At 52.8% G+C, this 167,359-nt stretch carries 153 protein-coding genes, 1 tRNA gene, 2 pseudogenes and 1 other annotated feature; of the genes and pseudogenes, 70 read left to right on the forward strand and 86 right to left on the reverse strand.

Going from position 1 to position 167,359, the window contains the following annotated elements; translation table 11 throughout:
• Window positions 1–283: 283 nt before the first annotated feature.
• From AXA67_10365 to AXA67_10385, 5 genes are all read right to left on the reverse strand, one after another.
• Window positions 284–625, reverse strand: coding sequence for a hypothetical protein (locus tag AXA67_10365; protein KXJ40255.1), 342 nt, complete (start codon window positions 623–625; stop codon window positions 284–286).
• A gap of 262 nt (window positions 626–887) precedes the next feature.
• Complete coding sequence (locus tag AXA67_10370; GenBank protein ID KXJ40256.1) at window positions 888–1,223, reverse strand: sulfur relay protein TusE; 336 nt, start codon at window positions 1,221–1,223, stop codon at window positions 888–890.
• Window positions 1,217–1,522, reverse strand: coding sequence for a hypothetical protein (locus tag AXA67_10375; GenBank protein KXJ40257.1), 306 nt, complete (start codon window positions 1,520–1,522; stop codon window positions 1,217–1,219). Before AXA67_10375 ends, AXA67_10370 begins: the two co-directional genes overlap by 7 nt.
• Complete coding sequence (locus AXA67_10380; GenBank protein KXJ40258.1) at window positions 1,522–1,884, reverse strand: hypothetical protein; 363 nt, start codon at window positions 1,882–1,884, stop codon at window positions 1,522–1,524. Before AXA67_10380 ends, AXA67_10375 begins: the two co-directional genes overlap by 1 nt.
• Window positions 1,881–2,246 (reverse strand): sulfurtransferase, encoded by a 366-nt coding sequence (locus AXA67_10385; protein ID KXJ40259.1) that lies wholly within the window; start codon window positions 2,244–2,246, stop codon window positions 1,881–1,883. Before AXA67_10385 ends, AXA67_10380 begins: the two co-directional genes overlap by 4 nt.
• Window positions 2,247–2,299: 53 nt before the next feature.
• On the opposite strand from AXA67_10385, the gene AXA67_10390 reads away from it, so the two are divergent.
• Window positions 2,300–3,724, forward strand: a complete 1,425-nt coding sequence (locus tag AXA67_10390) for a peptidase M48 Ste24p (protein ID KXJ40260.1) — start codon at window positions 2,300–2,302, stop codon at window positions 3,722–3,724.
• Window positions 3,725–3,726: 2 nt separating this feature from the next.
• Here the strand turns inward: AXA67_10390 and ubiF are convergent, their stop codons facing one another.
• Both ubiF and AXA67_10400 read right to left on the reverse strand, forming a co-directional pair.
• On the reverse strand, window positions 3,727–4,944 hold the full coding sequence (gene ubiF / locus AXA67_10395; GenBank protein ID KXJ40261.1) for a 2-octaprenyl-3-methyl-6-methoxy-1,4-benzoquinol hydroxylase: 1,218 nt from the start codon (window positions 4,942–4,944) through the stop codon (window positions 3,727–3,729).
• Window positions 4,945–5,272: 328 nt separating this feature from the next.
• Window positions 5,273–6,589, reverse strand: coding sequence for a hypothetical protein (locus tag AXA67_10400; GenBank protein ID KXJ40262.1), 1,317 nt, complete (start codon window positions 6,587–6,589; stop codon window positions 5,273–5,275).
• A 378-nt stretch (window positions 6,590–6,967) separates the two neighbouring features.
• Between AXA67_10400 and AXA67_10405 the strand changes: the two genes are divergently transcribed.
• Window positions 6,968–10,318 (forward strand): hypothetical protein, encoded by a 3,351-nt coding sequence (locus AXA67_10405; protein ID KXJ40263.1) that lies wholly within the window; start codon window positions 6,968–6,970, stop codon window positions 10,316–10,318.
• Between the two features lie 184 nt (window positions 10,319–10,502).
• Here the strand turns inward: AXA67_10405 and AXA67_10410 are convergent, their stop codons facing one another.
• Genes AXA67_10410 through AXA67_10425 form a run of 4 tightly spaced genes read right to left on the reverse strand, consistent with a single transcriptional unit; the run spans window position 10,503 to window position 14,509 of the window.
• Window positions 10,503–11,345, reverse strand: a complete 843-nt coding sequence (locus AXA67_10410) for a polyphosphate kinase 2 (GenBank protein ID KXJ40264.1) — start codon at window positions 11,343–11,345, stop codon at window positions 10,503–10,505.
• Window positions 11,346–11,969, reverse strand: a complete 624-nt coding sequence (locus AXA67_10415; protein ID KXJ40265.1) for a hypothetical protein — start codon at window positions 11,967–11,969, stop codon at window positions 11,346–11,348.
• Between the two features lie 28 nt (window positions 11,970–11,997).
• Window positions 11,998–12,246: a hypothetical protein gene (locus AXA67_10420; protein ID KXJ40266.1), complete on the reverse strand. Its 249-nt coding sequence runs from the start codon at window positions 12,244–12,246 to the stop codon at window positions 11,998–12,000.
• Window positions 12,239–14,509, reverse strand: coding sequence for a hypothetical protein (locus AXA67_10425; protein ID KXJ40267.1), 2,271 nt, complete (start codon window positions 14,507–14,509; stop codon window positions 12,239–12,241). Before AXA67_10425 ends, AXA67_10420 begins: the two co-directional genes overlap by 8 nt.
• 140 nt (window positions 14,510–14,649) lie before the next feature.
• Between AXA67_10425 and AXA67_10430 the strand changes: the two genes are divergently transcribed.
• Complete coding sequence (locus tag AXA67_10430) at window positions 14,650–15,954, forward strand: hypothetical protein (GenBank protein ID KXJ40268.1); 1,305 nt, start codon at window positions 14,650–14,652, stop codon at window positions 15,952–15,954.
• 95 nt (window positions 15,955–16,049) lie between these two features.
• On the opposite strand, the gene AXA67_10435 is transcribed toward AXA67_10430, so the two are convergent.
• From AXA67_10435 to AXA67_10495, 13 genes are all read right to left on the reverse strand, one after another.
• Window positions 16,050–16,445 carry a hypothetical protein gene (locus tag AXA67_10435; GenBank protein ID KXJ40269.1) on the reverse strand — a complete coding sequence of 132 codons (396 nt, stop codon included), beginning with the start codon at window positions 16,443–16,445 and terminating at the stop codon, window positions 16,050–16,052.
• A gap of 161 nt (window positions 16,446–16,606) precedes the next feature.
• The gene (locus AXA67_10440) at window positions 16,607–17,782 is read right to left on the reverse strand and encodes a hypothetical protein (GenBank protein ID KXJ40270.1); all 1,176 of its coding nucleotides are present in this window, start codon (window positions 17,780–17,782) and stop codon (window positions 16,607–16,609) included.
• 23 nt (window positions 17,783–17,805) lie between these two features.
• Window positions 17,806–20,016: a hypothetical protein gene (locus AXA67_10445; protein KXJ40271.1), complete on the reverse strand. Its 2,211-nt coding sequence runs from the start codon at window positions 20,014–20,016 to the stop codon at window positions 17,806–17,808.
• Window positions 20,017–20,090: 74 nt separating this feature from the next.
• A complete protein-coding gene (locus AXA67_10450; GenBank protein KXJ40272.1) occupies window positions 20,091–20,927 on the reverse strand; it encodes a hypothetical protein in 837 nt (278 codons plus the stop codon).
• On the reverse strand, window positions 20,924–21,700 hold the full coding sequence (locus tag AXA67_10455) for a hypothetical protein (protein ID KXJ40273.1): 777 nt from the start codon (window positions 21,698–21,700) through the stop codon (window positions 20,924–20,926). The genes AXA67_10450 and AXA67_10455 overlap by 4 nt, the downstream gene beginning before the upstream one ends.
• 76 nt (window positions 21,701–21,776) lie before the next feature.
• Entirely contained in the window at window positions 21,777–22,142 is a 366-nt protein-coding gene (locus AXA67_10460; GenBank protein ID KXJ40274.1) for a hypothetical protein, read from the reverse strand.
• Window positions 22,143–22,153: 11 nt separating this feature from the next.
• Complete coding sequence (locus tag AXA67_10465) at window positions 22,154–24,367, reverse strand: copper-transporting ATPase (GenBank protein KXJ40402.1); 2,214 nt, start codon at window positions 24,365–24,367, stop codon at window positions 22,154–22,156.
• A 518-nt stretch (window positions 24,368–24,885) separates the two neighbouring features.
• A complete protein-coding gene (locus AXA67_10470) occupies window positions 24,886–28,035 on the reverse strand; it encodes a cation transporter (protein ID KXJ40275.1) in 3,150 nt (1,049 codons plus the stop codon).
• A complete protein-coding gene (locus tag AXA67_10475) occupies window positions 28,028–29,506 on the reverse strand; it encodes an efflux transporter periplasmic adaptor subunit (protein KXJ40276.1) in 1,479 nt (492 codons plus the stop codon). Before AXA67_10475 ends, AXA67_10470 begins: the two co-directional genes overlap by 8 nt.
• Window positions 29,496–30,818, reverse strand: a complete 1,323-nt coding sequence (locus AXA67_10480; protein ID KXJ40277.1) for a transporter — start codon at window positions 30,816–30,818, stop codon at window positions 29,496–29,498. Before AXA67_10480 ends, AXA67_10475 begins: the two co-directional genes overlap by 11 nt.
• Window positions 30,819–31,350: 532 nt before the next feature.
• Window positions 31,351–32,352 carry a hypothetical protein gene (locus AXA67_10485; protein KXJ40278.1) on the reverse strand — a complete coding sequence of 334 codons (1,002 nt, stop codon included), beginning with the start codon at window positions 32,350–32,352 and terminating at the stop codon, window positions 31,351–31,353.
• Window positions 32,353–32,388: 36 nt separating this feature from the next.
• Window positions 32,389–33,249 (reverse strand): fatty acid hydroxylase, encoded by an 861-nt coding sequence (locus AXA67_10490; protein ID KXJ40279.1) that lies wholly within the window; start codon window positions 33,247–33,249, stop codon window positions 32,389–32,391.
• Window positions 33,250–33,529: 280 nt separating this feature from the next.
• Window positions 33,530–34,729 carry a hypothetical protein gene (locus AXA67_10495; protein KXJ40280.1) on the reverse strand — a complete coding sequence of 400 codons (1,200 nt, stop codon included), beginning with the start codon at window positions 34,727–34,729 and terminating at the stop codon, window positions 33,530–33,532.
• Window positions 34,730–34,993: 264 nt separating this feature from the next.
• Between AXA67_10495 and AXA67_10500 the strand changes: the two are divergent.
• A pseudogene (locus AXA67_10500) lies at window positions 34,994–37,613 on the forward strand (metal-transporting ATPase).
• Window positions 37,614–37,629: 16 nt separating this feature from the next.
• Here AXA67_10500 and AXA67_10505 read toward each other — a convergent pair.
• From AXA67_10505 to AXA67_10520, 4 genes are all read right to left on the reverse strand, one after another.
• Window positions 37,630–38,871 (reverse strand): hypothetical protein, encoded by a 1,242-nt coding sequence (locus AXA67_10505; protein ID KXJ40281.1) that lies wholly within the window; start codon window positions 38,869–38,871, stop codon window positions 37,630–37,632.
• A gap of 10 nt (window positions 38,872–38,881) precedes the next feature.
• Window positions 38,882–39,859: a pyruvate dehydrogenase gene (locus AXA67_10510; GenBank protein ID KXJ40282.1), complete on the reverse strand. Its 978-nt coding sequence runs from the start codon at window positions 39,857–39,859 to the stop codon at window positions 38,882–38,884.
• A 351-nt stretch (window positions 39,860–40,210) separates the two neighbouring features.
• Window positions 40,211–41,263: a pyruvate dehydrogenase (acetyl-transferring) E1 component subunit alpha gene (locus AXA67_10515; protein KXJ40283.1), complete on the reverse strand. Its 1,053-nt coding sequence runs from the start codon at window positions 41,261–41,263 to the stop codon at window positions 40,211–40,213.
• Window position 41,264: 1 nt separating this feature from the next.
• The gene (locus AXA67_10520; protein KXJ40284.1) at window positions 41,265–41,624 is read right to left on the reverse strand and encodes an alkylhydroperoxidase; all 360 of its coding nucleotides are present in this window, start codon (window positions 41,622–41,624) and stop codon (window positions 41,265–41,267) included.
• 160 nt (window positions 41,625–41,784) lie between these two features.
• On the opposite strand from AXA67_10520, the gene AXA67_10525 reads away from it, so the two are divergent.
• From AXA67_10525 to AXA67_10595, 15 genes and pseudogenes are all read left to right on the forward strand, one after another.
• On the forward strand, window positions 41,785–42,843 hold the full coding sequence (locus AXA67_10525) for a hypothetical protein (GenBank protein KXJ40285.1): 1,059 nt from the start codon (window positions 41,785–41,787) through the stop codon (window positions 42,841–42,843).
• A 308-nt stretch (window positions 42,844–43,151) separates the two neighbouring features.
• Window positions 43,152–45,179: a hypothetical protein gene (locus tag AXA67_10530; protein KXJ40286.1), complete on the forward strand. Its 2,028-nt coding sequence runs from the start codon at window positions 43,152–43,154 to the stop codon at window positions 45,177–45,179.
• A gap of 29 nt (window positions 45,180–45,208) precedes the next feature.
• A complete protein-coding gene (locus AXA67_10535) occupies window positions 45,209–45,655 on the forward strand; it encodes a hypothetical protein (GenBank protein ID KXJ40287.1) in 447 nt (148 codons plus the stop codon).
• A 29-nt stretch (window positions 45,656–45,684) separates the two neighbouring features.
• Window positions 45,685–46,761 (forward strand): hypothetical protein, encoded by a 1,077-nt coding sequence (locus AXA67_10540; GenBank protein ID KXJ40288.1) that lies wholly within the window; start codon window positions 45,685–45,687, stop codon window positions 46,759–46,761.
• Between the two features lie 271 nt (window positions 46,762–47,032).
• Window positions 47,033–47,428: a hypothetical protein gene (locus AXA67_10545; protein ID KXJ40289.1), complete on the forward strand. Its 396-nt coding sequence runs from the start codon at window positions 47,033–47,035 to the stop codon at window positions 47,426–47,428.
• A gap of 406 nt (window positions 47,429–47,834) precedes the next feature.
• Window positions 47,835–48,785, forward strand: a complete 951-nt coding sequence (locus AXA67_10550; protein KXJ40290.1) for a hypothetical protein — start codon at window positions 47,835–47,837, stop codon at window positions 48,783–48,785.
• Window positions 48,786–48,970: 185 nt separating this feature from the next.
• The gene (locus tag AXA67_10555; protein KXJ40291.1) at window positions 48,971–49,714 is read left to right on the forward strand and encodes a hypothetical protein; all 744 of its coding nucleotides are present in this window, start codon (window positions 48,971–48,973) and stop codon (window positions 49,712–49,714) included.
• 178 nt (window positions 49,715–49,892) lie between these two features.
• Window positions 49,893–50,977: pseudogene (locus AXA67_10560) on the forward strand (transporter).
• A 32-nt stretch (window positions 50,978–51,009) separates the two neighbouring features.
• On the forward strand, window positions 51,010–51,456 hold the full coding sequence (locus tag AXA67_10565; GenBank protein ID KXJ40292.1) for a hypothetical protein: 447 nt from the start codon (window positions 51,010–51,012) through the stop codon (window positions 51,454–51,456).
• Between the two features lie 235 nt (window positions 51,457–51,691).
• Window positions 51,692–52,831, forward strand: coding sequence for a hypothetical protein (locus tag AXA67_10570; protein KXJ40293.1), 1,140 nt, complete (start codon window positions 51,692–51,694; stop codon window positions 52,829–52,831).
• Window positions 52,828–53,607, forward strand: a complete 780-nt coding sequence (locus tag AXA67_10575; protein ID KXJ40294.1) for an ABC transporter ATP-binding protein — start codon at window positions 52,828–52,830, stop codon at window positions 53,605–53,607. The genes AXA67_10570 and AXA67_10575 overlap by 4 nt, the downstream gene beginning before the upstream one ends.
• Window positions 53,592–54,536: a hypothetical protein gene (locus tag AXA67_10580; protein ID KXJ40295.1), complete on the forward strand. Its 945-nt coding sequence runs from the start codon at window positions 53,592–53,594 to the stop codon at window positions 54,534–54,536. Before AXA67_10575 ends, AXA67_10580 begins: the two co-directional genes overlap by 16 nt.
• Window positions 54,537–54,601: 65 nt before the next feature.
• Window positions 54,602–55,165 carry a hypothetical protein gene (locus tag AXA67_10585; GenBank protein KXJ40296.1) on the forward strand — a complete coding sequence of 188 codons (564 nt, stop codon included), beginning with the start codon at window positions 54,602–54,604 and terminating at the stop codon, window positions 55,163–55,165.
• 48 nt (window positions 55,166–55,213) lie between these two features.
• Window positions 55,214–55,624: a hypothetical protein gene (locus AXA67_10590; protein KXJ40297.1), complete on the forward strand. Its 411-nt coding sequence runs from the start codon at window positions 55,214–55,216 to the stop codon at window positions 55,622–55,624.
• A gap of 2 nt (window positions 55,625–55,626) precedes the next feature.
• Complete coding sequence (locus tag AXA67_10595) at window positions 55,627–56,310, forward strand: phosphoglyceromutase (GenBank protein KXJ40298.1); 684 nt, start codon at window positions 55,627–55,629, stop codon at window positions 56,308–56,310.
• Between the two features lie 75 nt (window positions 56,311–56,385).
• Here AXA67_10595 and AXA67_10600 read toward each other — a convergent pair whose 3' ends face one another.
• The 3 genes from AXA67_10600 to AXA67_10610 form a co-directional block, all read right to left on the reverse strand.
• On the reverse strand, window positions 56,386–57,429 hold the full coding sequence (locus AXA67_10600; GenBank protein ID KXJ40299.1) for a hydroxyacid dehydrogenase: 1,044 nt from the start codon (window positions 57,427–57,429) through the stop codon (window positions 56,386–56,388).
• A 51-nt stretch (window positions 57,430–57,480) separates the two neighbouring features.
• Window positions 57,481–58,485: a glyceraldehyde-3-phosphate dehydrogenase gene (locus AXA67_10605; protein ID KXJ40300.1), complete on the reverse strand. Its 1,005-nt coding sequence runs from the start codon at window positions 58,483–58,485 to the stop codon at window positions 57,481–57,483.
• Window positions 58,486–59,027: 542 nt separating this feature from the next.
• Complete coding sequence (locus AXA67_10610; GenBank protein KXJ40301.1) at window positions 59,028–59,672, reverse strand: hypothetical protein; 645 nt, start codon at window positions 59,670–59,672, stop codon at window positions 59,028–59,030.
• A 373-nt stretch (window positions 59,673–60,045) separates the two neighbouring features.
• Here AXA67_10610 and AXA67_10615 point away from each other — a divergent pair, with 373 nt between their 5' ends.
• The 4 genes from AXA67_10615 (at window position 60,046) to AXA67_10630 (ending at window position 66,987) form a co-directional block, all read left to right on the forward strand.
• Window positions 60,046–62,478 carry a phosphoenolpyruvate synthase gene (locus AXA67_10615; protein ID KXJ40302.1) on the forward strand — a complete coding sequence of 811 codons (2,433 nt, stop codon included), beginning with the start codon at window positions 60,046–60,048 and terminating at the stop codon, window positions 62,476–62,478.
• Window positions 62,475–63,041, forward strand: coding sequence for a hypothetical protein (locus AXA67_10620; GenBank protein KXJ40303.1), 567 nt, complete (start codon window positions 62,475–62,477; stop codon window positions 63,039–63,041). The genes AXA67_10615 and AXA67_10620 overlap by 4 nt, the downstream gene beginning before the upstream one ends.
• A gap of 19 nt (window positions 63,042–63,060) precedes the next feature.
• Window positions 63,061–65,520 (forward strand): metal-transporting ATPase, encoded by a 2,460-nt coding sequence (locus AXA67_10625; protein KXJ40304.1) that lies wholly within the window; start codon window positions 63,061–63,063, stop codon window positions 65,518–65,520.
• Between the two features lie 390 nt (window positions 65,521–65,910).
• Complete coding sequence (locus tag AXA67_10630) at window positions 65,911–66,987, forward strand: hypothetical protein (GenBank protein ID KXJ40305.1); 1,077 nt, start codon at window positions 65,911–65,913, stop codon at window positions 66,985–66,987.
• Between the two features lie 245 nt (window positions 66,988–67,232).
• Here the strand turns inward: AXA67_10630 and AXA67_10635 are convergent, their stop codons facing one another.
• Together AXA67_10635 and AXA67_10640 are read right to left on the reverse strand one after the other, a co-directional pair.
• Window positions 67,233–67,730, reverse strand: a complete 498-nt coding sequence (locus tag AXA67_10635) for a hypothetical protein (protein KXJ40306.1) — start codon at window positions 67,728–67,730, stop codon at window positions 67,233–67,235.
• Between the two features lie 34 nt (window positions 67,731–67,764).
• The gene (locus AXA67_10640) at window positions 67,765–69,891 is read right to left on the reverse strand and encodes a glycogen debranching enzyme (GenBank protein ID KXJ40307.1); all 2,127 of its coding nucleotides are present in this window, start codon (window positions 69,889–69,891) and stop codon (window positions 67,765–67,767) included.
• Between the two features lie 56 nt (window positions 69,892–69,947).
• Here AXA67_10640 and AXA67_10645 point away from each other — a divergent pair, with 56 nt between their 5' ends.
• The 3 genes from AXA67_10645 to AXA67_10655 all read left to right on the forward strand — a co-directional run bounded on the left by AXA67_10645 (window position 69,948) and on the right by AXA67_10655 (window position 72,956).
• The gene (locus AXA67_10645) at window positions 69,948–70,949 is read left to right on the forward strand and encodes a hypothetical protein (protein ID KXJ40308.1); all 1,002 of its coding nucleotides are present in this window, start codon (window positions 69,948–69,950) and stop codon (window positions 70,947–70,949) included.
• Between the two features lie 148 nt (window positions 70,950–71,097).
• Complete coding sequence (locus AXA67_10650) at window positions 71,098–71,631, forward strand: RNase III inhibitor (protein KXJ40403.1); 534 nt, start codon at window positions 71,098–71,100, stop codon at window positions 71,629–71,631.
• Window positions 71,628–72,956: an aminopeptidase gene (locus tag AXA67_10655; GenBank protein KXJ40309.1), complete on the forward strand. Its 1,329-nt coding sequence runs from the start codon at window positions 71,628–71,630 to the stop codon at window positions 72,954–72,956. The genes AXA67_10650 and AXA67_10655 overlap by 4 nt, the downstream gene beginning before the upstream one ends.
• Before the next feature lie 104 nt (window positions 72,957–73,060).
• Here the strand turns inward: AXA67_10655 and AXA67_10660 are convergent, their stop codons facing one another.
• A complete protein-coding gene (locus AXA67_10660; protein ID KXJ40310.1) occupies window positions 73,061–73,642 on the reverse strand; it encodes a carbonic anhydrase in 582 nt (193 codons plus the stop codon).
• A 114-nt stretch (window positions 73,643–73,756) separates the two neighbouring features.
• Between AXA67_10660 and AXA67_10665 the strand changes: the two genes are divergently transcribed.
• Window positions 73,757–74,644 carry a LysR family transcriptional regulator gene (locus AXA67_10665; protein KXJ40311.1) on the forward strand — a complete coding sequence of 296 codons (888 nt, stop codon included), beginning with the start codon at window positions 73,757–73,759 and terminating at the stop codon, window positions 74,642–74,644.
• A 1-nt stretch (window position 74,645) separates the two neighbouring features.
• Here AXA67_10665 and AXA67_10670 read toward each other — a convergent pair whose 3' ends face one another.
• Window positions 74,646–75,059 carry a hypothetical protein gene (locus AXA67_10670; protein KXJ40312.1) on the reverse strand — a complete coding sequence of 138 codons (414 nt, stop codon included), beginning with the start codon at window positions 75,057–75,059 and terminating at the stop codon, window positions 74,646–74,648.
• Window positions 75,060–75,341: 282 nt separating this feature from the next.
• Entirely contained in the window at window positions 75,342–76,328 is a 987-nt protein-coding gene (locus AXA67_10675) for a hypothetical protein (GenBank protein ID KXJ40313.1), read from the reverse strand.
• Window positions 76,329–76,548: 220 nt separating this feature from the next.
• Between AXA67_10675 and AXA67_10680 the strand changes: the two genes are divergently transcribed.
• Together AXA67_10680 and AXA67_10685 are read left to right on the forward strand one after the other, a co-directional pair.
• On the forward strand, window positions 76,549–77,541 hold the full coding sequence (locus AXA67_10680; GenBank protein KXJ40314.1) for a hypothetical protein: 993 nt from the start codon (window positions 76,549–76,551) through the stop codon (window positions 77,539–77,541).
• A 155-nt stretch (window positions 77,542–77,696) separates the two neighbouring features.
• Window positions 77,697–78,152: a hypothetical protein gene (locus tag AXA67_10685; GenBank protein ID KXJ40315.1), complete on the forward strand. Its 456-nt coding sequence runs from the start codon at window positions 77,697–77,699 to the stop codon at window positions 78,150–78,152.
• A 177-nt stretch (window positions 78,153–78,329) separates the two neighbouring features.
• On the opposite strand, the gene AXA67_10690 is transcribed toward AXA67_10685, so the two are convergent.
• Window positions 78,330–79,391 carry a hypothetical protein gene (locus tag AXA67_10690; protein ID KXJ40316.1) on the reverse strand — a complete coding sequence of 354 codons (1,062 nt, stop codon included), beginning with the start codon at window positions 79,389–79,391 and terminating at the stop codon, window positions 78,330–78,332.
• Window positions 79,392–79,448: 57 nt separating this feature from the next.
• On the opposite strand from AXA67_10690, the gene AXA67_10695 reads away from it, so the two are divergent.
• Complete coding sequence (locus AXA67_10695; protein KXJ40317.1) at window positions 79,449–79,685, forward strand: hypothetical protein; 237 nt, start codon at window positions 79,449–79,451, stop codon at window positions 79,683–79,685.
• A 35-nt stretch (window positions 79,686–79,720) separates the two neighbouring features.
• Here AXA67_10695 and AXA67_10700 read toward each other — a convergent pair whose 3' ends face one another.
• Window positions 79,721–80,092, reverse strand: coding sequence for a hypothetical protein (locus tag AXA67_10700; GenBank protein ID KXJ40318.1), 372 nt, complete (start codon window positions 80,090–80,092; stop codon window positions 79,721–79,723).
• On the opposite strand from AXA67_10700, the gene AXA67_10705 reads away from it, so the two are divergent.
• The gene (locus AXA67_10705) at window positions 80,091–80,372 is read left to right on the forward strand and encodes a hypothetical protein (protein KXJ40319.1); all 282 of its coding nucleotides are present in this window, start codon (window positions 80,091–80,093) and stop codon (window positions 80,370–80,372) included. The two genes, AXA67_10700 and AXA67_10705, sit on opposite strands and share 2 nt — an antisense overlap.
• A gap of 188 nt (window positions 80,373–80,560) precedes the next feature.
• Window positions 80,561–81,145 (forward strand): glutamine amidotransferase, encoded by a 585-nt coding sequence (locus tag AXA67_10710; GenBank protein ID KXJ40320.1) that lies wholly within the window; start codon window positions 80,561–80,563, stop codon window positions 81,143–81,145.
• A 95-nt stretch (window positions 81,146–81,240) separates the two neighbouring features.
• Here AXA67_10710 and AXA67_10715 read toward each other — a convergent pair whose 3' ends face one another.
• Both AXA67_10715 and AXA67_10720 read right to left on the reverse strand, forming a co-directional pair.
• The gene (locus AXA67_10715; protein KXJ40321.1) at window positions 81,241–82,605 is read right to left on the reverse strand and encodes a DNA repair protein RadA; all 1,365 of its coding nucleotides are present in this window, start codon (window positions 82,603–82,605) and stop codon (window positions 81,241–81,243) included.
• A complete protein-coding gene (locus tag AXA67_10720) occupies window positions 82,580–83,674 on the reverse strand; it encodes a hypothetical protein (GenBank protein ID KXJ40322.1) in 1,095 nt (364 codons plus the stop codon). The genes AXA67_10715 and AXA67_10720 overlap by 26 nt, the downstream gene beginning before the upstream one ends.
• 82 nt (window positions 83,675–83,756) lie before the next feature.
• Here AXA67_10720 and AXA67_10725 point away from each other — a divergent pair, with 82 nt between their 5' ends.
• From AXA67_10725 to AXA67_10735, 3 genes are all read left to right on the forward strand, one after another.
• A complete protein-coding gene (locus AXA67_10725; protein ID KXJ40323.1) occupies window positions 83,757–83,963 on the forward strand; it encodes an antitoxin in 207 nt (68 codons plus the stop codon).
• Entirely contained in the window at window positions 83,950–84,327 is a 378-nt protein-coding gene (locus AXA67_10730; GenBank protein KXJ40324.1) for a ribonuclease, read from the forward strand. The genes AXA67_10725 and AXA67_10730 overlap by 14 nt, the downstream gene beginning before the upstream one ends.
• Before the next feature lie 405 nt (window positions 84,328–84,732).
• Window positions 84,733–85,158, forward strand: coding sequence for a hypothetical protein (locus tag AXA67_10735; protein KXJ40325.1), 426 nt, complete (start codon window positions 84,733–84,735; stop codon window positions 85,156–85,158).
• Between the two features lie 77 nt (window positions 85,159–85,235).
• Here AXA67_10735 and AXA67_10740 read toward each other — a convergent pair whose 3' ends face one another.
• Together AXA67_10740 and AXA67_10745 are read right to left on the reverse strand one after the other, a co-directional pair.
• Complete coding sequence (locus AXA67_10740; protein KXJ40326.1) at window positions 85,236–86,615, reverse strand: replicative DNA helicase; 1,380 nt, start codon at window positions 86,613–86,615, stop codon at window positions 85,236–85,238.
• On the reverse strand, window positions 86,612–88,015 hold the full coding sequence (locus AXA67_10745; protein ID KXJ40327.1) for a bifunctional heptose 7-phosphate kinase/heptose 1-phosphate adenyltransferase: 1,404 nt from the start codon (window positions 88,013–88,015) through the stop codon (window positions 86,612–86,614). Before AXA67_10745 ends, AXA67_10740 begins: the two co-directional genes overlap by 4 nt.
• A gap of 247 nt (window positions 88,016–88,262) precedes the next feature.
• Between AXA67_10745 and AXA67_10750 the strand changes: the two genes are divergently transcribed.
• The 5 genes from AXA67_10750 to AXA67_10770 are packed head-to-tail and all read left to right on the forward strand — an operon-like array spanning window position 88,263 to window position 91,191.
• Window positions 88,263–88,619, forward strand: coding sequence for an arsenate reductase (locus tag AXA67_10750; protein ID KXJ40328.1), 357 nt, complete (start codon window positions 88,263–88,265; stop codon window positions 88,617–88,619).
• On the forward strand, window positions 88,612–89,205 hold the full coding sequence (locus tag AXA67_10755) for an NAD(P)H-quinone oxidoreductase (GenBank protein ID KXJ40329.1): 594 nt from the start codon (window positions 88,612–88,614) through the stop codon (window positions 89,203–89,205). The genes AXA67_10750 and AXA67_10755 overlap by 8 nt, the downstream gene beginning before the upstream one ends.
• Window positions 89,206–89,213: 8 nt before the next feature.
• Window positions 89,214–89,912, forward strand: coding sequence for a DnaA regulatory inactivator Hda (locus AXA67_10760; protein ID KXJ40330.1), 699 nt, complete (start codon window positions 89,214–89,216; stop codon window positions 89,910–89,912).
• Window positions 89,909–90,835 carry a 2-dehydropantoate 2-reductase gene (locus AXA67_10765; protein ID KXJ40331.1) on the forward strand — a complete coding sequence of 309 codons (927 nt, stop codon included), beginning with the start codon at window positions 89,909–89,911 and terminating at the stop codon, window positions 90,833–90,835. Before AXA67_10760 ends, AXA67_10765 begins: the two co-directional genes overlap by 4 nt.
• Window positions 90,832–91,191 carry a hypothetical protein gene (locus AXA67_10770; GenBank protein KXJ40332.1) on the forward strand — a complete coding sequence of 120 codons (360 nt, stop codon included), beginning with the start codon at window positions 90,832–90,834 and terminating at the stop codon, window positions 91,189–91,191. Before AXA67_10765 ends, AXA67_10770 begins: the two co-directional genes overlap by 4 nt.
• A gap of 97 nt (window positions 91,192–91,288) precedes the next feature.
• On the opposite strand, the gene AXA67_10775 is transcribed toward AXA67_10770, so the two are convergent.
• From AXA67_10775 to AXA67_10795, 5 genes are all read right to left on the reverse strand, one after another.
• Window positions 91,289–92,050 carry a phosphate ABC transporter substrate-binding protein gene (locus tag AXA67_10775; GenBank protein KXJ40333.1) on the reverse strand — a complete coding sequence of 254 codons (762 nt, stop codon included), beginning with the start codon at window positions 92,048–92,050 and terminating at the stop codon, window positions 91,289–91,291.
• On the reverse strand, window positions 92,047–92,547 hold the full coding sequence (locus tag AXA67_10780) for a diguanylate cyclase (protein KXJ40334.1): 501 nt from the start codon (window positions 92,545–92,547) through the stop codon (window positions 92,047–92,049). Before AXA67_10780 ends, AXA67_10775 begins: the two co-directional genes overlap by 4 nt.
• A gap of 21 nt (window positions 92,548–92,568) precedes the next feature.
• Window positions 92,569–92,931 (reverse strand): hypothetical protein, encoded by a 363-nt coding sequence (locus AXA67_10785; protein KXJ40335.1) that lies wholly within the window; start codon window positions 92,929–92,931, stop codon window positions 92,569–92,571.
• A 19-nt stretch (window positions 92,932–92,950) separates the two neighbouring features.
• Window positions 92,951–93,607, reverse strand: a complete 657-nt coding sequence (locus tag AXA67_10790) for a hypothetical protein (protein KXJ40336.1) — start codon at window positions 93,605–93,607, stop codon at window positions 92,951–92,953.
• 158 nt (window positions 93,608–93,765) lie between these two features.
• Window positions 93,766–94,176: a hypothetical protein gene (locus tag AXA67_10795; GenBank protein KXJ40337.1), complete on the reverse strand. Its 411-nt coding sequence runs from the start codon at window positions 94,174–94,176 to the stop codon at window positions 93,766–93,768.
• Between the two features lie 569 nt (window positions 94,177–94,745).
• Here AXA67_10795 and AXA67_10800 point away from each other — a divergent pair.
• On the forward strand, window positions 94,746–97,994 hold the full coding sequence (locus AXA67_10800) for a hypothetical protein (GenBank protein ID KXJ40338.1): 3,249 nt from the start codon (window positions 94,746–94,748) through the stop codon (window positions 97,992–97,994).
• Window positions 97,995–97,997: 3 nt separating this feature from the next.
• On the opposite strand, the gene AXA67_10805 is transcribed toward AXA67_10800, so the two are convergent.
• Both AXA67_10805 and AXA67_10810 read right to left on the reverse strand, forming a co-directional pair.
• Entirely contained in the window at window positions 97,998–99,404 is a 1,407-nt protein-coding gene (locus AXA67_10805) for a hypothetical protein (protein KXJ40339.1), read from the reverse strand.
• A 226-nt stretch (window positions 99,405–99,630) separates the two neighbouring features.
• Window positions 99,631–101,031, reverse strand: a complete 1,401-nt coding sequence (locus tag AXA67_10810; GenBank protein ID KXJ40340.1) for a sodium:proton antiporter — start codon at window positions 101,029–101,031, stop codon at window positions 99,631–99,633.
• 155 nt (window positions 101,032–101,186) lie between these two features.
• On the opposite strand from AXA67_10810, the gene AXA67_10815 reads away from it, so the two are divergent.
• The 3 genes from AXA67_10815 to AXA67_10825 are packed head-to-tail and all read left to right on the forward strand — an operon-like array spanning window position 101,187 to window position 103,716.
• On the forward strand, window positions 101,187–101,420 hold the full coding sequence (locus AXA67_10815) for a hypothetical protein (protein KXJ40341.1): 234 nt from the start codon (window positions 101,187–101,189) through the stop codon (window positions 101,418–101,420).
• A complete protein-coding gene (locus AXA67_10820) occupies window positions 101,417–101,836 on the forward strand; it encodes a hypothetical protein (GenBank protein KXJ40342.1) in 420 nt (139 codons plus the stop codon). The genes AXA67_10815 and AXA67_10820 overlap by 4 nt, the downstream gene beginning before the upstream one ends.
• Window positions 101,833–103,716 (forward strand): ABC transporter ATP-binding protein, encoded by a 1,884-nt coding sequence (locus AXA67_10825; protein ID KXJ40343.1) that lies wholly within the window; start codon window positions 101,833–101,835, stop codon window positions 103,714–103,716. The genes AXA67_10820 and AXA67_10825 overlap by 4 nt, the downstream gene beginning before the upstream one ends.
• Before the next feature lie 367 nt (window positions 103,717–104,083).
• On the opposite strand, the gene AXA67_10830 is transcribed toward AXA67_10825, so the two are convergent.
• The gene (locus AXA67_10830; protein ID KXJ40344.1) at window positions 104,084–104,359 is read right to left on the reverse strand and encodes a hypothetical protein; all 276 of its coding nucleotides are present in this window, start codon (window positions 104,357–104,359) and stop codon (window positions 104,084–104,086) included.
• A gap of 163 nt (window positions 104,360–104,522) precedes the next feature.
• On the opposite strand from AXA67_10830, the gene AXA67_10835 reads away from it, so the two are divergent.
• Window positions 104,523–105,686, forward strand: a complete 1,164-nt coding sequence (locus tag AXA67_10835) for a hypothetical protein (GenBank protein KXJ40345.1) — start codon at window positions 104,523–104,525, stop codon at window positions 105,684–105,686.
• A 167-nt stretch (window positions 105,687–105,853) separates the two neighbouring features.
• On the opposite strand, the gene AXA67_10840 is transcribed toward AXA67_10835, so the two are convergent.
• The 4 genes from AXA67_10840 to AXA67_10855 are packed head-to-tail and all read right to left on the reverse strand — an operon-like array spanning window position 105,854 to window position 109,821.
• Entirely contained in the window at window positions 105,854–107,200 is a 1,347-nt protein-coding gene (locus AXA67_10840; GenBank protein KXJ40346.1) for a hypothetical protein, read from the reverse strand.
• Complete coding sequence (locus AXA67_10845; GenBank protein KXJ40347.1) at window positions 107,197–108,531, reverse strand: hypothetical protein; 1,335 nt, start codon at window positions 108,529–108,531, stop codon at window positions 107,197–107,199. The genes AXA67_10840 and AXA67_10845 overlap by 4 nt, the downstream gene beginning before the upstream one ends.
• Window positions 108,528–109,325: a hypothetical protein gene (locus AXA67_10850; protein KXJ40348.1), complete on the reverse strand. Its 798-nt coding sequence runs from the start codon at window positions 109,323–109,325 to the stop codon at window positions 108,528–108,530. The genes AXA67_10845 and AXA67_10850 overlap by 4 nt, the downstream gene beginning before the upstream one ends.
• Before the next feature lie 4 nt (window positions 109,326–109,329).
• Window positions 109,330–109,821 (reverse strand): hypothetical protein, encoded by a 492-nt coding sequence (locus AXA67_10855; protein ID KXJ40349.1) that lies wholly within the window; start codon window positions 109,819–109,821, stop codon window positions 109,330–109,332.
• Window positions 109,822–110,142: 321 nt separating this feature from the next.
• Here AXA67_10855 and AXA67_10860 point away from each other — a divergent pair.
• The 3 genes from AXA67_10860 (at window position 110,143) to AXA67_10870 (ending at window position 111,332) form a co-directional block, all read left to right on the forward strand.
• A tRNA-Ser gene (locus AXA67_10860) sits at window positions 110,143–110,233 on the forward strand.
• Between the two features lie 456 nt (window positions 110,234–110,689).
• Window positions 110,690–110,926, forward strand: a complete 237-nt coding sequence (locus tag AXA67_10865) for a DNA-binding protein (protein ID KXJ40350.1) — start codon at window positions 110,690–110,692, stop codon at window positions 110,924–110,926.
• Entirely contained in the window at window positions 110,913–111,332 is a 420-nt protein-coding gene (locus AXA67_10870; GenBank protein KXJ40351.1) for a DNA-binding protein, read from the forward strand. The genes AXA67_10865 and AXA67_10870 overlap by 14 nt, the downstream gene beginning before the upstream one ends.
• A gap of 602 nt (window positions 111,333–111,934) precedes the next feature.
• Here the strand turns inward: AXA67_10870 and AXA67_10875 are convergent.
• Window positions 111,935–113,257 (reverse strand): hypothetical protein, encoded by a 1,323-nt coding sequence (locus AXA67_10875; GenBank protein KXJ40352.1) that lies wholly within the window; start codon window positions 113,255–113,257, stop codon window positions 111,935–111,937.
• A 426-nt stretch (window positions 113,258–113,683) separates the two neighbouring features.
• Between AXA67_10875 and AXA67_10880 the strand changes: the two genes are divergently transcribed.
• Both AXA67_10880 and AXA67_10885 read left to right on the forward strand, forming a co-directional pair.
• Complete coding sequence (locus tag AXA67_10880; protein KXJ40353.1) at window positions 113,684–114,358, forward strand: phosphoribosyl transferase; 675 nt, start codon at window positions 113,684–113,686, stop codon at window positions 114,356–114,358.
• A 29-nt stretch (window positions 114,359–114,387) separates the two neighbouring features.
• Window positions 114,388–114,771, forward strand: a complete 384-nt coding sequence (locus tag AXA67_10885; GenBank protein KXJ40354.1) for a hypothetical protein — start codon at window positions 114,388–114,390, stop codon at window positions 114,769–114,771.
• On the opposite strand, the gene AXA67_10890 is transcribed toward AXA67_10885, so the two are convergent.
• The 3 genes from AXA67_10890 to AXA67_10900 form a co-directional block, all read right to left on the reverse strand.
• Window positions 114,765–114,968, reverse strand: coding sequence for a sulfurtransferase (locus AXA67_10890; GenBank protein ID KXJ40355.1), 204 nt, complete (start codon window positions 114,966–114,968; stop codon window positions 114,765–114,767). The genes AXA67_10885 and AXA67_10890 overlap by 7 nt on opposite strands.
• Window positions 114,965–115,759: a haloacid dehalogenase gene (locus tag AXA67_10895; protein ID KXJ40404.1), complete on the reverse strand. Its 795-nt coding sequence runs from the start codon at window positions 115,757–115,759 to the stop codon at window positions 114,965–114,967. Before AXA67_10895 ends, AXA67_10890 begins: the two co-directional genes overlap by 4 nt.
• Before the next feature lie 71 nt (window positions 115,760–115,830).
• Window positions 115,831–116,397: a hypothetical protein gene (locus tag AXA67_10900; GenBank protein ID KXJ40356.1), complete on the reverse strand. Its 567-nt coding sequence runs from the start codon at window positions 116,395–116,397 to the stop codon at window positions 115,831–115,833.
• Between the two features lie 108 nt (window positions 116,398–116,505).
• Here AXA67_10900 and AXA67_10905 point away from each other — a divergent pair, with 108 nt between their 5' ends.
• Window positions 116,506–117,306 (forward strand): hypothetical protein, encoded by an 801-nt coding sequence (locus AXA67_10905; protein KXJ40357.1) that lies wholly within the window; start codon window positions 116,506–116,508, stop codon window positions 117,304–117,306.
• On the opposite strand, the gene nudF is transcribed toward AXA67_10905, so the two are convergent.
• The 3 genes from nudF to AXA67_10920 are packed head-to-tail and all read right to left on the reverse strand — an operon-like array spanning window position 117,303 to window position 119,974.
• A complete protein-coding gene (gene nudF, locus AXA67_10910; protein ID KXJ40358.1) occupies window positions 117,303–117,914 on the reverse strand; it encodes an ADP-ribose pyrophosphatase in 612 nt (203 codons plus the stop codon). The genes AXA67_10905 and nudF overlap by 4 nt on opposite strands.
• Complete coding sequence (locus tag AXA67_10915; GenBank protein ID KXJ40359.1) at window positions 117,911–119,293, reverse strand: hypothetical protein; 1,383 nt, start codon at window positions 119,291–119,293, stop codon at window positions 117,911–117,913. Before AXA67_10915 ends, nudF begins: the two co-directional genes overlap by 4 nt.
• On the reverse strand, window positions 119,294–119,974 hold the full coding sequence (locus AXA67_10920; GenBank protein ID KXJ40360.1) for a two-component system response regulator: 681 nt from the start codon (window positions 119,972–119,974) through the stop codon (window positions 119,294–119,296).
• On the opposite strand from AXA67_10920, the gene AXA67_10925 reads away from it, so the two are divergent.
• From AXA67_10925 to AXA67_10950, 6 genes are all read left to right on the forward strand, one after another.
• Window positions 119,973–120,152, forward strand: a complete 180-nt coding sequence (locus tag AXA67_10925; protein KXJ40361.1) for a hypothetical protein — start codon at window positions 119,973–119,975, stop codon at window positions 120,150–120,152. The genes AXA67_10920 and AXA67_10925 overlap by 2 nt on opposite strands.
• A gap of 104 nt (window positions 120,153–120,256) precedes the next feature.
• Complete coding sequence (locus AXA67_10930) at window positions 120,257–120,553, forward strand: pilus assembly protein PilZ (protein ID KXJ40362.1); 297 nt, start codon at window positions 120,257–120,259, stop codon at window positions 120,551–120,553.
• Window positions 120,554–120,585: 32 nt separating this feature from the next.
• Window positions 120,586–120,993: a 6-pyruvoyl tetrahydrobiopterin synthase gene (locus tag AXA67_10935; protein ID KXJ40363.1), complete on the forward strand. Its 408-nt coding sequence runs from the start codon at window positions 120,586–120,588 to the stop codon at window positions 120,991–120,993.
• A gap of 11 nt (window positions 120,994–121,004) precedes the next feature.
• The gene (locus AXA67_10940; GenBank protein KXJ40364.1) at window positions 121,005–121,460 is read left to right on the forward strand and encodes a hypothetical protein; all 456 of its coding nucleotides are present in this window, start codon (window positions 121,005–121,007) and stop codon (window positions 121,458–121,460) included.
• Window positions 121,461–121,484: 24 nt separating this feature from the next.
• On the forward strand, window positions 121,485–122,564 hold the full coding sequence (locus AXA67_10945; protein KXJ40365.1) for an ABC transporter substrate-binding protein: 1,080 nt from the start codon (window positions 121,485–121,487) through the stop codon (window positions 122,562–122,564).
• A 307-nt stretch (window positions 122,565–122,871) separates the two neighbouring features.
• Window positions 122,872–123,531, forward strand: coding sequence for a carboxylesterase (locus tag AXA67_10950; GenBank protein KXJ40366.1), 660 nt, complete (start codon window positions 122,872–122,874; stop codon window positions 123,529–123,531).
• Between the two features lie 167 nt (window positions 123,532–123,698).
• Here the strand turns inward: AXA67_10950 and AXA67_10955 are convergent, their stop codons facing one another.
• The 5 genes from AXA67_10955 to AXA67_10975 form a co-directional block, all read right to left on the reverse strand.
• Complete coding sequence (locus AXA67_10955) at window positions 123,699–126,962, reverse strand: hypothetical protein (protein ID KXJ40367.1); 3,264 nt, start codon at window positions 126,960–126,962, stop codon at window positions 123,699–123,701.
• A gap of 181 nt (window positions 126,963–127,143) precedes the next feature.
• The gene (locus tag AXA67_10960; protein ID KXJ40368.1) at window positions 127,144–129,897 is read right to left on the reverse strand and encodes a hypothetical protein; all 2,754 of its coding nucleotides are present in this window, start codon (window positions 129,895–129,897) and stop codon (window positions 127,144–127,146) included.
• A gap of 3 nt (window positions 129,898–129,900) precedes the next feature.
• Window positions 129,901–130,680: a hypothetical protein gene (locus AXA67_10965; protein KXJ40369.1), complete on the reverse strand. Its 780-nt coding sequence runs from the start codon at window positions 130,678–130,680 to the stop codon at window positions 129,901–129,903.
• Between the two features lie 309 nt (window positions 130,681–130,989).
• Window positions 130,990–131,556 carry a hypothetical protein gene (locus AXA67_10970; protein ID KXJ40370.1) on the reverse strand — a complete coding sequence of 189 codons (567 nt, stop codon included), beginning with the start codon at window positions 131,554–131,556 and terminating at the stop codon, window positions 130,990–130,992.
• A gap of 45 nt (window positions 131,557–131,601) precedes the next feature.
• Entirely contained in the window at window positions 131,602–132,993 is a 1,392-nt protein-coding gene (locus AXA67_10975; protein KXJ40371.1) for an argininosuccinate lyase, read from the reverse strand.
• 62 nt (window positions 132,994–133,055) lie between these two features.
• Window positions 133,056–133,247, forward strand: a binding site (cobalamin riboswitch).
• Window positions 133,248–133,321: 74 nt separating this feature from the next.
• On the opposite strand from AXA67_10975, the gene AXA67_10980 reads away from it, so the two are divergent.
• Window positions 133,322–135,196: a hypothetical protein gene (locus AXA67_10980; GenBank protein ID KXJ40372.1), complete on the forward strand. Its 1,875-nt coding sequence runs from the start codon at window positions 133,322–133,324 to the stop codon at window positions 135,194–135,196.
• Window positions 135,197–135,861: 665 nt separating this feature from the next.
• Here the strand turns inward: AXA67_10980 and AXA67_10985 are convergent.
• Window positions 135,862–136,530, reverse strand: a complete 669-nt coding sequence (locus AXA67_10985; GenBank protein KXJ40373.1) for a 7-cyano-7-deazaguanine synthase — start codon at window positions 136,528–136,530, stop codon at window positions 135,862–135,864.
• Here AXA67_10985 and AXA67_10990 point away from each other — a divergent pair.
• A complete protein-coding gene (locus AXA67_10990) occupies window positions 136,529–136,768 on the forward strand; it encodes a hypothetical protein (protein ID KXJ40374.1) in 240 nt (79 codons plus the stop codon). The two genes, AXA67_10985 and AXA67_10990, sit on opposite strands and share 2 nt — an antisense overlap.
• A gap of 30 nt (window positions 136,769–136,798) precedes the next feature.
• On the opposite strand, the gene AXA67_10995 is transcribed toward AXA67_10990, so the two are convergent.
• The 14 genes from AXA67_10995 to AXA67_11060 are packed head-to-tail and all read right to left on the reverse strand — an operon-like array spanning window position 136,799 to window position 146,454.
• Window positions 136,799–137,437: a 7-carboxy-7-deazaguanine synthase gene (locus AXA67_10995; GenBank protein KXJ40375.1), complete on the reverse strand. Its 639-nt coding sequence runs from the start codon at window positions 137,435–137,437 to the stop codon at window positions 136,799–136,801.
• A gap of 31 nt (window positions 137,438–137,468) precedes the next feature.
• Window positions 137,469–138,257: a hypothetical protein gene (locus AXA67_11000; GenBank protein ID KXJ40376.1), complete on the reverse strand. Its 789-nt coding sequence runs from the start codon at window positions 138,255–138,257 to the stop codon at window positions 137,469–137,471.
• Window positions 138,254–138,799, reverse strand: coding sequence for a hypothetical protein (locus tag AXA67_11005; GenBank protein KXJ40377.1), 546 nt, complete (start codon window positions 138,797–138,799; stop codon window positions 138,254–138,256). The genes AXA67_11000 and AXA67_11005 overlap by 4 nt, the downstream gene beginning before the upstream one ends.
• A gap of 36 nt (window positions 138,800–138,835) precedes the next feature.
• Window positions 138,836–140,149, reverse strand: a complete 1,314-nt coding sequence (locus AXA67_11010; GenBank protein KXJ40378.1) for a translocation protein TolB — start codon at window positions 140,147–140,149, stop codon at window positions 138,836–138,838.
• Window positions 140,146–141,048 (reverse strand): hypothetical protein, encoded by a 903-nt coding sequence (locus AXA67_11015; GenBank protein ID KXJ40379.1) that lies wholly within the window; start codon window positions 141,046–141,048, stop codon window positions 140,146–140,148. The genes AXA67_11010 and AXA67_11015 overlap by 4 nt, the downstream gene beginning before the upstream one ends.
• An 8-nt stretch (window positions 141,049–141,056) precedes the next feature.
• Window positions 141,057–141,479, reverse strand: coding sequence for a protein TolR (locus AXA67_11020; GenBank protein ID KXJ40380.1), 423 nt, complete (start codon window positions 141,477–141,479; stop codon window positions 141,057–141,059).
• Entirely contained in the window at window positions 141,476–142,138 is a 663-nt protein-coding gene (locus tag AXA67_11025; GenBank protein KXJ40381.1) for a protein TolQ, read from the reverse strand. Before AXA67_11025 ends, AXA67_11020 begins: the two co-directional genes overlap by 4 nt.
• Entirely contained in the window at window positions 142,135–142,533 is a 399-nt protein-coding gene (locus AXA67_11030) for a 4-hydroxybenzoyl-CoA thioesterase (protein ID KXJ40405.1), read from the reverse strand. The genes AXA67_11025 and AXA67_11030 overlap by 4 nt, the downstream gene beginning before the upstream one ends.
• A 2-nt stretch (window positions 142,534–142,535) precedes the next feature.
• A complete protein-coding gene (locus AXA67_11035) occupies window positions 142,536–143,225 on the reverse strand; it encodes a ribulose phosphate epimerase (GenBank protein KXJ40382.1) in 690 nt (229 codons plus the stop codon).
• On the reverse strand, window positions 143,218–144,249 hold the full coding sequence (ruvB, locus tag AXA67_11040; GenBank protein ID KXJ40383.1) for an ATP-dependent DNA helicase RuvB: 1,032 nt from the start codon (window positions 144,247–144,249) through the stop codon (window positions 143,218–143,220). The genes AXA67_11035 and ruvB overlap by 8 nt, the downstream gene beginning before the upstream one ends.
• A gap of 48 nt (window positions 144,250–144,297) precedes the next feature.
• Complete coding sequence (locus AXA67_11045) at window positions 144,298–144,588, reverse strand: DNA polymerase subunit beta (GenBank protein KXJ40384.1); 291 nt, start codon at window positions 144,586–144,588, stop codon at window positions 144,298–144,300.
• A complete protein-coding gene (locus AXA67_11050) occupies window positions 144,585–145,181 on the reverse strand; it encodes a Holliday junction ATP-dependent DNA helicase RuvA (GenBank protein ID KXJ40385.1) in 597 nt (198 codons plus the stop codon). Before AXA67_11050 ends, AXA67_11045 begins: the two co-directional genes overlap by 4 nt.
• The gene (gene ruvC, locus AXA67_11055; protein KXJ40386.1) at window positions 145,178–145,675 is read right to left on the reverse strand and encodes a crossover junction endodeoxyribonuclease RuvC; all 498 of its coding nucleotides are present in this window, start codon (window positions 145,673–145,675) and stop codon (window positions 145,178–145,180) included. The genes AXA67_11050 and ruvC overlap by 4 nt, the downstream gene beginning before the upstream one ends.
• A 32-nt stretch (window positions 145,676–145,707) precedes the next feature.
• A complete protein-coding gene (locus AXA67_11060) occupies window positions 145,708–146,454 on the reverse strand; it encodes a hypothetical protein (protein ID KXJ40387.1) in 747 nt (248 codons plus the stop codon).
• Window positions 146,455–146,485: 31 nt separating this feature from the next.
• On the opposite strand from AXA67_11060, the gene AXA67_11065 reads away from it, so the two are divergent.
• The 3 genes from AXA67_11065 to AXA67_11075 all read left to right on the forward strand — a co-directional run bounded on the left by AXA67_11065 (window position 146,486) and on the right by AXA67_11075 (window position 148,378).
• Window positions 146,486–146,689: a hypothetical protein gene (locus AXA67_11065; GenBank protein ID KXJ40388.1), complete on the forward strand. Its 204-nt coding sequence runs from the start codon at window positions 146,486–146,488 to the stop codon at window positions 146,687–146,689.
• Window positions 146,690–146,747: 58 nt separating this feature from the next.
• A complete protein-coding gene (locus AXA67_11070; GenBank protein KXJ40389.1) occupies window positions 146,748–147,527 on the forward strand; it encodes a hypothetical protein in 780 nt (259 codons plus the stop codon).
• Window positions 147,528–147,652: 125 nt separating this feature from the next.
• Window positions 147,653–148,378 (forward strand): hypothetical protein, encoded by a 726-nt coding sequence (locus AXA67_11075; GenBank protein KXJ40390.1) that lies wholly within the window; start codon window positions 147,653–147,655, stop codon window positions 148,376–148,378.
• Between the two features lie 88 nt (window positions 148,379–148,466).
• Here AXA67_11075 and AXA67_11080 read toward each other — a convergent pair whose 3' ends face one another.
• On the reverse strand, window positions 148,467–150,536 hold the full coding sequence (locus AXA67_11080; protein KXJ40406.1) for an RNA degradosome polyphosphate kinase: 2,070 nt from the start codon (window positions 150,534–150,536) through the stop codon (window positions 148,467–148,469).
• Window positions 150,537–150,600: 64 nt separating this feature from the next.
• Entirely contained in the window at window positions 150,601–151,755 is a 1,155-nt protein-coding gene (locus AXA67_11085) for a hypothetical protein (protein ID KXJ40407.1), read from the reverse strand.
• A gap of 255 nt (window positions 151,756–152,010) precedes the next feature.
• Between AXA67_11085 and AXA67_11090 the strand changes: the two genes are divergently transcribed.
• The gene (locus AXA67_11090; protein KXJ40391.1) at window positions 152,011–152,883 is read left to right on the forward strand and encodes a hypothetical protein; all 873 of its coding nucleotides are present in this window, start codon (window positions 152,011–152,013) and stop codon (window positions 152,881–152,883) included.
• Between the two features lie 83 nt (window positions 152,884–152,966).
• Here the strand turns inward: AXA67_11090 and AXA67_11095 are convergent, their stop codons facing one another.
• Complete coding sequence (locus AXA67_11095) at window positions 152,967–154,154, reverse strand: aspartate aminotransferase (GenBank protein KXJ40392.1); 1,188 nt, start codon at window positions 154,152–154,154, stop codon at window positions 152,967–152,969.
• Window positions 154,155–154,264: 110 nt separating this feature from the next.
• Here AXA67_11095 and AXA67_11100 point away from each other — a divergent pair, with 110 nt between their 5' ends.
• The 6 genes from AXA67_11100 to AXA67_11125 all read left to right on the forward strand — a co-directional run bounded on the left by AXA67_11100 (window position 154,265) and on the right by AXA67_11125 (window position 162,984).
• A complete protein-coding gene (locus AXA67_11100) occupies window positions 154,265–156,313 on the forward strand; it encodes an excinuclease ABC subunit B (protein KXJ40408.1) in 2,049 nt (682 codons plus the stop codon).
• Between the two features lie 72 nt (window positions 156,314–156,385).
• Complete coding sequence (locus AXA67_11105; GenBank protein KXJ40393.1) at window positions 156,386–157,027, forward strand: adenylyl-sulfate kinase; 642 nt, start codon at window positions 156,386–156,388, stop codon at window positions 157,025–157,027.
• Window positions 157,017–157,889 (forward strand): UTP--glucose-1-phosphate uridylyltransferase, encoded by an 873-nt coding sequence (locus AXA67_11110; GenBank protein KXJ40394.1) that lies wholly within the window; start codon window positions 157,017–157,019, stop codon window positions 157,887–157,889. Before AXA67_11105 ends, AXA67_11110 begins: the two co-directional genes overlap by 11 nt.
• A gap of 238 nt (window positions 157,890–158,127) precedes the next feature.
• A complete protein-coding gene (locus AXA67_11115) occupies window positions 158,128–159,432 on the forward strand; it encodes a hypothetical protein (protein KXJ40395.1) in 1,305 nt (434 codons plus the stop codon).
• Window positions 159,433–159,627: 195 nt separating this feature from the next.
• Window positions 159,628–160,371 carry a hypothetical protein gene (locus tag AXA67_11120; protein ID KXJ40396.1) on the forward strand — a complete coding sequence of 248 codons (744 nt, stop codon included), beginning with the start codon at window positions 159,628–159,630 and terminating at the stop codon, window positions 160,369–160,371.
• Window positions 160,372–161,118: 747 nt separating this feature from the next.
• Window positions 161,119–162,984 carry a hypothetical protein gene (locus tag AXA67_11125; protein ID KXJ40397.1) on the forward strand — a complete coding sequence of 622 codons (1,866 nt, stop codon included), beginning with the start codon at window positions 161,119–161,121 and terminating at the stop codon, window positions 162,982–162,984.
• Window positions 162,985–163,012: 28 nt separating this feature from the next.
• On the opposite strand, the gene AXA67_11130 is transcribed toward AXA67_11125, so the two are convergent.
• Window positions 163,013–164,293, reverse strand: coding sequence for a hypothetical protein (locus AXA67_11130; GenBank protein ID KXJ40409.1), 1,281 nt, complete (start codon window positions 164,291–164,293; stop codon window positions 163,013–163,015).
• 135 nt (window positions 164,294–164,428) lie between these two features.
• Between AXA67_11130 and AXA67_11135 the strand changes: the two genes are divergently transcribed.
• On the forward strand, window positions 164,429–164,776 hold the full coding sequence (locus AXA67_11135; protein ID KXJ40398.1) for a hypothetical protein: 348 nt from the start codon (window positions 164,429–164,431) through the stop codon (window positions 164,774–164,776).
• 364 nt (window positions 164,777–165,140) lie between these two features.
• Here AXA67_11135 and AXA67_11140 read toward each other — a convergent pair.
• Window positions 165,141–167,359, reverse strand: a 2,219-nt coding sequence (locus AXA67_11140; protein KXJ40399.1) for an ATPase P, incomplete at its 5' end; no start/stop codon positions are given.

A 167,359-nucleotide genomic window follows, 5' to 3' on the forward strand; every position in this document is an offset into this window, starting at 1 on the left:
TATCGATTGCCGGGGCTGGTGGTCTGATTCGAAAACCTCGCCGGCAGGGAGGCTGGCGTGGAGCCTACAGGGGCGAGAGCCGGACCGAAAGTCCAGTGGATTTTCGCAGCCGGGCGAACGCCCAAACAGGGAGGTTTGGGCAGGACTTTCTTGCGCAGCCCGATTGCGCCGCAAGAAAATATTCACGGCGCCTTACGAATGCAGACCACCCATAGCGTTCCGAGCAGTTACGACCCACTAATAATGTAAAGACGGAGCTGGCTTTTTACTGCAAACCAATTAATCAGGCTTCGGGAGGCGGCAATTTGAGAGCTTCCTTAAATTTAGCGATATGGCGGATGCCTTCGGAATCAATTACTTCTATGTTGTGCAGCCCTTCTGGACCGTCTTCCACGAGTATCTTGCCAGGATGAGGCACCAAATGATCGACCCCTTCCAGTATAAACTCCACAAGGTCATCTTTGGGATCATAACTAACACCATAGAACGGAACCCACTCCGCTTCGATTTGATCTCCCAAATTCATGCTCGCCACTTCAATTTCCGCTTGCACGGCTTTCAGATGCGCGGAAACATGGTCAAAATAGGTTTCCCATTGGGACTTAGGTAATTCACGAGTGGCCATAACAATCTCTCCTCCATTAATAAACAAATCCACAGGTTCATTATGTAAATGGGGGCTATGGCAAAAATTCACAAGGCCTGTTTCAAACCTAAATTCTGCATGTGATTCGAGCACCGAGGGTGTCAAGCAAGGCATTAGGCAAGGCGGCAAGCTAATTTTCGCGCAGGCATAGCAGCGCTACTTCGAGCAAAATTTGGCGCGGCCAACGCAGCATAAAGGCTTGATTTGGCAGCCGAATGCCGAAACACTTGCAGAATTTAGGTCAGATACAATGGGGTGGTTTCGGCAAACCCGCTATTTTACAGGCATATTTCAAGGGGCCTTTAGGAAACAGACGATGCAAATAACGGCTATTACCCTTTTCTTCTCCAAGCGACTGGGCGATGGCCTTGACAAACATCCGCATGTTGGGGAAGTGTTGATAGGTCAAGTAATATTCCCGTATGAACTGGATCACCTCCCAATGCGCGTCGGTTAATGGAATTTGGTCGCGCTCTGCAAGCATTTGGGCAACTGCTTCGTTCCAGTCACTCAAGTCTTCCAGAAAGCCTTCCTCTGTAACCTGGATGGTTTGGCCGTTGACATTCAGCATCACCACGACAAAATACGGGAATAAGTTTCAGTCAGTCCGACAAATTCTGCAAAAGAAACCAGCGTAATACTATCCAGCAACGCTTCCGGGGCAATTCCCCGCGCGGCCAAATCTTCTTCTAAGACATAAATTGTCGCGGAAGATTGCTTTAAAACTTTAGAGACTGTACTGGCTTTTTTTGCACCAACCACGGCGCCGCCAAGCAATAATACAGCGTCGTTTTCATTTGTCCGCTCAAGGCATTGACGAAAACCACCGGTTTGCGAAGGCGATTGAAAAACCAAATGAAGTATCCCCACCGTCATTACCCCGGCAAAAGGCGGTCGTGTTTATCCATCAAGCTGGGAACATGGGAGCGTTCGATCGTTTGCACCGATACAATCAAGTCTTTCTCATTGAGACCCCGTTCGAGCAGCGATTCCTTTTCTACCCATAAGGGTCCGATATCGTACAACGCCAGCGATTGTATCAACCCGGAAAGGTTTTTGTAGCCCAATTGCCCAGGTTGCTGAGCCTGCTTCAATGCCCAAACCCCGTCTTCCACAAATAATACTGATGAGGGCTGCTCAAAGGCGGCCAATGTCATCAATTGCTCTAATGCTTCCTGTACGTGGAGGCCATCAAAGGGCATGGAACGTAAGACCAACAGGTACCGAAGGCTAATCATTTGAATACCATAACTCGGTCCGCCTCAATCATGGCTTCGGCGGAAAGCGCCAGTCCCGCCACCCTAAACCCTGGCGCCAATTGGCTTTCTGAATTTTTCCAAACGCCTCGGCGCAAGGCGGCAGCGGAACAGATAACCAAATCGATACCATGCTTAACAGCAAGCTCGGACCACCGTTCTATCTTATTCGGCTCATCACCGGGAGGCGCTGCTTGATTGAGGGCATGGTAAACCCCATCTTGATAGAAAAACACCCGTAGTATCTGGTGTCCCTTGGCAAGCACCGCAGTCACAAAAAAATAGGCGGTATCCGCCGCTTCGCTATGATAGGGGCTACTATTGATTTGTATTAAGTATTTCACGAACCCTGCTTGGATTATATGGTCACTGAAGAATACCCAGTTATACTGCCTATATGACGTATCGAATTGTATTGGTGCTTGCGCTCATCTTCTTCACCCCGCTGGCCACGCCTATTGAGGAGTTGCCGGAAATGGGCGCGCCTTCAGATAGCGTGCTTACGCCCATCGAGGAAAAACGTCTGGGTGATGCGTTTTTCCGCAGTCTTCACCGCCATCTTGACATCAATCAAGACTTGGAAATTGCCAATTATATCGCCTCTCTTGGGAACAGTCTGGCCAGTCATAGCGATGCGCCTGCCCATGCGTTTCATTTTTTCGTGGTGCTATCACCGGAAATCAACGCTTTTGCCGGACCTGCCGGTTACATAGGCGTCAATTCCGGGCTGATTCTAAAAACCCGCTCCGAAAGCGAGCTGGCTTCCGTTATCGCCCACGAAATCGCCCACGTCACTCAAAATCACCTACACCGGGCCTTTGCCGCCGCCAAACGCATGACATTGCCAATGGCGGCGGCCACCCTGGCGGCCATACTCATCGGCACCCAAGTACCAGAGTTGGGTCAAGCCGCCTTGATCGCCCTGCAAGCCGGTGGGGTTCAGTATCAAATCAATTTCACCCGGGATAATGAAAAAGAAGCCGACCGCATTGGTCTGCAAATCCTGGCCAAAAGCAATTTTAACCCGAGAAGCATGCCGACTTTCTTTGAGCAGCTGCAACAATCGACGCAATTTTTGGGCAGGGATTTACCAGAATTTTTACGCACTCACCCGGTTACCAGCTCGCGGATTGCGGATACGCGGTCGAGAGCGGAGAAATTTCCTTACCGCCAGTATCCCGACTCTTTGTCTTACCTGCTAACCAAGGCAAAACTGCAGGTTTTGACCTCAGGGAATTTAGAAAGCACGGTCGCAGACTTTCGCAGCCGCTTAAATCGCGGCACACCCAAGCAGCGCGCCGCGGTCAAATACGGCCTGGCTTTGGCTCTACAACGTCAGCACCATCTCAAACAAAGCCATGAGCTGCTCGCCCAGTTATTAGCGGACTTCCCCGACCAGCCCCAATTCATCAACGCCATCGCCCAAGTGGAAATTGAAATGGGCCAAATCCCGGCAGGTCTGAAACGTTATCAAGCCGCCTTGCGCCGTTTCCCCGCTTCCAGGATTCTGCGCCTGGAATACGCCCAGGCACTATTAGAAACCCACCACTTTGATTCCGCCCGTAGATTATTGACTCCCTACGCAAACAATCCTCGCTTTCCAAGGCTGTACAAATTATTATCCCGCGCCTACGCAGGCCTCGGCCAAAACGCCGAGGCCCATCGCTACATGGCGGAATATTATTATGCTACCGGTAATCTGGAGAGCGCGATCCGGCAGGCCAAACTGGCCACCAAAACCGCCTCTGGCGACCGAATTGTCGCCGCAATTGCAAAAGAACGCTTGCGCTACTTCAAGGCGGAAAAAAAAGCACGAAAATAACCTCAAACCAATAATGACTCTCCCCGCGCTAGCCTCGGCAAATTCCCTTGCAGCCCCATGGCGTAACGCATAACTGCCAGGCGGGCGGGATAAAGCCGTTGTGCCAGGCTCAAGCCCAGGTTCCGCACCAGCTTCAAGGGAATGGAAGCATTGCTGAAAACCCGATAAAACAAATCCATCGTGGTCATCATGGTGAGATTATCCCGCCGGCGCATGACTTCGTACTCTTTGAGAACCTTGTAAGCGCCAATATCTTTTTGTTTGGCGTGGGCATCCACCAGCACTTGCGCCAGGGCCGCCGCATCCAGCAGACCGATATTCACGCCTTGCCCAGCCAATGGGTGAATCATATGGGCCGCATCCCCAATGAGAGCCACGCCTTCTTTGACATAGTGCTGGGCATGTTGGCGCTTGAGTGGGAAACTGCCCCGGTTTTCAATCCGGACAATATCCCCCAGCTCCCTGGGAAAAGCCTCATACAAAGCATTTAATAAGGCACCGTTGCCAAGGGACTGCAGCTCCCGCACTTTTTCCGGGCGTTGATACCAAACCAAAGAGGCATGTTGACCCGGCAGCGGCAAAAAAGCTTGCGGTCCTTCGGGGGTGAAACGTTGCCAGGTAATGTCTTGTTGGCCATAGGCGGTTTCCACCGTCAACACCAAGGCGGATTGTTCGTAGTCCCAGGCAGTCACCCCTATAGCCGCAGCCTGACGCACCTGGGAACGCCCGCCATCGGCCGCCACCAAAAGCCGGCAGCTCAAAACACGCCCATCTTCCAGCGCCAACTCCGAACCTTTGCCTTGATATTGAATCCGTTTGGGCTTGGCAGGACAGATAAAATCGATATTGTCAAAATCCTTTAAACGCTTTAATAAGCCTAATTGGATCAAGCGGTTTTCGATGATATAGCCCAGCTCCGGGTATTTGAGATCGCGGCTGCGGAATTCCGTGCCATCAGTCATTTCCCAGACTTTCATGCGCCGAAACGGGCACAGACGCATCTCGGCGATGGGATTCCATGCGCCTACACTTTCCAGAATTCTACGGGATGCGATACTAATTGCAGAAACTCTAAGATCCAGGGGTTGATCCGGTTCAAAAGGCTGAGGGGGGCTGCCTTCGATAACTGCTACTTTCAAAGGCAAATTCCCCAGTGAGCACGCCAGGGTCGCCCCAACCATTCCACCACCAACGATAATCACATCGTAGTGTTGTTTCATAGCATTGATCCTCATTTTGAAAGATAGCATTGGTCAAGATCCGATCATACTCGATATTGAACCAAGGCGGAATAAAAGAAAACCGGATTTACCCGCTCATCACTTACCCAACCTTAGTAACGTCGCATCAACGGGTTCTCAACAAGAAAACGGCGCTTTCATGTCAATCCGTCAATGTATGAAATCACTCAAATTGCGAATCAAGAAAAACTTTCAGCCCGCCGCCATCTCTCAAACTGTATTACCTACCTTTCGCTTCACTACTTATTGGATTGGGTTACCACAAGCAGTTGCGTTGACAATCCTCTTCCGCAATCTGTAGCAAATGTCAAAAGGTCAGCTGAGTGCGGACCTGAAAGATGTCCAGATCCTCGGCCTGTTTGATACGGCTGTTGTTGAGCTGGTGGGTCCAGTCGAACATCAAGCGCACGAAAGGATTCAAGTACCAGTTCATCCCGGCGGTAAAATCCTGGGCACGACCACCATGAACATCGTCGTCGTTGAGATCGACCCAGCCGTAACGGGCTGCCAGTTCCCACGCGCCCAGACCGCCATTGCCGAGACTGAAGAGCTGATGGGGCTTGAGGCGCTTGAACTTGCCCGCCGCCAGTTTGTAGGAAGCAGCCTTAGACTCGCCGGTCAGCGACCAGGTTGCCTGGACGTGGAAACCGTCGAAGCTAACGTCCTTCAGCCCGCCCTTGCGGTTCAGCATCGCATGGGTATATTCCCCTTCCACGCCGAAAGGCCCGTACACCACCGCGGCCTCGCCACCGATCAGGCCGACGTCCTCGGTGTCGGAGAGAGTGCCGCTATCGACTAGCTTGAAGCCAGACTGGTGCGAGCTTTTGTATTTAAACCGCGGGCCGCCTCCGTTGCTGGGTTGGCGGTAGGCGCCGCGAAGGCCGAAGTGCACGACACCCTCCTCGTTATGCAGCGGGACAAAAATCAAACGACCGGCACTCCCCCAACCTTCGTCGTTGCCCTTGCCGATACTCTCACCATAGAGGCCGGCGGCGGCGAACCAGTTTTTGCCATGAGATTGCAAGCGCATCCCCAGGGCGCGGTCAACCACCGCTTCGGTGATGCTGGTGTCTATCGCCCGTTCGATGAAGGGGATGTCATTGGAGCTCATTTCGACCTCCAGGCTGAAGGGCTGCTTCTGGTGACCGAAGCCGATAAAGTCCAATCCATAGGGGTTTAGGCCAGTGTATCCGACCCACAAATCTTTAATGTGGGTTTCGTTGTGAGCGAAATCGTATTGCGCGGAGTATTTCCAGTCGCGAAAGAATTTACCCTTGACGTGCAGACGGCCACGGCGGATTTCCAAGCCATCGTCGATGTTCTGGCCCACGATGTTATCCTGGTCGTGATAAGCTGCTTGCAGGTGCATCCGGCCACCGATCTTCATTTCGAAATTGCCGTCGCTGGTCGTGATTTGCAGTCCTTTCTTGAGGCTGACGCTGACATCGTTCTTGGTCAGCGGTTCTTTCTTCTTCAAGAGCTTGTCGTATTGGGCTTTGGTAATGGCGCCGTTGGCGAGCAAAATCTCGAGCAGTTCCGCATCGGCGGCCTGGACATAACCCTGCACGGCAAAAATAGCCAAACCGATCCCCCCAACCGGACCCCATAATTTTTTCAGTTGCATAGCTCACTCTCCAAAGATTGTCATTCAAAATCGTCACCGTAATGCAATATAACGATGAAATGTTAAGGATTGATTAAAGTTTTATGACGCTTGGGCGGGCTCTTGTCACTTAAATTTTGCAAGTGATTCGAGCACCGAGGGTGTCAAGCAAGACTATAGTCAAGGCGGCAAGCCAATTTTCGCGCAGGCGTGGCAGCGCTACTTCGAGCATAAAATTGGCACGGCCAACGCAACATAAAGGCTTGACTTGGCAACCGAATGCCGAAGCACTTGCAGAATTTAGGTGTAATATAAACCCCAGCATTGAGCCAAAGATGCTTGAAATAGGGGCCAATCATTGCCCTGGCCGGCTGCAAAACACCAAGAGGTAGAAAAGGGTTGCCATCTTTTCCGTTGAGATTACTTTTTATCGTCTTAATTTTGATCTATCCCCTTCCGCCAGTGTTGGGAGGCGAGCCCCTCAATGAAGAGATATTAAGTCAAGAACAAAAAACCGTTGAAGCCGCAGGTCTATCGGACGAGCAACGCAAACAAGCTTTGGAATGGCTGGGCCAGGCCGGTCAGTGGTTACGCCAGGCAGAATCGGCGGAAACCAACCGCAAGGCTTTGGCCCAGCGCCTGCAAACAGCTCCGAAACGCTTAAAACAACTCCGCCGGCTGCTACAAAACCCGGCGCTCCTTACCCGTCAATGGCCAACGCTTAACCTGTCCCGTCCCCTGGATCAACTGGAAATTCAATTGACTAAGGAAATAAACGCCCTCACTGCGCTGCAAGCGTCATTGGAAAAGAAAGAAGAAGCCCTGACAGACCTGCTTGCCGCCGTCACTACCGACGGCCAGAGAATCGCACAGCTACAGCGCCAACTTACCGCCGTCGAAAATGAACTCAAAGCCATCAGTGACAAATTGTCCGAACCTTTGACCCATACCCGTTATCTGGCGTTGGAAGGGCAGCGCCGGTGGCTTCTGGCGGAGCTGGAATGGCTCCGCCTGCGACAGGCCAATGTCGCCATCTTGACCGAACTCACCCGGGCGGAGAGAGATCTGTTGGCGCTTCAACTTGCCGAACGGCAAACTCGAATTGAACGCCTGCGCCAGGCAATCGAATCCATTCGCCAGCAACAAACCTTCATCAAGGCCCAGAAAGCGGAAAAAGCCTTGCGGGCGGCAGAGAAGGAAGTTCGACCTGAAATCGAAAAAAATCTTGTTTTGTGGTCCGAGCTGAAAGGACTCATTAAAAAGGAAAAGGCGCTCAAATCGGAACTTGAAAACCTCAAAAAAACGGAGGATCGAATCCGCGATGATTTCGACAAGACCCGCCGCGCCGTTGAGCTGCTCGGGACCGACGAAGCGTTAGCGCGCTTATTATTCAGAAGCTTTAGAAACCTGCCCTCCCTATCCGCGCTGCAACAATCCGCGGAAAAACGCCATGCTTTGCTGCGCAAGGCAATCCTCCGCCGCTTTGAAATTGAAGAGGCGCTGCAGCATCTCAGCGACCTGGACCGGCTAACCGGAACCTGGCTCCAGAACCTGCCTGAAAACGTGAGCAAGGGGCGCCGGGCTGTGCTGAAACTACAATTGAAAGAGGCCCTCAAAAACCGCCGCGAAGCATTACAAGCTTTACGGCAGGAATATACCCGTTACCTGGGAACCTTATCGGAACTAGACGCCACGGAAAAACAACTGGTGGAGCTAATCGCTTCTTACCGGGAATATATTGAACAAAAATTACTATGGATCCGCTACCGCAAATTGCCGTCTCTCCAACAATGGGTTACGCCCCTGCAAACGTTTACGGAAGAGAAAACCCTGAGTCGCATCTGGCATCAGTTGGCCGGCCACTTCAAGGCTGACCCCGCGCCTCCGCTGCTGACGCTGCTATTCGCCTTGATCCTGCTGGCGCTGCGCCAACGCGCTCACAAAGATCTGGAAGCCATGGCTCAGGCAACCCATAGCATTCGCAGCGACAATTTTCTCAATACCCTTCGCGCCCTGCTCGATACCGTGATTCTAGCCGCCCCCCTGCCCATCCTTTTATACGGCATTGGATTGTGGTTGCAGCGCAAGGCCGTTGGCAACGATCAACTTTTCGCTCTGGCTCAAGGCTTGATTGTGGCAGGCAGGCCTGCCGCCACCATGGGATTATTGCGGCAGATTTGCCGGCCGGAAGGGTTGGCCCACCGCCATTTGCGCTGGCTGCAGGCCACTCGAGAACAACTTTGGCGTCATCTGCGCTGGTTTTATCCACTGGCAGTGATATGTGCTTTTATCGTGGCATCCACCAGCGAACTCATCCTGACCGATCTTTCCTTGACCCTGGGGCGTTGGACCTTTGCTGCATTCATGGTGATTGCCAGTGGTTTGATTTATCATCTCTGGCGATGGGACGGCCCTATCATTTCCCAACTGAGAGCCTCCCGTCCCAGCTGGGTCGTTTCCTATCATGCCCTGTGGCTACCAGCCGTTGTGCTGATCCCGCTACTGTTGGCAATTGCCGCCGCCGTTGGTTATTACTATGCGGCTTATTACCTGGCCAGGGGATTATTCCGAACCCTTTGGTATTTTGTCGCCTTGATGCTGGTGAAGGACTTCCTGCTGCGTTGGATTTATGTGACGGAACGACGCCTGCGCTATCAGGAAATTCTGCGGCGAAGGGAGGAACTCAAGGCACAACGGGCTGAAGAAGAGCACGAAAGTGAATTGCCACCGGTGGAAGAACCGCAAGTGGATTTTGGCCAGCTGGGCCAGCAAACCCGCCGCTTGCTCCATATCGGTTTCTTCTTCGCGGCGCTGGCGGGTCTTTGGCTGATTTGGAAGGATGCCGTCCCCGCGCTGTCCTTTCTGGAAGAAATCACCCTCCCGATGACCACCACGAAAATCGTTGGCGGGGTGCCCAAAACCGTTGCCCTCACCCTGGCCGACCTGGTGACCGGATTGATACTGGGCATTTTAACCATGCTGGCGGCCAAGAATGTTTCCGGCCTGTTGGAGTTTCTGATTTTCCAGCGCCTGCCCATGGAAAAAGGCGCCCGCTATGCCTGGACGACCTTGACCCAATACATGATAGCGGCGCTTGGCATCTATGTGGTCTTTGCCTCTTTAGGGGTGCAGTGGTCGGAAATTCAATGGTTGCTTGCCGCTCTCTCGGTTGGCGTGGGCTTCGGTCTCCAGGAAGTGGTGGCCAATTTCATCAGCGGCTTGATTTTGCTGTTCGAGCGCCCCATCCGGGTGGGCGATATCGTGACCGTGGCCGATGTCACCGGCACCGTGTCCCGCATCCGCATCCGCGCCACCACCATTCTCAATTGGGACCGGCAAGAATTTATCATTCCCAACAAAAAATTCATCACTGGGGAGTTTATCAATTGGACCTTGTCCGATCCCATCAACCGGGTTTTGATTAACGTGGGAATCGCCTACGGCAGCGACGTTCATCAAGCCATGGACTTGATCCGGGAGGTGGTGGAAAGCCATCCGGAAGTCCTGGAGGATCCGAAGCCTTTGATTACCTTCGAGGAATTTGGCGACGATGCCTTGCTGATTATCATCCGGGCCTATCTCGGCACCATGGACAACCGGCTGAGCACCATTACCGAGCTTCATCACGGCATTTACGAAAAGCTCAACGCCGCCGGCATTGAAATCGCCTTTCCACAACGGGATGTCCATCTGGATACCCGCCAGCCGCTGGAGATCAAAATCACCGATCCGGCAAAGGAAAAAGGTTAAATTTCACCTAAATTCTGCAAGTGATTCGAGCACCGAGGGTGTCAAGCAAGCCTTTAGGCAAGGCGGCAAGCCAATTTTCGCGCAGGAGTAGCAGCGCTACTTCGAGCATAAAATTGGTGCAGCCAACGCAGCATAAAGGCTTGATTTGGCAGCCGAATGCCGAAACACTTGCAGAATTTAGGTTTCAGCTATTTTCCACCGCCTCGTGGTACTTGAGGCGAATCAAATCCAGATCCACCTGGGGGTTGGGCCATTGCATCTTTAACGATTCCAGACTCTCCACCACAATCTGCGAGATCGCCAAGTTACGAAACCATTTCTTATCGGCGGGGATGACAAACCACGGCGCATGATCACGACTACATCGGGACAAGGCATCTTCGTAAGCTTGTTGGTAGTCGTGCCAGTATTTCCTTTCACTGTAATCGGCTTCGCTGATTTTCCAGCGCTTCTTCGGGTTTTCCAGCCGCTTACGGAACCGGCGCAATTGCTCTTCGGGGCTGATATGAAGGAAAAATTTGAGGATATGCGTTCCATTATCCGCTAGCAGGCGCTCGAACTCGTTGATCTGGTCGTAACGTTTTTCCCACACCGATTTTGGCACTAATTTGTGTACTCGAACCACCAGCACATCTTCGTAATGGGAGCGATTGAAAATAGCCACTTGTCTGCGGCCCGGGGCTGCTTTATGTACGCGCCAAAGAAAATCGTGGGCGGCTTCTTCCTCGGTGGGGACTTTGAAGCTGGTGACCCGGCAGCCCTGGGGATTCATGTAGCCCAACACGTGGCGGATAGTGCCATCCTTACCGCTGGCGTCCAATCCTTGCAGGACGATCAGTAAACTGCGTTTGTTTTCCGCATATAACAAATATTGCAAATCCCGCAGGCGCTGGAGGCAATCGGCCAGATCCGCTTTCGCCTCCTGTTTATTCTTATATCCCGGCGTTGCATCGGTGTCGATCTCCGCTAAGTGGATTTTCTTCCCTGGCAGGACCTTGAAACGCTGTAGGAAGGAAGTCTTTGCCATTTAACCCAACCCTGGAAATAATGCGATCAAGCCATTGGCGATGATCTGCACGCCAATGGCCGCCAAAATCAAACCGGCAACCCGCTGCATAATATTGATGCCGGTTACGCCGAAATAATCATCAATGGATTGTGCTTTTTTCAAAATCCACCAAATGGCGAAACCTACGCCAGCCACCACCATTGAGAGTACCATACGCCCACCTATTCCACCGGCTTGGTTGGCAATCACGACCACCATACTAATCGCCGCGGGACCCGCCATTAATGGAATAGCCAAGGGAACGATAGCGATATCTTCGCGCCCGGCGGCTTCATCGGCTTCTGCTGCGGTTTGCGCCAGTGCACTGGTGCGGGCGTGGAGCATGGAAACCGCCATCAACAAAATCACCAGACCGCCACCTACTTGAAACGCTCCCAGGCTGATATTAAAGAGGTTGAGCAGCAATTCACCCAGCCACACTGCGGCAAGCAAGGCCACCGTCATGGCAATCGCCGCAGTGCGGGCAATTCTAAGCCGGTCTTCAACTGGGCGCTGTGCCGTCAATGCAAAATAACCGGAAACCGCATCCAAGGGATTCACCACAATCAATAGGCTGATAAATGCTTTGATGACAAAAATCATGGCCTCCTCCGTTGTAAATTGCGCAGTATTACTTGGTTTGTTCGAGTATTTTCCTCCCTTTTGGCGTCAATTCCCATAAAATCCGGCACTGTTGGCGTATGGAACATTCCTTGCACAACGGCGGACAATCTGTGGACAAAGGGCGTAAATAGCCCATGTTCACCAACTGTTGCAGCATTTGCCGTAATAACGATTCAGACACGCCCAATCGTTTTGCCAAACGGGGCACGTCTGTTTGCCCCACCCGCGCTACTTCAACCAACAATTGTTTAAGCATGGCCGGCCAACCACGAAGTGCCGTGATAAATAGCTATGCCCAACAAGATCGCCAACAGCAATGTCACTGTAATATCGAATAGCGTCCAGCGCAGACTGCGGGTTTCCTGATAGATTGTCACGGTGGTGGCAAGACAGGGCAAGTAGACCATCATCACCACCAGGAACGCCAGTGCGGTGGCTGGTGAAACGGCTTGCAATAAAAGCGCGCGTAATCCAGCGCCTTCGCCGCTGTATAACACGCCCAGGGTTGCCACTACGTTTTCCTTGGCCACGAAACCAGTCAGCAGGGCCATCAATAAACGCCAATCCATACCCATCCATTGGCCTACAGGCGCCAACATCCGTCCAACAGCAGCCAGCCAACTATGATCGATACCCGGCCCCGGGAAACTGCTCAAAATCCAGATCAGCACCGCCATGATCAGGATAATGCCACCGGCACGCCGCAAAAAAGCCAGGCAATGATGCCAGACATCAAGCATCACGGTTTTCCAATTTGGCAGGTGATAAAGGGGTATTTCCATAATGAACGCTTCTTGCCGGCCTTGAAAAAGAAAGCGGTGAAAAATCGCCCCCAACAGAACCAACAGCATCAAATTGAAAACCACCAGACCGGTTGCCACAACCCCCGCCCAGTTGCCAAAAAATATTGGCGTCAGAAATGCCAAGACTCCTAAGCGAGCGCTGCACGGAACCAGGGGAATCAGAAGGATAGTCAACAACCGGTTCAGTGGTGATTCGAGAATGCGCGTTCCCATCACCGCCGGCACATTACATCCAAATCCCAAAAACAGAGGGAGAAAGCTTTTCCCGTGCAGTCCCATCCAGTGCATACAGCGGTCCACCATATATGCCGCTCGGGCTAAATAGCCGCTGTCTTCCAATATCGCCATAAAAGTAAAAAATACCGCCAATATGGGCAGAAACGTCAAAACGGTTCCGGCACCGCCCAATACACCATCACTCAATAGATCCACCAACCACTCTGGCGCTTGCCCTGACAATGCTTGCTTTACCCACGCCTGGGCGGGAACGACGAGGCTCGACTCTAGCCAACCCTGAAGCGGTAAGGCCACGGTGTAGGTAAGAAAGAAAACCGACCCAAGCACGGCCACCAGTACCAACCATCCCCACAAGGGATGAATGGCAATTTTATCGAGGCGGTCCGTCAGACTAATGCGGCCACCTTGAATTTCGTGGACCGCAGCTCTAAGTAATCGCGCCACCCATTCATAACGGCTGCTGACAACCGCCAATACAGAGTCTTCATGATGATGCAAACGCTCCGAGAGCGACTGCCAACATTCTGTGGGCACCCAAGACTTAACTTTTTCAGTAATTTCCTGGTCACCCTCCAATAATTTCAACACCACCCAATCGACCGGATAAGGGCTAGGAACGTAGTCATTCAGTTGTGCCTCGATATCCTTCTTCAAAATCCTGATTGGCCCTTCCAATTCTGGCCGCAGTGGATTGATAGACCGGCTCCCTTCCGCCACCGCCACCACCATATCCACTAATTCCCGCACTCCCTCATTGCGGTTAGCCGCCATAGGCACCACGGGAATTCCCAGTGCTGCTTCCAACACGTGTGGTTCGATTCGAATGCCTTCTTCCTCAGCCAAATCCATCATATTGATGGCAAACACAGCCTTGACTGGTAACGCCAGCACTTCCGCCAATAAATACAGCCCCCGTTCCAAATGCGTCGCGTCCGCCACTACGACCACAACATCGGGGTGTTCTTGAATAATGTAATCCCGGGCGATGCGCTCTTCCAGAGAATTCGCCGTCAGGCTATAGGTGCCAGGCAGATCGATGATTTCCAGCAAAATATCTTCACGGAATTGATGGTGCCCTACCTTCTGCTCGACCGTCTTCCCTGGCCAATTTCCCACATGTTGATTCAGACCGGTCAATAGATTGAAAATCGTGCTTTTTCCTACATTCGGCTGACCGGCCAAGGCCACCACATAACGCTTGGGTTCAGCAATAGGCTTGGATTCTTCCATCAGCTCGAGCTCAATCCTGCCTTGACGGCTGACATGAATCTTTTCGGCCTCCCCCCGCCCTAATACCACCCGAGTCTCGTGGGCGCGCACAACCACCGCGCCCCGATTCTGCAATACCTCCAGCAGTACGCCCGGCCGAAGTCCCAACGCCGCCATCCGGCTCACAAAGGTAGGGCCACCTTCTAGGGACTCTATTTTTACCCGTTCACCAGCCGCTATGCGGGCCAGGACGATATCAGATTCACTCATCATGCCGCCATGCTAAATGCCAACCGAATATTTTGACTCCAACTCGATTGAGCTTATTCGATGCCAGGATAGAAATCCCCCCTCCTCATACCCATCTATATGGGAATGAATCAACTAAATACAAGCTGTGCAGAAAAATCATGAAAACAAGTAACCCGCTCACAATTTGCAACCCTATTCTGATTCCTTTACTCAGGTCTTCTTTTATCGTTGTGACTGGCCTATTGATTAGCGCCCTAGTGTTGGCCGATTCCACGACTCAAAATTACTTGGCTGACCAACTTACTCGGCAGCAACGAGAAATTCAGGCATTAAAGGAAAAGATGCAGGAGTTGGAAAAATTGGTGGAATCCCAGGCCAATATTATCCAGCAATTACAAAAAGAAGCATTGCCGCACACCGCTAACCATAAACCTCCCGCGTTAGCTGCCGAAACGGTGACAAAAAAAGAAACTGATGGAGTCATTTTAGAAGGCCTGAAATTTAGCGGCTTTTTTGACGTCCACGGCTATACTCGAGGCAACCGTCAACCAAAATTGACATTCGGTACGTTCGAATTGGATTTGGAATACCATCACCCCTCGCACTTTGCCATGAATGCGGCGTTGGTCTGGGATGGGGACGAAGTGACCGTGGGTACGGGCGTGGTGGACTATCACTGGTTTGGCGATCAAACTCCACCAAGGGGCCGCATCTTTTATCAAAAGGCGGTTCACATCCAGGCTGGCCGGTTTGATATCCCTTTTGGTAACGATTACCAATTTTTCGCCACACCTGACCGTATCACCCTAACGCCACCCGTCACCACCGAGTTAGTGCAAGAAGGCGGATTTAACAGCGATGGTCTTAGGCTCTACGGCACTTGGGGACTGGTGGATTTTACCGCCTACTGGGTGGATTCCCTGTACGACTCGGGGGGAACATCATTTGGCTCTCGTTTGGGACTGGGACTCAAAGAAAATCTATTTTATGTACACACCCATCAAAGTCCCCGCTCGCTTGATATCGGCGTATCCACAGTATTGGATTGGGATGAAGACAGCAACCTTGCCAATATTATTTATGGGGCCGATCTAAGCTACAGTGCCCATTTCTTCCAAGTTCTTGGGGAATGGATGTACCAGGATAACCGCGAACAAGCCTCGCAAGAGCTGGATGAAATGGCTTGGCACCTGACTCTGATCCTGGAAGCAGAACCTTGGCTAGGCTGGCCTCTGCATCCCTACTTACGCTATGGCCGCTGGGATCCGGATTATTCCTTAATCAACCTCGATGAACAAAACTTTGAAATCCACGCCCTGAGACGCTTGACAGCGGGCTTTAATTATCAACTCAACAAACATTTGGCGTTGAAGCTGGAATATTTCACCCTGTTCGGGCGTCAATCACGCATGCTTTTTGATACGAAAAGCCGGGGACTTGCCCAGTTGGTTGTGAGTTTTTGAAGGAAGGAAAGCGGTCATAATTCTTATATCTAACCCTGGAAATACCTATCGGCTTCCAGGGTTAGATAACTTTTCTCAAGCAATGAATAATAAAATCACCAGACTTTACGTCCTGTTAACTGCGTTCCTGCCGGAAGCTCACATTCATTCTCTGGAACACAACTGACTATTTCCGCTTCCAGGGTTGTTGGCGAAGTTATATTGATGGCAATTTCGATACTAGTCGTATCATCAGGGGTCACTTTGATTTGCTTCGCATTGATGGTATCGCCATTTCTTTTCCCCAGAAAAGCATCCCAAGCACTGCCTCTCCCATCTAAAGTCGCAAAAACAACCCGTTGATCGTCATGTTCATGTAACGTGGTAAACATAATGGTTTGGCCATTCAACTGAACAGCCCAAATCCCATCATAGGGTCCAGCGGCCAAGCCCCCTCTTGAAAACGGTAATGTTATTAACCCCAAAGCCAACCCTATTATTTTATGCTTCATAATCCTCTCCTCATTTAGCAGGCAAATTATTGCTTAGTTTATTAACGGAAAAGAACCAACCAAGGAACCTGAATTATCCTAACGTCAAAATAGGATATGAGCAATGCTTGAAGCAAATATTGAAAAAGGTTTGTTATGTAGTTCTTCACATAGTCAGAATATTAAGAAGCTATCTGGTTATGTTGCAACCAGTGATTTAATTGATGGAACGGCATCGGTCTGGCCATAAAAAAACCTTGGGCGATATCGCAACCCATTTCCTCAAGCAAATCCCAAGTAATCTGATCCTCCACCCCCTCCGCCACTACCGTCATACCTAGTTTCTTGCCTAGGAGAATACAAGATTCGACAATAGCTCTAGCTTCGGCATCCTCTTTCATGGCAAAAATAAAGGACCGATCGATTTTGAGCTCGGTAAAAGGAATCCGGTGGAGTTGTACCATCGATGAATAACCGGTTCCGAAATCGTCGATAGAAAGATAAAACCCTTTCATTCTTAGCCGGGTCAAAATGTCCAGCGAAGGGATCAGTTGTTCCATCAACGCGCTTTCGGTAATTTCCAGGGTGATACGGAGAGGATTTAATTGCCGCTCCTGAATCATCAAGGCAAGATGTTCCGGAAGGGAGAGATGAGTAATCACTTGAGAAGAAACATTCACCGCTAAGGTAATACTGTCAGACTCTGCCGGCCATTGACTTAACTGACCAACTGCCTGGCGTAACACCCATTCGGTTAAGTCACCAATAAGATCTTCCCTCTCTGCCAAAGGGATAAAGCATTTTGGGGGTAACAACCCTAAATGTGGATGTTGCCAGCGAACCAAGACCTCTACACCAACTAACTGTTTTCCCCGCATTTGAATTTTGGGTTGGTAGTGTAGTCGCAAGTCATCGTTATCTATCGCCTGTTGCAGCTCGTGCCGAGGCAATTCACCACATCCATCTGTTCCTGAATCTTTTTCCAAGGTGTTCGCAGACAAAGAATTGAACATTTGCTTTAATTCAGGGAAACGGACAGGTTTACAGAAAGAAGCCAGAATATTCAGGCAACTCTCCGATGCGAAGCGGCGAGCGGCATGCAATACGCTTTCATCGTACCCGCTAACCAGAATGATACCGATCTCTGCATCAAGTTCCGCAAGTTTACGAAGCACTTCCACGCCATCCATTTCAGGCATGAGCAGATCCAAAATAACCAGATTTAAATTGGGATGGCTACGGTAGAATTCGATAAACGCGCTGCCATTCTCGAAATACAGAGGATCAAAACCATCCTTGGCCGCCATCTCACAAAGAAGCTGTCCGAGTTCCGGCTCATCATCCACAATGGCTAGCATCTGCTTCATTTTTTCGTATTACTTTAAGGTTTACCTTTGAGTAAAGCAGCGATATTCAACCCTAATTCCAACTTAGTATAGGGTTTTGGCAATAGTTTCGCATCTATATACTTTATTTTATTCAGGCTCATTGTGTTCCCAGCGTGGCCAGATGTGAGCAAAATCTTGATCTCCGGACGGAGTTGTGCGGCTTGCTGCGCCAGTTGAAGACCATTGATGCCACCGGGCATCACGATGTCGCTGAACAGCAAATCGATCTCAGCGTGGGTTTTGAGCATTGTCAGCGCTTGCACTCCGTTATTCGCTTCCAGGGTTTGGTAGCCCAAGCTTTGAAGATGGGTGACTGCCAATGTCAGCAATTCAGGCTCATCGTCTACCACTAAAATTGTCCCCGTCCCGGCAGGAACCGTTTGGTTTGAATCCACTTTCGAACTCAAACAAGTTTCCGGCTCGGCTATCTGTTCAGCGCGAGGGAAATATAAGCGGAATTCTGCGCCATTGCCTGGCTGGGAAATCACTTGGATATCGCCGCCACATTGCCGGATGAACCCATAAACCATAGTAAGTCCCAGGCCGCTTCCCTTGCCCATTTCCTTGGTGGTAAAAAATGGCGTGAATATCTTGCGCCGGACTTCTTCGCTCATGCCAATCCCGGTATCCCGGATACTAATCACCACATAGTCGCCCGCCGATAGTTGAGGGTGCATTTCTTCCGAAGCCGGCAACAACGTGTAGTTGTAAGTTTCAATGATGAGCCGCCCCCCATCTGGCATCGCGTCTCGGGCATTTAGGACAATATTAAGTAATGCGTCTTCGGCTCTTGATTTATCAATATGCACCGGCCACAACGCCTCCGCCAATTGCAATTGAAAATCAATATTCGGCGTCAATGATCGTTGCAGCAGTTCAGAGAGATCGAAAATTAATGCATTCAGATCCACCTTTTCCAGTTCCCCGCTGCCGCCACGGGCAAAGTCGAGCAATCGGCGGGTCAGTTGAATGCACTTTTCTGTCGATTGTTCTATTTTCGTTAGCCACGGTCGCGCGGTAGTATCCTGCTGCAAATATTCATTGAGGAAATCAAGATATCCCAACACCACATTGAGCTGATTATTAAAATCATGGGCTATCCCTCCTGCCAACTGCCCTACCGCTTCCATCTTCTGAGAACGGTGTAATGCTTCCTCTTGGAGCTTACGTTGGGTAATATCGGTATAGACCCCCAGCACCCCGATGACCTCCCCCGCTTGGTTATACAGGGGGACCTTGCTGGTTTCTAAGGTTCTAAGACTACCATCCCTGGCCGTTAAGGGTTCTTCGTATGCTAATTTAGGCTTTTGGGTTTCCATCACACGAATATCATCCTGCCGGTAAAGCTCGGCCTGTGGCGCCCAAGCCATTTGCGAATCAAGCTTTCCTACCATTTCCTCCGGTGAGTCCAGACCGGCATCTTTAGCAAACAGCGCGTTGCAACCTAGATACTTGCTGTCTTTATCTTTCCAGAAGACCCGGACCGGGATCGTATCCAGAATGTTTTGCAGCAGCGCCTCATGTTCCTTAATTTTTCCCTCCGTGGATTTTTGTTGGGCAATGGCTTTGCGCACAACGGCAAAGGTTTTGACCATGAACCCACCCCAAAGCAATAACATCAGCAAACCTACGAAAAATAGTCGCCAGAAAAGCTGGGCATAGGTTTGATCGAGCTCTCGAGTAAGCGTATGAACCGTATGATCGTGCATGTGACGCAACTGTTCAGCCGCAAGATGGGCCTGAGTGAGTTGCTCAAGAAGCGCAGGAGAATGAGACGCCGCCTGCTGATCTAATAAAGGCCGCAGTCGCTGTTCCAATTGAAAAAAAGCCGGATCAGACTGAGGCCATTCGAACTGTTGCCGAAGCTCGCGAATTTTGTCCAGCAACAGCCCGATCATTTTAGTATTGGGATGGCTAGTCACCCCAGTGCTGGAAATAGGCAATTCAGTCAGGCCAGGCAAAATTTGAGATGCCTGGAGATAGATAAACCGGAAACTATCTAACTCATGTTGTAATTGATATAAAACGGAAATACTGGGTAAATGATAGAGACTAAGAATTTTCTCTTGCTGATTGACTGCTCGCCATTGTTGATACATCAAGGCAAGAAACAATCCAACCAATGCAAGCCCCAGAAATACCAACGTATAAATATAACGTGGCAGGCTTTCAATCCCCGGCGGGGAACTCCTGGATTTGAACATGAAATCAACTATATTTCAGAACATCATCTTGTTTCACAGGATTGCCAACAAATTCCTCTCATCCTCCAAAGTCATCATAAAAGATATTCTCCCGCTCCACGCCTAAATTGTTGAGCAGATTCAACATAGCCTGAAGCATGGGCGGGGGACAGCGCCAAGCGCACATTAAACCGCACCCGGTTACCTTCGGCCGGCGCATTGGCCATAGAGTAGGCACGGGTGGTGGGCTTTTCCACAACTGCCGAATAGCGCCACCAGTCAAAACGATCCCAAAGATCCTGAAATCGCCGGTCAATCTCGAAATCTGCAAAACGTATCCGGCGCGGCCGGGCTTCCAGCAAAATAAACTGGCCCGCGCGGAAGCGCAGCTCCGGCTGTGGCGGCAATTTAATCACTGGCTCTTTAATCAGCGGCGTCAAGTTGCGATTGGATACCACTGTCCCCTCCCAAATGTTGGATCCCAGAATTTCCGGCGGCACCTTGACCTTAAGAGGCCGCTTGACTGGAATCTGACAACTTAATCGCCAGCCTTCCTTCAGTAATCGGGAGGATAATTTTCCCTTTTCCGTCGGCAGCACCGGCCCTGCCCCTTCAACTATCAAGCGGCACTGGCCACAGGTCCCTTGCCCGCCGCATGCCGAGGGCACATGAATTCCGTGCTCCACCAACGCCCACATCAACTTGGTGCCAGCAGGTACTGTCAAAGTCAGCTCATCGTTGATCACCACGGGCACTTCGCCCTCCGGCGCCAGAAACGCTTTGGCAATCAGAATCAGTAAACTCAACAACAGAACCAAAGTAACAAAGACGGTGACGCCTATCAGTATCCGGTCCCCTTTGTCAGCAATAACGGCCAGCAGCGGTTCACTCCAGGCCATCAATTTGTCCAAAATCGGGTCGATTGCGTTCATTCGTCTTTCTCCTGTGATTTTCGCAATCGCTGCAAATAAGGACCGTAACCCTCCGGCCCCAACCAGTAACGGACCAGTTTGTCCACGCCCCGGGTGGTGAGGGTCGCGCCGGTCAAGCCATCCACATGAAATTCCTTAGAATCTGCACCTGCTTGCCCAACCCGAATGGCTACCCTCCCCTGGTCATCAAAAGCACGCTTTCCCCGCCACAATGCCTGCCAGCGCCGGCTTGTGATCTCGCCACCAAGCCCCGGGGTCTCCCCTTGCTGATAAAATGTAATCCCAGCGATATGTATCAAGTCTTGCTCCAAGGCAAGATAACCGTATAAAGTCGACCACAAACCTTTGCCGACAATCAGTAAAATTACTTTATCGAAACCGCCATTATTTTTTACTAAATATACAGGCATGACCTGAGGCCGATACTTCAGGCCAATCCGGTCCCGCGGAATGGATTCCCCATAGCGAGGATCCTTGGCGGCTTTATCGAAATCAAAAGTATCGGGATGCAGGTAATCAGGCAGACCGGTTACATCCACCTCCTGGGTGGTTTTGAAATCCACCAGTCTGCTGACGATTTTTTTCTGATAGAGCTCGAAGGGATTTTGGGCGGTATCATCTATGCCAGCTACTGCCAAAATGTTTCGAATCCGTTCAAGACGCCGGTTTTGCTGCTGGCGTTCTTCCAGCAGCACTGCCGCGGAAGTGACCACAAATGAACATACGATCGCCACCCCCAAGACAACCGCAAGCGTTTTTATGATTTGGCGCATACATTTTTTCGTTTGTTATCCATGGCTATGAATCAATATGCGGTCAAAGCCTGGCGAATACAAGCGAGAATTAATGTTATTCGCTAGCGCTTGGAGTCAATTGATTCTCCAAAAACTCCTTTAAAGCGACAGCGTTGTTATGTTCCCGGTCCGTCGCTGAGTAAAGCAAAGTAATGTTTCCCTTCTTCAAAGCCCGGAGCAAAGGCTGCCAAGCTTCTGGTTTTTCTTCAAGTTCGCCAAAGTAGCGATTTTTAAATGTCTCCCAGCGGGACGGATCGTGACCGAACCATTTCCTCAACTCATTGGATGGCGCCACTTCCTTTAGCCAGGCGTCCAACTGCAACGCCTCTTTTTTGACTCCCCGGGGCCAAAACCGGTCCACCAAGTAACGCCTTCCATCAGTGGATGCTGGAAAATCATAGATGCGCTTGATATGGATCATATTTAACCTTACTACAACCGCACCCGCCGCAGCCTCAATGCATTCAATACCACCGATACCGAACTCAAACTCATAGCAGCAGCGGCAATGATGGGTGACAGCAAAATGCCAAAGAATGGATATAAAACCCCAGCGGCCACCGGCACACCCAAAGCGTTATAGACAAAAGCAAAAAACAGATTCTGGCGAATGTTACCCATCACCGCCCGCGATAGGCGGCTGGCCTTGGCAATACCGCGAAGATCGCCCTTCACCAAAGTAATATCGGCGCTCTCCATGGCGATATCGGTTCCCGTACCCATGGCAATACCGACATCGGCTTGGGTCAAAGCCGGGGCATCGTTCACGCCATCGCCAGCCATGGCTACCTTGCGGCCTTCGGCTTGAAGGCGCTTGACAATTTCGGTTTTGTGTTCCGGCAGCACTTCGGCATAGACTTGATGGATACCCAGCTTGAGGGCGACAGCTTGGGCAGTGGTGCGGCTATCGCCGGTTGCCATGACGACTTCCAGGCCCTCATTTTGAAGGATTTTCAACGCTTCCAAAGTGGTTTTTTTAATGGGATCGGAGACGCCAATCAGTCCGCCAAGGTGATTATCGATGGCAACGAACATGACTGTTTGCCCTTCCTTGCGCAACTGCTCGGCGCGCGTTGCTATCTCATCGAGTGGAATCTGCAATTCTTCCATCAACTTGGCATTACCCAAGGCGACTTCATGCCCCCCTACCTTTCCCACTACCCCGCGCCCAGTGTGCGAGCGGAATCCTTCCACAGGCGGCAATGTCATGCCCTTTTCTTCCGCGGCGCGGACGATGGTGACCGCCAGCGGATGTTCGCTGACCCTTTCCAAGGCAGCCGCCAGCGTTAGCAAACGATCCTCATCGGTATCCGCCGCTTCAATCGTCGTCAGCCTCGGTCGGCCTTCGGTCAAAGTGCCCGTTTTGTCCACCACTACCGTATCTACTTTTTCCATGGTTTCCAAAGCCTGGGCGTCTTTGATCAGAATACCTTCCAAAGCACCACGGCCGACGCCCACCATAATTGACATCGGGGTCGCCAAGCCCAGGGCACAGGGGCAAGCGATGATCAATACCGCGACGGCATTGATAATGGCATGGGCCAAGCGCGGCTCAGGCCCCCAAAGGTTCCAGGCAATGAAGGTCAAAATCGCGACTGCGATGACAATGGGCACGAACCAAGCCGCGACCACATCCGCCAGACGCTGAATCGGCGCCCGGCTGCGTTGGGCTTCCTGGACTTGGCGGACAATTTGAGCCAGCAGCGTATCGGAACCCACCTTCCGGGCTTCTATCAACAACGTCCCCGTGCCGTTTACCGTCGCACCTACCACCTTATCGCCGGGCCCCTTCTCCACGGGGATGGGTTCTCCTGTCAACATGGACTCGTCCACACTGCTGTGACCTTCAATGACCACCCCATCCACCGGGATTTTCTCGCCCGGCTTGACCCGCAAGATATCCCCCACCCGCACTTGATCCAGCGGCACATCTTCCACGCTGCCGTGAGTTTCATTCACCCGGTGAGCCACGGGCGGCGCCAAGCCCAACAGCATTTTGATGGCCGCACTCGTCTGGCTGCGGGCTTTAAGCTCCAAAATTTGGCCCAGCAGTACCAACACGGTAATGGCAGTGGCGGCCTCGAAATAGACCGGAACCCAGCCTTCAGGCGAACGCAGAGACTCCGGAAACAAAGCAGGAAACAGCACCGCCACCGTGCTATACATCCAAGCCACGCCGATGCCCAAGGCAATCAGCGTGAACATATTCAAGCGCCGCAAGACGATGGACGCCCAGCCACGCACGAAAAAGGGCCAACCCGCCCACCACACTATTGGCGTCGCCAGCAATAATTCGGTCCATTGCAGTCGGCGGGAAGTCAAAAATTCCGGTAATGCAGAAGGCGCCAGATCGTGAAGCATGGCCAGGATCACCACCGGCAGTCCCAATACCAGGCCAATCCAAAAACGCCGGCTCATATCGGCAAGTTCGGAGCTTTCCTCCCCGGCACCTCCTGAAGACACGGCACGCGGCTCCAGCGTCATTCCGCAAATTGGGCAATTGCCAGGGACGGGACGGATAATCTCGGGATGCATGGGACAGACGTATTCGACCTTTTCCACTGCCTTTTCTGCTTTGACCGGCTCCAAGGCCATGCCGCATTTTGGGCATGATCCGGGGCCAATTTGCCGCACTTCCGGGTGCATTGGGCAAGTGTATTCTTTGGCCTCGAGGGCGTAATCCTTCTCAGGCTCTAGTGGCCTGGCGCATTCCGGGCAGAAACCGGGTTGATTGGAAGCGACATCAGGATGGGCGGGACAGCGGCAAACCGTGCAACAAACGCACCCTGGTGGGAGTGGTTCGGAGGAGGACGAACGAAAAATCCCCATCCAATCGGCGCGTAAAAAAAAGTTGTACAGGGGTACCCAGATCAGAGCAAAATACCAACCATAAGCATAACTTTCCACCAAGCCGAGAAGAAAACTTGGCCAACTCAGCCAAGAAAATCCCGGCAGCCATTTTTGCCAGTCCAAATACAGTTGATGCTCGGGAAACAGCAAACAGCAAATCACGCACAGGGTGTAGCTGATGGCAATAAACAGACCGGTTGCCTGGCCTGCCGCATGCAATGAAATCGGGCTTTTCATGATGTTTTATCTCCAGGATTAGAATCGGGCGGAATTGTTCTTTGTCTGCTTTTCGGCATACCGAAACCGCTCTCGACTCAGGGGGTTGATTCATGACGGCTTTTCTCCAGCCATTGCAATACCCAACCATAAATCACCGGTAGAATGACCAAATTCAGTACCATCACCGTGAACATCCCACCGAGCATTGGGGCGGCGATGCGCTGAGCCACATCGGCCCCGGCACCTTGACTCCACATCAGCGGTACGAGTCCGGCCATGGTGGAAATAGCCGTCATCGCCACTGGCCGCACCCGCAAGGAGGTACCTCGTTCCACTGCCTGCCAGACTTCGCCTGAACTGAGAGCCACCTTGCCAGCGCGGCGACGATTGGCTTCCTGATTGATAAAGCTGAGCACCAGTACTCCGATTTCTGCCGCCATCCCCGCCAGGGCGATAAAGCCCACCGCCACCGCCACGGAAATGTTATAGCCATTCCAATAAATCAACCAGATACCGCCAATCAGAGCGAAAGGAATGGAAATCATCACCACCACGGGTCCGCTAAGATTGCGGAAATTGAAATAGAGCAGCAGGAAAATAATCAGCAAAGTCAGAGGGACGACTAGTTTCAAGCGCGCCTTGGCCCTTTCCATATACTCGAATTGACCCGACCAGCTCACGGTGTAGCCAGGGGGAATCTTTACTTTTTCGCTCAACACCTGCTTGGCCTTGGCCACGAAGCCGCCTATGTCGGAAGTGTCGATATCCACATAGATCCAGGCATTGGGCCGGGCGCCCTCGCTTTTGATCGATGGTGGCCCACGCCGAAGCTTCAGATCGGCCACTTGGGACAAGGGAATTTGGGCACCGGTTGGCGTTGGCACCAACACCCGCTTGAGCATCTGCAAACTATCCCGGAAGGCGCGCGGATAACGCAAATTGACTGGATACCGCTCCAGTCCCTCGACGGTCCAGGTAATATTCATTCCGCCAATGGCGCTTTGAATCACATCCTGAACGTCCCCAACAGTAAGGCCGTACCGGGCCGCCTCGAAGCGGTCGATTTCGAAATCCACGTAGTAACCGCCAACGGCTCGGTCACCAAAGGCCGATAGGGTTTCCGGCAACGTTTTCATAGCCCTTTCAATCGCTTCTGAAACTTTTTGTAATTCAGTCAGATTAGGGCCAGACACCTTAATTCCTATGGGAGTTTTGATCCCGGTGGAAAGCATGTCGATGCGGGTTTTGATCGGCATGGTCCAAGCGTTGGCAATGCCTGGGAACCGGATCGCTTTGTCCATCTCCGCCATCAACTGTTGGGTGGTTTTAGAGGGGTCGGGCCATTTTTCCTTAGGTTTAAGGCGGATGGTGGTTTCTATCATCGACAGGGGGGCCGGATCGGTCGCGCTCTCGGCCCGCCCCACTTTACCGAAAACATGATGCACCTCGGGGAAGGTTTTCAAGATGCGGTCGGTCTGCTGAAGAATTTCCTTGGCTTTGGTAATAGAGACACCCGGGAAAGTTGTGGGCATGTAGAGAATATCGCCTTCATCCAGCGGCGGCATAAACTCGCTCCCTAATTTGGAAAGAGGATAAAGTGTTAACGCCAGCAATCCAGCCGCGAGCAGCAAACTGAGAATGCGGAAACGGATCGCCAACCGCAAAAGCGGGGTATGGATAGCGTGGAGCAGCCGGTTCAGCGGGTTTTTTTCTTCTGGAATCACTCGCCCGCGAATCAAATAGCCCATCATTACCGGCACCAGTGTAATCGCCAACACGGCACTGGCACCCATGGCGTAGGTGGCAGTAAAGGCCAACGGTTTGAACAGCCGTCCTTCCTGGGCCTGGAGGGTGAAGATAGGTAAAAAAGAGACAGTAATCACCAGCAAGGAGAAAAACAGTGCCGGCCCCACCTCACGGGCGGCACTGCCAATGGCTTGCCAGCGCTCGGGGAGGGTGAGCTCACCTGCTTTCTTTTCTGCCGCCTGAGCCAAGTGTTTGTGGGCGTTTTCAATCATCACGATAGCCCCATCGACCATGGTACCAATGGTGATGGCAATACCCCCCAGGGACATGATATTGGCATTAAGGCCCTGGGCCAGCATGATGATGAAAGCTGCCAATATTCCTAAGGGCAACACCAAAATAGCGACAAATGCCGAGCGCACATGGAGCAAGAACACCACACAAACCACACTGACAATGAGAATTTCCTGAAGCAAGCTATCGCGCAAGTTGTCGACCGCCCGCTCGATCAAGTCACCACGGTCATAGACTGGCACGATTTCAACACCTTCAGGGAGACCGACTTTCAGCTCCTCCAACTTTTCCCGCACTTTGCGGATGGTAGCCAAGGCATTCTCGCCAAAACGCATCACCACGATGCCACCAGCCACCTCGCCTTCGCCATTCAATTCCGCCAAGCCTCGGCGCAATTCCGGTCCCAGTTGGATATGGGCGACATCGCGCAGGCGGATCGGGGTACCGTTTGCGTCCACGCCCACCGGAATGGACCGCAGGTCATCGAGTGACTGGATGTATCCCAGCCCCCGAACCATATATTCGGTCTCTGACATTTCAATCAAGCGGCCACCGACATCATTGTTGGAACGCTGAATGGCATGCTTGACCTTGGCCAGCGGAATGTTATAGGCAAGCAACGCATTGGGGTCGACTTCCACCTGATACTGCTTGACGTAACCACCGACAGAAGCTACCTCGGCCACTCCGGGCACGGTTTGGAGGGCATAGCGCAGGTACCAGTCCTGAATCGAACGCAATTGCGCCAGATCATGGTTGCCGCTTCGGTCCACTAAAGCGTATTCATAGACCCAGCCAACCCCGGTGGCATCTGGCCCCAGGGACGGCGTTACCCCCGCTGGCAAACGGCCTGCGACGTAGTTGAGATATTCCAGCACCCGGCTACGGGCCCAGTACATATCAGTGCCATCCTCAAAGATGATGTAAACAAAGGAATAGCCGAAGAAGGAATAGCCCCGCACGACTTGAGCCTTGGGCACCGCCAGCATGGCAGTGGTCAAGGGATAGGTGACCTGGTCCTCGACCACTTGGGGCGCTTGGCCAGGGAATTCCGTGAATACAATCACCTGAACATCGGACAGATCGGGAATAGCATCCAGGGGGGTATTCTTCAAACTCCAAAGCCCCGCCGCCAATAATAATCCCGCGGCAATCAGTACCAGCAGCCGGTCACGAAGCGAAGCATTGATCAATCCTTCAATCATGGCGACCTCCCTGTGGCATTGCTTTCATCTTATCAGCGCCCATGGTGTTATCCATTTTCATCGGCATGGGCTTATGTTCACGACCATTGTGTGCGTTGCTGGCGGGTGTGTCCGGGAGGTCTTCGCGGCAGGTATGCCGCGACGAAGCTTCCAGGGAAGGATTCACAGCGTCCTCCCGGACACACCCGCCAGCAACGGATTGCCCCGGCTCCCTGAATTTGAGCATGGCCTCCCTCAATTTAGATTCAGAATCAATCAAGAATTGACCGGAAATCACCACCTCTTCACCTTCCGACAAGCCGGCCAAGACCTCGACCATGCCATTGGAAGGCACCCCCAGGACCACAGTCCTGGGTTCAAACCTGCCCTGGCCTTTGACAACAAACACGTGATCCTTAAGGCCCGTGCGCACCACTGCCTCGGTCGGAACCGCCAAAACTGCCTTCTTCGGCCGGGTGTGGATGGTGGCATTGGCAAATAGCTCGGGGCGGAGCACCAAATCGGGATTGGCAAACTCTAGCCGAACCTTAACAGTGCGGGTCTTGGCCTCGGCATAGGGATAGACATAGACGACCTCGCCCTTGAACACCCGGCCGGGCACGGCAATCAAGCGGATCTCCGCAGGATCGCCCACCTTGACCCAAGGCAGTTCATATTCATAAATATCGGCATAGACCCAGACCTTGCGCAGATCCGCCACCATGTACAATTCCGTCTGAGGAGTCACATACTGTCCTTCGCGCACGCCGACATGAACCACATACCCATCCACCGGCGAGTGAATGTGCAGGTTTTTCATGATTTTTCCGCTGCGTTCCAATTCCCGGATCTGATGAGCGGGAACATCCAGTAATTCCAACCGTTCCCGAGAGGTTTTCACCAACTCCCGGGCGCCGTGGCGGATATCCCTAAAGGGGCTATTTTTCAGGGCTTTCAGGCTCTTGAGCGCCAACAAGTATTCCTGCTCGCTGGCGACTAACTGGGGGGAATAGAGACTCAAGAGCTCATCATCCTTGGCGACAGATTCCCCGGTTTCGCTGATAAAGAGTTTTTCCACCCACCCCTCCGTCTTGGGATGGAGTCGTGCCAGTAGATCTTCATCGTAGGTCACTCGGCCAACGGTATGAATTGGATTGGAAAAATCCCGCCGTACCACTTTAGTCGCGCGCACACCAATGGTCTGCACAACGGTGGGGTCGACAACCACGGTGCCAGACGGGCCGCTGGTCTCTACCGAAGCACCGGGACATCCCGGTGGATAAACAGGCACATAATCCATCCCCATCTCATCCTTGGCCGGGGTCTTGGAAGTGATAGAAGGATTCATGGGATGGCGGTACAACATGGGTTCGCATTCGCTCTGTTTTGCCCCTGTCTCCGGGGAAACGTTTGGCGAACGCAGGCTTCCAAGCCAATAGCCTGATCCCACCCCTAAAGTCAACGCCAGCACAATGATCAACTTAATTGGCATCGAGTGTCCCCTTTTCTTCCGTTATCACAGGTTTTCCCACCGCGGCTTTCAGTTTCGCCAAAGACTGCCGGGCCTCTGCCAGCGTCTTCCAGTATTGAATTTCGTAGTTATAGAGGGTCAGCTGAGAACGCACCAAGTTGAGAAAATCCACCTTATTGACTTGGTAACCAGCCAACATCGAGGCGACTGTTTGGCGCGCCTGGGGAATGATGCCCTTGTCAAACAAGACCACTTGGTTGCGGGCGCGGTGGTAATCGGCCAGCGTCGCCGAAATCTCGGAGCGCACACGGTTCCAAGTGTCTTGCCATTGGAATTGATCGCTCAGTAATTCACTCTGGCGCTGATCCACGGCTTTGGCCTGTTTGGTGGCAAAGTAAAGGGGCACATTCATGCTCAACTTCAAGGTCAAAAAATCGGGGCGGCTCGTGCCATTGGGATTCTGGCCGCTGCGAAAACCGTGAAAGGCGCCAACCTTGAAGTCTGGCAAAAAGTCTTTTTTCGCCAATTTAACGCGGCTCCGGGCCGCTCGAATCTGCTTGTCAATCCTGGCCAACAGCGGCCGCGACTGCTGAGCGATAACAAACAATTCCGCCTCTGGCGGGCTTTCGGGCAGGTTTCGATCTGCTTGCCTGGGGAGCAATAGAGAGGCATTGGCGGGATAATCCAGCAATGCATTCAACTGGGCGGCGTCTTGCGCTCTCAAACCAATCAATTGCAACTCCTGGTCCAGCAGACGCGACAATTCCAATTGCGCCAGCAACACATCCTGTTGCAGCCCTTGGCCCACCTTATATTTGGTCTGAGCGATTTCAACGAATTGGCGCAGCAAATCCTGATTGGCGGCAATAATTTCCAACGCCCGATCCAGATAAAATACCCGCCACCATAGAACTGCCACGTCACGCAGCAACCTTAGTCGCCATTCCGCCACGTCATCCCCAGCCGCTCTGGCTTCCCACTCGGCAGCTTCTTCCTTGAGCTTCAATTTGCCAGGAAAAGGCAACGCTTGGCTGATCCCAAACTGCAGTTGGGTCATCGCTTCCTGAGGAATATCAAACGTATCCACCGGCAGATTGAGGGCATTAAAACTCACTACCGGGTCTGGCAGGCTACCCGCTTGTGGGGGAACGGCCTTGAGCGCTTGATAACGGGCACGGATGGCCGCCAATGACGGGTTGGCGCTTTCCGCCTGCCGTAATGCTAACGCAAGGGTTAACGGATTTTTCTCAGCCGTGCTTGGAGGGGAGGAATCAGCCGCGACCACCGCGGCTTGCAGCACTAGGCTAAGGCATAACAACCATTTTGGGAACATGAATCACCTCGCATGGAACAATCAACCCGGTTTGCACAGCGTGCAAACCAGTCTTGACACCGGCTAATGCCGGTGGGATTGTCAAGCGAGGATTCGGGGAGGCCTTCCCGGTGGAGGAAAGGTGGAATTTTGAAAGGAAGTGACGTAGAACTCAGGTATCTTACCTGAAGCGATAAAACCGGTAGCTATTTCAGCCGCCGCAATGATTGCCGGCACACTACAGCCACCGTCTCCGCAAGAAAAAAACGCCGACAGACACAAGGAACACGAATGCGTGCAATGGTGGCTATCTGTCAACGCTTTGACCTCGGGTAATTGCACGGATGCTTCAACCGATTGCATGTCAACAGCGAAAGATTGGCCCATGCCCGCTGCCGCCGACAGGGAAACCAGCCAAAACGCCATCATGCAAAAACAAACTCGAAGAAGCATTAAATCATCGGTCCATGAATCAACTTGATTGCTCAAACCTAGCAGACAACTAAATCAGAAGCAACCAGCAATCACTTATATTGCAATTTTTCTTCGGCTTTTACCTGGCCGCCAACGCCGCGGTTTTGAGCAAGTCGAGCAGATCAAACACTCTCGCCAGGTATTGATCATGGATTTTCATCTTGCTTTCTCCGCGCCCTTTGAGTTCGTTGCCCAGCTTGCCAATGAATTTTTCCAGCCGGCGGCGGTGCATCCCTGTGACGGCAAGCAGTGGATCGACTATCACCCCGGCCAGGGTGGAAACAACCGCCAAAGCAGCCATGACCGCCCCGGTGGAAGCGACAATCAGGCCCGTGGAAGCAGTAACTGGAAATACTGAATAATACCAAGCCCCCAGAGTGGGGCCGAGCCAAAAACCGGAGACCGCCAGGTGATGGGCAATCACACCCGCCAGAGCGCTGCCACCTGCCACTGCGCCGGGCGTCGCCTGATGAAAAGTGGCATAACCTGTCGCCAGGGTAATGATACTGGTGGCCAAGTCCGCGGCGGCGGTGCGGGCAATGGCTAGTTGAGACAAATTATGCTCGAGGGTGGTTTTAAACCTGGGAGAACCCACCTTGCCATGGATGATTTCCAAATAACTCTCACAAACCGCCGCCAACTCAGGTTCCGATAAAATTTCCGCCAACAACACATCCCGTCGGGATTCACGTTCCCCATCCTGGTAGGGCAACTCCAGCAATTCAGTGTATATCAACCATTTCACTTCCCGCTGAACATCGGTTTCAAAACCCTGGGGCAGTTTCTCCAATTTATCCGCCAGTCTCTCAGCACCCAGTTTCCGGCCAAGACTTGCCAGGGCCTGGGCCCCCAGTGAAGGCACTGCCCAGACAATATTCAACGGCGCCCGGTAAAGGTCTTTCCCCAACGCTTTGCGGTGCAGTTTCAGCGCGCCTTTTACGGAGAAATACTTATCCACGAACCCGGGAACCCTGGCATTGCGGGATTGGATATAGCGTTCAATGCCACGGTTGACAGCCTGTTCCACCAGGCGGGAATCCAATGACGGGACTGACTTTGCGTCAAGGGTGATGTCTTTCATGTCCTTTAGACACAAACCACTTAGGAACGATCCTTGTTACTCGTCGCGGGAACCCTTGCGGCGGTTGATCACATATCCGGTAATCGGCGCGCTGAACGGCAATAGCAACATTCCCGGCAGCCACAATACTTGACGGCGCTGGCGGATGCCGTGAATTCCGATAGTCATGCGCTCATGACCCCGGCGCGGCTGGGCCCGGTAAGTTCCCAGCAACCGGTCCCACCAGGGCAAGTTAAAACCAAAGTTGCAATTGGCTTCGTCGTCGGCGATCGAATGATGCACCCGGTGCATGTCCGGCGTCACAATCAGCCAGCGCAGCACCCGGTCCAATGCCGCCGGCAGGCTAACATTGCCATGGTTGAACATGGCAGTGGCGTTGAGCAGCACCTCGAAGAGCACCACCGCCACCACCGGCACCCCCAGCAGCACGATGGCGGTAGCCTTGATCCCCAGGGAAATCAGAATCTCCAAGGGATGAAAACGAATGCCGGTGGTAACATCGAAATCCACATCGGCATGGTGAACCCGGTGCAGGCGCCACAGGGCCGGCAAGGCGTGGAACATGACGTGCTGCAGATAGATGATCAGATCCAGAACCACCACCGCAATCATCACCTGCCCAAGCGGCGGCATCGATAGCATTCTCAGCAACCCCCACCCCTGATGCTCGGCGAAGGCGGCAACGCCAACCGCCGCCATGGGAAACAGCAGCCGCACCAGCAAATTATTGATGAGCGCCAACCCAAGATTGTTAAGCCAGCGCATGGGCCTGGGATCGCGCCACTGCCGCCGCGGCAATAGGGTTTCCCATAGAATCATCAAGACCAGCACCAGGGCAAAGCAACCCAGGCGAATAAAAATTTCGTGGCTTAGAATCCAGTCTTGCCAAATAGGCATCGGGTTCTCAAATCAGGATGGCAAAGTTTTAGCGCTGGACCGGAATACGGTTATCAAACACATTTCACACCATTCCGCCGCGCTGTGGGACCGGATAGAGCATCTTCCCGCCCTATTCGGCTTTTCTATCATAGCATCCTTATGCCCTATGAGTATCTTCCAATGACATACGAGCCTGAAGGGAGGGCGTAATTCCAACGTATAAAGTGGCATCAGCCATTTTGCCAATTTCAGAGCCTGACAATAAGACTTTCTCGTCAGCCTTAGTAAGTCACTCGAATCAAATTGACCCCATCAACAACTGCATCAGCCGCTTAGAGTCAACGCTTTCACCACTTAGCGCCATTGCCAGTAATTCACCACCCAGCACCGGCGGCGCAATCACCATATTGGGTTTGACGCGGCGAATGCGTTTGAGATTGCGGGCATCATTGATAGCAGCAACGGTTTTCACTTGCCCTAATTCCTTGGCCGCCAAAACAATAAAGGCATTTTCAGAGTCATCATCGGTCAACGCCAAAATGGCTTTAGCCTTGTCACCCCCTGCCAGGCGCAGTATTTCCAAGTCGCTGCCATCACCAACCACAACGTCAAGATTGGCATACTGACTGCTCTCCGGCTCCCGCTTCAAAATAAAAGTGACATGCTCACCCCGCTTGCAAAGCTCCTGAAAAGTGTTGTTCGCCAACGCGCTTGCGCCAACGATGATGTAGTGATCTTTCCGTTGCACTTGCTTTTTCCTCCCTTGGAACAAGTTTTCTAGATGGCGGTTGATGAGAGGGACAATAATCGCCCCGAATATGGTCGCGGCTGCAACCATGCCAGCACTAATTAGGGAAATCAGGAACAGCCGCGCCTGCGGGGATTTAGCGACAATATCCCCATAGCCCACCGTCGAGAGCGTCTCAATCGTGAAATATAGCGCTTGATCCAGGGTATGGATAGGCGGCTGAAATAGATCCCCCAAAATATAACTGCCAATGACACCATAGCCAACCAGCACCAACAGACTCGTGGCGGAAAACAGCGTGGCGGTCGCCAGGCTGCTGCGGTCAAACCAACGATAACTCAGCAAAAGCGCCAAAAGTAATATCACGCTGTAAGGAAGCAACCATTCGTGCGGACCTTCAGAAGGCTGGAAAAAAAGAATGGCGATTCCTGCCAATAACGCCAGTACTGTAGAGCTCCACGCCAGCCGGGAACGCAGCAAAAGACCGGCAGACATCACCAACAGGAAAATCCCGACGGCGATTTGTGGCAGCCCTGACAAGCCAACATTGACCAAATTCAAGGTTAATGTCGTCAGCGTTTGGGAAAAAAAGTGCAGCCCTAAAGCATGGATCAGTGGTGGTAATACATGCACGGCTCCCAACAATCCTACCCCGAGCGCCAATGGCAGATGGGGAACCCAGCGTGCGAACTTAATTACCCCAAACCTTGAAGAGTTGACACGTCGAATTTTTTTCAAAATCCAAGCCATAGAAATAAAAGTGTTACGTATCGCCTTCCCCAAAATATTAAAGGTTGTTCCATAGGTAGAGGTGTTGACAACGACAATAGCCTGTTACGCGGGATTAAACGTGTAAACGCTATAAAATTATCGCTTAAGTCATCCCTTGTATTTCAAACCATTAGCCACAAAATAAAAAAGCAAGGACCAGTTTGCCATCAATCGATGACTTTAGCGTCGATCTTTTTGGATATAGTAGTCGTGTCATAGCAACTTTCTCGATAGGGGGAGACGATGGTTTGGGGAAAGCGCCGCAAGCAGAATACCAGAATCCATACCGATCAGTTACTTGATACCAATCTAAATACCGGCCTGACCGAAGCCGAAGCCCGCCAGCGGCGCGAGATTTTCGGGCCCAATGAAATCCCAGAAAAAGAACCTTCCTTTTGGTACCGCCTTTTCAAGCGCTTTTGGGGACCGATTCCCTGGATGATTGAAATCGCCGCCCTCCTATCGGCCTTAGTGCATAAGTGGGAAGACTTCGGCATTATCGTCACCCTTTTGTTGGTCAACGCTTATATCGACTTTCGTCAAGAATCCAAAGCCATCAGCGCCCTCAAAGTGCTCAAGCAAAAGCTTTCCAAGACCGCTTTAGTGCTGAGGGAAGGACATTGGCTATCGATTCCAGCCCGTGAACTGGTGCCTGGCGATGTGGTCAAGCTCAAGATCGGCGATATCGTCCCTGCCGATATCCAGCTCAAAGAAGGCGAATATATACTCCTGGATCTATCGGCTTTGACCGGTGAATCCCTTCCCGTGGAAAAGAAGCCTGGCGATTTAGCCTATAGCAACGCCGTGGTAAAAGCCGGAGAGATGGTGGGTATCGTTACCGCTACCGGCCTCAATACCTATTTTGGCAAGACAGTAGCCTTAGTAGCCAAGGCTGAACGAGAGGAACGCAGCCATTTCCAACAAGCGGTGATGACCATCGCCAATTTCCTTATTGTTATCACTATAATCCTAGCCCTAATCATTCTAGCAGCCGCTTACCGTCATCACGACCCGATGATGGAAATGTTGCGCTTTACCCTGGTGCTAGTAGTCGCGTCGATTCCAGTGGCTCTACCAGCAGTATTGTCTGTCACCATGGCGGCTGGGGCGCTTAGGATGGCACGCAGAAATGCGGTAGTCAGCCGGTTGGCGGCAATCGAAGAAATGGCTGGCATGGATATTCTCTGCAGCGATAAAACCGGCACCTTGACCCAGAACCGCATGGAGATCACAGAACCGGTCACCTACCACGTTTATCAACTCGATGACTTATTACACTACGCTGCCTTGGCCAGTAGAGAGGAAAATCAGGATCCACTGGAAGTTCCCATCTTCCGTAAAGTGGAGGAAATGGGCCTTAAAAATCGACTGACGGCCTGGCAACGGCTTGAATTCATCCCTTTTGATCCAATCCGCAAACGCACTGAAGTCTCCGTTATGCGCAATGGCGAGCATCTTAAAGTGGTCAAAGGCGCGCCTCAAGTGATATTTGCTCTATGCGAACGGGTCAATCACCACGAAGAAATACTTGAAACCGCTCAAGATCAAGTGGAAGAGTTTGCCGAGAAGGGTTACCGCACTATTGCCGTGGCTATCAGCCGCGACGGTGGTGAAAGCTATGAATTGGTAGGGCTGCTGCCTTTTTACGATCCCCCGCGGGAGGATTCCGCACCCACCATCGCTGAAGCCCGAAAACTCGGCGTCAGCGTCAAAATGGTTACCGGCGACAACGTTGCAATCGCCCGTCAAATTGCCCGCATGTTAGGCATTGAGGGGGAAGTTTATGATGTCAAGGAATTCCACGCAGGCGCCGAACGCGAATTAATGCTGGTGGCCCAAATCGTCACCGAAACCCTCTTTTCAGAACTCAAGCCCGACGCTACACCACGGGAGATCCACCGTGCTGCCCGCAAGGTGTTGCGTAATCTTGAAGAAGCCCTGGTCAAGACCGAAGCCCAACGCGAACTGGTGCGCAAGCACGAATCGGAAATCATCGCCCTGATCGAAAAGGCGGGCGGGTTCGCCCAAGTATTCCCCGAAGACAAATATTTTATTGTCGAAGAATTGCAAAAGGCCAACCATATCGTGGGCATGACGGGCGATGGGGTCAACGATGCGCCAGCCTTAAAAAAGGCCGATGCCGGCATCGCGGTTTCCGGCGCCACCGACGCCGCCCGCGCGGCCGCCGACGTCGTGCTTTTGGAGCCTGGGTTATCGGTGATTGTCGAGGGCTTCAAGGTCGCTCGCCGTACCTTCGAGCGCATGAAAGCCTATACCATCTATCGGATCAACGAGACTATCCGGTTGATTCTTTTTCTAACCCTGGCGATCACAGTGTTCAACTTTTATCCGGTCACCGCCATTATGATTATCATCTTGGCGCTGCTCAACGACATTCCTATTCTTGCGATTGCCACAGACAACGTCAAACTAGCGGAAAAGCCAGTTCGTTGGAATTTCATCGAGGTATTGGGCATAGCCACGCTGATGGGTATTTTAGGCTTGGTTTCTTCGTTCCTGGTGCTTTTTGTGTTGGTTCACTATTTTCAATATTCGATGGATTTCATCCGCTCGGCCATCTTTCTCAAGCTGGTAATTGCAGGTCATAGCACGATTTTCATTACCCGCAGTTATGACCGCTTCCTATGGACACGCCCTTTTCCCTCCTTGGCTGCTATTGGCCGCCAATCTTTCTACCGGTATCATCGGCGTGCTGATGGCCGTCTATGGCTGGTTCATGACCCCGGTGGGTTGGGATTTCGCTCTATTCTTTATGGCCTACTATTTTGTTTGGATGCTCTTTATCGACGCTATGAAAGTGGGGGCTTATAGGGTTATGCGCCGTCGCGGCTGGGTGGAATAAGTCACTGTCTCGATATTCAATCTACTTGAGCCTTCTCGATGGCCTCTGACAAATCCTCCATGAAACGGGCGGCGTCGGCGCCGGCAAGGACTCGGTGATCGCAGCTGACCGTCAAAGCGCAGCGCCCGGCTTTGTCTGCGGCGGCAACCGCAATAATGGCGCTGGCGCCCAAAGGGACGATGGCGTCAAACCAAAGCACCCGGGGGAAAACCCCTAGATTGGAAAGATAAAAACTGGCGCCTTCATAGTCACCCGGCTGTAAACGGCGGCGTTGGGTTTTATCTTTGAGAATGCGCCAGTCTTCGGCCAATTCTTCCAAAGGGCGGTCCGCCACGTCCCGTAGGACCGGGGAGATCAAACCATCGGGGGTATCCACGGCGATGGCCACATCCACTTGTTTGCGCCAGGCAAGCCCTTTGGGCGTCCAAGCGGCATTGACCAGCGGGTGCTTTTGCACGGTGCTGGCACAAACCCGGGCCATCAATAATGTTAAAGAAAGCTCCCGCTGTTTGGCCAAATCATGAAGGTTTTTCAATTGCACCCGGGTGGTCAGCTGAAACATAGGCGTTGATGTGGTGGCGGCCATGTTCTCGGCAATTTTCTCCCGGAGACCGGAAGGCCGTTTAATTTCATAGTCGGCGCTGTAACGCAAATCGGGCGCGGGCGCCGACAAGGCTGCGGCAAGCACCTGACCTGCACGGATAACGCCATCGGTACCAGGCGCAAGTGTCTGCGGATCGATATTCAATTCCTGGGCCAGCTCCCGCGCCAGTGGCGTCATCCCACCGCTTACTGTTGGACGGCCTGAAAACGCAGCCTGTAACACCGGCGATGATGCTGGGATAGTTTCAGGATGAGAGGGGGGTAGAAGGGTGCCAGGACTGGTCTCTGACTCAACCTTGGGTTGCGCTTCTTCGGCGGCAGGCGCCGGTACTGCCGCTTCTGAAGTTGTGACGGAAGGGGTGGGAGGCGATGAGGGTATTGTCTCGGGCTGGGGGGCTTTGGCAAGGGTTTCTTCGCGGCTATCGGCAATCCATCCGATGACTGTTTTGACTGGAATATCGCTGTTTTCCTGGGCCAAGGGACCGGCTAAAAATCCGTCCTGAAAGGCTTCCAATTCCATTAATGCCTTGTCTGATTCCACTTCGGCGATCACCTCCCCTTTTTTTATGGAATCCCCGGGTTTTTTCAGCCAGCGAACCAGGCGCCCGGTTTCCATCGTGTCAGAGAGTACCGGCATGGTAATTGGGTGCTTCATGGCTTGATCCTCACTTCAGCAGTTGCTTGGCAGCGGCAACAATATCTTCAACTTGGGGAATCGTTTGTGCTTCCAGCCTTCCGTTATAGGGCGTCGGCATGTCGAGCCCGCCCAAGCGCAGAGGGGCGGCTTCCAGTTGGGTAAAACAGCGTTCTGTTAACGTTGCGGCAATTTCAGCGCCAGCGCCGGCGAAGCGGCAATCTTCCTCGACAATCAATACTCGGTGGGTACGGGCGACAGATTCTACGCAGGTATTCCAATCGATAGGCGAAAGACTTCTCAGATCAATCACATCTGCATTGACCCCCTGTTCAGCCAGTTTCTCCGCAGCCTGCTCGGCCAGCACCGCAATCTTCGAGTAAGCGATGATTGTCAAGTCCCGTCCCTGGCGGCGGAGAAGCGCGCGATGAGGTAGCGGCGGAGGCAAAGTTTCGTCCACCGGCCCTTTGCTGAAATAGAGCAGTTCATGCTCAAGGACGATCACCGGCTCATCACTGAGGACCGCCTGTTTGAGCTGCCAGTAGGCATCCTGGGGTGTGGCTGGCACCACAATGCGCAGTCCGGGCACGTTCATCAAGGTGTGCTCCAAGCGCTGGGAATGTTGGGCCGCCAACTGTTTGGCCACCCCACCGGGCATCCTCACCGTCAAGGCCATGGGAAAAGCGCCACCGGACATAAACGGAACCTTGGCGGCCATATTGATAAGGGCGTCAAGCGCCAGCAAAGCGAAGTTAACGGTCATGATTTCCACCACTGGACGCATGCCCATCAGGGCCGCGCCCACCCCCAATCCGGTGAAGCCACCTTCAGAGATCGGGGTATCGCGCACCCGCCATTCGCCATATTTGGCATACAATCCTTCAGTGACCCGATAGCTGCCACCGTAGAGACCCACATCTTCGCCCAGGATAAAGACCGCCTCATCCACTGCCATCAATTCGTCAAGCGCTCGGTTGAGTGCCTGCCAGTAAAGCATCTCTTTCGCCATTGGAGGTCTCCTAGCCCGAATATTACACTAGTATCCCGGATGATGGCGCCGGACAGGTGCAACTGGACGCCGGGCTGGACTGACCAAATCGCCGGGAGCGATTTGGAACAGCTTTGCTGGCCCCGTCAGGGGCGTAGGGCAGGACGCCCGGAGTAAAGGCATAGCCGTAGCTATGGCTTGAAGGAAGCCCAAGTCCAGGGGTGCCTGGACAAGCCAGGGCCGGGATAGGATTCGGGCCGGGAACAAATTGTACTTCGTGAATATTGTTAAATTGAACCATTTTTTTCTCCCGAATCAATGAATGACTTGAAGGCCCGAAGCCGGCTGGTGCAATATTCGGGCTAGCCTCAGCTATATCAAAACTTCGCCGTTACGATTGCAAAAAAGCGAATCCCATGCATCGTCCATGGCAGGTTCCGGGGATTCCAGGGCAAACTGAACCGCCGCTTCCACTTCAGCCTGGACTTTCTGCTCCAGATCCTTGAAGCTCTGGTCGTGAAGATGACCTTGATCAAAGCAATATTCCCGCAGACGCATTAGGCAATCGGGCCCAGCGGCAGCGATTTGTTCCGGCGATGGGTAGGCTAAAGACAGTTCCCGCAGCGCCATTTCCACTGGATCGACTTGCTGAAACGCTTTCACTTCCACCGGCGGGCGATAGTGGCCGGGATCGGCCATGGAGTGGCCCCGAAAACGGTAGGTGACACATTCAATTAGCTGGGGGCCAGTGCCTGCGCGGATCTGCTGGAGGGCATGCTGGGTAGCCTCGTAGACCTTGAGTACGTCCATGCCATCGACTCGCTCGGCCGGAATGCGGTAGGCCGAAGCGCGTTTGTAGACTTCCGGCACTGCCGAATGACGGTGAATCTCGGTGCCAATCTGATACTGATTGTTCTCACAGACAAACAAAACCGGCAGTTTCCACAGGGCTGCCATGTTGAGGGATTCATGGAAGGTACCTTGGTTGACAGCGCCGTCACCGAAGAAGCAAATTACCGCCTCCGGTAGATCCTTGAGAACGATGCCATAACCAATGCCCGTAGCCACGGGATAGGTCTCACCAACGATGGCGTAGCCACCCATGAAACGGCGCTCGGCATCAAATAAATGCATGGACCCTCCCATGCCGCGGCTACAGCCGCTGCGCTTGCCAAACAGTTCCGCCATCACCTCGCCCGCCGGAATGCCGCGCACCAGGGCGTGAACGTGTTCGCGATAAGTGGTGACGATATAATCGCTTGCCTCGCAAGCGTGCAGCACGCCCACCGCTACCGCTTCCTCGCCTGGATAAAGATGCAGAAAACCGGCGATGTTGCCCTGCATGTATTCTTGCGCCGCTCGCTCCTCGAAGACGCGCGCCAGCATCATGTCATGAAGGAACGCCAGGGCCTGGTCACGATCCATGTCACTCTCCACCTTCTTCAGGCAGATATAGATCCAGGGCCTGGACCAGAGGTGTCATATACATAAGCGCAGGCCCCCCGTGCATGATGACCGCCATAAATCCGGCCTCGACAATCTCGTCTCGGGTGGCTCCGGCATGGGCAGCGCTTCTAACGTGTGAACCGATACACCATTCGCATTGACTGGCCACCGCCAGACCAACGTTGATCAGTTCCTTCTCACGCTTGCTCAACGCTGGCCCTGCTTCCGTCTTTTGGAAAAAATAAGAAAAGGCTTGGGTTTCCGTAGGATAACGCTTGCGCAAGTAAGCCAGCGCCTCGTGCATTTCGGCCATCTTTTCCTTCATGGGGTTCTGATCCATGGGTCACCTCGCTGTGGATTGAGGAGAAATCTGTCTTTGGATATTGCCACTGATTTGAAACTTTTTCTAGCTATTTTGGAATTAAAGTTTGTTTTAATTGACTTATATAAATAGATTCTTATATGCTCGAGAAACGCGCTCTTTAATCCGGAGAAAGCCAATGACGGAAGAAGTGGTTAAGATCAAAGTAGCCGGCATGCACTGTGGCGGCTGCGAAACGGTGATTGAAACCACCGTCGGAGCCTTGCCCTGTGTCCGGGAGGTCCATGCCAGCTTCGCTGAAGGCACGATATCCATCCGTTATGATCCGGCTTCTTGTTCTTTGGAAAAGATTTGCCAGAGCCTCGAGCCCAAAGGCTATCAGTGCATCCTTGCTAAGAAAAAAACTGGCGGCAGATTTCTCAGGCTCCTGCTTTCCTTGCTAGGTCTGTTGGTTCTCGCCGGGTTAATCTATGCCGCGCGTCATTACGGACATGCCTTAGCCTTGCCAAAGCTGGGCCCGGGCGCAAGCGACTTGCTGGTCTTAACCGTCGGGCTCATCACCGGTTTTCACTGTGTTGGTATGTGCGGCGGCTTTGTCCTCAGTTATACGCAGGCCGCGCTGGAATCCGGCCGTTCCCCTTATCTGGCCCATTTCTTCTATGGGTTGGGAAAAACTCTTTCCTATACATTGTTTGGCGCTTTGTTTGGGAGCTTGGGAGCATTGGTCAGCTTCACCCCTTTTATTCGCGGCATGACGGCTATCATCGCCGGTCTTTTTCTGATCGGTTTCGGCCTGAGCATGCTTGGGGTGATTGCCTGGTTCCGGCGCCTGATGATCCGCCAACCCAAAATTTTAGAAAAAACCCTGGCGCCTGTTCGACGTCAAACGCGTCATCCCTTTCTGATCGGTTTCTTCACAGGCTTCATATTTGCCTGTGGGCCCTTGCAGGCGATGTATATGATGGCCGCCGGCAGCGCAGATCCTTGGGAAGGGGCCAAGATTATGTTTCTTTTTGGCATCGGCACCTTGCCCGCTTTGCTGGGGTTCGGCTTGTTCGCAAGTTTTCTATCCGCCAGGGTCATGCGCAACTTTTTTCGACTATCCGGCGTGTTAGTGATTACCCTGGGAATTATCATGGTCACAAAAGGCATGGAAAAAAGTCACGTTCTCGAGCATATACAGCCTTTATGGCAACACATGTTGGAAACTAAACATCCTGAAAGTCCTTCTGGCTAGTACTCAGCCACCAATAAAGCGCCTGTTTATAGTACGCTCGTCAGATAGATTTTACTTATAGAGTGCCTTTGATTTCAGGAGCAAAATTATGAGTGAATCCATTAATCATTCCCGGCGTCGATTGATCCAAGGCTTTGGGTTTAGCGCTTTCAGTGAAGGTGACCTTACTGAAACGTTTTGATGATATCAAAGACCGATTCATGTATCACTGCCACAACCTCGAGCACGAAGATTTAGGAATGATTTTTTAGTGGCGTGATTCAAAAGAATCAGCCCGACTTGGCAGTAACCTCCAGGGGAGCAGAACCATGCAAACTTCACCATTGAAACCGTATTTTGACCGATTCGATGGCTATCTATTAAAACTTAGCCCCCAACACGACCTTATGTTGCTGCGGGTGATTGCCGCGGCTATTCCAGTCCTTTTCTTCGCTATCGACGCCCTCTATGACAAACCTGCTTTCTATTGGTTGGGGCTGCCTTTTTATCTATTTTGCTTGACGCTCTATCTGGAGGCTTTTTTGAAAAAAGCCTTGCTGATGCACAAAATCTCGGCCGAACTGTTGATCGTATTGGTCATGATTGTGACCCTCATTGACGGCGAGCCTTTGAGTGGCGCCATGGTGGCCTGGTTTATTGGCCTGGGCTTGTTCATCTCCTTCGCTATCATCAGGAAGAACCGTGAGAAGATCGAAAGCCTGATTGAACAAGGCAAACAGACTGCCCAGGTGATGAAAGACGGAAAGGTCGAGGAAGTCCCTATTTCCGAAGTTCATCAGGGAGAACTCGTCGTGGTGCCCAAGGGAGCAATGATCCCCGTGGATGGCGTGATTGAGGACAACAAAACCTCGATTGACGAATCATTTGTCACTGGAGAACCCTTTCCCGTAACCAGAGGTCCTGGAGACACTGTCGTCTCCGGAACATTGAATTTGTCCGCCCCTATCTTGATCAAGGCGGAAAAGGACGGCGATGAAGCGTTTCTCAGTGTGATCAGCAGGGAAATCAAAGCCAGCCTGGAAAAAAAATCGGAATTGCAGCAACGCGCCGACAAAACCGTGCAATGGTTATTGCTGTCGGTCACCGGCTATGCCTTTCTGCTGCTTTTCGTCACCGGGGACCTGCACTTGATGGCGACGGCACTGGCAGTCACCTGTCCTTGTGCCTGGGCACTGGCCACTCCGACCGCATTTGCAGCCACCATCGGCCGGCTTGCCAGTGAAAACATTCTGGCCCGGGGAGGCGAACCATTGGAAACCCTCCATGAGGTCAACACCATGATACTTGACAAAACAGGAACCGTGACTTCGGCTGAGCCGGAGGTTAGTCAGGTTATTGCCGTAGGTATCCCTGAAGATGAGCTGTTGCAGCTGGCAGCGTCGTTGGAAGTCCGCTTTGACCACCCGATTGCCCGATCCATTGTGCAGTATGCCAAAGAGAAGGGCATCGCCGGATTTTCCCCAGTGGATCATGCGGAAGATCTTCCCGGTCGCGGCATCAAAGGCTGGGTTGGGACGCAGGAAGTGTTGATCGGCAGCGAGGATACCCTGGCTCAGCACGGCATCACAATACCGAAGGACATTGCCTACAGTGGCAGGGCAATTTGGATAGCCCTAGAGGGCGAGATTAGGGGTGCCATCATTATCCAAGACATCATCTGGTCGGAAATGAAAAATCTGGCCGATATGATCCACGCTTACGGTATCCAAAGAGTCATCCTGGCCACCGGAGACAATGAGGAACGGGAGGCAAGGCGGGTGGCTGAATATATCAACGCTGACGAGTGCATCTACAATTGCACACCTGCCAAGAAGGTAACCCTGGTCAAAAAACACCAAGCGTCCGGCAAGGTGGCGATGGTCGGTGACGGCGTCAATGATGCGCCGGCCCTGGCTGCGGCCAATGTCGGTATTGCCATCGGAGGGCACAAGAACGTGAATCTGGCCATTTTGTCCTCTGATGTTGTGATCCTAAAGCAGGATGCCCGGGATCTGCTCACCATTTTGGGGCTCAGCCATAAGATGATTGATATCATCCGGGAAAACTACACCTGGGCCGTAGGGTTCAATGCCGTGGGTCTTGGGCTTGCCACGGTGGGTTTACTTAATCCCATCTTTGCGGCCATGCTGCATCATGTCAGTTCGGTCTTCGTAGTGGTCAATGCCGCCAGGATTTATTTCGAGCACATCGAAACCTCGTTTGCCAGCCCTTTGTTCCAATGGATGGATGGCGCCATCCGACGGTGGAATCCACCGGAAGCCGAGGTTGAACCTACCAAACTCCCGGTGGCAATGACTTGCCTGTCAGCAGACAAGACCCTGCCTTCCGAGCCCTGATAAACCAACCCCATCTGCTGGAGAGAAACATGAATGAAAAACTTGCGTCCATTCTCAATGAGGCCATCCAGGATGAATACAAGGCCCGCGCCCTGTACCGGAAAGTAATCGAAAAATTCGGCGAGGTCAGGCCCTTCTGCAACATCGTGGAAGCCGAGAACCGACATATCCAGGCATTACTGCCATTGTTCGAACGGTATGGCCTTCCGGTTCCGCCAGATGAATGGGCGTCAAAGCTGGAGGCCCCTTCTACATTGCTGGATGCCTGCCGCCAGGGTGTCGAGGCGGAGATTGAGAACATGGCAATGTATACCCGGTTGCTGGAACAGAGCGAAGGCTTTCCCGAGGTTCAGATGGTATTGCGGGAATTGCAGCGGGCATCGAAGGAGAACCACTTGCCGGCTTTCCAGCGTTGTGTGGAAAGGGGCGGGACACCGGGGCGTGGCGGTGGAAGGTCCGGCCCCAGAAGGAAGTAACCGGGGCTCGTGGAAGTTATGGCAAGTACTTGGGAGCCGATCTGAAGTCACAGGGCACTTGGATTGATTTGATCGTCAGACAATGGTTGCTGGCGGCCTCTGCCGCCGGCTTTCTATTGAGCGTGGTTTATACTAGACAGTTTCCGGTTTATTCGATCACAGAATTCCAGATTTTAGCGGTCCTTTTCTCGCTGTTTGTGACCGTAAAGGGGCTCGAAAACAGCGGTTTGCTTGCCTGGATTTCCAGGCGCATAGAAACGGGAAAAGCCCTGCCCGTCAATATGGTGGCCGCCACTTTCTTTATCTCGATGGTGGTGACGAATGATGTGGCCTTGATCACGCTGGTGCCATTGACCATGGCGCTGAACATCAGACGCAAGGATTTGGTGGTGATCTGTGAAGCCTTGGCGGCCAATGCCGGTTCTGCCTTCACCCCTTTTGGGAATCCACAAAATCTTTTCATCTACTGGTTTTACGATGTGCCCCCGCTCAGGTTCATTCAAACCATGGCCCCGTTCTCGCTGGTCTTCTTGTTTCTGTTGATTCTAGGCTCGTCATTTATCAAAACAGAAGCGGGCGGGCGAGTGACCGCGCCAACGATCCGGGTCGGCCGGTCAGCTACTTTCCATGTCCTCCTCCTGTTGCTGATTATCCTGACGGTTCTTCATGTCTTGCCGTTCGCAAGCGTGTTTCTGGTCCTGTTGTCTGTAATGTGGTTCGATCGAAGGGCCTTGCGGGTGGATTATGCCCTGGTACTCAGCTTCTTTTTCTTCTTTGGCATCGCCGACAATATGAAGGCCATCCTGGCTGCCGAGATAGCTCATTCGAAACATGTGTTCATGCTGTCAGCCCTGGCCAGTCAATTGATGAGTAATGTGCCTGTCGCGCTGGTATTTGCCAAGTTCACCCACAACTGGGCGGCCTTGCTATGGGGAACGAACGCGGGCGGATTTGGCAGCCTGTTCGGCTCGCTGGCGAATCTGATTGCCTACAAGATCTACGTCACCCAGGGGAAGGATATCCATCCGGCTAGTTTTACCCTGAAATTCCTCCTGTTTGGATATGCTGCCTTTTTTGTTTCAGCCGCCTTGTTTTTTGGTCTTTGATGAATGTGAACCTGCTCTAAAGAGTTTGGACACGGCTGTCAAAGTCATTCCCATTTGTACGCCTGCAGCAATTATACTTTGCCAGTTACTGATTGATCAGCTTTACGCCATTTATTGAGCACAGATCCCGAAGAAGCGCCTCAGATTGTGTTTCTCTTCGGCGTCAGAACCCTATTCACCTGGAAACGAGGCTAGAAGGCAAAAGGGCCAGATCCCCAAGATGGCATAGGGCGGTTAATTCTATTCAATACGATAAAAGGAAGCTTGAACCATGCAAAGATTTACAGTGGGAAAATGGCAATGGTTATTCGCGGTTTTCGTTTTTTGCTCTGTGCTGACCAGTTGCAGCAGGCAACCCTCTTCCGTCTCATCATTTCTAACGGTGCCAGAGATTGTGGCATTGAGTAAGAAAGGTGTCCCGGCGGACGAAATCATAGCAACGATCCGGCACAGCCATACGGTTTACCGATTATTACCGAACCAAATCGAAAACTTAAAACGCAAGGGGGTACCGGAGCGAGTATTGATCTATCTACAAACAACCTATAGTAAAGCGCTGCGCCAGTATCCTTATCTCAATGATTGGGACAACTGGACGCTGTATCAAGGTTATTGGTATGCCAGCCCCAGTGATGCCGGACCCGATCTGTGGCTAGAGGAGAATTGATGAGTGTTCCCGGATAGAAAAATGTACCTGTGATTTCGCCTATACCCTCTCTGTAAATATAAGACTATTTTTTTATAAGAAAATATAAAAAATTCGTATAAAAACCATCGTGGTTTTGCTAATGTAGCTATTTCTTATGAAAGGAGGGGGCACGCTTCCATGATGGAAGGAAACGCATGTTGGAATGAAGGAAATATCTCTACGCACAAGAAGCAGATAATGACTGACGAAAGGGATAGGGCCTAGATGCCGCGGCCTATGCAATTATTGAGGGCTATGGTCCAGGCAATCCCATAGTAACGGCTTCGTGTTTCAACATAATGGAAATCCCCAGGGAATTTGTACGCAAGGCAAAGGATTGTGTAGCGATTTGTTTTAAACCCATTCATTTCCTGGGAGAATAGCGATGACCCCAAAAAATGATTCAGGCCCCGCCATTTCTTTACCTGGTCCCCTTGTCGAGCCAGAGTGGTTAGCAGATCATCTCGGCGAAGTCAGAATATTGGATGTGCGCATGGAACCACGCAGCTTTGCCAGTCCACTCTGTCCCGAGGATGAAGCCATGTTTGCCGACAGTCCTTTGAAGGGACTTACTGGCCATATTCCAGGGGCGGTTTCCGTTCCATGGAAAAGAGTCCTTGGCCAGCGGGTGGAAAATGGCATTACACTCCAAGGAATGCGTCCAACAGCCGAAGCTTTTCAGGCTCTGATGCAGGAATGCGGTGTCAATAAAAATCAGACCGTTGTCATTTGCGGACGCTGTGCCGATCTTAAGGAATTGGCGGCTTGCACGCGTCTGTATTGGACCCTCAAGTACTTTGGCCACGATTCAATAACGCTCCTCAACGGCGGGGTTGCTCATTGGATTAAACGAGGCAATTCAATTGAACACCACGTAGTCACTCCTCCTCCTGGGAATTTTCAGGTCAATGAGGAACGCACGGAACTGCTGGCCGATCTCGAGCAGGCCCGGCAGACTTTATTGACGAACACTTGGAAATTATTAGACGCGCGCACTTTAGATGTATATCTTGGATTGACGGCTCCCTGGATTATCAGACCGGATGGTTGGGGGCATATTCCAGGCGCCAAACTATTTTCAGCCAACCTCGTTGCGCATCAGTTAGGCCCGGCCTATTTCTATCCCCCAGAAGTCATCGATGCGGCAGCGCGGGCGGTTAGAATCAACCCGGAAGCGCCCTCGATCACCTATTGCAATAGCGGCGTATTTGGCAGTGCCACTTGGTTTGCCCTCCATGAAATTCTAGGGAATCAGCAAGTGCGATTGTTTGATGGCTCCATGCATCAATGGACCAAAACGCCGGGGCATTCTGTCATTCGGTTGATGATTGAATAAATACCTTCCACTTTGATGTATCAATTGCTGAACTGGACTGGTAGCGTTCTTTGATAGACCTTCTGGCATTAATTTCCAACCCCACCTTGCGGTCAATCGCGATACTTTGGTGTCTTCTTTTTATCGTTGCCATTGTTTTTTCGATGCTGGGCCAAGGAGGCGGGACGCTCTACACACCAATACAAGTGTTGCTGGGCATCGACTTTCACGTGGCCGCCACCACCAGTCTGTTTCTGATTATGGTGACTTCCCTGTCGGCCACCCTGGTGTTTCGCAAAGCCCATAAAGTGGATTGGCCGCTGGCCATCGTATTGGAATCGGTGACAGCCAGTGGCGGCTTTGTTGGTGGCGTTGGCTCCGCCTGGCTCAGTGGCCAAGTCCTGTCCTGGCTTTTCGCCGCCGTGCTAGCCTTCGCTGCGGTTTTTATGATCCACTCCTACCATCCGCCTCCATCTAAAGTACCACACCAGCGGAAATGGTATCACTGGCGCCGCTGGTACGATGGTCAAACCTATGCCGTGAATCTCCTTCTAGCTTTGCCGATTTCTTTTCTTGCGGGTATGGTAAGCGGCATGGTTGGCGTGGGCGGCGGTATTCTTAAGGTTCCCCTGATGGTGCTCTTGCTGGGTATTCCCATGGACATTGCGGTTGGCACGAGCGCATTGATGGTCGGTATTACTGCCAGCGGCGGTTTTGCAGGTCACTTGGTTGCCGGTCATTGGGATTGGCGCCTATCGCTGGTGCTGGCCGTTGCCGTCTTTCTAGGCGGCCAAATTGGCGCGAGACGATCACTGAATCTGAATCGCGCCCGGATGAAAAAAATATTCGGCTGGTTTCTGCTTTTTATCGCTACAGTGATGGTGATCAAAAACACAGATATCCAAGCTTTGATCTTAAACTTGAGTCAAATACTGGAAAACCTGAAATAACAGAGAAATACGTAATTAGAATACAACCGTTTTTGTAAACAGGCTCAAACAACATCAGGCAACAAACTCTTTATTACTAAAAGCTGATATTCTCCGGCAAAACATACATTATCGATGCGACTTAAGTCCGGATACCCCGCAAGCTTTCTTTCAAAGACGACATCAAGATGAAATTATCATGAGCACTACTGCTGTCAACAAACCTGTCTTAGAAAAAAAACGCCTGAGTTTTTTCGAGCGTTATCTTTCCCTGTGGGTGGGGCTATGCATGATCATCGGTGTGTTTTTGGGGCGCACGTTTCCGGACATAACCTCCCGTTTGCGGGGTATGGAATTCAATCATAGCCAAATCAATATTCCCATCGCCATTTTGATCTGGCTGATGATCTATCCGATGATGCTGAAGATCGACTTTGTCAGTATCTTGGGGGTTCACCGCCGTCCCAAGGGAATTTTGATCACCTTGTTTGTCAATTGGGTGGTCAAACCCTTTTCCATGGCTTTCTTTGCCTGGTTGTTCTTCCGTCATCTGCTGGTGCCGTGGATCGGTCCGGTGGAGGCGGATCAGTATATCGCCGGCTGCATCATCCTGGCGTCAGCGCCCTGTACTGCGATGGTGTTCGTCTGGTCCTACCTGACCGACGGCGATCCCGCCTACACCCTGGTCCAGGTGGCGTTGAACGACCTGATCATGCTGATTCTGTTCGCCCCTATTGTCCGTTTCCTGGTGGCCGGGGCCAGTGGTCTGGAAGTGCCGTTTCAGGTGCTGCTCTACAGTGTCATCGCCTTCATCGTGATTCCGTTGGCCCTCGGCAGCATCAGCCGGGTGCTGCTGATCCGCCTCAAAGGTATCGAATGGTTCGAGGGCCGTTATCTCAAGGCGTTCCATCCGGTCGCCATCATCGCTTTGCTGACTACCTAGTGTTCATCTTCGCCTTCCAGGCCGACAACATTCTCGCCAAACCCCTCCACATTGCGCTCATCGCCCTACCGATTCTGGTCCAGGTCTACTTCAATTCGTCGCTTGCCTACGGTCTGATGCAGCTATTCAAAGTTCCCTTTAGCGTCGCCGCACCGGGAGCGTTGATCGGCGCCAGCAATTTCTTCGAACTGGCGGTGGCCACCGCCATCACCCTGTTTGGTCCCGAGTCGGGCGCCGCCTTGGCGACCGTAGTAGGCGTGCTGGTGGAGGTGCCGGTGATGTTGTCGGTGGTCGCTTTCTGTAACCGGACCCGCCATTGGTTTGCATTTACGGAAATATAAAATTGTCATTTCTGAAATATACGAGGTAGCGGATGCAATTTAACCGTATTCTTTTTCTTTGTGTCGCCAACTCCGCCCGCAGCCAGATGGCCGAGGCCCTGGCCCGCCGTCAATTTGGCGATGCGGTCGGGGTTTACTCCGCCGGCAGCCAACCCAGCGGCCGGGTCAATCCCTATGCCATCCGGGTGTTGGAAGAAGCCGGTATCGATACTCGGGATTTGCGCAGCAAGGCCATTGACGAAATCGATCTCGACGCTATGGATCTGATCGTCACCCTCTGCGCCGAAGAAGCTTGTCCGGTGGTGTCAGCCAGGGCGCGGCGCCTCGATTGGGCGATGCCGGATCCGGACCGCAAGGACGAGGACCTGACAGACGAGGAGCGGCTGGCGATCTTCCGCCAGACCCGCAATGCCATCGCCCAGCGTATCGAAGTGCTGGCGGCGCTGCGGGATCTGCCCGCCTCACCCCGCAAGAGCTAACGCAGATGCCCGAGGATCAGGAACCGGTCGTATTAGTGTAATCATTGCGATTTACCCCACAGCCAATCCGAGCATCGAGGGCCTACGGCCCGCCAGGGAATGCTTTCTCTTAGGAGCCTCCTTGAGCTATTTCTCTCCCTGATGAAACAACGCTATTTAGGAAAAATAGGCTAACCATCTTTTTTTCCTCTAAAGCTTTACACTATCGGGATGATAAATTGACGCATCCTGGCCCATGCCCAATGATACCGTTCGACACATAATTCCCGCCCGCCTGCATTTCGATGCGGCGGCGGGCCGTCTTTTTTTGGCGGGACACTGGACCGTGCTATGCCTGAATGACGAGGCGCTAATGGCAACTGTGCAGACCATACCCAGCCGCGGGAAGATAGTCATCGATGGCCGGAAGCTCGAAGCCCTGGATACGGCCGGCGCCAGGGCAATTCTCGACATAAGAGCGCATTTGGAACAGGCCGGAAGCAGCGGGATTGATTTCGAGGGGTTTCCCAAGCCATATCAGCGTTTACTCACCCTAGTTAAAGAAACCCCAGCGGACAAACCGCCACCCCCACGGCAATTCGGGCTATTGGAACACCTCGGCAAGGTCAGCCTAGATATCTTGACGGATATGTTGTCCTATCTGGCCTTCATCGGCTCTCTTACCATGCAAACACTGCGGTGGTTGCTGCATCCCCGCCGTATCCGCGTTCGCGAGATTTTAGCCGAAATCCAAATCGCCGGTGTAAACGCACTTTTCATTGTGGGCTTGTTGTCCTTTCTTATGGGCGTGGTGATTGCTTATCAAGGGGGAGATCCGTTAGACCGGTATGGCGCTAATATTTACATCGTCGATTTGGTTGGGTTGACCATCCTGCGGGAAATCGCTCCTCTGGTAACGGCCATCATCATGGCAGGCCGTACCGGTTCGGCCTTTACCGCTGAAATCGGCGCCATGCGCATTACCGAAGAGGTCGATGCACTGCGCAGCTTAGCGATCCATCCAACAGAAATTCTCGCATTACCCAAGCTTATCGCTATGATGACAGTGATGCCATTGTTGATCGTTTTTGCCGATCTGGCTGGCCTGGCAGGTGGCATTGTCGTTTCCGATTTGTTGTTCGGCGTGAACTTGGAAAGTTATATTGAACGATTGCCGCAGACTTTTCTGATGCCCAGTTCTTTTTGGGTAGGGTTGGTCAAGGCGCCGGTGTATGCTTTGATCATTACTTCCATCGGCTGTCATCAAGGATTTCGGGTACGCGGTGGCGCCACCAGTGTCGGATACGCCACCACCCGCAGCGTGGTCCAGAGTATCTTTCTGGTGATCGTGGTGGATGCGTTGTTTTCCATTCTTTTCAACAAGCTGGATTTATGAAGACAGAACCGGTGATCCAGTTGCGGGATATCAATAACCGTTTCGATCACAATCTGGTGCACCAGGGCCTGTCGCTGGAAGTGTACCGAGGCGAGATCCTGGGAATCATCGGCGTTTCCGGCAGCGGCAAAAGTGTATTGCTGCGCACCATGGCTTTGCTGCATCGGCCTTTTTCCGGTAAGGTCCGTATCTTCGGCCATGATGCCTTTTCCCTTGGCTTGGAAGAAGAAAAGCGAATGCGGCTAAAATTGGGCTTCATGTTTCAAAATGGCGCCTTGTTCAGCAGTCTGACCGTATTCGAAAATGTCCGTTTTCCCTTGGACGAACATACCCGCCTGACGCAGCGAATCAAAAGTGAAGTGGTGATGCTCAAAATCCATCTAGCAGGCCTAGAAACCGAAGCCGCCGCCAAATATCCCCGTGAGCTTTCCGGCGGGATGGTCAAGCGTGCAGCCCTTGCCCGGACTTTGGTGCTCGACCCGGCCGTATTGTTTCTGGATGAACCCACCTCCGGATTGGACCCTGTCACCGCAAGCACCTTTGATACACTGGTTGCAGAACTCAAAAATATGCTCGATCTGACAGTGGTGATGGTCACCCACGACTTGGATACCTTGTGGAATACCACTGACCGGGTGGCTTTTTTGGCGGACCGGCGTATCGTTGCGGTGGCGCCCATTCAAGAACTGATAAACCATCCGCATCCCGCTATCATGTCTTATTTTTCAGGGCGGCGCCGGCAGCCGCCCCAGGAACGGGCATGGAAAGCAAAGTAAACTACGCGCTGGTGGGGTTGTTCGTGCTCGTGCTCACGGTAGTCACCATTGTCGCTGGCATGTGGTTGGCATCCGATGTTCGGTTTACCCGATATCATCCCTATGTCGTTTATTTCACCGAGTCCGTGGCCGGCCTCAATCCCAATGCGCCGGTGAAATACCGCGGCGTCAATGTGGGCCGGGTGGAAAAGATGCAAATCGACCCCAAAAATCCCACCCGGGTTCGGATTCTGATGGATATTGCAGCTGACACTCCCATCCGCACCGACACTTACGCCATGTTAAAAGTCCAAGGGCTGACCGGCATCGCCTTCGTTGAGCTGGAAGGCGGCGCCAAGGGAGAACCGCTCACCAGTCCCTTGCCCGATGGCACCATTGCCGAGATTCCATCCAAAACCTCATTCTCCAATCGCCTGGACGAGGCCTTGAGCCATGCGGCCGTCACCATTGATCAAATAGGTAATCGCTTAATGGCCCTTTTGGATCAAACCACCATAGAATCCTTCCACAAGACGCTTCATCACCTCGAGCGGATGACTGCTGAATTGGACCGCGACAAAGAACATTTGCACAAGATTTTGACCAATGCGGACACATTTTCCTCCACCCTTGCCCAAGCCGGACAGTCGTTGCCTATGCTCCTCAATAACATCAACCGGCTGATAAAGGATTACGATCAGTTGAGTCTCAAACTTTCCGCTACCGCGGCCACGCTGACCCAACTCGGTGAAAACCTGGAAAAGACCAGCGGCAGCGTGGGCCAGGATCTGCGTAAGACCTCACGCACGCTTGAAGCCGAGATACGCCGTCTATCGCTTGCAGTCGCCCGGGCGGCCCGTGATCTCAGCAGCTTGACCCGCAAACTCGACAACCACCCCAACGCCTTGCTTTACGGCAACCCGCAACCCCCTCCCGGACCAGGAGAATAACCAAGATGATTCCTATATCACCTCTGACCTGGAGAATAACTTGGCTTGTCTTTTCTCTTGTCCTCATGGGTGGTGGCTGCTCTCCCCTGCCCAGCCGTCCACAAGAAAAAATATTGCTCACCCTCGAAGCGCCAAAACCGCAACCTCTCAATCAGCCGCGTAAAAAACAAGTACTGTTGCTCGAACATGTCAACGCGGTTGCCAGCCTGCGCCAGACAAATATTCTTTACCGCAGCGATGGCCCTTCGGTTTCCTACTTCGCCAATCACCGATGGCTGGCCATGCCCGCCGACCTGATCGACCAGGCCCTCATGGAATCCTTGGCGCCGCGTCTTCCCTATGCCAGCGTGGTGCGTCCCGAACAAGGGCTGGCGGCCAATCGTGCTCTGTCTCTTGTTTTGCTGCATCTGGAGCAAGCATTTACGGCCAACGGACAAAGCCATGAGCGGCTTGAAATGCTTGCCCAGCTCCTAGACCTGAACCACGGACGGGTGATCGGATCGCGCATCTTCCGCTACCTCGAACCTGCTCCCACAGCTACGGCCGAAGGCGGCGCCCTGGCTGCAGGCACCGCCCTTAGCCGATTGTTTGATGATTTACGGGCGTGGCTGGGAGAAGTCGATCCCTAGTTAAAAGTAATCGGCCCTTTCTTGAAATAACACTGTGGAAAGCAAATCATGAAACCACCAAAGACCGAAAAGCTAGAATTGAAGGAACTGGTCGCCATGGGTGTCGGTGGGATGGTGGGAGGCGGTATTTTTTCGGTCCTGGGATTGTCGGCCAGTCTGGCAGGACACGCAGCACCCCTTGCCTTCGTCCTGGGAGGCATGATCGCCCTGTTAACCGGTTGGTCTTATGCGCGGCTGGGATTGGTCTATCATTCCGACGGTGGCAGTTTTACTTATTTAGAAAAAACCTTCGTGCATCACAATATCGCCGCCTTGGGTGGATGGTTGCTGCTGTCTGGATACATCGGCACTATGGCGATCTATGCCTACACTTTCGGAGTTTATGGCGCGGTAATGCCGGGGGAAGCTGCTAGTTATGCCGGCCCTGCGACCTATGTACAACCACCGGAGGGGTCCTGATCATGGCACGTCTTATTTTGGTTCGGCACGGGCAATCAATCTGGAATCTGCAAAACCGGTTTACCGGCTGGGTGGATGTGTCCCTCAGCCGACACGGGATGGAAGAGGCCGAACGGGTGGGCAAACGTTTGGCCAATGAACGTTTCGATGTAGCCTTCACCTCGATGTTGATCCGGGCCCAAGACACCTTATATGAAATTCTCAAACAAAACCGCTTCTGTGATCAATATGTGCGGATTCATGAACAGAGCCGGGAATGGTATGAACATTTCATCCCTGCTCCGGGGGATTTAGCGGAACTGAAAATCTATACATCAGAAAAGCTCAACGAACGCTACTATGGCGATTTGCAGGGATTGAACAAGGATAAGGCGCGCGAGCAGTATGGCCATGAGCAAGTTCATTTGTGGCGCCGCAGTTACGATGTGCCGCCCCCCAATGGCGAGAGCCTGAAGATGACCGCCGAGCGTGTGCTGCCCTATTACCATGCGCATATCGAACCGGAACTGCGGGCTGGCAAGGAAGTGCTGGTCTCAGCCCATGGCAACTCCCTACGCGCGCTTGTCATGCATATTGAGACGCTTTCACCAGAAGAAATCATTCAAAGGGAAATTCCTACCGGCACACCAATTATCTACACCTTTTCTCCTAATATGGAACTGAAAGGAATATCGGTACTGGATTGAGCTGAAGCTGGTGGACCAGCGCAGATCAATCACCAACTCTATCAGCCTTTTGAGTCTCTAGCTATATAGAGCGTCCTAAGTGGATAGAGTCTTTTTATTTCCATTCTTAGTGGCGGTACTAATGACATGCTCTGGCTTCAATTCGTTGTCGTTGCTACGACCGGCGGCAAAGTCACTGATGTTTTCAATGGTGGTCCTAGCGATCGTCGTCAGAGCTTCCCGGGTGAAGAAGGCCTGATGACCGGTCACGATCACATTGGGAAAGGTGAGCAGCCTCGCGAAGACATCATCGGCAATGACCTGGTCGGAGAGATCACGATAATACATATGGCCTTCCTCCTCATAGACATCCAGTCCCACGGCGCCGATTTGTCCTGCCTTGAGGGCCTCTATCAGCGCCTCGGTGTCCACCAGGCCGCCCCGGCTGGTATTGATCAGCATGGCACCTGATTTCATGTGGGTAATGGTCTTGTCGTGGATCAAATGATGGGTCTGGGGTGTCAGGGGCGCATGCAAGCTGACGATGTCCGACTGGGCCAGCAGGTCGTTCAGTTCAACATAGTGCATGCCCAGGTCGATGCACGTCTGATTCGGGTACTTGTCGTATCCCAGGAGTGTACAGCCAAAACCTTGCATGATCCCGGCCAGGACGGTACCGATCTTGCCGGTACCGACAATGCCGATGGTCTTGCCGTGGAGATCGAAACCAAGCAGTCCATCCAGCAGGAAGTTTCCCTCGCGGATCCGATTGTAGGCCCGGTGGATCTTGCGGTTCAAGGCCAGGATCAGACCCACCGCGAACTCGGCCACGGCATAGGGGGAATACCGGCTGACCCGCATCACGGTGAGGCCCAATGATTGCGCCGCCTCGAGATCGACGTTGTTAAAACCGGTACAGCGTAAAGCGACCAGCCGAGTCCCCCCACCGGCAAGTCTTTTCAGGACCTCGGCATCCAGTTTGTCTTCGACGAAACAGCAAACCGCTGGAATTCCCCAGGCCAGTGCGGCGGTGTCTATATCCAATGCGGCCGGAGTGTATTTGAGTTCGTGTTTGCCCTGGTTGGCGGCCTCCAGGTATTCCTGATCGTAAGAGTGGGTGCTGTAGACTAGAACCTTCATGCTAACTTCCTGCGGTAAGGAGGAATAGGGGAAGCAAAATCGTCCATCTGCTTATAGGGGCAGGCGCCCGACGGCATCCAACAAGCGCCGCGAATAGCCGAATTCGTTATCGTACCAGACCTGCACCTTGACCATGCTGCCTTGCACCACGCGGGTTGAAAGAGCGTGGACGATCCCGGAGTGGGGGTCATCAATAATGTCGGCGGAAACCAATGGTTCCTCCGTATAACCAAGGATGCCCTGCAACGGCCCTTCAGCGGCGGCTTTGGCAAAGGCGGCGTTGACTTGCGCCTCCGTCACCGTCTGCCTGAGATCGGCGCTGATGTCGGTCAATGCCCCATCGGGGATGGGGGCACGCACGGCCAGAGCCCGGATTCGCCCTTGGAGTTCTGGCAGGACCAGGGTGGTGGCCACGTCGGACCCGGTGGTGGTGGGGATGAGTGAGATCGCTGCGGCACGGCCGCGAATTTTCTTCCTGGCCGGTCTGTCAACCAAAGCTTGGGTGGCGGTGTAGGCGTGGATGGTCGTGACGAGCACCTGCTCAATCCCAAAGTTGTCAATGAGCACTTTGAGCGGCGGTACCAGGGAATTGGTGGTACACGAGGCGTTAGAGATAACTTGGTGCTTTTGCGGGTTAAATTCATGATCGTTCACACCGACGACCAGGGTAAGGTCGGCATCCTGGGAAGGCGCGCTGATCAGAACCCGCCGCGCTCCGGCAGCCAGGTGTTGGGCTGCCAGATCGCGCTTGGTGAAAAAGCCGGTACACTCGATGACCACGTCCACCCCCAGATCCTTCCAGGGAAGTTGCGCCGGATCTTTTTGCGCGAAGACCTTGATCTCGCGCTTCCCCAGCCGGATGGAATCCGGTGTGGCCTCCACTGGGCAGGGAGTACGCCCATGGACAGAATCGTACTTGATGAGGTAGGCCAGATCATCCGTGGGCACCAAGTCATTGGCAGCCACTAATTCCACGCCTTCAGGCTGCGCCTCCATATAGTGTCGCACCACTAGGCGCCCGATACGCCCTAGCCCATTAATAGCGATTCTTTTCATGACTACCCTCCTGCTTATTGACATGTACTCTTTTTGAAAAACCCTATACTTTGATGGATTTGACATATCTGCATAGGTTCATGCGTGATTCTAGAATTCTCTAATTTTGATTTATGACGTCTCTCCACCTTCACGTTTTCAAACCATCGAGATACTTCGGCATGGCTAGAGTGCAACATTTTTTTCTTGGATTCTTTTCTTGCTACTCTCAAAGGCAGGTAAGCCATGCTTTTTTCTGCTCTGTGGTGGAACACACTACGTGTGACATCAGATAACGCCTAGAACTTGCATCTGGCACAACCGCCGATGCCCTCTCAACTTCATGCAGCACGTGTTTTCCTGCTGCGTCTTTTCATGCAGAGCGGTGTATGCTTTTTGCCTCCTCCCTTGATTTCTAGCTTGTCCATGCCTTTTTAGGGTTAAATGTATTATATGAGGAGCAAGCTTGGTGGACTGTCATTCATATGACACCATCAAAAGATTTTCAAGGGAAACAACTCCCGGCACCGATCAGCCGGTGGCGATTCGTTGAGAACCAACACTTATATTCGGAAGTCGTGTGACAAAAACTTCTCTGCCTTTAGTTTTAGCGCTTCTAGTTCCATGACAACCCGGTGCCTGGTCTGTCCGGCCAGTATTCCTTTATGTCGTAACGCTTGTAGATGTCGATTCACCACCTGCCGGGTCGAGCCAATCATGTGGGCAAGGGCATCATGAGACAAATCGTGGATCAGCCTGACAGTGTGTGGGCCCTTTTCTGAGGTCGAATCAGGAATGGTATGGCGTAAAATCAAGCGTGCCAGTCGAGTAGCGGTGTCTTTTGTGGCCAAATCCATCGCCAACTCTTCCAGGGCGCGCATTTGCTCACCCAAGTAGGGTAAGAAATTGCGGTTGAATTCCGGGTAACGGTTTATCCATTCACGTACCGTTTGCATGCTAGTAGTGAGCAAAAGAAGGTCATCCAGGACGACTGGCGTGATCGAGTGTGGCTGGCCATCCAACAGAGTAATCACATCAAACCCCTCTCCGGGACCCATGATGAAAAGAATCACCTGATCCCCCGATTCCGCATCGATATACTCGATTTTAACCCGACCCTCGAGAATCAGGTGGAACCGCTCGATCAACGATGATGGCTCCACAAGCGTCCCCCGATTCCAGGTCTCGAGCTGAAAATGTCCAAGCATATTACTTAGGATTTCATCAGATAAGCCTCTGAACAAGGGCGACTGTGAGAGTTGGCATTTACAGCGCTGATAAAGGGGTGAGTTGATATTCATCTTTTTGTCCCGGTCATGGTGTCTGTCGCTCACATGAAAACAGACTTAGTGAGTGGCCAAAGCCTAAAAAGGCATAAAAAAGCTCATATTATCAATGAAGTAAAGTTATCTCGTAAAAGACGACGCCTCTCCCAGGCCGACAACTGTCATCTTAGTGACATACATTATCCCCATCTAGAGATAGTATGCATACTCTGCCTGCCCATCAGGGATCCACTGGCCAACTTTTACGGTACGTCGGTTTCCTGGGGAAGAGTGCTAAGACGACAGGAGGATAAAAATGTCCAAATATATCAAGTGGTTCAAAGAGATCGGTATCGATGACATTGCCGAAGTGGGTGGCAAGAATGCCAGCCTTGGAGAGATGTACCAGAATCTGACGGCCGAAGGTGTGCGGGTCCCCAACGGCTTTGCCGTGACGGCCGCGGCCTACCGCTATGTTCTGGATTTCAACGATGCCTGGCGCCAATTGCACGAGGTACTCGACGGGCTGAATCCCGAAGATGTCAGGGACCTTCAAGCTCGGGGTGCCAAGGCACGGGAAATCATCTATGGGTGCAAACTGCCGGAGGATCTGAAGACGGAGATCCTGGCTCAGTATGCCAAGCTCAAGCAGGAATATGGCAATGACCTCTCCCTGGCGGTGCGTTCCTCGGCGACGGCAGAGGATTCTCCCGAGGCTTCATTCGCCGGACAGAACGACACTTATCTCAACATCCGGGGCGAGCAGGCCTTGCTGGATGCCTATCAGCGTTGCCTGGCCTCCAATTTCACCGACCGTTCCATCCATTACAAGTACGACAACCATTTCGATTTTTTCAAGGTCTATCTTTGTGTTGTCGTCATGAAGATGGTACGTAGCGATCAGGGAGCCAGCGGCGTGATGTTTTCCCTGGACACCGAGACCGGATTCAGGGACGTGGTCTTCATCAATGCGGCGTTGGGGCTTGGTGAGAACGTGGTCCAGGGGAGCATCGACCCCGACAGCTTCTATGTCCACAAACCCACCTTCGAAAAAGGCTTTCGCGCGGTGCTCAAGCGCCGACTGGGCAAGAAAGAGAAGAAGATGATTTTCACCGACACCCTTAACACCGACAACATCGCCGTGGAGTACACGCGCAATATTGAGACCACCCCTGCCGAACGCGGCCGCTTTTCCATCACCGATGACGACGTCATGGTGCTGGCAGACTATGCCATCAAAGTGGAGAACCACTACTCTCGACTGGCAGGATTTCACAAGCCCATGGACATGGAGTGGGCCAAAGATGGTATCGATGGGCTGCTTTACATGGTACAGGCCCGTCCAGAGACGGTGGCATCACAAAAGAAAGATAATATACTCCGAATCTACCACCTCAAGGAACGATCCAAGATCCTTGTCCAAGGCCGGGCAGTGGGCACCAAAATCGGTGCCGGCAAGGCCCGTATTATCCACGATGTCAAGCATTTATGTGACTTCCGAGCCGGTGAGGTGCTGGTAGCCGATACCACCACGCCGGATTGGGAACCTGTCATGAAAACCGCCGCAGCAATCGTAACCAACCGCGGGGGACGTACCTGCCATGCGGCCATCGTCTCCCGGGAGTTGGGCATCCCCGCGGTGGTGGGCGCGGACAATGCGACGACCACTCTGAAGACCGGTCAGGAGATTACCGTGAGCTGTGCTGAGGGGGAAATAGGCAACATCTATGAAGGGATTCTTGATTTCCAGATCGAGGAAATCGATCTCGGTCAGCTGGCACATCCCAGGACCGAGATCATGATGAATCTGGGTAATCCAGATCAGGCATTCAGTCTGGCTTCTCTGCCCGTTGACGGGATTGGCTTGGCACGCATGGAATTCATTATCAATGAATACATCAAAGCCCATCCGATGGCCCTCAAACACCCGGAGAAGGTGGGCGAACGAACGCGCGAGGCACTTGCTGCCCTTAGCCAAGCTTACGTCGATGCAGTTGATTTTTTTGTCAAGACGCTTTCAGAAGGGGTCGCCACCATCGCGGCAGCGGTCTACCCCAAACCCTGTGTGGTACGCATGAGTGATTTCAAGACCAACGAGTATGCCTCTCTGCTTGGCGGCAGATGCTTTGAACCGGAAGAAGACAATCCGATGATCGGTTTTCGCGGAGCTGCCCGCTATACTCACCCCGATTACGAAGAAGGCTTTGCGCTAGAGTGCGCCGCCATGAAACGGGCCAGGGAAATAATCGGAATGGACAATATCATACTGATGATCCCTTTTTGCCGGCGTGTACCGGAAGGGAAAAAGGTCATCAACGCCATGGCCCGTTATGGATTGCCAAAGGGAGAAAATGGGTTGAAGATCTATGTCATGTGTGAAATTCCAAACAATGTAGCCATGATTGACGAATTCAGCGAATTATTCGATGGTTTCAGTATCGGTTCCAATGACTTGACCCAGCTCACCCTAGGCGTTGATCGGGACAGCGAGATTCTGGCCTTCGACTACGACGAGCGAGATCCTGGTGTATTGAGGATGATCAAGTGGGCCGTGGAGGGGTGCCAGCGCAACCGGCGCCACAGCGGAATCTGTGGACAGGCGCCTTCCGACTTTCCGGAGGTGGCGGAATATCTGGTCAAGCTGGGTATTGATTCCTTGAGCTTGAATCCAGATTCCGTACTTTCAACAATCCGAAACGTTCTCAGGATTGAAAAACAAATGACGAAAAATAAAGGAGAGTCTTCATGACTGCTTTCATTCCCTTAGACGAGCAGAAGCTTGGTAAATTAGGCCCCCGGACGTTGATTGTCGGCATCCTGCTGGTATTTATTGGCACCGTAGGGGTCATGTTGCCTTGGACAATGTCCCTGGTCACCAGTATTTACATCGCAGCGCTGCTATTAACTGGCGGTCTTTTCTGGGCCTACCATACCTTGAAGTCACACCCGGGGAGTTTCATGGGCTGGTTGAAGCCTTTTTTGCTCATAGTCACAGGCGGCCTGATGCTTTACTACCCTCTTTCTGGTGTGGCAGCGGTTGGAATAATGTTCTCTTTTTACTTTTTTTTTGACGCCTTTGGCAGCTTCGCTTTGGCCAGGGAGATACATCCGGCCAAAGGCTGGGGCTGGATGACGTTCAACGGTGTTGTCTCCCTTTTGCTGGCGGTACTGATTCTGATCGGATGGCCCGCCACTTCCTTGGTTTTGGTTGGTATCTTTGTCGGAGTTAGCTTAATTTTTGATGGTTGGGCTTTGATTATAATGGGATGGCATCTGAGGAACAGAACCCGCCTTGCCAGCAAGCTTCCTTGATACAAATGGAAAAAACACCATGATTGACAAACCTGCCGATCCCGCTTCAACTTCTACGCCGACCGGCCTGACATCGAGGGAAGCCTCCGAACGCTTGAAGCAATACGGTCCTAATGCCTTGCAGGAAAAGAAGGTCTCTCCCCTGCTGAAATTTCTGGGCTATTTTTGGGGTCCCATACCCTGGATGATTGAAATCGCTGCTTTTCTTTCGGCCTTGGCGCAGCGCTGGGATGATTTTTGGATCATCATGGCGCTTTTAGTCTTCAACGCCGGCGTCGGGTTTTGGCAGGAGTTCACCGCCGGCAATGCCGTCGAGGCTTTAAAGAAACAGCTGGCACTCAAAGCCAGGGTATTACGTGATGGCCACTGGCAAGAGATAGATGCCAAACTGTTGGTGCCGGGAGATGTTATTCGCATTCGGCTGGGCGATGTGGTGCCGGCTGACGTCAAACTGATTGAGGGTGACTATCTCAGCGTGGATCAGTCCGCCTTGACTGGGGAATCCCTGCCAGTGACTAAGCGTAGCGGGGATGAGGCTTATTCAGGGACGGTGGTCAAACAGGGAGAGGTAGTGGCTCAGGTGATCGCCACCGGTCAGCACACCCGCTTTGGCAAAACGGCAGGGTTGGTCGAACAAGCCAAGACCGTCTCCCATTTCCAGAAGGCCGTACTGACCATCGGGGACTATCTGATCTACGTCAGCCTGGCATTGGTCGCGGTACTTATATTGGTGCAACTACATCGTCATGCCCCCTGGCTTGACCTGGTGCAGTTCGCCTTAATCCTGACCGTGGCCTCCATTCCAGTGGCTATGCCGGCAGTATTATCCATGACCATGGCGGTGGGTGCCATGGCCCTGTCCCGGCGCAAGGCCATTGTCACCCGCCTGGAATCCATTGAGGAAATGGCCAGTATGGATGTGCTGTGCTCGGACAAAACAGGAACCCTTACTCAGAATCGCTTGACATTGGGTAATATAGAACTTTTTGCCGCTACCGATGACCAGGAGGTATTGGTGGCGGCCGCACTGGCCTCCCGCGAGGAAGACCGGGATGCCATTGACGAGGCGATTTTGCAAGGTCTCAAAGACCGAACTTTACTCAAACAGTACACGCAACTGAAGTTTGTGCCCTTCGATCCCGTGCGAAAACGCACCGAGGCAACTGTACGTGATGCTTCCGGCCAGACTTTCTTGGTCACCAAAGGCGCTCCTCAAGTAATCATGGAGTTGGCCGACCTGAATTGGTCGGATCAGCAGAGCGCTCAAAAGGTGGTGGATTTCTTTGCCAAACAGGGCTATCGGGCCTTGGGCGTGGCCCGCAAGAACGAAGGGGATAAGTCATGGACCTTTTTGGGGATCCTGTCTCTGTTCGATCCGCCCAGGGAGGATTCGGCAGACACCATTGTGCGTGCCCGGGAGTATGGGGTGAACATCAAGATGGTTACCGGTGACAACCTGGCTATCGCCAAGCAAATTGCCAGCAAGCTAGGGTTGGGTACAAATATACTGCGGGCAGATGTGCTGGAAAGCAAAGGGAATGACCGGCAAGCAATGCTGGCGATCGATGAGCAGGTGGAACGGGCCGATGGTTTTGCCGAGGTCTTTCCCGAGCACAAGTTTGCGATCGTCAGGATTCTCCAGTCGCGCAATCATATCACCGGTATGACCGGCGATGGCGTGAACGATGCCCCGGCACTGAAGCAGGCCGATGTGGGCATTGCCGTGAGCGGGGCCACCGATGCGGCCCGGGCCGCTGCGGACCTGGTGCTGACCTCTCCCGGCCTGTCGGTCATCATCCGCGCGATCGAGGAAGCACGGCGCATTTTTGAACGCATGAACAGTTACGCCATCTACCGGATCAGCGAGACGATCCGCATCATGTTTTTCGTGGTACTGGCGATGGTATTCTTCAATTTTTACCCTATCACCGCGATCATGATTATCCTTTTGGCCTTCTTCAACGACGTGCCCATCATGACCATCGCCTACGATCACACCAGTCTGGAGCAGCAACCGGTGCGTTGGAACATGCACCAGGTGATCACCGTCGCCACCTCGATGGGGATCGTTGGCATCATCGGCAGTTTTGGTATGTTGCTGCTAGCCATGGACTGGCTGCACCTAGGCGTGGCCCAAGTACAGACCTATGTCTTTTTGAAGATGGCAGTTGCCGGTCACTTGGTGTTGTTCGTGGCCCGCACCAAGGGACACTTCTGGAAACGGCCCTGGCCGGCACCAATCATGGTGTGGTCAGCTATCGTCACCAAGGTGGCGGCAACGATCCTGGCAGCCTACGGATTTGGTCTGATCACCCCAATCAGCTGGCCGGAAATTGCCTTGATATGGGGTTACTCGATTGCTTCCGCCTTTGTCACCGATGTGGTCAAGGTTCAGGTGTATCGCCACCTGAATCACCAAGCTCCCCGACATCGACATTTTCTCAACCAAATCAAAAGGCATTTGCTTCATCCACACTAAACCACACATTTTTTGAATTTCTATGTTGGCAGATGTAGCTCGATCCATTATGGTGAGATAGACATTGATGAACAATATGTTATACCCAACGAGAATTATTACTGTTTCAACTGAGGAGAAAGAACGATGATGGGAATGGGGTTTTATATGGTGGGGCCATCTTTAATTTCCTTAATCGCCGGGATTGCCATATTGATTTGGCCCAAGCTGCTGAATTATATCGTGGCATTCTACCTGATCTTATTTGGTCTGATAGGTTTGCTAGGCAATTTGATGATGATGGGTCCGGGCCCGAATTGGTGATTTTTTAAATTCCCCTTTCCGTTTATGCCACCAGGTCAACAGCCAGACTCAGACGATCAACAGATCTCTATATCCAATGCCACTGGAATGGGCGTCATAATTACCAGTTTATTGTTTCTTTTTGGCTGCCTCTTTCTGTCTTGGTTGATCATTCGCCCGTTTCTCGAAGCCTTGTTGTGGGCGCTGATTCTCGCCTACATTACCTGGCCGCTTCATGTCAGGCTTTGTCATCTTTTGCGCCACCGCAGTGAAATGGTGGCAACGCTTCTCACAGCTATCCTTGCTCTGATTGCCATTTTCGTTCTTGGCTGGATCGGATGGCAGTTACAGGTAGAGATCACCTCCTTTGTTAGGCAAAGCTACTCTGCAAATAATCTTGAATTGGAGGAAATCTTCTCTCGGATCCCTAAAGGTGAATGGCTAAAAGACAGATGGCGACAATGGCTACATCAGCCTCCACAATTCCAGCACTATTTTTGGAATGTTTTCAAACAATACAGTCATCAATTAGTTAAAGTACTCCACGACCTGGAACGGAATCTGCTGGTTTTTCTGTTTACTTTCCTGTCTTTATTTTTCATTTATCGTGATGGAGAAGGTTTACTACGCCAAACCTACCTGACTCTATATGGTTTGATGGGGGAAAAAAGCATACCTTATCTACATCAAATCGGATTAACGCTCAAAGCAGTCATTTATGGCTTGGTTCTGACGGCATTGGGACAAGGCCTGATGGCAGCAATCGGTTTTTGGATGGTGGGCTTGGGCGCGCCCTTGTTATTGGGATTAGTAACAGCCATGGTAGCGTTGATTCCTTTTGCCGCCCCCTTGATTTGGGGCGCTGCCAGTTTGTGGGTGATTTTCATGGGCAAATTCTGGGGGGGGGTGGGTCTGTTTACGTGGGGAGTGTTAGTCATGTTAGCCGTGGATAACTTCATTCGCCCTTTGGTCATCAGCCAGGCCACCCAAATTCATTTTCTGATTGTCCTATTTGGCGTCTTAGGAGGAATCAAATGGTTCGGCCTATTGGGATTATTCATCGGCCCAGTCATCTTGTCGGTGACGGTGGCGATATGGCAGGAATGGGTGCAAGGCATTTCTGCCGAGAAGCTCCCTATTCCACCTGAACCAGAAAAATCCAACCAATCAAACGATAATCAATAACTTATATTCTCCATCCATCACCGCCAGTAACTATGCCACTGCCGAAAAACGATGATGTTCCAAAGCAATTGCCAATGATCGCTGGAGGCTGCGAGGTGCTGGTTCCAGTTGTTGCGGACGGTAGCTGCCTCAAAAATCCCCTCCGCTTTGAGAGACCGCTCATCGAGTAATTCTTCCACCCATTCCCGCAGGGGGCCCCGTAGCCAGACCGGAAGAGGGCTGGAAAAGCCTTTTTTTCGGACGATCTACCAGGTCGGTCGGCAAGTAGCGGTAAAGGAGGCGACGCAGCAAGGGCTTGCTGCCCGTTCGGTTAGAACATTTGAGCGCCGGGGGCAAACACCAGGCATATTCGATGACCTGGTGATCCAGCATTGCACTCGTACCTCCAGACTATAGGCCATGCTGGCTCGGTCCACCTTGGCAAGGGTCCCGTCCACCAGGGTGCCCAACAGCGCGAAATAACCCATCCGTTCGATGGGGTCGGCGATGATATCGCGGTGTTGAGCAGCCTGCCAGCGCACTGGTTTCTCCCTTGCCACATTGATGAGCGGGAGCTTTCCCAACATAGAGCTGTAGAGTTGCGCATAGAGTTCGTTGATACCGCCACCAGTGCGCATGACAGTGGTGATCTGCTTGACGCGATTGGCCAAGAATCCCGGCCGGTGCGCAGCCGGGATGAGTGCAAGTAACGCGGTGATGCTGGCAACCAGGCCATCCACGATATATGCCGCCAGTCGGCGCATTGCCGGCGACAAATGGGTAGTCGCCTCGCAAACTTTACAAGGCGAGCAAGATGACGCTGCTATGGTCAAGGACGCAGTAGCAATCCTGCGGGGAGATATGCACTGCTTTACCCGATGCGCTGATATCGGCGGGTGGGAGAAGCGCGGTATCCGCAACCCGACGCCAGCGCCCTGTGGGAGGCGGCGGCAACGTGAAACTGACCTCGGTATCGCCAGCATTGAAGAGCAGACACAGATCCCCTTCCCCTTCGCCGTAAATAAGACACCCCAACTGCTTCGCCCGGGGATCCCACCAGTCGGGGGGCTTTCCCTTGGGGTTGAACCAGAGGATATCCTGACTGTGGTAAAACGCCTCTTTGGACAATACCGGATGGGCTTTACGCAGCGCAATCATACCCTGGGTAAAACGGTGGATTTGCCGGTGACGGTTAAGCAAGCGCCAATCGTACCAACTGATTTCGTTATCCTGGCAATAGGCATTGTTGTTGCCTCTTTGACTGCGACGGAATTCGTCCCCCCCTAAAAGCATGGGAACCCCGCGGGAAATAAACAATGTCAGCAGGAAATTTTTGATCTGGCGCTGGCGTAGCTGTTCGATGACGGGGTCATCGGTCGGGCCCTCAACGCCGTAATTGGCGCTGAAATTCTCGTCCATGCCGTCATGGTTGGCCTCGCCGTTGGCCTCATTGTGCTTGTAGGCGTAACTGACCAAATCGTTGAGGGTGAAACCGTCATGGCAGGTGATGTAATTAATGCTGGCCTCCGGTCCCTTGCCGGAGTGCTGATAGAGATCGGAACTGCCGCAAATGCGGGAAGCGAATAGGCCAAGCATGCCATCGTCACCGCGCCAGAATCTGCGCACCTCATCCCGGTACCGGCCATTCCATTCAGCCCAGCGCCGTTCGGAAAATTGCCCCACCTGATAGGCCCCGGCGGCATCCCAAGCTTCGGCAATCAGCTTGACCTGACGCAGGATAGGATCTTCGGCGATCCGTTCCAGCAGAGGCGGGTCTGGTAACAGGTTGCCCCATCGGTCCCGGGCCAGCACCGACGCCAAATCAAAACGGAAACCATCGACATGCAATTCCAGCACCCAGTAACGCAAGCTATCGAGAATCATGTCCCGCACTACCGGATGATTGGCATAGATACTATTCCCAGTACCGGAAAAATCGAGGTACCGGCGTTTGTTGTCTTCCAGTAGGTAATAGACTGGATTATCGATACCCCGCCAGGACAAAGTCGGCCCCAACTCGTTGCCTTCGGCCGTATGATTGAACACCACATCCAGGATCACCTCGATGCCGGCCCGATGGCAAGCCTTGACCATCTCCTTGAATTCCAACAACTGATGACCCTGTCCTCCAGCACTGGCATAGGACGCCTTGGGAGCGGAAAACGCCACGGGGTTATAGCCCCAATAATTTTTCAATCTTTCACCAGTGAGGGGATTGCAACGCTTAAGTTCGTTCTGATTAAATTCTTGCACCGGCATCAGTTCAACCGCTGTAATCCCCAATGCCTGCAAAAAGGGCAGTTTTTCAATCAACCCCCGGTAGGTGCCAGGATGCTGAACTCCTGAGCTGGGATGAATGGTCAATCCCCGCACATGGGTTTCGTAGATTAGGGTCTTAGACCAAGGGTGGCGCGGAGGACTATCCTGGCCCCAGTCAAAATATTCCGGGATACAAACACATTTCGGCATGAGAGCGGCATTGTCCTGCTCCGAGAAGGAAAGATCCAGCACTGGCGAGTCAGGGTTATAACCCAAGGCATCATCAAACTCCCAGTCGTCTTTGCGGGTGATCGCTTTTGCATAAGGGTCGAGCAGCAATTTATGGCGGTTGAAACGCAAGCCCGACATCGGCTGGTAAGGGCCATCTACCCGATAGCCATAGCATTGGCCCAAAGAGATGCCGCCAATCCAAACGTGCCAGATATCGCCAGTGCGGTGATGCAGCGGATTGAGATCCACGGCCAGGGAAGGGATGCCATCATCTGGCTGATCATACAATTCCAGCCGCACAGCGGTGGCATGGCGGGCAAAGAGGGCGAAATTTACACCGTTGCCGTGTATCTGGGCACCCAATGGCAAGGGCGTGCCGGCACGGACCCGGCCGGATTCACTGACGGCGGAGAGGTATTCATGGAGTTTTTTCATCTGCCATCCCGCACCATTTCAATCGAGGGATAACCAACGTTTTTCTATTTATCTTAATGGAAAGCGATATTTTTACCTATCTGTTTGTTATATTAGAAACTTCAAATAAACTGACTAGATGGGGGAATCTGATGAAGAAAAGCCAAATGTCCTTAGGAATAATTTTTGCGTCTGCACTGGCAGTTGCCGTACCAGGCTTAACCCTGGCCAAGACAGCCAAACCGGCAGCCCACCACGCGGGCGATGTGGTCTTGTTACCGGACCGCATGCAGCGGGACAAACTGCTGAAAGAAAAGGCCAAGCAGGTGATTCAAGAAGCGGTGGATGCGGTAATGGCCACCCGCCAAGCGCTAACGGCCTTGGAACACGGCAACGTAAAGGAAGCGGAAGCCGCCTTGGAAATTGCCACGGGTAAACTGCATTTACTCGTGGCACGTTATCCAGAGCTTGGATTGTTGCCGGTGGATGTGGATGTGGTCGTCAGAACTCTGGATGCCGACGCCGAGGCCATCAAAAAGGCGGAAAAACAGGTAGAGGACCTTGTAGACGATAAGCGATATCAGGATGCCCGAGTCATCCTAGATCAGCTTCGCGACGATATAACCGTCACCGTCGTCAGCTTACCCTTGGCAACCTACCCCCATGATATTGAGGCAATTGCGCCATTACTCGAGGCGGGAAAACTGGATGAGGCCAAAGCAGCTTTGGCTGAAACTATTGACTCCCTAGTAGTGACAGAAGAAGTGACTCCTTTGGCGGTTTTAAGAGCGGAAGACCTGTTGGATAAAGCATTCGCGCTGGAACATACGGCAGATTTGAATGACCCCAAGGTTCGAGACAGTATTTTGAAACTGACTCAACAAGCCAGGGAAAATTTGGCAGTAGCCCAATTTCTAGGCTATGGAAAGAAGAAAGACTACAAACAGCTTTACAATGCCATCTCCGCATTGGAAAAAACCGTCAAATCCAAGCGGCATGGGGGTGGACTGTGGAATAAAATCAAGCAAAAACTGCACGCTTTAAAGCAAAAACTCGGCCAACCCCGAGAAAAAAAATAATCTCATCAGTCAGATGAAATGAGCAGGGCAAAGATCCCTGCTCATCATTCCACGTCACAAAACGTTCAACACCCCTAAACGCACTCATTTTCTGAGCGCCATGAATGTGCTCTGGCGTCCTAACCAAAAAATGAATATGATGGATTTCATGGAAAGGATGGAAGTCATACGCGGCGATATCACCAAACTCAATGTGGATGCCATCGTCAATGCCGCCAATAGCTCCTTGCTGGGCGGGGGTGGCGTGGATGGCGCCATTCACCGGGCGGCAGGGCCGCAGCTGCTGGAAGAATGTAGAAAGCTGGGCGGTTGCGAAACCGGCAAAGCCAAGGCAACCAAGGGGTACCGGCTCCCCGCCCGTTATGTATTCCATGCCGTGGGCCCCATTTGGCATGGCGGTACCCACGGAGAAGCCGAGCTGCTAGCTTCCTGTTATCGGGAATGCATGAAGCTGGCCAAGGAATATGGCGTCAAAACCATCGCTTTCCCCGCCATCTCTTGCGGCGTCTATCATTTCCCCGCGGAGCAAGCGGCGGAAATCGCCATCCGCACCCTGAAAGAGTGTTTGCAGGACAACCCTCAAATCGAAAAAATCTATTTGGTTTGTTTTGACGACAAGGTGTATCAAGCTTATCAAGACGCGCTTTCCAAATTTCAACAAGAAAACATTGCCAAGCAATGATTGACAGTGAACACCGCCGCCAGGCCGAGGCGTTGCTCCGTTACCTCAATGCCTCGCCCAGCCCCTGGCATGCCGCGACCACCGCTGCCGAGTGGCTGGAGGAAGAAGGATTTCAGTGTCTGGAGGAACGGGACGCCTGGGAGTTGGAGGAAAGCGGCCGCTATTACGTCATTCGTGACGATTCATCCCTGATCGCGTTCATTACCGGCGCGGCCCCCCTGCCCCTGGCCGGTTTCCGTATTGTCGGCGCCCATACCGATTCTCCGGGCCTGCGTCTCAAACCCAACCCCCTCCAACAAGCCGATCCCATGTTGCGGCTGGGCGTGGAAGTCTATGGCAGCCCCATTCTTCCCACTTGGACCGACCGGGACTTGAGCCTGGCCGGCAGAGTGGCGCTGCGCACCGACACTCCGGAAAAGCCTGCGGTTTGCCTGATAGACTTCGATACTCCGTTGTTGCGCCTGCCCAATCTTGCCATTCACATGAACCGCAAGGTCAACGAGGAAGGGCTCAAACTCAATCCTCAAACCGAACTGCCTTTGTTGCTGGCGGTTTCCCAGGAAAAGCCGCCAAATCAGGACCTTTTTATACAATTATTGGCTAGCCATCTGGATTGTGATCCAGACGCCATTCTCAGTTGGGAACTGAATGCCTACGATACCCAAGCAGGCACTTTTTGGGGGCCGGATCAGGAATTCATCGCTTCCCCTCGGCTTGACAATCTTGCCTCTTGCCACGCGGCGCTGAGCGCACTCTTCAGTGAGGATGAAAGCGCCGCCACCCGCGTCTGCGCCTTGTTCGATCACGAGGAAATCGGCTCGGAAAGTTTCAAGGGGGCCAGCGGTAGTTTCCTGGCCGACATCTTGCAGCGCATCAGCAACGCTTTTGGATTGGACGATGCCTCGACAAAACAGGCCCTGGCGGCCAGCTTTTTAATCAGCGCCGATATGGCCCATGCCTATCAGCCTAATTTCGACTGGGGTTACGATGCCGATCACAAGCTGATCGTGAACCGTGGCCCCGCCATCAAGACCAATGCCAATGTCCGTTACACCAGCGAAGCCTTTTCCCAAGCATTGTTTATGGGCTGGTGCGAAGAAGCGGGCGTCAGTTGGCAACACTATTGCCACCGCAGTAATCTGCCATGCGGCAGTACCATTGGGCCCATTGTTTCGTCGCGGCTGGGTCTGCGCAGTATCGATATCGGCAACCCCTTGTGGGCTATGCACAGTATCCGAGAAAGCGCGGGCGTGAAGGACCACGGGGATTTGATTCGGGTGCTGGAGCGGTTTTTTGCCAGCCCTATGATTCCGGTCAATGCTTGAAAAAAACCCTGTGGAGCGGACGCTAGCTCCACAGGGCATAATCACCTCCTTTCCACCTGATCTTAAATGTAATGGGGGGAGGGAAAATGGTAGGTGTTTAGAGGTTAGCCAGGTTGACCAGCCTTGGTAGCTTCTGGAACTTCAATCAACCGGCCACTTTTGACATCAAAAATATAACCATAAATCGGAATCTCCTGGGGTACCAAAGGGTGGGACTTGATCCGAATCACATCATCCAAAACGCTTTGTGCCTGATCTTTGATGGTCAGCCAATTAATATACTTGCCATCGGGTGAACCGGGACCTTCACCGACATCATGCCAACCACTTTCATCGATAACAGCGGTTTTAAGACTATGGGATAACAAATCCGCCATAATGTCATTAGTAAAGGTTTCCATGCCGCAATCGGTGTGATGGATAACAAACCATTCCCGCGTTCCCAACAGTTTGTAGGAAATCACCAGGGAACGGATCGCGTCATCGCTGGCTCTTCCGCCCGCATTACGGATAACATGAGCATCGCCTTCCGCCAAGCCAGCATATTTCGCAGGATCCAAACGCGCATCCATACAGGTCAAAATGGCAAAGTGCCGCCCTGGGGGCATGGGCAAATTCGCTTTGTCACCAAATTCGGCGGCATATTGCTGATTTGCTTGCAGGACTTCATCGACGATTGTACTCATTTGCTTAGCCTCATTGTTGTTATGGAAATTAGTATCCAATAGTAATTACAAAAAACCGAAAGATAAATTAGGCAAAATTTTAAGCTCTTTGAACTTCAGGTTTATAATGCGTCCATGGATAAATTCAAGAGCATGCGTATATTTTGCCGGGTGGTCGAGTTGGGGAGCCTTACAGCCGCTGCCCGCGAATGGGATTTGTCCCCAACCATGGTAGGAAAGCACGTCACCCAGTTGGAAAAGGAACTGGGACTTTCCCTGTTAACCCGCACCACTCGCCGTCTTAGCCTGACCGAAGCCGGACGGGGCTATTACCAGCGGAGTAAACAATTGCTGGAAGATCTTGAGGAACTGGAAAACTCCGTCAGCGCCTTGGGAGAAGGTACTCGAGGAACCCTGATTGTTGCCGCACCCATCGATTTTGGCCTGATGTATCTGGTGCCCGCCGTCACAGCCTATCGCCAAAGCCATCCCAAGGTAGCGCTTTCCCTGACTCTGGAAAATCGATTCATCGATTTGAGCAGCGGCGATTTTGACTTGGTCATCAGAATCACCGACACTCCCCATCACGGGATGATCGCCAAACAAATCACCTCCACCGAACTATGCACTTTCGCCTCCCCTGGCTATTTAGCCGCCCATGGCGAGCCTCGCACCATTACCGATCTTCACCAACATCAGTGTCTGGGATTCATCAATACACCCCATGGCAATCATTGGCTATTCCACGACAATGGCCGGTCTATAGAATTCAAATGCCATTGGCAATTCGCCTCCAACAACGGGACTGCCTTATGCGAGGCGGCGGCCATGGATATGGGCATTATTCAAGTGCCCAGTACCACGGCCAAACCTTACCTTGCTGACGGCAGGCTTAAGGAAATCCTGCTCGATTTCTGCGTTAAGGATTTACCCATCTATGCTTTTTACCTGCAACGCCGCTTTATCCCGGCAAAGATCACGACCTTTGTCCGGTTTTTACAGACATACTTCTCTGAGCAATAGCTCATTGTGGCTTGATAATGATTTTCTTGAGTTTTTTCTTCTCGGCAGGCGGCGCCATTTCAAAAATCAATAAAATTGCCTCGCCATCACCAGCGTTCTCAGCAACCATAGGCTCGCCGGTTTCCCAAAACACTTCCCCAGGGCCGTAAACTTCCGTCGAATTTTTGTCGACAATCTTCATCTTTCCTTGAAGCACATAACGCGGTCCCGGCCCTTTATGAATGTGTTCAGGGGTTTTAAATCCCGCCGGGAAATACACCCGTATCACTTTTGCTACCACTTGATTGCCGGGTAAGGTCACGGCTTTCGCCATCAGCACCTCTCTTTCTGGCATTTTGGCTTTATTTTTTTCGGCGCCAACTATAGTTGCCCAACATAATCCCGCCATGAGTACCGTTATTAAAGGAAATTTCATCGCCTTGCCTCCTCTGTGATTTCTAAATCATCGTTGAAAGCATACCCATATACAGCTGGAATACAATTGAAACAATTTCATATGACTCCACTTCCATCTGTAGAACTGTTAAGCAACATTGATGATATTACTGGTTTACGCTCATGTGCGTTCCGTTGTTTTTGTTAGTAGTTTGGGTATTGGTGTTGTGAGCTAGGCGTCTTTGCCCGTTGTCATGTTATGAGTTGTAGGGCCATGATGGCCAGTCTTTGCTTGCCGATACCTGGCAACCAAAATTAGTTCCTATTTCTTTATTGCTCGGCGTTTTCTTTTCAGCGTCGAACTGGGAAGCTCATGAAACATAGCCTTATATTGCGAGGCAAAACGGCTTGCATGTTGGAAGCCGAAATCCTGGGCCAGGTGAGAAATGGAGAGCTGCAAATTCTGACTTTCGCAAAGCTGTTGGCGAACGGCATGAAGCTTGCGGGTAGTGATATATTGGCCGGGTGAAATACCCACTATTTCCTTGAAACATAGTTGCAGGGCCCTGGGCGTAATTCCGATCTCATCTGCAAGTTGCTGGATGGAAAAAGACTCTGTCAATTGTTCTTCAATCACCTCGGTTGTTCTTGAAAAGATTCTGAATCGTTTGTTCACTGCCATCTTAGGCAATGGTCTTCCGGGATTCAGCCCTATCTCAATATCCAGAAAAATTGTTTGCAGCTCATCGACTACCCAGTTTTTCAGTGCTAAGGCAGTCGGCCCATGGTTCAAAGGCTGTTGTAGATCGGTTGCTGATAGGAATAACCTCTGAAGACGATTGCGGAAAAGCACGATCCGGGAAGATTCATGCCGAAAAAAAGCCTTTTCTGGTTCAAATGTCCGCTGCCACAAAGCATCGGGCAGCAAGCGTTCCCGCAGAACCATATCGGTTTTAATTAGGATCCCCAGTGCCTGGTAGCCCGGTGGAAGCAGCACCAAGTATTCCTGTCCCGGGTGAATGACGACGAGAGAATCAGGCTGAATCTCCACACCACACCATATGCAATTTTCAACAGCGGGTGAAGTGATAAAAAATTCCAGATAGCCCGGAGGTATGGAAAACCTATCCAGTAATTTCTGCCCACTTGTAAACTGGAAAACCATAAAATCATCAAATTCGAGCATCGCCTCCTTGTGCAGAAAGCATCCCGGTTGCAACTGCACAACCCGGCTGTCCTGATACTTAGAGATGTATTCCATGTACTGATCGATTTCATGGAATTCATAGGTCTTAAGAGAAATTGTCATCTGTTTTCCGGTTTTGATCCGATCATCTTTTTCTCAACCATCACTCACTCGGCGGTAAAAAACTTTCGCATTTCGGATATTTTTAACAAAATATTTAATTAAAATGTTGCCTGTAAGTTATTGTAAGACATAATCAAAAGAGGAAATCCGCTTGAGGGTTACCGGACAAAATATTAAATACTTTCAGACAATATATTGAATATTTAAGGAAGGAAAAATTATGAAGACCAAAACGATTTTTCTAGCCAGTGCCCTGACAGCAGGCCTACTGGCTCAACAACCTGCGCAGGCAGCGTTGACTTTTCAATTCAATTATATAGATCCCGGTAATGGAATTGGTTTTTTCGACCCTTCCCTTGGAGCAGCTCGGAAAAACGCGCTAAAGCAGGGGGCTGCCATGCTGGGAGCCTACTTTTCCAACTACAATGCCACCCTGACCTTCGACGTAATCTCAGAAAAAACGAATACCGGCGCACTTGCTTCGGCTGGAAGTGATACCATCAATTTCAATTCAGGCTTTCAAAATACAGTTGTGCAGCATAAGATCTTAAATGGCACAGATGCCAATGGTGCTGCTGTAGATGGAAAGATCAACTGGGATTTTGGGCAACCGTGGGATCTCGATGATAATGTCTCAACGTCTGCTTTTGACTTTAAATCAACCGCCATGCATGAGTTGCTTCACGCCTTTGGATTCAGTAGCGCGATCGGCAAGAATGGGGGCGGATTTCTTCAAGGAGTAACTGTAGGACAAGATGCCGATCAGTACTTTGTATATGATAAATTCGTCACCGATCATGATGGAAACCGTATGGTTGATGACTCAGGCGTCTTCCAGACTTCCGAACTTCCAGATTTGACAGGCGGTACAGGAACCAATGGCGCCTTCTTCAGCGGGCCAAACGCAAAGGCTGCAAATGGAGGAAACCCGGTAAATCTTTACTCCCCAACTACGTGGGCTGAAGGTAGCAGTATCGCCCATCTGGACGATGACTTTTTCACCTCTCAAAATCTCTTGATGGAGCAAGCAACAGATACGGGTCCTAGTGCCCGAACTCTCTCCGCCATTGAAATCGGCATTCTCAAGGACATCGGTTATACTCAGGTCAGTACAACTCCGGTTCCGATTCCGGCAGCCGGCTGGCTGTTCGGGACTGGCATGATGGCGTTGTTTGGGCTGAGGCGTAGAAAAACAGGCGTATCGCAAGCCTGATCAAACCTCTGTCGGATATGTAAAAAGGGGTTCAATTCGAACCCCTTTTTTCGTGTCTGCCGCGTTATATAGATAGACTGTCATTCAACAACATAAGGTAGCTTGTCATGTCACGTTCAACGATTTTGAGTTTAATTATTACTGGAGTCCTGCTAATGATGAATACCGCATCAGGCAATGAACTCTCTAAAACGGAATACCCACCCAGGCAGTTTCCACTCAAAGAGGTTCGTATCACCGTGCTACATCAGACCGGGCACGGTATCCCTGGAAGTTATCGCATCACGATTACGGGTGATGGCAAGGCCGTTCAGGCCGTCGACAAAAACAAAAGAAAGGAAATCACCCTTTCAAAAAAGCAGCTGGTGGAACTGATCAATGAGTTTTACCGAATCCATTTCTTTGAATTACCGGATAGCTACGGCGTACAAAGGCATGTGGTCTTGATGGATGATGGTACGCTCAGGCTTTTTACTGGCCGCCTCGCTGATGTGGCCAGCCAGCAAGTGTGTATCGAGATTTCAGACTATAAAAAGTGTATCACCGTGATCAATCGCCATCCCCTCGAGCTCAGGCTGCTTGTGGATAAGATGGAAGCGTTGTTCAAATAAGAAGAGTCAGAACAATAACATGATTAAAGTTCAGAATCTGACCCATCATGTAACCGGAAACGTTTCCGATATTCGAGCTGGTTGGATAATGATTACCCTGTTTTTTTTAAAGAAGCCCCTGAGGAGGATTATTGCTTTTGCTTTCTGCATTCATTGCGAAGAGACCATGCCGGACATTCATTTAGACTGGCTGGCATACAACTCACTTTCTTTATACAAATCATGCACATGGCGCAGCAATACCATAATGACAGAGGCCACCGGCAAGGCCAGTAAAATGCCCAAAAAGCCGAAGAGTTGTCCGCCAGCCATGACCGAAAAAATCACCGTCACCGGGTGCAGGCCAATTTTGTCGCCGACCAGCAATGGCGTCAGCACCATCCCCTCCAACATCTGGCCGACAACAAAAACCACCAGCACCCAGCCTACGTGAATCAGGTCATGAAATTGCACCAGGGCCGCCAATACACCCAGCACCACACCCACGAAAGTGCCCAGATAAGGCACAAAACTAATCAAGCCGGCAATCATGCCAATGACTAAAGCGGTATTGAGCCCGACCATCCAAAGCCCCAAACTGTAAATTGCGCCCAACGCCAGCATCACGGTGAGCTGGCCCCGCATAAAGGCGCTGAGCACTTCGTCCGATTCCTTAGCCAATCGGGCGGCCACGGGCATCCAGCGGCGCGGCAGCAGATCGGCGATCCGCGCCACCATGTTGTCCCAATCCCGGAGCAAATAAAACGCCACGACCGGGATCAATAGGAAATTCATCAGCCAAGCCAAAATGGCCGCCCCGGAACGGGTGATGGAACCGGCCAAGGCCGCCGCGATACCGCCGGCTTTTTGCCAATCCTGCTTGATCAAATCGATAAAACGATCAGCATCGATGGTGCCTATTTCCAGGTCCAAGCGTCGCTCCAACCACGGGATGGCGGTACTGCGAATCCAATCCAGATAGCGGGGAAGATCACCTAGAAAGCGGGAAATCTGCGCCTCCAAAGCAGGGATCAGAATCAATAGAACGGCAATGAAGGTCAACAACATAATCAAAAAAACAATCACCACCGCCATAGTACGGCTCAACTTTAACTTTTCCAGACGGTCAGCGAGCGGATCGCCCAGATAGGCCAGCAAGGCGCCAATGACAAAAGGCGTCAGAATCGGTGCCAAAAGATAGATCAACCCTCCCATGACCAGGGGAATCAACAACCACGGCCAGTGGCGGCATTCATTCATAGCAAGACTTACCTCTAAACTTTATACGGCAAAAGTGTTCCACCCTCCCATCCGAGGATGTCGCAAAAGCCCATCCTTGAACTTATGCAACTCGAAATCGGAAAAGCGCGATTTTCCAATTCCTCCATTTTCGATGGCTTATGTCCATCGAAACTGGCGATGCATCCATGCATCGCAGAGGCTGTCGCCTTTTGCGACACCCTTCCAATCCGCGGCTGGGCGGCCCGGATGACCGCCGTCAAACCCCAGGACAGGTTCACGGCTTCCCGTGGCCGGAAGGCTGGAACAGCCTAGCTTTAATGCTCGATAGGCATGGATAAGATGACTGCCTACCCCCCAATCAGGGCAGTCTGCAACATATTGCTCAACGCTTGGCCACCTTGGCTTTTCACATAATTCACCACCACTGGAACGAATTGGTTCACCATGTCAGGAGACATATTCAGGCTTTTGAAGGTTTGCCCCAATTGCAGCAAGGTGGCTGCTGAAGAATTACCGCCCCCCAAGGCGGAAATCCCCCGGCTCAATGCCGATCCACTGGAAGCCGCGGGTGCTTGGTTCAGTAACTGGGTCACCTCCGGCACCTTGGCTGTCAGGGTTTGGAAAGCGCTCGGCGCCATGCGTGCCTTGGCGGCCTGAAAAATCGCGCCGGAACCTCCCGCGGCCTGAGCGGGGGTCACGCCCAGTTGATTGGTTAACATGCTCACCAATCCTCCCGAATTGGAAGCCAATGACGATGCCTGTTGCACGCTTTGGGCTGCCGTCCCGACCGAAGAGGCCGCAGCATTTACCGAACTCAACGCCTTGGATGAGGACCGAGCCCCGCTAAGGGCCGAATCGCCACCCCCGCTTGAAGCGCATCCACCCACAAGAAGCGGTAGCAAAAATACATTCAAACCAATCGTAAAGCGCGCTGGTGATTTTAGTTTTTTCATCAAGTTCCTCCATTTTGTAATGACAATCCGGTGTTTCACCCCGTGATGTCAAGCTACTGAAAAATTTCTCCTGCCGGTCGAAATAACGGTCTTGAAAACGACTTTTGCCGGATTCAACCACATTTTCAAATTACCGCGTTACCTCTGCGTCCATAAGAGAGACATTTCACTTGCAAGCCCTAGCACTGTAATATTCCTATATCACAACTGCAACCCATTGAAGGAGGAAAAACCATGGCAAAGCGTATTTTGCTGCTGGCCGGCGACTTTGTGGAAGATTACGAAGTGATGGTACCCTTTCAAGTGCTGATGATGGCAGGTCACCAGGTAGACGCGGTCTGCCCCGGCAAAAAAGCCGGCGATACGGTAAAAACCGCCGTCCATGACTTTGAAGGGGATCAAACCTATACTGAAAAACCCGGCCACCATTTTGCCCTCAACGCCGATTTCGATAGCGTCGATCCCGACCAATACGACGGCTTGGTCATCCCCGGCGGCCGCGCCCCTGAATATCTGCGCCTGAATGACCGGGTGCTGGAAATCACCCGCCATTTCGCGGCTAACGGCAAACCTATCGCCGCCATTTGCCACGGGGCGCAGATTTTGTCGGCGGCGAAAGTGATTGAGAGCATCGAAATCAGTTGCTACCCGGCCGTCGCGCCCGAAGTGGCACTGGCCGGGGCCAAATATATTCCCAATAATGAAACCTTCAGCAACGCCCACGTGGACAAAAACTTCGTCACCGCCCCTGCCTGGCCCGCCCATCCCGAATGGATGAAAAAATTCCTCGAGCTGTTGGGGACACAGATAACCCCATGACCCGCGAGGAGCTTTTACGCAAAGAACACACCCGGCGGATGGTGTCTCCGGTAGAAATTCTTTTGGAGTGCGGCTGCCAGGTGACGGTGTAAAGTTCAAAGTGACGCCAATGCCTCCTGCAAGGTCCGGACTGGCACGATATCCATCCCTTCGATGCCTTTCTTCGGCGCATTGGCCTTGGGGACAATGGCGCGTTTAAAACCATGTTTGGCGGCCTCGTGCAGACGCTCTTCGCCGTGGGGCACGGGACGGACTTCACCCGTCAAGCCAATCTCACCGAAAATCACCCAGTCTTTGGGAATAGCCCGGTCCTTGAGGCTGGAAAGCACCGCCGCGATCACCGCCAAGTCTCCGGCGGTCTCCGCCAAACGCACCCCACCCACCACGTTGATGAATACGTCTTGACCGGCCAAGGGCACGCCGCCGTGACGGTGAAGCACCGCCAGCAACATGGCCAGGCGGTTGTTTTCCATGCCCACGGTGATACGGCGGGGATTGCCCAGGGGGCTGTCATCCACCAACGCCTGCACTTCGATCAGCAGCGGCCGGCTGCCCTCGCGGAGGACGCAGACGGCGCTGCCGGCGCAGTCATCAATCTGGCGGGAGAGAAAAATCGCCGAAGGATTCTTGACCTCCTTCAGCCCCCCCTCGGTCATGGCGAACACCCCTAGTTCGCCAGTGGCGCCGAAACGGTTTTTGACTGCGCGGATCACCCGGAAACGACTGCCCGCCTCGCCTTCAAAATAGAGCACCGTATCCACCATATGCTCCAACACCCGGGGACCGGCCAAAGCCCCTTCCTTGGTGACGTGCCCCACCAGGAACAGGGCCATCCGCCGGGATTTGGCCAGGCGCACCAGGCGGGCGGCGCACTCGCGCACCTGGGATACCGAGCCGGGGGCGGAATTGAGTAATTCCGTATAAACCGTCTGGATGGAATCGATCACCAGCACTTCCGGCTTTTTCTGCTCCGCCACAGAAACGATGCGTTCCAAAGCGGTTTCCGCCAACACCGGCACCTGGCGGCAATCGACACTCATGCGCCGGGCACGGAGGCCGATTTGCTGCACCGACTCCTCGCCGGTAACATACAAAGTATCGACCCGGCCACTGAGCATCGCGGTCGCTTGCAACAGCAAGGTGGACTTGCCAATCCCAGGATCACCGCCAATCAACACCGCCGAACCTCTCACCAGGCCGCTGCCCAAGACCCGGTCCAGTTCCGCCAGACCCGTGGAAATACGCGCCACTTGCTCGGCTTTTATCTCTCCCAGGGGAACCACTTGGGATTGGCCCGCCGCGCCAGCGTAACCGGCAAAACGCGGATTGCCAGAACTGGAAACCTCCGGGATGGTTTCCACCAGCGTGCTCCACGCCCCGCAACCAGGGCAACGCCCCGCCCACTTGGGCTGGGTGTGGCCACACTCGGTACAGCTATAGACAACCTTGGCGCGCGCCATGAATCTCTCCGCCTCCCATTTCCACTTTCGCCACCCGCGCGGTAATGCCGCAAATCAAGGTATAGGGGAGCGTTCCCGCATAACGGGCAATCTCTTCCACCGGCAGTCCCGCTCCCCACAGAACCACTTCCGCGCCCGCCTGAAGTTCAGGATGATCTGTCAAATCCACGCTGATCATATCCATGGAAACCCGCCCAACCAAGGGCACCCGCTTGCCTTCCACCAACACGGGGGTTCCCGAGGGCACCTCCCGGGGGTAGCCATCCCCGTAGCCTGCCGCCACCACCCCCAAGCGGGTGGGACGCTGGCTGGTCCAGGTTCCGCCATAGCCGACCGATTCACCCTCGGCCAGGTTTTTGGCGGTGATGACCCGGCTTTTGAGAGTCATCACCGGCTGTAACCCCAATGCCGGGCCGGTGATCCCAGGAAAAGGAGAAATACCATAGAGCATCAAACCTGGGCGCACCCAGTCAAAATGACTTTTGGGACAGGAAAGCACCGCCGCGGAATTGGCACAACTGCGCGGCAATCCGAAGCCTTGGGTTACCCGCTCGAAAGCTGATAGCTGGTCGGCGGTTACAGAGCTTTCCTCATCGGCACAGGCAAAATGGCTCATCAGCACCGGCTTCAGGGGTATTAGTCTCTCTACCGCGGCCACAAATTCGTTCTCTTCCATGCCCAGCCGGTGCATGCCACTGTCAAATTTGATCCAGGGACGCAGGGCTGGTTGCCTTGCCGCCATTTCGATTTGGGAAAATTCATGGACCACCGGCTCCAACCGGTAGTGGCAAAGGGCATTCCAGGCTTCCTTATCCTGAAATCCTTGCAGCACCACAATGGGATGGCCGATGCCGGCCCGGCGCAAGGCGATGCCCTCTTCAATCCGAGCCACCGCAAAGCCATCAGCCTCTCTCAAGGCCCCCGCCACCCGCGTCAATCCATGTCCGTAACCGTCCGCCTTGACCACCGCGAGCACCTTGGAAGCTGGGGCCAGGCGGCGTACTTGCCTTAAATTGGCCAGCAACGCCTTTAAATTCAGCTCAACGTGAATAGATTCAGTAAAATTCAAGCCGTATCACCGGAAGCATTTAATTCAGGCATACAATGATGTATAATATAGGCATGAAACTCATAGCCTTTGGGAACATAATATGCGTACTACCTTAAATATTGACGACCAATTATTGCAAGAAGCCCAGCGCTTGACTGGCGCCAAGGAAAAAACCGCCTTGATCCGGGAAGCGCTCAAGGCATTGATCGAACGGGAAAGCGCCCGGCGCCTGGCGCGCCTGGGCGGCACGGAACCCCAATTAAAGCTTCCTCCCCGCCGGCGCCCGGACGAAAATGATTCTGATTGACACGTCTGTCTGGATTGATCATTTCCGTTATTCACTGCCCCCGTTAGAGGCACTTTTAAACCGCGCTCAAGTCCTGATTCATCCCTGGGTAATCGGCGAATTGGCCTGCGGCCATTTAAAAAACCGCAAAATCATTTTACGCCTTCTTGAAGCGTTACCCCAAGCCACGCTGCCTTCTCACGAGGAGGCGATGTTTTTTCTGGAACAAAATAACCTGATGGGCCGCGGCATTGGCTATATCGACCTTCATTTGCTTGCCGCCACCACCCTCACCAATCACGCCCGTCTCTGGACCCTCGACCGTCGGCTGGCCTTGGTTGCGGGCGATTTAAGACTTGGCTTTTCTCCATCTAACTACTCCTAAAAAAGGATATTCCTTGCGCTAAATTCGGGTGCGCCAAGCGCACTACAGACTCTAGGATAAAATACACATTCCACCTTGGGTAAATTTGTCAGTTTTTTTTACATTATACTTCTTATTTCGACCTAAAGACTCTATCGATACAATCAACTTATTGAATAATTAGCAGAAAAAAATGATGGTATGCAAGTTGCTTCATTTTTATTTTGGCAATTGTCGTATGATGGCAATTTCACTCGATTCATAATAACAAGGAGAATAATCATGAACGCCCTAACCCTTCCAGCCAAGAATACATGCTTCCATATAGCGAGCATGGTAATGGCAACCATACTAGTAACGTGCTCCGCCCAGGCAGCCACAGTAAGTTACTTTCTGGACAACGTGGTTACGACACATGGCAAAACCATGACCGGCACTTTCGAATGGACCTATCAGCCCGGCGATTTTGAAAATGGTAGCGGCCAGTTCAGCCAGCTGGGTATTCCAGGCTATGGCTCTGACCTCGACCCACTAAGCATCACGATCGCCCCAGATTCAATCGAATTTAGTCTCAAGCAAAGCTTTCATAACAAAAATCTCGATATTAATCTCCGCTTGAAAGGTAGCTTTACCTCCGCTCATGGGGCCAACATTGATTTAGGTCAGGATGCAAATGGCAATTACCACAGCAAATTCAGCGTATCTGGATTTGGCGCCAGTGGTTACAGCGGTGGATTCAAAAGCGGCGCCATCACCCCCCTTCAGGCAGTGCCACTGCCTGCTGCCGCATGGCTATTGGGTTCTGCAATCATGGGCCTTATCACTCTCTTTGATGGACGTAAAAAAGCCTGAAGATTGGCTAAATAGTTCTTTGAATGCGAAGGCTGGGATGAACACCCGGTCTTCGCAAAGCGTCCAACAAGGCTCCCTCAATAATCCTCCTCGTCATACATTCCTTCGGTGAAATTCTCGAACCGGGTGTATTGCCCCAGGAAAGTAAGCCGCAAGGTACCGATGGGACCGTTACGCTGCTTGGCGATGATGATTTCCGCCGTGCCTTTGTCGGGGCTGTCCTCGTTGTAGACTTCGTCGCGGTAGATAAATATGATGACGTCGGCATCCTGTTCGATGGAGCCAGATTCGCGCAAGTCCGACATGACCGGCCGCTTGTTGGGGCGCTGTTCCAGGTTACGGTTGAGCTGGGACAGGGCGATGACCGGCACATTCAGTTCCTTGGCCAGCGCCTTAAGGCCGCGGGAGATTTCCGAGATTTCCGCGGTGCGGTTTTCCCCGCCGCCCGGGGCTTGCATCAATTGCAGATAGTCGATGACAATCAACCCCAACTGGCCGTGTTCGCGGGTCAAGCGCCGGGCCCGGGCCCGCAGTTCCGTGGGACTGAGGGCAGGGGTGTCGTCGATGAACAGTTTGGTGCCCGCGAGAATATTGATGGCCGAGGTCATGCGCGGCCATTCTTCGTCTTCCAGACGGCCGATCCGCAGCCGGTGTTGGTCTATTCTCCCCAGGGAAGACATCATCCGCATGGCCAGGTGGTCGCCGGGCATTTCCATGCTGAATACCGCCACCGGCAACTGCTCCTTGATGGCCACGTTTTCGGCGATATTCATGGCAAAGGTGGTCTTCCCCATGGAAGGCCGGCCCGCGACGATAATCAAATCCGCGGGCTGAAGCCCGGCGGTCATTTGATCGAGATCGACAAAACCGCTGCTGACTCCGGTAACGGTGCCGCCTTTTTCATAAAGCTCCTCAATCCGGTCCACCGCCAGGGTCAGCAAGGATTTGATCGCCTTGAAGCCACCATCGCCGCGCTGGCGCTGATCGGCGATATGGAAGACTTTCTGCTCGGCGGTTTCCAACAGCTCATTGACGTCCTTGCCCTCGGGGCGGAAAGCGGAATCGGCAATTTCCGTCCCCACGTGAGCCAGTTGCCGCAAGATGGCGCGCTCGCGGACAATATCCGCATAAGCGGTGATATTGGCGGCGCTGGGGGTTTCGCCGGCAAGCGCTGCAAGATAAGTCATGCCACCCACTGCCTGGAGTAGTTCGCGGTTTTGCAAAGCCTCTGAAACCGTGACCACATCGCAGGGAGAATCGTTTTCCATCAATTCCCGGATTACCTGAAAGATCAACCGGTGTTCCTTGCGGTAAAAATCTTCCTCGCTGACCCGGTCGGCAATCTTTTCCCAAGCCCCGGCATCCAACATCAGCCCCCCCAGCACCGATTGTTCCGCCTGGATGGAATGGGGCGGCGTTTTGGGTGGCAGTGGGATTTGTTCGGCTGTCTGACTCATAAATCCGCCATGGTTTCGATGATTTTGGTGGTAGAACAACCTTCCAGCAAGGGCAGCAGTTTGACCTCGCCGCCGTTGGCCAAAACGCAATCATGCCCGGCAATGGCCTGGATATTGGGGTAGTCGCCGCCCTTGACCAACACATCGGGCAAAAGATCACAGATCAAGGTTTTTGGCGTGTCTTCGGAAAACGCCGTTACCCAATCCACGCACGCCAGTTCCGCCAGCACTTGGGCGCGATGAGATAGTGGATTGATTGGCCTCCCTGCTCCCTTGAGCCGCCGCACCGATGCGTCATCGTTCAGCAGCACCACCAATCTGTCGCCGAGTTGGCGGGCGGCTCGCAAATACTGAATATGACCGGCGTGGAGGATATCGAAACAGCCATTGGTCACGACAATTTTCTCGCCCCGGGCCTTGGCGGCGGCGACCAGCCGGAATAAGTGCGACCGGCTGATGAGCGCATCGGTATCGCTGACGGAAACCACTTCCTCAGGCATCACCGATGCCGCGCCCAGTTTTCCAACCGCCACCCCGGCAGCGGTGTTGGCCAAGCGAGCGGCCTGTGCCAGTGGGATTTCGGCAGCCAAATTGGCCGCCAGCCAGGCAGCCACGGTATCGCCCGCGCCTGTCACATCAAACACTTCTTTACTGTCGGCGGGTATATGAAGGGGTGGACGGCCCGCTTCCATCAAAGTCAAGCCGGATTCACCGCGGGTAATCAACAAAGCTTGCAGATCCAGTTGTTTCCTGACAGTGGCTGCCTTGGCCACCATCTCTTCCTCACTTCGCCAGTGCCCTGCAATTTGGGCAAATTCCCGCGAATTTGGCGTGAGCACCGTAGCGCCCCGGTAGCGGGAAAAGTCATTCCCTTTGGGATCCACCACCACAGGTTTGTCCTGGCGCCTGGCCATGGACAGCAAGGCCTCGCATCCTTTCAAAGCCCCTTTGGCGTAATCGGACAGGACAATACCATCCGCCTCTTCGAGGGCGGCATTGAAGAGACCGACAAGTTGGTTTTCCGCTCCTTGGGCCGCTGGTTGTTCAAAGTCCAAGCGGATCAATTGCTGGTGTTGGCTGAGCACTCTCAATTTCACAATGGTGGGGGAGGAAGTCTGGAGCAAACGGCAATCAATCCCTGATTGGCATAAAGCGGTTTCCAGTTCTTCGCCAGCCTCGTCTTGCCCGCGGCAGCCGATGAGAATCACCCGGCACCCTAGGGCCGCAAGATTGAGGGCCACATTGCCAGCCCCGCCTGGACGGGCTTCCGTCTGGTGAACGTGAACCACAGGCACCGGGGCTTCCGGGGAGATGCGCGAAGCCGATCCGGACCAATAGCGGTCCAGCATCAAATCCCCGGCAACCAGCAGGGTTAAACGTGAAAAATCAGGCAGTTCCACGAAAGGCGCGTGTCAAATTCGGGAAAACAGTTTACCATAATCCACCATTGCAAAAATAAGCTGGATTTTTTTTACCGCGGAGACGCAGAGGGCGCAGAGATTTTTTCTTGAAGTAGTTAAAGCACTTACATTAAATGTCATAGTAACGGAAATCACAGGGTATTCCCCAAAACTCACTTAATATTTATCTCTGCGATCTCTGCGCCTCTGCGGTGAAATCAAATAACCATCACCACGAGAGAAACTTATGGAAGTTGTCATTTATCATAACCCCCGCTGCAGCAAATCCCGTGCGACTTTACAGCTGCTGCAAGAAAAAGGCATCGAGCCTGAAATCATCGAATATCTGAAAACACCTCCCAGCAAGGAAGAGCTGGAAGCCATCCTGAACAAACTGGGCATGGAGCCAAGGGATTTGATGCGCAAAAAAGAAAAGGTCTATAAGGAAAAGGGCCTGGATAACCCAGATTTGACCCGTGACCAACTGATTCAGGCGATGATTGAAAACCCGATTCTCATTGAACGTCCCATTGTCCTGGTGGGCGACAAGGCCGCCCTCGGCCGCCCTCCGGAAAACGTATTGGAGATTTTACCCCATGGCTGAAATTCTGGTGTTGTACTACAGCCGTTATGGCGCCACCGCCACCATGGCGGACACCATCGCCCGCGGCGTGGAAAGCGTGGAAGGCGCTGTCGCCAAGGTCCGTACCGTGCCTCCGGTATCGGCGGCGTGCGAGGCCACGGAAGACGTCATCCCTGGCAATGGCCCACCTTATGCCACCATGGAGGATTTGCAACACTGTGATGGCCTGGCCTTGGGCAGTCCCACCCACTTTGGCAACATGGCGGCGCCACTGAAATATTTTCTCGACCAGACCAGCAGCATTTGGTTTTCCGGCGGGTTGTCGGGCAAACCGGCCGGGGTTTTCACCGCCACTTCCAGCATGCACGGCGGCCACGAAACCACCCTGTTATCCATGATGTTGCCCCTGCTCCACCACGGCATGCTGATTGTCGGCATTCCCTCCCAGGAAACCGCTTTGATGGAAACCAAGACCGGCGGCACCCCTTACGGCCCCAGCCACTTGTCCGGAGAGGAAAACAAACACTTAAGCGAGGAAGAAAAGCGTCTGTGCCTGTGTCTCGGACAGCGCCTGGCGACCATCGCCCTCGCCCTCAAACCAACCTGATTCCCGCCATGCCTGCCCAATTGCCTCTGCAACTGTCATTTCCAGAGGCACCGCGCTTCGACCAATTCCATGCCGGAAACAACCGGGAGGTTATCGAGATCTTGAAGGATTGCGCCCGCGGCGTGGGCGAATCCTACCTGTTTCTGTGGGGCGATGAGGGATGCGGAAAAACCCATCTGCTCCATGCCTGCTGCCGGGAAGCCCATGGGAAGGGCGAAGCGGTAGGCTATCTCCCGATGACGGAGCTGGTGGCCTACGGCCCCGAGATTTTGCAGGGCCTGGAACAAATGGCGCTGCTTTGCATCGACGACATCCATGCCCTTGCCGGCAAGCCCCGTTGGGAGGAAGCGCTGTTCCACGGCTTCAACCGCTGGCGTGAAAACAGCATCCGGCTGATCATTTCGGCCAACCAAGCGCCGGCAGAACTGCCCATTGCCCTGCCCGATCTCAAAACCCGCCTGACCTGGGGCTTAACCCTCCGCCTCCATCCTTTCAACGACGAAGACAAACTGGCCGCCCTGCAGCTACGGGCCCGGCAATTGGGGCTGGAGCTCTCCCCCCAGGTCGGCAGATTCCTTTTGACCCACACTCCCCGGGATTTACCTTCCCTGTGGCGTTTGTTAAATTCCCTGGACCAGGCCACTTTGGCCGCCAAGCGTAAACTCACCATTCCATTTTTGAAAGATTATCTGGAATCCGAATCATGAAGGTATTGATAGTCGGCACCGGCGCCATTGGCGGATTCTACGGGGCCCTGTTAGCCAAGCAAGGCGCTGAGGTCAGCGTTGTGTGCCGCGGCGATTACGATACAGTCAAAACCCATGGCATTTACATCCAAAGCACCCTGGGAGAATGGACCTTTCAGCCAGATGCGGTGTACCGGCATGCTGGAGAAGTCCCATCTCCGCCAGACTATGTCATTCTCTGCACCAAGGTTCTGCCTCACGTTGACCGAGTGGCTTTGATTCGCGAGGCAGTCGGCCCGGAAACCGCCATTACCTTGATTCAAAATGGGGTGGAAATCGAAGACGAACTGGCCAAGGCATTTCCCGACAACGAACTGATCAGCGGCCTGGCTTTTGTCTGCGTCAGCCGCACGAAATCGGGACATGTCTGGCATCAAGCCTATGGCCATTTGATGTTTGGCCGTTATCCCGCCGGAATCACACCGAAAGTCACCGCCCTTTGCGATACTTTCAACAAGTCGGGAATCAGCGCCAAAGCGATGGAAGACATTGTTGCCGCCCGCTGGCAAAAATGCGTCTGGAATGCGCCGTTCAACCCCTTGTCCGTCCTTTCCGGCGGACTTTACACCAGCGACATCCTGGAAAATCAGGAGGCCTTCGTGCGCCAGTTGATGACGGAAGTCTGCGCCATCGCCGAAGCCACCGGACACCCCTTGCCCCCTAATGTGATTGACAAGAACATCGCCAACACCTATAAAATGCCTCCCTACAAAACTTCCATGCTGCTGGATTTTGAGGCCGGCCGCCCCATGGAGACCGAAGCCATCCTGGGCAACGCCGTACGCGCAGGTCAGCGGGAAGGGGTCGCCATCCCCCGGCTGGAATCGGTTTACGCCTTAATGAAACTGCGGGAACTGGCCCGGCAAAAATCCACTACCCCATGACATTCCTTTCCCATCCCTGGTGGACCGGCGCCCTGCGAGTGTGCCTGGGGGTCTATTTATTGTTTATCCTTTATCTTTCCCTGGCACCGCAACCCTTGGAAGAGGTGGAAATCAATGACAAATTCGGCCACCTGATAGCCTTTTTTGGTTTGGGATTGTTGACTGACCTCGCCTTTCCCAAACACAAGTTTGGCTGGCTGGTGATGCTCAACCTTTTCGCCATCGGTGTGCTTATCGAAGCCATGCAATACCACACCCAATACCGCACTGCTTCCATTGCCGACTTGATCGCCGATGCACTGGGATTGCTTGGCTATTGGTTGACCAGACATTGGCTGATAAAACAGAAAAACTAGCCCCTCAGACACGGCATGATATTTCCGAGGTGATGGAGTTCGGTCGCTGTGTGGGGGGCGGCCCGGATAGCCGCCATGCCCTCTTCTCGAATGGTTTCTAAGATTCTGCTGGACTGTAGGTCAAAGTGTCCATCAGATCAATCATGAATTCGGTTTCTTCCCTGTCCACCGGATCCCATCCAGAAATGCCCAAAGATTTAAGTATTTCCTGGGTTTTGGGCGTAATCTCCATTGCCAGCAACGCTCCCAGCAAAGTCTCCCATAAATCAATCAGCGTTGGTGACGCCATCAGAGAATGATGCAACACCTGGATATCGCTCCGGACCAAAACCTTTAACTGCCTTTGGATGGGCCGGCTTAGTTCATCGAAAGCATCGGCAAAAAAAATGCCGGCATCGCACTCGCCCTGCAATAATTTTTTCGCCACTTGCACATAATTGCCACATTCAATAAGTTGGATATTGTTTTTGGACAATCCCGCCGGCTCCAACAACATCATGCCCATCAAATGGACGTCCGGATCGTCGGTGGTGGCAATTTTTGCCCCTGGGGATAAGTCTTCAACCTGGCTGAACTGAGAATCAGATAACGAGGCAATCAAGGCTTCATCCGAACCGCCCCGGGGTTTAACGAGAGAGGTAAATCCCTTTTCGCGCACCAACGTGGCAGCATCGTAAGGGTTCGAATAAATCAAATCCACCTTATCGTCGGCAATCGCCCGGTGCAGCGCCTGAAAATCATCGAATAACTCCAAATGAAAACGGGTTTCCAACACTCGTTGCAGCCAAGTATTGAAAATAAACCACCCGGAAAGGTGATCCGGGCTGAAGTCTGGACTCACTGTGAACATATAGGTCATTGACTTTCCTCCAATTCCTTGGCCCGCATGGCCGCGTAAAGTTCAACGCACTCCAACACCTTGGAACGTTCCGGCTTACGCCGCACGGAGCTGTAACCTATGATTTTCCCTCTTCGCACATTGGGAATCACCGTGGCCTTGACCCAATAATAGGCACCATCCTTGCGCAGATTCTTGACATAGCCTTGCCAAATGTCGCCCCGTTGTATGGTCTCCCATAAATCCTTGAAAGCCGCCTTCGGCATATCCGGATGACGCAAAATCGAATGGGGAGCACCGATCAGTTCTTCTTCCGTATAGCCGGACATGGCCACAAAGGAGCGGTTGACATGGGTAATAATGCCTTGCGTATCGGTGCGTGAAACAATCAAGCGGCCGTCGGGATAGGGAATCTCGATATCGGTAACCAACACCCGGCGGGAACCATATTGGAAAAGTTGCAGCACATGCTCGCGGAATTCCCCCTGAACATCTTCTTGGGACATATCAGCAATCATGATTTTACCTTTACTCGGGGATTAAAGAAGGTCAGCAATATTGGCAGCCGCCCGCTTGACATCTAGAAAAATCAACCCCAATTTCGCCTTGGGCTTGGTTAACACGGTAAGAACCGCTTCTTTACCTGCATAGGTCATTAGAACATAGCCATTATTGCCTTTAACTAATACTTGCTCCAACTCGCCGCGGGCCAGTTCCTCCAAAGTTCGGCTACCTAATGACAACATAGCAGCGCTCATCGCCCCAACCCGATCTTCATCCATACCCTGCGGAAGGACGGACGCCATCATCAATCCATCAGTGGAGACAACCCCCGATGCTTTGATATCGCTGGAACTGCCATTCAATCCGATCAGTACCGATTCCAACATATCCGCGCGCATACAATTCACCTCCGATCATTCATTTCAATTTAAAGCCCGGCAGCGGAGAATACCGCAGCATTAATACCCAAATCAAAGTCACAAAATCCGGTTGGTTGAAATGGGGAATGCCAGAAACAACCAATACAAAACGGTCTTCACCGATATACAAAGGCCAGAAACCCAGTTTTCCGCATCCGCCGGAATCGACAACCGCCCAAGCTTCGCTGCCCACATCTTGATTATTGAGCAGCAGCTCTCGATAGCGGTCTTGTAGGCCCATCAAGTCCGCGCTGAGGGCTGCCAGCTCTTCAGCAGTTTCGTGGGGAAAACCGTGGGACGCCAGGTAAAAACCTTGCTGTTCCGCCAACAAGGCCTTGCCGTCTTCTGAAAGCCCGGCTAACAGGGAAGGCAATATTTCTTCCAAAGGCTGATCTGGCGCATCAAAAGATTGCTCGAAGCCTTGAATCCAACCCAGTTTTTGCAGTCTATGTATGGTCTCCATGGCTTGATTAGCATCTTCCTCCTCGCACCATTTTTTTACTAATTCAGGCGTTAAAGCCGCGGTACTGCTGGTGCGTAGGATATTTCTCAACAGCCGCCGGGATGGTGTAGTGGTTGTATCTGAAACCGCATGATAAGCACCGCCCGGTGTGGGCCAAACATAAAGGCCGTCAATTATTTGCATAGTTTTCATAAGCCTTATTGGTTGCTGTGGCGGATCCAATGTAGAAAGCAATGCTCCTTACTAGTTTCTTACAATATTTTCAGGGGCCAGGCCAATTCGCTCCAATTCCAGACCCAGACCCAGACCGGCAGCCAACACCAGATCAGTCTCATCCCTTTTGCCTTCGCTTATACTGCTTCGATCAACTGCAGGCTGCCGGTAGCTCCATCGTTGAGTACCGATAAAGATGAAAACGGCAACTGCCGGGGGGTAATTTCATTTTTCAAGCATGCCATCAATGCCAGGTAGCGACCCTCCTCTAACAGTGGTCGCGCGCCCTTTAACATGCGCTTTTTCAAATCAAAGCCTCCTCTGCCCAGCACCCAAAACAAATCCAATAAAGAGGCATATAAGGCATCTTGATTACGCCGGACAAGGGCAAAATAAATCCGGCAAAGATGGAACTGCAACTGGTATGGCAATTGGCGGACCTGTTGAGTGGCAAAAGCGTAAGCCGTATCCGGCGGCCAATCGTCTGACCACTGCAGCAATCGAATTTGACCGGTAAAAAATGCGCCTTGCCAAGGTTGGTTTTTCATTGATTCCAGATAAGAACTCGCAGCATAACTTACTGAGCTTTTAGCAGCTTGCACCTTACCCTCCGAAAACTATTATTATGCTTTAAGTATAAAAAACGATACCTGTAGAGAAAATATTGAGCCCTTTTTCCTGATTGTTCGAATTTTATTGCGCTACTTTTCCCACAAAACCTGTGGATAACTTTGTGAATAAATTGCTAATAGCAGTCTGAAACCCGCATAACCCTTTACCTTCCATTCAATTGCAAAGAAACTAGACAAGATTGTTTTCAAGTTGAAATCAACAGGTTACATGACACAGCATTACCGAACGAGAGCATAAAAAAACTTGACAACCTCTTACCGTTTTCAACAGTCGACTGTGAATAAGTATCTTCTTACATCCTGGCTTTCCAGCTGACACATCGTCTTACAGAATAAATATCAAGCTATACTGTCGCTGACTCGCCCCGTCTCTGGCCTGGGGTTGCGGCAAAGTAATCGAAAACATTTGAGATTCAGCCACGGTTACGCTATCAACAGCATAATTTTGATGGCTAGTGAATAACCCTCCTTGACATGGATCTATCATGCCGCTTATCAAACCGCCCCACGAGCAGCCGAAAAAATACGCCCTAACTGCGGCCATTTGCCTCGTCGTGTATGCCGCCATTGGCTTTCTGCTGATCCCGTGGCTGATCCGATGGCAAACGCCGGTTCAAATCCAAAAGCATTTGGGGCGGGAAAGTTCGCTGGAGAAAGCGGCGTTTAATCCTTTTACCCTGGAATTGAATTTACACGGCTTCACGCTGCTGGAACACAACGACCAGTCTTTTGTGAGTTTTGATCGGCTCTATGTGAACTATGGGCTTTGGGATTCTCTGACGCATCTGTCTGCCGCTGTGCAGGAAATTGCCCTGGAAGCCCCTTACGTGCATGTGGACCGACTGCCGGAAGGAAAATTTAATTTTTCTGACCTGGCCAAGAGCGCCAAAGAACCTGAGCCGGAAAAAGAAGAAAAGGAAGGTCTGTTTCCGGTGTGGATTGGCCGGTTAGCCATCCAAAATGGCCAAGTAAAATTCGAAGACCACGCTCTTAAACCTGGGTTTCAAGAGGAAATCCAACACCTCAACCTGCAAATCACCGGATTGTCCACCAAAAAAGACGCCGTCACTCCTTATCATCTGGAACTGGCCCTGGCCTCCGGCGGTAAGCTCGCAATTAACGGCGAAACGGTGCTTGATCCTTTATCCGCCCAAGGGGCACTTGATTTTAGCGGATTCGGCCTGAACAAAATCCAGGCCTATCTCAAAGACAGCGGCATCCAGCTACAACAAGGCGTTTTGACTGTCGCCGCAAACTACGGGTTTGACGGCGGCGCACCCGAGAAAATCCGCTTTAATTTGAGCCAAGGCAATCTCTCCATCGAGAATTTACAACTGGCCACCACAAAGGGAGGCAAGATGCAGCTCGAGATCCCCCGTTTCGAGGTGACGGGGGTGGGCGTAGAGTCTGTCACCCAACCCCAAAAACAAGCCACGGATCTCAAAATCGGCCAAATCCAGCTCACCGGCCAGACCCTCACCCTGTCCCGCCCGAAGGAGCCAAACCTTTTTATTAACACAGGCTTGGTTGCCCTGAATCACCTGGCGATGACCATGGAAAAGAGCGATGATCCGGCCCGGGAAGTCATGATCCTGACCAACCAGGCGCTCAAGATCAAAGACACCCGTATTGGCGGCAGCACCACGGCGGGCAAACCGGTTATCATGATTCCGGAAACGAGCGCGGAAAAGCTGGCTGTTGACCTGAAAAAACAAACGGTTGACCTGGAATCTCTTTCCTCTTCCCAAGCCACCATTGAAGCCTGGTTGGCCAAAGGCGGCGAGCTGAATTTACAAACCCTGTTCGCGGGCAACGCCCCCAAGGAAACCGGCGAACAAACCCGGCCTGATACGGATAAATCCGGAGCCACCTGGGCGGTTCAGGTCCATCATATCTCCCTGGACAACTATCAATTCGACCTGGAAGACAAAAACACCCGTCCCGCGGCCCGTTTCTCCCTGCGCCCTATTCGCCTGACTTTGGATAATTTCAGCACAACCCCGGGGAATCCCGTCCAACTGGCTATGGATATCACCATTAATGAAAAGGGGACATTTTCCGCCAAGGGACCCATTGTTATCGATCCGCTCAAGCTCAAGCTGGATTTGAACGCCAACCGCTTCGCCCTGGGCGCGCTTCAGCCCTATATCAGCCAATTCGCCAAACTGCATCTGAAAAAGGGGGATTTCCATCTTGCGGGCAAACTGGATCTTGCCCTGGACAAAAGCGGCAAGCCTGTGGGCGGTTTCCGGGGCGACACGGGCATTGCCCGCTTACATACCGTGGATACGGCAGAACAAAAGGACTTCTTGAAATGGCGGGCGTTAGACGTCAACGGGCTGGCCCTCAATTTTGCGCCCATGAAAGTCTCCATCCGCACCGTTGTGTCCGACGGCTTGTATAACCGCTTTATCATCCACAAGGACAAAACCACCAACCTGGATGACATATTTCCCAAGCAACCCGCCAAAAGCCCAAAGTCCGCCCCAACACAAAAGAACGGCCCGCCTCTGCCTCTTGCCATTGGCTCTGTCAAAATCAAAAATGCGGCGGCCCTGTTTTCCGACCAGTCGTTGGTTCTGCCCTTTGTCCTCAACATGGGGCAGCTCAATGGCGCCATCGACAACATTTCCACTCGAGCCAATCACATCGCCAAAGTCGATATCCAAGGCAAGGTCAACCGCATGGCGCCAGTATTGATTGCAGGCAGCTTGAAACCTTTCGATATCGAGAATTTTCTCGACATCCAGTTAAAGGTGGAAGACGCCGATTTAACCGCCGTCACGCCTTACATGGCGCATTTCGCCGGTTACGCCATTGAAAAGGGCAAAATCACCCTGGATGTGGCCTACAAAATCCAGGACAAAAAACTGGAAGCCCAGAACCAGGTGGTCATTAATCAATTGACCCTGGGAGATAAAATCGACAGCCCCGAGGCGGTTTCCCTGCCGGTCAAACTCGCCATTGGCCTGCTGCAAGATCAAAATGGTGTCATCGATTTGAACTTGCCCCTGACGGGCAGCCTGGAGGACCCGAAATTCAGCATTGGCCGATTAATCGGCCAGGTGCTGCTCAATTTGCTCACCAAGGCCGCCACCTCCCCATTTAGCTTAATCGGCGGGCTCGTGAGTTCTGGTGGGGAAGATCCCGGCAAAATCAGCTTTCCATTAGGCTCGGCCGCCTTGTCCCACCAAGAAGCGCAAAAGCTCGTCAAAATCGGCCGGGCACTGCAAGCCCGGCCAAAACTTGTCGTCGAAGTCAAAGGCATCGCTCTCGACCCCGCCGACCGCCAAGCGATGGCGGAAAACCGCCTTCTGGCCCGGATGCGGATGGAAAAATGGGACGACATTGAAGGCGAAGAAGGCGCTCCCGCAGGACCCGGGGCGATACAGTTGAGTAATCAGGAAATCCAGGATTTTCTGGTGAAATATTACCTGGACGATGTGGAAGATGCCCAGGATCCGGAACCTGTCAAAACCGGGTCTGGCGAGGAAGTTATTCCACAAGCATACTACAAAAAAGCCAAACAAAAACTCCTGGAGCAAATCCCCGTTACCGACCTGGACCTCCAGCAACTGGCCCGCAACCGCGCCACCGCCATTGTTCATTACCTTACCCAACAAGGCAAACTGCCCGCCAGCCGGGTTTTCGTGCTGCAAGAAGACATCCAGAAACAAGCACCCTCTGAGGGCGAGAACAAGGTGGCTTTGGAATTGAAATTAACGGTCCCGTAGTATTTACTGAAAAAAGCCAAACCCGCTTAATAGTTTAAGGATAAGTTCCCGCTGATCGTAAATCAGCGCCGCCGGGAATATCAGGGAGATGATGACGCCCGCTACTTTGAGGATAAGGCGCATTTTCCTGGAAGGCATGTTGAACTCTGTTGGTACCACCTGCGCCGCCTGATCCGACGGCGCCCATCCCTCTCCCAAGTTTGCCACCGTCTGCCGACGGATGTGTTCCGCATGGCTGCTCCCTGCCAAAGTATCGCCCACGGTGATAGCCCTGCCGTCTTTCTGGAGCAATCTCAATTTGTACCAGACCCGGGAAGTTTGTCCATCGCTTGAGGATAAACCTTTCTCTATGCGGATATCAGCGATATCCGAAGCTTTAATCTCGGTTTCGATAATCAAGCCCAAAATATTTCTCTGGACTTTGACCCCGGCAGGCAATACCGTCACCTTCAAGCTATTTCCCAGCAGAAAAACGCCTCCCGCCAGCACCAACAGACTGATCAAATAACCAAAGCCAAAAAACAGCATCGAAGTCACAGGCAGAAAATCCGCAAATTGCCGGTGCATAAACCATTGGGCAACCAAAAAAATAATGCCTATAACCAATAGGACCAATCCCACCCCCTTGTTGCGCCAAGCGGGATAATCATACCGCGCGCCATCTTCCAGCGGTTTGATTGTAGGAACAGCCATACCGGCGGCCTCCACCGCCACCGGAAATTCCTTCCTTTCAGGCTGGGATCGCATGAAGCGGGCTGAAGCGGCAATATCTTTCCGGCTGGCATTGGCCACTGGAATGACAAAATGGCGCTCGAAATCCCTGCCTTTCATCGGCACGGCAATGTGTATATCCCAGCGATATTCCTCCTCTTTAGTGGAGGCAGAGGCCGGCAAATTATCAGGCGGATGAAATTGAAACTCTATGCGATAGCTTTTCCCATACGGTTGGGCGGGAACCGTGATGCGATCCTGCCACAGCGCTCTGGACACATATCTGCGCTCACTCCCCCGTTTCTCCCAATAATGGCGAGTACAGGTCAACGACACCTGGGCTTGCCCGGCACCCTTGTCGGCCGTTGGCACCTTCACATAACCTGCCACGACGCCGCCAATTTGCCCAGGGAAAGGATCCATGATTAAAGGGGTTTTTCCAAACTTAATCCAGGCAGCCGTCTCTTTTACCGCCCGGTACACCAACAAAATGCCAACCAACGGGAACAACGCGAAAAAATAAAAGACCGGATTCTCCTGGAAAGCCTCGAAAATCCGCTGCTGCCCATAATAAATCGTTGCCCAAACCCCGGCATTCCATAAGACAGCAAAAAACCAAAGCGCATACTGCTGGCCCTTGGCATTGGAGTAGATCCGGTTGGATTGGAATTTGCCCCTGTGTGAATCGACCCATGGCATCGACATAGCTTTTCCTTTTGGATTTGGCTTTATCTATCAACTATAGCCGTTGGATCTAAAATTTCATGAGGCAGGAACAATGGCCTTTATATCACCTAAGTTCTGCAAGTGTTTCGGCATTCGGCTGCCAAATCAAGCCTTTATGCTGCGTAATCTGCACCAATTTTACGCTCGAAGCAGCGCTGCTACTACTGCGAAAAAAACGCCGAAAACCTTGCAAATGACCTCATTTTTCAACCGACGACAACTCCTTTTCCGCCAACAATTCCGCCCGGAACCGGTCAGCATCGCGGGCGATAAGTAGCAGTAAAATCCCCGAATAAATGAAAGTGGATAACAAAATCACACCGATGACAATGGCCTTGAACATATCCAAAAAGGGGAATTCCTCTGGAATCATGGAGAGCATGACAATCGACAACCCTCCTTTGATGCCGGCAAAAGTCAGAACGCCCCACCAACGGAAATTCACGTCCACCATTTTGTCCGTCCGTTGGGTCAAAAAGGCAAACTTGGCCATCATCAAGGCCCGGATCAGTGTTGTCGCCGCAAACATTACCAGAATCTCCCGCCAATATTTGACCAGCAACGCCAGGTTGACAATCTCTGCCATGGCCACGAATAAGATGGTATTAGCCACCAACCCCAGTAACTGAATATCCTCACGGGTACGTAGATGACGGGCCCGTTCTTCCACAGTAACCTTGATCACTTCCAAGGCAGTGTCGATTAGCCGCCTGGAAGTAGCGACGTCCCTGGACTCTTGCCGTAAAGCGTCTTCCTCGGCCTCGATCCGCCGCTCGTCGTAGCTGACCGCTTTGCACATCCAGTGATTCAAGGTCACGGTGGCGACGATACAAGATAGGATGCCAGAAAAATGCAGGTGACTGTGAGCGCCTAATAAATTGAGCAGATTGTAGAAATGCTCGGCCAAGGTAAAGGCGGCGTAGCCGGTGACAATCACTACCATCATCTCCGCGATGCGATTATCGGTGGTTTTCAAAAGCCCAAGCCCGAGAAACCCAAAAGCCAGCCCAAGAAGGATGGAACCCAACACCACCACAAGGCTGATTTTGACCACATAACCCACCGTGACTTCGCCCCCTTCCAGCGCATAGAGCCCAATATAAACAAAAACAATCAGCGCCGTGGCATCATTGAACAAGCTTTCCCCTTCCGCCAGAATCTTGAGCCTGTGAGGTAATTCGAAGCGGGAAAAGATGCTCACTACTGATACTGGATCGGTTGCCAGCACCATGGCAAACAACAAAATTGTCGCGGGAATGCTCAGGTGGTATTCGCCAAATAGAAAATCCTTCAGAAGCAGTGCCGCAATCACTGACAAACCCACCGTCACCACAGCCAAATAGAACAAACTCAATCCGTGAGCCTTGAGCTGATCGACGCTAAGCTCCAAGGAATCGGAAATCAACAAAATGGGCAGCAATGTCAGCACCAAGGCGGCAAAATGCCCTGCATCAGGCGTCAGTGCCGTCACTTCCGGCAATAATAGATGAAGTAAAAAAGACAAGGCGATCAAAGACAAGGGCGAGGGAATGGAGAACTTGTCCTCTATCTGCAAGGCAAGATAAAGAATCAGCGCGACGGCAAGTACAGTCTCAATCATGAATGCAACCTTTCTATAACGGTTAGATTGGGCAGCATCATATCTAAGTCAAGCCAGAAAATCTTCCCGGCGCCGCTGTTTTTCTCCTTCACCAAAACAAAAACATCAATTTTCTGTTAAGATTGTTGAAAATTTCAACAATCATGAGAAAACCTATGGCCACAGTCAATTTTTCCGTCCCTGACGAAGTCAAGGAAGCCTTCAACAAAGCCTTTGAAGGCGAAAACAAGAGCGCCATCATCGCCCGCCTGATGCGGGAGGCGGTGGAGGAGAAAAAGCGCCAGAAGCGGCGTCAGGCAATTATCGAGGAACTTATCCGCATCCGCAAAGACAGGCCCACCGCCACCGATGAGGAAATCCGCCAGGCCCGGGAGGAAGGTCGGCCTTGAAGGTTGTCCTCGATGCCAGCGTACTGATCAAATGGCTAATTAATGATCCCGAGCGCGAAAGTCACACTGAAAAGGCAACCGCCTTGGTCACTGCTATTGGCCAAGGAGAACCGGAACTGATTCTGCCAGATCACTGGCTGGCAGAAGTCGCTGCCGTGTTATGCCGTATCAGCCCGGAAACAGCTCAAGGAGATGTGGAAACCTTGCATCTTCTCGACTGGCCCACCCTGAATACGCCAACGCTCTATTATCGTGCAACACGCCTGGCCATCGACATGCGCCATCACCTTTTCGACACTCTCTATCACGCCGCGGCTCTGGAAACCGGCGCCACCCTCGTCACCGCCGATGAGCATTACTGGCGCAAGGCGAATGGTCTGGGACACATTACCCTGTTGGAACACTTTGACCCATGAGCACCTTGCTAACCTTAAAAAACATTTCCCTCGCCTACAGCATCCAACCCCTGCTCGACCAGGCAGAACTGACCATCGAAACTGGTGAACGCATCGGCCTCATCGGCCGTAACGGTGAAGGCAAATCCACTTTATTGCGCCTATGCGCCGGCCAGATCGAACCGGATGGCGGCGAAATCTGGCGTCGCCCGGGGTTGAAAGTGGCTTTGCTTGAACAGACCCCCCAATTCGATCTTGAACTGAGCGCCTACGACGTGGTGGCGCAGGGCCTTGGACAAATCGGCGACCTGTTACAGCGTTATCATCATCTCGCCCAACAGGACTCGCCTAATCTCAAGGTATTGGAACGGCTGCAACACCAATTGGAAGCCAAAGAAGGGTGGCAGTTTCTGCAGAAGATCAATCACGCCCTCGCCCGCCTGGGTCTTGATCCAGAAATCCAAGCCAGCAGCCTTTCCGGTGGCTGGCAGCGGCGGCTGGCGCTGGCCAGGGCGCTGGTATCGGAACCAGATCTGCTACTCTTGGACGAACCTACCAACCATCTCGACCTGGACACCATCGACTGGCTGGAAACCGAACTGCTGCAGTTCCCCGGCAGCCTGCTATTTGTCACTCACGACCGTACCTTTCTGCAAAAGCTGGCCACCCGCATCATCGATCTCGACCGCGGCATACTCACCGCTTGGCCTGGCGATTACCGAAATTATTTGGAAAAGAAAGCCGCCGCCCTGGCCGAGGAAGAACGCCGCAACGCCGAATTCGACAAAAAGCTGGCCCAGGAGGAGGCCTGGATCCGCCAGGGCATCAAAGCCCGCCGTACCCGTAACGAGGGCCGGGTGCGGGCACTGAAAAAACTGCGCGAAGAACGGGCCCGGCGCCGTAAGCGCCAGGGCAAAGCCAACCTGGCCCTGGATACCGCGGAACGCTCCGGCAAACTGGTGATCGAAGCGGAGAACATTAGCTACACCTACGGCGACAAGCCCATCGTCAAGAATTTTTCCACTACCATTCTTCGCGGTGACCGTATCGGCCTGATTGGCCCCAACGGCGCGGGCAAGTCCACCTTGCTGAAACTGCTGCTCAAACAACTTGAACCCCAAAGCGGCCATGTACGCCACGGCACCAATCTGGAAATTGTCTGGTTCGACCAGCAACGCAGCCAGCTCGATCCAGAAAAAACCGTGGCCGATACCGTCGCTAACGGCAACGACTGGGTCACCGTCGGCGGCCAACGCCGCCACGTCATGTCGTATCTGTCTGACTTCCTGTTCGCTCCCGAGCGAGCCCGCCAACCCGTCAAAGCCCTCTCTGGCGGCGAACAGAGCCGGTTGCTCCTGGCCAAATTGTTCACTCGCCCCGCCAACCTCCTGGTCCTCGACGAACCCACCAACGATCTGGACCTGGAAACCCTGGAACTGCTCGAAGCCCTGCTCCTCGACTTCGACGGTACCCTGCTTTTGGTCAGCCACGACCGCGCCTTTCTCGACAACATCGTCACTTCCACACTAGTGTTCGAGGGTAACGGCAAAGTCGCCGAATACATCGGCGGCTATGAAGACTGGCTACGCCAGCGTCAATCCCCCGCCGTTGAATCACCGCCAAAAACAGAAAAGCCCCAGGAAAAACCCCGCCCCAAGCGAGCAAAAACCAAGCTTAGCTACAAAGAACAGCGGGAACTGGAGTCACTCCCAATAGAAATCGAGCAACTGGAAGCTCGCCAAAGCGAACTTCATAACTGTACCAACAACCCCGATTTCTATCGGGGAAAGGTTGAAGAAATCAATGCGGTACTGGAAGAAATCGACAAAATAGAAAAAGCATTGGAAAAGAAATATAATCGATGGGATGAGCTTGAATCATTTCAAGCAACATTAAAGTAGCCGCCACTCCTCTTTCATTAATAGTCAAAAGCTTAATACCCACAATGTTAACAGCAAAGCAAATTTATATTGCTTGTTACCTTTTAGTTTTCTCAGTTAGCGTGGTTACCCTTGCCACTCAAATCGATTGGCCTACTTCTAATGCGTACTTAGCGACTGGCATTTCTATATTAAAGTCATTCAACAGTTATCTGGCTGAAGTAATTGTCGCAATTATTATTGGAGGACTTTTAATATCCAGAAGTTTGTTTTACAGAATAATTGCATATGCAATTCTATTTCTCTTTTTTTCAATCTACACGATTCAAACCATCTCATATTATATATCTGGCCAGTTTATAACAGAGCTTGCAATTGAAAACATTAATCATATCCACCTTATTTTAAATGGAAGAACCATTACTGGTTTGATAATCATTTTCACAATTTTCCTTGGAATTATTGTTTTAATTGAACGCAAAACAGATAGACACAACCAACCAAATAATAATCCAAACAAATTAACTATCTTCACAACCCGCATTGTTTTAGTTGGCTTGGCAACATCGATCCTGTTACCTAGCCAGAAGCTTATTGGTGGAACTAATGGAGAATCAAACCCCCCCTCATCATCTGAACACATATTTCCGACGCCGCCTCCCATAACCGCTCTTGCCTTACTTCTTGCTCCTAGTCAGCATAAAGAAGACAGCAGCCTCTCGACAGACGTTTTAGATAAAGTTCACGATTATGGATTTCATTACAATCCAAATTCTGTCTATCCTTTGATTAAACATGAAATCTACGCCACAAACCCACCCTTCCCCATGACAAAGCCCAACAGTGAAGAGCCGCTACCAAATATAGTGGTTTTCTTCACAGAGGGTTTTTCCGCCAGGAATACTGATATATTCAATTCAGACTATAAAAACCTGACACCCAATTTAAAAAAATTCGCCCAACACGCCATGGTAGTGGATAACTATTTCAACCATACAGCTGCCACTTATCGTGGATTACACGGCCAAATATGCTCTATTTACCCTAAATACGGTGGCGTTGGGGGATGGCACGACAACTATAAAAACCTGCCTAAAACTAATTATTTTTGCCTGCCGCATTTACTCAAGCTTCATGGTTATCATACTTATTTCGCCACCTCGCAATTTCGCACTATTACCTTTCTTGATGAAATGCTAGCCCAGTTAGGCTTTGATAGAACTTTTATGGCAGAGGATTTTCTATTCGATTATTTGCCCGGTGAAAAAGCCATTAGGAGGGAAGGCATATCGGATCAACAGTTATTCCGCGGGCTCATTCAGCTATTTAAGCGCCACGAACACAATCTTGATCTACAACCATTTTTTATTGGCATCTACAATCTCGAAACCCATGCTTTCTTAGACGTCAAAGATGATGGCAAACGATATGGTGATGGAACAAATTCTTCGCTCAATACCATTCATAATCTGGACGATGCCTTTGGTAAATTCTGGAATTATTTTATCCATTCACCTTATTCGGAAAATACCATAATTATATTTACTGCCGACCATGCCCACTATCACGATAAGCCGTTCATTAGGGCATTTGCAAAACCGACGAAATTTAAACGCCCATATCAACGAATTTTTGTCGATCAAATTCCTCTGATTATCTACGATCCTACCCGGAAGCTACCAAAAAGTTTTGATGCACAATTTTCAACCAGCGTGGATTTTACACCATCCTTAGCCCACTATCTGGGACTGAATAATATTGATAATCCATTCATGGGTTATTCAATTTTCGAGAAACAACACCATAACCGAGAAATCAATAAGGGTGTGGCTTCTATTGGAAACAAGACTTTTATTATTGATAAAAAATCAATACATAAAGGCTCTCCCGGCAGTTTTACCGGGCCATACAGAGAAGATTTATCTAAACTGCACAATTTTTTCTCCCACATTCATCAGTTGGAAGTAGAAAACAGAATATGGAAACAATGAGAAATACTTACAAGCCCTGCCTCGTATCGGTCAAGATAAGCGCATAGTACAAACAAACACCTTGATTTTATGACACGCTTTTCTGTCCCGGCCGGACCACAATCAGAATCAGAAGAAGCTCTGGCAATTTATCAAATTACGTGTCTAGTCCCAATACATAACTTCCATCAAGGCAACGCTATCCCCCGAATCCGCTGATACAGCTCCACCGCGTAGGAGTCGGTCATGCCGGCGATGAAATCGGTGGCAAGCAGCAGGCGCTGGTACAGCGGCAATCCGGCTGGATCGGGTAGCGGTCGGGGCATCAGTTGAAGCAAGGTGCGGCTGCGGGAGCTGGCGTGATCACTTTTGGCGGCGCGGTCTTCGATGGCGTGGACGAAGGCATCGAGGAGGCCGGCGATGACTTCAAAGCCGCAGGCTTTCACCTCCACCACTGGACGGGCGTAATAGACTTGGGTCTCGGCCACTTGTTTGAAACGGGCGAACTCGTCGGCCTGTTCAATGTGATCGAGGAGCGGATGATCGAAGCGGCCGGCCATGATGCCGTGGTAGTGATGCTCAAATACGGAGACGGCCTGGCGGATGATGCGATCGATGGTGACCGAGCGGCAGTAACTGGCCTGCTGGGACGGGTCTTCCAATTGTGCGAGGCGCTGGCAGTGGCGATTTTCCAGGAACGGCTGATGCAATTGCCGCAGGGTGTCGAAGGGAATCACCCCAGCCTTGAAGCCGTCTTCAATGTCGATCACGTGATAGCAAATGTCGTCGGCGGCCTCGAGCAGGAAGGCCAGGGGGTGACGAAACCAGGCTGGCCCCGCTCCCGGCTTGGGCAGCAGGCCGACGGTTTCGGCCACTTCCCGAAAACAACCGGCTTCGCTGTGGAAGAAACCGAACTTGCGCCCGCTGGCGCCCTCGGCCTGGGATGAATCGACCACGGAGGCGCGGGGATACTTGGCCATCACCGCAAGCGTGGCGCAAGTCATTTGCATGCCGCCGGGCTGGCCGGGATTTTGTAATACACATAAGGTGCGAAAGCCCTGGGCGTTACCTTCGAAGCGCAGCAGATCCTGGCGTTGGGCTTCGTCAAGGGGGTTCAACTTCCCCCAAGCAGCAAACCATTCGCGAATGGCATCTTCGCCCGCGTGACCGAAAGGCGGATTGCCGATATCATGAGCAAGGCAAGCCGCGGCCACCAAGGTGCCAACGTCCTGAGGGATGACCACTTCAGCCAGCTCCGGCGCTTGCCGCAGCACCACCTCGGCCGCCAGCATCCCCAGAGAACGTCCGACGCTGGCCACTTCCAGACTATGGGTCAGGCGGGTGCGGACGTAGTCGCTTTTGGCCAGGGGAAAGATTTGGGTTTTGTCTTGCAGCCGGCGGAAAGCGGAGGAAAAGATGATTCGGTCGTAATCGCGGGCGAATTCCGTGCGCGGCGGCGGGAACTCGCCAACTTCGGCCGGTTTTCCCAAGCGCCGGGTGGAAAGCATCCGGCGCCAATCCATGGGCTGATTCATTGCGGCCACAGGCGCTTCCACCAGGGATTCTTCTTGGCTTTCGGCGGCTGCTTCAGGCCCATTTTGGAATATATCTCCTCCAAGGGCCAGCCGGTCAGCTCATGGAGATTGCGGGCCTGCTGCTCCCGATTTCTGGGCAAGATTTCCTCGCGGTATTGCTTGGCTTCCGGGCAGTCATCGCTGCCATCCCAGGGATGACGCAGGATATAGCGGGCCTGGAAATTAGAACGGTCGCCGGTCTGATGCAAGCGCAAATCGTCGGGAAAAGTTTGGGCGTCATATTGGAGATGGAGGCGGGTAACAAAAACGTTGACTTGCGGCGCTGGCATCACCGATGAACGGGACGCGGGCTTGTTCATGGGGCGCATGTCATCCAGCCACATTACGCCCAATTCCCTTAACTCACTTGGCGTCAAAGGCTGGGCGGCGCAGGGATCGCACCAGGCCATGTCCCACGCGTATTCCATGAACACCGCCCGGCCATCGTATTCCTTCACCTGGCGGGCAAACATATCGCGGTAGAATTGAGCAAATTCGTCCTTGACGAACAGCGGGATTTCCTGGTTACTGGGAATGGGCACAGTCCGGTAGTTGGCGGTTTCCACCCGGCCGGTGCGGCTCAGGAGCCAGAGGAAAAGTTCTTGTTTGCCCCGGGCGTTGAGGGTGCCCAAGCGAATGGGTAGCATGAATTTGGGCGTCTCGTAGGCCACTTGCAGGGGGCGGAGGTAATGGAAGCCTGTCTTTTCAAACGCTTCGAGATTGACCTTGGCGACAAAAAAACGCATGCCCTGCTTGAGATAGCTCCCGACGACAGGTTCGGCGCCCTTGGGGAGTTTGTAGCCGTTCTCGGTCAGCCAGGTCACCAACCCAGTGCTTTCCTTGGCCGAGAGTATCAAAATATCGTATTCCCCCACGGTGTATTGGGCTTCCACGGTGACCCCCAAGGCTTTCGCCCAGCCTGCGGATTTTTCCGCCACGGCATCGGAACGGGCCGCCATTTCCAGGGTATAGAGTTTCTCGCACGGATTGGGGTCGAAATATTCCACCAGCCGGGGCGCGGTGTAGGCATCCAGGTGATCAATCACCGCGGTGCTGGCCACGTGAATCTGTTCCCTTTCAATAAAGGTGGGCACCGGGATGACAATGGCAAAATCCTTCACTTCTCCTTGAAAATCGTTGGCCATGGTCAGGACGGTGCGCTCGCCGTCACGGGCCATCACTACCTTGGAGGATTGGTTATACAATCCGGTATCGGCGCGGGCCACATAGAAGCCGCAAAATGCATGGGAAACAGCAGGCAGCAGGGCCAAGATCAAAAACCATACTTTCATAAAATCACCTCCTGGTGAAACAAACCGGGCCATTTATAACGCTCCCCAGGCCAGCGCCGGTTTAACAGCGGCACCAGCGGCGCGCATGCCGCCAAAGCATAGAACGGCCCTTCGTTGATATAGAAATGGTATTGAAGCACATACCCCACCCCGGCGACCAGAAGAGCAAACCCGATCCGCGCAAGGCGGCGGTCGGGGAGAGTCATGGGATCGGAAATCATGAAGAAGGCAAAGATCAGCAGACTGACGTTTTGTAATTGCAACCACGGAATCGACCAGGGATCGCCCAGCCATTGGGCCCGGCCAAAGATCAGCGCCATCCAGGCCACCCCAAAGGCCACGGTCACATCGCCCCGGCGGGTATGATGCAAAACCCACAGCCCAGCGCATACGGCCGCAAACCCCAGAAAAGTGCCTTGCCCCCATTGGCCCGGCGACAACCATGCTCGATCGGTCAACAGCAGCACGATCACAATGGCCAAATTGGTGGGGTTGAACAGGTGCCGGCCATCCACCCGCAGCAGGAACTTACTGCCAATGGCAATTCCCGCCGCCAACACCGCCCACCCGAGAGAATGCGTGTGCAGCAGCAAAATGAGCGAGAAAGAGGAAATCAAAGCACTGCGCGGATCAAAGGGAATCCTGGCCCAGCGGGAAAAACCCCATTGAAACGCCAAGGCACCCAGCGGATAACTCAAGCTTACCCAGCCAATGCCGGAAATCCCCAGCCAGCCGACAGCGTAAGTCAGCAGTCCCGACAGCACCAGGATTTGCCAATGGCGGGGGTCTTTCATCCCTTCATTTGACAAACTTCCCAATGGCCGCATTTTGCGCGGCTTTACGCAGGTCTTCGCTGCGCAATTCCAGCGCGTATCCGAGCACGCCGCTGCCGATAATCACCTTATCGTGATCAAAAACGCTTTCGTCCATCAATTGCCGTACCGTTCCCGGCAAGGCGATGGGCGGTACCGCGCCGACGGGATACCCAGTCGCCGCCAGCACCTCATCCATATCGGCCATGGTCAAGCGCCGCTCACCCAAGGCTTTCCGCAGTGCCGCCCAATCCGCCTTGGCATTGCCAGGCGCTCCCAGCAATGCAAAACCTCCGCCACCGGCGCGGAATAACAGGCTGCGGACAATTTGTTCCGGCTTCTGCCCCCTCCCCTGCACCAACTCCTCCAGGGATCGGACCGGCTTTTTGTCGGGATCCAGCGGAATCTCCACCCATTCATAGGCAATGCCCCACTGCTCCAGTAGCTGAGTTACGGGGGAGGACAATTGTTCCGTCATAGATGCTCTCCTAAACCTCTATTCCAATTCAATCAGGCTAAGATGATAGGCTCATTAACCAGCCAATTCCAACCCGCGATTGATGGCAAAAACCAGGGCTCCGTCATCTATTCAAGCCGGGGCAGGTGGTCTGCTTCGAAAACCACGCCGGCGGGGAGGCCGGCGTGGAGCCTACAAGGACGTATTTATGGCGTTTTTCGAAGCAGACCACCTGCCCCCCCTGCAATCAATATTACGTGTTTAGTTTAATTGACGCGGTCCTGAGCAAAAAACGAGCACGGCTGACAAATCTCTCAATTCTGCTAGAATATTGAATTCTTTGGAGAGGTGTCCGAGTGGTTGAAGGAGCACGACTGGAACTCGTGTATACCCTAACCGGGTATCGAGGGTTCGAATCCCTCCCTCTCCGCCATAAACACATATAGCACTGTGGTTAAGGGCAACTGCAGTGCTTTCTACATTTAAGCGCCTTGAAAAAGGGAGGGATGAGAATCCGAAAGAAGGGTTCGACAAATTTGCCAGGAGCAAATTTGAACGCGCTTCAGCGCGGCCCCGAAGGGGCGAGGGCAGGGACAGCCCGAGTAATCCCTCCCTCTCCGCCAAAGTTAGAGAAAGGCATCCAGGTCAATTCACCTGGGTGCCTTTTTTGTAGGTTACACGTCAGTTGAGGGAGGGATGAGAGCCCGAGAAGAGGGTTCGACCAATCGGCAGGACAGCCGATTTGGACGCGCACAGCGCGCCCGAAGGGTGAGGGGCCAGGACGGCCCCGAATCCATTCAGAAGATTGGATGCTATCAATGATTGCATTACTGTCGGGGAGGCGCTATCATTGCAATCAGTTTCTTCCTAGATAAAGCAAGGTATCGTTATGGCCAATCTCATTGTCAGAAATCTTGACCCACGTATTGTTGATGCCCTCAAGCAGCGGGCAGCACGGCATGGCAGAAGCGCCGAGGCTGAACACCGCGCATTGCTGGAGGCGGTTTTGCTGCACCCCAAAGGCAAGAGCTTTGCCGAAGCGCTCGCTGCCATACCCGATGTCGGGCAAGACGAGGATTTCGAGCGAGAGGAAGATTCAATGGACAACCATCATGTATTTGGTTGATACCAATGTCATCAGTGAAATCCGCAAGCGCGCGAAAGCGAACAAAGGCATTCGGGCATTCTTCAAACAGGCAATTGAGGAAGAACAGCCGGTATTCATTTCCGTCGTTACCGCCGGCGAGTTGCGCCGGGGTGTGGAGCTGATTCGGCACCGAGGCGATGTGCGCCAAGCCAACCGGTTAGAAGAATGGTTAACCGGTATCCTGTCGGAATACCGGGACAACATTCTCGACATTAATCCGGATATAGCGCAACTCTGGGGGCGTCTTCGAGTTCCACATCCGGAAAACGCTTTGGATAAGCTGATTGCCGCTACAGCGCTGATCTATGACTTGACGGTGGTAACGCGGAATCACAAGGACTTCGTCAAGACCGGCGTCGAGGTATTCAATCCATTCACCGAGTAGAGTTTGCTCGGTCACAATTGAAATGCAACTCAACGCTACTCTGAAGTGGCGGGGGCAAAGATAGCCCGAGTAACTCCTCCTCCACCAAAGTTAAAAACCCACGGTTGCCGAAGCCGATGGTTTTTTATTTTCGTGACAAAAAACGAAGGCAGCCAGCCCCAATATTACTGGCAGACTTCAGCCACTAGAAAAAATCGGGCTTGATTTGTAATTCAAGCACTCATCTCAAACTAAACTTCAGTTATTATGCTTGCATCCTTTGGATGGCCAGTAATGCCCCTTTTTAGATCGAAATGAGTCCAGAGCTAAAAGCCAGAAAAACTGTTAATCAGCGCTCAAAAACTGACGTGCGGTTCAGGTACCCGGTACCCTCAATTGGCGTGGTCAAGTAAAAACGGACACCTAGTTAAGCTACATTACCCAATTGGCTATTCCTCTCAAATTGATCTGGACCTTGGTAATCCACATTACAGGTGTTTTGTGGTGTGGAAAAAGGAGGCTGCCGTATCCTTGAGCCAAACCCGGTCAGAGGATGGATGCTGTTTTAAAGAAAAAGGGACAGGGCGCTGGCGCCCTGTCCCTTTTTCATCCATTGATGGGCTTTACAAGTGCCCCAACCAGTCAATTACTGTATTTGCACCATTTTCAATAGCCCCACCTACTTTATCAACACCTTCTCCAACAAACTTAATGGTTTTATCTACAATGGAAGTCCCATTGGAAGACCCATGATTCCCAATATCGGGTGCGGGTAGTGGAATAATCTGCTTGACATTATTCACACCATTTTCCAAGATGGAGCTGATATCTGAGATGTCATTCCAGACTCTCCACACTTGACTCTTGATGTAAGTCACGGTATCCCAGATTTTTTCCACTTGTTCCTTGACGTAAGCCACGTTGCCCTCGATGTCCGATACAGGGTCGGCAATATCCGTAACCGTATTTTTTACGTCATCGATTTTTCCTTTGATCTCATCCGTGGCGCCGACGACCTGTTCCGCGGCCTCGGGCAGCTTCATGACTGCGTCTTTGAGCCATTCCGCCGATTCGAACCCCGAGTAAATGCCGCAGATCTCGTCCAGCACGGGTTCCATTTTCTCTCCCAGGCCTTGACCGCAGATTTCCCCCAGCTTGGTGATGATCTCGGAACTGGACTGCAGGTAGCCGGTCAGGGATTTCTCCAGTGTTTTAAGCTGCACCCGTACCGGCTCTGGCATCGGCAGGTCCTCGGCAAGCCCCCTGAGGTGTTGCAGCGACTTCAGCACATCGACAGGGTCCCCGCTGCTGACCGCGGTACCGAAGCTTTCGGCGGTTGATGGGATGTTGTCCAGCAACCGCAGCATCCGCCCTGGATCGATGCCGGTCAAATAAGCGACCTTCATCATGACCTGGCGGACCTCGTCGGCATTGAACTTCGACATCACATTTACCAACCGCTCTTCGTAGTCGTTATCGGGTCCCTGGTTCTCCAGATATTTGGCCAGCTTCATCAGATCGACACAGACTCTCAGGGCCAGGCCGCCGGAAGCCGAACTGGTTGCACCGGCATTGAAGCCAAGCGATGGCTTGATTCTGACGTAGCCTCCGCTGCCATAGACATCGGCACCAGCCTTGCCGACGCCTTCCACCGTCGCGTTAAAACCGGCATCCATCGCGGCCCCCACCTTGGCGGCCATATCGCCGCAGTAAGTGACCGAGATCATGTTCGAGAACTCGTCCTGCTGGGAAATGACCTCGTAATCAGGTGCCTGGGTGGGACTGGTGACCTGCATGCTATAGGCATTGGTAGCGCTGAAGGCCAGTGACACGCCTGCCAGGGTAGCGCACAATGTCGATGCCAACTTACCGGATCCGGCACGGGGTTTTTCTGCCTTGTCGGTTACATGGGAAACGAATGGTTTGTTTTGCTGTGTGTACTTCATGGGATTGCCCTCTATCTGATTGAAATTGATTAAATCCGAAATTCTTCCACCTGTGGATGAATTTCTTGTTGATAAATGACGTACACCGAAAAAAAAATTTGCCGCCAAAAAAAACGAGTGTTCAGAGCAAAGTCATAATGAACGGATTCACCCCGAGAAGGGTTTGAGAGGCAGGGGAGGGCTAGCCCGGATATTTCACCAGCCGGATTCTGGCTTTCTTGTAATCAACTGATTTTCAAACATAAAATGCTTAATATTGATGCTATCGACGAAATCCCATTTGGCTCCGGCCCGAATCCTATCCCGGCCCTGGCTTGCCCAGACCTGGATCCGGATCAAAACCAATGTGAAAATTTATTTCTTCACCTGTTTCTTCTTTCCCGTCAAAATAATCGCTCACATTACTCACTTCTCTGAGGCATTGTCATGATTTTCAAAAACCGAATCGAGGCGGCGCGAAAACTGGCCGGGGCGCTTTCCCACTATCGCGGGAAGAATCCGCTTGTGCTCGCCATTCCCAGAGGCGCGGTGCCGATGGCAAAAGTCATCGCTGATCTTCTGAAAGGGGAGTTGGATGTGGTGTTGGTGCGCAAGCTGGGGGCGCCGGGCAATCCGGAGTTCGCCATTGGCGCGGTGGATGAAACCGGCTGGGTCTATCTGGCGCCGTGGGCGGAGGAAACGGGTATCAGTGAGGAATATCTGGAAAAGACAAAAGAGCGCGAGCTGGCTACCATTAGGGCCCGCCGGGCGCAATACACGCCTGCCCGTCCGCCGAAAAATCCCCAGGGGCGTATTGTCATTGTCGTGGACGATGGCCTGGCCACCGGTTCCACGATGATTGCCGCGCTGCATGCCATTCGGGCGAAAAACCCGCAAAGGCTGGTTTGCGCGGTCCCGGTGGCGCCACCGGATACGGTGGAGAAAATCCGGCCCCATTGTGATGAAGTCGTGTGTCTGCACACGCCGGAAAATTTTTACGCCGTGGGGCAGTTTTATCTGGATTTCAGCGAGGTCACTGACGAGGAAGTTATCGAACTGTTGAAGGAATCCAATTCAGAAAAAGACACGAATCAGGGTAAGATAGGGGATGAAATACCATGATCATGAATGCCTTAACAAGGAGGAAGCTGATGAAACACTGGTTTATTTTTGCCTTGGTTTCCCTTTCTCTCCCAGTAGCCGCCCAACCACCAGGGATGACGGAACAGGATATGCAGCGGATGATGGAAAATGCTCAGAAAATGCAGGAATGCATGCAGGGGATTGATCAAGCCGCCATAGAACCCATCGAGGCAAAATCCCGGGAATTCGAACAAAAAGTAAAGGCCTTGTGCCTCGCCGGCAAGCGGGACGAAGCGCAAAAACTCGCCATCCAGTTTGGGCGCGAGATGGCTGCCAATGAAACGGTCAAAAAGATTCAGCAGTGCAGCAAGATCATGCAGGGAATGATGCCGCGGATGAATGTTCCCTCGCCCCAGGAGCTGAAGGAACATCATATTTGCGACAACTATTGAAATGCCGGACCCGGGCGTTTTCCGAGCTTTTTCAATAGAATCGCCAGCGGGCAAAATCCGGTAAACGCGGACTGAAGCAGGTTGGCGCCCACGAAAGCGGTCAGCCACAGCCAGCGCTGGTCGTGAAAAACCGCCAGGGTGACAGAGACTAATACCATAGTGCCTGCTACTGCTAAAACGATGCGGTCGATAGTCATGGTCTTTCCTCTTCGGTTAAATTTGCCAGGGCCTGGGTGACAGCCTGAATGTCCGGCATAATGGCGTCTGGCTTATAGTCCGATTTTTCCACATCCTCCTGGCTGGAAATCCCCGAAAGCACCAAGAGACTGCGCATGCCTGCATTAATCGCCCCCAGGATATCTGTCTCCAGACGGTCTCCGATGGCCAGGGTTTCTGCTGGATTCACGCCGAGGCGGTCCATGGCTTGCTGGTACAAAATAGGCTCTGGCTTGCCGATGATGGTCGGCTTTTTATGGGTGGCCGCTTCCAGCGCCGCCAGTATCGCCCCGTTGCCGTGACTGATGCCCAATTCCATGGGCAAAGTGGTATCGGCATTGGTGCCAATGAACCTCGCGCCGGCGTTGATATTCAAGGTTGCCGTCGCCAGTTTGTCCCAGGTCAGGGTTTCATCCTTGCCCACCACGACAATGTCGGCCTGCCACTGCGAAGTTTCCTTGTGACTGCCGGTCAGGGTAAAGCCCTGTTCCATTAGCGGCTGGCGCAACCCCTCTTCGCCTATGATGTAGATTTTGGTGCGCTGCGGTGAAACGGAGTCCGCCAGATAAAAAGCGGTGGCCACGCCGGAAGTCAGAATCTGGCTGGCGTCCACCTCTACGCCCATGCCCGCCAGTTTACTTACATATTGCCGCGGCGTGTTACTGGCGTTGTTGGTTGCCAAAATAAAAGGCAAACCGGCCTTGCGCACGGCGCGAAAAAAATCTTTCAGGCCCGGAACTGGACGCGAGCCATGCCAGAGAACGCCGTCCATATCAATAATCAGGGCGCGGACGCCCGCGAAGGGATTAGAAGTCGCTGTCACGATATTTACGTTGGTGAAATTCAATGATTGGGATTGAGCGCTTGTTTTTCCATCGTTACCTGCTTCCATAGCCAGTGGCCACCCAAAATCAACGCGGTATAGGCCAGTGTCATGGAAAGATAGGCGGGCAAATATTGACTCACCCGGTGAATAAATTCCATCAGGGGCAGTTCATTGAAGTAGCCGGAGAGCCAGTAAAAACTCGCGTTGGAGATAACAAATGCCGCCAGCGCCGCACAGGCGCACACAGCCAGGGTGGCAGCCAATCCATGCCATGAAGGTGAAAAGCGGCGGCAGAAATAGCCACCCAACCACATTGCCCCATAGGTAGGGATCAAAAATAAATACGCCGGGGTCACGCACCAGCCGCTGACCCCGCCAAAGCTGATGGCCAGATAATCAATCAAACCGGCCAAGGCCAACAAAGCGAGGAAAAACCAGGCCCGCGCAACCCATAACCCCGCCAGGAAAAATACCGCCAAGGACGCATCGGGCAGGGTTTTCAAGTCGCCAAAATGATGGAACCGGGTGGCGATCATCAACGCCATCAACCCCAACAGGGGGAAATTTAAAACTGTGCGGCTCATAAAAATCTCCTATGGTTTAGGATAAGCCTGTTAAACATTGCATCATAACCAAAGCCTTGGCTCGAGAGAAGCCCATTCCGTTGATTAGACAGTGCCATTGAGATAACTATGAATCACTTAAACTTCCGCTGGCTACTCTTTTTAACCCTGTTTTTGGCCCAGGGATTCCCTTTGGCTTTCGGCGATACCGTGATTATCCCGGTCCGGCACCGGCTGCCCGAGGAAATTGCGCGGGTGCTTGCGCCGGTTTTGGAGCCAGCGGAAAACGTGGTTGCAACTTCATCAGGGTTGTTAGTCAAGGCCAGGGCAACGCGGATTGCCGAGATCCGCGCCTTGATTTCCAAACTGGACCGCCCCCTTAAAACCTTTGCAATCACTGTGTTGCAAAGTGCTCAGGCCAATTTGGCGCAATTGAATGCAGGCGTACAAGGATCAATCCATTTGCCCGGGGGTTCCGCCCAAGGTCAGGGTTTTTGGTACCACACCCAGTCAGATAATTCCCGCGATACCTGGCAAAGTCTGAAGATCTTGGAAGGCCACCCGGCCTATATTGCCGTGGGAGAGGAACAACCGGTACCCTTCATCCAAATCTATGGCTATCCTCCCCAGGTGCTCGGGGGCATTGAATACAAGCCCATTACCCAGGGCTTTGAGGTGGTGCCCAGAATGGCGGGATGCAAGGTGCGGCTGCAAGTTTCTCCTTGGTCTCAGCAGCGCACAGGCGGGGGCAATATTGCCATTCAAAGCGTCTCCACAACCGTGGAAGCAAATTTGGGACAATGGATTGAACTGGGAAGCCACGATGCCCGCGGCAATAACCAGTCGAGCCCGTTAATGGGACGGCGCTACACCACCCGCCGGGACAAGGCAAGGATTTTTCTTAAAGTCGAGGCGAAAGGCGGTTGCTAATCCAGCCACTCCCGGCGCAGTTGTTCCCTATGAAGCGCCAACCATTGCAGTCCTAAAATAGGAATCCCGGAATTGATCTCCCCGCTCTCCACCTTGGCCATGGCTTCATCCAGCGACACGACATGCACCAAAATATCCTCGTCCTCATCATCCAGGCCATGAATGCCACCGGCTTGGCTCGCATCCACCCAGGCACAAAATAAAGTGATTTTTTCAGAAGAGCCGCCGGGACTGGTATAGAATTCAGTCACCCGCTTGAGCTTCCTGGACCCGCACCCCGCTTCTTCGTGGAGTTCTCGGATGGCGACTTGCTCAGGGGTTTCTCCCGCCTCGATGGCGCCGGCGACAATCTCCAGCATCCATTTCGGATCCTCGTTTTTCAAAGTCCCCACCCGGAATTGTTCAATCAGTACGACTTGATCGGTTACCGGATCATAAGGCACCACCGCCACGCAATTTCCCCGCTGAAACAGCTCTCTTGTCAGCACCCGGCTCCAGCCACCGTGAAACAAGGTGTGTTTCAATTTGATTTTAAGGAGGTTAAAAAATCCCTGATAAACCGTCTCTTCTTCAACAATTTGGTACTGATACTCGAATTTTTTCGTCATTGAGCAGAATCCGCTTCTTCTTGTATTGGGTGGGGGATAAACACCTCCCAACGGCACCCACCCCACCGGCTTTGGGAATAATGCAAGGTGCCATGATGCAATTGGATAATTTCATCAACCACCGCCAGGCCAATGCCATGGCCATCGGTCGACTCATCCGCCCGCTTTCCGCGCCTGAACACCTCTTCCCGCAAAATGGTGGGGATGCCGGAACCGTCATCCTCCACCACCAGCTTAAAGCCAGCTGCCTGATTTTCCGTGGCTGAAACGGGCGCCACCTGGACTCTGACCAACTTGTGGCAATACTTGTAGGCATTATCCACAAGATTCCCGGCAAATTCGTAGAGATCGCCCTCCTCCAGAAAGCAGTAACATTCAGTTCCCGTCAGTTCACATTCCACTTCCTTGGAGGCATACACTTTGTCCAGGGAAGTCACGATTCGCTCCAGGACCGGCACCACCTGCAGCGGCTCCAAGGTGCCCCGGCCACCCCGGGCCGCCGCCCGTTGTAATTGATAGTCCACCAGCTTTTGCATCCGGTCTACTTGATCGGACAGGACAGAAGAGATTTCCCTGCAAGGTTCATCAACCTGATCTATCCCTCGCAATACCGCCAGTGGCGTTTTAAGGCTATGGGCCAAGTCCGCCAGCGTGTGCCGGTATCGCTCCATGTGGGCGCGTTCGCTTTGCAGCAGAATATTGAGGTTGTTTGCCAAACCACTCAGCTCACTGGGATAACGGCCTTCTAGTTGCTGCTTCCTGCCGGCTTCAATGTCCTTCAAATCGTCGGTCATCGCCCGCAGTGGCCGCAAACTCCAACGTAAAATCAACCCTTGCATGATTAATAGCAAGATCCCAGCACCTCCCAGCCACGCCCACAAGGTTTGGCGGAAATCCTTAATCTGGCGAAGCAGGGATTGGGTATCCTCGGCAACCGCCAGTATCATGGGAATGGGTTTATCGTCAAGGGATTCCCAGGTAATACCATAATAAAGCACCCACAAATCCTGCTTTTCCTGCAAACGCAGGAAACGGGTTTCCCCGCTCAATAGCGATTGTGGCGGAATGGTGACACCCAGCGCCGAGGGCGATCGCCAAATGAGCTTATGATCGTTGAAAATGAACCCATACAGTCCAGACCCCGGGGTTGTGAAGCGCGATTCCGGCAAATGATGGGGCTGCCTTAGGTTGCCTTTATCATCCAGTTCCACGGAAGCCAACAAGGTATAAATATGGGCCTGGAGACGATCCTGAATGGCTTTTTTGGCGGCATCGCCAAACGCTTTCTCCAAGGCAATCCCGGTAAAACCAAAAAAGGCAATCAGTGTGGCGCCCGCGGCAATCAAAAGGCGCAGATTTAATGAATCGCGAACCATCAATTAGTCAGTCTTCCGCAAAGACCAACGATAACCCCGTCCACGCAGGGTTTCTATGGGTTTGAGCGTGCCTTCGGGATCCAGTTTTTTTCTCAGTCGCCCAATAAACACCTCCAAGACATTACTATCGCGCTCGAAGTCTTGCTCATAGAGATGTTCGGTCAGGCTGGTTTTGGACACCACTTCGCCTTCGTGGAGCATCAGGTATTCGAGGACTTTATACTCATAGGCCGTTAATTCCACCGGCTGACCATTGAGAAAAAGCTCCTGGGTCACGGTATTCAATTCGATCGGACCATATGTCAGTACCGGGTGGGCCTTGCCAGCCGAGCGGCGGATCAAGGCGTTAATCCGGGCCCACAGCTCCTCGTAATGAAACGGCTTGATTAAATAATCATCAGCGCCGGCTTCCAGGCCCTCCACCTTTTCCTGCCACCGGCCACGGGCGGTCAAAATAAGAATGGGATATTCACAACCGCGCTCTCGCAGCCGTTTGATCAGTTCAAGGCCGGAAAAATCGGGTAGTCCCAAATCCACGATCGCCACATCAATGGCAAACTCTTCCCCAATGTACTGAGCTTCCTTGGCGGTCGCGGCGGCATCCACGGCATAACCCTTGGCAACGAAAAATTGCTTGAGTTGATCTAGCAGGGTTTGTTCATCTTCGACTATTAATATCCGCATGGCATCCTCGATTTTTTTCTACCTAAATTTTGCAAGTGATTCGAGCACCGAGGGTATCAAGCAAGGCTTTAGGCAAGGTGGCTGGCCAATTTTCGCGCAGGCGTGGCAGCGCTACTTCGAGCATAAAGGCTTGATTTGGCAGCCGAATGCCGAATCACTTGCAGAATTTAGGTTCTAATCCCATGTTTCAAAATACTGTTGTGATTTTATGATAACGCTGGGCTATAGTTGTATTTATAGTTGTCTATGTTAAGAATACAGGATTGAATTGAGGTGACAAGTATGATGGATCACAATGAACGCCGCCGTTTCATACGCATGGAGACTGAGTGTAAAATGACCTACCGGCTGCCCCAATCGGATGAGATATATTCCGGCATCTGCCATAATCTCAGCGGTGCTGGGCTGCTCTTCTCCACGGACAGGCCGATAGAGCCAGGCAAAGCGCTGGAGATCAATATTTGCCCCGCCAATAATGTCACGCCGCCGCTGGAAGCTTTCGTCAAGGTGCTGCGGGTTGAAGAAAAAAAGCCTGGCAATTACGAAATTGCGGCGGAAATCAAGGCAATTAAAAGTTAACGCCACAGACAAATTTTCCAAGATTTAACCCCATGGGCCATTACGCCGTTACCAAAGAAGTCCGTTTTTGCTACGGTCATCGCTTGATGAACCACCCCGGCAAATGCAAGCACCTGCACGGTCACAGCGTAAGAGCCGCCGTTACTGTGGCTACAGAGTCTTTAAATGACCAAGGGATGGTCTGTGATTTTGCGGACTTGAAGATTGCCATTGCCTCTTTCGTCCGTCAGCATCTGGATCATAATCTCCTTTTGCACGAATCAGATCCTTTGGTCCCATTGCTTCGCGAAGCCAGTGAACGTTTTCTGACCTTATCCCAACACCCCACCGCCGAAGTGCTGGCCAAGCTGATTTACGATCACGTCAAAGGGAAGGGGTATAATGTGACCGAAGTAATCTTATGGGAAACAGATTCCAGCTATGCGAGCTATCGAGAATGAAGCATTGAATCATGAGCCACCTGAAACCAGTCAATAAATTTCTATGCCTGCAAACTTTGTGTGAATCTAATTTCCGCAAACTACTGCGTTTGATTCCCCATTTACCTGCGCTCGATAAAAACTCGATAGCTCACATGGGCGATAAACCTGCCCTTCATCTCAGTGTCCACGAGAAAGCTCCCTATACACTTATTCTGGAACTGAGTTACTACTTCGAGGTGGAGCCGCAGCCTTTATTCGAACCGGCGCTCAAGCTCCGGGTGTATTTGGATGCCGGCATGGTGGAAGTATTAAGTGATTGCGAACGGCCCCGCAAACGCTGGCAGGGGCCGATGGATCAGCAAATGCTGGAACATAAATGGCGGTTGAATTATTTTTTGGATAAATGGTTGGATCACTGTTTACATCATGGTTATCGTTTTTCGGCCGTCGATGGCGATTTACAAACGGTGTTTGCCAACGCTTGACAAAAACAATAAGAGGCTGACTTCATGAAAAGAAGACAATTTATTCGCCACCTAGGCATGGGTTCCCTGGCTGCAGGGACAGCGGTAACCACGCCTTTGGTGGCGGCTAAAGCACAATTCAAGTGGAAAATGGTCACTGCCTGGCCGAAAAATTTCCCGGGGCTGGGTACTGGCGCTAACCGCCTCGCACAATTGATTACCGAAATGAGCGGTGGCCGAATTAAAGTCAAAGTCTACGGCGCCAAGGAATTGATCCCAGCGTTTGAGGTTTTCGACGCCGTTTCCCGTGGTACTGCGGAAATGGGTCATGCTGGCGCTTATTACTGGAAAGGCAAGGGCGAGGTTTTTCAGTTTTTCTCGGCGGTGCCGTTCGGTCTCACTGCTCAAGAGGTCAATGCCTGGCTTTACTATGGCGGAGGCATGGAATTATGGCGCGAACTTTACGACCGTTTTGGCCTGGTCCCCACTGCTGCAGGCAACACTGGTGTTCAAATGGCGGGCTGGTTCAACCGGGAGATCAAATCGGTCGAGGATCTCAAGGGCTTGAAAATGCGCATTCCAGGGCTCGGGGGCGAAGTGCTCAAACGGGCTGGCGGAACCCCGGTGAACATTCCCGGCGGCGACCTGTTCACCGCCCTGCAATCGGGCACCATCGATGCCACTGAATGGGTCGGGCCCTACAATGACTTGGCATTCGGTTTATACAAAGCGGCCAAATACTATTACTATCCCGGTTGGCACGAACCGGGTTCGGTCATTGAATGCTTTATCAACAAAAAAGCATTCAACGCTCTGCCGAAAGATTTACAGCAAGTAGTCTTGGCCGCCAGCAAGGCCGCCAATCTGGATATGTTGTCGGAACTGACCGCCCGCAATCAGCAAGCCTTGGATACCTTAATTAACGAACACAAAGTCAAAGTAGCGGCACTACCGGACGATGTCATCAAAAAACTCAAAGCCATCTCACAAGAAGTGGTGGCTGAAATCGCCGCCAAGGATCCCTTGGCGAAAAAGGTCTATGACTCGCTGACAACCTTCCGCGGCCAAGTCGCCAAGTGGTCAACCATTTCCGAGCAGGCTTTTATGCGGGCGCGATCGTTATAAGGCAATGTTTAGCCGCCGAGCGTTGCCCACGCCTAGCCCGCCTGAAGCGCAGCAAGCACTTTTTCCAATGCATTCTTTTTGGCTTTGAGCTGCTCTCGGAAATCCATGGAATCGGTATCGGCGATCTCGTAACGCAAATCGGAGAGGTAGCTTTCCAATGCTTCGATAAGATATTCTTTTTCTTGGGGGTTCAAATCCAGTTGTATCATGATTTTTGCGCCTCTCTTTAAGTTTATATTTTGGCTTTACCTTTTTACCTTGCTTTCGAGGCGGGCGTCAATAACTCTGGATGAGGGTTTTGCCAGCAATGAATGAAATTTTACCTTCAGTCGTCATGGATTCGGTGCCGAATCCCGATGCTTGTGTTATTTGGCTGCATGGCCTGGGCGCCGATGGCCACGATTTTGAGCCTATTGTTCCAGAGTTGCGGCTGCCTTCTTCCCTCCGCATCCGCTTTGTTTTCCCTCATGCGCCCCAGCGCCCCGTGACGATCAATCAGGGATATGTCATGCGCGCCTGGTACGATATCACCCACCCGGATCTCGGCCAACGTGTGGATGCCGCCGGGATTCACCAATCCCGGCGGTTGATAGACAAGCTGGTCGATCAGGTGATTGCCGATGGCATTGCCCCGGCGCGGATTATCCTGGCCGGGTTTTCCCAGGGGGGAGTCATTGCTCTGGAGACCGGCCTGCGCCGCAATCCTCCCATCGGCGGTGTCATCGCCTTGTCCACTTATGTCGCCTTGCCCGATGAACTTCCCGGGGCAACCTCTCAATCGCCCCCTATCCTGATGATGCATGGCAGCGAGGACCCGTTGATTCCCTTGCCATTGGCCGAAGCCAGCCGTGATTTGCTGCTGAGCAAAGGCTACCAAGTGGAATGGCACGTCTTCCCCATGCCCCACTCGGTTTGCGCCGAGGAGATTGCGGTAATTCGCCGCAGGTTGCTGGAACGGTTGGGTTAACCTGCCTTCAGGTTTTTATGCCACCAAGGCGTTCCGTTCTTCCTTCCGCGGGTGTTGGCAGCCTGGATGGCTGCCATCAAGCCTCCAAGGATGGATTTACGGCGTCCCGGGGAAGGAAGAACGGAACGCCTCAAATAGAAGCAATCAATTTTGATGGGCCTCGCAGGTTAACCCAACCCCAAAATACACGCGATAATCCGCTCATCAGCGCTGGGAAGCAGCGGAAAACTTTGGAATTCCTCCAGAACACGGGGACCGATTTGCCCTTCGCGCTCGATGATATCCCCCCGGATATCCCGCAGCAACAAGGGCTTGCGGCGTTTTTGCTTGAGCTTTTCGTACCAGATCGGCCGGATGATATCGAGCCAGCGGGCGGCTACTTCGTGCCAATCCGGTTGTTGATAGGGGCTGGGATTTTCAAACAGATTCAACAACGCCAGATAACCATCCAATCTTTGCTGGTCCTTTTTTTCCCGGCTTTGCGTCACAAAGGCGCCAAGGACCTGCTTCATCTCCTCCAGCGCCTTTTGCTTTTTGCGCGACAGGAGTTGGATTTCGATTCTTGCCAATTTTTCCAGGAATTGATCCATTTTGCCGGCTGCCTTCTGGCTTGGGGGCAGGTGCTTCACATCCTCATGAAGGCGTGACCGGAGCAGCTGGCAAATGGCCTCCAGGTCGGTAACGGGCTTTTCTTTCCCGTCACTTAAAAATACCCAGCGGGGCGCGCCAAAACCGCAGCCTTTCAGGCATAAAAACGCCCAGCATTGCTGGCTTTGCACCACGCTGACACGGGAAAGCACGCTGGATTCCAGCTTGCGATAATGTTCATAGGTGGCCTCATCCAACAGGGCATGATCGCCGCTTACCAGCATCCGCACGGGCGCGAAGGCGTCCTGGATTCCGTCCCAGACATCCTTCTTTTGCGCTACTTCCTGGATAAACGCGGTGACATCAACGGGTTTGACAGCGCCCGTTTGCATATCCTCGGGAAGGGGCATGTTGGAGCCAAGCAGGACTTCCACCGTTTCATACCGTTCCAGAAAACGCTCGTCGGAGGACAAGGCAAATTCCGGGGCGTCTTGCGGCCACCACACCGCGATTTCACGATGGGGGCTGTCCAGGCGGTCAATCCGCCCCGCCCGTTGCTCGGCGATCCGGACCACGGTGGGCATATCCAGGTGCAACAGGGTGGCGGCCCGCTGGAGGTTGACCCCTTCCGACAGACTGTCCGAGCACAGCCCGATAATCCCGGTGTCCGGCGAACCGGGACTGAAACAGTTCAGTACATCGCGGCGTCCGGAGGTCTGATCCCCGGTGGCGGTTATGACCCGGTAACGGTTACCGGCAAGACGGCGGATTTGGCGTTCGATTTCCGCCAGGGAAATCAATTTGCTATCGAAAGCCAGCAAAAGCCGGTTGTCTTTTGGCAGGTTATCCATCAACCGGAGGAGGGTTTCCGCTTTGCGAACCTCCCGTCCATCGCTCATTTCTCCAAGCAACTGATAAATTTGCCGGTAGATGGCTTTATCGTGTTCACAAGCGCTAGCATGCTGTGCTTCGTCTGCCAGCCACGGTGGCAACGGAACCGCCAGCCGGTTGACCGGGATCTTGCCCTTGATGCGATCCAGCGTGGCGAGAATATTACCGGTGGCGTGCTGCTTGCGGAATTTATCCAGCGCAAATGTCTCCACCGCTTGCCGGGTGCCGGCAATATGCTCGGCCAATGCCGCTCGGGACGAGCGCAAGCACACCATGATCTGGTAGCCCGCCAGTTTGTTGGCGGCGCTAAGCCGGCCTGTCAGGTATTGTTCTTCACTGACCCCTGTTCTTTTCAGGGTTTCCGGCAATTCAATGGGCTTGAGAAAATGGGTGACGCCATAAAGTTTTTTTGCCAGCTCGCGAATCTGACGGGCAATGTCCCGGTCGCTTTGACTTTCATTCAAGGTATAAATATGGGGATGATGGCGGGGAAAACGGCATAAATTACCGTATTTATCCCGGTATTGCTCCGGTTCCCGCGCAATCAGGCCGTTTAGAATATCCTTGGTGCGGCGCACCGTGAAGCGCTGGATCTCCTTGCGCAAAACCTCGACTTCCTCTTCGCTGAAACCGCGGCGGATATGCCTGGCCCCCAGCAGGCGCTTGAACATTTTCTGGGTGGCCGGTTCCAGGTTGTCCGCGCCGAGCAGATCCACTATCCGAAGCAAATCCTTGACACTGCGGTTGATGGGGGTGGCGGTGAACAATAAGACGTGGTCCGCCATGTGACGCAGAATATTTTGGGTGCGGGATGACCCCAGATTGAGGAAATTGTGGCCTTCGTCCACGCACAGGATCTGGGCCCGGCGCAGCGTGTCCATGGTCAGATCCCGGCGCTGGCTGTGGGGATGGCTGAGGCTGCCGTGGGAATGAATATCGAGGGGGACGCTGGCCTGATTGGATTCCCACTCCCAGTTCGGGAGCACCGCCGGGGGACAGATCATCAAGGCCTTACCCCGATGAATCCGTCCCTTGCCCAGAATATCTTCCATCAACGCGCCAATCAGATGCACGCCCATCCGGGTTTTCCCCGACCCTGTGGTGTCGGCCACCAGGACACTGCCTTGATGGGACAAGATATAAAGTGCCTGGGCAATGCCCTGTTTCTGGGAAGGCCACAGCGGGGCATCGCCGGCGAAAGAGGCATTTCGCCAATAAGCTTGAGCCCAGTCGCCTTCAAGCAATTCCGCGCAGGCCCGGGCCAGCGCTTCCCGCCAATGGACCCAGCGTAGCAACTTTTCCAGTAATGAAATGAGCGCCGGGGTATAATCCTCGCCCATTTGCCAATAATTTTCGGCAATCTGAACCAGCGCCTCATAGCGGCGCTTGTGTTGCCGTTTGCTGAATCGCGTATTGGCCTCCAACTGGCGCTGCATGCCCGGCTGGGTGAAGTTGCTAGAACCCACGCTGGCCGCTTCCTCGCCGCAATAAATCTTGGCGTGCAAGTCACCGATATAACGGGCCCGGGTATGGCCGGACTTGAGGCGCTCCAGGCATTGGATCAACTTGGCGCTCAGGCGCAGGGAAATGCCTCGCCTGAGCCAATATCTTTCCACTTCCTTGGGGAAGCTAACTTGGCGCAGCTCGAAACTTTCCCGCCGGGAGGGAAAGGGTTCGTTACCAAACAAAAGCCGTGGCCTGGACTGATCACCGGCCTGGGCGACAAAGTCAATAATCCGGTCCAGCGAGGCATAGCCGACGACAAGTAACGGGCTAGGGGATTGGTGCAGATCCTTGAGAATTGTGTCTTGAACATGACGCGGGCCAAGATTCAATGGAAACTCATCGGCCTTTGGCCACTCAAATTGCTGGCCACCAAAGCCAGGAATATCCGGTTGACTGAACAAATCCAGGCTTTGGCCTTGCAGGATGGGAGGGTTTTTCGAGGTCATGGGGTTATTTTCTCAATAATTCACCGCAGAGACGCAGAGATTTATTGTTACCAGATTAGGTTGTGGAGGACGGAGATAAAACCCTGGGACTAGCTGTCATTATAGATGTTTCAGGTTACTCCGACCCTATCCATATATTTCTCTGCGCCCTCTGTGTCTCTGCGGTGAAAATATCAACCACTTATAAGGTCATATTCAACCGCGCTTCCATCTTTCTTTTATAGGCAAGTAGCACTGCGGTGTGGGCCAAAGAAGGTGAGGAGACGCCCAGCAATCCGGGCGGGATGGCCAAATCACTCAGATAAACCGGGTAAGTTTCCCGGTGACGGCGCAATTGCCGGATTCTCTCAGCGGCGCGTGAAAAAACATTATCCCCTAGGGTCAGGGTAGTAAATTCCTCCCTATTACACAGAAGGGTGTAGTAAATTTGGCCGCCGCTAATCTCCTCGGCATAAACCCGAACATCAATTTCGGGCTCGGTTGCCAATGGCAGGGTCAAGGGTTGAATTTGCCAATCTCCGCCGATGCCATTCAGTTGAAAACAGTCAATTGCCAGTTCATTGGCATAACGTTGCTGAAGACGGTGCAAAAATCCCGCATATCTTTGCAACACGGCAGACTGCGGCACGCTTTCATAGGACTGGGTGTAAAAGGCGCCCCGCTCATCGAGAATGTAAACTTGGATATGCTGTTTTTTTTGCTGCAAATACAACTGCACACGCCCTTCCCGGTTGTGCTGGAAAAGCAGAGGCAACGGGCTGTCTTTAAGCGCCCACGTATCAAAAACGACTGGAATGAACTTATCTCTTGGCTTCGCCAAGACGTCTTCCAAAGCATTGAAGTCGCCGACTTCCCACCATTGCACTCGCAGGTGTCGCCCCTGGAAAATGTAAAACCGCTGGCCACCCCGCAAAACCTGCCAGCTCTCCCCAGGCGAGGAAAACTGCGCCACCATGGCCTGATAAATGGCTTCTATCCGCATCGCCAGTGTACGGGAGGAATAGCAGTGACAGGCTATTTTGGCCTGCATCTCGCCTTCGTTCAAAACTTGCGTCAAACATTCGAACAGTCCTTCCAGCCCCTCATGCTTACTGACCAATATTTCTCCCCAGCTATTGCAGGAAAGTTGGTCAACGGTTTTCAGCAAACAAGCCTTGACCGCGCCATAACTGAGCGGATCATAACGCTGACTGGTTACCTGAAATCCTTCTTGACTCGAAAGCTGCGTGGGCAGGCCAATATTTGCAAATAAATGCACCGTCTCTATTTTGGGCGATTGCCGAAAGTTCCCCAAGGGAATTTCCTTGGCAAGACGGCGAAAACCCCTCAACGCCTGGCATAAGTAACGCAATTCCGGTTCTGAAACCGGCACTTCGACATCAATCGACCAACGAGTATTGGGTTGATTGATGCGATTGAGCATCACCCAGGCCAAAACTTCAACCAGGCTATGGCCCTGTTTCAGTAATCGGCCCTGCCCCCCACTAATGGACTCTCCCTTGACCTGCCAAAGCAAGCTGCCTTGTGAATGCTGAGACATGCCTATGGTTAAAACCGCTTCTCTTTCCAGGCGATTCTGGTCAAAAAGAATTATCTCAAGCTTGCCAGGACGCCGCTCCAAAGCGGCGTGCAGTTTTCTCCCCAATAAAATCAGATCTTCGTTTTCCCGGGGCTGTTCGTCTCCGTATCGATGAGCAAACCGGCGCAGGCGCTGGTAACTTTCCTCCAGGGCTTCCGTCAGGACACCCCATTCTTCCAGGATTTCCTCGGTACGCTGGCGCTGATGGGTATCCAGCCGATTTAGACCTTTAACTTCCAAACCCCAAGATTGCAGCAAATCATGTAAAAAGTAATTCGGTTGAGTATATGTCGGTAGCGAGGCCGAGTTGACCTTTTGCAGGAAACTATGCCGAATTAACGGCAAAAGGTTGCTTCGATTGCTATCTTGTAATGCCGATTCAACCTTCTTATACAAGAGAAAATAAGGATCAAGCGCGTCGGGATCGACTTCACCCTGGAACAGGGCTTGCTTGATTTGGGTACTGAGCCATCGGGGAGTGGGGTATTCGCTGGCATAGCATTCCAGTAGCTGTATCTTCAACAAAGATTTGTAGGGTGACGCCAAGGCTTTGTACAAATGCCACAAGCCCGCGCTGACAAATTCCTGGGCAGGCACACCATCCAGCCCCCCCAGATCAATCACTGCGCCAGCATCAATAAACCGCTTTTGCAGTAAGTGCGCCACATAGGCAGAATAATTGGCCTCTTGGTCCGGCGGCACCAACCACCATAATAACTTCCGTCCGGCCAGATGCACCGCAGTGCGGTAAAACTCTTCCAGCAGTAAATAATGCTGGGTACTGCCGGCGCTTTCCTTGGATAAAGGCAGGTTTTGTCCTTGCCGGAACCGCTCTGGATCAATAAGGAAGAAATGAACCTCCAGCCCTTCCTCCGCGGCCCAGGCTTCCACCCGGTGACATTTATCCTGAAGTCTTGCCAGCGATTCGGAATCCAGGCCGGGCCGGTGACACAGCCACACATCCAAATCACTGTGACGGGAGTAGGCGATACTGCCGACGCTACCCATTAAAAACATCGCCTGCAGCGGAGAATCAGCCCGCTTCAGCCGGGTATATCGAAAACTTTTCACCAGCCTTTTCGCGGCTTGAAGCACTGTCTTGTTGGGAAAGTAATCACTAATGCCGGAAGGGGTGTCGGCATCCAGATACCCTGGCAAAGAAGGGGTGTTGTGATGAAACAGCAATGGCAGAATTTGCAGACAATCACACTGGCGGGGCGTCAACAACGCCTGTAATCGTTGCCTGCGCAAGCGGTGTAAATGAAGAAAGCGGCGCAGTATTGAATTCAGATCCTTCCGGCTGATTTCTTCGCCGGGTGCGCCAAGGGAAATAGGGCGATAGGATTTATAGCGCAAACGTCAGGAGAGCAATGCGCTCAAATTGAGATCTTGGTCTTTTTCTGCCCGTTTTAATAATTTAAGTAGGTCATCCCCTTTTGACCACGCCGCCACCCCATAGCGGATCTTTCCCTCATCGGCGCTGAAATCCAGAGCCGCCCGGTCACTCAAAAGTTTGGTTGCCAGCTCTTTGGCATCCTCCAGGGAAGTTTCTGGCAACACTAACAGAAATGTTGTGTCATCGAGCATGCCCACCTCATCGGCCCAACGCAGCTTGTCTTTTAATGCCGCGCTCAGGGTACGCATGATTTCATCCTGACGGGGCTTTTCCACCGAAGACTCCAGAGTGAGGCGAATGATGGACAAAGGGTTTTCATAGCGGCGGCTGCGGCTGATTTGCCGGTTCAACTCTTGCATAATGGCGCGGCGGTTTTGCAATCCCGTGGTGGCATCCTTGAGATCCAGCGCTTGAAGCTTGGTCTCCAATGCTTGGGCGGTTTTTTGCAGGGAGACTTGCTCGGTAATTTCCACAAAATAATGGGCCTGAGAGCCATTGGCCAATGCTGCTTGATGCCATCTGAAATGACGGTGCATGCCATCCGTGGTAGCCACTTCCACTATCTCCTGAAACCAATTGGAAAAATGGCTATCGCCAATCGCATTGCCCACAAGCGCCTCGCGGGGCTGTTCAGTCAAGTCAGCCAGGGTTTGGTTTAGCCAGGCAATTTGCCCATCCTTGAGGACTAACACACCCATTGGAGCCAGATCCAGCGTTGCGGCCAAGTCTTCTAGGGTCATCATATCTTCCCCCTGTACCTTTGTGATCCCGTCAGTATGACACAATTGGTTGAATTTTAGCCAATTCCCCTACGATTTTCACCGAAAAACGTTTGAAAAAACGATTCTGAGGGTTTTATTTTCCACAATGGGAACCCCTTCCCATTTTTAGAGGGTGTCGCAAAAGCCGACACCCTCGGCGATGCATGGATGCATCGTCATTTTCGATGGCCATAAGCCATTGAAAATGGAGGAATCGGAAAGTCGCGCTTTTTCGATTCCGAGTCGCAAAAGCCCAACCTTGGGCTTTTGCGACATCCTCATTTTTTAAGATCAGGTAATCCGCAGTCCAGCATAAATTTCCCCAAGCGGCAACCGGGCTTCCATAGAAGACAGCCACACACTGGCGTCTTCCGGTCCGGCGATCTCCACTTCCCCCAGCAGATCACCGCTGCGCCGGTAGATTTCCACTTGAATGGCGTCTGGGGAAACCAGCACGTATTCCTTCAGGCCAGGTAATTTCTGGTAATTGAGCAACTTTTCCCGCCGGTCGGTATTTTCCGTGGAAGGCGACAAGACTTCTATCACCAACACCGGCTCGGTTAAAAATACGTCTTTGGGCTCAGCGGTCTCGCAGCTGACTACGACGTCGGGATAGTAAAAGGCATCGGCGGCGTCAATCCGTACTTTGACATCACTCATATAGACGGAGCAAGGTCTGCCATGTAAATGATTGCGTAGCAGGAATGTCAAGTTCATGGCTAATTGGTTGTGTCCCAAGGTACCGCCTACCATGGCAAATACCTGGCCCGCCACATATTCGTGGCGAATATCGCTGTGCTCCTCGCCCGCCAGATAATCTTCCACCGAAATCCGCTGCAATTGTGCGTGTTGGGTCATGGCAATCTCTCCTGATGGCATCTTTTACCTATTGTGCCATCCATATCACACTGTTTCGTCACACCGCAACCGGGCTTCTTGCACGGCTTTTCTTACTTGCCGGGGCGCGGTACCGCCATAATGATTGCGGGCGGCGACGGAGCCTTCCAATGTCAAGACCTGATAAACATCTTCGCCAATCATGGAACACAAAGCCTGTAATTCCTCTAAGGATAAATCCGCCAAATCACAGTGTTTGGTCAGCGCCAATTGCACCGCCTTACCGACAATTTCGTGGGCGTCGCGAAACGGCACGCCTTTACGCACCAGGTAATCGGCCAAGTCCGTCGCCGTCGCGAAACCCTGTCGGGCGGCTTCCTTCATTTTCTCCCGCTTGGGCTGAACATGGGGCATCATGTCGGCGAACGCCCTAAGGCAATCCTTCAGGGTATCCACGGTGTCGAACAAGGGTTCCTTGTCTTCTTGATTATCCTTGTTATAGGCCAAGGGCTGGGCTTTCATCAGGGTAAGCAGCGCCATCACATGGCCATTGACCCGGCCGCTCTTGCCTCGCACCAGTTCCGGCACGTCGGGGTTTTTCTTCTGGGGCATAATGGAAGAGCCAGTGCAGAACGCATCCGGCAGTTGGATAAAATCAAACTGGGCCGAGGTCCAAATCACCAACTCTTCGGAGAATCGGGACAGATGGGTCATCAACAAAGCCGCGGCGCTACAAAATTCTATGGCGAAATCCCGGTCACTCACCGCATCCAGGGAATTGGCGGCGGGACGCTCGAATCCCAATAACTCCGCGGTATAAAAGCGGTCGATGGGAAACGAAGTCCCGGCCAGCGCCGCCGCCCCCAGGGGCATGATATTGACCCGGCGCAGGCAGTCCCGCAATCGCTCCCGGTCGCGCATCAACATTTCAAACCAGGCGAGCATGTGATGGCCAAAAGTCACCGGCTGGGCCACTTGCAGATGGGTAAATCCAGGCATGATGGTCTCTGCCTCGGCTTCCGCCAGCTCCAGCAAAGCCGTTTGCAGGCGTTTTAATTCGCCGAGAAGATAGCCGATTTGGTCGCGCAGGTAAAGACGGATATCGGTGGCCACCTGGTCATTGCGGGAACGGGCGGTATGGAGCTTTTTGCCCGCCTCGCCAATCAGGGCGGTCAAGCGGGCTTCAATATTCATATGGACATCTTCCAGGGCAATCGACCACGGGAACCCTCCCCGTTCTATTTCCCCGGCAATCCGCTCCAGGCCGCTGATAATTGCATTGCATTCTTCTTCGGTAAGCACGCCGATCTTGAACAGCATCCGGGCATGGGCGATGGAGCCCTGAATATCGTAAGGCGCCAGCCGTTTATCGAAATTGACCGAAGCGGTGAATGCTTCAACGAACGCGTCGGTAGGCTGCTCGAAACGGCCGCCCCAAAGTTTGTGGGTGGTTGTCATATTACCTCTAAAGAAATGCTTAAATTGCGGCCATTATAATTGCAAAGCCGAGGCTTTCCTATACAATAGCCTCGCCGCTGGGTGCCCTTCGCAGGGTGAAACGGGAAGCCGGTCCAAGTCCGGCACTGCCCCCGCAACGGTAGGTGAGAAAAAGACGAATCACAATGCCACTGGATTTCAATATCCGGGAAGGCGGTTCGTACAGCTCTGGCTGCTCACAAGTCCGGAGACCGGCCCGGCAGGCCAATTGGCACGCCACACCAGTTTTGCAGAGGCGTAATCTTCTAACCCAACGGTATGCGGAGGGCATGCCGAAAAGGAGAATCCCATGAACATTCGTTTGAATGCTTTGCTTTTAGTCCCCGTTTTCGCAACATCACCCGTGCTTGCAGCCAATGATGATACCACCCAACTTGAACCTCTGGTGGTAACGGCCACCCGCATTCCACAGCCCCTAAGCAAAATAGGCAGAAGCATCACCGTGATTACCGCCGAGGACATTGCCGCCCGGCAAGTTTTTACGCTGTCAGACGTGCTGCGCTCTGTCCCTGGTTTGGACGTTGTCCAAACCGGTGGACTCGGAAAAACCACCTCGTTATTCTTACGGGGCGCCAATTCCAATCACACCCTGGTACTCATTGACGGCATCGAAGTCAATGATACCGCCAGCCCGGGCGCGGCTTTTGACTTTGCCAACCTGACCGTGGACAACATCGAGCGGGTGGAAATTCTGCGCGGGCCGCAAAGTATTCTCTATGGTTCGGACGCCATTGGCGGCGTTATCAACATTGTCACCAAGCTTGGCAAAGGCAAGCCCGGCGCCAGTCTGAGTGCCGAGGGTGGCAGTTTCAGCACCTGGAAACTGGGCGGCAACAGCGCCGGGAGTCTGGATAGCGTCAGCTACAGCATCAGCGCCAGCCATCTGAAATCCGGAGGATTTTCCGCCGCCGATGACCGGTTAGGCAACCAGGAAGACGACAGCTATAAAAATACTACTGTTTCTGCCCGGATGGGTTGGCAGGCGCTCGACAATTTAAATCTCGATGTGGCCGCCCGCTTTCATCACAGCGAGACCGACATCGATGATTGCGGTGGCCCCAATTGCGATGACCCCAATAATCGCCAGGAAGGGGATCAAATTTTCGTGCGCGGCCAGGGCAAACTGGGGTTATTCGATGACTTTTGGCAACAAACCTTGCGTCTTTCGTACAGCCGTACCGAACGGCGCAATCGTGACCAACTGGAACCCGGCGATCAGTTTGCCCTGGACAGTAATTTCCGCGGCGAAAAATTCAAGCTTGACTGGCAGAACAACCTCAATCTGACCAGTTGGGATACCTTGGTGTTCGGCATTACGACCGAAACCGAATGGTTCGACACTAACGAAATTGATACCAAGTCAGCCACCACCAAAGGCTATTATGGCCAAAACCAGATAGAAATTTGGGACCGATTCATTACCACCGCGGGCGTCCGCTATGATGACCACAACCGGGCAGGCGGCAAGGTAACTTGGGGGGTTTCCCAAGCGGTGCTGATCCCGGAGACAAACACCAAGTTACACGCCAGTTATGGCAAGGGTTTCAAGGCGCCCAGTCTGTTCCAATTGCTGGCTCCTGCAGGCCAGTTTGGTCCTATCGGCAATCCGGACTTGAAACCGGAACGCAGCCGCGGCTGGGATGTGGGGATAGATCAGAGCTTCTGGGAAGATAAAATCCTGCTGGGCGCCACCTATTTCCACAACCAATTTACCAATTTGATTGATTTCGAATTTGGTACCGGCTACGTCAATACCGCTGCCGCCAGAAGCGTTGGGGTGGAATCCTATGTGGAAATCCAACCCTTGGATATTTTAACCCTGCGGGGAAGCTATACCTTCACGAATACCGAAGACAACCAGGAGAACGCCCTTTTCAACCGCCCCAGACATAAAGGCAGCTTCGACGCGGATCTGGCTATTCTGGAAAATGGCCACCTCCATCTTAACGTGCTTACGGTAGGCAGCCGGCGATTCTCATCCTTTTCGGTCAAGCAGAAATTGCCCACCTATGTCGTGGTCAATCTGGCGGGCAGCTATCAAATCCTGCCGAATTTCACGGTTTTCGGCCGCATCAATAACCTTCTCGACAAGGAATACGAGGAAGTCCCGGGTTATGGCGCCAGCCGGGTGGCAGGGTTCGGAGGTTTCCGCTTATCGTTTTAATGTGCCGGCCTTCCTTTTATGGGAAGGCCGGAACGCCTCAGAATGTCCAGCTAAATCGTAACTGCTTGCCCATGCCGGAAGAAGGCCCCATGGGCAGCCTGTCATTTTAACCACGTCATTTCCCTCAAACCGAGGCATATCCCGTAATCAAATATTGTATTCCTTGAATTCAGCCCGGATATTTCACCAGCCGGATTCGGGCTTTTTTGTAATTAACTGATTTCTCATAAAATGCTTAGGTTTTATGATTTCTCCGAAATCCGATTTGGATTCAGCCCGAACCCTATCCCGGCCCTGGCTTGTCCAGGCACGCCTGGGCTTGGGCTTCCTTCAAGCCATAGCTACAGCTATGCCTTTCAGTCCAGCCCGGCGCCCAGCCGCACCTGTCCTGCACCATCATCCGGGATGCTGGTGAAATATCCGGGCTAGCTAAGATATTCCCTGGAAAATGCAGTGGCATAAAAATTGACTAGTATTTCTATGTCCAGCATTTTTCAGGAGAATAAAAATGACCACCCAGCTTTCAGCGCTTGCCAAACCAAAACCCTTGCGTGAAGACAAAAAGCCGCTGTGTTTCCGCAGCGATGAGCGTTTCCTCTGCACTAAAACCCAGTGTCCATTACGAAAGGAGTGTATGAAGTTGGTGGCTGCCTGGCGGCGATGATTCAACGATAACGGGTAGGGTCGGGAATGCCCGCGGCGTCGAAACCTTGCCGACGCAACCGGCAAGCATCGCACTTGCCGCATGCCCGGCCCTCTTCATCCGCCGCATAGCAGGAAACTGTCAAAGCGTAATCAGCGCCTAATTGAACGCCGGCTTGAATGATTTCCGCCTTGCTCAGATGAATCAAAGGGGTGTGAATTTGAAAACGCCCACCTTCCACCCCCGCCTTCGTGGCCAGATTCGCCAGATTCTGAAAGGCCTTGATGTACTCAGGCCGGCAATCGGGATATCCGGAATAATCCACCGCGTTGACGCCGATGAAAATATCCAAGCTTCCCAACACTTCGGCATAGCCCAAGGCAAAGCTGAGAAAAACAGTATTACGTGCCGGTACATAAGTGACCGGAATGCCTTCCGTCGCCGTTTCCGGAACCGCAATGGCATTATCGGTCAAGGCCGAGCCCCCGATCTCTCCTAAACCGATATGAATGACTTTATGTTCAGCTGCCTCAAGCCTTTTTGCTATATTTTTGGCGGCAAGAAGCTCCGCCCGCTGACGCTGGCCGTAATCAAAACTCAAACAATGGCAGGCGAAACCCTCATTTTTGGCCATAAGTAATGTGGTCATAGAATCTAGCCCACCCGAGAGAAGAATGACTGCTTTTTTCATGGCGTTAGCTCTTGCATTATTCTTTACTGAAGTTACGTACGGTCATTCCAAAGTAGCCCTCAAACGTAATGAGCGGTCTGGCAAGGAAGCCCGCCATTGGCTTGTGGGCAAGACAGGCTGCCCCCTCCCCAACCCTCCCCCGCAAGCGGTGGAGGAAGCGACAGACCATGCCTTGAATCCCCTCTCCCTTTGGGAGAGGGGGTGGGGAGAGGGTATGACGGTACTGCCCTTGCCATAAGTTGTGTAACATCAGTTTTTTAGACGAGCTTCATCGGCCGGGTTCATCGCCCCACAGCAATTTGTGAAGTTGAAGCTGAAAACGCACCGGCAAGCGGTCTTCCAAAATCCACTCAGCCAATTGCCTTGGATTTTGTTCACCAGCTACGGGAGAGAATAAGATTTCGCAACGGGTCGGCAGTTGGTATTGGTCAAGCATTTCCTTCGACCACAGGTAATCTTCCCGGTCTGAGATCACGAACTTGACTTGGTCATTTTCGGAAAGATAGTCGAGGTTTTCATAACGGTTCTTTTCCAGTTCACCGGAGCCCGGGGGCTTAAGATCGACAACCTTGACCACCCTGGTGTCCACTTCCGAAACATCCAACGCGCCACTGGTTTCCAGGGAAACCGCAAACCCCCTATCTGCCAAAACGGTTAGGAGTGACAAGCAGTCCGGTTGTGCCAGTGGCTCACCTCCGGTCACCGTGACATGGGAAACCCCAAAAGCCTCCACCGCCTTTACGATATCCTCCAAAGCCATCCGTTGACCGCCGTGGAAAGCATAGGCAGTATCGCACCAGCGACAGCGTAGTGGACAACCGGTTAATCTCACGAATACCGTCGGCAACCCTAAGGTTCGGCTTTCGCCTTGCAGGGAGAGAAAAATTTCCGTGACTTTTAAAGACAAGGCCTGCCTCGAATCGAAAAATAGCGAGAAACTATCGCAGTTGACTCAACCTCTGTTGCGCCAATGTCGCCGCCCGGGTACCTGGGAAACGCTCGGCAACCTGCTGCAGCGCTTGCTTGGCCTTTTTGACTCGGCCCAATTCCAGGTCTATATAGGCCATTTTCAGCATCGCATCCGGAACCTTGGTGCTGTCTTGGAACTTTTCCACTACTTGCTGGAAAGCTTGGCGGGCAGCGCTGAAATCCCGTTTGACGTAGTAGGCCTCGCCCAGCCAGTAATAGGCGTTATCGGCATATTCACCCTTGGGATAACGCTGCAAAAACTCCGAAAAAGCATCCACAGCGGCGTCATAATGCCCGGCCTGCAAGGTCTCGTAGGCTTTTCGGTAGGCTTGTGCTTCGTCTTCAGGGACAGACTTGACAGCATCCGCTTGTTGCAAAGGCTGGGAAGATGGTGCTAAAGACGGTGTATTTTCAGAAACCGGCGGCGGCATGACTGGCGCCGCCGGGCTATTTGAATAGTTTGGGCCAGTTGCCGGATTACCGCCTTCCAAAACACGCAAACGGGTATCCAAATCCAGATATTGCTTGCGCTGACTCTCCTGAATGCGCTGAATCAAATGCTGGGCTTCTTCCAACTGGCCCCTCATAGACCGCATTTCCCGTTGCATTTGATCTACCTGTTGGAGCAGCTGCATGGCAGTTCTGTTGGACATTTTGTGCTCCAGCAATTGAACCCGTTTTTCCAGCCCGTTTTCCTTCGTAGTGGCGCAACTGGCCAGTAATACGATTCCCAGTGCAATACCAAACCAACGCATCATTGACTCCGTTGATAAACGATTTCCACCCGCCGATTTTTGCTCCAAGCCTCTTCATTATGACCCAGTGCCACCGGCTTTTCTTCCCCATAAGGGACGACGCTCACTTGGGTACTGGGAACCCCTTGCAGCTCGAAGATTTTCGCCACGGCAATGGCCCGTGCTTCGCTAAGCGCCACATTGTACTCCCGGGAACCGCGCTCATCAGTGTGCCCTTCCAAGACCACCTTGACCTGTGGGTTTTCAAGTAAATACTTGGCATGGGCCTGGATGACAGGAATATCCTCACCGCGGACTTGAGCGCTGTCAAAATCAAAATAGATAACCTTGCTAACCGGCATCCCGCTGCTATCCACCGGCCCTATTCCATCCTCTTGCAACCCTTGCGTTTGCACCTCATGCAAAGCCACGCCTTCCTCGCCTTCCAAACCTTGCGTGGTAGCGCCCGCGGGCGTTTGCAATGCCTCCGTTTTCAAATCCCCTTTGCTTTTACAGCCTGACAACCCAATGAAAATTGCCAGGACCAAAAAAAACGAATATCGCATATCTCCCTCCCTCTCCGGTTTAAATCAATGTTTTTGCTAAAACGGCGACCAGGCGGGCTCACGCACATCCCCGACTTCGGTTTTCAGCCTTTGATGCACCCTGCCATCGACGGAAACCGCCGCCAACTGTCCCCGGCCCTGATCCTGGGTCGCGTATAAAATCATGCTGCCGTTAGGCGCAAAGCTGGGGGATTCATCCAACGGTCCCGAAGTCAATACTGTCAAAAGGCCGTCTTCTAGATCCAATAAGGCAATCCGGTAGCCTTTTCCGCCATGCACCATGGCCAAATGGCGGCCATCCGGAGAAAAAACCGCTCTGGCATTGTATTTCCCCTCGAAGGTCAAGCGGCGTGGCTTGCCGCCTTGGGCCGGAATCGTGTAGATTTGCGGACTGCCGCCTCGGTCGGAGGTGAATGCGAGACGTTTGCCATCAGGAGACCAGGCGGGTTCCGTGTCAATGGCATAACTCCTTGTCAGCCTCCGCAATTTCCGGGTCGTCAAATTATAGATATAAATGTCCGGGCTGCCGCCCTTGGATAAAGTCAGGGCTAAATGGCTTCCGTCAGGCGCCCAGGCAGGTGCGCCATTGATGCCAGGAAACGAAGCGATTTTTTCCCGTTTGCCGGTGGCCAGGGTTTGCACGAAGATGGCGGGCTTTTGTTGTTCATAAGACACATAGGCAAGGCGTTTGCCGTCAGGGGACCAAGCCGGGGACATTAATGGCTCTGGGGAAACTACGACGGTTCGGGGATTATAGCCATCGGCGTCCGCCACCTGGAGCCGGTAAATTCGCCGCCCGCCCTGCTCCTTGACCGTAATATAGGCTATCCGGGTGGTAAATGCGCCAGGCTGGCCGGTGATTTTCTCATAAATAATGTCACTGATCCTATGGGCGGTACGGCGCAATTCTTTTTTCCGGGAAGGTAACCGGTAGCCAGCCAACTGCTGGCCTTTATAAACGTCGTACAGGAAAAACTTGACTTCGTACTTATCCGGACCGGTTTCCGCCACACGGCCAATCACCAAATAATCCTGCCCCAGCGCCCGCCATGCGTTCCATTGGATATCGATTAACTCGGTGGGCTTGGTCAGCATATCCGCTTCGGGCAAGGGGTTAAAGCGTCCGCTCCGGGCCAAATCCGCCTGAATTACCGAGGCAATGGCCAATGGTTTGGGACCGGACCCATGCCAGGCAAATGGCACCACGGCAATGGGCACCGCCCCTTCCGCGCCGCGGGTAATTTCAATAGTCAAGACCGCTTGGGCGGGTAAATTGACCAGCAACCAACTCATCCAGGCCAGCCAAAAACACAGCTGTCGCACAGGGGATAATAATTTCAATCTCTTCATCCTTCGGGTTTGAAAATAAATTTAAACTCGCGAAAATGGGAAAATAATGCGGGATCCTCTGGAATAGGCAGTGGCGAAGCTTTGCGCACCGCCACTTCTGCCGAGCGGTCAAATACTGGATTGCCACTGGATTGGATAACTTTTGCTTCCACCACCTCTCCCCCAGGAATCACCCTCACTCGGATTGTACAGGATAACCCGGCTTGGTAAGAAGCTGGCCTGAGCCAATAACGTTCGACTTTTTGCTTCACTTTGGCGGTTGCTTCAGCCACTTGGCGATTAATTCGTTGGCGCTCCTGCGCCAATTGTTGCTGACGCAAGGCTTCGGCCTGCGCCTTGCGTTTGGCTTCATCCGCCAAGCGTTTTGCCTCTTCCTCTTGGCGCTTCTTTTCTTCTGCCAGACGTTTTTTTCTCTCCTCTTCCAAGCGTTTCTTTTTTTCTTCCTCCAGCCGCCTTTTCTCGGCTTCCTGGCGGGCTTTTTCCAGTTTCGCCAAGCGGGCTTCCTCTTCCGCCCGGCGCTTTTTCAATTCTGCCAAGCGTTTGGCTTCTTCTTTGGCTTTTTTGCGCTTGGCTTCGGCCAGTTGCTGCAAGGTTTTCTTTTCTTGTTGTTGTTTACGTTTGAGTTCGCGCAAACGGCGTTCTTCGGCCATGCGCTGTTGTTTTAACTTCTCCTGGCGGGCCTTTTCCGCCTCTCTGGCGGCGGCTTCTTGCGCCTTGATACGCGCCAGTTCGGCTTCGACTTGAGATTCATCCAGAGCCGTCGCTTCGATAATTTCAGGTTTTGGCGATGGTGGGGTAACGACAGGCTCTGGCTCAGACTGCCAACGCATAAACAAGATGGCAATAACCACTCCATGCAGGGCCAGCGCTTTTAAAAAAGAGGGCATCCAACTGGGCATACGATCCATCATTGGTAATCAGGGCGTGTCAACAAACCCACTTTGGTGACGCCGGCTTGTTTGAGGGCCGCCATGACTTGTACCACTTGACCATAGGGGACGTGTTCATCTCCGGCAACCAGCACTTGAATCTCAGGTTTATGACGAAGCACTGCCGCCACTTTAACCAACAAAGATTGCAGGGAAACGGATTCGCGTTCTTGTTCCAGATTCAAATAAAAGGCGCCGTCTTCGGCCACCGTCACCACTACCGGTGGCGTTTCCTCGGTTACCACGGGCTCCGCGGCTGCCTGGGGCAAGCTGACATCGACGCCGCTTTGCAGTAATGGCGCGGTCACCATAAAAATGATAAGCAACACCAAAGTCACGTCGATGTAAGGCACAACATTGATTTCGGCCATGGGCCGGCGTCGGGGTTTGGATTTAATCATAATTCAATCGCCTTGCGCTGGAGCAAGCAAATAAATTCCTCGGCAAAATTGTCATAACGCCTTTGAATCCGGTCGATATGGGTGCTGAAGCGGTTGTAGGCAATCACCGCCGGAATCGCCGCAAACAGCCCCATGGCGGTGGCAATCAAGGCTTCGGCAATACCCGGGGCGACCAAGGCCAAGGTTGCCTGTTGCACATCGCCCAAGGCGCGAAAGGAGTTCATGATGCCCCACACGGTGCCAAACAAACCAACATAGGGGCTAGTGGAACCCACGGTCGCCAAAAAGGGCAGGCGGTCATCCAGATCCTCAATCACCCGGCTGATGGCCACGCGCATGGCGCGTTCGACATTCTCGGCTATCAGATGAGGGGGCGCGCGGAGCTTGAACAACTTGGCCGATTCCTTGTAACCCGCCAAAAATACGGTTTCCAAACCCGCCGCATCTGATTTATTCAGCTGTTTATACAGCTCAGCCAGATCAATGCCCGACCAAAAACGGCTTTCAAAGTTTTCAGCTTCTTCTTCTACTTGCTTGAGTTCCCGGTGTTTCTGGAAAATCAACGTCCAGGATGCCAGCGAAGCCAACAGCAATATTGCCATTACCAACTGCACCAGCAAACTGGCGTTGGCGATCAAACCAAAAAGTGAATCAGTCATTTATTTAGCACTGTCCTTAGTGATGGTGGAATAGAGCAAGGGCGGAAAGCCTCGGCATTCAGGCAAACGATGCGAACCGAAGCGCGGCATAACGGGGATTGATCTTTTAGAATTTCTTGTTGGAAATCCAAACTGGCCCGGCGGATGGCCGTGACCTGAGCGGTTACCGATAAATAATCATTGAAACGCGCAGGCTGAATATAATCCACCTGAATCGACTTTACCGCGAAAATCACTCCCTCGTTCTCCCTCAGCACATCCTGTTCGAACCCCAGTTCGCGTAAAAATTCCGTGCGCGCCCTTTCAAAATACTTCAAATAATTGGCATAGTAAACCACACCGCCGGCATCGGTGTCTTCATAATAGACCCTTACCGGCCAGGAAAATTGTGTCATTGTCATACCTTTTTCGCCAGCGCCTGGCGCATCCGGGCAAGGTTTTCCTGTCTGCTGCCGGATCGGGAAAATAAACTTTGGGTGCCCGCCACCAGGACTTCCGCCCCCGCCGCCACCAAGCCCGGAATGGTTTCGAAACAAATCCTACCATCCACTTGAATGGAAACATGATGCGCGTTGTGCCGGTCAAGAAAGCGCCGGCACTGGGCCACCCGGCGCCGGGCATACGGCACCTGGGCTTGCCCCCGGTGTCCGGCGAAACCGGGATTGATGAGCATCAACAACACAAAATCAATGCGCGGCAGAATATATTTCAAAACTGAAAGCGGCGTCGCGGGTTTTAAAGCGATGCCCGGCTGAATACCATTCTCCCTGAGAAATCCCAGCCACCTATCCACATGAGGTTCCGATTCAAAGTGGAAACACAACCGTTGCACGCCAATTTTCACCATCTCCCGGATAAAAAATACGTTGTCCGTCACCATCAAATGTACATCAAAGGGTAAGTGGGTTTGGCCGCGAAGTTGCTTTACCGCCTCCAACCCCAAAGGCATGGAAGGACTGAAATGCCCGTCAATCAAATCGATATGGAGATAATCGACGCCCAGTTTCTCTAACGATTTTACTTCGTCACCTAATCGGCACTGGTCCGCGCAAATCAGGGAGGGGGCGATACTAACCGGCTTAGCCAAACAAATCCTCGCTCATGTTACCGGGTGGCTTCAACCCAAAATGCAACCAGGCCTGGGACGTTGCCATGCGGCCACGGGGAGTGCGCATCATGAAGCCTTGCTGGATCAGATAAGGCTCTAGGACATCTTCGATGGTGCCCCGTTCCTCGCCAATGGCCGCTGCCAGACTGTCCAGGCCGACCGGACCGCCGCCGAATTTTTCAAGCATGGTTTTGAGCAGTTGCCGGTCCAGTTGATCAAAACCGTTGGGATCGACCTTGAGCATTTCCAGGGCCAGGCTGGCGATCTCGCCGGTGACCCGGCCATCGCCCTTCACCTGGGCGTAATCGCGCACCCGCCGCAGCAAGCGGTTGGCAATTCGGGGAGTGCCCCGGGCGCGGCGTGCGATTTCCCGGGCGCCGTCGTCTTCCATGGTCAGCCCCAAAATCCGGGCGGAGCGGGTGACAATCAGGCTCAACTCTTCCCTGGAATAAAATTCCAACCGCTGGACAATGCCAAACCGGTCGCGCAAGGGGGACGTCAACAGGCCGGCACGGGTGGTTGCGCCCACCAACGTAAAGGGGGGCAGATCCAATTTGATGGAACGGGCCGCCGGCCCCTCGCCGATGACGATATCGAGCTGGAAATCTTCCAGGGCCGGATACAACACTTCCTCCACCACCGGGCTGAGGCGATGGATTTCATCGATGAAAAGCACATCGTGGCTTTCCAGGTTGGTGAGCAAAGCGGCCAGGTCGCCGGGCTTTTCCAGCACGGGGCCTGAAGTCTGGCGCAAATTGACCCCCATTTCGGCGGCGATGATGTGAGCCAAAGTGGTTTTTCCCAATCCCGGGGGGCCGAAGATCAGCACATGATCCAAAGCCTCTCCCCGGCCCCGGGCGGCTTCGATAAAAATAGCCAGCTGTTCCTTGAGCTGCGGCTGACCGATATAATCTTCCAGCCGCCGGGGACGGATGGCGCGGTCGAGGGTGATTTCGTCGTGGGTTTGGGTTGGGGTAATGAGACGGGAATCGGTCGATGTCATGCGTCTTTCAGCCCCCGCCTGAGTTGAGCCAATTCCCCTTTACCTGCCCTAGACATAGATCGCATCCCGCTCCACGACAGGCCTTAATTCCGGACGCAAAGCCTTGTCCGTGATCAAATCGATAGGCACGCCAAGGAGATCCTCCAAATAGAACTGCAACCCAAAGTAACGGCTAGAAGTAGTCGGGCCATCGAAGACGACCAAAATATCGAGATCGCTTTCGGGGCCCGCTGTATTCCGGGCCGTTGAACCAAACAAAGCCAGGCTTTTCACTCCAAAGCGCCGTTTCAATTCAGGCAGATGTGCTTGCAGTTGCCGCATGGCATCCTGCCGTTTCATCGGTCACCACCTCCAACCCGCTTGAGCGCAAGACGGATCAGTTCCTCCACCGAATCGGCCTCATCGGCCACTTTCTTCAGCAAACGTCCGGCTTCGGCGGGTTTGAAACCGAGCGCCTCCAGAGCCTCGGCGGCTTCGGCCAAAGGATCGACAGACGCACCGGAAGCCAAAGGCAGCGCCGCATCGTTTTGCTGCGGAAGGCGGTCGCGCATTTCGATGATGAGGCGCTCGGCGGTCTTCTTGCCGATGCCCGGCAAGCGTTGAAGGCTCGCGGTATCCCCTTGCTGAATGCAGCGGCTGAATTCTTCCGCGCTCAATCCCGACAAAATTCCCAGCGCCATCCGGGGACCGACCCCATTTACTTTAATCAAGGCCCGGAACAACCCCCGTTCCGATTCCGAAGCAAAACCGTACAAGGCATGGGCGTCTTCCCGCACAATCAAATGAGTGAAGATCATCACTTGACTGCCGATATCCGGCAATTGATAAAAGGTGGACATGGGAGCATCCACCTCATAACCCACGCCGCCTACGTCTAATAACAAGGAAGGAGGCTGTTTGGCGGAAAGCACGCCCCGGAGAAAGCCGATCATGAGACCACCGCCGCATAACGCCGGTGGGTTTGTTGATAATGGGCGTGGCAAAGGGCCACCGCCAAGGCGTCGCTGGCATCGGCGGGCAGGTCATCGTGGAAATTGAGCAATACCTTGACCATGTGCTGAACCTGATGCTTGTCGGCGCCGCCCTTGCCCACCAGCGCCTGTTTTACTCGGCGGGCGGCGTATTCAAAGACCGGCAACTCCCGGGACAGTCCTGCGCAAATCGCGGCTCCCCGCGCCTGGCCTAATTTTAGAGCGGCATTGGCGTTTTTGTGCACGAAGACTTCCTCCACGGCCATTTCGTCGGGCTGGTATTCGGCGACCACCTCCATGATGCCGTCGTAGACAATTTTCAGGCGCGAGGGAAAATCCCCGGCGACGCAGCGCACGCAACCGGCCACTACCATTCGCATTCGGGTGCCCTCCACATCTATCAAGCCAAAGCCTGTAATGCGGGAACCAGGATCAATGCCGAGAATACGTGTCACAAGTCGTTACTGAGGTTAAACATTATTCCGGCTTAGGCGATCTTCGCCAGCACATCCTCGCTGATATCGGCGTTGGAATAAACCTCCTGAACGTCGTCCAGGTCTTCCAGCTTTTCCAGCAAGCGGATCATCTTTTCCGCCTCCCCGGCGTCGAGCTTGACCGAAGTGCTGGCCCGCATGGTGATTTCCGCCGACTCCGGCTTGAGGCCGGCTTGTTCCAAGGCGCTTTTCACCGCCTCGAAATTTTCCGGCGCGGTCAACACTTCGATATTGCCATCGTCGTCGGAAACGATGTCATCGGCGCCTGCTTCCAGGGCCGCTTCCATGATGGCGTCTTCGTCCGCACTGGCGGGAAAGTTAATGACTCCCAATTTGGTGAACAAATAAGCCACCGAACCATCGGTGCCCAAGTTCCCCCCCGCCTTGGTAAAGACGTGACGGACTTCGGCCACGGTCCGGTTGCGGTTATCAGTCAGGCAATCCACCATGACCGCCACGCCCCCGGGGCCGTAACCTTCGTAGCGGACTTCCTCATAATTATCCCCCTCCAGCGCGCCGCTGCCTTTTTTGATGGCCCGGTCGATAGTGTCCTTGGGCATGTTGGCGCCCAAGGCCTTGTCAATAGCGGTTCGAAGGCGGGGATTCGCCGCCGGATCACCGCCGCCAATACGGGCGGAAACGGTAATCTCCCGGATCAGTTTGGTAAAAATCTTGCCGCGCTTGGCATCTTGCGCGCTCTTTCGGTGGCGGATATTCGCCCATTTACTATGTCCTGCCATACAATTTCAAAATCCAAAAATTGGTGAGTTGATGAAAGGTGTTCATTCTAGCCCGGATATTTCACCAGCCAGCTTCGGGCCTTTTCTTGATCGATTGATTTACGAATATAAAATGCTTAAGGTTAACAAAATTCACGAAATCCAATTAGCTCCGGCCCGAATCCTATACCGGCCCTGGCTTGTCCAGGCACGCCCGGCCTGCGCCATCATCTGGCTGGTGAAATATCCGGGCTAGGACACAATATTATAGGTTTTCAGCGTATGATGAAAACCTTCCCAAGAGGTAAAAGACAATGAAAGTGATTGAAACCTTAATTATTTGGACATTTATTTCCGCTTTTTTCTTCCTGCCACCGCTGCAAGCGGCGGACTTGACCCGTGAAGAAATCATCGCCCTCCTCAAGCAGGCCACCGCCGAAAAACCGGCGGATTTGCGCCGCAAGGATCTGAAAAAGGTCGATCTGTCCGGGCTGGATCTGCGCCATGCGGATCTGTGGGGCGCGGATCTGCGCTATGCCAATTTGAGCCGGGCCAACCTGGCGGGCTTGAATCTGGATTTGACCATCATGCGCGGCACCAATCTCTCCCATGCCAATTTGGAAGGGGTCAGCATTTTCGGCGTGACCATGATCGCCGCCGATTTGACCGGCGCCAACCTGAAAAACAGCCGCGTCACCGCCACCCTGGACAAAGCCAAGCTGGTGGGCGCCAATATCGAAAACGCCTTTTGGGGCGCGGACATGAAAAACCAGCCCATGGGTTTGATGCGCGCCAGTTGCAACGGCGCGGATTTTACCAACGCCAATCTGAAAAACGCCAATTTCAACCGTGTGCTACTGCGCTTTGCCAAGCTCAAAAACGCTGACATGGCAAACATCAATTTAATGCGGGCCGATCTTTCCGGCGCCGATTTGACCGGCGCCAACCTTGTCAACGCCGACCTGCGCGAAGCCAAATTAAAGCAGGCGGACTTCACCGGCGCAATCCTGGACAACGCCAAGCTCGAGGGGGCTTTTGAGATAGACAGCGCAAAAGGGCTCAAGCAGGCGGGCAGAAGAATTCTGCTCAAATAAAGCCACGGTATATTTCGTTAGTTTTCTCTTACCGCGCCAAAATTCTTGTCCATCCCGTCGGGCGGGGATACACTGGCTTTGACTTCCAATGAACGAAGCCGCTTCATTAACATCGGGAGAAAACAATGAAAAAACTACTGATGATCCCCGGAATGTTGCTGGTTGTTTACGGCTTGCCTGCCCATGCGGAAGTGATTCCCGGCACGGACTTCAGCGTGCATTTCGAATCCGGCCAGATTATCGGCTCGGGCCGTAATCTCAACATGCTGCGGGTGCCGGTCACCAATGTCAAAACCGGCAAGACCCGGCTGTACGATGCCGCCTTCAAATTCACGTTTTCCGAGGGCCGGGGGTTTGAGTTCGAACAAATCTCGTCGGTCGCCTTGACGCCGCCGCTGGCGGTGACCAACCTGGTGACAGACATTTATCGGACCGTCAATGGCTTTTGTTTCAAATTGGCCGGCCCGACCCAGATTGGTTCAAGGGTGTTATTTACCCTGACCCCTGACGCATCGATTCAAGGATGTCATAGTGTAGGAGTAAATGGAGAACTAACCGCCCAGATTGTTTCCGGGCCGGCCTCGGGCCACCCGGATATCGGGGAGCGGGAAATCGTGCCCTTCTTGAGCGATCAATTCGTTTACGGCGTAATTTCCAATAGCGGATCAGTACAAAACAATAGCTTTGATATCAACACTAATTGGGAAGAAAACGAACTGATTGGCCTGCGCCAGAGCGGCGACAAGCTCATTCTCGGCCTCTTCAGCGAGGGCAAGGACAACCAGGGCAAGCCCCAGGACTTCAAGGATCCGGTGGAAACCGCCATCCTTACCCGGATTGCTGACGAATAGCAACCCGCGTTAACGGTTTCCCTCATCAATCCATGCCGGGTAATGACCGCAGGTGGGCATTACCCGGCGGAAAAAGCCCTGCAAGCGGTTAAAATTTACGGTCCCGTAACAATTTTTCCTGGGCTGAAAAGGTTGCCCTGCGGCCAACTTTGACCCGGCGATATTCGCCATCCGCCTGCAATTCCCATGCCCCCGAATTATCGCGCAAATAATAGCGCAAAGCCTCCCGGATCACTTGCCGCTTCAAGTTCCGGTTGAGGATGGGAAAAGCCACTTCCACCCGCCGGTGGAGATTGCGGATCAGCCAGTCGGCGCTGGAACCATAGACCTGGGGCTGGCCGCCGTTGCCGAAATAAAAGACCCGGCTATGCTCCAGAAAGCGCCCCAGCACCGAACGGACCCGGATATTATCGGACAATCCCGGCACCCCCGGACGCAAACAGCAAATACCCCGGACAATCAGATCAATCTTGACGCCGGCCCGGGAAGCGTCATAGAGAGCATCGATAATTTCCGGATCTTCCAGGCCGTTCATCCGCGCGATGATCCGGCCACGCTTGCCTTGCCGGGCGAGATCAGCTTCGCGCTGAATGTTATTCAATAAAAATGGGTGCAGATCAAATGGCGCCTGTACCAGTTTGCGCAGCTTGAAGGCGTGGCCTAGACCCGTCAGTTGATGAAACAGCCGCTGGACGTCTTCCCCCAGTGCTTGATCGGTGCTCATCAAACCAATATCCGTATAGAAGCGGGTGGTGATCTCGTGGTAGTTACCCGTACTTAAATGGCTGTATCTTTGAATGCGGTCGCCTTCCCGGCGGACAATCAACAACAGCTTGGCGTGGGTCTTGAAACCCACCACGCCGTAAACCACATGGACGCCGGCCTCGTGCAAGCGTTCGGCCAATTGGATGTTATCCGCCTCGTCAAACCGGGCCCGCAATTCAATCACCGCGCTCACTTCCTTGCCATTTCTCGCCGCCCGCACCAAGGCGTCGGCAATCGCCGAGCGGGAGGCCGTGCGGTATAGGGTCTGGCGAATGGCCAGCACATTTGGATCGTCCGCCGCTTGCTGAAGCAGGGACACCACCGGGGAGAAAGCGTCGTAAGGATGATGCAGCAGCACATCACCCCGGCGGAGCACGGCAAATAAATCTGTTTTCCCCACCAGACGGGGCGGAATCGCCGGGGTAAAGGACGGATATTTCAAATCCGGCCTTTCCACTTCGTCATAAACGGAAGCCAGGCGGTGCAAATTCACCGGACCGTTGACCTGGAACAAATCCGCCTGTTCCACATGAAGACGGGCGCACAGATAATCAGCCACTTCCTGTGGGCAATTGTCGGCCACCTCCAGCCGCATCGCCCGCCCATAACGGCGCTCCTGCTGCAGCCGGCCCTGGAGTTCGCGCTTGAGGTCTTCCATCTCCTCCTCGTCGATATACAGCTCGGTATCGCGGGTGACCCGGAATTGATAACACCCTTCCACCGTCAGCCCGGGAAACAACTCGCCAACAAAGGCGTGGATGACCGACGACAAAAAAACGAAAGCGGCGCCGGAGGCAGTCAATATTTCCGGCAGCAACACGAGGCGAGGCAGCGTCCTGGGAATGGGAATGAGAGCATAACGGTGACGGCGGCCAAAAGCATCCTTGCCGTGCAGGCAGACAATGAAATGCAGATTTTTATTGGCGATGCGGGGAAAAGGATGGGCCGGATCGATGCTCAAGGGCGTTACCACCGGCAAAATCCGCTCGCGCATGTAGGCTCGCAGCCATTCCCGCTGGGCGTCATGCCACTGAATCCGGCGCAGAAAACGGATATTTTCCTCCGCCAGCGCGGGTATCAGTGCTTCATTAAGAAGCCGGTATTGTGAATCCACCATTTCCCGCACCCGTTCGCGGATGGTTCTTAACAATTCCCGGGGATCGGCCTGATCGACGCCCGTGGTGGTAATACCCAGGCTGATTTTCTTCTTGATGACCGCCACCCGCACTTCATAAAATTCGTCCAGATTGGCGCTGGAGATACACAAAAAACGCAGGCGCTCCAGCAGCGGCAGGGATTCATCTTCGGCCATGGCCAACACCCGGCGGTGGAAGGCCAGGAGACTGAGTTCGCGGTTTAGATAGCGCTTCGAAGTGATGCTTTGCTCACTCACCGCTAACTCTTGTTCAATTTGTCTCACTGCCATCTGCTCTTCCTGCATATATATTTTGTGCATGCTACAGGGCTTTCCCCGCTACAAAACCCGACGACCAGGCCCATTGAAAATTGTAACCACCCAAGTGCCCTGTGACATCCACTACTTCACCGATGAAATACAGCCTTGGTTGTTTTTGGCTTTCCATGGTCTGGGAGGAAAGCTCACGGGTATCCACGCCCCCCAGGGTGACTTCCGCGGTGCGGTAGCCTTCGGTGGCCGCAGGTTTGATCCGCCAGTCATGGAGCCTTTCGGCAATTTCCCGCAAATGTTTGCCGGACCATTCAGCCAAGGATTTGCCAGCGACTTCTGGCCACCACAGTTTTTCAAGGCGGGCAACCAACTGCTTGGGCAAGTAATGGCTCAATACGGTCTTTAAATGGCAGCGGGAATGAATATTTTTAGCCCGCGACAATTCTTCCACCATTGCCCTGCCTGGTAATAAATCCAGGCTGATGGCATCGCCTGGCCGCCAGTAACTGGAACTCTGGAGCACGGCGGGGCCACTCAACCCTCGATGGGTGAAAAGAATGCCGCCGTGAAATGCCCGCTGGCCCACGCCCACTGTGGCTGGGATTGCTATGCCAGACAATGTCTCCATGAAGGTTTTGAGCTCGCCGGTAAAAGTATAGGGCACCAAGGCAGGACTTTGAGGCACGATTAGGTGGCCGAATTGCTCTGCGATTTTGTAGCCAAATCCAGAGCCACCAAGGGAAGGTACGGACAATCCTCCTGTCGCTACGACAAGGGATCTGGCTTCAGTCATGCTGCCTTCTGCTATTTGGAGACGGAAACGGCCGTGATGTTCGACCGAAGTAATGTCCACCCGGGTGCGAATTTCCACGCCCATCTGTTCACACTCACGCAGCAGCATTGACAAGATGGCCTTGGAGGATTCCCGGCAGAACAACTGACCGGTTTTGATGCCATCAATTTCCTTTTCAAAATAATCAATGCCGTATTCTTCCACCAAAACGATGAAATCCCATTGGCTGTACTGATTCAAGGGGGATTTTACAAAATGGGGGTTGGCGGAAATATAGTGCTCGGGCGTCACCTCCAAATTGGTGAAATTGCATTTCCCGCCTCCGGACATCAAGATTTTCTTGCCGGGTTTGTTGGCGCGCTCCAACACCAGCACCCGGAGCCCCCGTTGCCCCGCCGTCAGGGCGCACATCAGCCCGGCGGCACCCGCACCGAGAATCACAACATCATATTTCAATGGACAAGCTCACTTACTAAAAGATTGGTAGCGGCAAAAACACAAAAACAATAATTAGCTCTCTTTAGTTATCCCAGCGCTTTGGGCTATCATTTTTCTTAAGGAATATTAAAGCCTTTATGATCAATCATTCGCTTTTTGGAGATCTTGTTCTCGCATGAATAATATGGAAACATGACTCCTTGTGAATAACTCAGCAGAAAATCCACTATGTCTTTTAAAGCAAAAATATGTTTTGAACTTAGTAAATTCTTGATGCCACCTCCTCCCGAGAAAACCATTGACTATGGGGCTTATGATGCTTGGCGCTCAGAGTCCTTATCAAAAAGTTGGAAAGCTTTTAGTAATACGGCGTTGGAAAACAAAAACATATTAGATTTTGGCTGTGGAGATGGGCAACTCTCATTTTTCCTCGCCTCCCAAGGCGCAACCCGGATAACTGGCGTGGACATCAATCAGCAAGCTATCGATAACGCAAATAACAAGCTTAAATTACTAGAAATTCCCAAAGGGACAGAAATTAACTTTAAAAAAAGCCATACAGAAAAACTACCCTTTGATGATAATAGCTTTGATTTGATTGTCGCTTTCGACTGTATGGAGCATATTATGATGCCAGGTGAGATTTTAAAAGAATGGTATCGTGTTTTAAAACCAGGAGGAAAATGTCTAGTAGAATGGTATCCTTATAAAGGTCCATGGGGCCCACACATGGAAGCGCTGATTCCCATTCCCTGGGCGCATGTTATCTTTGGCGAGGAAGCGATGTTCAGAGCCGCAGAGCGGATTTATGACTTACCCGAGTTCATACCGCGCCATTGGGATCTAGACGAAAATGGCAATAAAAAACCCAATAAATGGAAAGCCTGGTCTTCCTTTGAAGAACAAAAATACATCAATAAACTTGATATTTCCACGTTTAGGCAATTGTGTCATGAAGCAGGACTTAACATTGATCGTCTAGAGCATCATAGTTTTAGCGGCTCAACTATCCGGCAATTAGCAGGGAAAATACTGATGAACTTGCCATTTGTCGGCGAATATTTTATTTCATATACAATAATTGAATTGAGAAAACCTTGAAGTCATATTTAAATCAACAGTTTATTCGTGATTAGTTAAAACCGAACTGTATCGAACTTCATTCCACGGGCCAGAATAACCGGTTAGGACCTGGCTATCCTGGCAATCCGCTCCAATGCCCCTTGCAAATTTTCCATGCTGGTGGCAATGGATATACGTACATGGCCAGGAGCGCCGAATGCGGTGCCGGGCACCAGGGCCACGCCAGCCTGCTCGATCAAGTATTCCGCAAAGGCAACATCGTCTTCGATGCCATCGAGCGCATCAATCATGCCAGTCACATCGGGAAAAACATAAAAGGTGCCATCGGTGGGCAAACAATGGATGCCGGGGATTTGATTCAAGCTTTCCACCACCGCGTCGTGGCGCTGTTTAAAGGCTTCCAGCATTTCTCCAATACAGGACTGGTCGCCCTCCAAGGCGGATTGGGCGGCAACTTGAGAAATGGACGTGGGGTTGGAGGTGCTTTGGGATTGAATTTTCTTCATCGCCGCGATAACCGTCTTGGGACCGCCCGCGTAGCCAATCCGCCAGCCGGTCATGGAATAGGCTTTGGAAACCCCATTGAGCACCAACGTGCGCTCATATAATTCAGGGCAGGCGTTGAGAATGTTACAAAAACCGCCTTCTTTCCAGACGATATGCTCGTACATATCATCGGTGGCAATCACCACCTGGGGATGTTTCAGCAGCACTTCCGCCAAGGCTTTTAGTTCATCGAGGGTATAAGCCTGGCCGGTGGGGTTGGAGGGGCTGTTGAGGACAAACAGCTTGGTCTTGTTGGTAATCGCCGCTTCAAGCTGCCCCGGCGTAATCTTGAATTTTTGATCTTGACCGGCAGCGACAATCACTGGCTTGGCATCGGCCAGCAGCACCATATCGGGATAGGACACCCAATATGGCGCGGGGATGATGACCTCGTCCCCCTCGTCCAGCAACGCCTGGGCAAGATTATAAAAACTCTGCTTGCCGCCGCAGGACACCAGGATTTGATCCAGCTCATAATTCAAATCATTGTCCCGGCGGAACTTGTCGATAATGGCCTGTTTCAAAGAGGGGATACCATCCACCGGGGTGTATTTGGTCATTCCCGCTTCGATGGCCTTAATGGCAGCCTGTTTGATATGATCAGGGGTATCGAAATCCGGCTCGCCGGCGCCGAGACCGATAACATCCTTGCCAGCGGCGCGCATGGCGGCGGCGCGGGCGGTTATTGCCAGGGTAGGAGAGGGTTTGATTCGCTGGACGCGTTGAGAAAGTGGTATGGTCATGAAAGCTGCCTTTAATCTGCAAGAGAATTCATCAAATGAAACCCACCGGTATCAGTAAGCGGCGAGCATTATATAAACAAGCCCAGGAAGAGGGCCAAACACCAGATAACATGATAACCGATGGCAGGCGCGCGCTGAATCCTTCTGCGGCAAAAAAATTCCGGCTTCATAGTAGTTTCAAGCCGGCTGGAGATCAGTCCCAGGCCATCCGCCAGCTGGTTGATGGCTTTAACCATGGCGAGCTTCACCAAACCCTGCTGGGCGTCACCGGCAGCGGCAAAACCTTTACCATGGCTCATGTGATCCAGGAACTGCAGCGCCCCGCCCTGATCCTGGCGCCCAACAAAACCCTGGCGGCGCAGCTGTACGGCGAGATGAAAATGTTCTTTCCGGAAAATTCGGTGGAATATTTCGTCTCCTATTACGATTATTATCAACCGGAAGCCTACATGCCGGCGTCGGACACTTATATAGAAAAAGACGCCTCCCTCAACGAACACATCGAGCAAATGCGCCTGTCCGCCACCAAGGCGCTGCTGGAACGGCGCGACACGGTGATCGTGGCCACCGTCTCTTCCATTTATGGCTTGGGGGAGCCGGCTTCTTATTTTGAAATGGTGATGCATCTGGTACGCGGCGATCTCATCGATCAGCGCAAAATGGTGCGCCGCCTGGCGGAACTGCAGTACACCCGTAACGATACCGAACTGCGCCGCGGCACCTTCCGGGTGCGGGGCGATGTGATCGACATCTTTCCGGCGGAATCCGAACGGGAAGCGCTGCGGGTGGAATTGTTCGACGACGAAATCGAACGGATGAGCCTGTTCGACCCTTTGACCGGCGAAATCATCAGCCCCATCGCCCGTTATACCGTCTATCCCAAAACCCACTACGTCACCCCCCGGCAAACCTTATTAAACGCCATCGACGCTATCCGCGAGGAATTGCGCCAGCGCCTGGCGGAACTACAAAAACTCAACAAACTGGTGGAAGCCCAACGGCTGGAACAGCGGACCCGCTTCGACCTGGAAATGATTTTAGAGGTGGGTTATTGTTCCGGCATTGAAAATTATTCCCGCTATTTGTCTGGCAGAGCACCGGGCGAACCGCCTCCCACCTTGTTCGATTACTTGCCCGACGACGCCGTTCTGTTCGTTGACGAAAGCCACGTCACCATCCCGCAAATCCGCGCCATGTACCGGGGCGACCGCTCGCGCAAGGAAACCCTGGTGGAATACGGCTTCCGCCTGCCCTCGGCCCTGGACAACCGCCCTATGACTTTCGAAGAATTCGAAGCCAAGGCTCCCCGCCGCATTTATGTCTCCGCCACCCCCGGCCCTTACGAACGGGAACATTCCAGCGCCGTGGTGGAACAAGTCGTCCGGCCCACCGGGCTGGTGGACCCGGAAGTGGAAGTGCGCCCCGCAGTCACCCAAGTGGATGATTTGTTGTCGGAGATCAATCTGCGCGCGGCCAAGGACGAACGGGTACTGGTCACTACCCTCACCAAACGGATGGCGGAAGATTTGACCGACTACTTAATGGATCATGGCGTGCAGGTGCGTTATTTGCATTCGGATATCGATACGGTGGAACGGGTGGAAATCATCCAGGATCTGCGCCGGGGAGAATTCGATTGCCTGGTGGGTATCAACTTGCTGCGCGAGGGCCTGGATATGCCAGAAGTTTCGCTGGTGGCAATTCTCGATGCTGACAAAGAGGGATTCCTCCGCTCGACGGTTTCCCTGATCCAGACCATCGGCCGCGCCGCCCGCAATGTCCATGGCAAGGCTATTCTCTATGCCGACACCATGACTAAATCGATGCAGCAAGCCATCGAGGAAACCGAGCGCCGCCGCCAGAAGCAAATCGCCTATAACCAACAACACGGCATCACCCCACGGAGCGCCACCCGCTCCCTGGATGATATTCTCGAAGTACCCGTGCCCGGGGCAGGTTATGCCAAGCCCAAGTCCAAAGTAGCCGAGGAAAGCGTTGAATACCGGCGCAAATTCAAATCCCCAAAAGAAGCGGCCAAGCTGATCAAGCAATTGGAAGAAGAAATGTACGCCCACGCCCGCGAGCTGGAATTTGAGCAAGCAGCTCAGCTCCGCGATCAAATCACCCAGCTAAAAAAGGAATTTGCGGTATTAGGTTAAGCCTAAATTGGGGTATTTAGTATAAAATGCTGAACTTATCCGATTCTGATCACAACTCAAAAGTCACGTTAGATGAACAAAAATATTCGCTGGCACCACGCCACAGTCACTCGCCAGGACCGGGAAAAACTTAACGGCCACCGCAGCTTTATTTTATGGTTTACCGGACTTTCCGGCGCGGGGAAATCCACCCTCGCTCACCGGGTGGAAGAACTTTTGTTCTTGCGCGGTTGCCGCACCTTTGTATTCGATGGTGACAATGTCCGTCATGGGTTATGTTCGGATCTCGGGTTTGGCCCAGAAGACCGGCATGAAAATATCCGCCGCATTGGGGAGATGAGTAAACTGTTCATTGACGCAGGCGTCATCGCCTTGACAGCATTTATCTCTCCATTCCGCAGCGACCGGGACATGGTGCGTTCTTTGGTGGAGGAAGGGGACTTTATAGAAATCTTTTGCGATACTCCCCTCGAGGTGTGCGAGCAGCGGGACGTGAAAGGGCTTTACCAAAAAGCCCGGCGGGGAGAAATCAAGGATTTCACCGGCATCTCCTCTCCCTATGAAGCGCCAGAGAACCCTGAAATTATAGTCAAAACTGGCACCGACCCCTTAGATGAATGTGCCCGCCAAATCCTGGATTATCTGGAAAAAAACAAAAAAATTACCTTAGTCCCCGAATCCGAACAACGTTGGGAGCGAATTCGTGAAAGTTAAAAAAGCTGTATTTCCCGTCGCCGGTTTAGGCACCAGATTTCTACCTGCCACTAAAGCCAACCCCAAGGAAATGCTTCCAGTGGTGGACAAACCCCTGATTCAATATGCCGTGGAAGAAGCCGCCGCCGCTGGCATCGAGCTGATGGTGTTTGTCACTGGCCGGAACAAACGCTCCATTGCCGATCACTTCGACAAAGCTTACGAATTGGAACACGAACTGGAAGAACGGGGAAAAACAGAAAAACTGGAAATGATTCGGGCGATTCCACCCAGAGGCGTCAATTGTGTTTATATCCGCCAGGCAGAAGCCCTGGGGCTGGGGCATGCGGTACTATGCGCCAAACCCGTGGTGGGCAATGAACCTTTTGCCGTCCTTTTGGCGGATGATCTGATCGAGAACAAGGACAACCCTTGCCTGAAACAAATGGTGGAAATTTATAACTTCCATGGCCGCTCCGTACTGGGCGTGGAAGAAGTCCCCAGGAACGCCACGGAAAGTTATGGCATTGTAGCCACGCCGGAAATGGAAAACCGAGTGGCTTCCATCGAAGGCATTGTCGAAAAACCTAAACCCGAAGATGCGCCTTCCAATTTGGGTGTCGTTGGCCGCTATATCCTCACTCCAAAAATCTTCGAATTATTGGAAACCGTGGGCAAGGGCGCTGGCGGAGAAATCCAACTCACCGACGCCATTGCCAAATTGCTGCATCACGAAATGGTTTACGCTTACCGCTTCCAAGGCAAACGTTATGACTGCGGTTCTAAATTGGGATATCTGGAAGCTACCATAGATCATGCCTTGCGCCACCCAGAAGTTGCACAAGAGTTCCGAGCCTATCTTAAATCCCTTAACCTAGATTGAGCCTCAAAAGATAGCTCCTTCCCACAAGTGGGTTCCTAAATTAGCAATCCTTTTGTCTTAGAAAACTTTCATTTTTCTCGAAGGCTGAAAAGTCAAGGGAAAATTTACATTCCTAATTTTTAAAACTACAATTGAAAATCTTCCTTCTTTGAGCTACTTACATGGCATGTTGGCAAATGTATCTGATTTCTTTAATTATTACATTCTCATGCTTTAAGGAAGGGAAAGGAGAAATTAAATGAATAAAAAAATTTTCTTACTAGGCTTGTTGTTTATTTTTTCAACCCTAGCTAAGGCAGGACCGACTATCGGCGTCTTCCTCGATAGCACAATCGTTTCCAGCGAAAGCGAGACTTTTCCATCATTCTGGGTGTCAGGTCAAGGTGGCAGTCAACCCGTTGTGGCTGATGTTCATGTTGCCTTGGTCTCTCCAAGTGGAAAAATATATGAATTTCCAAACTGGAACACGAAACTTAAACCGTGGTTGCCCCACTTTACGATACGTTCGGGATTGAAGGTTAATCCCATCCGGCTTTCGGATCTGGGCAAACTGCCATTCCAATTAACCCCAGGCGCTTGGCGGTTAGCCGGTGCTCTGACCAAACCCGGCACCTTGGAGTTTATCTCCTTGGATATTCAATCATTTTTCGTGTCGCCACCTGCTTCCAGCGACGGCAAAAATTTACGCATAGGATCGATATCAGCGTCGGCCATTAAATCAGCGAGTGGTGGTACTTTGGGTATTCCGGTTAATGTTTCAACAAACAAATCGGTCAGCGGCAGTTTTCTAGAAATTTGCATCAACCCGGATTTAAAAAAAGTCAGTTCCGAAGAGTTGAGCGATCTAGCCCGAGATCAAAAAATCGACGAATGCAGAATCATCAAAGTAGATTCCAATATTCCTTCCGTAGAACCTACGCCTCCCGCCTGTGAGACTTCTTTTCTTGATGCCGGTCCGCAATTAACCTTTGCCTCAAGTAAAGCAGGTAGCGTACCGGTGCCGCAGGATGCCAACTCTGCCTCGCTCGGATTGTTGACCTACCGCACTGACCTGCCAGAATCTTTTTTCCAATCCGAAGCAACCTACACATTGTCTGGGCCGGGAGGTCCAGATGTCGGACCATTCAAAACCAGATTGCGCATTGCGCCTTTATCCGTCACCTCCCCGAACTTGCTGTCTGGAACAGCCACGCTCAACCCTAACGCCCCGTTGGAAGTGAGATGGAATGGCCAGGGAGGACAAGGCGACGTGATGGTTATGCTTACCGCGGTTAGCATCAACGTGGATCCAAACTCCCCCGGGGATTCATCCAGTACCACCAGAATCCTTCGCTGCCGGTTTGCCGATGATGGTAACGGGACAGTGCCCGGCAATCTTATCAGTGAGTTTTCTCAGGGCCTTGGGGGTGGGTTTTTAACGCCCACGATTACCATGAGTGTCGATCGTCAGCGTACGGCTTTTTTCAGCACCGGTGATAATAGTTTGGATTATGGCATTTTTACCCTAAGCACTGGGGAAAGCGGTCCCTTGCAGCTCCAGTAATTTTGCTTAGCGCGGCAATTCTCCTTCGAAAAGGATTGCCGCTTCACCGTTTTCGCCATGAGTTTGTGCGATATTTCTCACAAAAATGATTTTCACTCCTTAAAATTTTCCACGCATTGACTATATTTAGCTTGGTTCCGGAGATTAATAGTCCTGGAAAACAAATAAATTAACTTTCAGATAGGAGCATCTTGAATGAAAACATCTCGATTCATTCGCACTGGCGTCTTTGCCGCTACCTTCTTTGCATTCTCGCTAAGCGTGGTTTCGTTGCCGGCCCAAGCGAAAGGGGAAGATAAATTTAAGCCCGGCCGTCAAAGGGGGTTGATTGTTGCCACCAAACATGTTGTTAACCTTAAAAAATGTATTAATGATCAGTTATCCATTAAAGTCAAAATTCCCCGTAAATTGAAGGCCTTCTGGCAAGGCAATGCCGATGCTCATATAGTGGTGGCTTTCCCTAGCAACAACGACAGCGGGCAGACCAGCTACTCCTCATGGAACCTGCGAGAGTTATTGGCTGATAAACTCCAGGCCGAAGACGGCGATAAACGCGAACATCCGTTATTCCGCCTGCCCTGTTCAACCCTGGCATCGATTCCAGCTGGCCCTTACCAACTTGCCTTGGTCATGACGATTCCTGGCGGCGATCCAGAGAACATCAATGATTGGTTTCATGGTTTCCAGGGGCTGGTAGCCACCTCGCGCATCAAGATAAGCGAAGGGGAAGACGAATCGGATAAAGATGGTGATGGCGAAGTGGATGGCGATCTCAATCACGATGGGGAGATCGATGACCACGAAACTGATTCGAGCGATGAATCCAATAAAGATTCTGACAGCGATAATCAAGATGAGATGGATGATCCTTCAACAGATGGCACGCAATCTGATGATAAATCAATGGATGATTCGAATAATCCAAGCATGAACGGATAACAATAAGCCTTTGAAAACGAAATTAACTTGCCTTTACAGAACCCAGTTGCTCCGGTCTTCCCGCCATGGCTGTTAGTGGTCTGGACGATAGCCGTCAAACACTGTCGTAGAGTTCACGGCAGGAAGACCGGAACACTGTCGAATCTTTAGGGGCATGAAAATTAAAAAACGCGGAATCAGGGGAGCATTGATTCCGCGTTTTTTCTATTGTCCTATCATAATTTGCCAACTCCAATGGTGGGCATGGCCTATCTGATTTTTTTTTTTAAACATCTCTCAGTTTTTCCTTCAAGAGGATAAGCAATTTTTCTTGCAGAAAACGCGCCCACCAAGGCTGGGGGAAATTCCAGCCAATAAATGCGCCTACCAAGATCCAAAACAAGGTTCCCATCGAGACACTCCTCATACGAACAAAGCACCAAGCAGTGTCATTATACACTCATGGTTCTTGATGCCAGATTGGCTAAAATAAGTAAATAAATTATTTCACACTTGCTGGTGAAACTCCCTACAAGGTGAGACATGCTTAATCAATTTTCTGCTTATAAGCCTTGTTCATTAGCATTGGCGGCTATTTTCAGCGGTCAAATACAGGCAATGAATTCGAATCAAGATACTCTGGCGGGAGAGTGCGCAGAATCGATGCCCGTCTATCGTGTGAATGCCAATGAACTCCATTTACCCCTGGTTCGCGCTGGTTCGTCACTCTATACCGCTCATCTAAAACGGATACCAAGCAAGTCACCGATGACATTGGCGCTAGTCTCGGCCAGGAAATGTCAAAAAACGGCAACCGTCCAAGCCGCGTTGCCGAGTTACGATCTTCAAACAGGCAATGTTTTATTGCCTTCAGTCGAGGTCCGGTTTCCTAACAGCCGGCAACAATACTACCTTGCTCGCTTACAGAGGGTTCATCGCCATCCTATGACATTTAAGTTGACGCTAGCCGAACCCGCGGCCGGAGAACGTTATACAGTGGAAAATACAGTCTTCGTCAACACCCTGATTGGCTACGGCGAAATCAGGGAGCAGTCCAGCTTTCCAAGCTATATACGTTCAAAATTTGCTGGGGGAGATATCCTTTGGGGCACTGATCTGGGCCTGCCAGTTACCCTCCCCGATACCAGTACCGAAGGACGGGAATTGACCCTTTATTTGTTCGGTGACACCGATCAGCTCGATCTGGCATATCTGAATAAGACCGGGCAGGTACGCAAATTCCCGCCTAACCCCGAACTCGATTACGGTGAATTCTTCTATGGTCCCAAAGGACCGTTCGAAGGCGATGCCATCGGTCTCTCTGCCGATGACGATCCCACCGACGGCGTGCAACTATTTCATGTTTATCGCAATGAGGAAAAAAGCCTGCCAAGGGTTTGTGAACAGGCCGACCCTCTCGGATTCCGCCCTGTCTATCTCGATGGTATCCACGCCGGAGAAAAAGAAATAGAGAAAGGCTTACTCAAGGAAATGGAGGAGCAAAAAATACCCGAGGACAAATTGCCGAAGATATTGCGTCAGCTCCCCGCTCCCGCCTGTGTGCAAAAGTACCCGAACACAACGCCTACCGGTGCGTGGACGATAGATGACAAAATCTTTATGGTAGCGGGTATCCAAAACATGGAAGATCTACTTAATGCTCGTTCCTATATTGCCGTGAGTCATGATAATGGCTTGAATTGGACCGTAATAAACAACGGCAAACCCTTCTCTCAAGGCGGCCCCTTGGCTAAATTCATCCATGCCTTTGGGCTTGAAGTCGATGCCCGTGACTATCAAGACCCGGTCCGTTCCGGTCCCTGCAAGCTACCATTGCCGGAAACAGACGACACGCGGGGTATGCTTCTGTTCGGCACCGGCCTGTGGAAAGCCAGTGACGTCTATCTGGCATTTGTCTCACGGGCGGATCTGCTGAAAGCCGCCAACAACGACAAGTACCACATCAGCCCTCGGTATTTCGCCGGCACGGACTATGTTTCCCGGGGAAAGCGCTGCTGGAGCACGTCAGAAGCCGATGCCAAGGCCATTATCGTGGCTGGCGATCTCAGCAACTATACCCGCTTCGAAAACGCCTGCGGCACTTCCCTCACTTCGGCTGGCGTGGGCTACCCTAAACCTATTCATGTCAAACAAACGCTGGCCGACGGGAAACGAATAGACCGTCTGGTCATGCTGTTGTCCCCTGCCTATAAAGGCATCACCGAGGACGGTCAACCGCTGGATGCCGATCTGGGCACGGTACTTGTGACCGGCGACCCATGGCGCCCCTGGATCTGGAATGTGGCCGTGACGCCCGGGCGTCACAACGGCAATCTCCCGTCCGAGCACCATTTCCGCCCACTGCCGGTGCCACCGGACCCCGATAGTGGTATGTTGCCGACAACCCCTCACTGCCGAAAAGCTGGCATCCCCTGGCGCACCGTCAGTGGTTACGCGCCGCTGCTGATTGACCGCTACACCCGGGTAAGTGACGATGGCCAGGGCGTGGATTTGTACTTTCTCATCTCGCGCTCAAATGTACCCGGCGAGCCGAACGACAATGGTCCGGAAACCGTGGACGCTTATCATTATATAGTGGACGTCATGCGTACCACGCTTAGGCCTCTGCCGTAACCTGAACTCTGTTGGGAAAAAGTGGCATTTAACGAGAACGGGTAGCTAATGAAGCGCGGCGTAACAGGGGCCGCAGCTCTTCTTCCAGGACTTCGTAGCTAAAGTAATGCTTGGCGGTTTGGTAATTGTGTTCCAAAATCTTCGGCAGGTCAGGGCTGGTCAACATAGTCTCCACTTGAGCCACGGTATCACGGGTAACAAAATCATCAAAGGCGGCCACATTGAAACCGCATGGTTCAATATCTGTACGAAATACAGCGTAACGTTTGCAAAAGATTGGTTTCTGATAGTAGATCGCCTCAAGAAAAGCATTACCAAAACCTTCATATTCTGAAGGATAAGCCACCAAGTCAGCTTCCCGGTAGAAATCTTCCAGCGTGAAGAAGCGGGTCCCATCGGATCCCGTGCCACGTTCATCGCGCAACCAATGATCGGCAAAAATAAGATTCACCCCCATGGTCCCTGAGAATAACCGAAGGAAATTGGCATAGGCCATCCCTTCATCACCACTGGCGTGGCTAATCACCAAGCGAGCATTTCCCAATCTTCGCACCAACTCGATGGAATGCTCAATGCCTTTGCGCTCTACCACTCTGGTAGGCTGCAAAACTAACAGCTCATCGTTAACCATACCAAGCTGCTGCCGTAAACTCTTGGCATAATCATCCGCCGGTAATGGTGGATGGCTAAAATCCATGACATTGGGAACGATGCGGCAATAAAGACCGGTGCGACGGCTGAACTCTTCAGCTGCCATCTGATTGATGACCACATGTTGGATTTTGGATAGCGAAGGCGGAAAAGCATAGCGCAACAGGTCATCGACAGAACTATCCAAATAACGCTCGCGTTCCCAGTAAAAATCGTGATGGTGAGCTATGCAACCCAAACCTAGTTCTTCTAAGGTCCAGACAAGAGCAATGCCCAAGGGGATGTTCATGGGAATGGTCAAGGCATTCTCGGCAATCACCACATCCACTTCAAAACGCTCCAGAACCTGTTTGAGTGGATCACGGATTTCCTTGGCAAGGCGAAAAATCTGACTGGTCAGATTCACCCCACGCTTCCCGGCACCACCGAAAGCCTGGCGGGTAATTTCAACAATTTCCGGATGATTAAAATGCGCTGCAGGAATTGTTGCACTGCACTCACGAGGCCGGTCACATTCTCCTGCGATATAAAAACATTCAGCACCCAAACGTCCGAGTACCGCAGCCCACTTCTCGACCTCCAGGGAAACTCCATCCTTGCCAGCAATACGAGTGGAGATAAAAGCCACCCGCAAACCCTGGTGCTCAGAATTTACAATTGACGAAGCTATAGCCAAGGTCAATCCCCAGAACAAAAGTGCTCTCAGTATGGCCCTTCTGTAGCCAGCAAATCAAGGGTTGTAGAAACATGCCAAATAAGTTATTAACAGCTAAGAATAACCAAGAGAAGCCTCATGACCTTGCAGGAACTATTCGAAGAATATGCTGCGTTGAAGCAGTATCGCCCGGGAGAAATCATCTTCAAAGCTGGAGAGGCGGGTATTGAAATGTATTTGATTCAATCCGGTGAAGTAGAAATACACAACGGTAAAAATCTGATCAGGACCCTAAAACCCGGAGATCTTTTCGGTGAAATGGCCCTGATCGGCAATGAGCCCCGAAGCGCCACCGCCATAGCAAAAACCCACTGCAATCTGATACCGGTGGACGAAAACCGTTTCCTGTTTCTAGTCCGGCAAAACCCCTACTTTTCCCTCTATGTGATGGAGATTCTAGCTACTAGGCTTCGCAGCCACGTCTAAATATTCCTGCGCCAAAATCCGAATTTGCTCAGGAACATGTTTACCATTGTATCTGCATACAATATAACGTCAGGACATTGATTTTGCCCCGGCAGATTCGACTATCACCGCCGAGCGCATCGATCCCCAGATGCTGGCCACCGTGTTGCAACGCTTACGGCAGCGCGGCGATGTCCGCCACTGGCAGCAGATCGACTTCATCGGCCACCTGGACCAAGCGATCAGCCACATCCACGACCGCACGGACAGGGACTTCCGGACCACATCACGGATTCCCTAACCGCCGCCGCCACATGGTTTAGCCCCCAGGGTGGTGAGCAGAACATCAGCGATGCCCGCCGCCCCGCTGTGGTGAATCCCATATTCACCGGCGCTGCAACCGCAGGGAATTGAGCACCACCGACACCGAACTGAGCGCCATCGCGCTTGATGCGATCATGGGATTGAGCTTGCCCAGGGCCGCCACTGGAATCGCCACGGTGTTGTAACCGAAGGCCCAGGCCAGGTTCTGGCGGATGACCCTCAGGGTGAAGGCGGAGATGTCGATGGCGTCGGCGACCTTGTCGATGTCGCCCTGGACCAGGGTGATGTCGGCCGCATGGATGGCGATATCGGTGCCACCGCCGACGGCGAAGCTGACGTCGGCGGCCGCCAGGGCCGGGGCGTCGTTGATGCCGTCGCCGATCATGCCCACCTTCTCGCCTTCGGTCTGCAGCTGGCGGATGATCCTGAGCTTGTCCTCGGGTTTGGCGTGGGCTACCACCTCGTCGATGCCCACCTGGCGGGCGACGAAACGGGCGGCGGCTTCCACGTCGCCGGTCACCATCAGGGTGCGGATGCCCATTCGGTGCAAGCGTTCGATGGCGGCGCGGGCGTTGGGCCGGGGTTGGTCGGCGATGCCGATGAGCGCCGCCGGCCGACCGTCTACGGCGACGAACACCGGGGTCTTGCCCTCGCCGGCGAGGCGCTCCACGGTGCATTCCAGTCCCTCCAGCGACACCTCGTGGCGCGCCAGCCAGGCCTGGTTGCCGATCAGCAGGCGGTGGCCGTCCACCCGTGCGGCGACCCCCTCTCCCGGTTGCATGGTGAAATCCTGAACCGGCGCCGGATCGATGGCCTGATCCCGGACATACTCGACGATGGCGCGGGCAAGAAAATGTTCCGACTGGGCTTCGGCCCCGCCGATCCAGGCCAGCAGGGTGCGGTCGTTGACCCGATCGCTCAGGTTGAGGAAATCCACCACTTCCGGCCTGCCTTCGGTTAGGGTGCCGGTCTTGTCGAAGACGATGGCGGTCAGGTGGGCGGCCAGTTCCAGGCTCTCACCGTTCTTGATGTAGATGCCGCGCCGGGCCGCCTGGCCGGTGCCAACCATGATCGCCGCCGGGGTGGCCAGCCCTAGGGCGCAGGGGCAGGCGATCAGCAGCACCGAGATGGCGTTGCCGAGGGCGGTGGTGAAACGCGCCCCGGCCGCCAGCCAGCCGCCGAAGGTCAGGGCGGAGATGCCCATCACCGTGGGCACGAACACCGCGGAGATCCTGTCCACGGTCTTCTGGATCGGCAGCTTACTGGCCTGGGCCTGATCCACCAGCTGGACGATGCCGGCCAGCACCGTGTCCGGCCCCACCGCGGTCGCCTTCATCCTGAAGGCGCCGGGGCCGTTGATGCAGCCGCCGATGACCTTATCGCCCGGGTTTTTCACCACCGGCATCGACTCGCCGGTGAGCATGGACTCGTCCACCGTGGTGGCGCCTTCGATCACCTCGCCGTCGGTGGGGATGCGCTCGCCGGGACGGACCAGGAGAACGTCGCCCACCTGGACCTGATCGATGGGGACGATCTCTTCCCTGCCGTCCCTGATCCGGGTGGCGGTTTCCGGCTGCAGGTCCAGAAGCTTGAAGATGGCCTCGTGGGCCTGGCCCTTGGCCTTCTCCTCCAGCCAGCGGCCCAGAAGGACGAAGGTGATGATGCCGGCGGCGGCCTCGAAGTACAGCTCGCGGTGACGCCCCAGCAGCAGGGCCGGAACGCTGTAGCCGTAGGCGGCGCCGGTGCCCAGAGCCACCAGGGTGTCCATGTTGGCACGGCGCTGCCTGGCCAGGGCGATGGCCTTGTCGAAGAAGGGCCGGCCGCTGCCGAAGACCACCGGGGTGGTGAGGAAAAACTGAATCCAATGCCAGATCCGCGCTTTGGGCATGGCCATGGCGATGAGGATCGCCGGGGCGCTCAGCAGCGCGGACCGGACGAAACGGCGCCTGGCCTCCTCGATGCGGCGGCGCTCGCGTTCCATCAGCAGCTTGCGCTGGCTCAGGGTGTCGAGGGGATGGGCGCGGTAACCGAGCTTTGCGATCAGGCGGTAGATGTCTTCCTTCGATAACGCCCCGCAGACGGTGGCGGTTTCGCTGGCGAAGTTGATCTGAACCTCGCGGATGCGCGGGTCGCGTTTCAACAGCATTTCGATCAGCAGGGCGCAGGAAGCGCAGGTCATGCCCTCGACGGCGAACTGGGTTTCCACCACCGGGGCGTTGGGATCGACCGGCTTTTTCTCGATGATCTGCGGCCTGGCGCTGGCCAGATTTTCCAGAATCG

Source organism: Methylothermaceae bacteria B42, assembly GCA_001566965.1.
GTDB lineage: Bacteria > Pseudomonadota > Gammaproteobacteria > Methylococcales > Methylothermaceae > Methylohalobius.

Excerpts from the sequence above, each read along its gene's own strand:
- AXA67_10365 (KXJ40255.1), bottom strand. The coding sequence starts at position 625 with ATGGCCACTCGTGAATTACCTAAGTCCCAATGGGAAACCTATTTTGAC.
- AXA67_10375 (KXJ40257.1), bottom strand. The coding sequence starts at position 1,522 with ATGACGGTGGGGATACTTCATTTGGTTTTTCAATCGCCTTCGCAAACC.
- AXA67_10380 (KXJ40258.1), bottom strand. The coding sequence starts at position 1,884 with ATGATTAGCCTTCGGTACCTGTTGGTCTTACGTTCCATGCCCTTTGAT.
- AXA67_10390 (KXJ40260.1), top strand. The coding sequence starts at position 2,300 with ATGACGTATCGAATTGTATTGGTGCTTGCGCTCATCTTCTTCACCCCG.
- ubiF (KXJ40261.1), bottom strand. The coding sequence starts at position 4,944 with ATGAAACAACACTACGATGTGATTATCGTTGGTGGTGGAATGGTTGGG.
- AXA67_10400 (KXJ40262.1), bottom strand. The coding sequence starts at position 6,589 with ATGCAACTGAAAAAATTATGGGGTCCGGTTGGGGGGATCGGTTTGGCT.
- AXA67_10410 (KXJ40264.1), bottom strand. The coding sequence starts at position 11,345 with ATGGCAAAGACTTCCTTCCTACAGCGTTTCAAGGTCCTGCCAGGGAAG.
- AXA67_10415 (KXJ40265.1), bottom strand. The coding sequence starts at position 11,969 with ATGATTTTTGTCATCAAAGCATTTATCAGCCTATTGATTGTGGTGAAT.
- AXA67_10420 (KXJ40266.1), bottom strand. The coding sequence starts at position 12,246 with ATGCTTAAACAATTGTTGGTTGAAGTAGCGCGGGTGGGGCAAACAGAC.
- AXA67_10425 (KXJ40267.1), bottom strand. The coding sequence starts at position 14,509 with ATGAGTGAATCTGATATCGTCCTGGCCCGCATAGCGGCTGGTGAACGG.
- AXA67_10430 (KXJ40268.1), top strand. The coding sequence starts at position 14,650 with ATGAAAACAAGTAACCCGCTCACAATTTGCAACCCTATTCTGATTCCT.
- AXA67_10435 (KXJ40269.1), bottom strand. The coding sequence starts at position 16,445 with ATGAAGCATAAAATAATAGGGTTGGCTTTGGGGTTAATAACATTACCG.
- AXA67_10440 (KXJ40270.1), bottom strand. The coding sequence starts at position 17,782 with ATGCTAGCCATTGTGGATGATGAGCCGGAACTCGGACAGCTTCTTTGT.
- AXA67_10445 (KXJ40271.1), bottom strand. The coding sequence starts at position 20,016 with ATGTTCAAATCCAGGAGTTCCCCGCCGGGGATTGAAAGCCTGCCACGT.
- AXA67_10450 (KXJ40272.1), bottom strand. The coding sequence starts at position 20,927 with ATGAACGCAATCGACCCGATTTTGGACAAATTGATGGCCTGGAGTGAA.
- AXA67_10455 (KXJ40273.1), bottom strand. The coding sequence starts at position 21,700 with ATGCGCCAAATCATAAAAACGCTTGCGGTTGTCTTGGGGGTGGCGATC.
- AXA67_10460 (KXJ40274.1), bottom strand. The coding sequence starts at position 22,142 with ATGATCCATATCAAGCGCATCTATGATTTTCCAGCATCCACTGATGGA.
- AXA67_10465 (KXJ40402.1), bottom strand. The coding sequence starts at position 24,367 with ATGCACCCGGAAGTGCGGCAAATTGGCCCCGGATCATGCCCAAAATGC.
- AXA67_10470 (KXJ40275.1), bottom strand. The coding sequence starts at position 28,035 with ATGATTGAAGGATTGATCAATGCTTCGCTTCGTGACCGGCTGCTGGTA.
- AXA67_10475 (KXJ40276.1), bottom strand. The coding sequence starts at position 29,506 with ATGCCAATTAAGTTGATCATTGTGCTGGCGTTGACTTTAGGGGTGGGA.
- AXA67_10480 (KXJ40277.1), bottom strand. The coding sequence starts at position 30,818 with ATGTTCCCAAAATGGTTGTTATGCCTTAGCCTAGTGCTGCAAGCCGCG.
- AXA67_10485 (KXJ40278.1), bottom strand. The coding sequence starts at position 32,352 with ATGAAAGACATCACCCTTGACGCAAAGTCAGTCCCGTCATTGGATTCC.
- AXA67_10490 (KXJ40279.1), bottom strand. The coding sequence starts at position 33,249 with ATGCCTATTTGGCAAGACTGGATTCTAAGCCACGAAATTTTTATTCGC.
- AXA67_10495 (KXJ40280.1), bottom strand. The coding sequence starts at position 34,729 with ATGGCTTGGATTTTGAAAAAAATTCGACGTGTCAACTCTTCAAGGTTT.
- AXA67_10505 (KXJ40281.1), bottom strand. The coding sequence starts at position 38,871 with ATGAAGCACCCAATTACCATGCCGGTACTCTCTGACACGATGGAAACC.
- AXA67_10510 (KXJ40282.1), bottom strand. The coding sequence starts at position 39,859 with ATGGCGAAAGAGATGCTTTACTGGCAGGCACTCAACCGAGCGCTTGAC.
- AXA67_10515 (KXJ40283.1), bottom strand. The coding sequence starts at position 41,263 with ATGGATCGTGACCAGGCCCTGGCGTTCCTTCATGACATGATGCTGGCG.
- AXA67_10520 (KXJ40284.1), bottom strand. The coding sequence starts at position 41,624 with ATGGATCAGAACCCCATGAAGGAAAAGATGGCCGAAATGCACGAGGCG.
- AXA67_10525 (KXJ40285.1), top strand. The coding sequence starts at position 41,785 with ATGACGGAAGAAGTGGTTAAGATCAAAGTAGCCGGCATGCACTGTGGC.
- AXA67_10530 (KXJ40286.1), top strand. The coding sequence starts at position 43,152 with ATGCAAACTTCACCATTGAAACCGTATTTTGACCGATTCGATGGCTAT.
- AXA67_10535 (KXJ40287.1), top strand. The coding sequence starts at position 45,209 with ATGAATGAAAAACTTGCGTCCATTCTCAATGAGGCCATCCAGGATGAA.
- AXA67_10545 (KXJ40289.1), top strand. The coding sequence starts at position 47,033 with ATGCAAAGATTTACAGTGGGAAAATGGCAATGGTTATTCGCGGTTTTC.
- AXA67_10550 (KXJ40290.1), top strand. The coding sequence starts at position 47,835 with ATGACCCCAAAAAATGATTCAGGCCCCGCCATTTCTTTACCTGGTCCC.
- AXA67_10565 (KXJ40292.1), top strand. The coding sequence starts at position 51,010 with ATGCAATTTAACCGTATTCTTTTTCTTTGTGTCGCCAACTCCGCCCGC.
- AXA67_10570 (KXJ40293.1), top strand. The coding sequence starts at position 51,692 with ATGCCCAATGATACCGTTCGACACATAATTCCCGCCCGCCTGCATTTC.
- AXA67_10575 (KXJ40294.1), top strand. The coding sequence starts at position 52,828 with ATGAAGACAGAACCGGTGATCCAGTTGCGGGATATCAATAACCGTTTC.
- AXA67_10580 (KXJ40295.1), top strand. The coding sequence starts at position 53,592 with ATGGAAAGCAAAGTAAACTACGCGCTGGTGGGGTTGTTCGTGCTCGTG.
- AXA67_10585 (KXJ40296.1), top strand. The coding sequence starts at position 54,602 with ATGGGTGGTGGCTGCTCTCCCCTGCCCAGCCGTCCACAAGAAAAAATA.
- AXA67_10590 (KXJ40297.1), top strand. The coding sequence starts at position 55,214 with ATGAAACCACCAAAGACCGAAAAGCTAGAATTGAAGGAACTGGTCGCC.
- AXA67_10595 (KXJ40298.1), top strand. The coding sequence starts at position 55,627 with ATGGCACGTCTTATTTTGGTTCGGCACGGGCAATCAATCTGGAATCTG.
- AXA67_10600 (KXJ40299.1), bottom strand. The coding sequence starts at position 57,429 with ATGAAGGTTCTAGTCTACAGCACCCACTCTTACGATCAGGAATACCTG.
- AXA67_10605 (KXJ40300.1), bottom strand. The coding sequence starts at position 58,485 with ATGAAAAGAATCGCTATTAATGGGCTAGGGCGTATCGGGCGCCTAGTG.
- AXA67_10610 (KXJ40301.1), bottom strand. The coding sequence starts at position 59,672 with ATGCTTGGACATTTTCAGCTCGAGACCTGGAATCGGGGGACGCTTGTG.
- AXA67_10615 (KXJ40302.1), top strand. The coding sequence starts at position 60,046 with ATGTCCAAATATATCAAGTGGTTCAAAGAGATCGGTATCGATGACATT.
- AXA67_10620 (KXJ40303.1), top strand. The coding sequence starts at position 62,475 with ATGACTGCTTTCATTCCCTTAGACGAGCAGAAGCTTGGTAAATTAGGC.
- AXA67_10625 (KXJ40304.1), top strand. The coding sequence starts at position 63,061 with ATGATTGACAAACCTGCCGATCCCGCTTCAACTTCTACGCCGACCGGC.
- AXA67_10630 (KXJ40305.1), top strand. The coding sequence starts at position 65,911 with ATGGGCGTCATAATTACCAGTTTATTGTTTCTTTTTGGCTGCCTCTTT.
- AXA67_10635 (KXJ40306.1), bottom strand. The coding sequence starts at position 67,730 with ATGCGCCGACTGGCGGCATATATCGTGGATGGCCTGGTTGCCAGCATC.
- AXA67_10640 (KXJ40307.1), bottom strand. The coding sequence starts at position 69,891 with ATGAAAAAACTCCATGAATACCTCTCCGCCGTCAGTGAATCCGGCCGG.
- AXA67_10645 (KXJ40308.1), top strand. The coding sequence starts at position 69,948 with ATGGAAAGCGATATTTTTACCTATCTGTTTGTTATATTAGAAACTTCA.
- AXA67_10650 (KXJ40403.1), top strand. The coding sequence starts at position 71,098 with ATGGAAAGGATGGAAGTCATACGCGGCGATATCACCAAACTCAATGTG.
- AXA67_10655 (KXJ40309.1), top strand. The coding sequence starts at position 71,628 with ATGATTGACAGTGAACACCGCCGCCAGGCCGAGGCGTTGCTCCGTTAC.
- AXA67_10660 (KXJ40310.1), bottom strand. The coding sequence starts at position 73,642 with ATGAGTACAATCGTCGATGAAGTCCTGCAAGCAAATCAGCAATATGCC.
- AXA67_10665 (KXJ40311.1), top strand. The coding sequence starts at position 73,757 with ATGGATAAATTCAAGAGCATGCGTATATTTTGCCGGGTGGTCGAGTTG.
- AXA67_10670 (KXJ40312.1), bottom strand. The coding sequence starts at position 75,059 with ATGAAATTTCCTTTAATAACGGTACTCATGGCGGGATTATGTTGGGCA.
- AXA67_10675 (KXJ40313.1), bottom strand. The coding sequence starts at position 76,328 with ATGACAATTTCTCTTAAGACCTATGAATTCCATGAAATCGATCAGTAC.
- AXA67_10680 (KXJ40314.1), top strand. The coding sequence starts at position 76,549 with ATGAAGACCAAAACGATTTTTCTAGCCAGTGCCCTGACAGCAGGCCTA.
- AXA67_10685 (KXJ40315.1), top strand. The coding sequence starts at position 77,697 with ATGATGAATACCGCATCAGGCAATGAACTCTCTAAAACGGAATACCCA.
- AXA67_10690 (KXJ40316.1), bottom strand. The coding sequence starts at position 79,391 with ATGAATGAATGCCGCCACTGGCCGTGGTTGTTGATTCCCCTGGTCATG.
- AXA67_10695 (KXJ40317.1), top strand. The coding sequence starts at position 79,449 with ATGTCGCAAAAGCCCATCCTTGAACTTATGCAACTCGAAATCGGAAAA.
- AXA67_10705 (KXJ40319.1), top strand. The coding sequence starts at position 80,091 with ATGCTCACCAATCCTCCCGAATTGGAAGCCAATGACGATGCCTGTTGC.
- AXA67_10700 (KXJ40318.1), bottom strand. The coding sequence starts at position 80,092 with ATGTTAACCAATCAACTGGGCGTGACCCCCGCTCAGGCCGCGGGAGGT.
- AXA67_10710 (KXJ40320.1), top strand. The coding sequence starts at position 80,561 with ATGGCAAAGCGTATTTTGCTGCTGGCCGGCGACTTTGTGGAAGATTAC.
- AXA67_10715 (KXJ40321.1), bottom strand. The coding sequence starts at position 82,605 with ATGGCGCGCGCCAAGGTTGTCTATAGCTGTACCGAGTGTGGCCACACC.
- AXA67_10725 (KXJ40323.1), top strand. The coding sequence starts at position 83,757 with ATGCGTACTACCTTAAATATTGACGACCAATTATTGCAAGAAGCCCAG.
- AXA67_10730 (KXJ40324.1), top strand. The coding sequence starts at position 83,950 with ATGATTCTGATTGACACGTCTGTCTGGATTGATCATTTCCGTTATTCA.
- AXA67_10735 (KXJ40325.1), top strand. The coding sequence starts at position 84,733 with ATGACCGGCACTTTCGAATGGACCTATCAGCCCGGCGATTTTGAAAAT.
- AXA67_10740 (KXJ40326.1), bottom strand. The coding sequence starts at position 86,615 with ATGAGTCAGACAGCCGAACAAATCCCACTGCCACCCAAAACGCCGCCC.
- AXA67_10750 (KXJ40328.1), top strand. The coding sequence starts at position 88,263 with ATGGAAGTTGTCATTTATCATAACCCCCGCTGCAGCAAATCCCGTGCG.
- AXA67_10755 (KXJ40329.1), top strand. The coding sequence starts at position 88,612 with ATGGCTGAAATTCTGGTGTTGTACTACAGCCGTTATGGCGCCACCGCC.
- AXA67_10760 (KXJ40330.1), top strand. The coding sequence starts at position 89,214 with ATGCCTGCCCAATTGCCTCTGCAACTGTCATTTCCAGAGGCACCGCGC.
- AXA67_10765 (KXJ40331.1), top strand. The coding sequence starts at position 89,909 with ATGAAGGTATTGATAGTCGGCACCGGCGCCATTGGCGGATTCTACGGG.
- AXA67_10770 (KXJ40332.1), top strand. The coding sequence starts at position 90,832 with ATGACATTCCTTTCCCATCCCTGGTGGACCGGCGCCCTGCGAGTGTGC.
- AXA67_10775 (KXJ40333.1), bottom strand. The coding sequence starts at position 92,050 with ATGACCTATATGTTCACAGTGAGTCCAGACTTCAGCCCGGATCACCTT.
- AXA67_10780 (KXJ40334.1), bottom strand. The coding sequence starts at position 92,547 with ATGATTGCTGATATGTCCCAAGAAGATGTTCAGGGGGAATTCCGCGAG.
- AXA67_10785 (KXJ40335.1), bottom strand. The coding sequence starts at position 92,931 with ATGCGCGCGGATATGTTGGAATCGGTACTGATCGGATTGAATGGCAGT.
- AXA67_10790 (KXJ40336.1), bottom strand. The coding sequence starts at position 93,607 with ATGAAAACTATGCAAATAATTGACGGCCTTTATGTTTGGCCCACACCG.
- AXA67_10795 (KXJ40337.1), bottom strand. The coding sequence starts at position 94,176 with ATGAAAAACCAACCTTGGCAAGGCGCATTTTTTACCGGTCAAATTCGA.
- AXA67_10800 (KXJ40338.1), top strand. The coding sequence starts at position 94,746 with ATGCCGCTTATCAAACCGCCCCACGAGCAGCCGAAAAAATACGCCCTA.
- AXA67_10805 (KXJ40339.1), bottom strand. The coding sequence starts at position 99,404 with ATGCCATGGGTCGATTCACACAGGGGCAAATTCCAATCCAACCGGATC.
- AXA67_10810 (KXJ40340.1), bottom strand. The coding sequence starts at position 101,031 with ATGATTGAGACTGTACTTGCCGTCGCGCTGATTCTTTATCTTGCCTTG.
- AXA67_10815 (KXJ40341.1), top strand. The coding sequence starts at position 101,187 with ATGGCCACAGTCAATTTTTCCGTCCCTGACGAAGTCAAGGAAGCCTTC.
- AXA67_10825 (KXJ40343.1), top strand. The coding sequence starts at position 101,833 with ATGAGCACCTTGCTAACCTTAAAAAACATTTCCCTCGCCTACAGCATC.
- AXA67_10830 (KXJ40344.1), bottom strand. The coding sequence starts at position 104,359 with ATGGGAGGCGGCGTCGGAAATATGTGTTCAGATGATGAGGGGGGGTTT.
- AXA67_10835 (KXJ40345.1), top strand. The coding sequence starts at position 104,523 with ATGACAAAGCCCAACAGTGAAGAGCCGCTACCAAATATAGTGGTTTTC.
- AXA67_10840 (KXJ40346.1), bottom strand. The coding sequence starts at position 107,200 with ATGAATCAGCCCATGGATTGGCGCCGGATGCTTTCCACCCGGCGCTTG.
- AXA67_10845 (KXJ40347.1), bottom strand. The coding sequence starts at position 108,531 with ATGAAAGTATGGTTTTTGATCTTGGCCCTGCTGCCTGCTGTTTCCCAT.
- AXA67_10850 (KXJ40348.1), bottom strand. The coding sequence starts at position 109,325 with ATGAAAGACCCCCGCCATTGGCAAATCCTGGTGCTGTCGGGACTGCTG.
- AXA67_10855 (KXJ40349.1), bottom strand. The coding sequence starts at position 109,821 with ATGACGGAACAATTGTCCTCCCCCGTAACTCAGCTACTGGAGCAGTGG.
- AXA67_10865 (KXJ40350.1), top strand. The coding sequence starts at position 110,690 with ATGGCCAATCTCATTGTCAGAAATCTTGACCCACGTATTGTTGATGCC.
- AXA67_10870 (KXJ40351.1), top strand. The coding sequence starts at position 110,913 with ATGTATTTGGTTGATACCAATGTCATCAGTGAAATCCGCAAGCGCGCG.
- AXA67_10875 (KXJ40352.1), bottom strand. The coding sequence starts at position 113,257 with ATGAAGTACACACAGCAAAACAAACCATTCGTTTCCCATGTAACCGAC.
- AXA67_10880 (KXJ40353.1), top strand. The coding sequence starts at position 113,684 with ATGATTTTCAAAAACCGAATCGAGGCGGCGCGAAAACTGGCCGGGGCG.
- AXA67_10885 (KXJ40354.1), top strand. The coding sequence starts at position 114,388 with ATGAAACACTGGTTTATTTTTGCCTTGGTTTCCCTTTCTCTCCCAGTA.
- AXA67_10890 (KXJ40355.1), bottom strand. The coding sequence starts at position 114,968 with ATGACTATCGACCGCATCGTTTTAGCAGTAGCAGGCACTATGGTATTA.
- AXA67_10895 (KXJ40404.1), bottom strand. The coding sequence starts at position 115,759 with ATGGACGGCGTTCTCTGGCATGGCTCGCGTCCAGTTCCGGGCCTGAAA.
- AXA67_10900 (KXJ40356.1), bottom strand. The coding sequence starts at position 116,397 with ATGAGCCGCACAGTTTTAAATTTCCCCCTGTTGGGGTTGATGGCGTTG.
- AXA67_10905 (KXJ40357.1), top strand. The coding sequence starts at position 116,506 with ATGAATCACTTAAACTTCCGCTGGCTACTCTTTTTAACCCTGTTTTTG.
- nudF (KXJ40358.1), bottom strand. The coding sequence starts at position 117,914 with ATGACGAAAAAATTCGAGTATCAGTACCAAATTGTTGAAGAAGAGACG.
- AXA67_10925 (KXJ40361.1), top strand. The coding sequence starts at position 119,973 with ATGGCATCCTCGATTTTTTTCTACCTAAATTTTGCAAGTGATTCGAGC.
- AXA67_10920 (KXJ40360.1), bottom strand. The coding sequence starts at position 119,974 with ATGCGGATATTAATAGTCGAAGATGAACAAACCCTGCTAGATCAACTC.
- AXA67_10930 (KXJ40362.1), top strand. The coding sequence starts at position 120,257 with ATGATGGATCACAATGAACGCCGCCGTTTCATACGCATGGAGACTGAG.
- AXA67_10935 (KXJ40363.1), top strand. The coding sequence starts at position 120,586 with ATGGGCCATTACGCCGTTACCAAAGAAGTCCGTTTTTGCTACGGTCAT.
- AXA67_10940 (KXJ40364.1), top strand. The coding sequence starts at position 121,005 with ATGAGCCACCTGAAACCAGTCAATAAATTTCTATGCCTGCAAACTTTG.
- AXA67_10945 (KXJ40365.1), top strand. The coding sequence starts at position 121,485 with ATGAAAAGAAGACAATTTATTCGCCACCTAGGCATGGGTTCCCTGGCT.
- AXA67_10950 (KXJ40366.1), top strand. The coding sequence starts at position 122,872 with ATGAATGAAATTTTACCTTCAGTCGTCATGGATTCGGTGCCGAATCCC.
- AXA67_10955 (KXJ40367.1), bottom strand. The coding sequence starts at position 126,962 with ATGACCTCGAAAAACCCTCCCATCCTGCAAGGCCAAAGCCTGGATTTG.
- AXA67_10965 (KXJ40369.1), bottom strand. The coding sequence starts at position 130,680 with ATGATGACCCTAGAAGACTTGGCCGCAACGCTGGATCTGGCTCCAATG.
- AXA67_10970 (KXJ40370.1), bottom strand. The coding sequence starts at position 131,556 with ATGACCCAACACGCACAATTGCAGCGGATTTCGGTGGAAGATTATCTG.
- AXA67_10975 (KXJ40371.1), bottom strand. The coding sequence starts at position 132,993 with ATGACAACCACCCACAAACTTTGGGGCGGCCGTTTCGAGCAGCCTACC.
- AXA67_10980 (KXJ40372.1), top strand. The coding sequence starts at position 133,322 with ATGAACATTCGTTTGAATGCTTTGCTTTTAGTCCCCGTTTTCGCAACA.
- AXA67_10990 (KXJ40374.1), top strand. The coding sequence starts at position 136,529 with ATGGCGTTAGCTCTTGCATTATTCTTTACTGAAGTTACGTACGGTCAT.
- AXA67_10985 (KXJ40373.1), bottom strand. The coding sequence starts at position 136,530 with ATGAAAAAAGCAGTCATTCTTCTCTCGGGTGGGCTAGATTCTATGACC.
- AXA67_11000 (KXJ40376.1), bottom strand. The coding sequence starts at position 138,257 with ATGATGCGTTGGTTTGGTATTGCACTGGGAATCGTATTACTGGCCAGT.
- AXA67_11005 (KXJ40377.1), bottom strand. The coding sequence starts at position 138,799 with ATGCGATATTCGTTTTTTTTGGTCCTGGCAATTTTCATTGGGTTGTCA.
- AXA67_11010 (KXJ40378.1), bottom strand. The coding sequence starts at position 140,149 with ATGAAGAGATTGAAATTATTATCCCCTGTGCGACAGCTGTGTTTTTGG.
- AXA67_11015 (KXJ40379.1), bottom strand. The coding sequence starts at position 141,048 with ATGCCCAGTTGGATGCCCTCTTTTTTAAAAGCGCTGGCCCTGCATGGA.
- AXA67_11020 (KXJ40380.1), bottom strand. The coding sequence starts at position 141,479 with ATGATTAAATCCAAACCCCGACGCCGGCCCATGGCCGAAATCAATGTT.
- AXA67_11025 (KXJ40381.1), bottom strand. The coding sequence starts at position 142,138 with ATGACTGATTCACTTTTTGGTTTGATCGCCAACGCCAGTTTGCTGGTG.
- AXA67_11030 (KXJ40405.1), bottom strand. The coding sequence starts at position 142,533 with ATGACACAATTTTCCTGGCCGGTAAGGGTCTATTATGAAGACACCGAT.
- ruvB (KXJ40383.1), bottom strand. The coding sequence starts at position 144,249 with ATGACATCGACCGATTCCCGTCTCATTACCCCAACCCAAACCCACGAC.
- AXA67_11045 (KXJ40384.1), bottom strand. The coding sequence starts at position 144,588 with ATGAAACGGCAGGATGCCATGCGGCAACTGCAAGCACATCTGCCTGAA.
- AXA67_11050 (KXJ40385.1), bottom strand. The coding sequence starts at position 145,181 with ATGATCGGCTTTCTCCGGGGCGTGCTTTCCGCCAAACAGCCTCCTTCC.
- AXA67_11060 (KXJ40387.1), bottom strand. The coding sequence starts at position 146,454 with ATGGCAGGACATAGTAAATGGGCGAATATCCGCCACCGAAAGAGCGCG.
- AXA67_11065 (KXJ40388.1), top strand. The coding sequence starts at position 146,486 with ATGAAAGGTGTTCATTCTAGCCCGGATATTTCACCAGCCAGCTTCGGG.
- AXA67_11070 (KXJ40389.1), top strand. The coding sequence starts at position 146,748 with ATGAAAGTGATTGAAACCTTAATTATTTGGACATTTATTTCCGCTTTT.
- AXA67_11075 (KXJ40390.1), top strand. The coding sequence starts at position 147,653 with ATGAAAAAACTACTGATGATCCCCGGAATGTTGCTGGTTGTTTACGGC.
- AXA67_11085 (KXJ40407.1), bottom strand. The coding sequence starts at position 151,755 with ATGTGCGCCCTGACGGCGGGGCAACGGGGGCTCCGGGTGCTGGTGTTG.
- AXA67_11090 (KXJ40391.1), top strand. The coding sequence starts at position 152,011 with ATGTCTTTTAAAGCAAAAATATGTTTTGAACTTAGTAAATTCTTGATG.
- AXA67_11095 (KXJ40392.1), bottom strand. The coding sequence starts at position 154,154 with ATGACCATACCACTTTCTCAACGCGTCCAGCGAATCAAACCCTCTCCT.
- AXA67_11100 (KXJ40408.1), top strand. The coding sequence starts at position 154,265 with ATGATAACCGATGGCAGGCGCGCGCTGAATCCTTCTGCGGCAAAAAAA.
- AXA67_11105 (KXJ40393.1), top strand. The coding sequence starts at position 156,386 with ATGAACAAAAATATTCGCTGGCACCACGCCACAGTCACTCGCCAGGAC.
- AXA67_11115 (KXJ40395.1), top strand. The coding sequence starts at position 158,128 with ATGAATAAAAAAATTTTCTTACTAGGCTTGTTGTTTATTTTTTCAACC.
- AXA67_11120 (KXJ40396.1), top strand. The coding sequence starts at position 159,628 with ATGAAAACATCTCGATTCATTCGCACTGGCGTCTTTGCCGCTACCTTC.
- AXA67_11125 (KXJ40397.1), top strand. The coding sequence starts at position 161,119 with ATGACATTGGCGCTAGTCTCGGCCAGGAAATGTCAAAAAACGGCAACC.
- AXA67_11135 (KXJ40398.1), top strand. The coding sequence starts at position 164,429 with ATGACCTTGCAGGAACTATTCGAAGAATATGCTGCGTTGAAGCAGTAT.